This window comes from Ktedonobacteraceae bacterium (assembly GCA_035653615.1).
Classification (GTDB): Bacteria; Chloroflexota; Ktedonobacteria; order Ktedonobacterales; family Ktedonobacteraceae; genus DASRBN01.
In genome coordinates this window covers 1-230686 of record DASRBN010000035.1, presented here as the reverse complement: position 1 = coordinate 230686, position 230686 = coordinate 1, and the positions used below count along the sequence as shown (strand labels likewise).

Sequence of the window (230686 nt, the reverse complement as noted above, 5' to 3'; positions counted from 1 at the left end):
AGCGATCTCGCCACCGGCAATCGTATCTCGGATGATGCCGTAAACAACGTATCGGGATATAATCTGTTTGGCTATCCTGGAGGTTACCAGGCTGGTATCTCAGAAGAAGGATACGCCGACAAGATGCAGAAGAATCAGATTTGCGGCATCGGCTACACGCCTGTAAGCCCTCCGCCCTACCTGTCGCAGATCGATGTCGCTGGAACCAATCCGATCCTGAGCGGCAACAAGACATGCCATGGCACATCTCAAACCGATATTGGGGCGAGCACCCAGTATGTCAAAAAGGGCCATATCCGCAATGTGACGAAACCGTTCAAGTAGCGCTTATCACCCTGCTCTATAAAATCCCGCTCTAGTCTTGAGTCCGGGCAAAGGAAAAGTTCCTCTGCCCGGGCTTATTTTTCTGTTCCTGACATCCAGGCTGAATATGTGCTACACTTTCAGTGGTGCCTGTGGTTCCCAGCACCATGAACTTTCACTAGTAAGACATGTTGGAGCATTATTTTATGGCACAAACAATTGACACAACTGGCCAGAGTTCCGCGGTCGGTAAGCGCACGCGGCGCAAGGATGCAGCCGATAAAGTTCGAGGCCTTACGCGTTACGCCGGTGATATGCCGGTAGCCGGACTGCTGCACGCACGGCTTGTACTCAGCCCATATGCCCATGCACGGATCGTCAATATCAACACCTCCGCTGCGGAGGCTATTCCGGGTGTAGTGGCCGTATATACCAGCGAGACACTGGGCATGGCCCATCGCAACAGCGGTTCGCGCTCTCAATCCCCCCTGGCGCAAAAAGAGGTCTTCTGGTGTGGCCACCCGGTTGCCATCGTGCTGGCGGAGACCGAGGCGGCAGCCGAGGATGGAGCTGCCGCTGTCGATGTCGATTACGAGCAGCTGCCCGTCGTCATGGATCCCATCGCCGCTATGCAGCCAGGCGCTCCTCGCGCGCGCCTGCAAGAAAACGATACCACGTCTGAAATTGCAGGTGGCGGCGCTCATGCCTCTGTTACCGAGGACGAGGTAGCCGATACGGACGAAGAACTCTCACAGAATGTCAGCGATAAGGCTCACTATCATGAGGGAAATATAGAGGCCGCATGGAACGAGGCTGAGGTAGTGGTGGAACGCACCTATAGGACGAGCTTTGTTCACCAATCATACATTGAGCCGCAGTCGATCACCGTCGTTCCCAGTACTACCGGCCAGCAGATGACGATTTGGGCCAGTTCACAGGGCATGTTTAGCGTACGCTCGGACGTATCCGAAGCGCTCAATGTTCCTGAACGCCAGATACGAGTCGAGTCCGTGCCTATAGGCGGCGCATTTGGCGGCAAATTTGGCCTGGTTGAGCCGCTCGCCGCCGCCGCTGCTTTTGCCGCTCACCGTCCGGTGCGCCTCGTCTATACGCGCTCGGAGGACCTGCTGGCCGGCAATCCTGCCCCTCAATCGATCATCACCATCAAACTCGGCGCGAAACGCGATGGAACCCTGGTCGCTATGCAGGCAAAAGTCATTTTCGATACCGGCGCCTACGCGGGAGCCGGAGCCGGACTGGGTGGCTACATCCTTGGCAGCACCTACCGCTGTCCCAACCTGGATATTCGCTGCTACGAAGTGCTGACCAATAAAGTTGGTGTCGGCGCCTATCGTGCCCCTACCGCACCGCAGGCCACTTATGCCCTCGAATCGGCGGTTGATGAGCTATGTGAACAATTGCAGGTGGACCCGGTTGCTTTTCGCCTGAAAAATGGGTTGAAAGAAGGCGATCCCACGCTTGATAAGAGTAGCCCACACTGGCCGCGTATCGGCTTACTCGAAAGCATAGAGAAGGTGCAGGAGCATCCTTTATGGGCAAAGCGTGCCGAACAGAAAAATCCACCCCCAGACTTACAGGGATGGAAGGTCGGGACGGGTATAGCGGTTGGCGGCTGGCCCGGTGGCACACAACCAAGCGCAGCTGCTTGCCGCCTGGAGTCCGATGGCACCGTTACGGTCGTTGTAGGCACGGTAGACCTCACCGGCTCCGATACCTCGCTGGCGCTCATTGCCGCACAGGGACTGGGTATGCCGGTCGACACAGTAAACGTGGCACATGGTAATACCGATACTATGCCTTTCACCGGTGGAACCGGGGGCAGCAAAACGACCTATTCCGTAGGTCCGGCAGTCCTGGCGGCAGCGCAGGATGCCCGCAATCAGATACTGACAATCGCCGCCGATATGCTGGAGGCCGCTTCTACCGACCTCGAAATCGAGGGCGACAAAGTAGTGGTGCGTGGTTCGCCGGGCAAAAGTGTTGCCCTGAAGGATATTGCCTCGGCATCCATGCAGTTCGCGGGCAAATATGAGCCTATCTATGGGCGCGGTCGCTCAGCAATTCGACATAGTTCACCCATGTTCGGAGCCCATGTGGCGCGCGTCGCCGTTGACCCCGAAACCGGGCATGTGCGTGTATTGGATTACCTGGTGGCCCAGGATGTCGGACTTGCCATCAACCCGGCAGAAGTCGAGGGACAAATCTTCGGCGGTGTCATGCAGGGCATCGGCTGGGCGCTTCTAGAGGGGATGGTTTACGATGAAAACGGCCAGTTGCTCACCTCCACCTTGATGGATTACGCGCTGCCTCATATCCAGGACATGCCACACTTCGAAACCATCATGATCGAGATCCCTTCTACCCTCGGTCCTTTCGGCGCCAAAGGCGTTGGAGAGCCTCCCGTAGTGCCCGTGGGCGCGGCAATCGCCAACGCGATCTACGATGCCGTCGGCATTCGCATGACGCAGTTGCCTATAACACCAGAGCGTCTATACTCTGCTCTGCATTGAAAATGGTGGTTTGAAAAAAAGCCTGAAACGAAGCCTTCCTCAACATTTGAGGAAGGCTTTTTAGCGTGATCTGGCGAAACCTGTCTGGTACTAATGGGCGTGTTATAATATGAATAGACTTTCCACCACATCACGCGTAGCTCTTGTGGCGGTCTCCGTAGTGTCCTGGTTGCATATTTAAAACACTAATGGCCACTGATTGCGTTCAACGTCTCTCCTTGTACAAAAACGCAATCTCTGACCCTCAAAAGGAGCGTAAATGATGTCAACTTCAGATTCTTCCTCTCAAACTTCTCGAACAAATGCCGCAACCAATTATGGTACCGCTCCGGTGAATCCAGTACAGGCTGATGTCGAGCCGCCAGTAGGTATCACTCCGCCGCAGATACTGGCGCGCGACGCTGCTGCCGGAAGGCGCGGAGCTGCATGGCGACTCATGCACTGGATCATGGAAGATGACCCGCGGGCAGTACTGGCCGTCTCATCTTGTGAGGATGATCGCCTGGCCCAGAACCTGCTCGAATTTATCGCCCTGGGCACATGGGCGGGGAAACCTTTTGTCGTGCCGAGAGCAATACGCACTCCACATGCTCGCACACGCCTGCGCACGCTCTTTTTGCCTGGTTCGGGCATGGAGCCGGCGCGAGCGGAGCAGGTTCTTTTTGCCGGCGCGCGTGATAAGCGTCCGGCCATGCGCGAGGCCGCTATACATATCCTGGGCATCTTTGGCTCGCCCGAAGCTACTCCAATTGTAATCGAGGCATTACATGACCCTGTTCCCGCTGTCCGCCTGCAGGCTGCGAAGGCGCTGGGACGCATTGGCGATGCCTCGGCGGTGCAGCCCTTGCTTGATGCATTGCAGGGCGCCGATGAGCAACTCGGCAGCCAGATTTTCTCCTCCCTGGTCAAACTTGGCCGCGTCGCGGTCCCGGCACTGATCGAAAGAAGCAAAAGCAGTTCTCCCTGGGTGCGCTGGCAATGCATACGCACACTAGGGGAGATAGGCGACCGACGCGCCGTGCCGGTGCTGGTAGATGCCATGCGCGATCCAGATCATGCTGTGGCCTGGATGGCCGCCAAAGCCCTTGCCAGCTTTGGCATACCAAGCGTAGAGGCAGTGCTGAAAATGCTCGAAACGGCCGATATGACTCCCTGGTTGGTAGAGACGGCCTCCTATGTCCTGCGCAACCAGAGCTACCGCCATCCTAAACTGAGGCCTTACCTGGAACCCGTCGTGCAACATATGCACGACGTAGCTTTTAGAGTAGGCACGTCGCGAGCAGCATTCAGAGCGCTCTCACAAATGCGCGAAGATGGTCTGCTGTAATTTCACATATCACGGAGGCGGGGCGCTTGCATCCCTGCCTCAACTCTTCGCCTGCTTGTATGGATAGTGCATCGTCTTATCGCCCTCCCAATTCTCGCGCAGGCCGGGCTTCGACAGATCCCAATCGGGCCGGATCTTGCGTGTGACTTCGCGCAAATCCTGCCACAGGTCCTGTGTTGAGGGCCGTCCCCAAAACCAGTAACCATTATAAATCTTGTAAATGACCAGCCCTGGCTCCAGTATGAAGGTGTGAGGGATCATAGGATTGTGGAACGGATCGGTGTACTCCTGGATATCCAGGTCCTGCTGAATTTTGCGTCCAGAATCCGAGAGAAATGTCCACTGAGCGCCCACGGCAGAACGGAACTCATTCAACTCGAGAATGTTGTCGGTCGCGATGGTAACGATTTGCGTGTAGGCAACGGCGATTTTTGGATAAAAAGCGGCAAGCTCAAGATGCTGTTGGGCGTCCTTGGGACAGTAGTGCCCCCGCGAGAGGATGAGAATCATGGGATCGTTGCCCTGTAGCTCGCTCAACTTGCGCCGGTTTCTGGCATGATCGGTCAACTCATAATCGGGGAAGCGAGCACCGGGGACGATATCTGAACGCATGTTAGTTCTCCTTTTAAGAAAATAGCGGATACCCACGCAAGGCATCCCTTGTTTGCAACCAATGTTTCTAGCCTGCAATCCAATCGGATTACGCTATTAGCAACAAAAACCTGGCAACATGCATTCCTTGCTTCCTGGTTGAAACAAAAACTATCCCATTCCTCGAAGCGGCAAAGTGATCAGGAGCGCCGCGTAAATGAATTTACCCCAGCACCCCTGATGGATAACGCGGGCTAATCTCCATTCCCCGCGTAAATCGGTCAAAGGCAAAGTGTACCATATCCTTCGGTTTCTCACCGGTCAGAATATATTGAGCCATCCATTGTCCAACGACCGGAGATAATTTGAAACCGTGCCCGCTGAATCCGGCAGCGCAATACAATCCTTCGTATGCTGGAAGGCGGTCCAGAATGGGATGGAAATCGGGCGTATCGTCGTAAATACCGGCCCATCCACCGCGAGGGACCGCGCGCGCAAGGGCAGGAATGCTTCCGGCTCCCTGGGCGCGAAAATAGGCGATCTCTTCTTCTGCCAGCCCCTGCGCATAATTGTCGGGATCGCTCGACGTAAAAACATTCTCAGTTGAACCAACCAGCGTTATACCCCCAATATCGGGACGCAGGTAAATATCGCGTGTCAGGTCGAGACCCACCGCGTGCAGGACCTGTCGCCCGCCAAAATCATTGGGACGGCGCAGCGCGACCATCGGGTGGCGCGTTGCGATAATCGGTAGATCAATGCCAATCGTCTTTGCCAGGGCAACGCTCCAGACATTCGCCGCCAGCACCACTACCGGCGCGTACACTTCGCCCTGCGTCGTGCGCACTCCCTGCACGCGGCCATGCTCTGTAAGGATACCCGTTACAGGCTCTCCCTCGCGTATAACAGCGCCATAGTCGCGCGCGCGGGAGGCAAAGCACGATGTCGTAGCCATTGGGTCTGCGACGCCGGTTTCAGGCTCGTAACATGCCAGGGCCACTCCTTTGCTGCTATAACCCGCTGCCATCTCGCTGATCTCCTCCGGCTCAAGCAGCATAGTATTCACACCCTGCTCCTGCTGCATCTGCACATTGGCCTGTAGCGCCTGCACGCCCTGTTCATCCGCCAGCACAACCATACCGGTAGTAAGGAAGCCCGCATCTCCTCCCACCACCTCATCAAAATGCTGGAAAACTGCCAGGCTTTCCTTCGCCATACGAATCGTAAAATCATTGGAGTAATGCTGCCTCACGATGGCCCCGGAACGCCCGGTCGTGCCGTTACAAATCGCCTGCCTTTCTAACAGCGTCACCCGTCGTTCCCCTGACTTTGCCAGGTGATAGGCAATACTGGTTCCCATTACACCACCACCGATGATTATGATATCTGCTGTCTCGGTCATAGCCTGTCCTTCCCTGCTAAAATTCTGCACCTTTCAAGTCAGCTTATCAGGCCATGCCAAAATTTGCAATATAAATTGCCGGTGATTGCCTGGAAGTCGAGTAGAGATGCTTCGCTGCACTCAGCATGACAGGCCCCGGAGACATCTGACTGTCTCCGGGGCCTGTCATGCTGAGTGCAGCGAAGCATCTCGCGCTCCTCAGACAACGTGGGTTCACCTCATCCCGGAGTGGGGCTTCTGAGTAATCACTAGAAATTGGTGACAACAAAAGTGGCTAATGGACCATACTGTCTCGGATTGGAATCAGACCCCGCTCAGTTCTGAGGTGACTATAATTTCCTCACGCAATGAGTGGCAAGCCCAGCACAAAAAAGATCATAAATACCGCCAGCAGTGGCGCGAAAAGCGCGACCACCAGGGAATGACGCGCCGGATGCTTACCAGTATTGCTCCATAAGGCGAGCAGCATGAACGCAGGAAACACTACAAGATAGTAGCGGCTGATGCTGTTGATGCTCGCAGTCGAAAGCGGCATGATGACCATCACAAGCGTATAGAGGCTATAAATCACCGGTAATCTACGCAATGACCAGAGACAAAAGCCAAGAAAAACAAAGATTACTATGATATTGAGCAGCCAGAAATTCCAGTTCATTGGATTGGGAGCCTGTGGATGTCGCAGCGCATGGGCAAGCACCTGCCAGGGAAGTTCAAATTGCCTCCCCCATTCGTGATGATTATGAATGGTCGCCAGAAAATCCCCTGTTTGGATATACGAGTAAATTAAAAAAGGTATCATGCCAAAAGGAATAAGAACAATAGCCAGCGCATTAAACCAGTTGCGCAGCGATTCTGAGGCCAGGGCCAGACCCAGGCAGCGCGAGTGTAACCAGGCATGTGCTTTTTGCGAAAATGTCATTCCGGCCATATCAGGTAGAGGAGAGTAAAAGTCGCTCAATACCTGCCAGTATTCCCATGCAACCGGCACAATCAGCAGAAATCCCTGAATGCGTGCAAGTGAAGCTAATGCGCCGCAAATACCCGCTAACCACCAGCGATGCAGGCGCGCGTAGTAGATGCAAGCCACAGCACAGGCCAGGAAAAGTGACTCTGGATAAATTGCTGAGAGATAGAAGCTGGTGGGAAAGAGCGCCAGGTAGAACACGGTGCGTGAGGCCGTATGTGAGTCAAATTCGTGGCGCACAAGCAGGAACAGGTATAGTACTGCTACCAACCCGGCAGCATTCGAGACCACAATGCCTGCTACATTAAAAGCCGCGAGATTTCCGCCGAAAAGAAGCCCTAGCGGTCGCATGAGCATGGGAAAAAGTGGTAGAAATATCCAGTCCGACATCTGGTGCAATGTACTGGCGGGCCAGTAGCCATCCTGAGCGATACCTACGTAGAAGCCTGCATCAAAGTGATTCCACATCAACCAGAGCGCGTCAGGAAAATGCGTGTTCTGCGCAACGGGCGATATATATGATCCAACTTTGAGCAAAGGCAAAATATAGAAATCGGCCAATAACCCTACAAAAACGAGTACAATGCGCGTCCCAAAATAAGGAAGTAGCGCTTCCTGCCAGGTAGAGGTTTTCAGGCCGTCATGATGACTGATCGAAGTCGCTCGTTGATAACTATCTTTTGCCTGTTCTTGCGCAATCATGTACTTACCCCCTGATTCCTGTCTGTGCTCTCATATCTTACTTGTAAGGAACGGCTTATCTATTTGCCTGTAACACATAATTGTTACAATAAGTATTAATACTGGCATATTAAGTATAAATACTTAGGATTGTTTTGATAACAAAAGTAAACTATTAATCGTGAGAATAATGATTTATTCCCGGCCATGCTAGAGCTAGCGGCAACATGGGAATATTTGTCCCTCTCCCCCTGTTATCTCCTTTGAATATGCTGACAATTTATTAGCTCCAACCAAAACACAGCAATCCTTGACAAACAACAAATGTGCTGGTAATCTTTGTTTAGAGCTAAATAAGAGTAAGTTGATTAATTTAGTCAACATCACTGCATTGAGAGGTGACTTGATATGGGTGAGGCATCCCGCGAAATTATGCGGCAAGCTCGCAAACAAGTGCCGGAGTGGACTCCAGCTCAGGTGCGTGAGTACCTGGGCCAGCAGCAAGACGCTGCGCCGGACGACCAGGAAATTGTTCTCGTAGACGTGCGTGAGAAGATTGAATGGAACGAGGGGCATATCCCCGGCGCCATTCATGTACCGCGCGGCTATCTCGAACTACAGATCGAAGAAGCTGTTCCCGATAAGTCAAAGACGGTCGTGCTCTATTGTGCGGGCGGCGTGCGCTCGCTCATGGCCGGTGCCACGCTGAAGCAGATGGGCTACGACAACGCCATCTCCATGTCGGGCGGCTTTGGGCAGTGGAAGGCCAGCGGTTTTCCATTCGTGCAGCCTCGCACAATGACCGAAGCCCAGGCCAAACGCTATAGCCGTCATCTGCTGATCCCCGAAGTCGGCGAGCAGGGCCAGTTCAAACTGCTTGATTCGAAGGTCCTCTTGCTCGGCGCCGGTGGTCTTGGTTCCCCCGCGGCCTATTACCTGGCTGCAGCCGGAGTCGGTACAATTGGCATTATCGACGACGACGTGGTAGAAGAGAGCAACCTGCAGCGACAAATAATCCACAACACCAAACGTGTAGGACAGTATAAGGCCGAGTCCGCGCGTGAAACCATAGAAGCGTTGAACCCCGATGTAAAGATCATCACCTACATTGAACGCCTCGACGAGACCAATGTAGCCCGCATCATCGCCGATTATGATGTAGTCATCGATGGCACCGACAATTTCCCGACCCGCTATTTGCTCAATGATGCAGCGATCATTGCCAATAAGCCGGTTGTGCATGGCAGCGTGTTCCGCTTCGAAGGTCAATTGACCGTTTTCAAACCATATGAGGGACCTTGCTATCGCTGTCTCTACCCCGAGCCGCCGCCTCCCGCGCTGGCCCCCAGTTGCGCGGAGGCAGGCGTCCTGGGAGTGCTTCCCGGCATTATCGGCCTGCTGCAGGCAACCGAGACCATCAAACTGCTGCTTGGTATCGGTGATCCCCTGGTCGGTCGCCTGATGACCTACGACGCGCTGGCCGGCGAGTTCAGCGAACTGCGCCTCTTCCGCGACCCCAATTGTCCAGCCTGCGGCGAGCATGCGCACCCAGAAGACCTGCCGACATACGCCGATGTCTGCGCGGTTCCGGCAAGGTAATCGAAAGATAGTAAGTAAATGAGTAAGGGTGCAATGCCTGCACCCTTACATTTTCGATAGATGGATAAAAGGAGATAAGCATGGCAACCGTTCGTCTTGCGCCCGTCCTGCGCGCCTCTGTAGGTGGGTCGAAGCAGGTAAGCGCTGAGGGAAACACTCTCACCGAAGTTTTGAACGATCTATACAGGCGCTTTCCCGCGTTGAAAGAACAGATTCAGCCGGAAGACCAGCTGAGCCGCTATATTAATATCTATGTCAATGACCAGGATGTACGCTTTTTGCAGGGCGGATTAGAGACTTCCGTTGGTCCGAATGACACAGTTATCCTGTTGCCCGCCATGGCAGGTGGGATGTCGTAGAGGCGCACCTTTGTGGTCGCCCGCCCGTGGTGGGATGTCGTAGGGGCAACCCTTGTGGTCGTCCGCGTTCGATTGGGTGCCAGTTTCAAAAAGAGGGGGAACAAAAATATGCTCTACAGCAATATACTAGATACGATTGGAAATACGCCGCTTGTTGAGCTAAAAAGCTTCAGCCCACGCCCCGGAGTACAACTTTTTGCCAAACTTGAGGGCGCGAATCCCACCGGCAGTATCAAGGACCGCATCGCCAAAAAAATGATCGAAGAGGCCGAGGCGAGTGGCAAACTTACCCCCGGTTCCATCTTGCTGGAGCCAACCAGTGGCAATACCGGCATCGCGCTGGCCATGATTGCTCGCGTCAAGGGCTATGGTTTTACAGCAGTCATGCCGGACAACGTGACGCAGGAGCGCCGCCAGATGCTCGAACTCTACGGCGCGAAGATCATTTATTCCGATGGCTCGTTGGGCAGCAATGGCGCGGTACGCCTGGCACAGGAATTGGCCCGCGATGATCGCTACGTAATGCTCTACCAGTATGGCAACGATGCCAACCCCGGCGCTCATTACGAGGGCACGGCGGTTGAAATCATTCGTGATCTGCCGGACCTCGATGTCTTTGTGGCCGGTCTCGGTACCGGTGGCACCCTTACCGGCAATGCTCGTCGCCTGAAAGAATATAATCCTGCTATCAAGGTCGTCGCGGCTGAGCCATTGCAAGGCGATGGCGTACAGGGATTGCGCAGCCTGGAAGATGGTTTTGTGCCGCCCGTACTCGATCAATCGCTGCTCGACGCCAAAATTCTGGTAACCAGCTCAGACGCTGTACGCCGCACCCGCCAGTTGAAAGATCAAGAAGGTATCTTCGCCGGCCCATCATGCGGGGCCGCCCTGCACGCTGCGCTGCGCGTCGCTAACAGCATGGAGCAGGGTAAAATCGTCGTCATCCTCGCCGATGGCGGTTGGAAATACCTCAGCGAAGACCTGTGGACGCGTGACCTGGATCAACTTGAGGACGATCTGGAAGCGAAATTATTATGGTAGGTTATGGAAGTTAAAGAAGGTTTTATCGTTCGTATTCCGCGAGCGATCTACGATGAAATGGTGGCGCATATTGTCGCGGGCTATCCCAACGAGGCCTGCGGCGCGCTTGGTACTAAAGACGGTCAGGTCGTCCGGCACTATCCCACCGCGAATGCCGCCGAACATCCCGATGATTTCTCCATTATCGGCGAGGCCGACCTGCTGCGTATCTTCGAGGATATCGACGAGTATGATGGTGAAATGATCTATTATCATTCCCATCCCAAATCCGAGGCCTATCCATCCCGGCGCGATAAAGATTGGGCCAAACGCAACAAACTGTTCTACGTCATTTTCTCCCATCGTTTCTATCCTGAGCCACCCTATGTTCGCGTTTTCTGGGTGCAGGATGACGATTCGGTAATCGAGGGGAAGGTTGAAGTAATTTAACCCTCCCCTTATTTATTTCCTCTCTCTCCCGTCTCCAACAATGTCATCTATCTCTTGCCGAAAACTAAATAAATACACGTTTAATGGAAAGGGGACGGAAATCCGGCCAAATTTTTGTGCCTGGAAAGTATTTTTCAGGCCAGGATTTCTTCCACGCGCTTTCTTGCATAACCCAGGTGGCTTGTCGTGTATTTGTATTTAGATTTGAGGTGTCTGTTGCAAGAATTGCAAACTACGCTTCCGGCAGGGAGTATTTTGCGAGATCGCTATGTTGTTGAAGACCTGCTAGGTCAGGGTGGTTTTGGGGCGGTCTACCTCGTCAGGGATTTACGGGTCAAGGGCAATCTGTACGCGCTCAAAGAGGTCATTGATCCCAACAAAAAAGACCGCAAACGCTTCATTTTTGAGAGCGAACTACTTAAACGTCTCGATCATCGCGCCTTTCCACGCGTCTACCGCGTCTTTGAAGACGAGGAGCATCATAGAGCCTATATGCTCATGGACTATATCGAGGGCGAAAATCTTGAAAAGTTGCGCCTGCAACAGCCGGAAAAACGCTTCTCTCTACCCCAGGTGCTCACCCTACTTGCTCCCATCATGGATGCCATCACCTACTTGCATGGTCAAAATCCTCCAATTCTGCATCGCGATATCAAACCATCCAATATTATTCTTCCCGCTACGGGCGAGGAGACCGTGCTGGTGGACTTCGGCATCGCGAAGGAGTTCGATAAAGACGCGACGACCACTGCTGTCCGCAGCTGCTCGCCCGGCTACGCAGCCCCGGAGCAATACAGCAGAGGAACCAGCATCCGTACCGATATTTATGGACTTGGTGCCACTCTCTATGTCCTCTTGACAGGTAAGGTTCCCACCGATGCTCTCTATCGCATGACGGCCATAGGCTCAGGCCAGGTTGACCCTCTTGAGCCTCCACGTAAATTTGTTCCCTCCATCCCACAACATATTGAGCAGGCCATTATCCGCGCCTTATCCATAAATAGCAATGATCGCTTCGCCAGCGTCGAAGAATTGTGGCAGGCTTTAAATGCTCATCCAACATGGAGACAATTGACTGCGCCTGTCATTATGAAGTCATCCTCATTATCTCAAATGGGAACCCTTATCCCCCGCAGGCCAGTTGTGACGCCTCTTCCTTCGACCATCACCATCCATAAACAAAAGCGGAAGCGACTCACTCGTCTACTGCTGCTCGTTCCGGCAGTACTGCTCATCATCCTTGCCGCGGCGGTCGGCTTCTTCTCTTATGCAACAAACGGCCAGAAGGCGCGTTCTTTCGCGCCAACAACGCAAGCCAGCTCGACCATCACCACTATAATCGCTTCGCCTACCATCACAGCCTATCCAACCCACATGGCTTCACCCTCACCACATACAAAGGTCAAAGCTACGCCCACATCTCGTCCCGTAATCCAGCCCACAATTATCGTTACAATCGTTCCTCCCCCTATCCCTACGATGAGACCTACTCCCCCATCCACGAAAACGCCGCAACCCTCGCCATCTCCGACCCCGCGTCCAACTCCTTCGCCGACGCCCGTTCCCTATCCGAACGTAGCCGGGAACTACACCGGTACCATTTTTGATCAGACCGAAAACATCACCACTGGCATGACTTTATATATCCAACAAAAAATAGGCCAGGCAAGCATCACCGGCTATTTCACCGTCAACCCTCCCCTGGTGGGTAGTGGCAATTTCACCGGTTCGGTCAATACCAACAAATACATCCAGTTCACCGTCCAGTCTTACCATGGAAACGCTCCGCTGTATTTCTGGGGCTGGGTGCAACAGGATAGCAGCCTCAAAGGAGATTATTGTAGCCTCAACTCAAAAGGTCAGTGCGACCCCTCTGTTGGAGACGCAGGCACGTGGAATGTTAGTGAATCAGGGTCATGATAAGGCTTGCAAGCCGCGCACTTATTTGATATGCTTGTAGTAACGACAAAATGAAGTTTGACTTCGTATGTCGAACATCAAATCTGACCTGGACCTTAGAGGAAAGAGAGAACTTATGGATACTTCTCCTCAAAGCACCAGTTCCACGTTACATGAGTCTGGTGTATACAAGCCGGTAGAACAGGAAGTCGAAGTAGAAGGGGCGGAACCGCACGTTCACTTGCCGAACCCAAGCTACTGGCCTGTTTATCTTAGCGTTTGCATCCTTGTGGCAATAGCCGGGTTTCTCATTTCATACTGGATATCTGTTGTTGCACTCGTTGGCATCCTGATCTGCATTCTGGGCTGGGGGCTGGAAGATCCCATGGCTCCATTGAAAGAGACGTACATCGCTATTCGCAAGAAATTTGACCCCTGGAAGTTCAAGATCGGTCAAAACGTGGTGGACTCACAGGGAAATTTCCTGGGCAAAGTGCAGGCGCGCTTCCCTAAATATATTCTGGTTGAGCGCAGCGTTTTTTCGACCCCATATTATGTGCCCCAGAGTGCCGCCAAAGATGAGATAAAGAACAATACCATCTACCTGACGATGAGCGAAGCTGATCTGCTGAGGCAGGGACTCAACAGCGTCCCTGACGACCTTTACGAGGAAGCGCCGGAACCTGGTATCCCCGTTGTAAGAGGCGCGGCGCAATTCGCTCGCAGGCCCCTTTCACCGGCGGAAACCGGCCATTACAACTACGGCAGAAGATGGCCCGGCATCAACACCGACGCCAGCGGCTCCTATCATCACCAGGAAGTCATGCCTACTCCACAGGAATACGTGACCGAGGGTGTGTATGCCACCGATAAGCCCATCCCACCACGGGCCACTAATCCAGATTAGAAAATGTCCTGTCTTCCCTCCAATAAACTGACCAATCGGCCCCACGGCTCTGCCGTAGGGGCCGATTCATCGGCCCGCCTTCCCTGCTGAAATACCTTGTGAAAATTCATTATTGGCCTCTGGAACAACCCAATTATTTCACCAGAACTTCTTTTCCTGCCCCAGTCAGGACAGCCTTCTAACCAGCTCAAATGCCCCAGGGGTATAATTGCCTTGTTAAGCATTGACTTAATAAAGAAAATGCTTTATAATAATGACATGGATATGTTTGTTGCACTTGCAGATCCTACAAGAAGACACATTTTAGAACTGCTCGCCAGCAGTGGTGAATTAACTGCCACTGCCATCTACGAGCAATTCCCTACCACTCCACAGGCGATCTCACAACACCTCAGAATCTTGCGTGAGGCACACCTGGTGGAGATGGAAAAACACGCACAAAAGCATCTGTACCGCCTCAATCCAGACACACTGTCCCAATTTGAAACATGGGTTCAGCAAACAAAGCAGAGGTGGGAAGAGCGTTTTGCTGCCCTGGATCAGGTACTCGAACGTGAGAAACAGAAGCTCGTGAAGGACGAGCATGAAAGCAGGTAAGGTGATGAGCAAACAAGAGAAAGATACGATGAGAAAATTCATTCTCTACATGGCGATGACCTTTGATGGCTTCTTTGTAGTTGAGAGATAAGGAAAGAGAAATATGGCAACAGCGAATTCACCCAACCAAAACCCTGCACTCAAACAACTTGAGATACTGGTTGGTGATTGGGAAATGGAACTGTTCAATACATCTTTTCTTCCTCGCCCATCCGACACAGTAAAAGGATCGATCTCTTTTGAGTGGATGCAGGATGGAGCTTTTCTGCTGATGCGTATGGGCGACAAACCGCCGCGTCCGCCCGTTGCCATGTGGCTCATCAGCCGAGACGAATCGACCCCAGAATACACTGTACTCTACTATGATGATCGCGGGGTTTCGAGGGTCTATCAGATGAGTTTTACGGAAGGCGTTTGGAAGATATGGCGAGAGGCACCGGGCTTCTCGCAGCGCTTTGAGGGCAAGTTCAGCGAGGATCACAATACCGTGACCGCCTCCTGGGAGAAATCACTGGATGGCACAACGTGGGAGCACGACTTTAACGTCATATATACGAGGAGATGAAAAACACATGTCAAAAAACACAACGACAATTGCCGCGGAGCCAGGGAAGCAGGAAATAACGATCACCCGCGAATTCGATGCTCCGCGCGAACTCGTTTTTAAAGCCGTCACCGATCCACAGCTGATCCCGCAATGGTGGGGGCCGAGATACCTTTCAACCGAAGTTGACAGGATGGATGTGAGACCCGGGGGCCAATGGCGCTTTATCAATCGAGACGCAGAAGGACACGAATATGGGTTCCATGGCGTGTATCACGAAGTCCTTGCGCCTGAGCGCATTATTGATACCTTTGAGTTCGAAGGGTTACCGGAAGCAGGCCATGTGACGCTGGAGACAATGAAACTTGAGCCATTGCCAGGAGGGCGAACCAGGCTCACAACTCAAACCGTTTTCCAATCGGTCGCCGACCGCGATGGCATGCTGCAAAGTGACATGGAATCAGGCCTCAAGGATAGCTATGACCGGCTTGAAGAACTCCTGAAAAAGATATAGAGACACTGATGAAATTTGCCGATCGAATCGGGAATGCTGTAGGGACAGGGCGGCGAGATGAAGAGAGATGATGACCCGATTCGGTTGGCAAAGCTCACTTTTTCTTATACGGTTCAACCACCGTTTTATAGTAATCGCACAAATCTGTAATCGGACATTTGCTGCACCGAGGATGCTCATACACACAGATACGTTGCCCATGCCGCAGCAGGGCCTTGTGAAAGTTATAGATTGTTCTAGAATCCTGTGGCAACAGGGCCTGCAACAATGCATGTGCATTATCGGCCGTCACCTTTTTCCCAATCAGCCCAAGACGTCCCGAGACGCGATGCACATGCACATCAACAGGCAGGATAGGCAACCGGCAACTGAACAGTAACACGCAGGCGGCAGTCTTTGGCCCGACACCCTCGAAGCGATTCAACCATGCCGCGGCCTCCTCCACCGGCAAGTTGCAGAGGAAATCGAGCTTCAGTTCACCGCACTCCTCAGTAATCTGGCGCATGATCGTCTGGATGCGTGGCGCTTTCACCTCGGGAAAGTTGACATTGGCAATCGTGTCCTGTACCTCTTCCATCGGCGCATCGCGTACCGCCTCCCACGAGCCAAAACGCTTCAGCAGGTTATCGTAGGCAGCGGCGGTCTGCTCGTCGCGCGTGCGGTGAGACAAAAGGATATCGACCAGCATGCTCATGGGATCCTTGCTGGAGAACGGAACCTCCCCATAAAATGCCGTCAGGCGATTTGTGACCTCTAGAGCCTTGGCAGCAAGTGCCGTCACATCGGAGGAAGGATAACCATAATCGGCAGGATTGCGTGTAGCCATAATACTCTTTTGCCCCTATCTCTCTCTTCGTTTTAGCACAGTATATGATATTTACACGCACATAGATTATTAGCGGTTCCAGTCTACTCCTCTAGCTGCGCCGCGAACTGTGCCTCGTATAATGCCTGATACAACCCGGACTGCTGTAGCAGCATCTCGTGCGTGCCTCGCTCGACGATCTGGCCCTGTTGCACCACAAGAATCTGATCAGCACGTTGTATTGTCGAAAGCCGGTGCGCGATAGCGATTACCGTCCTACCCTCGATCAGCTTTTCCAGCGCGGCCTGAATGCGCCTTTCCACCTGCGAATCCAGCGAACTGGTAGCCTCATCGAGCAAGAGATAGGGAGCCTGGCACAGCAGCGCGCGTGCAATGGCTACGCGCTGCTTCTCACCTCCCGAAAGCCGGTAGCCGCGCTCGCCAACTATCGTATCCAGCCCTTCCGGCAGGCGGTTGATCAGGTCCTGCAACTGTGCAGCCTCCACCACGGTTTCCACCTCCGCATCGGATGCCTCAGGTGCGCCATAGCAGATATTCTCACGTAGCGTGGCATGGAAGAGGAAGAGTTCCTGTGTCACCAGCGCCAGGCGATGTCGTAAATTGTGCTGCGCGATCTGCGCAAGCGGAATGCCATCAAGCCGGACTGAGCCGTGCGTTGGGTCGTAAAAACGCGCAGCCAGCGAGAGGATGGTAGATTTGCCTGCTCCACTGGGTCCAACCAACGCGGTGAGCTTCCCAAGCGGAGCCGTGAACGATATATCGTGGAGCACTTCTTTGTTGCCTGCTTTGCCTGGATAAGAGAAAGAGACATTATCAAAGACGATCCCCTCGGTTGGTAGAGGCGGCAGAGGTTCTGGCTTCACCGGTTCTGGCACAGTGATGGGAATCTCAAGGAACTGGAAGACACGGTCGAATAGTGCCAACCCGCCAAGCAAAGTCGCGTTGGCCCCCGCTAATGAGGATGCCGGGGCGTAAAGCTGCGCCAGGTATGCGGCAAATGCGACAATCGTGCCCAAAGCAACCTGGTGCGTAATCACGAGATAGGCCCCATACGTGTAGAGCAGAGCTGGGCCAAGCGCCGTAAGGCTCTGCACGACCACCAGCAGCCATTGCCCCTCCAGCAATTGCGCTACTTGCTCGTGACGCACGTGAGCGTTGATCTCATCAAAATGTTTGGCCTCGCGTTCCTCCGTGCCGAAGCTTTTCACGACGATGGCTCCAGAAAGGCTCAGCGTCTCCTCCAACATCACCGAGAGCTCACCGAGCGCCTCCTGAGCGCGTTCCATCGCCGTATAACGCCGTTTCCCAAAATACAGGATCGGAAACGCAAAGGATGGCAGGGCAACTATCGTAACGAGAGTCAGTTGCCAGTTGATGCTCACCATAACCGCCAGCGTCCCGACCAGGGTGATCAGATTGCCAAGCGTACCGATAAAGGACTGGGTGAGAACGTTTTGCAGTCCCCCGGCATCATTCAGAAAGCGTGTATGAATTTGGCCGGCGCGCGTCCAGGTGAAGAAGTCCAATCCCAGCAATTGTGTATGTCGGTAAAGCTTCGCTCGCAGGTCCGCAATCATCCCCTGGGCAATCGTTATGCTCAGATAGTTCTGACCCAGCCCCAGCAGGGCATTACCAATAGGAAAAAGAATCATGCCGCCTCCAAGCAGCAGAACAAGAGCGAATTGATGGTGTGGTATGGCCGTATCGATCAGCTCCCGGATCAGCAGCGGGGGAACCAATCCTGTTCCGACCCCTAAAATCATGACCAGCGTCCCCAACACGAGTTTCCCACGATAGACCCGCAGGTATTGCCAGACCTTGCCGAGCGTGCGCCGAGTATCCGGTTTGCCTTCAGACAGATATCCTAACGTCCGTTGTTGATGCCACAATGGACCCATTGCTCCAAAACGACCACTAAATGCCATGATAGTATTCCTCGTTCATGTATTAAATTTCACTATGACATGCCTTCAACATACCCAGGCATGTCGAAGGCATGTCATTCTGAGCGCAGCGAAGAATCTCAGCCTGCCTTCTTCTTAAGCCTGTCATTCTGAGCGCAGCGAAGAATCTCAGCCTGCCTTCTTCTAAAGAATCGCCAGAAAATTTCATCATTGACGTCTTGTATGTACTTAGTTTATCATATTGTTAGACAATCGAAGTGTTCATCAGTCAAAAGGGGGAAAATATTGGCGTTTATGTGTGCGCCAGGGAGGTAGGAAGTATGACAAGAAAAGCCGTGCAAAACGACATCGATATGGCGGAAGCGCTCCTGGATATCGTACCCGGACTGCTACGCCGTCTTGGAGCCGACTTACCGCTCGAAGACTCACCCGGGGCTGACCCCAGTTGGCGCGATGTGATTGCATTGCGTGCCACGCCGGGACAATTAAGTGTGTTGAGTGTACTGGCCGAACACAAACGCTGTACCATGCAACAACTCGCGGACCATCTCGCCGTGGCCCCATCGACAGCTACGGCGATGGTCAAACGCCTGCTTGCCCAGGGATATATCGAACGCAGCCGTGATGATGCTGACTGGCGCACGGTCTGGGTTCGACCAACCGAGGCCGGGTGCCAGGCCGTGCGTGTGGTTCATGAAGCGAAGCTCGCCTCGCTGAAAAAGCGCCTGGAGCAGCTCAGTCACGATGAACGGGCCAGCATTATGGCGGCCCTACCTGCGCTATATCACTTAATCGAAGTATAAATACCTTCAATTCCATGAAAGGATAATTATGAGTTTTTCACGTTCATCCGCGGATACTTCTGTGACCGCGAATCAAGAGGGCGTTGTCGAGGAAGCCATTCCCCATCGCGATGGCTATCAATGGACGGCTCTTTCAGTCACAACAGTTGGAGCCTTGCTCGCCTCTATTCAAGGTTCAGCCTTGTTGATCGCATTGCCCAATATTTTAACGGAACTTCAGACCTCGTTTCTAACTATCATGTGGGTACTGATCGGCTACTTGCTGATTACCACGGTCTTAACTCCGGTGATTGGACGGTTAGCGGATATCTGGGGACGCAAACGCCTCTATAATAGCGGCTTTCTCATGTTCGCGCTTGGTTCGCTGGTATCCGGGCTCGCGCAGCCACAGTTTCATGGTGGCGATCTGATAGTGGGACGTGTGATCCAGGGCGTTGGTGGGGCGCTGATGATAACCAACAGCACAGCAATTGTTACCGATGCATTTCGCAAGGGGCAGGTTGGTCTGGGACTCGGTGTCAACCAGATTGCGGGCGCGGCAGGATTCCTGGTCGGCCCGATTGTTGGTGGCTTGCTGACCGAGTTATCGTGGCGCTGGGTCTTCCTGTTCAATGTGCCGCTTGCTGTCTTTGGAGCAATTTGGGGTTTCTGGAGACTGCGCGAGCCCGTGCGCCTTGCCAGGCGCCAGCACATCGACTTCATAGGCGCTATTACACTTACCATCGGCCTGACCGGAACCCTGCTGGCACTGAGCCTGCTGGCCTTCCCGCTGCTGAGCCAGACCCTGACCTACTCCATTCTCACTATAGGTATTGTCGGGCTGTTCCTCTTTGCCGTTATTGAACCACGCATTAAGGAGCCACTGGTACAATTGCGCCTCTTCCGCGAGCGTCTCTTCTTGTTCGCGAACCTGAGCGGCCTGCTTAATGGCATTGCTCGTGGTGCCGTACTGTTCCTGCTCATCTTCTTCCTGCAAGGGCCTTACGGACAGGACCCGCTGAGAGCCGGCCTCATGTTGACCCCATTTGGTGCGGCTTTTATGATCGTTGGCCCATTGAGTGGCAGATTATCGGATCATGTAGGCTCGCGCGTGCTGACGCCGCTGGGCCTGGGCGTTTCTTCCCTGGGCTTGTTGGGGTTATCTACCGTCGGACCGTCAACGCCGTACTGGTTGTTGTCGATCTTCATGGCCCTCATGGGCGGTGGTTCCGGCTTCTTCGTCTCACCCAACACCAACGCCATCATGAGTTCCGTGGGAGCCCAGATGCGAGGGGCCGCAGCTGGCATTCTCAGCATGCTCAATAATACCGGCCAGATGCTCAGTATCGCCATTGTCTTCCCGCTTGCCCTGAGTGCCGTGCCTATGGCGGCAATGATGCAGGTTTTCATCTATGGAGGCGGCATGAGCCAGTTCCCAGCCGCGCTCAATACGTTCCTGCATGGCGTTCACACAGCGTTTCTGGTATCCTTTGCATTGAGCGTCATAGCCATGATTGTGGCCGCCTTGCGACCTTCTCATCGTTAGCTGTTTCTGAGCTTGTAACCCCCATATCTCCGGTACGTAATTACTGGTAGAAGACCTGTTGGTTGTCCCAGGGTGTCTGGGAAAACGGGTCAAGGAGATAAACACGATGAGTCAGCAAGAATTTGTCCCTGAGCCGGAGTCCTATGGAGAGGAAGCGGGAGACCGCGAAGATGACCTGTATGCTGCGCGGAAGTCATATTACCGTCGGCGCAATCCGCAGAATGAAGGCGTACCCAAGGATGAGCCGCCCTCAAGCTATCTTGATTCAGCCATCTCGCCTGGCTACCGGGCGCAAGATAATATACCAAACGAAAATCGCGGAACATACGAAACAAACGCCGGCGACCAGCAATTCTCGAGCAACGCCGGCCAGCGGCAGCAATTCGCTTCTGAAGATGATGCATACGAACAAGGATTTCGTCCCTACAACTCCTATTATGGCGGGGGATACGGGCGAGGTGTGCCGCCTTATGCTCAAAATGCAGGCTATAGCCGTGTGCGAAGGCGCAGCCCGTTCAGGGCGATCTTCCTCGTGCTACTATTGTTCCTGCTAATTAAGCCGATTCTGATCGTAGCGGGGCTATTCCTGGCAACAATCGGGGGCCTGCTGCTCTTTATGCTGCTAATGGCGTTCTTCATCTTTAGCCTGGGCCTGTTCCGCCTGGCACTTCGGCCCGGTTATCGTCGTGGCGGTCGTTACTGGTACCGGCGCGGCCCATGGTGGTAAATAAGGAGCGATAGGCCATGCCAGAGCCATCAGAGCCACGTACATTCGACAAGCCTATGTGGCTCTTGTGGAGCTGGGGCAGAGGGGATGCCCTGCCCCTCTGCTCAGCTGTGCCAGACCTGACGATTGAAGAGTCAACGCATGTTGAACTGCTCTCACATCATCTTCTCCTTATATTCATCTATGCATATTTATCCTGCTCAATCTTTCTATATATACATAAACTTCAATTGACATATAAGCTCATTATTCGTATACTCATGTGCAGAGAGCAGGATAGGACCCGAAAACAACGTATCCGGGTGACTATTCTTGTCTTTCCGTGAGGAGGTCACTCCTCGCGCATCGTCCTGCACGAATAACCATACTTATCGAGCAGGCGGGGGTAATGTGGTAAGTGAATTAAAGGAGAAATGTCTACAGTGAAAAATTTGTCTATCTCTAAGGTATTGGCTCCGGTCGGTATTTTGCTGGTGATGCTGGCTCTAGTAGTGACCGGTTTTGCCCATCTCTGGCCCGCCGGTGCCGCGCCATCGGGCCACACTAATATTCAGGCAACAACAGCTCCTCATTTGATGAAAATACATGGAGCAAAGCAGGGTGATACCGCGGCTCCTCCTCCGGTGCAATATCATGGCGGGCCGGTTATGCGACAAACCATCACCTACGCGATTTTCTGGGAACCGCCAACATTGCAGGATGGCACACCCGCGCGCGTAAGCAATCGCTACAACAGGCTATTGATGGGCTATTTCAATGACGTTGGTGGCACCGAACTCTATGATAACAATACCCAGTACTACGATGATTCGGGTCATATCGTCAACAGTTCGGCCTTTGGCGCAGCCTGGGTTGATACCTCGCCCTATCCTCCCTCCGGCTGCAGCTATATGGCAATGCCTGCCAATTGCCTCAACGATGCCCAGATTCAGGCCGAAGTAGTCCGCGCTATGGATGTCAATGGTTGGAGCGCGGGCCTGAACCATATCTTCTTCGTCTACACGGCGCGCAAAGAAGGTTCCTGCCTCGACGCTAGCTCGAAATCGTGCGCCTTCACCGATTACTGCGCCTATCATTCCGCTTTCGCTGTCGATGGTCAAACCGTCATTTATGCCAACATTCCATACGCGGGCACCGACCTCGCGGCCTGTGGCGTTCCCTATGCGCCTAATGGCAGCCTCGATTCCGACAGCGCCATTAATATCACCAGCCATGAGCAAATGGAAGCAGTAACCGATCCACAGCTCAATGCCTGGTATAACGCTGACGGCGAAGAGATAGGCGATATTTGCGCCTGGAATTTCGACAACATCCACCTGAACCACAATACGGCGAATGTGGATTGGCAGAACCATTTCTACATTGTGCAGCGAGAATGGAGCAACGTTTTCGGGCAATGCGTCCTGCGAGGACAGCTGGGAACCGTCCTGGTGACAACCTACAATGGTGACCTGTGTAATCTCAATACGAACGATGGTTATACGCGCTGGTGCTACGCAACGCCTCGCATTCAAGGGTCATCGCCCACGCTGGCCAACGGCGTCGTCTACTTCGGCTCTGATGATGGCTATGTGAATGCAGTTCACGAGTTGAATGGTAAACTGGCCTGGCGCTATAAAACTGACAACCAGCTTGTTACCTCCTCGCCGGTTGTCCAGGATGGCGTCGTCTATGTCGCCTCCAGCTCTCTCTACGCGCTCAATGCCGGTAACGGTTCGCTATTGTGGAAGCATCGTTTTCAATATGGCGCCGCCTCCTCACCCACCGTTGTCAATGACATCATTTACATCGGCGAAGGTGATGGCTATCTCTACGCGCTCAACGCCGGCGATGGCTCTGTGTTGTGGCGCTTCCAGACAAAGACCTACGTCTATTCTACAGCCCCGACCGTCGTAAATGGCGTGGTATACGTCGGCTCGACCAACCATACCCTCTACGCGCTCGATGCCAGCACCGGCTCGCTGCTCTGGAGTTACCAGACGAACGGAGCTATCTATTCTTCGGCGGCAGTGAGCGACGGCATCGTCTACATCGGCTCGGGAGATAATTCCATGTACGCGTTCAACGCCGCTGATGGTTCGCTCATCTGGCGCTATACGACGGGCGATTCCATCTATTCCTCGCCGTCCGTCGTCAATGGAGTTATCTACTTCGGCTCGAACGATGACTTTGTCTATGCGCTCAATGCCAGTAGCGGCTCGCTGCTCTGGCGCTACCAGACCGGCGGAAGAGTCTTCTCATCTCCACAAGTAGCCAATAGCCTGCTTTATGTTGGCTCAGAAGACTCCTATGTCTATGCGATCAATACCACCGCCGGAACGCTTTCCTGGCGCACTCAGCTGGGTGGTAGTGTCTATACAACACCTTTTGTCCATCTCAGGATTTTAGGAAACTAAGCAGCAGAAATCTCGCCAGAGCAAGCATATGGCCCTATCCTGGATACGCCTGCGCATTCAGGATAGGGCCATATGCTTGCTCTGACCTGACTTTCCCTTGCGCTTGCCTAATTCCGACCTGTGAGGTAGAATATAGGTTGGTAATCGCATTTGTGCAGTTTCAATCCCTCAACGGGTTCAGGAAAGCGCCTGGCTCCTGCCGCTCCCCTTGTGGGCGCCCGGGAGCCGCTAAACCCGAAAACGTCAAGGGCAATTGTATTTAGGGAGGTCATTAGTATGGCAGAAACACAAGCAGCTCTATCGAGCGCGAATTCTACATCCGGCTACGCTCATCCAGAGGCCCTGGTAGAAACAGGTTGGGTGGCAGAACACCTTAATGATCCCAATATCCGCCTGATCGAGGCCGATGAAGACGTATTGCTCTACGAATTAGGCCATATTCCAGGTGCCGTCAAACTCGACTGGCATGTCGATGTGCAGGACCCGGTCAGCCGTGATTTCATCGACCAGCAGGGTTTCGAGAAGCTGATGAGCCGCTGGGGCATCAGCAACGATACGACAATCATTCTCTATGGTGATCGCAACAACTGGTACGCCACCTATTCATACTGGCTTTTCACCATGTATGGTCACAAAAACATGAAGATCATGAACGGTGGTCGCTCCAAGTGGGAGGCAGAGGGTCGCCCGTTCAGCAAGGAAGTGCCACATTACGCACCCGCTACCTATCATGCGCAGCCCGTGGATGAATCAATACGTGCTTTCCGCGACGATGTCATGATGGGATTGCATGACCCCAATCGTCGTCTGATCGACGTACGCTCCCCACAGGAATATACCGGCGAACTACTGCACATGGTGAACTATCCGCAGGAAGGAGCGCAGCGCGGCGGTCATATTCCCACTGCCAAAAACATACCCTGGGCCACCGCCGCCAATTCTGACGGCACCTTCAAGTCAGCGGAGGAACTGCGCCAGATCTACGGCGGTAAGGATATCAAACCCGAAAATGATGTCGTCTCTTATTGTCGTATTGGCGAGCGTTCCGCGCATACCTGGTTCGTTCTGACTCGTCTACTCGGCTATCCACGTGTCCGTAATTATGACGGCTCCTGGACAGAATGGGGCAACCTTGTACGCGCCCCCATCGAGAAACCGTAATGAATCCCGTCGGAGCCGATGATGAACTTTCACAACACAGTCCAGCAAGCGGCCGATGAATCGACCCCGTGCCGTAGGGGCCGATTGATCGGCCTCGTCGTTTCATATATCGATACATTGGTCAAAATGTATGGGTGAAGATACATCATTATACCCAATACAACTCATCAAGTCCCCGGAGGGAAAAATTAGTATGGACCGGCAAGAAGCTATCGAATTTTTAGTAGATCACTATGAAAACCCGCGTAATTACGGGCCGCTGGAGCACGCCGATGTAAGCCTCACCGGTGGCAATCCCGGGTGTGCCGATATCATCACCATGCATGCTCGCTTCGACAAGAATGGCAAGCTCGAAGCCGTCAACTGGGAGGGCGAAGGCTGCACCATCAGCAGCGCCGCCGCATCCTACGTAACCGAACTCACACAGGGCATGACCGCGGAAGAAGTCGAAAATATGAGCTTTGAGGACCTCATAGAGCAACTTGGCCGCGAACTCGTCATGACCCGCCCAACCTGCGCAACTCTGGCGCTCGGCACCCTGAAAAAAGGCGTACATGAGTATCGCATGCACGAAAAGGCCAAAGAAACGAAACACACCAGTTAACCCGGTAAAGCTAACTGATGTGTTTCTCGATCAAGGTTAATGACTCTATACCCATTGCCTACAAATTTTCCCGCGGTGCCAGAATATGAAACCCAAATGCGGCCGTAGATTATCATGTAGAGTTCATGCCTCATAGCTCATACTTTACCCGCCACTCGGCCAGAATCCGCAAGGCTTTCCTCAACAATTCCATATGTTCCGGCTCATTTAGCCACCTGCTTACGCCGGAAGGATGAGGCAGCGGCAAGAATAGCATTCCATCTCGTTCCTTGAACGTGCCGATGATGTCTTCCAGCCGTCCTTTACCGAAAAATGTCTCGATAGCCATTGTTCCTACGAGCAACACAACCTTTGGGTGTAGCAGCTCTAATTCCGCATCCAGAAATGGCCGGCAGAGGGCGACTTCTTGTGGGGAAGGACGGCGGTCTCCATTGCCGCGCGGGTTACGTCCGGGGTCGCAGCGCGTGAGCGAACTGAGATATGTGTGATCGTGCAGGTAGCCGGGCGGAAAGCCCGCTTGCTCAAGCCATTTCTGCAAAATGCGGCCTCCCGGCCCGCTGAATGGAAGGTCTTTGGCAATAGAACGATGGCCGGGCGCCTGTCCAATCACCAGAATACGGTCGCTTGCTCGCCCACTGACAATAGGATGGGCCTCGCGAATATAGCCACGCTCCTGGCAGAGCCTGCAGGCACGAATGCGCTCCTGCAATGCGCCGATAGCCTCTGCCCGCTTTACTCCCTGCTCGTCATTCGAAATCTTCGTCATAATAGGCCGCCAGGCTAGGTCGTTGATAATCCCTTGAGAGGTGACGGTACTGCCCGCGATAATAGGCCAGGGGCATGCGAGCTTTTTTAGCCTCCAGGATATCTATTTCACTGCTCCCCTTTGGCAAATATTCGGTTAATGTAGAACTCCGCTTGCCAGGTTCAGTGGCAAATACGACCTCGCCATCGGTGCCCATCGCTTCCACCTGCCCTAGAAAGATAGCGTGATCTCCGCCAGGATACTCCGCGATGATGCGCGCGTCGATGAATGCCAGCACACCGTCGATGATAGGGGCACCTGTCGCGGCCACGTGATAGCTGGCGTGACAAAAGTTCTCATAACGTTCTTCAGACATGGTGGCAAAGCAGCGTGAGAGCGCTTCCTGTCGATTGGTGAGAATATTCACCGCGAAAACGCCACTTTCACGAAAATGGGGCAAGACATTGCTGCGCAAATCGACGCAGATTAAGACCAGCGGTGGGTCAAGCGATACCGAGGTGAACGAATTCACCGTCAAGCCCGCGGCACGACCATGCTCACAGGTGGTTGCGACCGTGACGCCCGTCGCAAACTGACCCATCACCTGCCGGAAAAAATCCTTTTCAATAGCCATCTAAAAGATAGTCCCTCAATAGAAAATTGCGAATTGCTGTATCATAAAAACTGAAACAAGGCAGAGGCGCAATTTATTGCATCCTTTTTGAGCAGCAACCATATCTGTCCTGTAGTATCGTCCTCGTTGCCTTTCCTGTCAACTGTACGGAAGGTCAGTTTTCCAGCGAACATATTTGACATCGCCTCGCATCTCTGCGTATACTGCTTGCAGGCAACTATTATCTTGCCAATGGTCACCGGGTGGCCTGTGTCGATATACAGGCAGAATAGGGAGGTCGGTGCAATTCCGACGCAGTCGCGCTATCGCCAGCATCCGTCTCCGGTTGACCCCACCTCCAGCCTACGCGAGTCGACAACGGACGTCATCATGTCTCGGAGAATTAACCAGATAGCGGCACCCAAACCTCAACTGAAGCAACTGCAAGGAGGCGTGAGAGCGCTACCTGCCCCATTGCTCCTCTTGCTCTTGAGCGCCATCTTGCTTTTCGTCATCCTGCTAGGCATAAGTTTCGGCTCAACACCCATTCCTCTCGGTACCATCATCGAAGTGCTGCTGAACGGCACGCAACTGTTCCATTTCGCGCAGCCATGGTACCCAACGGGCGTGATCGTGTGGCAGGTACGCATGCCGGGAGTATTCGGAGCCGCGCTCGTCGGAGCCGCGCTGGGTGTGGCAGGCGTTCTCTTCCAGGGTATGCTGCGCAATCCCCTGGCCGATCCATTCTTGATCGGCACCTCGTCTGGCGCTGCTCTTGGTGCTGCCATCGCCTTTGTATTGCCGCTCGATACCGTTTTCGGCTCCTTCTTTCCTCTGACTCCCTTGCTTGCATTCGTTGGCGCAATGTTCACTGTTCTGCTCGTGTATACCATCGCTCGCGTCGGCAGCTATACGCCGGTTGTCACATTGCTGCTGGCTGGCGTCGTTATAAACGCGGTGCTGGTCGCATTTCAAACGCTGATTCTAGAACTCAGCCCGCATGCGGCGTTTGGCATTCAAGCCTTATTCAACTGGCTCTCAGGCGGCATCGCCGTCTATAGCTGGTCACCGGTCTTGATCGTTGGCGCCATCATTATTGCCGGCATACTCTGTTCGCTATTGCTCGCGAACGTGCTGGATGCCTTCGGACTGGGCGAGGAAAGCGCCGCCAACCTTGGCCTGCACGTAGAACGCTCCAAACTCATCATCATCATCGTAGGTTCGCTTTTGACTGCCGCTGCCGTCTCGATCAGCGGGCTAATCGGCTTTGTTGGGCTGGTAACTCCCCATGCCATGCGTATGCTATTAGGTCCCCGCCATCGCCTGCTGCTGCCTGCCTCTGCGCTCGGGGGGGCCATCTTTCTCACCCTGGCCGACTTGCTGGCACGAGTCATCATCGCGCCTTCTGTACTGCCCGTCGGTATCTTCACCGCGCTCGTTGGTGCCCCATTCTTCCTGCTACTTTTGCGAAATAACAAGAGGGAGTACCGCTGGTGAAAAAATACAATGTAGTAGCGCAGCTCAATACGCCTGAAGCCGGGAAGCAACCAGGTAGTTCGCAATCCATGACTCCTCTTCTGGAAATCGACGGCATCTCCTTCGGCTATGACAATCACCCGCTGCTCTACGATATTCATATGCGCGTGGATGCAGGCGAAATGGTCGGTCTGCTGGGACCAAATGGCTCCGGCAAAACTACCCTGTTGCGCCTGATAAGTGGAGTTTTGCGTCCCCAGCAGGGCAAGATACTATTGGAAGGGCGCGACCTGCAAGCGTGGGGACGACGTGGCATCGCCCGTCGCATCGCGGTCGTTCCCCAGGAATTACACATCCCATTCGCCTTTACTGTAGAGGAGATGGTAAGCCTGGGGCGCACTCCATTTACCGGCCTCCTGGGTACCAGAAACAAGCAAGATATCAACATCATACAGCATGCCATGCAATCCACAGAAATCTCTGCTCTTGCCGGGCGTATCTTCAATGAATTGAGCGGGGGCGAGCGCCAGCGGGTCGCAATAGCTATGGCGCTCGCCCAGCAGCCCTCACTGTTGCTCCTCGATGAGCCCACCTCGCATCTTGACATAAAATATCAGATCGAAATCCTGGATCTGGCGCGGCAATTGAATCGCCACCTGGGTGTGACCGTCATTGCCGCCATGCATGATCTCAACCTGGCGGCCCGCTATTTCCCGCGCCTGCTCCTATTCCAGCGCGGTATCGTAGCGGATGACAGCCCGGCGAAAGTACTGGAGCCACAACTGCTGTACCGTGTGTATGGCGTCAATGTGCAGGTCGGGATATTGCGCGGAGCGACACATCTGAGCGTCCTGCCTCCTGGCGAAGAAACGCGGGTCATAGAACAAAAGAAACCAGCCCGACCGCGGATACATCTCATGGCCGGTGGCGGGTCCGGCGAATTGCTGATGCGCGCCCTCGCCGATGCCCATATCCCATTCACTGCGGGGGCCCTCAATATTGGCGATAGCGATCACGCTCTTGCGCTACGCCTTGCCGGTGAAGTAATCACAGAACAACCATATGCACCTATCTCAATCGCCGCTTTAGAGCAAGTGCGTGCAAGCCTGACGCGCGCTTCATTGCTGATCCTCTGTCCCATGCCGATTGGCCCGGGCAATCTTGTGTTGTTGCAAGAGGCCGCTTCAGCCGCGAAACGAGGGGTAGCCGTCTTATTGTTTGCTCCCGGCTCAACTGCTTCCCAGCTTGCCACAGAAGAACCTCAAACCATCAGTGACAGGCTGTTACAGCGTACCGGAATAGCCACGCGCGACTATACCAATGGGGAAGGGGTGAAGCTGGTTCGTGAGATGCTGCAAGCAGGGGCCAGAGTAGTCGACTCGCTTGGAGAAGTCATAGAAATTGCCAGGGATTCTTCGCTGCGCTCAGCATGACACGCATGACACCATGCGTGTCATGCTGAGCGCAGCGAAGAATCCCTGGCCCATTTATGGTAGTCACCAGGGAATTACTCTTGCGTATAATGAGTACAGGGGAGTATACTCTGTACGGGAAATTGATAATGTTCTATACGTAAATGTAGGTGGGTAAAAAAGTGTATCATCCATTGAGGTGATTGAGCCTGATACTCCACAAAGTAGAGAGTTATGAGCAACGGAAAAGCAATGGTTATCTTGCGCCTGCCCTCAACACTAGGCCTCTATAGCGACGGTAAGAGCCAGCTTACCTTCCAGGCGGACACCATCGAGCAGCTTATGGAAGAACTGGCCGAGCAGTATCCGCGCGTCTGGGAATATCTCTGTGTAGAGCAAGGCCGGCTGCGCGATCATGTCAGAATGTTTGTAAACAATCAACTCATAACAAGCCTGGATAGGCTGGAAATAGCGCTCAAACCAGGACAAGAGATCATTGTGCTTCCTACCAACGGAAAGAATTGATCGAAATATGATATACTTCTGAAAGTACCGGCAACCTTCGTTAAGTGCCATTGAAAGTGACCAGATGAAAATCGAACCACAAAAGCATATTCTCTCCGTCCCGCCTTCTGAAACCACACCCGCAACCACATCCACTCATACAACAACTCCCACTAGACGACACCTTGGCCCATGGGGTGTCCTGCGCAATCGTAACTATGCGCTCTTATTCTGGGGTCAGTTGATCTCCTCGACCGGAACGCAAATGCAGGTCGTCGCTGTTTCCTGGCAGGTATTTCTCTTAACCCATTCCGCGATCGCCCTCGGCCTGATTGGATTGGTGCAGGCCATCCCTCGCCTGATCTTTTCGTTAGTAGGTGGCGTATTCGCCGACGTATTCGACAGGCGTAAAATGCTCTTGATCGTGGAAATTTCCCTGGCATCCACCTCGGCAATACTCGCTCTCTGCACCATATTCAACGTCATAAACATCGCCATCATTTATGCCGTCGTGCTACTCGCTGCCAGCGTTTCCGCTTTTGAATTCCCAACTCGCCAGGCAATCATACCCAGCCTGGTAACGCGTGAGCAGATGCCCGATGCTATGTCGCTCAACTCCGCCATGATGCAATTGACCTTTATCATCGGCCCAACCGCTGGCGGTTTCACCATTGCCTGGCTCGGAGTCGCCAATACCTACTGGTTCGATGTCGTTTCCTATTTTGTCGTCATGGGATCATTATTACTGATGGTCGTGCCCCGCATCCCGCTCGAAAAACGCACTCGCCCTGGAATAGGCGCGCTTGTAGAGGGCATAACGTTCCTGCGTGCCCACCCGGTCATCCTGGCCGTCCTCTCGCTGGATTTATGCGCCACCTTCTTCGGCTCGCCACGCGCCCTGTTGCCCATCTACGCGAGTAATATCCTGCACGTAGGTCCCCAGGGCCTTGGCATCCTGCTGGGAGCCACCTCTATTGGCGCGGTTGCGCTTGTCCCATTCTCGGGTTTCATCGGCCGCATCCCGCGTCAGGGCTTAGGAGTGGCGCTGGCTGTTGTTGTTTGGGGTATCTTCATCACTGCATTTGGTATTCATCCCGGCCCCCTCTGGCTCGGCGTGCTGTTCCTGGCCGGAGCAGGAGCTGCCGATATGGTCAGCATGATCCTGCGCGCCCTGGTCGTTCAACTGACGACCCCCGATGAGTTACGCGGGCGTATCAGCGCGGTCAATGCCATGTTCGTCATCGGCGGGCCGATGCTGGGGCAGGTTGAATCCGGCCTGGTGGCCGGATTTTTCACCCCTGAATTTTCAGTCATCAGTGGAGGAGTCGCCTGCATCGTGGCTACTGTCGCCATTGTCGCTCTCGTGCCCAGCCTGCTGCGCGTCAAAGTAAGGTAGCCAACTGGCGCCATGCCTGTGTGCAAATTGAGAGCAGAACTATTTCTTTTATGATTAATCTGTGATATGTTGAACATATCACCAGCCTGAAAAGCGCTGTAGGGACAATGCCTGGTGCCTGTCCTGGTCATTTATAATATGTTTGAACATATCATCAGCCCTAAAAGCTCAAACCATGGAACTCAAGGCTATATTGAGCCAGGAGCTTCACTTGCTACCTATAGCGGCACCATAAAGGTTGCCTGATATAAAATAAAAACTGCATTAGGAGAAATAAATGGAACAAATTGCTACTCCAGCGCGACCACTACGCGTTGCTATCATTGGTTCGGGACCGGCCGGTTTTTACGCCGCCGAATCGTTGCTCAAGAAACGTGATATCGCATTGACGATTGATATCTTCAATCGCTTCCCCACTCCTTTCGGGCTGGTTCGCGATGGCGTTGCACCAGATCACCAGTCCATCAAAGCCGTAATCCGCGTATTTGATAAACTGCTGGCTGACCCCCGTGTGCGTTTCTTCGGCAATGTCACTTATGGCGTTGATATCCATCACAAAGAGCTCAAGCAATTCTACGACCAGATCATTTATGCCATTGGTGCCCAGGCCGACCGCCGCATGGGCATCCCCGGCGAAGATCTGCCCAACAGCTATCCCGCTACCTCTTTCGTTGGCTGGTACAATGGGCATCCTGATTATCGCGACCTGCCCATTGACCTCTCATGCGAGCGAGCGGTTGTCGTCGGCAATGGCAACGTGGCGATGGACGTAACGCGCATCCTCGTCTTATCCCCGCAAGTGCTGGAAAAAACTGACATTGCCCGTTACGCCCTTGAAAAACTGCGCGAGAGTAAGATTCGCGAAGTAGTGGTATTGGGACGTCGTGGAGCAGCGCAGGCATCATTTTCAACTCCTGAGATCAAGGAACTGGGCAAGCTGGAAGGCGTAGACGTAATCGTCGACCCCAAAAACATCGAACTCGACCCGGCAAGCCAGGCTGTTATAGAAGAGGATCGCACCGCGAGAGCCAATGTGGAAGTCTTGCATGAGTATGCTACTCGCGCAGAGCATACCGCGCCTCGCCGCATTACCCTGCGCTTCCTGGCCTCGCCGGTTGAAATAATTGGCGAGAATGGGCGTATCAAGGCGCTCAAAATCGAACAAAATGAGCTTGTCGTCGATGCTAACGGCGCTCTGCGTGCAAAAGGAACCGGCAACTATGAAATCATCGAAGCCGGCCTCATATTGCGCTCGATTGGCTATCGCAGTCTGCCAATTGAAGGCGTGCCATTCGATACCGCGACCTCGACCATCAACAACATTGCCGGGCGCGTCGTCCAGCCCAGCTCCGGTGAAGTGGTACCGGGCGAATACGTCGTCGGCTGGGCCAAGCGCGGCCCTACCGGCCTGATCGGCAACAACAAGCCCGACTCGGCTGCCACCGTCGAATCTATGCTCCAGGACCTGTCCAAGCTCGAAGGAATTAACGATGAGTTTCGCGACCCATCAAGGATTGAAGCCTTTTTGCGCGAGCGCGGCATCGACTATGTAACCTACCAGGATTGGAAAATTCTCGACCAGTACGAGGTTGCCTGCGGCTCAAAGCTCGGATGCCCTCGCATCAAAGTCGCAACAGTACAGGAAATGCTGGAAGTTATTCACCAGGGCAGAGGCTAATTAAGCAATACTATGCGCCAGGGCTATCCAAACTCCCCCGGTCTTTTGGATAGCCCTGGCGCATAATATTCTCCATCTACCCCAAAACAAACCTCTTGAAGCATTCGGCATACTCCATATCATGCCCCTGCGCCGTCTCACTGGCGCGATTTCGTACCCGCTCAAGTGACTGCGGCGAACGTATCTGGCTGGTATGTTGCAGCAATGCCTCTATCTTCTTCTCCAGCGTCTGCGCAATATCGATCCAGGTATCTGGCGCATCCGTACCCATCACATACACCTCGCGGACCACCCACGGTTCCAGCCCTTCTGCCATCAATTCAGGAAAGGTCAGGCGATCACGCGCGGTCGGATAAACAGCGGCGAGTGTGGCGTCTCCAACCGCCAGGTGATCTGGATGATTAATCGATGAGTTGATCGAGAAAGAACGGTAGGGCGTCATGGTGATCAGGCGCTGTGGCCGGTACTGGCGAATAGCCCTCGCGATTGCCTTGCGCAATTCAAGCGTATGTTGCAAGTAGCCATCCGGATTGTCCAGAAAGACAATATCTTTGACGCCCAGCACATCGGCAGCTCGCCGCTGTTCCTCGCGCCGCATCGCAATCAACCGGTCAGGACTCATTTCAGGGTCCGAAGACCCCTTGCTGCCATCGGTCGCCACCACATAGGTAAACTCAATGCCCTCGCTTATCCACTTCGCGATTGTTCCCCCGCACCCAAACTCGGCATCGTCGGGATGCGCAAACACCGCCATCGCTCGCGTAACCTGCTCTTGCTCTTGTTGACTCATCCTAAAATATACTCCTTAAATTTTCTATTTTCTATTAACCCCAGCGTTTGCGCAGCCTCGGCAGAATCTCCTGCGCGTATAACTTCAGAAACCGTGACTGGTCGTCGCCCGGCGCGTGGAAGATCAGGTGCGTGAAACCCAGTTCAATATAATGTCCCACCTGCTCCACGTGTTCCTCTGGATCAGAGGATACCAGCCAGCGCCGATGGGCCTGGTCCGCGACCGTTTCCGCCTTTTTCTCCATCTCCCGTGGATCGTGAATATTCACTTTTTCATCAGCTGGCAATGCCAATGCAGCCCAGATACGCGTATCCGCCATCGCACGTTCCTTGTCGGTATCGAACGAGACTTTCACCTCGATGGTGCGCTCAATCGTCGATGGATCGCGGCCCGCGGCCTTCGCGCCCTCTTCCAGGGCTGGCAACAGTTGATCGCGATACAATTCGTCGCCCTTGCCGGATGTGCAGATGAAGCCATCTCCTTCGCGCCCCGCGAATTTCGCCGCCACAGGCCCTCCCGCGCTGATATAGAGAGGTACCGGCTGGGCAGGCTTGTCGTAAATCTTCGCCTTCAGCGTGTGATAATACTGCCCATCAAATGTCACCAGGTCATCCGACCACAGCTGGCGAATCAGGTCAACCGCCTCGCGCAGTCGCGCCAGGCGCTCCTTCGTCGAAGGCCATTCGCTGGCGGTTACCGCGACCTCGTTCAGCGACTCTCCCGAACCCACGCCCAGGATAATGCGGCCCGGATACATCACTCCCAGCGTACCAAACGCCTGAGCAATAATGGCCGGCTGGTAGCGAAATGTGGGCGTCAAAACGCTCGTCCCCAGCATGATGCGCTTTGTGCGTTCCGCCGCCGACCCCAGCCACGAAAGCGCGAAAGGCGCGTGTCCGTTCGTATAACGCCACGGCTGGAAATGATCGCTGATCCACACGCTATCAAACCCGTAATCCTCGGCCTCCGTCGTAAATTCCAAAAGTTCGCGCGGACCAAATTGTTCCGCCGACGCTTTATAGCCTAATTTGAGTGGATGTGTCGTCATATTTTCTGGCTTCCTCCTGAATAGCGTTGTCTTCTCTAAACCTATTGTACTTCAAAGATGCCCCAGGTTCCACCACCAATCGGCGCCCGCGGGTTTCCCTGCTAACAACTTTTGTTATACAATGCATAGGAGGAATCCATTGAGGAGGTAAAACATGGTAAAGGTAATTTCAAAAGGCATCTGCAATTTTTGCAAAAGCGAAGTCGACAAGTCGAAAATGACCCAGCATCTAAGATATTGCAAACAGCGGAAAGCGGCTATGGCCGGCGAAGAAACGAAAGCTGCCGCTCATAAAGATGCGCAAAAAACAAAGCTGTTTCACATTGTGGTCGAGGGCTACTACAACCCCCAATACTGGATGCATCTCGAGCTGCCCGCGAACGATACGTTTTACGACCTCGATCAATTTCTCAGAGATATCTGGCTCGAATGTTGTGGTCATCTCAGCGCGTTCCGCGTAGGGAATATGTCCTACTCGTCCGACACTGAAGATATGATGTGGGGCATGCCTTTTGCGGATGGCGATGAGGAAGAGGACGAAGACGAAGAGGATTACGAGGAAGAGGACGAAGAGGGTCTCATTGATCCAGAGTTACAGCAAGAGTTAGAAAATAAGTCTCCTACCGAGATAGCCGGCATGATTTTAGAGATGCTGACGCAAGAATTTCAGGCCAATCCCCTGGAACTTCCGCCGGCAGAATTTGATGCTAAGTTAAGAGAACTATTGGCGAGACAGATTCAGCAGGAAACAGGCGCCGCGGTCTCTTCCGAACAGCAAGCGCAGATCGATAGCATGGTACCAATTATCAGAACAAGCCTGCAACTGACCACGAATCCACTCTTCGGTAGTATACTCGATAGGATGGAACGCGAGTCCGATATGGATGTTGAATTGCAGAAGGCGCTCAAGGTTGGGCAAAAATTTTCCTACGAGTATGACTTCGGTTCGACCACCCACCTCGCGTTGCGTGTCGTCTCTGAACGCGAAGGCTTCATCGAGGATGAAGACAGCGATAACATCGAAATTCTCGCCAGAAATGAAGCGCCCGAAATGCCGTGTGTCGTCTGCGGCAAACCTGCGAAAAAAGTTGCCCCAGGCTACTCCTTTGGCATTGAAGAACACGCCTATTGTAGCGCGAAGTGCGCTAAGAAGAATGATGAAGAGTTTTCCTTCAGTGAAATGCTGCCCGTCGTCAACTCTCCACGTGTAGGCGTGTGCGGGTACACGGGTTAGGATTAATGAAAGGTCCTCCACCAGTAGGGGCGGGGAAGTGGCGGATGGGGGTTGGGGAGCTTGCTCAGCCCCCTCGCACCCGATTGTTGGAAAAATCTGAATAAAATCGCCCTCTTGTCAGAAACCGTAAGTAATGGTACTCTCTCCTTGCAATTTTATAAACCCACCTGTAAGGAGAGATTTCTCGTATGACACAAACCGTAAACGGGCGAAAAAACAATGAAAATAATTCCCAGAAGCAGCGCCGCCCAGGACAGCGCCAGCAGGAGCGCTTAATGCGCCTGCAGCGCCGCCGCCGCCGCCAGCAGATATGGACAAGCTCGATTATCGCAATAGTAATAATTATTCTGGCCAGTATAGGCATCTGGCAGTATAATCGTGTCCAGTCTCAACAACAGGCTGCAAGCGCCGCCGCCACTGCGACTACCACAGCCAGAACAAAAGCCACAGCTACAGCAGTTTCCGCCAGGGCCACAGCAACATCTGTCGCTATAGCGGATGCAACGGCCATTGCCCAGGCCCAAAGCTGTTTTGTCTCGCCTCCAGGTACAACCCCCACTTCTATTTATTCTGGCACCGCAACGCCGACGGCTGGCCCATCTACGGCTCCCCATATTGTCGGCACGCCGGTCAAGTTAAGTGGCGGGCTTGAATATATCGATATCGTTAAAGGAACCGGCGCTACTGTTAAAAAGGGGAACACCATCAGTGTCGAATACACCGGGTGGATTGCCAGCACCTGCAAAAAGTTCGACAGTTCCTATGACAACAAGGGCCAGGCTTTTACAACTCAGATTGGTACAGGCCAGGTCATTCCTGGATGGGATGAGGGCCTGATCGGTATGAAAGTGGGTGGTACGCGACGGCTGCTCATCCCGGCATCACTCGCCTATGGCGCGCAGGGTTCGCCTCCTACCATTCCACCAAATGCTATCCTGATCTTCGATGTAACCTTGCTCAGCACGAAGTAATCGCACCGCCCGCAACGGTTTATTGAAAAATAGAGGCGCCTGCCCAGATGAAGCAACTCTACCTTGTCTGCTTTAGGAGCAGAACAAGAAGGTGAAGGGGCAGTACCTATCATTAGAAAGGTCAGTATGTTTAATCACGAACCAGAGGATTATGCCTGCCCTTTCTGTTTGCTTGCTCGGGGAGGTGAAGACAAATACAATAGCCAACAGGATATTATTTATCGGAACAAATTGGTAACAGCTTTTGTCTCTCCCCGGTGGTGGCCAAATAATCCGGGCAATGTCATCATCATTCCCAACGAGCATTTTGAGAACATCTATGATTTGCCTGCACAGTACACTCACCAGATTCAAGACATGGCCAGAGAAGTAGCCATAGCATTCAAAGAGGTATGCCAAACTTATATAAATGTGATGGCGTTTCCACACGTCAACATAACGAGCCAGCGGGAGGGCAAGAGGTCTGGCATTATCACCTGCATGTCTTTCCCAGGTATGAAGGTGACAATCTGTACAAGAGTTCTGCGATCAGGGACTTTATTCCACTCGAAAAGCGGGTCGTCTATGCTGAGAGACTGAGAGCATATTTTAGCTTACAAGGCGTAAGATGGGTCTGAAGCTCACTGGAACGAAGTGTTCACTATAAATCCTGAGATCGCGTTAGAACATCCAGAATCTTACCAACCCGATAGCCGCTCCCGCCAGAATCAACCACGCCGAATTGAGCTTGAAACGCAGGAGCACAGCAAACGCAACCAGCGCAATGAGCCAGGTAACAACATCGGTCAGCGCGCTTTGCCCCAACTGAAATAAGACGCCTGCCATTAAAGCGACTGCCGCGATATTGAGACCATCCAGCAGCGTACTCGTCCACGGAGAACGACGCAATGTCGCCGCCAGCGGGTGAATAATGGCAATAAAGATGAAGGAGGGTAGAAAAATACCGACTGTAGCAACCAGCGCCCCTTGCCATCCACCAACCATGAACCCGATGAAGGTTGCTGTGGTAGAGACAGGCCCCGGCGTAAATTGACCAATCGAGACGGCATCAAGCAATTGACGATCGGTCAACCAGTGCAGATTCACTACGAACTCCGGGCGCAGGAATGCCAGAATAACATATCCACTGCCGTAAAGTACTGCTCCGATTTTGAGAAATGTCAGGAAAAGCAGCGGCAAACTGTAGGGAACAGCTACAGTTGCTACCGCTGCTAAACCGGCGCTGATTCTGGTGAGGGAAATATACTGCCGTAGCTCTTGTATACTAGCGAGAGGAAGAGCCATGAGAACATTGCTGATTTCACTTCCAGATTTATGCCTCCTCTGGTAGGAGCGTTCAACCCAACGAATAATGCCAAAGAGCAAAGCTCCACCAAAAAGCAAGGCAATGGTATTCGTTCCAGGTAGGTATAATGCCAGTACCAACAGCCCCAGCATCACCGACCAGGCTCCCTTGAGTACAGTACGGCACAAGCTTACCAACACCTGGGCAATGATAGCAATAACAATTGGTTTGATGCCATAGAAAAGCCATTCCACCTGAGGCAGCGAGCCGTAGGATACGTAGGCCCAGGCGAGGGTCAGCACAATCAGCATCGCAGGACCAATGAAACATATGCCACCAATCACCAGACCTGGCCAACCTGCGCGTAAATATCCCAGGTAAATTGCGAATTCAGTAGAGCTAGGCCCCGGTATGAGGTTAGTGATTCCCAGAAGATCAACGAAGCGTTCATCGCTGATCCACTTGCGTCGCCGAACAACCTCCTCGCGCATCATCGCGATATGTGCAGCCGGCCCACCAAACGCCGTAAACCCCAGGCGCAAAAAAAGCAAGGCGACTTCTGCCAGGTGGTTTTCTTGTTTCTCTTCTGCTGGAGGTACCGGAGATGGATGATTGATATCGCTCATAGCCCGTCCCGCTTTTCTATGCTATTCAGATAGTAAGAATCTGTACCAGCAGGTAGCGAATGCGAGTTCGCAGTTGTTGCGCAATCTGCTCAAAAACAGCGTATTTTTCGTCCTCTGATCCCTCTATCAAGGATGGGTCAGGAAGGCTCCAGTGGAGATGGACAGGTTCAGGGTTTCCGGGAAAGCTCGGACACTTTTCCTTAACACGATCACAAAGGGTGATGACGTAATCGAAAGATTGACCATGAAATTCATCGAAATGTTTTGCCCTCTGGTGACTGATGTCAATGCCCATAGCTGCCATGACGCGCACTGCGTAGGGATGAAGGCTGCGGGGATTGCTACCCGCGCTAAAAACCTCAAACCGTCCCTGGCTCATGTGGCGCAGCAATCCCTCCGCCATTTGCGAGCGGCCGCTATTACTCGTGCAGAGAAAGAGAATGCGTAATGGCTTGTAAGCGGAGATGGTAATTTGCTCTCTGGATAAAATTTGTGCGTTGCCCAGAGCAGGATGCAGAACTCCAGCACTGCTGAAGTAGAGCGACTGAAGTTTTTCCAGGTCCAGGCTGTAATAGATATCGCGCCCATCTGCCGTACTGCGATGTTCTTTGACAATCCCAAGGTTGTGCATGCGCCGCAGGTGGTAGGAAACCAGGTTTTGCGGCTGTTCCAGAAAGCGTACCAGTTCCTGTACACAGTAATCGCCGCGCGCGAGCAAAGTGAGGATTTTCCAGCGCACATCATGTGCCAGCAATTTGAGGATAGCAGGTGATTGGACAGACGAAAGCGTAACGTCCATAAAATCCTCCAATCAAAATTGTATCAATTTCATTTGATAGAAATATAGCATATCTTTAGGGAGATAACAAGTAGAGTTTTGTCAATAATAGGGTGACCCAGCAGGGACGCGAGGTGTGGTGGCCCGTGGGTGAGGGAGCTTGCTCGCCCTGGCTCTCAGCACGTATGGTTGTGGTAGGGATTATGGTGGGGGAGTAGCCGCGTCGGAGCATGAAACAGGCAGTTTGCAGGTAAGCCCCTTTCTTCTCCTACCGGTACCGGGTCGGCATCCCAGGAAGGTGCCGACCCGGCGCGTGCGAGGCATCGTAGATGAAGTGAGCCGCAGGCGCTCCGGTGCCGGTAAACCAGTAGAGACTGACATCCAATAGCTGTTCATCCCAGGCTCTCTCTCGCCGGATCTGCGGTGCCGCGCAGGCCCCGCAAGCGGCCTATTTCCATTAGCTGGAAACCGTCTCTTGCTCTGCCTGAGCCTCCACTGCTTCGACCGGGGCAGCTTTGGCAGTGGCCCGGTTGGGCAGGAAAATCAGTGTGAGCAAGAAACCTAGCGCAGCGATTCCGGCGGCCACTACAAGCGAAACATCCATCCCATGGACGAACGCTGTGCGCACCGATGCAAGCAGCACTGCTGAGCCGAGCCGCTGAGCTACCGCCAACCCACCGAACAGGCTCGTCTTGACCACACTGGCGACCGTCGCTGGCAGCCCTGCCAGATTCAACTGAGCCTGGTAAGCGGAACTGAGGACGCTCCCCAGGATCGCCGCCCCAAATGGCGCTCCGACTTTCTGCAGAGCCTGCAGCACCGCCGATCCTATCCCGCTGCGCTCCTGTGAGAGTTCAGAAAGCGCAGTAGAGGCCGCTGTAGCCATTGTCAGCCCCATTCCAGCCCCAACCAGGGCCATCCATACCGCGATAAAGCCTTCGCCGGACGCTACACCGGTCATAGCCCCCAGGAGCATTCCGGCACCCAGCAATACGAATCCAAGCGCAACCGTAATCTTCGCACCCACAAGACGTGCAACGCGATCAGCCGGCAAAGCCCCCACGACAAGCCCACCGATCAATGGCAAGAGCCTGATACCAGAACCCATAGCATCTGTGCCTATAATGCCCTGGAAGTACTGCGGCATGGTGAACAGCACACCGATCATGGCAAGCCCCGCCGTGGCCGCCAGAATTACACCCCAGGTGAAGGAAGCCGAGCGGAAGAGTGCAAGATCTACTAGCGGCTGACCACCTGGACGGCGCCCAAGCCAACCTTCCCAGAGGAAGAATGCCACCAGAACCGCTACACCCGCGATTATCGGAACCAGGGCCGTGACATCCCCCCAGCCGTTCTGGCCTGCCTGGATCAAACCATATGTCACACCAACCAGCCCAACAATCGAGGTAACGATTCCGACCGGGTCCAATTTGGGACGTACCGGCGCGCGCGATTCCGGAACGAGTATCAGGGCGACGATCAATCCCAGCAGGGCGACCGGCACGTTCATCAGGAACACCCAGCCCCACCAGAAGTTCGTCAACAGCCAGCCGCCCAGAATCGGGCCGATGGGCAGCGACAGGAAGTTGGCCGCCGCCCAGATGCCCACTGCCCGCGGTCGCTCCTCTTCGTTAAAAAGTACCGTCAGCGCGGATAGCGCCATCACGACGATGCCTGCCCCTGCCATTCCAAGTATCAGACGCGCTACAATGAATGCCTCTGCCGAAGGTGCGTAGGCACAGGCCGCCGAGCCTGCTCCAAACAAAGCCAGGGCAGTAAGCATCACCTTCTTACGCCCATAGCGGTCTCCGAGCAGTCCTGCTGGCAGCATCGCCGCTGCGAGTACCAGCAGGTATCCAGAAGTGAACCACTGCAGGTCAGACTCCGAGGCATGCAGCGCTCCGGCAAGTGTAGGCAACGCCACACTCAGAATTGTGCCGTCCAGTCCGACCGCTAGAATAGCCAGCGTAAGCGCACCCAGCGCCCACCACCGGCGATTTCCGAGATTTGTCATGATGACTATCTCCTTTCTGATCTGAAACTAACTGATTGTTTTATTAACCAACTATTTAGTTAAAAAGAGACAAGAAAACTCCCTCTTCTATAGGATCGTCCAGTTCAGCCTGCTAGCTCAGTCCCCCGCTGTCCTTCGGATCGGCCATCATCCCATGAACGATAAAGTCAATCAGGTACGCACGCCCTCGTGCCATCGCCGCCTCAGAAGACAGGTCCTCATCCGTGAACATCTGATACAGAGGAATAGAGGACAGATAGGACCAGCAAAATGCCTCTGCCATAACAATCTGGATGAAAGGATCGAAATCCGAACGGAGCAGTCCAGCGTCGCGAGCCTTAGCAAAAAATGCCCTCAGCTCATCAACGTCTTCCGTATCCAGTTGTGACATAATCTTTTTGTACGTTTGCCAGCCCTCTGCCTGTTCCCAGAGAATAATGCGCATCACACGCGGGCGTTTGAGAAAAGCATCAAACACGACGCCGATAACAGCCTCGAGCAATGCCTTGAACCGCTGCGGATCGCTGGCAACCGTTTCATCTGCGAGCAGCGGAGCCACGGCACCCGTTGAAAGCGTGTTCAGTTCCCGATCAATACGCCTGTTCACCTCCGTATACAACCCGAGCTTATCGCCAAAGTACTGGAAGATCAGGCTTTTGTTATAGCCCGACTCCGCTGCGATGGCATCGATCCGCGCGCCGTCGAACCCGTGTTCCGCAAAGACTGCTTCCGCTGCATTGAGAATCGCTTCCCGCGCACCCTCTGCGTTATGCGTCCGTCCTCTTCGACCTGCCTGTGAGTGTGACTCTGAATGTTCCCTCACACCCCTTGCATCCTGCACAAGTCCTCGTCGACTGCCAGGTTCTCCAGACTCAGACATCTTATCCTCATCTCCTTTTCTAACGAACAACAACACGCCTATCTAACTATTTAGTTAGATTATAATCGGAGAAAGCGAGAATGTCAAGACCGTCATGTAGGGGCTACACCACCCATTATGAAAACGACATTTTCAGGAGAGAGGAAATGCTGGTGATTACCTGGAAGTTGGGCAGAGATTCTTCGCTGCGCTCAGAATGACATGGTTCCGGATACACATGGATGTGTCCGGGGCCATGTCATTCTGAGCGCAGCGAAGAATCTCCCCACCCTTCAGACTATGAGAACTCCTCTCATTTCAGGGACTTCTGAAGAAACATTCATTTATAAGATGTATTATAATATAAAAACGGCTTTTCAAGCAACCTTGACTTTTCAAAAATTACTGTGTATACTTCTAGCAATTTGAGATATGTTTCCAGACGTTCCATTGAGTGGAAAAGATCGAGTTTTGTCATGTTCAGAAAGCACAGGGTACAGACAACGGAATACGAGATGCGGCAGAAATGTCGCCTCTTCCATCCCATGGATGGACCCGGTGCCATTTTCGTTAAGAGTGTTTCTTCCTCACCCCGTTGATTCAGGGGTGGGGAATTTTTTTTGACCTTTTTGGTTGGCAACTGAACCACGTCGCGTCGTAGGGGCCAGATTGATCGCGCCCCTCGTGGTACTCGCCACAACACTCAAGGGTATGGACTTGCTCTTGAAGCAGGCAGCGAGTAAATGACGACGAGACAACATGATGTAAACACGTTTTATTGAAAGCTATGGAGGCTAGTATGAACCTGATCACGTCTTACCTGCAAAACAAAACCAGCGTGGCGAGTGGCGCAATCGAGATGATTGCTGGGGATTTTAAGGGCAAAGATATCGTTTCTCTCGATCAGTTTTCTGCCAATGACCTGCGCATTCTCTTTAGATTAGTAAATCGGATGAAACAGATTGCCGTGAATAACGAGCCATCATCTCTTCTGGCCGGCATCCTCGTTTCTCTGCTCTTCTTTGAACCTTCCAGCCGCACCTTCGGCTCCTTTGCGGCAGCCGTCAAGCGATTAGGCGGTCAGACCATCGAGATTCAAAACCCTGAGACCGTCTCTTCCGTCAACAAGGGCGAGTCGTTCGAAGATACCATCCGCACCTTCGAAGCATACTCTGACGCCATCGTACTGCGCCACAGAATCGTCGGTTCGGCTGAACAGGCGGCCAGGGTTGCCACTTCCATCCCGGTCATTAATGCCGGCGATGGTAACAATGAGCATCCCACCCAGACGCTGCTCGATCTCTATACCCTCTACGAAAAATTCGGCAGGCTCGATAACTTAACTTGCCTGCTTGCCGGTGATCCGCTCAACAGCCGCGTGATCCATTCGCTTATTCGCGGTCTGTCGCTCTTCGAGAACAACACTGTCTACCTGCTCTCTCCGCGCCAACTGCGTCTCACACGCCCCGATTACTACTGTCTCAGCGAGCGCGGCATTCATATCATCGAGATACATCAGGAGAGCGATATTCCCGATAATTGTGACCTCTGGTACTGGACGCGCATCCAGAAGGAGCGTTTCGACTCCCTCGAAGACTACCTGGAAGCTATGAACAACGGATTTATGGTGACACCTGAACTACTGCGCAGGCATGGCAATAGCAATATGATCTTGATGGATCCCCTGCCACGTGTCGGCACCATCGATCCCGCCGTCGATGCCGATGAGCGTGCAATCTACTTCAAGTCCCAGATTCGCAACGGCCTCTACACCCGCATGGCGCTGCTGGCACTCCTGTTCGGAAAGGCAGAAATCAATGCGTAATTGCGTCGAACCTGTAGGGGCACGATTGATCGCGCCCACCGCTGATTTATCGGCCAATGTCCCGCAAAACCACCTGGTACACGGAAAACTGATCCTGGAAGACGGAACATCCTTCGATGGACTCTCATTCGGCTATACCGGCCCGGCCTCTGGCGAGCTTGTTTTCAGCACCGGCATGGTAGGCTATCCAGAATCGCTCACCGACGCCTCGTATACCGGTCAAATTTTAGCTATGACCTATCCCATCATAGGCAATTACGGAGTGCCAGATTCATCATGCTGGGAGGACGATCACATTCACATCGCCGGACTCATCGTCTCCAACTATATTGACCTGCCCTCGCACGCACAAAGCACGATGAACCTGGGTACGTGGCTACAGCAGGAAAAAATTCCGGCCCTGGAAATCAAGGATACGCGCTTGCTGACCCGGCACATTCGCAAACACGGCACCATGCTCGGCAAGATTGTCTTCGATCAGGACATCCCTTTCTATGATCCCGATGGCGATAACCTGGTAGCGCGCGTTTCGACCCGCTATGTCGCGAAAGAAGGCGATGGCGATACGACCATCGTCCTGCTGGATTGTGGCGCCAAACGCAACATTGCGCGTTCCCTGCTGGCCAGAAATGTGCGCCTGATAACCGTACCGTGGGATTTCGACCTCTTCGCCCCGGATGTGAACTTCACCTTCGATGGCATCGTCGTATCCAACGGCCCCGGCAATCCCAAAATGGCGGGCAGGACGATTCATACCATCCAGAAGGCCATCGATCAGCGCATACCAATCCTGGGAATATGTCTTGGACATCAACTACTCGCCCTGGCCGCCGGTGGCGACACCTACAAGCTGAAGTATGGACATCGCAGCCAGAACCAGCCATGTATCCTTAACGGGACAAAGCGCTGCTATATCACAACGCAGAATCATGGCTTTGCCGTTGGGAAGCTGCCTCCAGATTTCACGCCCTGGTTCATCAACGCGAACGACGGCAGCAACGAAGGCATCCAGCATATCGAATATCCTTTCCTCTCGGTACAATTCCATCCCGAAGCCATGCCCGGCCCGGCGGATACCGAATGGATATTTGATTACTTTCTGGAAAAAATTAGCGGTGAGGGGATACGATAATGGAGCTTAACAGAATTATTCGGCCACGTGGGGATTGCCAGAGCAGAATCCGCTCCTACGGACTGGAAAAGGTGAGGAGCTAACGTGGAGAAGCTGCATAAAGTGCTGGTGTTGGGAGCAGGCGCCCTCAAAATTGGACAATCCGGCGAATTTGACTATTCTGGCTCTCAGGCCCTCAAAGCCCTGTGTGAAGAAGGCATCGCGACCGTCCTGGTCAATCCCAACATCGCCACCATTCAGACATCGAAACTGCTGGCCGATGAAGTCTACTTCTTGCCGGTCACGCCCTTTTTCGTCGAAAAAATCATCGCAAAAGAGCGGCCCGATGGCATCCTGCTCTCTTTTGGCGGTCAGACGGCCCTCAACTGCGGCATCGAACTGTTCCAAAAAGGCATTCTGGAACGCTACAATGTCCGCGTACTCGGCACGCCCATTTCCGCCATCCTGCTCACCGAGGATCGTCAGGCATTCGCGGAACATCTGCATAGCATCGACATTCCCACTCCTCACAGCAGCAGCGCGGAAACGCTCGAGGATGCTCTATCCATCGCCAACCGCATCGGCTTTCCGGTAATGATACGCGCAGGTTTCGCCCTTGGCGGCCAGGGTTCGGGCATCGCCAAAGATGCCGGGGAACTCGAACGCATCGTGAATGGCGCGCTCGCATTCGCTCCCCAGGTGTTGATCGAGCAATACCTGCATCATTACAAAGAAGTCGAATACGAGGTCGTGCGCGATTGCTACGATAACTGCATCACCGTCTGCAACATGGAGAACATGGATCCGCTGGGCATCCATACCGGCGAATCCATCGTCATCGCGCCCAGCCAGACGCTGACCAATAGCGAATATCATATGCTGCGCTCGGCAGCTATCAGCATCGTGAAAAGCCTGGGCATCGTCGGCGAATGCAATGTCCAGTTCGCGCTTGACCCGCGAACGTCCGCGTACTACGTAATCGAAGTCAATGCCCGCCTCTCGCGCAGTTCAGCCCTGGCAAGCAAGGCGACCGGCTACCCGCTGGCATATGTGGCTGCCAAACTCGCCCTTGGCTACGGATTGACGGAACTCACCAATCGCGTCACAGGCGTCACTCAAGCCTGCTTTGAGCCGAGCCTGGACTACGTGGTGGTGAAGATACCGCGCTGGGACCTGTCAAAATTCAAAGGAGTAGACGAGACCATCGGCACGGGCATGAAATCGGTCGGCGAGGTCATGGGCATCGGCAGGACGTTCGAAGAAGCCTACCAGAAAGCCATTCGTATGCTGGACCTCGACTTTGAAGGTGCGACAACGGACAAAGTCTTTTCCGCCAATGATACAGTAGATGATATTCTGACCAGGTATCTCTACACGCCTACTCCCAGGCGTATGTTCGCCCTGGCGCTGGCCATGCGCAACGGCATCTCCGTCTCGCAAATCGCCACCATCACCGGCATCGACCCCTGGTTTTTACAGCGCATCCAGCATATCGTGGATATCGAGCAGGCTTTATGTGCAAGCCAGGACCTCTCTGCTCCCCATCTTCTGGCAATGAAACAGCTCGGCATTTCGGATAAGCGCATCGGAGAGCTCGTGGGCAAAACCGGCCTTGAAATTCGCGCCTTACGCAAACAACACGGCATTACCCCATCGGTTTTTCAGATCGATACACTTGCCGCCGAGTATCCCTCGGAAACCAACTATCTCTATATGACCTACAATGGACAGCATCATGACATAGCGCCGTTAGGCGACGAAGCCGTCATCGTGCTTGGCTCCGGCCCCTATCGCATTGGCTCATCGGTCGAATTCGACTGGACAAGCGTCAGCACCGTAGAAGCCCTGAAAAAGTATGGCAAACGCTCCATCGTGGTCAACTGCAACCCGGAAACGGTCTCGACAGACTATGACACATCCGACCGCCTGTACTTTGAAGAACTCACCTTCGAGCGCATCGCCGATATCTGCGAATTCGAGTCGGCCTACGGCCTGATAGTCTCAGTTGGTGGCCAGACTCCCAACAATCGCGTCAAGGCCCTGCACAACTATGGCATAAACATCCTGGGAACGAGCGCCGTGCATATCGACCAGGCAGAGGATCGCAGCAAATTTTCTCGCCTGCTCGACTCGCTCGATATTCGCCAGCCCGCCTGGGATACCTTCGTCGACCTTGATGGCTTGACCCGCTTCGCCGAACGCGTGGGATTTCCCGTCCTGGTGCGCCCATCATACGTGCTTTCGGGCAATGCCATGAACGTCTGCTATACCCGCGAAGAGTTGGAGCAATATGCCCGGGCAGCCGCGGCAGTCTCGGCGGAACATCCCGTCACCGTCTCCAAATTTTTCCAGAAGGTCAAAGAGATCGAACTGGATGCCGTCGCGCAACACGGCGAGATGAAGGTCTATGTGATCTCCGAACATATAGAGAACGCCGGCGTGCATTCTGGCGATGCAACCATCGTCCTGCCACCCCAGACGCTCAACGAGGAGACCATGCACAAGATCGAGCAGGCGGGCAGAGCAATCGCCAGGGCGTTAGAAATCACCGGCCCGTTCAACATCCAGTTTCTCGCCAAAGACAACCAGGTCTACGTCATCGAGGCCAATTTGCGCGCATCGCGTACCTTCCCCTTTATCTCGAAAGTGACCGGCATCAACTTCATCGAAATCTTCGTCGACGCGCTTTTCTCGCAAGATGAACTTGTGCCGCTATCCATACCGCCCCTGACGTTTACCGTGGTCAAGGCGCCGCAGTTCTCCTTTTCGCGACTCACGGGCGCCGATCCTATCCTGCGCGTCGAAATGGCCTCAACCGGCGAAGTCGCCTGCTTCGGTGAAGACCTTGAAGAGGCCTATCTCAAGGCTATTATCGCTACCGGCGGACACATACCCACAAAAGGCATCTTTATCAGTCTCGGCGGCGAGGACAAGAAGGCCAGATTTTTGGAGAGCGCCAGGCTCTTAAGCACTCTGGGCATTCCACTCTATGCCACAGAAAAAACGTGTGCGTTTTTGCGCGCGCATGATATCGCAGCAACCATGCTCTATAAAATTCACGAGCAGAAATCGCCCAATATCCTGACCTACTTCAGTGAAAATAAGGTAGACCTGGCAATCAACATCGTGGACAATCACGTCAAAAAGGAACTGGACGACGACTACCTGGTGCGCCGCTATGCCGTTGACCACAATATCCCCCTGTTCACCAAAATCAAACAGGCCCGTTTATTTACGCGGGCCATCGTCTCAAAAAATCTTGCTACAATACCAATAAAGTCCTGGAACAAATACATATAATCACCACAAAACGGAGCATTGAATGTTACTACGTAATGGATTGGTTGTGCTGCCAGAAGATACAGTCCGCCTGGATATCCGCACTTCCGGCGAAACAATAGTCGAACTGGCAGAGCATCTTGTCCCCGAACCGGGGGAGCATGTGATCGATGCTGCCGGGCGTCTTGTGCTGCCGGGTTTCATCGATTCGCACGTCCATTTTCGCGAACCCGGCGCAACGCATAAAGAAGACTTTGCCTCTGGCACCCGTGCCGCTCTTGCCGGCGGCGTGACGACCATCCTGGACATGCCGAATACGCAGCCATCCACCGATAACCGCGAGCATCTTGCCGAAAAAAAAGCCCTGGCAGCAAAAAAAGCCGTCGTCGATTATGGATTGTATCTCGGCGCGACAAACAGCAACATAGAAGAGGCCCTCGCAATCTCGGATCAGGTCGTCGCTCTCAAATTATATATGGGTTCCTCAACTGGTTCGCTGCTGGTAACAGAATTTGCTCCCCTCTATCGACACTTTTCCACGTTCCCATTGCATAAGCCCATCGTCGTTCACGCCGAAGACGAACAATCGCTCAAATATTTCGGTTCACTCGGCTCAAAAGATCACAATCAATCGCGCCCGCCCTTAAGCGCCCAGATAGCGGTGAGTCGCGCCCTGGCCATTGCCGAGAAAACGGGCCGGGCCTTGCATATCGCGCATACAACCACGGCCAGAGAACTCGAGCTCATACAGGAAGCCAAACGCAAGGGCGTCCATGTTACATGCGAGGTGACACCCTTGCATCTCTTTCTCAACGAAGATGACCAGCATCACCTGGGAAACTTTGGCAAGGTCAATCCGCCCTTACGCTCCGAAAACGACCGCAAGGCTCTCTGGACGTACTTTGACACGATTGATACCATTGCAACCGACCACGCGCCGCACACGCGAACAGAGAAAGACGTACCATACGAGCAAGCTCCTTCCGGCATGCCCGGCGTGCAAACCATGCTGCCTCTCTTGCTGACAGCTGCAGGCGAAGGCAGAGTAACGCTCAACGAGATCGTGAAACGCTGCGTCGTCAATCCCGCTCGCATCTTTGGCCTGAAAACCAAAGGTGCGCTTGAAATAGGCAAGGATGCCGACATCGTGCTGGTAAACCCGAACGTAGCGTATGAGCTCACCAACGAGCAAATGCTATCGAAATGCGGGTGGACTCCGTTCGCGGGCTGGAAAGTAAAGGGAAAGATAGAGCAGGTTTTTGTGCGCGGTTCTCTCGCCTACGAGAATGGCACATGTATAGCCGAACCGGGCAGTGGCAAACCGGTTCCCATCCAGTCCTGAAGGAAAAAGGCCAATGCTATACAAACCGGTCATCCGCCCCGCACTCTTTCGCGCCTCTGCTCGCGACCCCGAAATTGCCCACCACCAGGTCATGAACCTGCTGGCATTCGCCTCTCGCTATCCGGCGCTGCTCAAGATTCTCGAAGTGGCTAACGCTTACAAGTCGCCTGCATTGGAACGCACAATCTTCGGAATACATTTTCCCAATCCGGTTGGACTCGCGGGTGGCTTTGACAAAAATGGGCTTGCGCTCCCAGCACTGGCCGCGCTCGGCTTTGGCTTTCTTGAAGCCGGTACTGTCACTCGCTACCGGCAGCCGGGCAATGATCGGCCCCGTATTTTTCGCCTACCCCAGGATGGCGCGCTGATAAACCGCATGGGCTTTCCAAATGATGGAGCAGATGAGATTTCTGAAAGGCTATCCCGGCTCCCTAAGCCCACCATTCCGGTTGGTTGGAGCATTGGGAAATCAAAAATCACTCCTCAACAAGAGGCCGTGGAGGATTATCTCTACTCGCTGCGCAAGCTGCATGCCTTTGCCGATTTCTTTACTGTCAATGTCAGCTCACCCAACACGCCCGGCCTGCGCAAACTACAGGAAAAAGAACCATTAGAGCAGCTGCTGCGAGCAATCGTCCAGGAAGCAGAAGTTCTCGCAAGCCGGTCTGGCAAGGATACAGCTAAACCAATACTCGTGAAAATATCGCCCGATCTGACAGAGAGCCAGGTAGATGATGTAATTGAGGTCTGCCTGCATTGCCAGATTCGTGGTATCATCGCTACAAACACCACGCTTTCACGCGCAGGATTGTGCAAGAATACGTCCGAGACTGGCGGACTGAGCGGGCGCCCGCTCTTTTCGCGCTCGCTTGCGATTGTGCAATATCTCTACAAGCGGCTAAACGGTCAGATACCCATCATCGGCGTTGGCGGCATCTCAGGCCCCGATGATGCTCGACGGATGTTCGACGCAGGCGCAATCTTCATTCAAATCTATACCAGTTTTATCTACGAGGGGCCAGGGATTGTTAAGCAGATAAATAAGAAGCTGGTTATTAAAGGAGATTCAAACTGATGAACGACCCATCAATCATGCAATTATTCGCCAATGCCGGCGCCATTGTCAGCGATAGCCATTTCGTCTATAGCTCAGGACGGCATAGCTCCGTCTATATCAACAAAGACGCGCTCTACCTGCATACCGCAATAATATCGCAGCTCTGCCAGTTGATGGCTCACCCCTATGAAGCAGATATCATTGACGCTGTCGTAGGCCCGGTACTGGGTGGAATAGTCCTCTCGCAATGGACGGCTCACCATCTCAACGCCCGCCGTTCAGCGGGTGAAACGCTGGCCATCTACGCCGAAAAGGATGGCGATGGCCCGCATAAAACATTCTCCTTTCATCGTGGCTACGACAAATACATCTCCGGCAAAAACATCCTGGTCGTGGAAGACGTGCTGACAACCGGCGGCTCCGCTCGCCAGGTAATCGAGCTTGTGCGTCAACATGGTGGCAACGTCATCGGCCTGAGCGCGCTCTGCAATCGTGGCAACGTTCAATCCCAGGATGTTGGCAATGTCCCCATTCACGCACTCGTTTCTATCACCCTTGAAACGTTTGCCGAGGAAGCATGTCCATTTTGCCAGCAGCAAATACCCATCAACACCGAATTAGGCAAAGGAAGAGCCTTTCTAGCACGGCAGCACACCAGATAAGGAAAACAATATGACCACACAATACTCGACTCCAACAACCTTTATCGAAAAGCTGGAATACTGCTGGAATCAAGGCAACCTGCTCTGCGTCGGCCTGGATTCTGCTTATGAGCAACTTCCCGCAAAAGTGAAAAGTGGTCAAACCATCGAGGAAGCCATCTTTGCCTTCAACCGGGAAATCATCGACGCCACGCATGATCTTGTCTGCGCCTATAAACCCAACACAGCCTTCTATGAAGCGCAAGACAGGGAAGGATTGCAAGCCCTCATCCGCACAGTACGTTACATTCGAGAAAGCTATTCTCACATCCCCGTGATCCTGGACGCAAAACGGGCCGATATCGGCAGCACCAATGCAGGATATGTAGAAGCGGCATTCGATCTCATCGGCGTTGATGCCATTACCGTCCATCCATATCTTGGTAAAGAAGCTCTCGCGCCATTCCTGGCCCGCAAAGAGAAAGGCATCATTATCCTGGTCAAAACGTCCAATCCCGGTGCCGGGGAATTTCAAGACCTGCCTGTAGGCGACTCCCAGGAACCACTCTACCAGGTAGTTGCCCGCCACGTCGCTCAATCCTGGAACGACAACGGAAATTGCGCCGTTGTCGTCGGCGCCACCTATCCCGTCGAGTTGAAAAAAGTACGTTCCATCATTGGAGACATGCCCATCCTCATTCCGGGTATCGGCGCGCAGGGTGGCGAGATTGCCGCCACCGTCGACGCCGGTAAAGACAGCCGCGGCTGGGGCATGATCATCAGCTCATCACGCGCCATTATTTTTGCCTCAAAAGAGGACGATTTCGCGCAGGTCGCTCGCAAGGCCGCGGAAGAGTTGAGAATGGAGATTAACAGGTACAGGTGAACCATGCCTACTCTTGAAACAGAGCGTCTGATCCTGCGTGACTTTCTCTCACCCCCGCCTCTGCTCGGCCCAGCGAACTCTCAAGCGCCTGCCCCCGCATTTGCTCCAGCCGCTCCAACCCTTTTGCCTGCACATCCGACCATTCCTGCGCAAATCGTCCCGATAAAATATCATCCTCCAGCACCCGCTTAAATCTTTCGTATAGCCATTCACCGTTATCCCCTAGAAGCGCGCGCAATTGGCCGTACTGGCTCGTGTGCGAGTGCAGTGTCAGTTGCTGGAAAAGGCCCTGTTCCGCGATGCGCTCGAAAACTTCGGCGGGCTCTCCTGACAGGTACATTTCGTAGAGGATGGCCTCGTCGCTGAACCCCGCCGCGTGCAATACGTCATAAGCCGCCCGAAATGCTGCCAGAATGACCGGCCAGATCGCCTGCTCGCTGAATAGGTCAAGCGCCGCCTCTTCCCGTGCCGAGGATTGTATCGCGCCGCCGCGGGTCGCGCCGATACCCTGCGCAATCGACAAAGCCAGGCGCAGAGCATTGCCGCTGGCATCCTGTTCAACCGAGACAAAGCAAGGATAAGGCTCGCCTCGCAAATAGCGTTCGCGCACACCCGCGCCAATCATACGCGGAGCAACCATCACCACATCGATAGCATTGGGCAGATCGAACAGCTTGAACGCCACGTTATAGCCAGAAGCGACCACCAGCGTCGAACCCGGTCGCAGATGGGGCGCGATCTGTTCGCGAAAAACCTGCGGCTGATCCTCATCCGGGATCAGCAGGAATACTACATCACCCCACGCCGCAGCTTCAGGTATAGAGACAACGCGAAAACCATCATTGATAGCCGCTTGCTTATATTCATCCTCGCGATTGCCGATCACAATCTCCGCGGCTCCGCTATCACGCAGATTTTTGGACTGTGCCGCCCCCTGATTTCCATAGCCAATGAAAGCCAGCCGCTTCGACTGGACGATGGAAAGATCAGCGTCTTTATCGTAGTATATCTTTGCGCTCATGTTCATTTCTCAGAAAATTGGAATTGCTAAATTACCCCACTGTTAGGATAGGCATCCTAACATTCATGTCCATGTTGAGAGAATAAATAAATCTGATCGGTTTCAACAACGTAAACCATGTTAGTAAGATCTTCCTCTTGTAAGATACTCACAGCACCCACCACTTTACTTACGACCTCAGCAACAGGAGTGGTATTTGGCAAATTCACTACAATGATCCCTGAATGAGGGCTCGGAAATAAATCTACCCTGAGGTAGTCCTTATCTCTTGTAATAATTACAAACTGAGAGCGAGTTCGACGAAAAATAGCGGAATCGGGTTTTCCTCTTAACCTTTCATCGATTACACGAGAAGTAGGAAATCCAGCTTTCCTCATTTCTTTCAGCAGATTTTTGGGGAGATTCTCATCTAACAAAAATCTTCTCTTACTACTTTCATCCGGCATGAATCACTTCTTCTCCGATCCTTTTAGCGGCGTAACCGAGAGCTGCACGAATATCCTCTATCGTGAGGTCATACTCATACATGATCTCTTCTATACTCATACCGCCTGCTAGGTGGCCAAGAACAAGTGATACAGGGATTCTTCTCCCCTTAATGGTTGCCTCTCCGCCAAGAATTTCCGAATCTGAAACAATGCCTGGGAAAATTTCTGATCTAGCCATAACTTACCTCCTGCCTCATATTATACAATATGCCACTGTGAGACATGATAAAATGAAAGAGAGGAGACTTATCACTAATGAACCCGGCCAACACATTCACCTATCGTCACTTTGACCCTCAGCACGATTTCACTGCCCTTATGACGCTCCTGCAAATCGTCGAACAAACAGACCAGGATGGCGAAGATGTAAGCGAGGCGATGCTGCGCGAGCAATTAATCTGGCCTGGGCATGACCCCATGCATGATCGCTGGGTGGTATTTCCATCTGACAGCGATGCGCTCATTGGCTATGGAGTAGTTTTTCAGGGGCCTGACGATGAGCATGCCGATGTCCACATCGCTGTTCATCCTCAATGGCGGCTGTATGGCATTGGAAGCCAACTTTTGAACCATCTTCTTGCTCGCGCCCACGAGAAGGGCGCGCAGGATGTACGGGCCTATGCGACAGTTCAGAATTCGGCTGCAAGGGCTTTCTTAAGCGCGCATGGTTTCGAACCTGTGGCAATGTATACCCGCATGCTCGCTACGGAAATCCATGGATTTCCTATAGCCAGAATGCCTTCTGGATTTACCGTTCGTAGCTACGACCAGGTGCAGCAGTTGGACCTCCTCGTTGAAGCAATGAACCGCGGCTACGAGGGCTTATGGGGACACCGGCATGTTGAACGAGAGGAATTGGGCAAATGGATTCCCCAATTCATTCAAGAGGGCATATTCCTGCTCTTTGCGCCTGGCGGAACAGTTGCCGGAATGTGCCGCGCCGAAATGAGCGAACACCTCACATCGCTGCGAGGAGTGCCAACCGCGCTCATTGATGCTCCAGGCATTGTTCCAGAATATCGTGAAACAGGCCTCCATGTTCCGCTCGTCCTGACTGCCGTCCAATGGTTGATCCCGCAAGCGCCCGCCAGAATTGAAATGGAGTCCTGGGGCGATGCGCTGTCTACACTCGCATCGTACCGCGGTCTCGGATTTACCCCTATGCAGGAGGCCATCTCGTATCGACGCGCGTTAACAAAATAGATGAACAAGCTATCCCAAACGGGGGAAATCATATGGTACTATACAGTGTGGCATTTGGTATTTCCTTAGCCCGGTAATACCATAATCAAAATCAATAACAAGAGAGGTAATCTCGTGAAACTGAACTTCGGATTCAAAACCGCACCCCAATTTACTACTTACGATGACATCCTGCGTGTCTGGCTCGAGGCCGATACCGTCCCCAGCTTAGAGCATGCCTGGGCGTTTGATCACTTCATTCCGCTCGGCCCTGACCCGACCGGCCCTCAATTAGAGGGTTGGACGCTGCTAGGGGCGCTGGCCGCCAGGACGGAGCGCCTGCGTCTCGGATTGATGGTAACAGGCAATATTTATCGCCACCCTGCCGTGCTGGCAAAAATCGGCGCGACCGTCGATCAAATTTCACATGGCCGCCTGGACTTCGGCATCGGAGCAGGCTGGAACGAGCTGGAGTGCAGCATGTACGGCATTCCCCTCTACAAGCCGGGCGAGCGCATCCGTCGCCTGGGTGAGGCATGCGAAGTAGTCAAGCTGCTGTGGACGGAAACCGTGGCCAATTTCGACGGCAAATATTATCAACTCAAAGACGCGCGTTGCGAGCCCAAGCCCGTCCAGAAACCCTATCCGCCGTTCGTGATTGGTGGCAGCGGAGAGCAACTGACGCTGCGCGTCGTGGCTAAATATGCCGACATCTGGAACTTCGTTGGCGGCGATATCGAAACGTTCCGCCATAAAAATGAGGTTCTGAACGGATATTGTAAAGAAATTGGACGCGACCCATCAGCCATTCAGCGCTCTATCCAACGGCAGGTCAATTATAACGACATGAATGAGACAATCGACAGCATGCGTCCTTATATAGCGGAAGGCGCGACGCATATCATTCTCAACCTGCGCGCCCCCTATCCCGAAGGCATCGCGCATCGGCTGGCAGAAGAGATAATCGCGCCCCTGGCAGCGGAATTCGAAGGAAAATAGGGTAATCGATAGAAAGATCAATCGGCCCCACGACGAAGCCGTAGGGGCCGATTGATCGTACACATCGCCGATTCATCGGCCTTGCGGGAAATTTCTCAAAATCGATCCCCTATCCTCAACCCGCTTTCACATCCGCCTGCTGATCTTCCTGTTCGCCTTCCTTCTGAATGGTTTCCAGTGATTTATGATCTGGTTCCGGCAGCACGAAGGTCAGCGCGAAGCCCGCGAGAGCCACCAGGGCAGCAATGCCCATGGCTCCGGGCAGTTTGAAAGCCGCGTTGCTGAGCAATAAAGGAAACAGAAAGGCTCCTAGAAACGCTCCAATCTTTCCGGTTGCAGCCGCTATGCCATGTGCGGTAGTACGCGCCTCGACCGGAAAGATCTCGGCCGGCAGCACAAACGTCGTCACATTAGGGCCAAACTCGGTAAAAAAGTAGCTCAAACTATAAAGCAGCAGGAAGGTCCAGGCGATTTGTGTCAGCGCCGGAAAGAGGAAGAGCAGACCATAGGAGATCGCCATCATGGCAAATCCCGTCCACTGAATACGTTTGCGTCCAAGGCGATCAATTGTCAGTGCCGCGACGATGTAGCCAGGAAGAGCCGCCACCACAAAGATGAGCAGCGTATAGAGCATATTCTGCAGCAGTGTTGTTTGCGGGCTAAACAGCTTAATCACTAACGGCGTAGACACTGTCGTGCCATAATAGGCGAAATCCAGCAAAAACCATGTACCGGCAGCGCCAATCAACCATATCAACAAATGCCGCGTCGTGAACAATTCGCGCGCGGAAAGTATATGCCCGGGTTGGATGTTCACACCATCACCATCGGCAACAACTTTGATTGCCGGATTGATCTTCTCAATCGACCCATCGGTTATCTGCTTGTGAATCCTGTCGCATTTGACCCCATCTTGCTTTCCTTTAACGACCAGTTGCACCGCCTGTTCGGCCTCCTTCGTATTGCCGTGTGCCAATGCGAAACGCGGGGATTCCGCGATTTGACGCCTCAACCAGAAAGTTGCCAGGGCCGGAATAGCTCCCACCCCCAGCAGAATACGCCAGGTCAGATTCTGATCTACCCCACTACTCAACAACAATACCGTCAGCAATGGCCCAATAATCAAACCGAGCGCCTGCGTCGAGAACACGAGGGTAATCAACTTGCCGCGATCATAACGATTGGAATATTCACTCATCAGCGTGGCGCTGACAGGATAATCCCCGCCGATGCCAAGACCAAGCACGAAACGGAAAAAGAGCAGCCAGATTACACCCGGCGCGAAAGCCGAAGCAATAGCCCCGGCTGCCAGCACAAGCAATTCATAACCATATACAAACTTGCGCCCGAAACGGTCCGCGATACGCCCAAAAATGATCGCACCCAAAGCAGCTGACAGCAATGCCGTGCTGCTCAAGAGAGAAATATCCAATGTGCTGATATGCCAGACACTTTTGAGGATCGTTGAAACAACACCTATCACAAAAAGATCATAGGCATCAGTAAAGAAGCCCATGCCCGAAGTTACCACCGTCTTAAAATGAAAACTGGAGAGCGGGCTCTCATCAAGTTGCCTCAGTGTATCTTCATATGTCCTCATAAGCAGCCTCCTTCCGCCTTTAGAAGCATGTGCGTAAAAGTAGCAATCGCATTGGCATATCACTTATAACACGCAACATGAAGACCTTTTGAGTTCATGTGTGGTTCTTGCAAGCAGGATGAAGAGAAGCTTACCCATCTTATAGTACACCTTTTTATGTAACCTACGTAATAGGATTAGAGTGGGAAGCAGTACATACAGCTTTCTTCCTTGGGGCAGTGATTTGAGAGACAGGAGAAATCTATGGTAAGTGAAACAAAACCTCAGCAGAGTGAGGAGAGTAGTAAACAAAAGGCAGCGGATAGTAAAAAACGCCCATTTGATCTACCTCGCTGCATGCTGGCAGAGCTGGTCGGCACCTTTGCGCTGACATTTGTAGCCTCAGGTGGTGCTGTTATTGCTACGGTGACTCATGGTGCGGTAAGTGACGCAGCCCGTTTCGTTGCCCCGGGATTGCTGATTATGGCAATGACCTATGCTTTTGGCAATCTATCCGGCGCGCATTTTAATCCGGTCGTGACGCTGGCGTTTGCTGTGCGGGGGGACTTTCGCTGGAGCCGCGTGCCTCTTTACTGGTTGGCCCAATTTATTGGAGCGATACTTGCTGCCCTCTTGCTACTTGCATTCTTCGGCCTGGTGAAGCATCTCGGCGCTCCGGAGCCGCATTATGGCATACTCACTTCGCTGGTATTCGAGATGGTGCTTACTTTTTTCCTGATAACCGTGATCCTGGCTACCGCTACCAATCATAGCCTGGTCGGCCCCACGGCAGCGCTGGCGGTAGGTGGCACAATTGCGCTTGCTGGCCTGTTTGCCGGGCCGATCAGTGGTGCCGCAATGAACCCGGCTCTGTCGCTTGGCCCCTACATTGTCAGTGGTCAGTTGAGCAATGCCTGGATTTATGTGGTTGGCCCGGTCGTGGGTGGACTGGTAGCTGTCGGCATTGCCTGGCTCTTACATGGTGGAACAACTCAGGATGAGGTTGAGACTGCCGAAGGTAAATAACAGGTGACCACAAGGATAATGAAATGTAACAAAATAACCGAGCGACGAGACCAACGAATCGGCCCACCGCTGTGCCGTAGGGGCCGATTGATCGCGCCCAGCGCCGATTGATCGGCCTCGCATAGTCGTCGGACGACCATTAGGAAACAAGAAGGAAGCAAAGAACATGGAAGAGAATAGAAAGGAAGAGCAACCATGGCTCAATCTGAACAAGACGTGAATCAACAGCAGCTAGGAATGAGTAGTCGTATTGGCCCGGTTGAAATCGACTGGCCGCGCACAATTGGCTATTATGGAGGACTTGGCCTGGCAACTGCCCTTGAACTGGTCGAACCCCCGCTGGCAATCTTTATCGCCGCCATTCCTTTGTTCAAGATGCTGAATAATCCTGGTGCTTCAGCGCCAACTCGCTTTGTTGGACAATTGCTCATAGGAGCATCGAATCCGGTTGGTGGTAGTGGCGAGGCTACTATCCAGCTTACCTCAAGTAAAGGTTCAGGTGCGCGCCGACCCACTTTCATGGACGAAGCACGCCAGCTGGCGAACAAGATGAAGAATGGGCGCTCGCGAACGCTCAGCGAAACAACATCAAGGTAAATACAACCAACAATCGAGAAGGCCTCCGGTTCTCGGATGGCAAGGAGGAATTTGTTTATGTTGCTCCTACTTACCACCGCTAACCAGAGGCCCTTAGCTAAGCTTGCAACACTGGAAAGATTAGCCCATCGGGAAAACTGGCAACTGGAAAGCGGACTTGGTGGAAGCAAGCACGCCGGCAAGTGCCGTGTACCAGGCAATAAGCGCAGTGATAATGCCGAGCCAACCACCAATATTAACCCAGGTCAAAGCGCCAGTTCCTGGAAGTGGGACGCCTGAAAACCAGCCGATCGTCAACGCCAGGAAAGTCAGGAACAGGAGGAAGAAAACGCCTATAAGAGCAAGGTTACTTCGCAACGTGCCGAGGAACATCAATCCAGTAAAGATGGTCCAGCCCAGGAAGAACATACCAGCTCCAGCAGAGATATCGGCCGCAGATGCCGGCGCACCAGCAGTAAGGTCGACAAGGCTCTTGCCTCCGAATAATGGCGTGAGCGTAACTGCGACGGCAAGCCAGAAGCCCCCATAGGAGCAGAAGGCAGTCGCGCCAAAGGTATTGTTATTTCTAAACTCCTGGATACCGGCGATAAGTTGCACAAGACCGCCATAGAAAGCCGCCAGGCCGAGAGCAATGTTCCCCGTAGCAATCGGATCGCCGTGGAAAATGAATTGTGCATTGGCGGCACTGAGGACAAAAGTAGTAAGTGCGAAGGCGCTAAGGCCAAGAGGAGCAGGGTTAGCAACGGCCGGAGCTGCGACTTCGGTACGTTCAATAGCTTGAGCCATTAAAGGTTCCCACCTTTCATTAAAAGACTAGCAATACATGTACACACTCATTAGTGCATGTGAGGTAAACACCAGGTTTAACCTCTTGCATCTGCTTGTCGCAGGCCGCGGTGCCTGCAAGAGTAGGTAGGATACGAACCATCCACAGACCTTATGGATGGGTTTGCAATCGCCCAGGGTGGGCGATCAACTTCACACAACGCTAACAGAGAATAGTGAAGTATGGCCTATGTATAAATGATGCCGGTTATCTACCTCCTTCCTTCGATAGATGTAGCCTGCACAACCATCAATGCTACACTCGCTTGAGGCTTGTGCTTATAGGACATTATAACATACAAAAAGCCCGTTTGTAACGGGGATTGCCAGGGTTTTTGCCGCTTGCGACTCGAGTCTTTTGGATGTTACACTTTACTTAATGGCAAATAGTCGTTTCACCAGCAAGGAGAAATCAATCATGCAGGATATTTATATCATTGATGGAGCCAGAACTCCATTTGGCGTATTGCAAGGCTCCCTTTCCGATGTCAGTGCTATCGACCTTGGTGTCATCGCTGCCAGGGGAGCTATCGAACGCAGCCGAGTAAATCCCCAACAGATCGATCAAGTAGTAATGGGTAACGTCATTCAGACCAGCAAGGATGCCATCTATTTTGCGCGCCATGTCGCGCTGAAAGCCGGATTACCCATTGAAACTCCGGCGCTCACCGTGAATCGCCTGTGCGGGTCTGGCCTCCAGGCCATCGTCAGCGCCGCCCAGATGCTGCAATTGGGCGAGGGCCAGATTGCCCTTGCTGGCGGCGCAGAAAATATGACACAATCCCCCCACGTTATTCGTGGAGCGCGCAACGGTTTCAAACTTGGGCAGGCACCGCAACTGGAGGATAGCCTGTGGGAGGCTCTCATAGACAGCTATGTCGGCTGCGGTATGGCAATCACAGCCGAAAATCTCGCCGAAAAATATGGCCTGACGCGAGAACAGGTGGACGCGTATGCCTTACGTAGTCAGACTGCCGCTCGTCGCGCCCAGCAGGCCGGCTTGCTGGCCGAAGAGATTGTGTCCGTCACAGTCAAGGACCGCAAGGGCAATCCCGTTCAGATCACGCAGGACGAGGGCATTCGTGACACCTCCATGGAGGCCCTGGCGAAACTGCCATCCCGATTCCGCCAGGGTGGCGTCGTCACCCCCGGCAATGCCAGCGGCATCAACGACGCGGGAGCAGCCGTGATTCTAGCAACGGGCGACGCAGTGCAGCAACATAACCTGAAGCCCATCGCTCGCCTGATCTCCTGGGGTGTTGTCGGCGTTCCACCCGAAATCATGGGCATTGGACCAGCTCCGGCCATTCGCCAGGCACTTAAACGTGCCGATTTGAGCCTTTCCGACCTGGACCGTGTCGAGGTCAACGAGGCATTCTCCCCGCAATACCTGGCCGTCGAAAAAGAACTTGGCCTGGATCGCGACAAGACCAATGTCAACGGCGGCGCGATCTCCATCGGTCATCCCCTGGCAGCCAGCGGCGCGCGCCTGGTACTGACCCTGATGTACGAACTGCGCCGCCACCACCTCAAATATGGCGCCGCCTCGCTTTGTATCGGCGGCGGACAGGGCATCGCAGCCGTCATCGAGAACGTCGCGTAGAAAAAATATATTGACCGTGCCAACCAGGGCGCACCCTTGCGGTCGCCCTGGTGGAATCGCTTTCACCATCCTTTGTCTATCAATGAGCCGTCCACCCGCAATCTATCGTCATTGCGCTGCCCGTTATGCCACTCGCATCATCGGAGCAGAGGTAACCCACGAACTTCGCAACCTCGTCCGGCTCCAGCAGGCGATGAATAGGCGCTTCGGCCACCATAATCTTCTCAACCACTTCGGATTCTGGAATGCCATGTACCTTTGCCTGCGAAGCAATCTGTTTCTCCACCAGCGCGGTTCGCACATAAGAGGGGCAGATCGCATTGCACGTCACGCCATGTTCCGCACCCTCAAGCGCCGTCACCCGCGTCAAGCCGATCAGGCCATGCTTGGCGGCCACGTATGCAGATTTGAAAGCTGAAGCTCTCAGCCCGTGAACCGAGGAGATATTGATGATCCGCCCCCAATGCTGCGCGTACATCCCCGGCAACACGGCCTTCGTCAGCACGAACGGCGCCGTCAGCATGATATCGATAAGCAGCCGCCACTTCTCCTCGGGAAACTCCGTAATCGGCGCAACGTATTGGATGCCCGCGTTATTGACCAGGATATCGACCTTGCCCTCGGCAGCAGTAGTATCCGCTACCAATCGCAGGCAATCCTCATCCCTGGACATATCGGCTTTCTGAAAACGCGCTCCCGGCAGTTGAGCTGCCTCGGCGCTTCCATGCTCTACATCGATATCCGACAGTGTTACCCGGGCACCACGTCCCGCCAGGTCGCGCGCGATTGCCAGGCCAATGCCACTGGCAGCGCCCGTTACAATAGCCACTTTTCCTTCCAGTATCGTCATCGCGTTTGTCTCCTTACTCGTATCATCAGCGATGGTTACTCCGCGGGAGCCTGTGCGTTCACACTGAGATTCTGCTTGCTTGCCTGAGAAAGACGTTTCTGCCGTGCCAGCGTCGTCTCAATCACGCTCACAACTGCCAGTGCCAGGATCAGGTGCAGCAATGGGGCCACCAGGCCATCGATTACTCCGACCAGTTGCAAATAGCCCACCAGCATGGTGCAGACGGCCAGCAGGACGGTCAACCCTTGAAAAGCGCGAATATTGCCGCCCGCCGGTACCGGCAAGAATAAGACCGTAATCGAGAGCAACAACACCAGCACCGCGCAGGTAATGTGTATCGCGATCAGCGTAGTCATCAAACTGCCCGTTTGCTCATTAATATTAAATATCCACATGAATAGACCGATAAGCAGCGCCAGCGTCGCGAACAGGCGCAGCGACATTTTCACTCCAGTTGTCAATGTACACCTCGATTTTCATAGTTTGTTTGCCAGGTATTTCAAATACCCTCCTCGCATTGTAACCTGTTCCGAAGTTCTTGCCAATAGCCTGTCAAAACCTACACGTGCAAGAAACCGCTCACCAGCAGCGCAATGACAATCAGCAGTGCCGCCTGCATATCACCGTTGAAATTGGTTGCCATCAGCTTCAGGTATTGCTTCAGGTCGCCCCTGGCATCCCGCAAAGCGAATTGTACCGGAATGATCGTCAGCGCGGCAATGATACTATACCATGGCAGCGCTCGTAAAAAAATATCGATCAGCAGCACAATCGCTATCAATAGCAACAAAAAGGCCCCCACGATGCGCGCCCCATGCTCCCCCAATGCCACAACCGGCGTCACTTTGCCCACCTGCTTGTCGGCCCGCCAGTGCAAAAAATGATGGAAGTAGAGTACCACCATCGTATACAGACCAATTGGTAGGGAAGCAAGTAGTGCCGTCAATGTAACTGTGCCGGACTGAGTATAGTATGAACCAACGACCGGCAAAATGCCGAACGAGATCAGGATATCCAGTTCGCCAAGCCCGCGCCCAATATATGCCAGGCGCAACGGTGGCGCAACGTAGAAAAAGGCCAGCAGGAAACCGAGCGCGCCAAACGCTAACGCCCATGGCCGGAAGAGGCTCAATACAATGCCGCAGATGAGGGCAATCGCGAAACAGGAAAACGCCAGTACGCGGTAGGTTCGCAATGAGAGTTTGCCATTGAGCAGGAACGTCGAACCAGTAGCCACCGTCTGTCCCTCCGGCATAATCCGCGCTGCGGCCTGGTCTGCTCCTTCGCTGAAATCGAATACATCGTTGACGACATTGGCTCCCAGGTGCGCGGCTAACGCTCCAATAAGGGTCAGCGCGAATAATCCCCAATAAAATGGCGAACCCTGCTGCCACGCCAGAATCGAACCAATCAGTACCGGCGCGAGCATCACCGGCAATGTGCGCGCTCGCGTTACCTGCAAAAAAAGCTGCAATCTATTCATATACGTTACTCCCCGCCAGAGGACTCCTTGTTAAAGCTAACCTCTGTATAGAGGGGGCCTCCTGTCAGGTCCGTGATGCGCAGCCAGTTTACCCGCAGTTCTACCGCCGCGGTGGGAACCATGGCAATAAATCCTGCTGCTGCCGCCGACTTTCTCCCCAGGTTTTCGCGCACGGCTGCAACGGCGCTATCATCGGTCAGAATGTGGGCCTCGGCTGTCGCTTCAAGCCAGATCGTCGGTTCGCTGGGACCAATAAAGAGACCCACGCGCGGGTTTTCGCGCAGGTTCGCCAGCTTGCGCGATGACGTAATGAAGGTCCCATACAGCTTCAAACTGCTATCGCTGTCAGCATCCTCAACGAAAAATACGCGCGTAACGTAGGGTTGACCATCGTGCATTGTGGCAATCGCCATCGTATCATATTGTGCGAGAAACGCAGAAACCTTCTCGCCAGTCGTATCATCCATAGTTATTTCTCCTTTGGGGCTCTACACACTTGCCCGATTCTAAAAAGCTCCTCTATGCATATCATAGTGCCTGCGTTCCAATAGCTCCCTGCTCCCGCGCGTGCCACCATTCCCGCAATGAGTAACATAGATGCTCATCATTTAAACGAATAGCGCAAATCCCATCCAATTCCACCTTATTCTTGGACGATATGCGCACAAAGGACACCCACCAGTGAGCAAATCCCGTATCTTGGGTCACACCCAGGATTTCCGAATGAAACCTGATTTGTTCCTGAGCCTGTGTCTCTTCGGACCAATAGCGATAAATGGCCGTGCGACCATGCATCGGCTCCTCAAATGGATTTTCATGATAGATGGCATCCTCCGTAAAAAGTGCTGCCGCCGCATGTGGGTCGCGATTCTCCCAGGCCCGTCCTAACGTCTCGAACCAGGTTTTGAAGGATTCATAATCCATCCGTTTTTTTCCTTTCATCGTATAAAGCAGGATAATATGCCGTTATTATAGCGTCAATTCTGATGGTCACACCGGGCAGAAGGTCAGTTCCAAATTGTACGATAGGGCAGTGTTAGTCATTAACGTGCTTGACTCCACTTGACGATAGGTGTACGATAACCACAGTTGGTAACAATCGTTACTGGCTATTTTCATTATGTCGGGGGAAAAGTCCATGTTGGAACGTGAAGCTATCCGTTGGTTGCAACTGACATATAAAGTACCGAGCGAGCCATCGCAAAAGCGTGTCTGGGTCTGGCGGCGTTTACAGAATCTGGGCGCTTTTGCGCTTCAGAATTCGGTGTATCTGCTCCCATATTCGGAAGAGGTAGAAAAGCAATTTCGCCAGTTGGCGCATGAAATTCGCGAGATGGGCGGCGAAGCAAGCATCTTTTCGGTCGTAGCGCTCGACACCGCCGATGAACGCCGCATTCTCGAGGTAATTGTCGAAGCTCGAAATAACGAATACAACACGGTCATCAAAGTTTGCGCGCGTTTCCTCGCCAAGGCCAGGACAGTCGTCGAAACCCAGAACTGGAACGAGCAGGTGCATGCCGAATTTGCCGAAGTGCTGGAAAAAGTGCATGTGCTGTTCCGTACCGCCAAACGGCATGATATGCTCGGCTCCCTGACCGCCTCAAAACGCGCCGCTGCCGCCGAGTCGCTGGCAGTATGCGAACAGCTTTTCCGCGTGCTGCTCGACCAGGAATATAGCCGCGCCCGCCGCTTGCTGGAAATGCACAGCGACCTCCTGCCAGCCACAACTGAGCCGGAGATGGCGTCCTCAAGCGGCGATACTTCTATGGTCGCCGGGCACGTGGAGCAGGTACATTCACGTCGCAATGAGAGCGAGCCACCGGAACTACCAGTGTGAAATCTGACAATTTTGTGACATAGCATACAATCTGCGTAATTGTGAGCCAGTTCATAAAACCCATGCAACCAAACTGTTACTCCCTGCGTATATGTAATTGAAAGCCAGAGTAATGAAGACCAGAACGCTTTCAACATACATCTGGTTCTCTTTCACACGAGGGAAAAGGTTATGCAGAATCAACAATATGTTCGTCAATCCAATGGTGCCAAAGCCATCGCTATCGATAATCGCCAATTTCTTCTGAAAATTCGTCTCCTTCAACTGTTGGCTGTGCTTGCCTCTGCCGCAACCGCGTTGGGCCTGCATCTGATTTTTGCCCACTAAGGGTAAAGCGGCAGTTTCAATAAAAAAGGACACTCCTCAGGTAGATCAGGAGTGTCTTTTTGATTTCCTTGACCCCCACATACGCTAAAAATCGCACTACTCTTGCGCTTGCGCCCAGAAATGGGTACAATCGATAGTATTCAGACCATCCATAATGAAACGGGGTTAGTTTTTTGTTATGCATAAGCCCTCAACAGGCCCTGGCAGGACAATTGAGGCGCGGCCTGCGCACGATATTGCTCCTCGCCAGATGATCGTTACTACAAGCGTCGTTATTTTTGCCATTCGTGATTGGTCATTGTGGGTCTTATTGCGTGATAGTCCGTGGGGACCTCCCATGCGCCTGGTAGCCGGCTCAGAATCGGTAAATGATGCAGTGGATCGCACGCTGGAGGCCCTGCTCGTCTGGTCCGAACAGGCAACACTCCTGCGACTCAAGGCCGGTTGGCAGGAGCAGCAGATCTATATCTGGAAGAGTTCTGACCAGGGTTCCTCAGTTTCCTTGATCCACAGTCTCCTGCTACGCGCCAATCGCGATGAACTCCGTCCCAACCTGCACGAACATACTGTCCCCAGCTTGCGCGTCAGCTGGAAATCGGTTGCTGATATCGAATCGGGCCGCCATATCCTTGATCCCGAAGTCCAGCCTGTGCTTGAAGCAGCACTCCACTCCTTACGTTCGCAAGTGCAGCGCGACCCCGAAATTGTGCTGCGCTATCTCGCGGATATGGCGTCGATGGGCGCTTCCGATTCAGGGACTGAATGGTGGAAACAGGATACATCTAGACGCCGGGGTAAGGAAACGCGCCCCTTTTCCACTATGAATGAACCGGCAACCGGCGATGGCACACTGACACTGGCCGAGGCCACGTTGCTCTACAAAGCCTTTTTCCCCTTAGATGAACAGATCGACCTCTCGAACCTGCGTCGACGCTTCCTCGCTACCAACCGCCTCGAAGCACTGGATGAGGAACGTCCTGTCCGTGGCAAAGAACTCGATTGGCGCCGTGTCAGCCGCACCTATCGCTATCTTGATTCACCAAGATAATGACACGTTGAGCAGCAAAAAATCTTTCCCGAAAGTGATATTCTGATACAGTGAGCATAGAAGTTTGCAAGGGCATAACACTTGATAATCATCCTCAAAAGGAGCAAATACATGGCAAAAGTAACAACCGGCACCGGCGATACAGGCTATACCGGCCTGCTTGGCGAGCAGCGCGTACCCAAATACGACCCGCGCCCCGACACCTTCGGCACCGTCGATGAAGCCACCTCCGCCCTCGGCCTGGCGCGCGCTATGGCCCAGGACCCCAAAGTCAAACAGATCATTTACCAGATTCAGCAGGAGCTCTACCTTTTGATGGGCGAACTGGCAACACCGCCCGAAAACTACGAAAAAATGGGCCTCAAAATGACCATTGACCATGTCAAACGCCTGGAACAGGTAGAAGAGCAACTCAAGCAGGAGGTAGAAATTCCCAATAAATTTATTATCCCCGGCGACACCCTCGATGGCGCCGCGCTCGACCTGGCCCGCACCATCATTCGCCGCGCCGAGCGTATGGCCGTCAAGTTGCTACACGATGGCATCATCCAGAATGGCGAAGTTGTGCGCTACCTCAACCGCCTTTCAGACCTTGTCTTTATTCTTGCCCGCTATATTGAGGTGAAATCTTCACTGGCAGAATTGCCCGAATAGGCCATCTGCCCGGCGAAAAGACAAAAGTCCTACCCGTCATTTTTGCCTTGACTTACTAGAACATTTATCCTATACTGTCTGTGGATGCCCTCAAACAATTGTGACCCATTTAGCCCGAAATTAGCTTAACTAAAGGAGATTTTCACATGGCCCATCCTTTCGTTCACATCGAGATTCCCGCTGAAGATACCCGCGCGGCTGGTAAATTTTATGCTGATGTCTTTGGCTGGGAAGTGCAAACCGATCCAAATTTCGACTATACCATGTTCCAGGCTGAAGGTGGCCCCGGTGGTGGCTTCGTCGGCGTACATCAATCCACCGATGGCGGTATGGTTCAGTACAAGGTCGATAGCCCACTGCTCTATATTGGCACCGATGATATCGAGGCCTCGCTTGCGCAAGTAGAGGCGCATGGCGGCAAAACCGTGCTGCCCAAGACCGAAATCCCCGGTATTGGCTGGTTTGCCATTTTTACCGACCCATCTGGAAACCACATGGCGTTATTCACGAATCTGCCACGCGCATAATCCAATTCAGTCTTCATCTGTATAGATGGAATGATCACAACTTTACAAAAGATAGGGTGAATATCCAGTTCACCCTGTCTGAACCAGCATTCCGCGAAGTTGAATCCCCCAAAAATCCATACCCTCCCCGTCTATCCTTTAAACCAGATAATCCATGCGTATATAATAAAGCAACCATTTACATTGCCTCATTTCGTTTTTATCACGACATCTCGTCGCTAAGCCCGGTCAGAGGATGGAATAGATCATGGAACGCCAGTCTTTACAGGCTACCGCTGAATATAATCGTCTAATTACCGATGGTGATCCATGGCGACACTGGGGACCATATCTCAGCGAACGAGCCTGGGGTACCGTGCGCGAAGACTATAGCCCGGATGGCCGCGCCTGGGATTATTTTTCACATGATATGGCTCGCTCGCGAGCTTATCGTTGGAATGAGGATGGCCTGGGTGGCATCAGCGACGACAAAGGACGCATGTGCTTTGCCCTCGCGCTCTGGAATGGTTATGACCCCATCCTCAAAGAGCGTCTATTTGGTCTGACAGGCACACAGGGCAATCATGGCGAAGATGTCAAAGAATGCTACTTCTACCTCGATAGCACTCCCACGCACAGCTACATGCGCATGCTCTACAAATATCCGCACGCCGCGTTCCCCTACCGGCAACTGGTCGAAGAAAATGCCAGGCGCGGCAGGCACGACCCCGAATTTGAATTGCTGGATACAGGTATCTTCAACGACAACAACTATTTCGACATCTTCATAGAATATGCCAAAGCCGCCCCCGAAGATATTCTGATACGTATCCGCGCCATCAATCGCGGCAATCAACCGGCGCTACTGCACCTGCTGCCCACCCTCTGGTTTCGCAATACCTGGTCCTGGGGAGCAGAATCTGATCGCCCTCTTTTGAAACAGGGAAGTTCAAATCCGGTTGCAAAACTGAACCATTCCCACTCTCTCATGATAATCGAGGCCGAACACTCCATGCTGGGCAGCTACATGCTCTCCTGCGAGGATGCAGACGACCTGCTTTTCACAAATAATGACACCAACCACGAGCGCCTCTTTAGTGTGCCAAACTCCACCCCCTATGTCAAAGATGCCTTCCACGAGTATCTTATCCACGGTCGTCAGGAAGCCGTCAATCCTGCCCGTACAGGTACCAAAGCCGCCGCGCTCTACACTCGAACGATAGCTGCCAGGGCTACAGTGACCCTGTGTTTGCGCCTGACAAGAGTACAGGATGGGCAGTTTGTTGCTGTAAGCTCGCCTTTCGCGGACTTCGACCAGGTCTTTGACAGAAGGCAGCAGGAAGCAGATGAATATTATGCCGCTCTTCAACCTGCCGGTCTGGATGAAGATCAGCGACGCGTGCAGCGCCAGACGCTCGCGGGTATGCTGTGGAGCAAGCAGTTCTATCACTACATTGTTGACCTCTGGTTGAAAGGCGACCCGGCTCAACCCGCGCCTCCCTATCAAAGACGCTATGGGCGCAACGCCGAATGGCGCCATCTCTATAACGAGCGCGTAATGTCCATGCCCGATAAGTGGGAATATCCCTGGTATGCCGCCTGGGACCTGGCATTTCACTGCGTACCGCTTGCCCTGGTCGATAGCGAGTTTGCCAAAAGCCAGCTCTACCTGCTGATGCGTGAGTGGTACATGCATCCCAACGGACAGCTTCCGGCCTACGAATGGGCATTTGGCGATGTCAATCCACCCGTAATCGCCTGGGCGGCCTGGCGCGTCTACAAAATCGACCAGGAGCAGACCGGTCATGCGGACCGTGCCTTTCTGGAGGGCATGTTCCACAAACTGCTGCTCAACTTTACCTGGTGGGTCAATCGCAAGGACTCCGAAGGCAAGAACGTCTTCCAGGGCGGCTTCCTTGGGCTTGACAACATCGGCGTCTTTGATCGCAGCGCGCCCTTACCAACGGGCGGTTATATCGAACAGAGTGATGGCACTAGCTGGATGGGCATGTTCTGCCTGAATATGATGACCATTGCGCTGGAACTGGCGCTCAATAATCCCGTCTATGAGGATATCGCGCTCAAATTTTTCGAGCATTTCCTGGCCATAGCCGCCGCCATGAACAATATCGCCGACGAGGGGATCAAGCTGTGGGACAAGGAAGACGAGTTCTTCTATGACGTACTGCACCTGCCCGACGATTCCCACCTGCCCATCAAGATTCGCTCGCTGGTTGGCCTCATCCCTCTCTGCGCCGTTGAAACGCTGGAGCCAGAACTGCTCGATGCCCTGCCCCGATTCAGAGGTCACCTGACCTGGTTTCTAAAATATCGCCCCGACCTCACGCGTCTCGTATCGCACTGGCAGCAGCCCGACGCGGGTGAGCGTCGTCTGCTGGCGCTTGTGCGTGGCCACCGCATGAAATCCCTGCTCAAACGCATGCTCGCCCCGGACGAATTTCTAAGCGATTATGGTATTCGCTCGCTCAGCAAGTTTCATGCCGCCAACCCTTACGTCCTCTCTGTCGATGGAATCCCTTATACCGTGCAGTACGAACCCGCGGAGTCCCGTTCTGGTTTATTCGGCGGCAATTCTAACTGGCGCGGCCCCATCTGGTTTCCCATCAACTACCTGCTCATCGAATCCCTGCAAAAGTTCTATCACTACTATGGCGATGATTTTAAGGTTGAATGCCCGACCGATTCGGGCCGCTATCTCACCTTAAAGGAAGTCGCGGACGAACTTTCGCAGCGCCTCATACGCCTCTTCCTGCGCGATTTATCCGGCCATCGTCCCTTTAACAGCGGCAATGAGATCATGCAGCGCGACCCGCGCTGGCGCGATTATCTGCTATTCCATGAATACTTTCATGGTGAGGATGGCAGCGGTCTCGGCGCGAGCCATCAAACCGGCTGGACGGGCCTCGTAGCCATGCTGATCCAGCAGCAGCATACCCTTAGAGAAAATGACCCCATGGGTATCTCATCTGCTGAGGGCAGGAAGACAGCCCGTCTGAGCCATGAGATAACCGAGCGGAGTTAAATTTGTGTTGTCTATCTTCCCAAAATCGTTGTTGCCTGCGATGACAGTAACCCCCCACTCCCATGCGCTACCGCCAGCTTTGCCCCCTCCACCTGCCGCGGCCCACACTGCCCGCGTAACTGGCGCGTCGCCTCGATAATCAGAAAAATGCCTCGCATCCCTGGATGATTAGAGGAGAGACCGCCACCATCCGTATTGATCGGCAGTTGCCCGCCCAGAGCAATGCGACCATCCTGCACAAATGCACCCCCTTCGCCTTTCTTGCAGAAGCCCAGGTCCTCAAGCAGCAGCAGGACGGTAATGGTGAACGAATCATAAATCATCGCCATATCTATATCGCCGGGTGTAACCCCTGCCTCACCAAAAGCGCGTGGCGCTGTCATCGCGGCGGCGGTTACGGTCAAATCGGGCATCTGCGAAATGTGTGCGTGCGTATGGCTCTCGCTGCTGCCCAGCACAAAGACCGGCACCTGCTTCAGGTCGCGAGCGCGTTCCTCCGTCGTCACCAGTACCGCCCCACCTCCATCGCTGACCACGCAGCAATCGAGCAGGTGCAGCGGATCGGCAATCATACGCGAATTCAGCACGTCCTGCACCGTAATCGGCTCGCGGTACATGGCCAAAGGATTAAGCGCGGCATGCCTGCGCGTCACGACCGCGATTTCGGCCAGTTGCTCTGAGGTCGTGCCATACTGGTGCATGTGCCTGCGTGCCGCCATCGCATATGCTCCCACCAGCGTATTGCCATAAGGTGCTTCGTAGGTCGCTTCGGGAATAGTCGCCGGACGCCCACCTGTGCCAATCATGCGACCGCGGCTGGATAGCTGGTTGCTGGCATAGGTAATCAGCGCTACCTCGCACTTGCCCGTCCGTATCGCTGCCACCGCGTGATTAAGATGCGCCTCGAAGGAAGAGCCTCCAATGGTGGTAGTATCGCTGTAGCGCGGAAATATCTGCAGGTATTCGCACAGCATCACAGTCGGCATGCCCAGCGAGTGCGAGCTGCAGAAGACGCCATCGATATCATCCTTGCGCAGCCCGCTCTCTTCCAGCGCCCGCCACGTGGCCTGCGCGTGCATCTCCATCTCGGTCAAATAAGGTACGCGCCCGTAGTCCGACTCGGCAACCCCAACAATGGCAATGCGCCCGTTGTATGAAGGCATCAATGGAAACTCCTTTCTGCCCGCTGTTTTGCATTCCGATCCTGCGTCAGGAGGTCTCCTGCTTGCACCTGTTCAATGGCAATGCCCGAAACGGTAATCAACCAATCGCCGACTTGCCATATTCCTGATTCGAGAGCTTCATGTGTAGGACGCACAAAATGGCTTCCCTCAATACACACAGCATAGCCACTGCCTGCTCGTGTCAATATGATGGCCTCTTTCGCTATATCGATTTTTCCAGCATGAACAGGGCGCAGGTGGAGGTCAACCCATCCCTCTACTCCGTCCACGTTGCGCATTGCCGGTAGATTTTTGATGAGAGGACCACTAAGGGTACAACGCCGAATTTCATATATGGCAGCATCTGTTTCCCAGAACTGGCTGTTCTCATTTCGATCCATGAGATATTTCTCCTTGTTCCTCTCGAATCCGGGCAAGAGTTGTAACGTGGAATGTAATTGGAATATACTCTTATCATCGCTCATTATACCTGATCTCTCTGAAGAATGTGAGGAGCACCTATGCCAGAAAACATCTCTCCCAGGCCCAAACCATTACCTGTTGTCACAGATGAAAATCGTCCATTCTGGGAGGGATGCAGGCAAGGCAAGTTACTGCTTCAATATTGCCTGCAATGCCAGAGCTACCAGTTCTATCCACGCCTGTATTGCATGCATTGCGGCTCCACCACGCTGAAATGGAAAGAGGCCAGCGGACGTGGCGTGGTCTACTCCTACACCATCATTCGCCAGAACAAATCCCCCGAATTCGTCAACGATACTCCCTACAACCTCGCCATTATCCAACTGGAGGAAGGACCGCGCATGCTCTCCAACATCGTGGATATCGACCTGGCAGACCTGCGCGTTGATCTCCCGGTGACGGTCGTGTTCGATCCGGTCAGTGAGACGATGAGCCTGCCCCGTTTCCGGCCATTACTGTAGTTTAGTAAATACTCCGGCAAAAGGCCGATGAATCACTCCTCACGGCTGTGCTGTAGGGGCTGAATCACTCGGATGACCGGTTTTGATGGTGAAAATTCATGATCGGCCCCGCGTCCATCCCCGAACGAGTTTGTCAAAAAAGATCGGCCTCGAGTTGATTCCCACAGTATTTTGTTAAGGTCTATGAACGCGTTTTTATGGCGAAGAAGGCTGAAATACGGCATCCCCCTCAATCTGAGCAGGTAAATTTATCTGGGTCTGTCCCGAACCATCGGCATTCATGATCCATATGGTTCTTTCAATGTCTCGTAGATGCTCTCCAGAGCGTTCAGAGCGCGTAAAGAGGATCTTTGTCCCATCGGGCGACCAGCTTGACGGTTCGGAGGAATCGACTGCCGTTGCATTTTTCGTCAACTGTACCAGGTGAGAGCCATCAGCATTCATCACATAGACGGCCGATTGGCTGACACTCTGACCTGCGCCAGCAGATACAAATGTGGCGTATCCATAGAGAATCTGCTTGCTATCCGGCGACCAGACCACAGGTCCATACTGCCCCGCAGTTCGGGTGAGTCGCTCAAGGCCGGAGCCATCGGCATTTATGAGGTAGATGCCTGAGAGCGATGGATCGTTATCCATCGAGACAAAAGCGATCTTTCTACCATCGGGCGACCAGGCTGGCCATTCCGCCTCTATGCTTGTAAGTAGAGGCCGTTTCTGAGAGCCATTGGCGTTCATTATAAAATATAACTAGCAAGCCATAAATTGCTCATAATGCTCTCCTGGAGGATAGGAAAAGCCAATAAAATTTTCTACATGTTATGCATTAATAGTGCGAAGTCTACTTGTTGTTTTCAAACAAACATATTATAATGTGTTCGTGTAAACCTTGTCAAGAGATGTCAGTTGGATTATTCTTCAATTATGCAAGATTGAGAGTGAGTTAGCGCAGAGCTGATTGATGGACACGCATAGCAACAAGTCACCCAGGTAGCCAGATAGGTTGTGCGTTTGGAGTTGTTATTAAGAAGGCTCTCTCAAATGGAGAATTAAATAATTAGGCACAACAAGAAGGCTCCCGCGTCCCAATTGCTGGACAGTTACTCTGTCAACAATAACTCTAGGTTGGTGGCAATTGCGGCAGACCTGGCGTTTGCTACTCGTTGTGGGTATAGGTGTGCTGGTTGCCGTAATCCTGGTATGTGCAGTGCCTCCCTACTCGCAGATCACGATGAGCGTCGGATTGCGCGATACCCTCAAAACATCATCTATTGGGCCATATGTGAAAGTGCAGGGCATTGGCGAAGATGTATCACAGACCTCCATTCAGAGTATCACACAGCAGCTGGATCAAGAGATGCGGCAACATCTAAATGGCTACCTGGCGGGTCCCGTACAATTTTCCGTGCAGCACTCTCTCGCCTTGTCAAAGCCAACTCCCGGGCCAGAGGGGAAAACGACCTTTCAAGTAGAGCGCGATCAGGTTGCCCTGATCGGAACTGACATACCACTTGCGGCGGAGCATGTAAAACTCCTCCAGGGGCGACTGCCACAGGTGTTCAGCAACCCGGTCGAAATTGCTATCACCCCCCAGACGGCTGCTCTGCTGCATGGAGCCCCAGGCTCCATGCTCTTTGTCCAATTCAGCTTTACTCAGTCTTTCCAGGAAGCTCCTTTTCAGAAAACGGTCACGATCAATCTACCACTGCGCATCGTGGGCCTCTTTACTCCTGCAACGGATAACGATTCATTCTGGCATGGTGAAAGTTTTCAGCCCGGACCGCTTGCTCAGCCATCGAGCGCGGTTGAAGAACCCCCGACACGCTACCCGGTACTCACGTCCAATACGGCCTACCTCTCAGTGCTGGAGCAGGAGATCCAGCATGCCGCGCCACCGAATCAATTCGTGAACTCGGTCCTTACCACCAACCTGCAGTTCTTCTGGTATTATCCGCTGAATACTTCGCGCTTCGATGTCAGCGATCTCAATACCCTGATTATCCAACTCAATCAAGTATTGGGCAATCTCTCCGACAATCCCATCTATCCTCCCTACGTTGAAAAGACGGCTGCCAGTGGCCCTCTCGATACGCTGGCTCTCTATAGCAGCCGTGTCGCTGTGGTGAATATTCCGTTGACGAGCATGGCCTGCCTGATTGTGTTGCTGGTCTTGCTCTTTGTCAGCCTGATGACAGATGTGCTGGTGAATCGTCAATCCGAAGCGATGGCGCTGCTGCGGAGTCGAGGCGCAAGTCGTCGCCAGGTGTTCGTCGCGCTGGTCACGCAGAGCATCGGTGTGGGATTACTCACGCTTGTCCTGGGACCGGTTCTAGCTGTCTTCGCCGCACTTTTACTGGCTCATACGCTGCTCTCGCCTGCCGACCAGGGCGCGATCAATGTGCTTACGACAAAGAATTTGTTATCGATAGCATGGAGCTTGCGCTGGCTGGCACTCTTAACCGTAGGGATGGGTGTGTTCGCGATGATCATCTCTATCGCGCTGGCTATGCGTGCGGATGTGCTAGCCATACGCCGTGAAGTCGCACGTTCGACCTATCGACCACTCTGGCAGCGCCTGCGGTTAGACCTGCTGGCCGCGGTTGTTGCCCTCGTAGGTTATGGTTTCTCCGTATATATCACCGCTCCTGGCATACTTGACGAGCGTGTGCGTGTACTGATCCTGCCACCGGTTACAGTTGTAGGTGCGCTCTTTTTACTGCTTGGATGCAACCTGTTGCTACTGCGTTTTCTCCCGCAGCTCCTCCGTTTTGCGGCGCAACTGGCCGTGCGCGGACGCAGCGCAACACCGGTGCTGGCATTAGCTCAGATGGCACGGGCACCGCGGCAGGCAATGCGCGCAGTATTGTTGCTCGCGCTCGCACTCGCTTTCGCCATCTTTACCCTCGCGTTTATGGCCTCTCAGCAGCAACGTGTCCTCGACGTAGCGGCCTTTCAGGTTGGGGCAGACTTCAGTGGTACGCTTCCTTTGAATGCTCTAGCCGGCGCAGATACCTGGAAGCAGCAGGAGCAGGAATACCGGAACATTCCAGGTGTCACATCCGCTACTATAGGCTATAGCAACCTGCTGCCGGTATCCGACGGTTCGCTGAACACTTCTGTGGATCTGCTCGCGGTCGATGCCACAACCTACGGGCAGACAAGTATCTGGACCGCTCAAGATGCATCCCAGCCTGTGCAATCGCTCATGTCCCAACTGATTGCTGAACGCGCAATGGCCGGCCAGGGAAAAGCCGTTGCAGCCATTGTCGATGCAGCAGCGGCCAATCTGCTGCACCTGTCGATTGGTTCGCACTTCACCATCAATAATGTGAATGATCCAGTGAATGCTGTGGTAGTTGCCGAAGTGGGATATATCCCAACGATCAGTGATAGCGCAGAGGTGAGTGGGACGAGCGATACCTCTTCTTTCGGTGGCGTCCTGGTCGATTATCAGAGTTATGCGGCCTACTTAAGTATCGTTAATAATGCCGGCGTGACACCAACCACAGTCTGGCTGCGAACGCGCAATGACGCGGCCTCGCTGGCAGCAGTACGAGCGGCTCTCAGTAGAGGGAACTTGCAGTTAAGCGGAGTGAACGACCGCCTTGCGACCATAGAGGCGTTGCGCCATGACCCGTTATACCTGGCACTCTCCGGTCTCATCATCATTGGAGTGGTCACGACAATGCTCCTGGCCGTCGTAGGAAATCTGGTCCTCTCCTACTTGTACACACGTAGTCACGTGGTCAACTTCGCAGTAATGAAGGCCCTCGGCAGCACGTCACAACAGGTGGCGCGTGTACTGCTATGGGAGCAAGGCATGGTGTATGCAGCGGCTATTATCCTGGGCATCAGCTTTGGGGCACTCTTCTCGTTAATTGCGCTTCCAGGACTGGTGTTTACCGGTGTCGCTCTACAGAATGGGAATGCAAACCAGATCAGTGGGGGGCAGTTTTATATCTTGCAGAATGTACCCCCTGTGCAAGTGGTGATTCCGGCCTGGTTGCTGATCATAGTACTCGGCATTCTCTTGAGTCTCTGCCTGGTTGGCATGAGTATGATGGTGCGTATAACAGCGGGATTATCCGTCAGTAGAGTACTCCGCTTGAGCCAGGATTAAGCATGTCACATTTTTGCCTTTTAAACGATTACTATAATGGAAGGGAACCATTGTGATCACAACCAGAATACCTGAGGTTCCCATTGCAAAAATGTGAACTACTTCACAGACACGCTGTGATACTTTCCTGCAAAATAACGTAAAACAATATGGCCTTTCCTGGCCGTTGTTGATCTGCTCATTGAAATGAGACAAAACGCTTGATGTCTGCATTATCCTCCTTAAAGGGTCTGAGTTCAGCACCCTATAGAATATCTGGGACCGTATGAACGTACTGGAAGATGAGCAGCAGCTCACTCTCGCAGCCTGTCAAGGTTCCGTGGAGGCGTTCGAAACGCTCGTGACCTATTATGAGCCACGTATTCGACGCATGCTTTACAGTCTGACGCAGGATGTGCAATTAACGCAAGACCTTTGCCAGGATACCTTTCTTGCTGCCTATCGTGCCCTGCCGCGCATGAATGGAGAGGAGCTTCGCTTTGCCCCCTGGCTCTATCGCATTGCGCTCAACCAGGTGCGCAGCGAATGGCGGCGTAGAAAGCATGTCACCATGGTCCCGCTCTTGCCTCCACAAGGTTCGAACGACGAGACCTTCGATGAACCCAGCGAGGAATACCTGGTGAGCGAAGAGCGTTTTGAAGAGCAGGTAGTTGTACGTGACCTGGTCCAGCGGGTGTTGACGCAGCTCCCAACAGCTTCGGCCTTGTGCCTGTTGTTGGATGCCGAGGGATTCTCGTATCGCGAGATAGCAGAGACGTTACAAGACTCGTTATCCGCCGTACGCAGTCGCTTATCCCGTGCGCGGCATGCGTTCCAACAAATCTACACGCGGCTCGATCAGGAGGGACGTTTTTGAATCAGAAAGACTGGAATGGCTTTCAACCCTGTCCATTCAGCGCTCATTGCCTGCGCCTGATTGATGACCTGGATTCACCGTCGATTGCACAACAATTTGAGAAAATTTCGATCACGCAGGATATCCAGGACGAATATCTACTGGCCCAGTTGCGTCTCCATGTGCCAGATTGCCCCACCTGCACCGCTGTACTTACCCATGCGCGACGAGTACGCTCCCGGCAGCGCGCCGCTTTATATAGCCTATTGCAGGAGAATGAATCAAAAGTTCCTTCGATGATCCCGCAAATTTTTGCCGCGATTTATCGCGAGCAAGACAACGGTCTGCCAAATACAAAACGCGCGCAGTATTATCTCGAAGAACTGGTCGTCTCGCCTGGCGCTGTTACACCTCACCATAACGGCAATAGTAATCATAAACTTGTAGGAGAACACCAGGCTTCCGTTCGCTCGCGCAATATCCTGCGTAATGCCTTTTCGCTGGCAACGATTGCGGCGCTCATTTTTGCAGCTATCGGCATCTTTAGTCACGTATTTGTATCCAGTTCGCCCGCTGTGATTTTTGGGCCGCATCTAAATACTGCTAGCGATCAGAGTGCGGCTATTCATCCTGCCCCCCTGGCTCCTGATCGGCAGAGCTTCAGCTCGTTCGTGATCGGCCTTACCGTGCTTTCGGCCAGTTCTGCCATCGGAATGACAAGTATCTATAACTATGATGCTGCCACCAGCAAAAAGCAACCACTTGGACAGCCATTTGCAGCCTCTTCTGTCCAACTCGACGGCATTACTCCAGATGGACAGAGCTTGCTCCTTCATTATGTCAGTGGCAATCGCGTGTTCTATCAGGCGATGCAGCCCGGTACGAAAACCGCCTCCTTTTATCAACTCAATGCTAACGATCGGGACGCCGGCAACGCCATCTGGATGGACGATAGTCACGTGTTCGTCGCCGGTGGAGAAAACGGAGTGGTAGAGGTGAATACCCGCACAGGCAGCCCCGTTCGCCAGTTGCCCGCCCCGAGGACAATTCACCTCGCGTTCTATCACACACCTTACCTGTACTATGTTTCCGGCCTGCCCATTCAACAGGGTACGTGGCCCGCACTTTACCGCATCGATACGACGAACCCCTATCAGCTGCCCCAGCGCATTTCGATGCGCTCGCCCGACTCCACCTTCTGGCTCAGTCCTGATGGCGGCAAAATCATCTATCTCAACAAAGGCCCCGATGGTAAAAAGGGAATCTATGCCGTGAATGCTGATGGCACCGATTCGCAACTGCTGCGCTCAGGTGATGCCATACCCATCGGGTATAAAGATAACCATACCCTGATATTTATGCAGGAAATAAACGACAGATTCCAGGTCGTACAATTGGTGACCGCTCCAAAGCAAAAAGAAACCATCGTCATGAATGACGCCGCCCCCGGAGCAACCTCCTTGTGCGATCACCAGGTTCCATCCGCAGACTCGCCCATTTGTGACAATGATATTGCACTGGCTCCTCTTGGAAACGACCTCATTCTCAATGCCTATTACCCAGGTGGCAAACACCGGCTTATATTCGATGATCTCACCTTGAATAAGTCAAATATCCTCATACCGGGCCTCGATAGTCATACCCAGGTGCAGCTGCCTGGTTGGGACGCGATGCCTGTCCCTGGAACCGGCTCGTCCCCAACAACGGTGCCGGCCAATAGCCAATCTTCCAACACAGGGCCAGAAGCATCTGTATCAGCTTATTCGCCTATGATACCGGCTCGACAAGATCTCTGCTATATAAAGCCATACGCGGATTGATACCCTTTTGTGTCATAATGGTTGGCACCCTATCGTGTCATTCTGAGCGAACATTCCTTTCGAGCGAAGCGAAAGGTTTAGAATGACATGACTCACTCATGCTTACAGATTTGGTTGTGAAATTTCATGATCCGCCCCTGTCCTTTGCCGGGTTATTTTGTGAAAACTCACTATATCCCGTATTCCTCCGCGACGCGCTGTTTCCAGATTCTCACCCTCGATAGTCCCGCCTCGCGCATAATCTCCTCTGTCAATCGATGGGCCTGGGCTACTTCCCGAGGTTTATGCGCATCCGAACCAACGCTTACCGGCGTTCCCTGTGCGGCGCAGGCTTTTGCCAGCCTTCGCACCAGGCTGGGATACGTCAGCACATCGTACCCATTGATCTCCAATGCCACATCACAACGTGCTGCCTCCGCCGCCAATCGTTCCAGTTCCTCGTCAAAATTGGGTGGTAGATGAGGATTACCAACTCGCATCCGCACCGGATGGCTCACAAGGCTGAAATAGCCGCTGTTCACCGCATCTCGCAGCAAGCCGAAATAGCGCCTCCACAGATCTTGACCAGCTTCCTGGCCCATATTACGATGCCTCTCGAATAAGAGGCCATCGATCTCGTGTACAGAGCCGATTAGAAAATCCCAATCGCAATCACCTATGGCTGCCTGAATTTCCTCGTTCTTGCCGGGAATAAAATCCACCTCCATGCCCAGGCGTACATCAAAATTCGCCAGCCGGCCAGCCGTCCATACCTCCTTGATATAATCAGCAAAAGAAAGCATCACTCCTTCTTGCGGCAGGTGTTCAAGAAGAGAACGAATCTCCTGCATCTGAAAATCATGCTCTGAAAGCCCCAGTATTCGCAGCCCCTTTTCGCGCGCGGACTCCACCATTTGCAAGGCAGAACTGCGCGAAACATGGCTATGAAAATCTGTATCGATGGTCATAATAAGCCAGAACTCCTTTTGCCCCCGAATGGAGAATGATAGAGTGAAAGAATATTACATCCGCCCGGCCTGAACCGTACCCAAAAACCCGGCCAGATAATATATACTATATACCAGTTCTTCTCAAGCGTCGAATAACAGGTGATCACCCAGAAGCGAGCCAGGTGACTTCTGGGTGATCACCTGCCGAATAACACAAAGGGATTGTGAAGGTATGGCCGCATCTACTACAGAGCATATCGTGATTATTGGGGGTGGGGCAACCGCTGCGTTGAGTGCCGTCCGGCTGGCGGAGCGCGGCTTTCGCGTCACCGTCCTGGAAAAAGCCCATATCGGCAATGGCTCTTCCAGCCGTTCGTCGGCGGGTATCCGGGCGCAGTTCAGTACGGAAGAGACCGTTGTTGGCATGCGCTACAGCCAGTGGTGGTACAGCCACTTCCATGACATCTTACATAGTTCTTTCGAGGTGCGCGAGCAGCCCGTAATCCATCAGAACGGCTACCTCTTCCTCTACGAATCTCCCGACGCCATTCCAGCATGGCAACTGCGCAGGCGCCGCGAAGTTGCTCACATCTGGCAGCACGCGCAGGCAACCGCCGCCATGCAGCAACGCCTGGGACTCCCGGTTGAATTGCTAACTCCGCAACAGGTGCAGGAACGCTGGCCGCACCTGTTGCCTGATCGCTTAATCGGCGCATCCTGGTGTCCAACCGACGGCTTTCTCAACCCCCATATGATCTATAACGAAGGGTTCAGGCGCGCGCAGGAACTGGGCGTGCGAGTAGAGCAGCAGATCGAGGTGCTTGGCGCCGTACTTCATGAGAATCGCATCACATCGCTGATAACAAACAAGGGGACGTTCGAAGCGGATTGGTTCGTCAACGCTACCAATGCCTGGGCTGCCCGTGTGAGTCCTCGCATTGGCGGCATGCCGTTACCGGTTGCTCCTACTAAGCGGTATCAATATTTCCTCAAACCGGCGCAGCCCATCATGAGTGCTGAGCAGTGGCAGCGCCTGCCCATGACGATCTATGGTCTGGGCAGCTACCGCGGCGCGCACTCGCGGCCAGATCACGATCTACTGATGATGATGTGGGCGCACGAGACAGAGCCGGAACCACAGTTCACTGACGCCGACCAGGACCGCGTTGACCCGCCCTTCCGTTCCGATAACGGGATCGATAACTATGGCTACGCTATCCTCGAGCAAGTCGAGCAATTCTCGCCGCAGCTTGCCAATGCAGGCGGTCTGATCGCTACAACCGGCGGCTTCTATGGCGTCACACCCGATGCCAACCCTCTCATTGGCCGCGACACGCAGCAGGAAAATCTCATCCATGCCGTCGGTTTCTCAGGCCATGGGCTGATGCACGCTCCCATCACAGCATTCCTGATCGAAGCCATCCTCGCCGGAGATGTAAAAAACGGCCACGTCCGACTGCCTGCCCCATTTGATCAGGCCAGCATAGACTTGCATACATTTGCTCCTGGCCGCACGTTTGATAGCTCGCACCGGGAAACGTTCGTCCTTTAAGGCCGGATGGGCTATATTGCTTTACTCTTTTACAACAGATATAGCAAACCCATCCGTAAAATTATCATCCATAGCGAGGTCGAGCGAAACCAGGCGCGGATCGCTGGCAATACGCTGGTTATACTCGAAGACTCCTACCGAACCTTCATCCATAGGGTCTCCAAATCCCCTGCCGCCGCGAATGCAATTATCCGCTACAATGATGCTGCCCGGGCGTGTCAGGCGCAGCGCCCATTCCAGGTACTGTGGATATGGCTGCTTATCGGCATCAATGAAAACGAGGTCGAACGGTGCTTCACTTTCCATCTGCGGCAGCAAATCAAGCGCTTTACCGACTCGTACCTCCGTCCGATCGCTCAAACCGGCCCTGGCAAAGGAATTGCGCACCACCTCAGCATGCGTAGGATTGATTTCAAGCGTGATAAAGCGGCCACCGGCAGGCAAGGCACGCGCCAACCAGATACCACTATAGCCGCCCAGCGCCCCAATCTCCAGGATTTTACGCGCCTGGCAGGCCGCTGCCAGCAATTGCAGGAATTTGCCCTGTACCGGCGAGATCTGAATCTCTGGTAACCCCGCCTGTTTAGCTGAAGCAAGAGCATTGCGCAGCGCTTCGTCCTCATGCGCAAAAATACGCTCGATATGGTCCTGTATCCGTTGACGGACCTCTTCATCCCGTCGTAAAGTCGCCAGTTCGTCATTCATATCCGGCATATGATCATAAACCTCATATCTCTAGTTGTTCATCGATGGATATAATGAATCTTCACAAAATACCCCGGCATCAGGCCGGTTATTAATTTTACCATCTAAAACCGGTCATCCGAGTGGTCCTGGCCATGGCATTCTGAGCGCAGCGAAGAATCTGTGGTCGGACGCAGATTCTTCGCTGCGCTCAGAATGCCATGGCCACAGGGTACTTCCCGATTTTGCTGGTAAAAATTCATCATCGGCCCTCAAGACTGTGCCGTAGAGGCCGATTGATCGCGCCCACCGCCGATTCATCGGCCCTCAAGACTGTGCCGTAGAGGCCGATTCATCGGCCCCTGGAATTGCCTGGCTATTCTGTTCAATCCCATTCTAAATATGTTACTTCGCCACCGCCACATGTTCAACATTGGAGCGGGCAAGTGTCTGTTCAAGCATCTCCAGGTCGATTGCAGCATAACAATCAATGAAGATCTCCCGCGCCTCGGCCAGCATCGCAAGGGCCTTCTGCCTCTTGCGTTCCAATAATGTCAGGCTAAAAGAGTACAGCGTGCGCGCATATTCCAGCCGAAATTCGTGTTCGCGGAATATCCGCAACGCCTCCTCAAAATGCCTGTTCGCCCCCTCGCCTTGCCCCTGTGCCATCAGAATACGTCCAATCAAGCGATGTGTCCGCGCCAGTTCACGCGTGATCTGGTGTTGGCATACCTCCTCAAGCGTTCGCAGCGCCCTTTGCCTTGCCGTCTCCAGGTCATTGAACAAGAAAGACACCAGCGCCATCACACGTTGTCCCTCCACTATCACCTCAACCTGCAAACCCTCCAGCGCCAGTGCCCTCTGTAAAGCTGCCCTCGCTCTCAAAAGCAGGCCACGACAAACGGGATGCTCCAGTAGCGCGTGTTCTCCTGGATCGACCAATTGCAAGTTGCAGATCGTAATTGCCTGCGTCACCCGCAGCTCTGCCAGCGCAATCAGCGCATAGGCAATAATGTTGTCGTTCTTAATTGATCGCCCAAGTGATAGGGCGCGTCGAATGTGTTCCAGTGCCCCGCGCAGGTTGCCCTGGTCTTTCAGGGCTTGCGCGAACTCCACGCAGCACCAGCTCAGCTCCCGCCGGTCGTTGATACGTTCCGCCACCTCCAGGCTGCGCTTGAAATATGCCTCCGCTCCTAATAAATCGCCGCAACGCGCCAGCACATCGGCAAGATTTCCGGTGGCAAACGCAATATTTGGCAGGTCCCCCATACGCTCCGCCAGCTCAAGCGAGCGTTGAAAATAGGCGCGCGCAACCGAATTTTCCGCCTTCATCGTATAAGCGGCCCCCAGGTTGCCGCATACCTGCGCCATCGCCATCACCAGATCATGCCGTTCAAAAATCGTCAGCGCGATATTCAGATGCTTGAGCGCCTCCCCATTATTGCCCGCCATTGCCTCTGTGATGCCAAGCATCTCGTGCGCGCGTCCTAATTCCAGTGGATTCCCGATCACCGACCGTTCCGTGCGCGTCTCCAGTTCGGCATGCGCAGCGTCTATCTGCCTGTTGCGATACTCGTTATACCTGTCCTGGTTTTCGTTGACCTGCTCCAGAATCTCCAGCGCCACCCGCAGGTATCGACGCGCCTCATCATAGTTTCCTAAAATGCGCGCAATATTTGCGTGTTGCAGTTGAATACAGGCCCAGGCAGCGCCAGATGTCACTCCGGCCTCGCGTAGAACCTGCTCGCCATGCGTAAAGCATTGTTGCGCGTGCGCGTATTCACCCGTCGAAAACCACGCGCGCCCTATCTCGCGCCAGATCATCGCCTGCCTTTGCGCCTCCTGCTGCCGCAACGTTTGCAGTTCCTGCGTCTCTCTATTCTTTGCTACCTCTACAAACTGCTGGTTGCGCAACTCAAGCACCCGTTTATAAAGTATCCGCACCTCCTCAAAATTTCCTTGCACCATAGTGCATTCGGCCACACGCTCCAGCAGGGACGCCAGGTGCAACCGGTTCTGCTCAATTGCCGACACTTCCGGTGCGCTGCCCTCCGTAATCGCCTCGATTGCCTCGCGGTAATAATACTGGGCCTCAGAGAAAGCGGAAAGAGCATAGGCACGATTGCCTGCAATCTCAGCATAATGGGCTATTTGCACCGGATCGCTGCCACCCTTGCGCAGGTGCTGGGTAATCGTAGCCGCTACCTCGGTCTCGCGCCCATGATGCAGGTGCAAGAGTGCATTAGCGGCCCTGCGGTGCAATTGGGCGCGCCTGGCCGCCGAGAGCCGCTCATACAGATGGCTCACAATCAAGGGATGCCAGAAGTGATAGGTAATACGCACCCCCGTTCCCTCCTCCGTCAATAACCCCGCGCGCAGCGCCTCTTCAAGCAAGTCGAGAATCGTATCCTCGCTTGTGCCCTGATCGTTTGCCATGAAAAGCAACTGACTAAATTCAAAAGAACCGCCCAGTACCGCCGCTTTACCTAAAAGCGCCTGGCAGTCGCTGCTGAGCCTGCTCAGACGACGGTCGAGAACAGCAGCAATTGTTTCTGGTAGCGTCGTCTTTGCTAAAGCCTGTGTATCTTCAGTATCCGTCCCCGAGTAGCGTGCCAGCTCTTCAGCAAAGAACGGATTGCCACCCGCTTGCGTCTGAATACTCTGTACGATATCCAGCGGAAGATAGGCCACCAGCGAACCAATCTGGCTCTGCGTGAGTGGTTTTACACACAAGGTCTCGACGACCTTCTCACGTCGCAAATCGTTAATCAGCGTGCGTAAATTAGAGGACGGCATCACCTCCGCATCGCGACATGTGCCCACAATCAGAATCCGCTGGTCCTCAAGATGACGAGCAAGGTAGGCCAGTAATTCGAGACTGCTATCATCAGTCCAGTGTAAGTCATCCAGCACCAGAAGAACAGGATTGGTTCTGCTCAATATACTCAGCACAGCCAGTGTCGCCTCCCATAAATGGAGCCGCTCTTGTTCGGGCGGCAGCGGCATCGATGTTCTCTGCTGCACAAAAGCATCTCGTGGAGAAAGTTCGGGTAACAGGACACTGAGCCTTTCGAGCCGATTGTAGGGGAAATCAAGCTGCTGTGTAGCCAGAGCGTTCCTCGGAAGCGCCTGCTCAACATAAGGCGAGACAGCCTGACCTCCCTGTAAAGAGGTGAGAAAATCTCGCGCCGAATCCTGTAATAGCGTTCGTAGCAGTTCGGTCCACGGACGATAGGAAATAGTCCCCTCTTGCTCAAAAGCCCTGCTCCACGCGACCGACCAGCCACGTGTCACCGCCTCCTGGCTCAATTCCTCCGCCAGCCGCGTCTTGCCGATACCAGATTCGCCCATCAACAGCAGGAAATGACTCCTACCCTCGTTGCCTCTCGCGGGCGCCGCCGGTCCTTCTTTCACTACCGGCCCATCTTCAATTTCAAACATCAGCTCCCGCATGGTAGCAAGTTCTTTTTCTCGCCCAACCAGAGGACTTTGATTGTGGCGTCCTGGTAGCCTGCTGCTTCCCTGAAACGAGGAAATCTCGTTGGGAAGGCGTGGTACATAATGCGCGCCGCCGTGCGAAGCACCCGCGTCGTTTGGGAAATAGTGCATGAATTGATATTTGACGCTTTTCTGTACTTGCACTTGAGGAATCTGGGCCGTACCCTGCCGCAGCGCCTCATACAGTTCGCGTGTTTCGGGCATTGGCTCATTGTCGTAATCGCGCCGCAGGATACCCGCCAGCTGCTGGTACACCTGTAGCGCCTCCCCGCGCCGGTCGAGCTGCGTAAGCACCGTCATCAAGCGCCGTACCGCCGTTTCATGCGTCGGGTCTGTAGAGAGAAGGCGCTCAAGCGGTTCAATCGCGCTGGCAAGAGCTCCTCGCGCTGCCCGCAAATCTGCCAGGTTGAGCAACAGGCCCATCCAACCCCTGCGCAGCGATTCCCGGCGCGCGGTCGTCCACGGCGAATAGAGTTCCTCGAGCAGGTAATCTCCAGCATACAATGCCGCCGCCCCCTCGAGTAGCTTTTCAACCTCCGGAGGATCGGAACTGACATTTGCCTTATTGAGCAACGTTTCGAAAGCCTCGGCATCCACCCATATGTGACTGGCATCCGCGAGTATCAACACATCTCGTTCCAGCCTGAGCAACTCCGATGCCGCCGGGCGCGCGATTTCAGGTTCAAGAATCTGACGCAGTTCATGCACGGCCCCATTTAAGCGATTCGCCGCCGTCTCAGTATCAAGGTCAGGCCACAGCGCCTCCATCACCTGCTCTCTTCCTAACCTCCGCATTGGACTGCCAAGCAAACAACCCAACAGCGCGCGAGCGCGGCGTCGCTGCCACTTACGATTGGCAACTGCCTGCCAGCCATCTCCACTCCTGCGTTCAACCCGAAATTGACCAAGTAGATACACGCGCAAATGTGTGGGAACGCCTGTATCCTCTTCTGCACGTCTTCCGGGCGTTTTTTGCGCAGGAAGCGATAAACCCTTGAACACCGCATTGCTGGCCGCCGTGGAAAAAGCCTGCAACCCGCTCTGATTGGCATCTGTACTCTTGTAAGGCACTGCCTCTGTTTGCCTTGCTTGAGACGATGATTGCTGATCCCCTACTATTTGGGAAATCTCGATGTCCGCGGGTGGATGTATACCGATATATTTGCTGATCGTGCGACCATTTTCACTCCAGTATGCATACCAGTAAGGCCCATGTCCCGGGCCGTCCTTACATTTATGACACCGCTGTTTCCCACAACGCGTAAATTGCTGTCGGTAGGTGATTTTGCTATTCATGAGTCTTTTCCCTCTCCCCCAGAGAAGGCTGTAGAGGTACAGGCGAAAACGTATCTCACCTGTGCCGCAGTAGACTGCCCTACAAATTACATGACTCTTATATAAGACAAAACAATTATAACCTATGGCAGCGTTTTAAACAATCTTTTCGCTACCTGTTTTCAAAAAAACTTGACGTTTCCCACATTTTTCATTATACTCAATACATGAATACTTATTCGATGAGTATCGGGCGCAGCTATTGTTGGCAGATAAGATCGCGCTTCATCGTCACAATCACGCTCGATGGGGAACCACCTGGTGCAGCAGGATTCATCGATTCGCAAGTAGGGACAGTGCCTTATGCCTGTCCTCTTTTTTTTAGCGCGGGATTGGTGAAGGCATTTAATTTTCTACCCGGATGCACTCCGCCGCCCGCCGCGCGCTGTTAGCCACCAGAGGATTGGAGTCATATTGGAGCTGTGTGAGGGCATTTTGCGCCGCTGGATCATTCAGCTTGCTGAGAATGTTTGCGATCCTACATCTTCGTTCGGTATCACCGTCACTTGCCCACCTCAGAGCCACAGGAAGCAAGTGTTCTGCAATTTTCTCATCGTTTAGTGCCGGCAACTCGTTAAAGAGAGAGATCAGCAGATCGCGCGTCTCCTCGTTTCCTTGCGTGAAAAGAGGAGCCAGAGGATAGAACACTTCGTTATCAGGAAAATCTTCCCACGAGTACGCGGGATATGGAAAGCGATAAGGCCAGAAGCAGTCGAAAATCATCTTCAGATACGCGTGCAACTCATGCAGTTGTTCATCGCTACCATTGGCCGGAACGCGAGTTGCTGCTGTAACCAGCGTCACAAAGATCTCTTGCGGTTGTGAAATCAGGCTTGCCTGTATAAACATCCGCAGCCAGCCCGCCGCCTCTGTACGTAGCGAAGCCGTGGGTGAATGTAACACGTGCAGAGTAAGCATATCAACGACCCGCTTGCGCTGGACAAGCTGTTTTTGCGCGGGCAACTTGAAGATACGCACCTGCAACGTATTCACCAGCTTCGACAATTGTGCAGGTGTCGTCGCTTCATCAAGCTGTATCAACAGTTCAGAAATTGTTCTCGAATGAGCATGGATCATTGGACGCAGCGCATTGCGCAGCGCGCTTTGTGCGCCATGCAACAGACGACCTGAATATCCTGGTAACAAGAGATTTGATGATCGGGCATCGCCCATATGCTCTATCCTCCAAACAGAAGTGTTGCCCCTCAATCCTTCTGAATCATTTCAGCAGATTACCTGGTAACATCCGTTACGAATATTGTACGCATACAGCTGAACTTTGTCAAGGAACCGTCCCTCACAAATTGTCTCAAATTCCTCACTATGTTCTCAGTTGCTTCTGTTTATTAAACGGTTACGGGTACCACAATTGTTTCAGGCTCTCCATTCTTTGGGCTTCACCGGCTGGCAAACTGCCCGATGAACAGGGTAGGGGCGATTGATCGTGCCCACCGCCGATTGATCGGCCTCGCGCCTCGATTCTACAATCATTTGGTAAACCCCATCATCTGGCCCCTACCATCTTTAGCTTTTGCGCCCCTTAAGAAAGATGAAATCGTTTGTAAAACTCACCAGTCGCCCATCCTGGTCCTCTTGTACCTCAAAATAACTACGAATATGCTCGCTGCTTCCCAGGATGTATCTTGCTAATCTTTCTTTCTCACCGGCAACCATTTGCGAACGAGTAGTCCAATCATCATACATATGGGCTTTGCGGAAAAACTCCGTATGTTCGATGCGTAAACCTGCCTCTCGAAAGAACGCCTGCCATTCCTCCACCGTGCAAGATCGCCCGTGCGAGGGATCACGCCATTTCTCGACCGTATTGTCAAACACATCAAGTTCCGCTTCGGATGGTGCCATACAGTCGATCAGCAGGAAAATGCCTCCTCGTTTTAAAACGCGCGCCACCTCCCGCACAAATTGTTCCACATTCGGAAAGTGATGCGGCGCGATGCGGCAGGTCACACGATCAAAGCTTTCGTCTTCAAATGGCAGCGCCTCAGCGTCTGCCACCTGGAAGACCGCGTTCGTCACGCCCTGACTCAGCAAAAACTCACGCGCCTTTTCGAGCATACGGGGCGTCAAATCGGTCACCGTCACCTGTGCCACATGCGGCGCAACAGCCAGTGCCGTATGCCCACCTCCTGTAGCAATATCCAGCGCCCGCTGGCCCTTTTGCCATTCTCCCAATTCAACCAGCCGCTTCAAATCATCGCCAGCACGGTGCGAAAAGCTGGCAACGTAGCCCTCAGCCGTGCGCGAAAAATAATCCTGTACCTGTGCTTTCTGCTGCTCGCTATCTGAATGAGGGATATGTGTCATATTGTGTATTTGAATTCCTTTCTGTGTTATCTTGCTACCATTATATACCATGCTCAACCAGACCCCTGACCTTTGTCTGTCCTTCTCACTGCTTTTGTTACAAACGCGACAAAGATATAACGGGAAAACCATGAGATGCCGCTGGTTTTCCCGCTCTGGAGAGCTTTTTTGGCGCGGATGATGGTATATCCCCTACCATCACATGCCTCAACTGTGTTAAGATAACAACTGTCATAACCGGTCACAAGTCATTCACAGAAAATATTCGAAGACACATGCTCAAACTCGAAGGCTCCGTCGAAAGCATCGTCTTCCGCAATGAAGACAACCATTACACCGTCGCGCGTTTCCGGCCTGCCGATAGCGGTCGCCTCTTTCGCGATGATCTTACTACTATTGTCGGCACGCTTCCCGGCGTCCATGTCGGCGAACTCCTTTCCGTCGAGGGAGAATGGGAAAAAGACCCCAAATATGGTCGCCAGTTGCGTGTCATCAGTTTCACCCAGCGCCTGCCCGCCTCCGTCGAAGGCATCACGCGCTACCTCAGTTCCGGCCTGATCAAAGGTATCGGACCGAAGAAGGCACAGAAGATCGTCGAACGTTTTGGCGAGCAAACGCTGGCCATCATCGAACAGCAGCCGGAGCGTTTGACCGAAGTCAAGGGCATTAGCGGCAAAGATCGCGACCAGATTATCAATGCCTGGCGAGAACAGAGCGAGATTAAAGAACTGCACCTCTTTCTGCAATCCCATGATGTATCGATGAACCTGGCGACGCGCATCTATAAGCAGTACGGCCAGGAATCGATTAAAGTCATTCGCGAGAATCCCTATCAACTGGCGCAAGATGTAATGGGCATCGGCTTTCGCACCGCCGACGAAATTGCCGTAAAGCTCGGCCTGCCGCGCGATAGCGTCCCTCGCCTTGCTACCGGACTCTCATACGTACTTGCCCAGGCCGCCAACGAGGACGGTCACTGCTTCTTGCCCGAAAACGAATTGATGCGCCGCGCCTGTGACATCTTGCAGGCCCCCTATGATATGTTGCCACCCGCCCTCGAGCAACTCCGCGGCCAGCGCGATATCTTCATCGAACCTCCCCTACCTGTCGCCACGCAACCTATTGCGACCTCGTCCCCCATCGAAATCCAACCAGTCGCATCCCCACCCCAATCGATTGTCTCCACCGTAGGGGCCGATTTATCGCGCCCAGCGCCGATTGATCGGCCCTCGCCCGCTGACAATGATGCGCCACCCATCGATTGGCCTGAACTCGAACAACAGCAACCACAAAACCGTATCTACTTCGGCCCATTCTGGCATGCCGAAAGTGGCTCGGCGCGGCTCCTGCAAAGGCTGCTGCATACACACAGCAACCTCCCGCCCGTCAGCCAGCAGTATTGGGAAGCCGTCTTCAACTTCCTCGCGCAAAATCGCAACATGGTGCTGACCGAAAAGCAGCGCGAGGCGGTACAGATGGCCTACAACAAGAAAGTCAGTATCCTCACCGGCGGACCCGGCACCGGGAAATCCACATCTATTCGCGCTCTGCTCATGGTCTTGCGCAAGCGTAAAGTCGATGTCGCCCTGGCAGCTCCCACCGGGCGTGCCGCCAAACGACTCACCGAGGCTACCGGCGCGGTCGGCTTCCAGGCGAAGACCCTGCACCGCCTGCTCGAATATGCCCCACATGACAATAGCTACCAGCGCAACGAGGAAAATCCGCTGCCCTACCAGTTCGTCATCGTCGATGAAGTCTCCATGGTCGATATCCTGCTCTTCTATCACCTGCTCAAGGCGCTGCCTCCCACTGCGCACCTGATGCTGGTAGGCGATGCCGATCAACTGCCCTCCGTTGGCCCGGGCAACGTACTGCGCGACCTCTTGCGCAGCGAAGCGATACCGACCATACGCTTAACGGACCTTTTTCGCCAGGCCCAGCGAAGCCAGATCGTCGTCAATGCCCACCGCATCAATGCCGGGCAGGTACCATCCTTAAAAAGAGAGCCGCAGAGCGATTTCTTCTTCATACCCGAAGAAGACCCCATCCGCGCTCAGCACCTTGTGCTTGACTTCGTGCAGCGCCGCATTCCCACTCACTATCACCTCAATCCCATGTCCGATATTCAGGTGCTTTCACCCATGTATCGCGGACCGCTTGGCGTCACCAGCCTGAATGAAGAATTGCAGGCGCACCTGAATCCCAAAGCCCCGGTCGAACTGGAATGGGGTGGCCGCGTCCTGCGTCTCGGCGACAAAGTCATGCAGGTGCGCAATAACTACGACAAGGGTGTCTTTAACGGCGACGTCGGCTGGATTCGCAGCATCGACAAGGAAAATTCAACCATCAAAGTGGAGTTCCTGGAAGAGGCCGGGCCCATGATGGTCGAATACGAATTTCACGAACTTGACGAATTGCTGCTCGCCTATGCCGTCACCGTCCACAAGAGCCAGGGCAGCGAATATCCGGCCATTGTACTCCCGCTGGTCAACCAGCACTACATGCTCCTTCAACGCAACCTGCTCTATACCGCCATCACCCGCGCTAAACGCCTCTGTGTCATCGTCGGCCAGCCGCGCGCATTAGAGGTAGCCGTCAAGAATAACCGCGTGGCCCAACGCAACACAGCCCTGGCCGAGCGTTTGATGCAGACCAGAAATGCGCCCGCGCTATGGGAGGAATAGCATGGTAGACAACCCGCACTTGAGGATTCTTATAGTCGCTACCGAGGCCGTCCCATTTGCCAAGGAAGGCGGCGTGGCCGATGTGATAGGCAGCCTGCCAAAAGAATTGGCGGAACTCGGCCACGATGTACGTATTTTTTTGCCTCGCTATGGCAGCATCGATCCCAATCATTGGAATCTCAAACCCACAGGCATCGTGCGCACGCTTTACATGGCCGGATATAACCGCGTCTTCTCTATCTTGGAGACAAAACTACCGGATTCCCCTGTCATCGTCTACCTGCTCGATAATTGGGAGTATTTTGGCCAGCACCGCCGCATCTATCTCGGCCTGGATCAGCGTGACGAGCAGCGTCGCTTTCTCCTATTCTGTCGCGGCCTGCTCGAAGCGCTTCCCCCTCTCGGCTTTGTCCCCGATATCATCCACCTCAACGACTGGCAAACCGCCCCTTGCGCCGCTTACCTGCGCGCTTCTTATCGCTACCTCTTGCGTTCCGGCGCAACCCGCATTGTCTATACCATCCATAATCTGCAATATCAAGGGCGCTGGGATGCCTCCATCCTCGATGAAGCCGGTCTGGATCGCGCGAGCGTGTTCTTGCCGGATGGCCTGGAATTCTGGGGCGATGTAAACTGGATGAAAGCCGGCATAGTCTATGCCGATGTCGTGACCACCGTGTCACATCGCTATGCCGCCGAAATCCAGACGCTCGACCATGGTTGGGGACTCGACGAAGTCCTTTTTCAGCGCCATCCCCGCATCTCCGGCATCCCCAACGGCCTCGATTGGCGCGCCTGGAATCCTGCGACCGACAGCGATATTGCTGTCCAATATACTGAACTGGAAGCCCCATCTGCCAAAGTCCGCAATCGTACAGTGCTGCGGCAAGAATTCGGTCTGCCAGATGACCCACAATTGCCCTTGATAGGCATCGTCAGTCGCCTGGTAGATCAGAAAGGCTTTGATCTCATCGCTGATGTTGCTGCTGAACTAAGGAATATGCCCCTGCAGCTTGTTGTGCTTGGCACCGGCCATCCGCGTTACGAGCGCTTATTTGGCGAACTTGCGGCCAGCACCGCCAATATTCGTGCGCGTATCGGCTTCGATGCCCCCCTGTCCCACCGCATTTACGCCGGCTCCGACTTCTTCCTCATGCCGAGCGCCTTCGAACCCGGCGGTCTGGGCCAGCTCATCGCCCTGCGCTATGGCACACTACCTATTGTCCACGCAACCGGCGGTTTAGCCGACACAGTTACCGACCTCAATGCTCATCCCCACACCGGAAACGGTATAAGCTTCACACCCTATACTTCATCCGCATTGCTCGATGCCTTGCGCCGCGCCTTGCAGCTCTACACGCAACGCGACCTCTGGCCGAATCTCATCAAACGCGCAATGGCCTACGATTCACGCTGGTCATCCAGCGCCAGGGCCTATAGCGATCTCTACCGGCGCGTCCTGCGTCTCCCTCCCATGTGAAACGAAACGATCCCCTCGTTCACCAATCTACCTAGCGATGTGTAACCTCGCTCTGTACTTCCTTCCATCCGGGAACGGCTACAGTATGCTGCTCGCAAGTTGGAACCATGCGCCATTCTCGCTCCGAAACTTCGTAAACAATGGCAACCCCTGCTTGCTTATCACAACCGTGATAGACGCAAGGCAAGGGCGGGTCTATCTTGATCTGTCGAAAACCGTCGTTCATTGCTATTACCTCTCTCTAATAATCTTCCCCCGGAGCCTGTCATTCTGAGCGCAGCGAAGAATCTCGCCTGCACCGCTCATACCTCTCTAATGACCTTCCTCTCCCAGGGTGAGGACTAAAAATCAATCAAAACAGTCGCTTGTTGACAACTGGCACTCTCGTGCAATATACTGCACGAAATTGATGTTACCATAAGCATCCGTGTAATGTCAAAGACAAGCATGAAATTACAAGGAAAAAAACGCAATGTTGACCGCGGAACGACGACGTTCAATTATGCAGCTGTTGCAACGTGATGGGAAGGTGCATGCAACCGAATTGAGCAAAACTCTGCATGTCTCAGAAGATACTATTCGCCGCGACCTGCGCGAACTGGCCGCCGCGGGTATGCTGCAACGTGTCCATGGAGGCGCGCTGCCTCGCTCGCCTGTAACCGCCAGCTTCACCGAACGCCAGCAGCAGCCGGCCAGAGCCAAAACAGCCATTGCGCTCGCAGCCGTCAAACTCATTCGCCAGGATCAGGTGATTATCTTCGATGGTGGCACGACCCCTCTACAGGTGGCCGAACATCTGCCCCGCGACCTGCGCGCCACCGTTATCACCCATAGCCCGCCTATCGCCCTCGCTCTGGCGGAATATCCAGAGATCGAGGTCGTGATGATTGGAGGGAGGCTCGACAAGCATCAACTGGTAGGTTCCGGCGCTGCCACGGTCGAGGCCTATCGCAATATCCGGGCCGATCTCTGCTTCCTCGGAGTAGGAGGCCTGCATCCCGATGTCGGCATCAGCATCTTCAACCTGGAAGAGTCCTATGTCAAACGTGCCATGATCGCCAGCGCCGCCGAGGTAGTGGCTTTAGCGGTCGCCGAAAAATTAGGCACCGCTGCCCCCTATATTGCCGGCCCGCTCACCGATCTGACACACCTCATCACAGAGCGTTCCGTCCCCGATGAGCTGCTGGCGCCCTATCGCGCGCAAGGCATAACCGTCATCCGGGCATGAATAAATGGTTTTTGCAATTACCAGGTAAGGTTGTCACCTGCTCTACCGCGCTCACCACCTGCTCGAAATTGTCCAGTAGGAGCAACACTTGCTGCTCTCGCAGTTCCTCCACGAGGCGTTCCAGGAGCGTCCGTCCGCTACCTTCTCGAATAGCCAGCGTCTCAGCAATAGTCGGCACGACCAGGGCAGGATCACTGATGGGAGCCAGGTTCACCAAGAACACACCACCGGGGAACATCTCACCCACATCTGCAGCCACCTGCAAGGCGAGGCGAGTTTTCCCCGTCCCACCCGGGCCGGTCAGTGTCACAAGGCGCACGTTCTCGCTGCGCAGCAGATCTCCGATAGCTCCTACCTCGCGCTCACGTCCCAGAAACGCTGTTGGTTGGACAGGCAGGTTATTTGGGAAACTCCCCAGGGTGCGCAGCGGTGGAAAATTGGCGGGTAGACCATCGATCACCAATTGGAAGAGGTGCAAGGGACGCCCGAGACCCTTGAGGCGATGCTCCCCCAGATCACGCAAGGATGCACCCTCCGGCAGGTCTTGCTCCACCAGTGAGCAGGTTGCCTGGGAGAGCAGCACCTGTCCGCCATATCCAACGCTCATTAAGCGAGCCGCGCGATGCACATCCAGGCCAACGTAGCCCTAAGTAACTCGCTCTGGCTCTCCTGTATGCAGACCCATGCGAACCTGTACCACCACACCATCAGGAAAGGCGTGGCAGGCCAGGGCGCGTTGAGCTGCCACGGCCGCTGAGATGGCATCGGTGGCGCGCGCAAAGACCACGAAGAAGGCATCTCCCTGGGTGTCCACGATATTCCCGTTCCAGTATTCAAACACTGCGCGCAGGACCTGGCGACACTCAGCTAACACGCTGGCATAGCGATTCCCGAGCTGTGTGAGCAGGCGTGTGGACCCCTCAATATCAGTGAACAGCAGCGTTACCGTACCGGTTGGCAAATTCTGCATAGCTCTGCCTTGCATTCATGCTGTAGCCGATACCCGGCGTGCCATCTCCCGCTCCCAACCGTGCGCGAAGCGGCGATCTTCGATTGTCTCGCCGCTGGGCACAGTATCGGAAACAAAATCTTCTGGCCGCAGGTCGGTTCCGATCTTGCAATTACGTCCCACTTTCAGATGATCCGGCAGGCGCGTCCGCTTGCCGATGAGCGTGATACCGCTGTTTAACAGGTCCGGTTCCAGCTTGTTTGGCGTCATATCATCACCGGTGCCAATCTGACACTGCTTGCCTATGATGACCTCTTTATCCGTGATCGTATGATCAACCATGCTGCCTGCGCCCACCACCGTATCAAAAAGCAAGATAGAGTTTCTTACAACCGCGCCCTCCTCAACAATCACGCCCGGCGAAAGCACGCTGCCCTCGACATGCCCCTTAATAATGCAGCCATGCGAAATCAGGCTTCCAATGATCTGCGCCCCGCCGTATACGTGGGCAGGAGGCCGCTCTTCACTGCGCGTATGTATGACCCAAGAGGGATCATAGAGGTCGAAGGATGGTGGATCATCGAGCAGTTTCATATGCGCCTCCCAATAGGAATGGATCGTCCCCACATCCTGCCAGTATCCAGTGAAAGGATAGGCAAAGACACGCTCCTTGTGTTCCACCATCGTAGGAATAATGTTGCGACCAAAATCATGCCTGGTAGGAATGCCGCTCTCGCCAGCGCGCGCATCCTCAATCAGCACACGAATCAGCGTATCGCGATCAAATACATAAATTCCCATCGAGCCAAGGGTGCCTCGCGGCGAGCGCGGTTTTTCCTCGAAGGAAGCGACTCGCCCCTCGGCATCTGTTTCCAGAATGCCGAAGCGATGGCCCTCCTCCAGTGGCACAACCACCGCCCCCAGTGTAACATCAGCCCGGTGCTGCTGGTGAAACGCGATCATTGGCCTGTAGTCCATACGATAGATATGGTCGCCGGCCAGGATAAGCACATAGTCGCAGCGCGATTCCAGAATAAAACTCAGGTTCTGGTAGACAGCGTCGGCGGTGCCTGAGTACCAATCTGATTCCTTCCGGCCCACATACGGCTGGAGCAGGTGAATCCCACCTTTCTGGCGATCCAGGTCCCATGGTTTGCCGATGCCGATGTGATCGTGCAGCGAGTGCGGGCGATACTGTGTCAACACACCCACATCTGTAATCTCGGAGTTAACACAGTTACTCAGGGCAAAATCAATGATGCGATACTTACCGGCAAAAGGAACCGCGGGCTTGGCACGCTTTTGTGAGAGCAAACTCAATCGCTCACCCTGACCCCCGGCCAGGATAATCGCCAGCACCTTACTCATAGCTCAACACATCCTTTCTTGATGGGGAACCATACCCCGCTCATCGCTGAGGCGTACAGTTTATTATATCTCATGCCGCTCACCGCCATTAGACCAGCCCCACGGCTCCGCCGTAGGGGCCGGGCAGTCCTGTCTGGGGGACAGGCATACCGTACACAGCGCCGATTTATCGGCCTCCGTGTCCCTTGCCGGACTATTTCGTTCAAATCCATCATCACCCTCTGGCCAGGTCTCATGCCGCGCACCAGCTATGTCATTGTGAGCCAGCCATGTCATTCTGAGCGAAGCGAAGAATCTGTCCCCGGGGAGACCAGGATTCTTCGCCGCACTCACAATGACATGCCCGGATCTCTCATGCCGCGCGCCGGAACAAATTCAGCGTGCGCCCCTGTAAATGGTCAAAGTACACAGCCAGGATGATCAGCAAGCCAATCGCGATTTGCAGGTAGAACGGATCGATAGCCAGCAGGTTGCCGCCATTGGCAAGCAGGCCCATAATCAATGCGCCCAGCACCGCGCCGATGACGCGCCCCTTAGCTCCTGACAGGCTCGCTCCGCCGATAACCGCGCCAGCAATCGCCTGTAACTCGTATCCGGTTCCAGCAGTAGGAATACCCGCTCCCAGTCGCGACGTGGTCAGGATACCGGCAAATCCGGCCAGCAAACCACTGATACAGTAGACTGCGATCAGCACGGAGTTCACCGGAACGCCCGAGAGACGTGCCGATTCCGCGTTTGAGCCCACAGCATAGACGTAGCGACCAAAGATCGTTCGCCCAAGTATGAAGGCCGCTATGAGCGCTACAATGATGAGGATCCAGAACAGGCTGGGCAAACCGAGTACGTAGCCGTTAGCAATGATATTGAAGGCATCGGGCAGGGGCGCGATTGTTTTAGCGTCTGTCCACAGCAGCACCAGCCCTCGCGCAACTCCAAGCATGCCAAGCGTGGCGATGAATGGAGGAAGCTTGAGCCGCGCTACCAGCAATCCATTGATCAGCCCAAGGACCAGCCCCACCAGCAATCCGACCAGGATAGCCACCGGGACAGAAGTACCGTTGGCGAGCAACAGGGCCGTTACTCCTCCGCTTAGACCCAGGATCGAACCAACTGATAGATCGATACCACCGGTCAATATCACGAACAGCTGTCCTACCGAAAGGATAGCGAATACGGCCACCTGTCGCACCAGGTTGTCCAGATTTGTAAGCGTCAAAAAGTCATTCGTCGACAGTATCAGCGCGGCTACGAAGATCAAAAGAACCAGGATGCCGCCGCTTTCACGCCCTAGACTGATAGGCGTTCGCTGTTCTTCCACCGCCTGCTGTGTTATCGCAGCCTGCTGCGATGGTTGTGGAGTACTGGAAGTTGTTGCCATGAGTAATATCCTTTCTATTCGTTATGCATTCACTGCAACGGGCGTGCTACTCGCCAGGCGCAGTACCTCTTCTTCCGTCGCCTGTTCAATTGGTAGCTCGCCGGTGACTCCAAAGTCGTGCAGGATTACCACACGGTCGCAGATGCCAAGCAATTCCGGCAAGTATGATGAGACGATCACGATGCCCATGCCCTTAGCCGCCAGATCACCGATAATGGTGTAAATGTCCGCTTTGGCTCCTACATCGACGCCCTTTGTCGGTTCATCGAGCAGCAGAACCTTCGCGTTTGTCGCCAGCCAGCGGCTCAGCAAAACTTTCTGCTGGTTCCCACCTGAGAGCGATGAGATGGGCTGCTCGCTCGTATGGTACTTCAGGCGCAGGCGCGGCACCAGCTGGTTGAACAGGGAAAGCTCTTCTTTATGGGAGACAACCCCCAGGCGGGAGACCGCGGACATGTTCGCGATGGTCACGTTCTCCCGCAGCGAGAGATCCGCCAGTATCCCTAGCTCCTTGCGATCTTCTGTCAGCAATCCCAGACCTGCCTTTACTGCCTGGGCCGGAGACCCTGGAGGCAGCGGTTTGCCATCAACGAATATTTTGCCAGCATCGATAGCATCAGCCCCGAAAATGGCGCGCACCGTCTCTGTTCGGCCCGCTCCCACCAGTCCCCCAAGTCCCACAATCTCACCCGCGCGCACTTCCAGATTGATGGCGTAGGGACTGCCTTTCAAACGCAACCCCTGGACAGATAACAGCGTCCTGCCAAATTGCTTTTGTTCGCGCTTCGGGTAAAGCGCCTCGATCTGGCGCCCGACCATCGAGCGAATCAATGTATCATGCGTAAACTCGCCAGTAGGAGCCGTCGTGATCAGCTGGCCATCGCGCAAGACGGTGATGCGATCACCAATCTCGAAGATTTCTTCCAGCCGGTGTGTCACGTACAGCACTGCTATACCCTCTTCCGTCTTGAGCCGTTGAATCAGTCGTAAAAGATGCTGCGCGTCCTCTTCTGAAAGAGCAGTTGTAGGCTCGTCGAAGATCACGATACGCGCATTCGCTCCCAGCACCCTGGCAATCTCCACCATCTGGCGCGTCGCCACGGGCAATTCTGAAACCAGCATACCAGGGTCGATGCGGTTCAAGCCTACGCGCTCCAACATCTGGACGGCACGCGCGCGTAGTTCCCGTTTCTTGACAACCCCACGCGTGGAGGGCAGATGCCCCATCAGCAGGTTTTCTTCGACCGAAACATCCGGCAGCAGGCTCAACTCCTGGTAGACAACGCCCACCCCGAGCGCCCGTGCCTGGGCAGGGCTGGGAGAACCCACCTCCTGTCCATCGATGAGATATTCACCCGCATCGCGAACCACGGCGCCCGTCAGAATTTTGATCAAAGTTGACTTGCCTGCGCCATTTTCACCTGCCAGGCAAAGAACTTCACCGCGAAACATCTCAAGCGAGACATCTTTCAATACCTGCACCGGACCGAAGGATTTTGTGATGTGTTTGAGCTGAACCAGCGGCGTTACCGGTGTCGCGGACGTCGAGGTCGTCATCTTATGCTCCCCCTTTCGTAGTCGGAGGATTCAACAGCTTCTGTACTGCCGGCGTGTTCATATTGCTTGAATCGACCAGTACCGCTCCTGGGTCCAGGCTAGGTGGGGCAAATCTTCCCTCCGCGCTCATCACGGCCTCAACCACGCCCTGGTAGCCAAAGAAGTACGGGTTTTGTACCACAATGGCTTGCAGTGTGCCAGCTTTGATCGCGTTGATCTCCTGTGGGTCTGAATCGAAGCCAACCGCGACGATACGATTCTGCGCATTGTTTTCCTGCAAGGATTGGGCTACACCGTCACCTGAGACGTTATTGTCGGCGTAGATTCCAACCAGGTTGGAATTGGCGGAGATGGCATCATTCACCTGTGAGAGTGCCGTAGGCGTATCGTTGTTGTTATAGCGATGAGCGATGATCTTTAAGCCAGGAAAGCGTGCCGCAAGTTCGGTCGTGAAGCCCGAGTCGCGGTCAACGATGGTCTGTACGCCCGCAACCGAAGACTCGATCAGGATGCCACCCGTCGTGATGCCTTTCTTCTGCAAGAGTTCTCCCAGCCGATCAGCTGCCGCTGCACCCGCCTTCGTATTATCGGTGCCAATAAAGCCGTCACTCGTCGTGGTCACCTTCGTATCAACAGTAATCACTTTGATGCCCTGCGCGCGCGCTCGATCAATCACGCCATCCAACGCCTGTGAGGATGAGGCGGCAAGCACAATAGCATCAACATTGCGAGAGAGAGAGTTTTCAACCAGGCTTACCTGGTCGGAAACATCTGCCTCCGATGTAGCCCCAAAGAGGCCAACCTGAACACCCCAGTCTTTCCCCGCCGCCTGAGCGCCTGCGAGCATCGCCTGCCAGAACTGCGAGTCGGTCGCTTTGACAATCACATCGATGCGCTTGCCCGAAGCTGGAGCGTTCCCGTTTGCGCGCGTCGAGGTGGGGACAAACAGGCGAGCGATCAGCACACCGATAATGAGGGTGACGAGCGCAATCGCCGCAACAGTTGAAAGTGTAAAGGGGGTTCTGAAGAATCTGGACATACCTTTCTTACTCCTTTTCTCAAGTTGTAGGAATGAAGCCGGCCGCCGCTGAAAGTCGCATCCTGCGCTAGTTCGTGTTGACCGGCTGGTACACAAGGGACTTGCGCCACAATTGCTACATGCAAGTGGTCAAAGTCTACAAGTAGACATACCTACGAAGCCTACATACAAAGACTCAATGATAGAAATCCGCGTGCTACACAAGATAGCCATACGAGACGCAATACAGGAGGAACACTACGAGGATAGGGTTTTCAGATATTCGAAAACCCGCTGACTTCATGTAAATAAGGGAACGAAGCAATACCGCCATAACGGGTGACGCTGATACCTGCTACCGCGTTCGCGAAATTGCCGATGGTACTCAGTTCCTGTTCTGACAGAACCTGAAGATCCGAGGGGGTGGAGCAGCCTTGCTGAACCAGCATGTATAATACTGCCCCGATAAATGCATCACCCGCCCCGGTTGTGTCAACGGGACGAACCGGCAAAGGGCGAATCTCTACTTGCCGGCTGGCCGTCATCAGCAGCGCGCCATTCGCACCAAGCGTGATGATGACGAGCCGCGGACCTCTCTCTAAAAGCGTTTCTCCCAGCGAGGTCAACCAGCCACTATCAGGAGGATTGGCAGGCGCTGTTACCTGATCGCTCAAGAAATGCGCCTCGTCGACGCTGAGCTTAAGAATGTCGGCGCGCTCTACGGCTTTAGCCAGAATCTCTTGTATGGTAGATGGCTCATCCCACAATGATTCGCGGACATTGACATCGAACGATACGATTGCGCCAACACGCCGCGTATGTTCCATGGCCGCCAGGGTCGCTACTCGCGCCGGCCCGCCGGAAAGTAAAACGCCACCCGTGTGACAGATAGCCGTATCTTGCCACGCCGACCAGTTCAGTTCTTCAACCCGTAACAGGCTATCGGCAGTGCCCTCGCGAAAAAACATAAAGCGTCTCTGGCCGTCATCAAGCAGCGTTACCAGAGCAACCGCCGTAGGTGCCCGCTCGATGAATTGCACATAGCGGATATCTACGGAATTTTCGACAAGCGCCTGTAGCAGTAACCGGCCAAACCTGTCCTCCGCAATTCCCCCAATGAAGCGAGAGGAACCCCCAAGGCGCGCAATGGCTACAGCAGCATTCGCTATCGCCCCACCGGCATGAGGAGTATAGCAGGCCCCACCTAACCGGATTGGTGAACTCGGAATGATATCGATAAGCGCTTCACCAAGGTTAATGATATGTTTCATACGGCCACCTCGCCAGTTTCGGGGCTTCTGTTGCCTCTTCGTCAGTATTTCGCCCCGCTATTGTAACTACTGCCAGAGAAGAAATTGCTTGATGTTCAAATTGTAAACGATTACAAGAATTTTGTCAAGGCTTTTTGGGCGAAAAGATGACAGATTCGATAATTTGGTCAAACTTGTTTCCAGAAAAGACAATATGCCGCCCGCTCGGGAAAGCAGCACTGAAAAATACACACTTTTGGACAGAAACATGTTATAATGTAGTAAATCGTTTACAAAAATTTGCTCAAAAGGTTGTTTCCAGCCCAATTTATTCTGAACCGGGAAAAGGGAGAAAAGAAAAGCTCATGAGAAGGAGTAAAAATCTCTGCTTTCATGCTTAAGCAATAGATGCATTATCAGGAGGTAACTTGTTCATATGGCTAGCATCAAAGATGTCGCGCAGGCTGCCGGTGTCTCGACAGCCACAGTTTCCCGCGTACTCTCCAATGGTCTGCACGTTCGACCTGAAGTACGCGAGCGTGTAATGGCCGCGGTAGAACGTTTAGGATATCGACCCAACCTGGTGGCTCGCAGCTTGCGCTCGCAGCAGTCTAACACTATTGGCCTCATCGTCTCCGATATCAGCAATCCGTTCTTTACCGCCATCAGCCGCGCGGTTGAGGATACCGCCTATGAACAGGGTTTTAGCGTCGTACTCTGCAACACAGATGAGAATCCACAGAAGGAAGCAATCTACCTGAACCTGATGCGCGACACGAGCGTCGCAGGGGCCATCATGTCGCCTACCCGTCAGACCATCGCCAGCTTTACAGACTCCAATCTTCCATTTCCTATAGCCGTAATTGACCGCTCTATCTTCAATGTTGATGTCGATGTGGTGCTGCTTGACAATGTAGACGCGGCCTATCGCCTCGTTACTCATCTTATCGAGCAGGGTTACAGGCGCATCGCCGCCCTATGCAGTGAAATGAGTACCGGCCTGGAGCGGCAGCTAGGATACGAAAAAGCATTGCGCGCCCATGGTCTCTCTCTCCGCTCCGAATATATGCGCTATATTCCACCCAGAGCCGATGCAGGGTACGCGGCAACGTTGAAGATGCTCGACCTTGCCGAACCTCCCGATGCTCTCTTCACCGTCAATAGCATGATTGCCGAAGGCGCTTTACGAGCCATACGCGAGTGCAATGTTACCATCCCTGACGATATCGCCCTGGTCACCTTTGACGAGACCACCTGGGCCTCGCTCGTCCAACCCGCCATTACCCTCATCGCCCAGCCAACTTACGAGATCGGCAAAACCGCCGCTGAACTCCTCATCCAGCGCATCACCGACCCCGACCGTCCAACCCGCCAGGTGATCCTCAAAGGTCAGTTGGTCGTGCGCGGTTCAAGCGTTCCCCACCACAATAATCCTGCTGATTCCCCAAAAGTTGGCATGGATTCTTCGCTGCGCTCAGAATGACATGCCCTATGTCATTCTGCATGGATTCTTCGCTGCGCTCAGAATGACATGCCCCGGACGTGTCTGGACATGCCCGGGGCATGTCATTCTGAGCGCAGCGAAGAATCCCCCCGTTGCATTCTGGGTAATCACCGGAAATCCTACTCACGCTAGAACGGCATACTGGTAGGAACAGCGCCCAGGCCATGCGCGTAACTCAGCAGGAAGTAGCCCACGATACCGAGCAGGAAAATGAACAGCACGAACAGGAAAAAAACGAAAGCCACATTGCTTGTAAGTGGCTGCTTGCCGGGTGAGGGTGATGGCTGTTGCTGCCTGCCGAACGTATGTGAAGGCGGGTAAGGCGCGAAAGGCGACCGGCGTGTTACCGGTCGTGACACAGGTGGTTGATAAAACTGTTGCATCTGGCCGGATGAATATCCCCCCAACGGCCCTGAAATCGGTATGCGCCCTAACGGACTGGACTGTCCGGGTGCGTGAGTCGTCCCTATACCTGTACTTTGCAGCCCTGGACTCTCAAGCGTTGGATACAGGATAGCATCGATATCGCGTTTCATCTCCAACGCCGTCTGGTAGCGCCGGTTGATATCCAGCGCCAGCGCGCGTTCCAGCAACGCCTCTACCTCAGAAGACAACCGTGGATTAATTGTGCGCGCGGGCGGAAACTGGAATAACGGATGCTCGGTCGGATCGCGATTCGTCAACAGGTAATACAGCGTCGCCGCCAGTGCATACAGGTCAGAACGTGGCTCAGCATTGCCCTGGTATTGTTCCGGCGGAGCATATCCAGGCGTGCCGAGGGCGGTCGTCTGTTTGCGCTGTGCCTTCGAGGGAGCATAGAGGCGGGCAATGCCAAAGTCTACCAGGTGGGCCTTTTGATCCCTGGCCCCGATAATAATATTGGCCGGCTTGATATCGCGATGCACAATCGGTGGTCTCTGCTGCTCCAGGTAATCCAGAATATCAAGCACTTCCGCGGCATAGGTGAGCGCTTCCTGTTCATCCATCGGTCGCCGGATGCGCTCCATTCGCTCATCCAGGTTCTCACCCTCGACGTATTCCTGCACCATAAAGTAGTGCGACCCCTCCTGAAAGTGGTCGGTCACCGCCGGAATGAGCGGGTGGTCGAGATGCGCCAGCGTCTGCACCTCGCGTTGAAAGTTGCGCACATCTTCTGTTGGGTCGGCATGCTCGGCAATCAGTTCCTTGATAACCACAGGCTTATCGACGAGGCGCGTATCGATAGCCAGCGCTAACGTACCCATTCCTCCCTGCCCCAATATCTTCTTGATAACATAGCGCCCCTCCTGCAACTGAGCGCCCGGAATCAGGAACTGTGTGGTGTTCGTGGTGCTTGCGGGCAGGCTTGTATCCACATTTCCGCTGGCAGGAGACGAATCCAGAGATGCCCCGCAATGCGTGCAGAAGCTCTCATCGTCGTGATTTTTCGTTCCACAAAACGTACATATTTTCATGAATCAGTAATCCTGGTATATCGCATCCATTTTGCCCTACACCATATTCTACCACCTGAAAGATACCCTATCCCAGATTTCTAACGTCAGTTTTCTCCCCTCAGAGGTGATTGAGGAGGAGATATACTCTACTAGAGTAAATGGTTCATCAATACTCATCTCAGCAGGGCATTTGTCATTTTGACATTTCTTGTTTTGACAATGTGTTCTATTTCGGTTATACTACCTGTGCTTGTTGCGAAATCGAAACCACTACCTATCAATGGTAGGGGCGACCCTGGCGGTCGCCCTGGAGTTCTCGTGCGAGGAACAGGTTCTTGAGCAGATATTTCACCAAAAAGCGCATCATCATCCTATATGCAGTGACGCTATTCCTCGCCGCCAGCATCTTCACCTATTTTCATCCGCTGCAATTCACCGGCTACGAACTTGCCTACATCAATCCTGCCCCGCCGGTCATTCCTGCTCTACAGCAGTGGCAGGGTAGCACTGGCTCGTTTGCCCTCAGCTATACATCGCGCATCGTTGTGGACCCTTCTTACAAAGCGCAGTTACTCGATACAGCCCAGGTTTTCCAGAATGACCTCTTCAATGAAACCGGCACCAGGTTTCCTATAGCCATATCAAGCCCACCCAATACCGGAGATTTTTTCCTGACGCTGACCAGCCTGGATAGCGGCCTCGGCAACGAAGGCTACCTCCTCGATGTAGAGGATGCCGTCACAATCAGCGCCCATACCAGCACAGGCGTATTTTATGGAACGCGCACCGCCTTGCAGATACTCAGAGAAGACTCCGCCCGCACCTATATCCCCAAGGGAATGGCAAGAGACTACCCGCAGTATCCTGAACGCGGCTTTATGCTCGATGTCGGGCGCAAATATTTCCCCATCAGCTACCTCGAGGACATCGTGCGCATGATGGCCTGGTATAAGATGAACGATTTCCAGCTTCATTTGAATGATAACGCGCCTGGAGCCGGAAATAATTCGAATTGGATGCACCAGTTTGCCGCATTTCGCCTCAACAGCCCGAACTTTCCCGGTCTTGCCGCTCCCAGTGGTTCCTATACTGAGCAAGATATCCTCGCGCTCGAATCCGTTGCCAGGCAGTATCACGTCACGATTACGCCAGAGATTGACATGCCCGCCCATGACCTCGCTCTCACCCAGTATCGTCCTGACCTCGCCAGCTCCGCATACTCAAAAGAGATGCTTGACCTGAGCAATCCCGCAACCTATACCTTTGTAGAGTCCCTCTGGAATACATTTTTACCATGGTTTCAGGCCTCCCAGGTCGATATTGGCGCCGATGAATATGTTACCAGCGCTGCAAACGACTACCGCCTCTTCCTCAACGCGCTCGACGTATTTCTTAACCAGAAAGACAAAACTGTGCGCATATGGGGGAGCCTGTCGAAGATGAACAGTAACATTCCCATCAACACAAATATCGTCATCGAAGACTGGAACAATAGCTGGTCTAACCCCGTAGATATGGTCAGGCAGGGTTTCCACATCATTAACGTGAACGATAACCTTCTCTATATCGTCCCCAAGGCGGGATACTATCATGACTATTTAGACACCCGCCAGCTCTACGAGCAATGGGAGCCAAACATCTTCGACTTCACACGTCCCAGCCTCAACCTTGCACCAAACGATCCTCACCTGCTAGGTGGCATGTTTGCCGTATGGAACGACGCGATCGGCAAAGTAAGCACTACAGATGTCTATGCCCGCGTGAAACCCGCCATGCCCACGCTCAGCGAAAAACTCTGGAACGGCCCCACAACCCCCTTACCCTATGAACTCTTCCAGCAATTAGCCATACTCATTGGCGACCCTCCCGGCACGCACCTGCCCGCTGTACCAACCTGGTGACCGCATACTGAGGAACGAAAGGGAAGAATCTGCACCTTGCCACCGTGTCATGCTGAGCGCAAGAAGCCGAAGCCCTGAGCAACGAAGGGGAAGAATCCGTGCCCATCCGAGCGAGCCAAGCCGTGTCATTCTGAGCGCAGCGAAGAATCTGTGCCCCCTCGTGCTGAGATTCTTCGCTGCGCTCAGAATGACACAGCCCGAGCCACCAGGCTTCCCGATTTTGCTGGTAAAAATCCCTTATTGGTCCCACGTCCATTTGCCACGAGAATCCTCATCCCATGTGATACACTAGTAGGGGCCTGATTTATCACGCCCAAAAGACCCGTTTCATAGAAGAAATCCCAGGATGCTAAGAACAATAACTGCTACACGCTATGTCACGCCGCTAAGAGAGGGTGGTTCGCTGCCCGCTATTGTTGAGGCCGATGATGATGGTCTCTATGTACTCAAATTTCGCGGCTCCGGTCATGGGACGAAGGCATTGATTGCAGAACTGGTTGCCGGTGAAATTGGCCGCGCGCTCGGACTGCCCGTGCCTGAAATCGTCTTCATGGAGCTTGATCCTGTACTGGGCCGCTCAGAGCCGGACTTTGAAATTCAAGCACTGATTGAGGCGAGTGAGGGCCTCAACCTCGCGCTCGATTTTCTGCCCGGCGCGCTGCCTTTCGACGCCCTGGATGCCGGCAGCGTAGACCCTGTACTGGCCTCGTCAATTCTCTGGTTCGATGCCTACATAACCAATGTTGACCGCACACCGCGCAACACCAATATGCTCTGGTGGCATCGCCGCTTGATGCTCATCGACCACGGCTCCTCGCTCTACTTCCATCACGTGAACTCGAACTATATTGAGCGCAGCCGCATAGCCTTTTCTCCGATCAAAAATCATGTCCTCTTGCCGGTAGCGTCCGCCCTAAAGGAAGTTGATCGAGACCTGAGCGCGCGGCTTTCACCGCAGATACTCCAGGATATCGTCGACCTCATTCCCGAATCCTGGTTAGAGGATGATCCCGACTTCCCAGACCCCGCTGCTCATCGAGCCGCTTATCTGAATTACTTGCTGGATCGCCTGGCAAATTCACAAATCTTTGTAGAGGAGGCCCTGCGTGCGCGAGACCAGCTCATATGATTACGCCATCATTCGTGTCGTTCCCCATGTTGAGCGTGGCGAATGCCTCAACGTCGGCATTATCCTGCACAGCCCGACGCGCCGTTTTCTCGATGCATCCATCCATGTTGACTATGAGCGATTGCGCGCATTTGCTCCCCAACTTGATCTTACTGCCGTGCAGCAACAGCTTGAGCATATCATCCAGATCTGCCATGGAAAAAAGCAGGGCGGTCCTATCGGGCAGCTCTCCCAATCAGAACGTTTTAACTGGCTCATATCCCCACGCAGCACCATCATCCAGACCTCGCCCGTACATGCCGGTATCTGCAGCAATCCAGAGGAAGAATTACAGAACCTCATGAAGAAACTGGTGCTGCTTGAGAGAGAGCAAAAAGATACAACATTGTCCGTTCCAGGAAAAATCGCTCATCAGCGCGAGCCTGAACGTTAGCCCTGCGCAGGGAATCATAGAAAGAGGATACATGAATGACAGACAATAAACACTTCACCACCATTGACGAATACATCTCCACCTTTCCAGGACCAGTCCAGGCTGCCCTGCAACAAGTTAGGCAAGCCATTCATCGCGCTGCTCCTAATGCCGTGGAGACCATCAGCTATAACATACCTACCTTCGATCTTTATGGCAGACATTTAGTGTTCTTTGCCGGTTGGAAACACCATATTTCCTTGCATCCTATACCCGCTGGCGATGAAGCGTTCCAGCAAGAACTCTCGCATTATAAAACAGCTAAGGGTACGATCAAGTTCCCAGTAGAGAAACCGATCCCATCCGATTTCGTGGAGCAAATTGTCACGTTCCTTACCAGGGAGAGAACCCTGCCACAATGAACAATACTATTTTTTTTATCTCATTTTCCACCTTGCGGCAGCTTTTGCGAAAACAGCCACTCGAAGAAAGGAGGGTCCGCCTTTGGATCGTAAACTCCGCCGGGACCCCATAGACCATGCCCGGCATCAGGATATTCGGTGTAAAGCGGCTGACCACCGGCCAGCATGATAGCAGAAATCATATCCCGCGAACCCGATACGGGCACAACCGTATCCTTTGCCCCATGAAACGCCCAGATTGGCTCGCGAACCAGCAGATACGCTTTTGAAGGATCGCCCGCTCCAGCAAGCGGAGCCGCTGCCGCGAAGTAGTTCGGCCAGCGCTCAATCGCCTCCCAGGTTCCATAGCCTCCCATGGAAAGTCCCGTGACGTAGAGTCGATGCGAGTCTATGCCCTTGTATTGCTGTTGCACCCAATCCAGGATTTCTTTTGCCATGCGTAAAGAATTGCTGGGCTGCGAAGTCATAGTATAGGAGCCGGTGGAAGCGGGAACATTCACCCAGCGATCCGGTGCCATAACCTGGGGAACAAGAATAAAGCTCGGCCACTTCTGCTGAATTGCCGGAGAAATCCATACCTGTACATAATATTGCTTGAGCAGTACATCTCTGTTCTGTTGGGCAGTCGCATTGGCCTTTGCAACCTCTCCACCGCCATGCAGCAACAGCACAAGTGGATACTTCTGCCCAGGATTATAACCGGTGGGGATATAGAGATAGTAGGTCATCTTCGACCCGCTTGCATCGTTAAACGTAAGTGTCTGAAATCCATCGAAGGTGGTAGCCGTCGAAGATGGTTGTGCTGCCGTGGGAGTAGGATTGTTCGTGGCAACAGGCGCAGGAACATGTTGAGAGCTGCTTTGCCTGCTTTTCCCACTTGCCGCGTCGTTAGAAAATATTCCCAGCGCGATCAGTGCCAGACCCATAATAATCATTGCAAGAGCTATCCAAACTATGAATTTCTTGACCAAAAACATACGTATCTCGCTTCAAATTGCTCACCTGGCGCACCACCATTGGATAATTTTTGAAAAATTGCCAGATCAGGGCTGCAGCCGTAACCTGGCACCATTTCTTCTGAATTTGCTCGTCGAATAGCATATGTGGCCATATGTGCCCCTCATTCAAAATGCGATAGTGAATAATCGCCACTCCATCCCTACACCCCAGCCATTGCTCGCCTATAATCGTTTTTTGCCTCAAGAATATATCTGGCCGGTTATTACAATTATCTCTCTGCACCCAACTCAGCAGCCATTTCGTCACCGATTCGTAGTCCTTCGACACGCTGCCATTATAAGGCACAACCCGGTCTCCTGTGCCATGTATTTCGAGCAAAGGAACCGACCTCACAACATGATAACCGCCAGGTACAGGATAATACGAGCCTGATATCGAAGCAAATGCTGCGATCCGCCCTGACAATTGTGCCGCCAGCAGATTTACCATCCCACCACCATTTGAAAATCCCATGGCATAAATGCGCGTCGGATCGATGCATAGCCGCGCCTGCAAGCTATTCAAGAGATCGCTCACAAACAGCACATCGTTCGCATGCGGGTCGTGGGCCGGCCCTGTCGCCCAGCCGGTTGTATTATCCGGCCCAACCATCCCCTGTGGGTAGACCGCTATAAAATCCTGCTGATCGGCCAGTATCGACAGCTTCGTCAAATGTTCCTGCTGTGTAGCAGTGCTGCCGTGTCCATGAAAGTTCAGCACTAAAGGCTGTGGTGTGTTGTTCCTGTAGCCCGAAGGCAGGTGCAAACGGAACAGTCGGGCAAATCCCCCAGACCTGATCGTTTCGTTCTCACTCGAGCCAGGCGAGAAAGGCGCCGGTTTGCCGCAGCCTGAACTTACTATTGGATGCGTAACTATGCTCGTTTTTGCTAAAGCATGGTTAGTCTTTTTAGACATGCCGGACGGGCTATAACTACAGATCAATAACAGGCCACAAACGAGAACGCTTATCAAACCGATCAGAGTTGTACGGAGTGCCTTGTTTGGGCCTCTTTTCTTAAGCGATACTTTGTCACTCCTGACTCCATTGCCTACCACAACTCTTACCTTCTCTATATGAAGAATATGGCAAGATTGGTGGCGGAGTACCTTCTGGGGACAGCGTCTTGTACCTGTCCTCGCCCCGCTGCGTTCAGTGCAACCAATTCGCCGGCCAGTAAAAAGAATATGCGCAAAGCAGCACCCATTCTATCACAACGAGACTACGAATAAAAATGTTGCGCTGAGCCTTCTTTTATGGTCGGCCATGTAGGGGCGTACTCTTGCGGTCGCCCGCCTTTCACTCGTATCTGGTTTGCCTGTCTTCTCCCTCCTTCGCCTTTACATTTCCCGTCCTATGCGGCGAAAACAACCCTCTGATCAGTACCGGCCACCAATGGCGGGGGCGAGAGCTTTGTCATCCAATGATCCTCGCTCATGTATTTCCAGCCTCCATCCGCCAGAATGACCACAATCTTGCCACGATTCATAGTAGCCGCGATACGCAGGGCCACTTCCAGCACCGCGCCACTCGAAGGTCCCGCGAAAATCCCCTCCAGCGCCTTTAATTGCAACGAGCGCATCCAGGCCTCGGAACTTGAAACTAACTGCCGGGCATCGATGACCGATAAATCGAGTACCGGGGGTACGAAACCATCCGCCAGGTTGCGCAATCCCTGAATACTATCGCCCTGCACCGGCTCTGCCGCGACAACGCGAATACCAGGATTGTGCATCTTTAACCGCCGGGCCACGCCTGTCAGCGTTCCGCCTGTTCCCAGTCCCGCGACAAAGACATCGACGCCGGGCATATCCGAAATGATCTCTGCCGCCGTAGTCGTATAGTGTGCCGCTGCATTGGCCTCATTGCCGTATTGATACAGCATCACGTAGCGCTTATCCTTCTGAACTAACTCCTGAGCCAGCCGGATAGCTCCATTGCTGCCGGCTGATCCAGGAGAAGTGATGATATCGGCACCATACAGTTCGAGCAATCGGCGTTTATCCTGCGTTCCTTTCTCGGATATCACCGCTGTGAACGGGTATCCCTTCATATTTGCCACCAGCGCCAGCGCCACTCCCGTATTGCCACTTGTCGGTTCCAGTATGATCGAGTTTCGCGCCAGCAAACCTTCAGCTTCAGCCTGCTCGATCATCTTCAACGCGATGCGGTCCTTGATGCTACCCGATGGATTGATCCCCTCCAGTTTCGCGAAGATCTGCACACCTGGCTTGATAGTAAAACTTTTCAGTTCGACCAGTGGCGTATTCCCAATCGTCTCCAAAATGTTTGCATAACGCATAATTTATCACTCTCTTTCTATGGCTTCGCACTCAATTGAGCGATACTTTCTGATACAGCAGCGGTGTCAATAAAAGCGCGTGGAGAGTGGAAGTAACGGCCCGCAACATGTTTGCCTGTAGCAATCGTTTCCTCGATGATGGCCCATACATCTTCTTCAGTGGTCATATAATTGACCATACAGGCGCGCAGTACCTCCTTGTCCTGAAAATGCGTACTCGTCAGAAATGCTTTCCCACGCCGCTGCATTTCGTAGGTCAGCGCTTTATTTAACTGGTCTAGTAGCAATGGCTCATCGCGTAGTTCCTCTGGAGCATAGCGAAAACGCACAATACTCAATGGGCCTGTCGCCACGAGTTCGAGGTCTGGATTGGCTTCAATGAGTTGTCCGAGCAGGTGAGCCATTTCGATATTTTTGCTAATGGCCCTGGCCAGCCCATTGCGACCGGCAGTATGAACGATGGCCCAGACTTCCAACGCCCTGAACCTGCGCGTGCGCTGCAATGTATATTCCGACTGCCACGGTTCATGCTCATCCTGCCCCGGCGGAGTGAGGCGAAATGCATCGCGCAGCGCCTCACCATTTCTCACCAGCGCGCAGCCGCAGTCAATAGGAACAGAGAGCCACTTATGCTGGTCGGTCGCCAGGGAATGCACGCGCTCGATGCCCTTGTAAAGAGGAGCAACATCCTCATCGAGAATGCCAAAAGAGCCGTAGGAGCCATCTATGTGCAGCCACAGTCCTTGCTCTTCACACAAATCGGCCAGCTCGTCAAGCGGATCAATCGCGCCCGTGTCGACAGTTCCGGCGGTCGCAACCACACAGAATGGCCGCAGTCCCGCTGCCCAATCGTCAATAATCTGCTGGCGCAGCTGCTTGACATCCATCTGGAAAGTATCTGTCGAAGGAATAATACGGATCGCATTGCGGCCCAGCCCCATCGCCTCGACCGACCTGCGAATGCAAAAATGCCCCTGATCTGACTGGTACAGTATAAAAGGACGATGCATTCCCTGCACGCCCTCAGCCCGTACATCCCAGCCATCAACGCGCGCTGCCCACTGGCGAGCGGCCTGCAAGCACGTGAAATTGGCCTCGGAGCCGCCACTGACGAACACACCGGCGCTTCCCCCTGTTGGAAATCCGCACAGTTCCATGATCCACTGCACCATGCGCCGTTCCAGCTCCTGGCCGGCATGATCTCCGATGCCACAATTGGGATTCATAGCAGCCGCCAATGGTTTGACCAGGATACCGGCATGGGCAGGCGCCGAGTTAATCCACCCGGCAAAGCGAGGGTGCCCATTCCCCTGTGGATAAGGAAGAATCATGTGTTGAATGAAATCCAGCGCTTGCTCGAATGGCTGTCCCTCCAGCGGAAGCTCCTGCCCTCGGATGGCCTGGTGTACCTCATCCGGCATTGGTTGCCATATAGGCCGCTCATCTATCTCATCCAGGTACGAAGCCACTTCATCCATCACCCGGTAGCCAAACTGCCGGAACGTCTCCCTATCAAAAGACAATCCGGTTGACGAATCCGGCATTACCTTCGTTTCTCTGTTCAATGAAAAGCTCTCTATCGTTTTCATATCGTTCTTCTCCTTGCAAATGAATCGGCTCCACGGCTCTGCCGTAGAGGCCGATTGATCGCGCCCATCGCCGATTGATCGGCCCTTGCGATGGACGGAATAATTTGTTCAAACCCATTATCGGCCCCTACAGATGTTTGAAGCGCCCCTGGTGCTACCTTCTTACTTGTGGGCTGCGCGCGCCCAACCAGGTGACTTAAGCCGGGAATATACAGCAATATCACCGTCGCTCCCATTGCGCTTCCCGCGGTCAAAAACCAGGTGAGAAAAACGCGGATTGCGATGGGCCACGCTGCCGGCATTGCGGGCAGCACCCATTTCAGGATTGCCGTCAGGAAGAGAACGTGGATGAGGTATACTCCAAACGAGGCATCTGATAACACCTGCCAGGTGCGATAGCCGCGTGGCAGGTTGTCCTTCTGCCTGTGACTTGCCCAACGACAAACAAGCCAGAACGAAAAGAGGATCACGGCCAGGCTATAGAAAGCCATGATCGGTTGCAAAACCGATGTCGCGTATCCCATCGACTCCTGGTACACACGCAGTTGCAGCACGAAGTGCAGCCACAGCGCAGCGGTTGCAGTCAGGAATCCGCATGCAATCAACCATCCATTGCGCAGCACAAATGAGCGCACCTGCTGGAAGTACAATGCCGTAAACCCGCCCAGTACAAAGTAGAACTGGTAGATCAGTATGAAGCGATTCTGGTAGGTAGCGAAAAACTGCCAGAAGCCGGATGAGGCCAGCGTACCCTGCTGCACCCATCGATAGTCCGCGTAGAGCAACAGAACCTCAAGCACGAAGCTAATACTTAATACTTTCCATGGATGGCTTGCAACGTGCGTCATGAACACCAGGAAAAGCGGAAAGAGGATATAAAACTGTAGGGTGAGCAGGATGTAATACAGTTGAAATGAAGCATTCCCCGACACTATATCAATAAGCGTGGTCTGAATATATTGGAGCGGCGCCTGTCCCGGCACGTTAACCGCGACATAGATCGCGCTCCAGATACAATAGGGCAGCAGAACCCCTATGCTTCGTTTGGCCCAGAATTTCTTGACATCAAAAGGCTTCCCATGATAGACATAGATCAGTGCGAAGGCCGTTACAAAGATGAACTCCTCTCTTGTAAAGTGCAGTGCCACCACCAGCGCATTTTGTATCTGTGCCCCCACACTCGTATGGTTGAGAAAAGTAGTTAAAGCGACTGCATGCACAGCGACAACACAGAGAGCCGTTATCACTCGCAGCGGATCTAATTCATACACGTGCGGGCGGCGAGCCTGTAATTCTTTCACCATCTCACCACCTCAACCCCCTACTGTATTCGTATGGGCCGGTTCACCGTGCCCCTCGTCGGTTGATCGGCCCCGACCACCATTGCTCGCCCCCATCGCCGGTTGATCGGCCCGGAGGGGCCGGTTTACCGTACACACCGCCGATTCATCGGCCCCTCCGGGCGTACCCTTATAGTCGCCCGCCTCCCGCCTGCCCGTGCCCGCCCGTTCTCGCAACCTCAACAAATGCCGGTCAATCTTACCCGTAGCATTCCTCGGCAGCGCATCGAGAACAATAAAATCGATAGGCACTTTCTGGGAGCTTAGCCGTTGCGCCGCGAACTCATGCAGCTCCCGCGCCAACGCCTCAGTCCACGCGCCCCTGACGGCAAGATAGGCCACGACCTGTTCGCCATAGATAGCATCAGGACGACCGACCACAGCCGCCTCTCGTACCGCGGCGTGTCTCAAGAGCACTTCCTCAACCTCGCGCGGCGCGATATTCTCTCCGCCGCGATTAATCACCTCGCGCAGGCGTCCCCGAATAAACAGGTAGCCATCCTCATCCAGGTATCCCAGGTCGCCGGTGCGAAACCATCCATCCGAAAAGGCCCCTTGTCCAGCATTATCTGCATAGGCATCGATCACGCTGGGGCCGGCAATACAGATTTCACCCGTCTCCCCAGGCTCAACATCGCGCAATAACTCAACATGCTCTCCACTGCCATCAGTTCTCGGATAGCAGATACGCAAAGCCACGCCAACGGGACGACCGGCGGAGCCTGGTTTGCGAACTCCTGGCGGCACAGGGTTAGCAACCACCTGGCTCGCCGCCTCCGATAAACCATACGTTTCGATAACAGGAATGCCGAAGCGAGCCTCAAAAGCCAGCAGATCAGCAGCAGGCAGCGCAGCCGAACCCGTTCGTACAAAGCGCAAAGACCCCGGCAGAAAAGCCGGTCTTTCTGTTTCCAGCAGCATCGCCACGATAGTTGGCACGATACTTGCCCACGTAACCTGGTAGCGTTCGATCCACGACCAGAAATTCCTCCTGCTGAACCGTCGCGCGATAATAACCGTGCCACCGGCCAGCAGCGACGAGCAGAGGCTTACCACCGGCGCGTTCACGTGAAAGAAAGGCAGCACCGTCAATCCTCGATCTACACGGGAAAGTTCATGACTGGCACGCACACGATCCGCAGTCCAGGCAATCTGCCTCTCCTTCAGTATGACCCCTTTCGGCGTGCCGGTCGAACCCGACGTCGTCAAACAAATCCGCCCCTCCACCGGCTCGATAGCGCCATAAAAAAACGCCTCTTCAATCAAGGCATCGCATTGCTGCCGGCTTATAATTCTGGCATAGGGATAAGCAAAATCCTCCGTGTTTTCAACAAACAAAACATCCGGCTCGTATTTTTGCATAATCCGCAACTTCTCATCATCAGTCGCATCCGGCGGCACCGGCACTAACAGGTGTCCCCCACTCAGCGCGCTCAGCCAGATTACCGCGCTGGCTATTCCGCCGGGCAAAGTCAGCATTACCCGTCGTGGAGCCTCACCGAGCATCCGTCGTACAGCGTTAACCGCCGCAAGCGCGCGCGCATATGTAAGCTCCCGCCCTGTTTCCGCCTCCACAACAAACACCGCCTCCGGTTGTATGCGTGCCCACTCGACAAGGCCCTTATATAATGACCCCCTGGCAAGATTCCTTATGCCCTCTAAATCCTCCCGAAAAGTTAACACCTTTATCTCCTTCTCAAGAAATTTTTAAATCGTCTTTATTCTGATCCATCAGACTGAAAAAGAAGCTATCCCTCGCTGAAAAATCCCTGAATTCAGCAATTTTTCAGCGAAATTTGCTATACTGATGCTGGGTGAAAAATGTATGATTGCCCTGGAGAAACCGTAACCAATCAATATATATGGCAAGGGCCGGTCTCATCGCCTTTTACCATCGCCCTTGCAGGCAGAAAATATGTATCTATGGCAACACTGAATCAAAATAACATGAGCGGCAGGCAACCTATCGCCTTAATAGTGGACGATGAGCCGCAGATAGTAGACTTTCTACAACTGGGATTCTCATATGAAGGGTTTAACGTCCAGGTCGCCACTACCGGTCCTGAAGCAGTACAGGCTGCAACGGCGCATCATCCCGATATCATCATTCTAGATATCATGCTCCCCGGCTTAGATGGCATCGAGGTCGCACGCCAATTACGCAAGACAAACGATGCCCCCATCATCATGCTTACCGCGAAAGGAGATATCGACGACCGCGTTTCTGGACTGGATGTCGGGGCCGATGATTATGTCACAAAGCCGTTCGCGTTCAAAGAGCTGATGGCGCGCGTGCGAGCGGTCATGAGGCGACATGGCAATGAATTCGCGGATGTACTCACGTTTCATGACATCACCCTTGATCGAGGCACGCGTATCGTCACCTATAATGGGCAGAGCATTGATCTGACCCCACGCGAATTTGATCTCTTAGCGTTGTTTCTTATGCATCCGCGCCAGGTACTCACACGCGATATCATACTCTCGCGTGTCTGGGGCTATGATTATTATGGCGATGACAACATCATTGAAGTGTATATCCGCCACCTGCGCGAAAAACTGAACGATAATCCACCGCACTTACTGCAAACCATACGCGGCATTGGCTATACATTGCGAGGGTAAGGAAACATATGTGGCGCATGAAACGATTGCGCAGGTTGGTGAATCGCATCCCGCTTCGCTGGCGATTGGCGCTCATTTCTTTAGGAGTGCTCGCGCTCCTGCTCAGCGCGCTGGGCCTTGTTATCCTCTTTACCGCGGAACAGGCGCTTTTGAGCAATGAGGCTGTAGCCCTGCGCAATGAGGCACGCCTGGCCGCCGATGGAATCAAAGGTCATCCTCTTTTCCCTGCACCGCCTCCTGGCCCGCCGCCAGGTTCCTTGCCAACAAATTTTGATGTATACACGACCATTCTGGTAGAAAAGCTCGCCAGCGCCAGCGTCAACGCCACCGTTCTTTCGCTCAATGACCAGGTCATTGTTTCTGGTAATGACCTGGTCGGCAACAATTTCCCACAGACCCCGTTCCCGGTCACACTAAAACCCTCGCTTATCCAGCAAACGCTTGCCAATGATTCGCAGGGTAGTAGTTACCTGATTGCGCGCGATATACAGGGAAACCGCCAGCTCGTCGTCCTCATGCCACTTGTCAGCCAGCACCGGACCGTCGCCATACTGCAACTCAATACTCCCACCGCGCCATATGACAACTACATTACCACCTTGCGCCTCATCTTGCTCATAGGTGTTCTCGGCGCATTAAGCTTTGCCATAGCGCTCACATTTCCCCTCATTGGAGCAGCACTGCACCCGCTTGTCGTCATGGAAAGAACCAGCCGGCGTATCGCTAACGGCAACCTCTCCCTGCGTCTCGATACACCTGTCACTGACGATGAAATTGGACATCTCGCCGTTTCATTCAACTGGATGGTAGCTCAGCTCGAAGCCGCATTTAAGCGCCAGAAGCAATTTGTCGCCGACGTATCCCATGAACTGCGCACTCCGCTTACCGCCTTGAGTGGCAGCCTCGAAATGCTGCTCATCGGCGCCGACCAGGGAGATACCGAGGCATCGCGTCGCCTGATGCATAACATGTACGCCGAAGTGCAGCGCATGCACCGTCTCGTAGAAGACCTCCTCGCCCTGACACGACTCGACGAGGGCAAATTAGTGCTGCGTGTAGAGACTATCGATATCCGTCCGGTGATCGAAAAGGTATACGATCAGGCACAGCAACTGGCGCACGGCCAGGAGATTCGTTACGAGGTCGCAACCGACATCTTGCCTGTCCGCGCCGACGCCGACCGGCTGCAACAGGTCTTGCTCAATATCGTCGATAACGCCCTCAAATTTACTCCTGCTGAGGGCCTTGTGGACATTTCGGCCCATGACGAGGGACAGACTTCCGTCATCATCAAAATTCACGACACCGGCAAGGGCATTCCCCCTGATGCCTTGCCCCACGTTTTTGATCGTTTCTATCGCGCCGACCCCGCCCGCGCCCGCTCGCCACAAAGCGTCACCGGCAACGGCCTCGGTCTCGCCATCGCAAAGGAATTGATTGAAGCACAGGGTGGCACCATCTCAATCGATAGTGTGCAAGGCCAGGGTACTACTGTGGTGATCCGGCTGCAAGTGCCGAAATGACCTCCTTCAGTCGCTGCTGGGCTTGCTGAAGCGCCGGTAATCTGATAGCAACTCCTGACTTCTCGCCGCTTTGCAGTAACTCCGCCTGGTCGAGTATCTGCCACAGCGCCGCCTCGCGTTCCTCCTCGGAAGGCCCATGCTCCGGTTCGCACAACAGGCTCGTCGACAGGCGCAGGCGCAGCACTTCAGGCTCCTCGCCGAAAACGGTGCCGGGAAGAGTAGCAATATCCCATTTCTCCAGCAGATAATGCGCAAGTTCATCGCTGGTGCGCACCCCGTTCGCGAGGAGCGCCTCTCGCCAGGGAGCGAAATCAGGATAAAGATAGAAGCCTCCGGCCGGACGCGGGCACGGTATGCCGAGCTGGCAGAGCGTATCGTAAAGCTGAGCGGCAACATAGCCATGCACAAGCGCCGAATGCCGCACGTATTGCTCGATTGAAGCCTCCGGGCTGAAAGCGATAATTGCCGCCTCTTGAATCGGCGTAGCTGCCGACGACCAGATTTCGCTTGCCAGTGAGCGCAGGGCCTGCATCGCCGCTCTTCCAGCTTCCGCCGCGGGCAGCACTGCATATCCCAGCCGCCACCCTCCGGCAGAGAAAGCCTTGGAGAGTCCGCCGGTCACAATGCAGCCGACGGGATAGAAGCGTGCAGGTGAAATATGTTCGCGCCAGCCATGAGCCAGTTCCGCGTAAATCTCATCGCTGATGAGCGTTACTCCTGCCTGTTTGCACCAGCCTGCAAGCGCTTCCACGATGGTGCGGTCAAACATACTGCCGGTTGGATTGCTCGGCGTATTGATAATCAAAATGCGCGGATCTGCTCCCTCTCTACGCGCTTGATCCATTGCTGCTGTGAGGGCTTCTGGAGACAGGCGATGATGTTCTTCAGCATCCGTCTGCACGCCAATCACCCGTCGTCCGGCCAGCTTCGCCATCGGCGCGTAGCTCACCCACGACGGAACCGGCAGCAGCATATCCCCATCCAGGATGTGCAGGAGCGCGTAGAGCAATGGCTTGCTGCCCGGTCCAACCACCATCTGCTCCGCGAAAAACTCGACTCCTCGCGTGCGTGTGAGATAAGCCGCGATAGCCTGCCGAAGTGCCGGTATGCCCAGCACAGGCGCGTATCCCGTGCGCGTCGCTGCCTTCGCCAACGCGCCTTTCAACAGCGGGTGCAAAGGAAAACTCGCCTCACCAAAACCCAGGTGAATCGTCTCGCGGCCCGCGGCACGGCGTTTTGCTACCGCCTCGTTCATAGAAAGTGTTGCGGATGCCGGTAGCGCCTGGGCTGAAGAGGCCAGGTCAAGCGGCTTACCTGTTCCCGTCGCATGTGTAGTACTCATCATGTTTCCCTTCCCGTAGTTGCACTTGAACAAGGGGATTTTTACGGATAGTTATAGAATAGTATAGACTGAAGGAATCAGATAATAAAGGGCTAGCCGGGCGAAGTATGTGTTACAGAAGTTCTTAGCATCGAAAAGAGAGGAAGAGTAGTGCCGTATGTTTACAGCAGAGTTCCGCGACTATGTGCGTCAACGAGTGCTTGAACTGGCAAAAGCAGACTCGCGCGTCATAGGAGGAGCGCTCACCGGCTCCGCATCTCTAGGCACAGGCGACAGGTGGTCCGATGTTGATATTGCCTTTGGAATTGCTGATGGGAACAGGCTTGAGACAGTTCTTGATGACTGGACGCGAAGCCTCGATCAGGAATTCAGCCTGGTCAACTACTTTGATTTGCGTGCTGGCAAAAGAATCTTTCGCGTATTTCTGCTGCCCAACGGTCTGGAGATCGACATATCAGTGATGCCCCCGGAGGAGTTTGGCGCCTATGGCCCAGAGTTCCACGTTCTCTTTGGTACTCCTCGTCAAGTGGAGGCCATGCCGCAGCCGGATGCCTCTTTGCTCATTGGGCTTGCCTGGCTTCACGTTTTCCATGCTCGCGCGTCCATCGAGCGCAACAAGCCCTGGAAAGCTGAATACTGGATCAGTGGAGTCCGCGATCAAGTCATTGCCCTGGCCTGCCTGCGCCTGGGCGAAAATGCCATCTACGGCCGTGGCGTTGATCGCCTCCCATCATCCGTAACCGGCCCACTCGCGGGCGCGCTTGTTCGCTCGCTCGACACGAAGGAGCTGCGCCGCGCTCTTACTGTGGCGACCCGGTGCCTGATCGCGGAATTAGAGGAATGGGATAAGCAACTCAGCGCCCGCCTATCACCACTCCTTCAAGAGTTCGGGACTTTCCAGGGCGAAAGGGAGCAGACAGGCACCTCAGAGTTGCTGGCCGAGAAGGAGGAAAGCTGAGGCCCTTGCCCGTTTTAAAATCCTTATCCTCTCGGCCTGCGGTCCTCCACGCGCCTGGCTTTCAACTCGAAACGGGGCAGCGTTCCCTGCTCCACTGCCTCGATAGGCACGCGCAGGTGCAGCGCCACGTGCAATTCTTCCTGTAACACCGCTACCAGGTCAGGCGAGCATTCAACCTGCAAGGCAATCTCATCCATCGCGCCATTTTTTGTCACGATGATGCGGTATTCCTGCACCTCAGGATAACGATGCAGGATATTCGCCAGCGCCGATGGATAAACATTGACGCCGCGCACGATCAGCATATCGTCGGCGCGCCCCAGAACTCCTCCGGGCAGCGACAGAAAGCTACGTCCGCACGCGCAAGCATAGCCACCATGACGCACAAGATCACCCGTGCGATAGCGAATAACCGGACTTCCCCAGCGCCCCAGGTTGGTCAACACAAGCTCTCCCACCTGGCCCTCCTGCACTGGCGAGCCGCTCTGCGTATCCAGAATCTCCGCGATAAATTCGCCCTCGTTGATGTGTATCCCCTGCTGCTGCGAGCAGGCGAAGCCAAAAGCGCCGACCTCAGTCATACCGGCATGGTCATACGTCTTCGCCCCCCATGCCTGCTCGATACGCTCGCGCGTCGCCGGGATCGAAGCCCCTGGTTCGCCAGCGTGGATCGTCACGCGAATACTCGACTCCGCCAGGTTTATACCCTGCTCCTGCGCTACTTCCGCCAATCGCAGGGCGTAACTGGGCGTACACACCAGCACGGTCGCTCCAATATCCTGGATCGCTCGCAGTCGCTGCACCGAATCCATCCCACCACCCGGCATCGTCAGCGCGCCCAGCTTCTTTGCCCCCTCGTAAGCAGACCAGAAACCGATGAAAGGACCGAAGCCAAACGCCAGAAAAACGATATCATCCCTGCTCACTCCTGCCGCCCTGTACACACTCGTCCAGCAATCAGCCCACCAGTCCCAGCTTTCCTGCGTATCAAGAATCCTCAGTGGCCGCCCTGTCGTGCCCGAGGTCTGGTGAAAGCGCACGTACTCGCTCAAAGCATACGTCAGGTTGCTCCCGAACGAAGGATTCTGCTCCTGGTCGGCGACAAGTTCGCGTTTGGTCGTGAATGGCAACCTGGACAGGTCTGCCAACTGTTCCAGCGTTATGATATCGCTTCCCTGCAAGAGCTTTTCCCGGTAAAAACCGTTCTGCGGCAAAATACGGCTCAGGCCCCGTTGCAGGCGCGCCAGTTGATGCTCCTCGATAGTTGATCGAGGAGCATGTTCTAGTTCAGACATCGTTTGACTTCCTACTCGTTTGACTGCGAGGAACCCCAGACCTCGCGTGCCACGCGTGCCACCAGTTCGAGCTTTTTGCGCTGGTCCTCAAACGAAATGCGGTTCCCTTCCATGGTCGATGCGAAGCCGCATTGTGGGCTGAGCGCAAGCCGCTCCAGGGGGATGAGCTTCGCGGCCTCTTCAATACGCTGGCGTAGCTCATCGGGAGACTCCAGGCGCGGTTTCTTGGTCGTCACCAGTCCCAGCACGACAAAGCGATCTTCGGGCACGTGCTTCAGTGGCCCAAAGCCGCCCGAACGCTCATCGTCATATTCGAGCAGGAAACGCTGGAAATGCGTCTGGCTGAAGATACGCGCGATCGGTTCGTAGTCGCCCTGGGCATAGAATTTGCTCTGGTTGTTCCCGCGGCAGATATGAATCCCGAACGTGATGCCGGGATGTCCATCGATAATGGCATTGTCCATCTCGATACAGCGGTCGATCAACTTGTCGGGGTCGCTGCCACGCTGTCGATAGCCTTCCCTCATCTGCGGATCAAGCAAGGCAGCGTATTGGGGAGCATCGATTTGAATATAGGTACAGCCAAGTCGTACCAGTTCGTCTATTTCCCTGCGCGAGAAATCTACGATATCGGCAAGGTAGGCGTCGAGTGATGGATAAGCCGAGCGCGATTTCTCCGGGTCGTAGTAGGCCGCCGCCTGTTGAGCGCTGAGCATCGTCACCTTTCCCGGCCTATTCTTGCGCGAGCGCAAATACACCCACTCCTCGCCGCACATGCTCCTGCGCCAGCTCAGCCGCTCCACGACCACCGGGCGTTTCAGCACCAGTTGCTCACCCGTCTCATCTCTGAACGGAATAGCCCAGCCGCCAAACTTATCGAAACCATTCAACGAGTCGATCAGGTGCCCATAGAACGCGTAGCGGCGCTGTTCTCCATCGGTGATAACATCGATCCCGGCATTTTCCTGCAGCGCAATCGCCTCATTTACCGCGCGATCCTCAATCGCCTTGAATTCCGCCGCGCTCATCCGCCCGGCTTCATACTCTTTGCGGGCTTCCGCAAGATAGGCAGGCCGCAACAGACTGCCCACCACTTCGCTGCGATAAGTCATGTTCCTAGTACCTCCCTGTAAATAAATGCTCAACGGTTTGAACCATATTAACCTGACCCCGCTAATACAGAGTCAACTCCAAAGCTCTGGAAACACCTGTATTCTCCTGTTAAGTGTAGCCCAGGAACTTGTAAAATGTAAGGGGTAATTCCTCATTCCCTCATTACTATACTTGACAGTATATCACGTCTCAGGTAAACTGTTCTTGTGGTAGAACAACTTGTTCACCATAATGAACCTACAAGAGAGGAGGACAAAAGACAGCTCATTTCTTCCCGGTTCTATAACCGGCGCGTTCCACATCTTCTACACACTGGCGGCTTTTCACGGATCTGATACGTAGTCCTTTGGCACTAGTTTCCAGCCCGTCCCTCCACTCGTCGGTGGAGCGGCGTGTGAAAGGAGTATCTTATGGCATCCGAAGCAGGCGGTATTTCTAAACCTGTAGCAGGCGCAGGTAGCCCCTCTGGTGCTGCTATCATTGCCCGGCAGGACCGTATTCCAGTATGGTCGCTCTCCTACCTTTTCATCGGTATCATCGGCGTTGGTTTCCTTTTCACCTTCTTCGACATTTTTGTCATCAACGTCTCATTCATCCAGACCTGTACGCAAATCCTCTCCAGCTGTAACCCTGGCAACTCGGTGAATTACTTTGGTCTTCCGGTCGAGTTGAACCTGGCAGGTTATGTTGTCGGTGCGCTCATCCTGTCGCCGCTGTCAGACAGGTTCGGCAGGCGAAATATGCTGCTCTATACCCTGCTCCTGACGGGTATTGGTTCGCTCTACACCGTTTTTGTCAATGACTATACCAACTTCATCATCGCTCGTACCATTACCGGCCTTGGCATCGGTGCTGACCTCGCGTTGGTTAACACCTACATCAATGAAGTAGCGCCCACCGGGAGTCGTGCTCGCTACACATCACTGATCTTTATCATGTCGGCGCTGGGTGCTTTCTTTGGCATCTGGGTGGGCCTCTGGCTGACCACACCCGCGGCACCTTTCCCAAATGGCCTGCCTTTTGCCATGGCTACAGTAAGCGGTCCCCAGTTTTTAGGCAATGGTTGGCGTGTCATGTACGGCATTGGAGCGCTCCTGGCACTCATCGGCATCCTGATGCGTTTCCAGTTGCCTGAGTCCCCGCGCTGGCTCATTTCAAGAGGACGAGTGGACGAAGCAGACCAGATTGTCACAGACATGGAGGAGCGCGCGCGCAGGAGAATGCCCAATTTGCCACCCCCGGCCACTGAGCTTCCCGTGCAAGCGGTCGCTGACAGGGTTTCATATACAGAAATCTTCAGCAATCCCCTCTATCTGAGGCGTACCATCTTCCTGGTAGTGGTCTGGTTCCTTGGATATGTTACGGTCTATTCGATTGCTCAAGGTCTGACCACGCTACTGGCCGGCATTTTACCTCTTGCCCCTAACCTTCCGCCGGCAGAAGCTGGAGCAGCAAGGGCCGGGGAAGCAGGAATGATCGCGGCATTTGGAACCTTTGGCTTCATTCTAACCGCCATCTTTGCCTACTTCTTTGGTGAGCGCCTGGAGCGAAAGGTATGGCTGCCGATCTCTGCCGTTCTCACCCTCATTGGCGGGCTGATGATTGCGCTGTTTACGGCCAACAACTTCCCACTCGCTGCCATCGGCTCCATTATCACCTTCTTTGGCTTCAACCTGTGGGTGCCCATGACCTACACCTGGTCTACTGAGAACTACCCAACCCGTGCGCGCGCCACCGGTTTCGCGCTGGTGGATGGTATCGGTCATCTTGGCGGTGGCGTTGGCATCCTGGTGATTGCTCCGCTCATCCCTGGCCTGCTCATGTCTCTCGGAAATACGACCGGCGCAATCGTGATTTTCTTGATCATCGTAGCTTTCATCATCGTAGCTGCCATCATCGCCCAGTTCGGCACTGCTACCAGAGATAAGCGTCTTGACGAAGTTTCACCGTAATCGCTGACCCGTAGGGGCGTACCCTCGTGGTCGCCCGCTTCAACCCGTAGGGGTCGATTGATCGCGCCCACCGCCGATTCATCGGCCCCCGCGGGGTTACCAGAATAATTTGCGAAAACTCATGATCGGCCCCAATCGCCGAATTTTTCATCAAAAACCAATAAGTCAAAACTCATGCAAAAAAATATTAGACCGCCTGCGGCCAATTTGCCTCGCCTAGCCAGAAGCTGTTGAAAACCGCTGTCAGAGCCACAAAGTACATAAAAGTATGGCAGGTCTAGGCAATTCATGCCAGAGTATCAGGTCAGGTTGAGGCGTTTTGTCTCAACCGCTGCCCTCGACCCGAAAGCCTCGGTTTCCTTAGCCCCCGCATTCATCAGGCGGGCTTTCCAAAACCAGACTCACTTTTCCCTTAATCCTAGGAATTTTATACCAAAACACTTGACAGTGAAAAAAACATATGTTAATTTTTTATAAATTAAATATAGATATTTTCTTAAACTGCCTCCATAGAGGGGTTAGAAGCAGGAAAGGTGAGGGCCAATCAGAGCGCTTCCCAGAAGATCCTGTAGCGTGTGTTTTGTATCCGTTGCCCGTGCATTTTTCTGCTAACTAAAATATTGATTGTGGGAATGGGACAGGGCCGTGCCCAGGGTGGAGTTGTGGCTTTGCCGGACAGTATCCTATTCCCGCTTGGTATCACACCCGTCTCCAGGAGTATGATGATGCGACCTGGGGCGGGTATCTAGGCCCGGAGTTCTTTAATTGGACGAAGAATCGGTTTCTCAATCTCTCTTTTCAATGGGGGTATAGAACTACTCCAAGCCCCCCTTGCAATGGTGGTGATGGGTGTCCAAACTTTTATTTAGGTGCTCCACCCCCTCAGATGTACTGGAGTACCTACCCCTCTCAGAGTGGTGCAGGTGGTCAATTGACGACTTGTGAACGGAGTGATGGCAATCCAGTCTGTTGATAGCTCCTTGACCAAACGCGCTCCGTGCCATCGGTTCGCATCCGGCACACGGAGCCCGATATTTGGTGGATGTATGGCCGATCCATCGGTGTCATAACAAACGTTCCAGGGCATCGGCGAGTGCATGACCGTTCAGGAAACGCTGTGTCGGGACGCGCTCCAAACAGCTCATAATAACCGCTTCCACGTCTGGAGGCATGTTGGGATTGTACCGGCTGGGTGGTGCGAGTGGGTCTTGCGTTTCTTGCATAGCCACCTCTTGAGGCGAGTAACGATCAAAAGGCAAGCGGCCGGCGAGCATCTCGTAGAGTACCATGCCTAGCGCGTAGACATCTGCAGCCGGAGTCACCATCGCCCCCAGCGCCAACTCAGGCGCGTCAAACGTCCCTATTGCTAGCGTCATCCCTGGAGTGGTGCGCCGCTGGTAGGCAGCAATCTCCTTATAGGCGCGGGCATAGCCCAGGCCGTCCAGTTTGACCAGGCCGTTGTGTCCCATCAGAATATGGTACGGCTTGACATTGCCATGCACCAATCCCTTTTGATGGGCCGTGCCCAGACCACGTGCGACATCGCGCGCAATCCTGATGGCCTGCTCGACGGCAAGCCTGCCCTGTGTACGCAGTATATAACGGCGCAGTTCCATCCCTCCAAACGGCTCCCTCACCAGATAAAAATTTCCATGGCTTAGGACACCGTCATAGACCTGCACAATATTGGGGTGGTACAGGGAGGAGGTTGCCTTCGCTTCCTGCTGCAAGCGCGTCACCAGCCCGGGATCAGCGCTTTCTACATCATAGAGCACTTGAATGGTCACGAGGCGATTCAGATGAGTATCTCAGCCAGTAGAGCTCATTATCTTGCTGCCTCGCCCAGTAGAGCCTGGAAACCGGTAGCGATCACCCAGCAATTCGAACCCTTGTTTTAGCCGTGGTGGTACTTGTGACTTCTGAAGATTGCCTGCCGAGCTGAGCATATATATGGCTGCCGCACGCGCTTTCTCCAGGCTGACACCCAGGCTCTGGAGTACCCCGGTGGCAATGCCCTCACCCTCGCGCATCAGGCCCAGCAGCAGATGTTCCATTCCAATCGTGTGATGATTCAGGTGGCGAGCTTCATCCACAGCGAGTTCGAGCGCTTTGTTGACGCTCGGAGTGAAGGCAATTTCGCCAGGAATAGCGCGATCTCCACGTTCAACCCTCAACTCAACAGCAGACCGAAGCATGGTCAGGTCCACACCAAGGTTGCTCAATATGTTGGTAGCGTCTCCCTCTATCTCGCGTATCAAACCCAGCAAGAGATGTTCGGTGTCGACAGCATCATGTTGGAGGCGCTGCGCTTCTTCCTGAGCGAAGCTCAAGACCTTCCTGGCCTGCTCGCTGAAATTGTCAAATCTCTTGCTGTCCAATGAGGTAGTTCCCCCCCATTCATTTGTATCACTCAGGTCAACTCTGCCTCATTCTACAACATACTGTTTCACAATCGAGGCCTGACAACGTTATTGTAGCTTTGCAGATAAAGCGAGAAACCTTTTCGCTCTATTCAAGCTGAAGCATCCAGCCCCAGCAACTTGATCGCATTCTCCTTCAGAATCAGAGGTCGCACCTCGGGCCGGATCGCAATCTGCTCAAAGTCAGCCAGCCAGCGGTCGGGAGTAATCAATGGATAGTCGCTGCCGAACAGCACTTTATGCTTGAGCAGCGTATTCGCGTACTGTATCAACTGCGGCGGGAAATACTTGGGCGACCAGCCGGAGAGGTCGATGTACACCTGCGGCTTGTGCAGGCAGACCGAGAGCGCCTCATCTTGCCAGGGAAACGAGGGATGAGCCATGATGATCGGCATATCGGGAAAATCCACTGCTACATCATCAAGATACATCGGATTCGAGTACTTGAGGCGCACGCCGCCACCACCACGCATGCCGGTTCCGATGCCGGAATGCCCGGTATGAAAAATAGCCGGCAGGCGCGCCTCCGCGATCACCTCGTACAGTACGTATGCCTTAGAATCGTTTGGATAAAATTCCTGCATCGAGGGATGAAATTTGAAGCCTCGCACGCCGAAATGCTCGATCAGGCGACGTGCTTCACGCGCCCCCATCTTTCCTTTCGCCGGATCAATGCTGGCAAACGGAATCAGCACGTCCGGATTCTCGGCAGCGACCTCGGCCACCTCTTCGTTCGGCACCCGCACCAGCCCCGTTGTCGACTCCATATCGACAGGAAAAATCACACAGGCCATCTTTCGTTCGCGATAGTAAGCCGCGATCTCAGGAATAGTCGGGCGCGGCCCCTCATCCTTGAAGTATTTTGCCGAGGCCTCCTGCATTGACTGCCACAATGGGTCGTCAGGAATGCGGCTCGATACCTCGGCATGCGTATGCACATCGATTGCAACCAGGTTCTGTATATTCACGACAGTCTCTCTCCTGTCTATCGTCTACAAGCCCATCCTGCGCCGTTCCTGCTCCTTAAGAATACGGCGCAAAATCTTGCCAGAAGGATTTCGAGGAATGGCATCGATAAATTCGACCTCGCGCACATTCTTATAGGCCGCCAGTTTCCCATTCGCCCATACTATCAGTTCATCCGCGCTTACCGCCTCGTAGCCCGCTCGACGCACAACAAAAGCCTTGGGAATTTCTCCCGCCTTGTCGTCCGCTTTAGCGATCACCGCCACGTCGGCAACGGCAGGATGTTCCAGCAATAACGCCTCGAGCTGCGCAGGAGCGACGCTGAAGCCCTTATACTTGATCAACTCCTTTTTGCGGTCCGTGATCGTCACGTATCCATCCTCGTCGCGCCAGCCGATATCGCCCGTGTGCAGCCAGCCATTGCGCAATGCTTCAGCGGTCGCCTCCGGTGCCTTCCAGTATCCCTGCATCACCTGCGGCCCCTGGACAATCAACTCGCCCTCTCCGCCCACGCCCAGTTCAACCAGCCCCGTCTCGATATCGACGATCTTCTGTTTCGTATCGTGAATCGGCAAACCAATCGTTTCGACCTTGATGAGTCGCGGATTGTAAACCGGATTGGAATGCGTTCCCGGCGCCGCCTCGGTCAGTCCATACGAAGTCATAACCGTCACGTGCGTGCGCTCCTCGAAGCGGCGAGCCAACGCCGGTGGCACGGGCGCCGCGCCACATTGCGTAAAACGCACCGTGTGTAAATCGTAATCATTTAATCGCGGCCAATCGCTCAACACCGCCAGCACCTGCGGCACGCTGTACAGAATCGTAATGCGCTGCTCCTGGATTAGCCGCAGGCATTCACCTGGGTCAAAACGTTCCATCAACACAATCGTCGCACCGGTCATCGCTGCCAGCCCCATCAGCATAATACCATAGATATGATAGAGCGGCACAAACACCAGCAGGCGATCCGCGCAAGTAATACGCGCAGTAGCCACCGACTGGTACGTGTTGCATACCATGTTTTTATGACTCAGCATGACGCCCTTAGGCAATCCCGTCGTCCCACTGCTGTACGGCAGCACTATCATATCTTCCCACTGCCATTGAGCGCGAACTGGCGGCGTTGTTGGACAGTTTTGCAGCAAGTCACTGAAGGAATGCGTCTGGAACCCGGTATGCTGTGAGCCTGAGCCAACCGTAATCACATGTTTCAAAGACGGAGTCTCCGCGCGAGCTGCCTCAACAATCGGGAGCAAATCATACTGCACGATAACCGCTACCGCCTCGCTGTTATTTAGTTGATAGGCAACCTCGCGCTCTTTGTAAGAGGGGTTCATAGGGCTGGCCACCGCGCCCGCGCGAATAATCCCAAACCAGCTAATCAGATATTCGGGTCGATTGGCCATGAACAGGCATACCTGCTGGCCCCTGCCTATTCCGAGGTCCAGCAGAGCATTGGCGAAGGCATTGACCAGCGCATCCAGCTCGCGATACGTCACGTTTTCATCCTGAAAGAGAACGGCCTCGTTTTCTGGAAAACGCTCGGCTGTGCGGGCCAGCATTTCATCATAAGGATGGGATGGATAGTGCAGCGATGGGCGAAAGAGTTCCTTTTGCATACGTCAGTCCCCATATCTTTTCACGAAGATTCCGCGTGGTCCACAATGCATTCTGACAAATATATCACGCTATCACCATAAATGTATCCTCTGCCAGATAAATTGTCAAAGGTCATTATTAATAAGGTCTTCCTCCTCTTAAGGGATGCAGGAGCGAGATGTTGGCAAACTCACCATCTCATGTTATAATCCTTCCATACAAAGTCATCCATGTGACGACAAAAAACAAAGCTGTACATAGCAGCAAAATTGGAGAACCCTTTTCTAAGGACCATCTGCATGCAACTAACGCATTGTCACCCTGAGGAGGAACATAACCGCCGGCTTACCACCGGCGGCAATACCATCTGCTAACACATTCACACACACCTTTTTGAGATGTGTCAGATTGGAATCCCTGCATGGCATTCCAAATCCTGTCCCTTGTGAATACTGTTAGCAAATGGAAGGAATACCTATGTTCTCGCCATCACGTGTGACGGTGCGCGTACCCGCCACCAGCGCCAATCTTGGCCCTGGCTTCGACTGCCTTGGGCTTGCGCTCAAGCAACACAACATATTCGAAATCCAGCTCTTGCCTGCAAACATATCAGCCGAGTCTGAACCGCTCATCGACATCTCTTCAGCATGGTGCAATGATGCCGCCATCGCCGCATTGCCCAGAGATCAGCACAACCTCTTCTACCGCGTCCTCCGCGAGCGCCTGAAAACTCTGCAAATACCTGTTCCCCCTATGCGTATCCGTGCCTGTATAGACATCCCTCCTGGTCGCGGACTTGGCAGCAGCGCGACCGCCGTCGTAGGCGCTATCCTTGCCGCCGAAGCCCTCGCCGGGCGCATTTCCTCACCGCAACAACGCGCCGGTTTACTGCATGCAGCCGTTGAACTCGAGCAGGGCAAACATGCCGATAATGTCGCCGCCGCGCTCCTGGGCGGCCTTGTCGTCGTGACGAAGAGCGAGCAGGATGAAAAGTGGCACGCTATCCGCGCCTCGATACCCGCCGGACTGCAAGCCGTCCTTTTCGTACCCGACTTCCCGATGGACACCATCTCCGTGCGAGCCCTACTGCCCCAACACTATACGCGCAGCCACGCCGTGCATAACGTCGGACACGTCGCCCTCTTGCTCGCGGCCCTGGCGAATGGCGACCTGCACAGCATCGGCTCCGCCATGGATGATCGCATGCACGAACCCTATCGCGCGCAGATCTTTCCCCAACTGCCTGACTTACTCCTCGCCGCGCGCCGGGCAGGCGCAATTGGAGCCTGCCTCTCAGGCGCCGGCTCCAGCATCCTCGCGCTTACCAACGGCAACGCGCGGGCTGTCGCGGCAACTCTAGAGCTTAAAGCCCAATCGCTCAATCTTCCCGGTCGTATCCTTATCACCGCAATCGATCACCAGGGAGCAACCATCGAAGTCGAACCCCCCAACCCACTCAATCAATCGGCTCCCGAAAAACATCTCGCCTCGCTCAATCAATCGGCCCCCCAAATCGATCATCCCAACCCACCCAATCACTCGGTTCCCCGTAGGGGCCGATTGATCGCGCCCACCGCCGATTTATCGGCCCGCGCCCTCACCAACTCAAATCATCCGCCCACCGCTGGTAATGAATGTGAACCAACAAAATCGACCAGCTCCCTCTCGCCGTCTCATTCTGGCTCCCCATGTCATTCTGAGCGCAGCGAAGAATCCCTGCCCCATCCCACCCTCACCCTTTCCTGTAGCCATTGCAACACCCATTTCCCCCTCACCCGCACCGATTATCGCTGTTCCTGTGGACAGCCATTAGACATCGAGCAGGGCAACACCGGAGAAGAAATGAATGCCGCGCGCTGGCAGCAGCGTTTCGACGCGCGTCTGAACTCGCTGCATTCCATCGACCGCAGCGGCGTATGGCGCTTCCGCGAACTCCTGCTTCCCCTGCCCGCCATCACTCCCATCACCCGGCCCGAAGGATTAACCAACCTCTACCCAGCAGGTCGCGCCCAGGATAGTCACGGTCATGGTCGCATCGGAGAGTTTGTAGGCCTCGACCACCTGTGGGTGAAGCACGAGGGCGAGAATCCAACCGGGTCTTTCAAAGACCGTGGCATGACGGTAGCGGTCAGCATCGCGAAATGGTTGGGCGCGACCGCCGTCGCCTGCGCTTCGACCGGCAACACTTCTGCTTCCATGGCCGCCTACGCTGCCCAGGCTGGCCTGCATGCAATCGTCCTGCTACCCGAAGGCAAGGTAGCCGCCGGAAAACTCGCCCAGGCCATCGCCTATGGAGCCGAGATTCGCCACGTCCCCGGCGACTTTGACCGCGCCATGCTCGACGTGGAACGCATGTGTCTCGATCAAGGCATCTACCTGCTCAATTCCCTCAATCCCTTTCGCCTGCTCGGCCAACAATCGCTTGCCTTCGACATCCTGCAACAATTACATTGGCATGCTCCCGATTGGATCGCGCTCCCAGCTGGCAACCTTGGCAATACCTCGGCGCTTGGTATGGGCCTGTTATGCGCGTATCGTTTGGGGATCATAGATCGTCTTCCGCGCATCGCCTCCATCCAGGCGGCAGGTGCGAACCCGTTTTACGCGAGTTACCGCGATGGTTTCGTCGCTCTCCAGCCCGTCAAGGCGCATACCCTGGCCACCGCCATCAATATCGGCAATCCCGTCAGCTTCCAACGCGCGAAAACGGTCATTCAGGCGACAGCAGGAATCGTCGCCCAGGTCAGCGATGAGGAGATTCTGCGCGCCAAAGCCATCATCGATAGCGCCGGTATCGGCTGCGAACCTGCCTCCGCCGCCTCGATTGCTGGCCTCAAGCAACTCACGGCCCAGGGCATCATCCATCCCTCACACCGCGTAGTTGCCATACTGACCGGCAATTTACTCAAAGACCCGGACGCCATTATGCTCTCTCGTCAGGTGTCACTTACAGCTAGCTGAGACTAAAGATTTTTCAGCACGAATGGGCATGAACAAATGCCTTTTTGTTCATGCCCATTCGTGCTGAAAAATCTCATCCCTCATGGTTTCGCTTAAAATTGGGGTCTGTCACCACGAGAAAGTTATCGCTGCCATGCGGATTGCTCACATATCCATCGGCCTGGCTATCATTCATCCATTCTCCATCACGGCGGTAGCGAAATTCATACCGGCGGCCCACTTCCAGGTCAACCGTAATCGTCCAGTTTCCTTCGCGGTCGAGTCGAAAAGGATGCGATGTCTGGTTCCATCCGTTGAAATCACCCACAAGGTAAATGGTATCAGCCCAGGTACTCTCCGGCAGAGTAAATGTGACTCGTGCAATGGGACCTCGCTCTGTTTCAATAAATGACTTGTGAATCATAGGCTATTCTTCCACTATGTTATTTTTAGCTCAGCGGGCGCAAGATTGCCCGCGCAGGTGCGCCATCACTACCAACAATCTTTATTGGCAGGCAGATCAGTTCAACCAGCCCTGGTTGTACGTTTGCAAGGTTCAGTCCCTCGATAATCCAGATGCCCGCTCCCAGCAGCGCATGATGGGTCGCAGCCCCATCCTTGAAGAATCCCCCGACCGAGAGGTAATCGACCCCGACCGCCTGTACCTTTTGTTCCGCCAGGTACTGCGCCGCCTCAGCAGAAATATACACGAAATCCTTGACAAAATCATCCGTTTGCCAGCACCTCGATGAATTGCGCGTCTTCAACAGGATACGTTCACCAGCCTGTATCTGATGTGGTCGCAATTCACCGGATTTGATCGACTCCGGGTCGGCAATCTCAATCACCCGCGCCTGGCCAATAACGGCCGTTAAAGGCATGGTATCAATACCTTTCCCACCGGGAAAGAAATGGACCGGTGCATCCATATGTGTCCCGGTATGCACCCCCATTGAAATCTTCGAAACATTCGCGGCATCACCTCGGCTCATATCCAGCGCGCGTTCAATCAAAACAGGCGGATTATCCGGCCAGTGAACCATACCGCTGTGCAGCGGCACCGAAACATCAATCCAATCTCCTGCCATTCTTTTCGCTCCTTCGCAACCTGTAAGGGTCACCTATGCTGCAATTATATGCGGAATCCTACCATAGGTAGACAAGAGGTGGACAGAATGGCTATTCCAGAAGACATATCCCTATCGGTATTGTTCCTGTAGCAGTTCAATTTTGATACGGGGGAACAAGAGGATTAACGTGGATAGTTTTCGCAACTAAATCAAGGAATGCGTCGTTTTCCTGCAGAAACCCCTGGCTTGTCGTTAAGATTAAACACCCTGTTGCTTGCACATCCATTTCCTCGCTCGTATTTGTATCCTGGATAAATTTTAAATGGTAAACGATGCCAGAATCTTCCGGGCAGTTTCGCTTACCGTTGCTCACGGCAGGCAAATTGTAAGCAGCTTGATAGAGTTGTTGCACAGACTGTTTATCTGTAATCGTGATGTTCAATGGGGGGAGAGGTCGGAGAGGCGATGAACGTGTGACATCAAGCGTTGTAGGGGTGATTTTTGTCGAACCACATGAGCTTGTGATACTGAGTAGTATCAGGCAGAAAAGCGCGAAGAAAGCTCTTTTGCTAAATGTGTGTGAATATGTCTTTTATAAGTCCTCATCTTTCACTCCTTTGAGGATATATGTTTTGGATTTTTAGATTATAGCGCCTTCCTATTATAGTGACCCAGATTGTCAGGCTCACCCGCACTTTGCGTGAAAGATGAGCCTAGAAGAGACTTCTTTTTTTCAGAGCTGCTTCTGGAACTCCCCAAATCTTTGCTCATTCCTCTTCTTGCAGACCTTCTCACGGAAAGTGAGGGAGAGCCGCAGAATCCTGGGATTTACACCAGAGCGAATCCGAGCACACGCAGCGACCGTGGCAGGCGGAGCGTCCGTTGGGCGTGGGGAAGGGCGAGCAAAGGAACCCTCTCGGCGAAGATTTTGCGCCGACAAGTCGCTTTGGGACAAAAGAAGCGGCGGACTTCCACATGCAGATGAAGCGCTCGTTCGCCACTGGGAAGGTCGTGTAAATGTCGCGTGTACCGACTTTGCACCCGTTTGGCCTCAGTCCCGCAACAGGGACAGGGAGCGGCGGGGGAAGTGGCTCGCAGCGTCACCGTGATCTCGTCGGCCATATGGATCTGCTCGACCATCCCATCAGAAAACTCGGGAAAAATTACCAGAGAAGATTCTCATTGGGAAAAATGGGTTCGCTAGGAAGGAGAGATTATGTCCTTTCATTATACCACATTTAGGATCAGCGAGGTTGCGTAAGAGAAAATGCGTCAACACCTTGTTTTTGGTCCCAGAGGTGGGTATACTGTCAATCCCACAATGAAACTGGTGAAGGAGTACCATTATTCTGGTAGCTTTGAGCTTTCTTCCTTTTCCGCTCTTCTCGCTTGAGAGGCTAAACGAGCTCTCTTTCTTCCCCAAAGAGCGTGGCTCCATTGGTCAGGATCATTGTACCGCTGCCACCAGTTTCATCGTGGGATTGACCATCGGGTTGCTGGAACATCTTGCTGATGCGAACATCCGTGCCTACATGACAAACGAGTCACCCGAGTCCGACCGACTCAGTCGCTGACTCATTTGGCGCAAGCTCTCAGTCGCTTCACTCCTGAGGTGGTCCTGGCCGGGGCTGGTCTACCGGCGGCGGAAGGCCGCACTGAGCGCTGTTGTGCCGATGTTCCACATGTTGTCGGCGATGTTGATCGTGACTCCAGGGGGAACGATCTGGTCGATGCGGTCCAGCACGTCGCTCGACAGGTCGATCCTGGAGGCCTCGAGGTAGGTGTCCAGGTGTTCCATGGTGCGCGGGCCGATGATCGCGGAGGTAACCGCAGGATGGCGGGTGACGAATGCGACTGCCATCTGGATGAGGGTTATCCCGGCCTCGTCGGCGAGAGCGCCGAGGGCGTCGGCGGCGGCGAACTTGGCGGCATTGGCTGGGCTGGTGGAGTCATAAACGCCGGAGCGCTGGGCGCGAGCAGCGGAACCCGGCCCGCTGACCTGCTGGCCCTTGCGGTATTTGCCCGACAGCCAACCCCCGGCCAGCGGGCTGTAGGTCAACACGCCCATTCCGTGGCGCAGGCAGGTCGGCAGCACATCGTATTCGATCGCACGGGTCAGCAGAGAGTAGGGGGGCTGCTCGGTACGAAACCGTTCGTGGCCGCGGCGTTCAGCGGTCCACTGAGCTTCAACGATCTGAGAGGCGGGAACCTTCGACGCGCCGAAGGAGCGGATCTTGCCAGCATGGACGAGATCAGATAGGGCGCCGAGGGTCTCGTCGATATCGGTGGTGGGATCAGGAACACCCACCTGGTAGAGGTCGATCCAGTCGGTCTGCAGCCGACGCAGCGAGCCCTCGATCGCCTCTGTGATCCACCGCCGCGACGCTCCGCGATGGTTGGGGTCCTCATCGAAAGGAACGCCGAACTTGACGGCGAGTACCACGTTCTCCCGCCGTCCGCCAGAGAGCGCCTTGCCTACGATCTCTTCCGACTCGCCGGCAGAGTAGCCATCAGCGGTGTCGATGAAGTTGATCCCGTTGTCAAGCGCTTTGTGGATGATGCGGATCGACTCGTCATGATCGGGGTTGCCGAAGGCGCCGAACATCATCGCGCCGAGGCACAGGTGGCTGACATTGTCATCCTGAATAATGTGTTCTGCCTGATCGATACGCCGAACATCATCGCGCCGAGGCACAGGTGGCTGACCGTGATGCCGGTGCGGCCGAGGGTGCGGTATTGCATGATTGTCTTCCTCCATGATATACTGACAAAACGGAGCAATGCTCCGATACCATTATACGGAACGCTGTTCCGTTTGTCAAGCTATGGTTTGAGGAAGGAAGCGATGACCACCAACGACGAGGGAGCAAGGCAACCAGCCCGCAAGATTCGGGCCGACGCGCAGCGCAACGAGCAGGCGTTGCTCGCCGCAGCCGCTGCTGTGTTCGTCACGTCCGGTGTCGAGGCGCCAGTGCGTGACATCGCGTCTGCTGCTGGCGTCGGAATGGGGACGATTTACCGCCACTTCCCGACACGAGCGGATCTCGTGGTGGCTGTGTACCGCCATCAGGTCGAAGCTTGCGCCGAGGCTGGTCCGGTCCTACTGGCCAATAGTGACTCGCCGCACGCGGCCCTCGGTCAGTGGGTCAACCTCTTCGTTGATTTCCTGGTCACGAAGCATGGACTTGCTGCGGTCCTGCAATCAGACAGCGCTAGCTTCGATGCGCTGCATGCCTACTTCCTTGACCGCCTCGTGCCCGTGTGCGCTCAGTTGCTCGCCGCCGCAGCAGAAGCCGGAGAGATCCGCGCCGATATTGACGCCTATGAACTGATGCGTGGCATCGGCAGCCTCTGCGTTGGCGGAGACCTCGACCCGCGCTACGACGCCCGCCGCATGGTCGAGTTGCTCATCGCGGGACTCCGGGGTAGCGCTCGACCTGATCCTTCTGATCCAGAGAAGAAGCACCAGCAGTACCTCGATACGGTTGGTCAACTTCATATACATTTGGGAATTCCGTGAGCGAACATGTTGATACATCGGTGAGTGAATCCTCCCGGAGACAAGAGAGCAGGTCATTCATTGATGTATCCTGATTCCACCCATAGAATTCCCAAATGGACATCGAGACAAATGAGGGTCAGAATCTGACGCAATATCCTCGCCAATTTATCCTTCTGGCGCATATCTCCCCGTTTTGGCGAATTTATGTGTCAAACGACAGCTGCCGCCAGCATTCATCATGACAGCTGAGTACGATGTGCTTCGTGGCGATGGCGAGGCGTATGCGAAGCGGCTTGAACAAGCGGGAGTGCCAGTAACGTATTCTATGCAACTAGGTCATGTCCATGTGTCTGCATCGATGACCAAAGTCATGGCGGCAGCGCGAGCGTGGAGGGATGAGGTCCTCATGGCCCTGCAGGGCGTGAATGAGCAGCGCGAAACAGCGCAGGCGGGAGAGCAGAAGTAAGCGCCGCCGCTTGTCGCACGGGAGATTCACCAGCTTGATCTTTACGACCTCACGGCCCTGCTAGTATGTACAACTCGTAGTAGCCAGACACTGATCACAGCTTCAGGAGGCGCTCCGCGTTGCCATGGGCGATCTGTTCTCGATCGGCGGGACTTACTGGAAGTTGGTCCAGGAAAGAGCGAGCCTGGGTCATGGAAGCGTAGGGATAATCGGCTGAGAACAGAATGCGGTTGACGCCTACCTCAAGCAACAGATTCAAAAAGGGCGGAAGAAAATTAAAGCCACTAAAGCTATAGTGGAGATTTTCACGGAGATAGGCTCCAATTGGGCGTTCCAGGGTTGTTATCTGTTGGGGCAACGTGAGTTCAAGCCTTGGCATCATAAACGGGAGCCCTTCACCCAGGTGACCAATGATCACTTGCAAGTCTGGATAGCGATCAAAAGCGCCGCTGAGTACAATGCGCAGCACGTGAAGAGCCGTTTCGATGTGCCAGCCCCAGGACGAGTTTGCCAGAGCGGACGCGATCACCGGGGAGAAATTACCGGTATAGGAGGAGGCCACCACTGCTTGTGGAGGTTGTGTTGGGTGGAGGTAGAGCGCCACCTGGAGAGCTTCGGCGCGTTCCAGAATCGGCCAGAAAAAAGGATCGTCCAGGTAACGCCCCCGGACGTGACCATTGATAACCGCTCCTTTGAAGCCATAGGTGTGCACAGTGCGTTCTAGCTCAGCAGCAGCAGCTTCCGGGACGGGAGTTGGCAGCGTCGCAAACCCGGCGAGACGGTCTGGATGGCGGCTGACCGCTTGCGCGAGGAAATCGTTGATCTCGCGGGCGCGCGTGATGGCCTCGGTGGCATCGAGCTGTTCTGTACCGGGAGCGGTATGAGAGAGGACCTGGACATCGATTCCGGCCGCATCCATATTGGCAATGCGGCGTTCGTCAAGATCGCAGAGCAGTTCAGGCACCCCGCGCATTCTTGTCTCAGGCCCCTGGGCCCGCTCTTTCAGAGAGCGCCCCGGGCCCTCTAGAAAGGCTGGAGTCGCGTAATGCTCTTCTACTGTGATGGTGCGCATCATCTTGGCTTGTTCTTGTCGAGGCATAAGCGTTTCCCTGCTTTCTTCACTGATAGGTTTGGGTCAGCATATCCAGACCCGAATATTGGACGCTCAGGAGCGGAGACGCTGACCCTTGCTTCGCCGACAGCAATGCGGGCATCCAGCAGGTGGCTCACTGCAGAAGCTGCGTCGCGGTCTCCGGGTGCTCAGGCCCCACGGACTCGGTCGATGATTGCATCTGCACCTGGCCGATCAATGGACACTCCGCGCCAGGCCACATGCTGATCAGGTCGCACAAGCAGCAGCGAAGCCTCGTAGAGCCTTTCGAGTGCCTGTCCGCGTAGCTCGACAACGGTCAGCGGCACACGACGGGCCGCAGCGGACGCGATAAATGGAGCCACATCGGCGTCATCACGGAGCCGCAGCAGCGAGAATCCATTGCCTAGCCGATCATAGAGGGAGGCTCCATCTGGTAGCCACAGGTGCGGCAGCCGCGCTCCCGGTCTGGCCGTCGGCACATACGCCTGGCCTTCAGGAAGAACAGGCGTCCCGTCATCCACAATCACCGGCGAGGCATCGTATTGGTAGCCCAGGACGAGTCCCAGGCTATGGAACTCGCGGTCTTTGGTGGCCCGGATCACTTGAGCGGCCGCGTGCCGCGCTTGCTCACCGACGAGACCCGGAGCGTCCAACTCAGGATTACCCAGTTCCGGGGCCAGCACACTCATATTCGCGACCGCCTCCCGAATGGTGCGCTCGGCGATGGGTCTCCGCTCCGCTTCATAACTAGCGAGCAGTCCATCTCCTCCCCAGCCGTCAATCACTGCCGCCAGCTTCCAGCCGATGTTCACCGAATCGCCGATGCCCGTATTAAAGCCGTGTCCTCCCCAGGGCGGATTGAGGTGCGCGGCGTCTCCAACCAGGAAGGCCCGACCGTTGCGATAGCGGTCCGCCAGCAACATGCGTGCCGTCCAGGGGTCGGTCCCCAGGACCTCAGCCTCGATCTCAGTACCGACAAGACCACGAATCAAGGCATGTGGATCGGACTGACCGACCTCGGCAGGGACGCCATTGGCGATGGCCCACCACACATCCTCCAGATCCATCCGGCCCAGTACCCCAGGGCAGGCCGGATTGAGGACCCAGTAGTGGACCGCCGGGCCATGAGGTTGCCGCTCGGCCAATCCCGGCGCGCGGAAGACGAGGCCAAAGTTCGGACGCTGGTCTGATGCACCCTCATAGTGTACTCCGATTGCCCTACGAACGATGCTGCGAGCTCCGTCACACCCCAGGACGTAGAATGCTCTGACCCGCCGCTGTTCGCCTTGCTCGCTCGCGATGGTCGCATGTACCTCGTCGTCATGCTGCTGAAGAGCGTGCAGCGACCAGCCCAGGCAAAGGTGACACGGCTCCAAATTGCTCACGGCCTCTCGCAACACCTCTTCGACCAGGGGCTGGGCGATCTGCTGCCCCGCCTCTGCGAACTCCTCGGTTCGCTCTCGTGAAAGACCGAGGCAGTTGCTGAAGCGCATCACCTCGTGGCCGAGCAGGGTCGTGCAGAAGACGATGTCCTGCGACCAGTCGACCTTGAGCGGCGCCGCCTCACGAATGCGCTGGGCCAGTCCCCATCTGCGAAAATGCTCCATTGTGCGCACACTGGTCGTCTTAGCACGGGGTCTGAGCCGCGAGACAGACAACCGCGGCTCCACGATCACGCACTGCACGCCTCGCTGCCCCAGCTCGACGGCTGCGCTGAGTCCAACAGGGCCTCCTCCAACGATGAGGACTTGCGTCTCCTGAGGAATATCTTGACTGCTGTCTCTGGTTTCTCTCGCCGTCATGGTACAACTCCTCACATCACATAGGCGCAAGTTTGAGCACCTTTTCGGCATTCCCATGCGCGATTTTTTCTCTGTCGGCTGGACTGACCGAGGCATTCTCCAGAAACGCTCTGGCTTGATTGCCCGCAATATAGGGATAATCGACGGAATACATGATGCGATCTGCCCCCATGATCTGGAGGGTGAGCAAGAACGGGGGAAGCGTAAACATCCCGCTGGGAGTTGCATACATCTGCTGGACGAAGTAGTCCGCGACAGGCCTTTGCAACTGTTTGGCGACCGGGGTTAAGATCTCATCAAAGCGAGCCAGGAAGAACGGGATCATTTCTTCCCAGTGACCGAGAATGAGTTGTAAGCTGGGATAGCGATCAAAGACGCCACCCAGAATCATGCGCTGCGCATGAATACGCGTGTCCAGATGCCATCCCCACCCGAATGTGGCAAAGCTTCCGCTGACAGCAGGATCAAATCCAGCATAGTACACATCCCACACGGCTCTGACCGGGATGGCAGGATGCAGATATACGGGAACATCGAGGGCAGCGGCTGTTTCGAGCATGGGACGAAACGAGGAATCATCGAGAAAACGACCATTGGTCTGCCCGGCGATCATCGCTCCTCTGAAACCCAGGGTGTTCACACATCGCTCTAATTCGGCGGCCTCCGGATCAGGCATCGGTAAGGTCGCCATGCCGACAAAACGGTCAGGGTGGGCAACAATGGCTGCCGCGAGTTGGTCATTGGCCTCTCGCGCGAGAGGAACGGCCTCCGCTGCTGGAACCATGGGTATTCCCGAGGAAGGATACGAAAGAACCTGGACATCGACGCCCATGGCATCCATAGCTTTCAAGCGACCAGCGCCCAGTTCTTCGAGTTGGGCTGTGGGTGGACTATACGACGCTAACTGAGCGGTATCTTGGGCCCCTGGAAGAAATTTCGCTACCACCTTCTTGATCGTCGCAAGCTCAAAGCGCTCTTCAAGGGCAATGATTTTCATCTTCTTTTTACTTGCCCTTTTCCGTGAGAACCATCAGCAACCCGCCGATCATGCTCAGATTTTTCAGAAACTGGGTCTCTTGATTCTGGCGCTGTGGTCCTGGCTCTTCCTTCCAAAAGGCATGTCCCACAATCGTGGTTGGAATCATGCTGCCGAGCAGAAGGGCCGCAGCGAGCCGAGGTGTGATGCCCAGGCCGAGCAGGAAACCAGCAACGATCATGACAGCAGCGTTGAGTACCACGGCCCGCTCTGGTTGTGGGATACCTGCCGCAGCAACCAACTTGGGCCGTCCACCGGGCTTACTAAAGGCCCCCCATCCGTTAATAATGTAGATACCCGAGAGAAGCAGGTGTGTGACGGTTCGTATCATAGTGGTGTTCCTTTCAACGGGATGCCATCCATCCCTTGCCTGATCAAATCAATGATCTCATTCGTGTGTATGTGAACTTCCTGTCTCCTGTACAGGTGGAGGTTCACGCAACGGCTTTGAAGCAAAGGTGTCAAACGCGCTACTGCGCTTAGGGAAATCGGTGGCCTCGAAGGCAAAGATCTCGTACTCAGCCAGCCCCTGCTGTTGGTAGGGATCGGTGGTCAGAACCTCACGCAGTTCCTGTTCACTGGTTGCTCGTGCCACGATGATGCCCCCGATGAGGGGTTCACGCCGTCCAGAGACCAGAAATCGCCCAGATTCGTAGTTCCGTTGTACCCACGCGCTGTGCGCTGCGAAGGAGCGGTTCACCTCCTCAAACGGCTTCTGGAAACGAGAGATGAGAACGAACATGTGCATACTGCCTCCATTCGAATTGAAGAGAACGCCATTGGCTTCGAAACCGCATGGATCATAACAACAGACACGCGCTTCCTGTTCACTTCCACAGCAAATGCTGCCCAAGGTCATGTGTAAGACCTGCAACATCCTCTGACGAGTAGACATGACGGGGAGGTGACTCAAAGGTGGCATACGGCTGCACACGCAGTTGGACACGTCGCTCAGCAAGTGCCAAGTGTCTTGTCTGCTCGCGTACCGACTCCGGCATAGGCTTTCCAGCCATCAAGCCGAGAATCCGCATCAACAAGTCTGTCACTTTTTCAAGGTCGGTATCGACGGTTGCATCAATCGTCGCCTCGCCATAGACTTGCAGATAGGTGAGCGGCCATTGCTCGTCGAGCACACAGAGAGAAACCTTTGGATTGCGTCGAATCGCTTTGGCCTTGCCTCGACCTTCCATTGTAGAGATGAGGATATCGTCGCCATCCATCAGGTAGTACACGACCGACATCGCCGGGCCATCATTTTTACGATTGAAGCCGTAAATGGCTGTTCGATGAGCATGAACAAACGCGATGCGTTGCTCTTGATTCATCCATCTTTCCTTTTTAGAGTTTTCCTGGAGGTGTTTTCCTCCGACATGTTTGTCCGCACGCGTGTCCCGTGTTTCACTCCTTTCAAAGGAGTGACACTCTATGGGCACCCTCCGCACGTCCCTACAACTACATGGGAGAGTGTGGATCGCCTAGCGGCACACGCAAATCCTGAGGACGAGAGGGCTGGAACTCACCGCTGTAGGCCCGCTCGTGCAGTTCGGCGAAGGAGGCTCCAGCCTGGCGTGCGGCCACCATCTGATCAGGATCGATGGGCATCCCAATGGGGTTGGCGGCGAATTGCGGCGAGGTACGTATCCATTCGCTGGACTCCCGCCAGCTCCCAAAATTGTCGGCTTGCAGTTCGACACTGTTGCCGTCGGGATCCACATAGTAGAAGGAGGTAGTCAGGCCATGATCGAGGCTGGCGTGTGGCACAATGCCTATGGCCTTCAGACGCGAGTAGGTGTCGAGCAGATCCCCCATCGACGGGTACTCGAAGGCGCTATGATGAAAGCCGTTGTGCATCAGCTTGTCAGGGTCATCGGTCAACACCGGTGAGACCAGTAACGCCAGGCGATGATTGGCCTCGTCATTGGTGAGCCAGGCCCCACCGGGAAACGTATAGTTTGATGTCATGCCCACCACGGTACCGTACCACGCAATCATCTCGTGAAGGCGTGATGTCTTCAGGTTGAAGTGGTGTAACGTGGGCCGAATAATGGTCGTGTCTTCAGATGCGTGTGACATTCCTTTTCTCCTCTCATGGTGTTCAGATGAGAGACACCCCTTCCATAGGACGCATCTCTCCAGATAGAATTCCCTCTTTTTTGTGCTACTTCTCTCGCTCTGCTCCTGCTTCCGTCCGCGTACCCACAACAGAATTGCGTAGCTGACCAATGCCTTCGATCTCGACTTCCACGACATCTCCATGCTGTAAAAAGAGGGGCGGCGTACGCTTGAATCCCACTCCTGATGGCGTCCCTGTCGCAATGATATCTCCAGGCTCCAGCGCCATGAGGGAGCTGAGAAACGAGATGATGGCCGCCACGGAAAAGATCATGCTGGCCGTGCTGGCGTGTTGTACCTCCTGTCCATTGACTCTAGTGGTCAACAGAAGCGCCCGGGGATCGGGAATAGCAGATGCCAGCACGATCCCAGGCCCCATCGGCGCGAAGGTGTCGAGTGCCTTGCCCGCTATGTACTGGCTCGTCTGCATTTGCAGGTCACGCGCGCTCACATCGTTCATGATGGTATAGCCAGCCACATACGAGAGGGCCTCCTGCTCAGAAACGTCTTTACAGCGCGTTCCGCTGATGACCGCTAATTCTCCTTCATAATCGATCTGACTGCTCACACGGGGTAAGAGGATCGGGCTGGTCGGACCGGTTAAGCTGTTACGGAATTTGGCGAAGAAGAGGGGTACAGATGTCTGTGCCAATCCAGCTTCACTGGCATGATCGGCATAATTGACGCCGATACAGATAATCTTATCGGGATCGGGTACCGGCGGTCCAAGTTCAACAGATGCCACCTGGAACACTCCTGATGTCTCAGAACCAGCAGCGAGTATCTCGCGGGCCTGTTTGAAGACGCTCTCTATGACCGCTGGTCCAGCCGCGAGCAGTTGTCTCGTCGTCACCTCATGGCTATTCCCATGCCAGAGGGGGACGACATCTGCCACAAGGCCCTTGTGTTCCACGCCTGCGCGCCAGGCTTCATCCGTACCAGCATGAGGCCGGTAACTCACCAGTTGCATGATGATATTCCTTTCTACATGCTCGCTCGATTTTGATGGTACAAGATGCACTCCTCGACAAAAGCGAGTATCTTCATGTAGAATGCGCGGGCCAGCGTATGCAACTCTGCCGAATGGCCCGCCATGCGCTGTATCCCCACATCGACAAAAGGCGCGGCAGTAAACATCGCGGCCACGTGGCTGAGTGCCTCCTGATCACCACGCCAAATGCCATCATATTCCGGAACAATGAACTGGACAGGAACTCGCACGGACGCCGCAACCTGTGGAAGACGTGCGCCCCATTTTTGTGCTTCTTTGAACTCTGGCATGGGACAAGGAACGTCCCGTTCTGGGTCCAACTTCGCCAGTTCCTCTGGATAGGACCACGGCGGTCCGTACATGACAGCAACTTTAATCGATTGATCCATCACCACGGTCGGTGCGTCATTCATCAACGTTGCAAATGCTGCACTTGTCCGAGTTTGATAAATAGCTCCCGAGCCAGTCATATTCAGGCCGAGCAGACGTTCATGCGGGTTTTCTGCCGCGAGCAGTAAGGCAATCATCCCCCCGATGGAATGCCCAATCACAAACATCCCTGCGGATTGCTGGCCATAGTCATCCCAAATCTCCGCAAGCGCCTGCCGCAAGATGGGAATCTGGCCATCGAACGAAAGGTGGTCCTGTGGAACAGAAGTAGCTGTCCCATACCCAGGTCGGTCAAGCGCCAGGATCGAATAGCCGAGTGAAGCGCACAACTCGAGTAACCGGGACGGAGCGGTATCAAAATATTTACTCGAGTAGGTTCCACCATGCAGTGCAACCAGAAGCGCGCCTGGCTGGCCATTGGTCGCTGGAAGGAAGCGTCCTGAAAGCTTCACGTTCCCAGCATCTACGCTGACAGAGCGACTTGCCATAGTTGTTCCTTTCTTCATGTTCCGCTCAACGATTGGCCTATCTCAGCAAGAACCGGGGATAAACCAATGCTTCGCATCTAGACAAAGCACGTTAAAATATGATATATTATGTATAATGTTTCATATATTTGTCAAGGGGAGAGAACAACAGGTATGAACGTGACGGCACATACGGGAAAGGGTAGCCAACCGACTATCCTCACAAAAATCACGATGCCGGAGCAGATTGCGACTGCTCTGCGTGAGGAAATCGTCACTGGGCAGCTTGCCGCAGGCACCCGGTTGCGCCAGAATGAGATCGCGCAACGCTTTGGGGTCAGTACGACTCCCGTCCGCGAGGCGTTTGGACTGCTGCAAAGTGACGGCCTGGTGCAAATTGACCCCCACCGGGGAGTCACCGTGTTCTTGCCAACCATTCAGGATCTCATCGAGCATTATGAAATTCGCATGGCACTGGAGATGCTGGCCGCCGAGAAAGCTGCCGAACACTTCCAGGCGCAGGATGCTCCTCCACTTATTGCCCTCCTCGATGAGATGCTCACCACCAGCAATGCCGTTCGCTATGTCGAGCTGAATCAACAGTTCCACTTGCGCTTGTATCGACTTGGGGGACGTTCGCGGCTAGTCACGATGATTGAAGAACTGCGCAATGCCTCGCTTGCCTACAACCATCTCTATGCCGCAGCCGATGTTCCCAGGGATGCAGAGCGCCTCGACGCGGAACACCGCGAGATTCTGGCTGCCTGCCAGACGAACGATCCGGTTCGTGCTGCCAATGCGGTGCGCCAGCATATGCAACAGACTATCGCTCATGTCACGAAACTGCTTGAACAGGGAGGGAAAGCGGAAGAGGCAAGATGATAGTCCTCAGACGTATTCACTGAGGTTATTCACATCCCTGGAATGCAAGAAGGACATGCTGAGAGAGGTGAACGTGATGGAAATCAAGACGTTTACGACGCACGCGAATGGCATGGATTTCCATTGCGAAATGATGGGTCAAGGTCCAACCGTTGTGCTTGTCCCCGATGGGAGCAATGATTGCGGTCCGGATGAGAAGATGATGGCATATCTATCCGATGAGTTCACCGTTTTGACTTTCGATCCTCGTGGTGGATCACGCTCACCTGATCCCCATCCTCGTCCAGTAACACCAGAATTATTTTCCGATGATATCGCCTCCCTTGCTCAACAAGTTCCTGTAGAAACGCCTGTTTCGGCATTTGGTGTGAGTTCGGGAAGACAGGCAGTTCTCGCGCTGGCCAGGTTCCACGCAGATATTCTCAGAAATGGCATTGTTCATGAAGCTCCATTACAGGCGGATACACCCATTGAAAATGCTGGCTTTTCGACTTCACCATTGGGACGTGGACGCCTTCCTGGTTGACGGCTGCTAATCAAACTACCGCCGCACGCGGAAATCGTTCAGTCACCTGGATAAACAGTTCCCACTCTCCCCATCTTACGATGCCGGAAGAAATGACACAGATTGTTCGAGAGAAAGTGAAGCAGTATATGAGATCATAAGGAGCCAAACACAGCATTCACAGGAGTTGAAAGAGATAAGTGAGGACGAAAAAAAGCAGAAAAGAAGGGAAATATACCTATGTCTGAAATAATCGCCATTACGAATGTCAACGTGTTTGACGGCAACGCCTTGACCGGAGAACGCACGGTGGTCATTGACCATGGCATCATCTCTGCTGCCACGACGGCTGACACCATCGTTGATGGGCGGCATGGAACGCTGCTGCCTGGCCTCATCGACTCCCATGTCCATCTGAGGAATGTCGCTGAACTCGAGCAAGGGACATACTGGGGCTGTACAACGATGCTCGATATGGCTTCGCCATCGATGGCAGTGACCGATTCACTGCGTCATCGACACGGGTTAGCCGATATTCGTGGTGCTGGAAATCCAGCGAGCGCACCAGGAGGGATGCAGACAACTCGCATGGGCTTCCCTGCTTCGAGTGCAGTGGCAGGCCCAGCCGATGCGAATCGCTTTGTGGCTGAACGCGTTGCGGAGGGTGCGGATTATATCAAAGTGATTGTTGAAGACCCTGCCAGAATGGGTCCCGCTGCGCTTGACGTGGCAACCATCACGGCGCTGGTCGAGGCCGCTCACCAGGCGGGTCTGAAAGCGATCGCGCATGTCACCACCTTAGCTGCATTCACCATCGCTGCGGAGGCAGGAGTAGACATTCTCACACATGCCCCCATCGATGCGGAGGTTGACGACATTCTGGCGTCCTCAATTGCGAAGCGAGGCATCGTGTCGGTGCCGACGTTAGTGATGATGCGTGCCGTGGCAAGCATCGCAGCACGCCTCCCAACCCATGCTGGTTCCAGCGTCGATTATGCCCACGCGCGATCGACAGTGACAGCGTTCCGCCGGGCAGGCGTCACCATCCTGGCCGGAACGGATGCAAATCAAGGATCTGTTTCGCCCGCACAGATTCAACACGGGAAAGCACTGCATGATGAATTAGGGTTGCTTGTCGAGGCAGGGCTGACGGCTGTGGAAGCACTGCGTTCTGCCACAGTCCTGCCGGCTGCATACTTTGGCTTCACAGATCGAGGTGCCATTGAGCCTGGTCGCCGGGCTGATCTGCTGCTCATCGAGGGAGACCCGACCCAGGATATTGCTGCCACCCGTGCTATTCGTGGGGTCTGGGTGGCAGGAGTGCAAGTTCGCTAGGCAGTCGAATTTTCGGTAACCATACACTGATTGAGTCCCGCCTTGATCCCGGCCCTGTAGGTTGCCTGGCTGCTGCACACATCGGCGGAGCAACATCTCGCAGTGACAGCGACGCATGCAGAGTCACTGCCTCGTGTTCTCGCCTAGCGGCGAGCTCATGAACTGGAGTGGGCTTCTGCACGCATTGCCATAGGGTACTCTGTTGGGGAAAACAGAAAGGAGAACAGACAAGCATGAATATATTTTTGGGTAATCCAGACCTCAAACCAACGGATCTCAACGACGTACAACCAGGATTGTGTCAATAGCGACTTAAACCGTGGTATGATGCACCTGCGGCAAAAGTTTCCACTTCCTGTTCAGCCCGATTTTCAGCTTGCCTGTTTTGCTGCCTGGACTAAACGGCGGATGGTTTCTCGTGAGATGTTGTAATCTTTCGCAATGGTGCGATAGGACTCATGGTTCGCCACTCGTGCAAGGACAAGTTGCCATTCATCCTCTGGAATACCGTAGGGAATGTCTTTGGGGCCAGGTCGTCGCTGCGTCTCAACGACAGGCGGGACATCAACTTCTGAAAGGACTTTTTGGAGCTTCAGGGAAAGGGGAGATGAGGGTAATTGGAAGAGGTATAAAATTGGTGACAGCGTAGTCGTAGCCCGTCGGTTCCGGTCGGTTCCGCGATCATGCCCAAGCCCTTAAAGGAGGCTTGGGCATGTCTTTTTCCTCTTCCCTTGCTCTCAATGAAGAGGGCTGTGTTGCATATACGCACAGGGGAACATGCTGGAGAAGAAGCCGCGCTTCCTGCTCAGCTGAGGCTGCCACCGGAAACAAGCTCCAAAAGCATACTTACCTGTAAACGTCAAGAGCAAAGTGCATCACTGTTTGTCGTTGCCAACCGCGATGTTGATCGGTTCGCCCGCGGTCGTGAATGTGCCGTAGGGTGCGATTGTCGGGTGGTTGGTGCCCTGTGGTGTGGGGTCAACGCTGAGGCTGAATGCACGCTGTCCCTGGAACACTGAGAGGTTGAGTGCTGTTTCGAGCAGCGATGTGCTGAGGTGGCTGACCGCATTACCGGTGCTGCACCCCACTAACGCCGACACGATCCGAACGCGCAGATCATCTCAGAGGTGATGTCCACGATCGGCACACGACACGCTACGTATCGGCTCCTGAACGCGTTACCGATATGAGCCTCGACATCCCCTGGATGACCTGGTCGAGGCCCGCATCGTCCTTGAGCGGTCCGGTGATGCCGAAGCTATTGACAGATCCCACGACGAGTTGGGGATGCAGTTGCTCGAGTCGCTCGGTGGTGAGTCCTAGCTTCTCGAGTGTGCCGAGTTTGAAGTTCTCTACGAGGACATCGGATCCCACAATCAGCTTTTCGAGGATCGCGCGCCCTTCCGCCGAGTAGAGGTCGATGCACACCGATCGCTTGTTGCGATTCACGGAGCCGAAGTACAGGCTATGGTCATTTTGGACGGGCGGCCACTAGCGTGCGATGTCGCCCCCGTTCAGACGTTCGACCTTTATAATCTCGGCGCCCATGTCAGCCAGCAGTGCCGTGCAGTACGGTCCGCCAGAGCACGGCTAAGGTCGACTACCCTGATTCCCTCGAGTGGTTTGATCATGCGGCGATCTGCTTCATCCTGTCTATCCATGATTCGATCTGCCCCGTCGAGGCGCCGGTCGGCAAGCCTGTCATGCGTAAGGCCATTGGGGGTCTCCCCTCTTTGGGCGCGACGACGACGACAATGTTCGCGAGGTCATAGTGTTCACCGGCGACGAGGTCGGTGAAGAGGAAGTTGGCCAGATCTGACGTGACTTGTTGCACAACGCGCTGCTGCCGAGGGAGGCGGTCGGACTGTTCGAAGGCTGACAGCGCGGCCTGATGACGCTGCAGCACCTCCGACCCAGCCGCGAGCAGCGAATAGCCGCACTCACGAACTCGCTCGAGATGGGAGCGGTTGAGAGCGCGACGTTCGTCGCTGAGGTCCGGTGCACGCCCCAACCATTCGTCTATATCGGAGTCTGAAGCGTTCACCATGAAGACCGCACCGAATGGCGGGATGATCGGTTGGCGATGACCAAGCGGGAAGGGTTCTACGATCGGCGCATGATTCGCGGCCAGGACTTGCACCGCGTCCCAGCGGATTCTCGCTAAGACGCTGCAGTTGACGCCGACCTCGACGCTGAACTCTTCGACTTGGATACGCATCGTTTCGGCGGCATGGCAGGCCTGGATCAACTCGGGATCCGGCGCGGCGATGAAGGACCCTGGCGAGAACTTTCCATATCCCCCCTGGAAGAAGAGCAGCGGCAGCGTGGACCGCTCGACGGCCAGGTCGCGCACGCGTCCGAGCACGATGTAGTGATCACCAGCTTCCCGAACATCTTCGAAGGTGCATTCGATCCACGACACTGCACCAGCGAGGATCGGCGAACCAAGGGGGCCCGGTCTCCAGGCGACGCCGTCGAACTTGGAGTCGCCCGCAGTTGCAAATCGGCGGCAGAACGGTTCCTGATCGGACGCCAGGACATTCACGCAGAAAGCGGCAGCGGTTTGAACCTGCGCGAAGCTCCGCGAACTGCGCATGGAGTAAAAGGCGATCAGCGGGGGATCCATAGAAACCGACGAGAAGGTGCCGACAATCATTCCGACGGGCTTGCCGTCGCCTGCCACTGCAGTGACGGCGGCGACACCGGTCGGATAGTGACCCAGTGTTTCGCGGAAGAGCGCGGGATCAATATCTTTGGACATGCGACCTCCATTAGACATAGTGCTGAGCAGCGGTTCTGTCGCCCAACTTTTGAAGCAAACCAATTCTTCCTAAACATGTCAACGGTTATGATTGAATAAAACGATAAATAGGCCGTCCGTGTCAAGTCAAATGAAAATGTGACCGCATTTTAGATGAGGGAAAACGCCATCTTGACAAGCGAGAAGCCACAGAGTATAATCGTAAATATCCGAAAGGTTCGGATGTTTTAATTCCGGCCCGGCCGCTCTCCCAAAGACGAGGACTACACATATGACCAACGACGACAAAGCCGAGATCATCGAGATCCTCAATCTCTATGCCTTCGCACTCGACACCCACCAGTGGGACCTGTTCGACCGCGTCTTCACCGAAGACGTCGTCGCGGTGTTCGGTCCGGCCGGAGCCGGCTGGAACGGCCTCAATATCTTCAAAGCCTCATTCGCGGAATTCCACTCCAGGCTCGACAGCCATCAGCACACCATAATGGGCCATCTCGTCGTAGTCGACGGGGACACCGCCCACGCCTTCAGCTACGGCAACTGGTTGCTCATACGCGCAGCGGCCGAGGGCGGCCCGACCTGGACCGGCACGGGCTGGTACGACGACGACCTCGTACGCACTGAGCAGGGCTGGCGCATCAAGCGCCGCGTCTGCCGACTCCAGGGCTGGACTGGTAACCCGAAAGTTCCCGAACAGCACAACGAGCACAACCCCGACATGAACGTGAAGGTGCTGCACTCGTTTGCCGAGGCCGGGGATCTCAGTTTCCTCAAGGCGCTCCAGGGCAAATAGCCCAGGCGCGAAAGAAAACGTTATGAACACGTCGCGAAGCGGGGAATCGACGGGCCTCGTCGATTTCATCGTCGTCGGCACTGGAGCCGCACGTGAAGTACGTGGTGCTGCCCTCGCCGCCCCACGAAAGTGAGAAATGAATGAGCACGACCGACACGCAAACCGGAGTGTTCGCCGGCCCGATCCGCGGACTGCGGTTCGAGACCCCGACGAGAAGCGGCATCACCAACGACCGTGGCGAGTTCCAGTACAGAGCGGGCGAATGTGTCACGTTCTCGATCGGCGGCCTCGTGCTGGGATCCATCGATGGCGCACCGCGCGTGAACCTGGCGCAGTTGGTCAAGCGTGCAGACGGCAAGGTCGATCGGCTTCACGACCCAATGGTGACCAACCTCGCCAGGTTCGTACAGACACTGGACGAGGACGGCGACTTCGAGAACGGCATCACGATCGCGCCAATCATGCACGATCTAATCGGACCGATCGTTCTCAACTTCAACCAGGCCGCGACGGATGCCGCAGAGGTCGACGGTGCCGCGCACGGCTCAGAGGGCACAGCGGCCATGGTCGCGTTCTCGACTGACCAGATGATCACGTTCGCCAGCGACCCTGCAGTGACGGGCCTGTTGGCGACACTCAATGCGACACCCGGTGCGTTCACCGCGAACACCCCGCGCAGACTGCGCAATGGTGCTGCGGCCCGCAACGAACTCCGCCGGAACATCCGCGGCATCGTCAAGCTCACGGATGTCCGGATCCCGTTGCGAGACGGGTCATATGTGTGCGCCGACATCTTCCTGCCCGCCGACGACGGCCAGCATCCGGTCATCATGAACCAGGGGTTCTACGGTAAGAGCTTCGACCACGGCGTCATCGGTAGCGACGAGGAGGCCCAGCAGAAGGAGGAGATCGAGGACCGCTACTTCACGGGCAATCCGGACGGCCTGCAGTACGAGAACCACGAGAGTGTCGACTCGTCGGTCTGGGTGCCAAAGGGATACGTCTGCATCCGGGTCGACGCTCGCGGCGTCGGCAACAGCCCAGGGCTGCAAGCGCCGTTTAGCGTGCAGCAGGCCGAGGACTATTACGACGCCATCGAGTGGGCTGGCACTCAACCCTGGTCCAACGGCAACGTCGGACTGTGGGGGATGTCGTACCTTGCAATCACCCAGCACGCCGTCGCGAGCCTGCAGCCGCCACACCTCAAAGCGATGATCGCCATCGGCACCGACTCTGACCTGTACAACGAGGCCTTCTATGGAGGAGGCCTCTACGGAGAAGGATTCTGGGCATGGTGGCGCATGGCGATGACCGGCCACAACTATAACACTGAGCAGCGGCAGGAGACCGACTGGTTTTCCCGTATGCTGGCCACTCCGTTCAACGACCCCGAGGCATACGGCCCACGAGGGTCGATCTTCATGTGTCCTGAGATCGAAAAAGCGATCGCGCCAGTCTGGATCGTCGGCCCGCAGACCGGGGTCGTCATCCATCAGCTCGGCAGCAGCGAGACGTTCATCCACTCGACCGGGGTGCAGTCGAAGAAGTTCGACTTCGTCGACGCGTGGTTTCCGCACAGCTATAAGAACTCGACGATTGCCGATCATCAGCGCTTCTTCGACCACTGGCTGAAGGGCGAAGACAACGGTGTGATGGATGGCGCGCCGGTGCTGGTGCAGGTCCGCACCGGAAACGGTGGCCACTACCTTCTCGAAGAACAGGAGTGGCCGCTTGCCCGCACGACGTATCTGCGGTGGTATCTCGATGCGACGCCATCCGACTGGACAGGTGATGATCGACGTGACGACTTCCTTCGAATCGGCACGAGCATTCCGACCGTCGAGGCATCCGCGAGCTATGACGCTTCACTGGACCGCGGGCATCCCATCCCGGCACCGACCGGCTACATCGGTGGAACTCCGCGTTGGTCTACTGGCGTCTCGTTCATCAGCGAGCCGATGACGGAAGATATGGTGCTCGTCGGCTACATGAAGGCAGGCTTGTGGGTGTCTTCGACGAGCAGCGACATGGATGTCTACGTGTCGCTCCGAGTGCTCGACGAGCACGATCGCGAGATACGCTACGAGTCCCTCGTGCCCCCGATCGATCCGGCCAACATCCATCCGGTCGGGCATGGCCTGCTCAAGGTGTCGCATCGCAAGCTGGACGATGAGCGGTCGACGGCGTACTGGCCGGTGCAGACGCACCTCAAGGCGGACTACCAGCCGCTCAGAGATGGCGAAGTCGTGTACGTCGAGGTCGGCCTCAACCCGAGTAGCGCGGTGATCCGAAAGGGCTGCCGGCTGAGGGTCGACATCCAACCCTATTCGCCGGCCGGAATCCCGTCTCGTGCGTACGACGAGAACTACCACGCCGGAGCGACGAATACCATCTATACCGGACCTAACCACCCCAGCTACGTGCAGCTGCCCATTGTGCCGCAGAACTAAGAGAGGAGAGGAATTGAGAATCATGACGACCCCCGACTCCGCCGACCGGCTTGCGACGATCCTCGAGAAAGTGCGCGCCATCGGACCGACCCTGCGCGCGCGCGCCCCCGAAGCAGAACGCGCTACCAGACTCTCTGACGAGACCATCGCCGACCTTGACGCTACCGGTGCCTTCAATATTGCAAGCCCGGCCGAGTTCGGCGGTGACGAGCTCTCCGTCAGGGAGCAACTCGACGTGGTGATCGAAGTCTCGAAATGGGACGGGTCGTGCGGATGGGTCGTCTGGGCGGGCGCCTCGACCGACTGGATCCTTGCCGGATCGGGTTCGCGCGTACTCGAGGAGGTCTTCGCACCGGAATGGGTCGGACCGCGCGTTGCCGGATCGAGCCACTTCCCGGCATCCCGAGGTCGTGCCAAGCGAGTTGATGACGGCTGGATCATCACCGGCGGCCCGTGGACGTTCGCGACCGGGTCGCTGTGGGCGCCCTTCACCAACCTCGGGTGCATCGCCGAAGACGCCGACGGAACCTACCTGGTCGCCGTGCAGGTGCCGCGCGACGAACTGAAATTCCTCGACGACTGGCACGTCGCTGGCATGCGTGGCACCGGAAGTGTCTCAGTCGTGCTGAAGGGCGATGAGTTGCTCGTCCCCGACTATCGAGGAGTCGACTTCCGGCAGATCACGTCAGGCGCGATTGACAGTGGCCTTGCCGGCTCACTCTGGAAGGCTCCCTCTCTCGGCTGGTCATTCAGCCTGATGGCGGGCATGTCGATCGGCATTGCGCAGGGCGCCCTCGAGCGTTTTCTCGAGCGCTCGAACGGACGCTCCATCAGGGGGACCACCTACAAGAACCAACTCGAGGCACCACTCACGCATCTGATGCTCGCTGAGGTCCACTCCAAGATCCAGTCCGCGACGCTGATGACGCGTGCCAATGCCGAGGAGACCGACAGGCTCGGTGAACTCGCTGCCGCAGGCACACCGGCGGCCCCCGAGTACATGCAACGGTTCAGCGCCAGGGTTCTCGTCGAGACGGCATACGCGGCCAAGTGGTGCGCCGAGGCGATCGAACTGCTGCAGCGCAACTCGGGGTCCACCGCGATCATGGACTTCGAGCCGATCCAGCGATCCTGGCGCGATGCGCGGATCATCACGCTTCATGGGGCCCTCAACCTCGAGGCGCTGTCCGAAAACTACGGGCGCCTGATGGCCGGCATTCAGCCGCATCTGGTCGCGGGCATCACCACGCTCGACCGGTTTGCGCCGGCACCTGAGATAACTCAATGATTGTTGAGTTTCTCACCGTAAAGCCGTACGCTCGCAACGACGCGAGAACCGACCCTCGGATCGACAGAAAGTAGGAAGTGCCATGACCGACGACAAGAAGATCTCCATTCCGTCCAGTCCTCTGCGGACGGCGAGATCCAGCGTTCTGACCACGTTCGAGCCGGGCGCCAGTACGCTTGAGGCGACTTACCAGGGCGCGCCGCCATTCGAGTCGCTGCCGCCGACATCGTCTTCGAGAAGGATGTCGCGGTCACGTTGCGAGACGGGGCCGTAGGGAGGAGATGGCAGTCCTATGAATGCACCGTACTTTGATGAGACGTCCGGCCTGATCGACTTCCTCGTTGTGGGCGCGGGCCCGGTTGGTCTGGTGACGGCAATTCTCCTCGGACGTGAGGGATGGCACGTGACAGTCGTCGAGAAATGGCCGTCGCGCTATCCGATGCCACGGGCATGCACGATCGACCACGAGGCTCTTCGTATCCTGCAGGCGGCCGGGGTCATGCGTGAGCATGCCGATTTGTTCGAACCGTCGCGCGGAGAACGGGGTGGCTACCAGATTCGCAATGGGGAAGGTGAGCTCCTTCGCGCGATCAACTGGAACCGACCGGCAGAGTCCGGCTGGGCGAACGTCAACGGGTTCTACCAGCCCGACCTCGAGGCGGTACTCGAGTCGATGGCACACGCCCTGCCATCGGTGGAGATCCGTCGAGGATGGTCTGCCACTGCCATCGACCAGGATGAGGGCTCGATCACGCTGACCGTGTTCCGCACCAACGATCATTCACGGCATGATTCGTTGCGGGGTCACTGGCTCATCGGTGCCGACGGCGCCAACAGCGTCGTTCGCGAGCTCGCTGGAATCGAAAGCGTCGACACGGGATTCGAGGCGGACTGGCTCGTCGTCGATTATCAGCCGCTCGATCACCGACAGTGGGATGCGTTTGTCACGCAGTATTGCGATCCGGTCCAGCCGGCGACGGCGGTCAACAGCGGCCCTGGTCGGCGACGCTTCGAGTTCATGCGTCGAGCGGATGTCTCGGCTGACGAGCTAGGACGAATGGAGACTGCGTGGAAACTGATGGAGCCATGGGGGGTGACACCCGAAAACGCGCGTCTTGAGCGCCATGCCGTCTATACCTTCCGCGGCCGGTGGGCGCGGGAGTGGCGCCGGGGCCGCATTTTTCTCGCTGGAGATTCCGCCCACTTGATGCCACCGTTTCTCGGGCAGGGCCTGTGTTCGGGACTTCGTGATGCGAGTTCGCTCGCCTGGCGGTTGTCCTTAGTCGAGTCCGGTCGAGCGTCCGAGTCGATCCTCGACTCGTACGGCACAGAGCGTGGCGGCCATGTACAAGAGATCATTGCGGGAGCCGTCGCACTTGGCAAGATAATCTGCGAACTCGATCCACTTAGAGCAGCCAAGCGCGATGCAGACATGCGCGCCGAGCTGAACGACCCCGAGGCAGTCACCGTCGAGCCACCCCACCCGCGACTCGGTCAGCCCTCGATCACCGAAGCAGGCGACGACAACGCTGGCCGGCTGTCCGTTCAGGCTCGGGTCGAAGCTAACGGGATCGTCGGGCTCTTCGACGATGTCGTGGGTGGCGCGTGGCAACTCATCGGGCTGGATGCAGAACCGATGGTGGACGTTTCGGCAGAACTCCGCACGTGGTTTGAAGACCTCGGCGGCACGGCTACCGCGCTCGACGTCGACGGCGGGGTTCGCGACATCGACGGCGCATACCGCGCATGGTTCGAAGCCCACGGCTGCAGTCTCCTGCTCGCGCGACCCGACTTCTATATCTATGGAACTGGCGATGCACAGGATGCCGCGCGCCTTCTCGGCGATCTACGCAACGCTCTGGGCGTCGCTGTTACGGACACGAATAAACCCATCGAGAAAGGTACACTACCATGACCATGCGTGTGACGAGGATTGCTGATGCCGAGCCGTTCAATCCGGTCGGGCATGACGGTGTCGGACCGGTGCGCCTGCAAGGGGGAGCATCCACTCCTACAACAGACTTCACCATCGTGCTATCCCATTACCTGCCCGGTGGAACGGCACAACTCGCGCCGCAGGAGGCCGAAACAGTGTATGTCGTCCTTTCCGGGCAACTCGTGATGGCGAGCGACGGGGTCGAAGAAACACTTGGCGCATACGACTCGGTCCACTTTACGGCCGGCACGCTGCGTACCGTCGAGAACCGCACAAACCTGCCGGCCAGCATGCTCGTCATTCGAGCGAAGAGGTAGGCATTGAACATATGAGGAATGGAGAGAATATGCGGATCGTTGGCCTCAAACAGGATGATGGAACTGTTCTCGTCGGTGCTCTCAGCTCGAACGGCACCGAGGTCGTGGTCTTTGCAGAGGTCGAAGATTTTTGGGCGTCCCCGCACGCGTTTATCGCTGCTGGCCCCACTGGACCCACGTTTCAGGTCGAGCATGTCGAGCTTGTCCCTCCGGTCGTCAAAAGCGCCCGAGTCCTTTGCGTGGGCCTCAATTATCTTGACCATGTAAATGAGGGCACGTACCGGGACACGCAATTGCCCGAGATCCCCACCCTGTTCGCGCGGTGGCCGGCGTCGTTGAGTGTCGACGGTGCCAAAATTCCTGTTCCCTCCAACGAAGAAGGCCTCGACTGGGAAGGCGAGGTCGTCGCCTGGATCGGGGCGCCACTGGTTGACGCCACTGCCGAAGAGGCTCTCGCTGCTGTGGTCGGTTACTCGACCTTCAATGACGTCACAGCGCGACGAGCACAGAAGGCAACGTCGCAATGGATTATGGGGAAAAACGGCGACCGATCAGGCCCGATCGGGCCGATGGTACCCGTCGCGGAGGTCGGCGACCTCAGGGACGGACTTCAGATCGAAACACGCGTGAATGGTGAGGTCGTGCAGCAGGGAAACACCGCGCAGATGATCTACGGAGTTGGTGAGACTCTGGCCCACATTTCCAAAAGCTTCACGATCCATCGAGGCGATCTCCTCGCAACCGGTACGCCGTCCGGTGTCGGCTACGCGCGAACGCCGCCGTGGTTGCTGCACCCCGGCGATGTCGTTGAAGTCGAGATCGAGCGACTTGGAATTCTCACCAATCACATCGTTGACAACACACATCGTCGGCTCACCGCTGACTCGGTGAGCCTCACATCCAACTCACGACCGACTGGAGCAAATCATGGCATATAGACGTGCATATCTCGCTCGCCCTGGCGACCGACCTGACGACATAGACGACGTTTCGACGCCTGTTTTCACGATCTTCGTTCTCGATGTCTGCGGCGTCCGACTAGCTGGAAGGGGGAACCACCGATGAACCTTGAAGAATTGAGCGCTCGCGTTGAGATTCACGACGCGCTCCTGCGGTACTGCCGGGGTCTGGACCGCATGGACATGGACCTGGTACGCAGCGTATTTCATCCGGACGCCTGGATTCAGTTCCCCGCAAGCCTGCACATTGGCTCCGTCGACGGCTTCGTCAAATTCCTGTCGGGAGAGATGCCGCGGTTCGTGAGAACCATGCACTTTCTTGGCAACAGTCTCATCGAATTTGACGGACCGACCATCGCCCACGTCGAGACGTACCTGAACGCGGATCACCAGGGATCAGAAGTGCATCAGTGGAAGGGCGAGATCGTCAAGCTCTGGGCGCGCTATCTCGATCGATTCGAGCAGCGTGACGGCGTCTGGCGCATAGCACGGCGCAAGCTTGCCACCGGGTGGATGTACCGCTATCCTGCGGAAGGCTGGTTCGATGATCATCCCGACGCGTCGGCGCTCGGTCGCGACGGATCGGACCCCAGCGTCGAGCCAGTCGCAGGTTTCACAGGGACACCCATCTCGAGAGAGGACTGGCCATGAGCACGGACATCGCACAGCCCCGAGCCGAAGAGATCATCGCGCGAATCGTAGAACTGCAGCCTGCACGCGGCGAACAACCTGGACACCTGGGCGGAGAACCTTGGACGAGCACTCACAGGCGTCGAGGCCGGTCCTTCATCCATGAGCGTGCTTGAACGCCGTTCATAGGCGCGCCCGAAGTTCAGGACGGATCCTGCCCTTGAGGCAACTACCGTGAGTGAAGTCGCGGGCGACCGCAGGTGCAGGCATGCGCTCAGCACTTCGACCAACGACCACCAGTGAATGACGACTTGGAGAATGACATGACGAAGACAGGTGTTATGGCTGGGCCGATCGCCGGCCTGAAATACGAAACGCCCACGCACAGCGGTCTGACAAACGAGAGAGGAGAGTTTCAGTATGAGGACGGTGAACGCGTCGCGTTCCTGGTCGGAAACACGGCGATCGGGAACGTAACGGGACGACCCCGCGTGACTCTCGCAGACATCGTCGCGCGCGTTGATGGCAATATCAACAAACTCAGAGATCCCGGCGTCACAAACATCGCTCGCCTGGTCTTCTCGCTTGGGCGCAGCGGTATCCGGGACAACGGCACAGACATCGCGCCCGAAGTCCACGAGATCATCGGCGACCGAAGATTGAACTTCCGTCACGATGCCAACTATGAGGCTACGACAGTAGTCGATAAAGTGCAGCAGTTCACCCAGGATCAGGTCGTTCTCGAACTCCTTGACGACCTCAATAACTCGGGAGTGTTCACCGATGGCACCCGGCGTGAGCTCTGTACCCCAGCGAACGTGCGTAATGAACTCAGGCGAAACGTGATGGGAATCCTCCGCTTCCGCGATGTGAAAATCCCGCTGCAGAACGGCGAGTATGTTCTCGCAGACGTCTTCCGACCTGCGACGCCGGGCAACTATCCGGTGATTGTCAGTTGCGGGCCCTACGGCAAGGCATTCAATCACCACTCCATCGAGACGGCGGACGACCTCGAGAAGCACGAGCAGATGGAGGAGGACTACTTCTTCGGGAACTCAGCCGGCCTCCAGTTCGAGAACCACGAGACGGTCAACACGGCCGACTGGGTGCCCAACGGCTATGCCGTCGTTCGGGTGGACATGCCGGGGTCGGGCAAGAGCCCGGGACAGCTCGCTCCGTGGGGAATCGCCGGTGCCGAAGCGTTGCGCGACTCGATCGAGTGGGCAGGGGAGCAGCCCTGGTCGAACGGAGCTGTCGGTACATGGGGTATGTCGTATCTCGCAATGAGCCAGCATGGTGCGGCCAGTCTGCATCCGCAGCACCTGAAGGCCATGATCGCTATCGGAACCGATGTCGATCTCTATGAAGAGGTCGCCTACAACGGAGGGATTTTCAACGAGCAGTTCTGGTCGATCTGGAAGGCTTCCGGGCTGATGCCCGCGATCGTCGGTGAGCCGGACGTCGCCGACTTCATCACCACGCTGAAGCACTCGCCCTTCCGTGATTCCGATCCAGAAAGCGTGTTCGGCCCGCGTGCGAAAGTGTTCATGAGCCCCGATTTGAGCGGAGTGGATGTTCCGCTGTGGGCTGTGGCGGCTACCACGCACGTCGCTCACTTTCACCAGCTCGGCGGCAGCGGGGCGTACCTGAGCACGCCGACCCCGAACAAGAAGCTCGACTTCTGGGAGGACTGGTTCCAAAAAGCCTACGCGACCGAAACATTCGCGAGCCACAAAGCGTTCTTCGATCACTGGTTAAAAGGGATCGACAACGGAATAATGGATGTTCCGCCGGTGCGGCTAGAGATCCGCACCGGTAACGGTGCGTCGTTCGTGCTTCAGGAGAACGAATGGCCGGTTGCGCGCACGAACTACACCAGGTGGTATCTCGACGCGACTTCGGCGGAATGGGCCGGAACCGACGCCCGCTCCGACTTCCTGCGCCTGTCGAGGTCGGAGCCCTCGGTCGAGCGACAGCGGAGCTATTCTGCGGAAGTGCGGCTTCTTCCGCCCGGCGTCGGCGCAGCCATACGTCTCGACCCGGAGTCGCCTGAGTCAAATCCACAGGTCACTGGCATCTCGTTCATCAGCGAGCCGCTCGGCGAGGATACGGTACTCGCCGGGTACGGCAAGGCTGGGATGTGGGTGTCTTCGAGTACTGCGGACATGGATATCTACGTGTCGGTTCGCGCGGTCAATGAAGACGGTCGAGAGGTTGACTACACAGGCTTCACAACGATGGGCTTCGGCGACCGGCCGACCCCGCTGATGAAGGGATGGCTGAAGGTATCCCATCGCACGCTAGATCTCGAGCGATCGACGGAGTACAGCCCAAAGCACACGCATCGCAAGGCCGACTACGCGCCATTGGCGCCCGGCGAACTCGTGCAGGTGGAAATCGAACTCATACCCAACACGGGGCTCATTCGAAAGGGACAGCGCATCCGGGTCGACATCCAGCCATACGACGGCGTTGCTCACGGCATGCATCACGCCTATGACCCGAGCTATCACGACGGCGCGACCAACACCGTGTACACAGGTCCGGGGCATGTCACCTACGTGCAGCTTCCTGTCCTCCCGACCCTTATTCCGCATTCCGCAGGTTCCTAGAAGGTCAAGTAAGCCCGTTTCCATCACGGGCCAGGAGGTAAGACTATGACTCCAGAAGAGCAAATTGAGCTCGTCAAGAAGCACTACGCGCTCAACGCGTCCGGCGACTACGCGGCGGCGGAGGACCTGCTGACCGACGACTTCGTCATCACGATCCCTCCCTTCCTGCCGTTCGCGGGCGTCTACCGGGGCAAGAAGGCCTTCCGCGAGTTGATCCCGCGCGTGGTCGAGTCGCTCGCTGTGGTGAAGATAAAGTCCGTCGCAACGACCGTTGGGGATGACCATGCTGTCGAAGTCGTCGAGTTCACGTTTGCCGGAGACGACGGTGTGACGGTTCAGAACACCGAGGTGATCCGGTTCCGCGGGCAGCAGATCTGCGAGATCCGACCCTTCTACCACGATCCAGCGCCATGGATCGCTGCCGCCGCTCGTCTCAAGGCGGCGAGGACTCCGGGAGCGTCGACGAGCAGCTCGTCGTGAGCCCTTATGGCTGGTGTTGACACGCCGCTGCCGGCTCACTTCCACTCGAACGGGCCCTGAAAAGAAGCACGCCGGGTTACTCCACGTCGAGTAATCCAGCGTGCTTTTCGACCGCGATCTTTACGCGCCGGGTGTCCCCGGCGATGATGGCATTGACAAGCTCCTCGTGCGTCTCCATGCGGATGTGCAGCCACTCAGCGGCCGATTCGTGGGAGGCATCGTGAGTAGCGACCACAGCATGCTCGCGCACGAACCTTGTCATCGACAGGTAGAGCGCCGATGCCGTCTGGTTCGGAGAAATGAGCGCAATGCGTTCGTGCAGGTCCCAGTTCGCCAGCAGGAACTTGGTCCTACCCCTGGCTGCCGCTGACTTGAGTTTGGCAAGCAGTTTCTTGATGTCGGCGACGTCGATGGCACTTCGGTGTTTCGCAGCGTCGACATCGATCAGGACCTCGAGCGCTTCTCGCACGGCTATAGCTTCGGCAACGGCGGTGGGGGCATCGGTGACGGCAAGGAGGGTGTGCCGGATTTTGACCATCGGTCCCGGGGCTGTTGCAAACAGCCCGCCTCCACGCCCAGGGCGGATTTCGGCGAGCCCGCGATCGGCCAGGAGCCGAATGGCTTCGGCGACAGTCGACCGGGCGAATCCAGTGCGCTCCCTCAGCGAGTCAATAGTGCCGATCAGTTCGCCGGGCTTGAACTCTCGGTCGAGAATCTGCTGTTCGATCTCGCTCGCAAGGATATTCGCGCGCGTCAGGCCTGCTAAGGATTTCATGTATTCAGACTCCCAAGAAACAGTCTAGATTGGATAGGGCCGCACCGGGTGCGGGGATCACCAGGACCAGTCATTTACTTGAAGCCCGGTGCTCTCGCTCGACGTGGTGCGAGTCGAGAGGTGAGAGCCGTACTCGGCCAGGCGCGCCGCATGGTCATGGAGAGTGTCGTGGGCGAAGTCGTGCTCGAAGTCCCGAATAACAGAGTGAAGATGGTTTCCGCTGTCGACAGCATTCACCATCTCGATGAGGAGTAAGCGTGTCTGGATTCGGAAGTAGTGAGGTTGACCTCGCACTAGCCCGCCTGCCCATGCGAAGTGGGTTTCGGTCGGGCCGTCAGCATCGATCTGCGCGCGGTACTCTCCGGCCGCGCGCGCGGGAAGGCGGGCAAGGTACGTGTCGATCAGACGGGTAAGCAGAGCCTGCTGGGTCTCCATGAGACGGTCTGCCGGAATGCCGGACGGCTGATCACGCACCAAAGCAAGCGCCTTCCGATCTTCGGTCGTGATCTGGTACTGCGGCATTCCCAGGTCGTAGTGGTCGGGATACTCAATCGCGCCGATCAACGGCACCTGTCGTGACACGAAGTCGGCGGGCGCCACGTCATGGATGACAGCGAGACTGCGCTGGTCGTCATTCAGTGAGTCGAGCAGCTCGAAGCCGAGTCCTTCGTCATCGGACATCGGATTCAGCACACCGGAGCCGATCATAGGCTGCTGGCCAAGAGCGCTTGGCGTGGTCGAAATCCAGCGCTGGTTCACGATGGTGATATTGAGACACACGTGGTGACCGAGGAAGCGCAGTGACCAGGTATCTTCGAACCCGGGTCGGCCGAAGATGCTGAGGAAGTAGGAATCGGAGGTGCGCCATAGTGGTGCGGCGACCCCCAGGAATTCCGCCTCCCGCGCCCGTAGTACGTGCTCGAGCTGCATAATGGCGAGCACCTTGGTGTAGACCTCGTGTGAGACCGCAAGTCGCACGAGGTCATGCACCACGACCTTCTGGTGACGATCGAGGTTATGCATCGAGACTCCGACGCGGTCGGGCTTCGGAATGATGTCCCAGTCGAGACGACGAGCGTCATCGAATCCGAACAGGGCTGCGCCGCGCTGCTCGGCTGAAAAAGTATCGATCAGGCCAATCACGCCAACGAGCAACTTCTGGATGGTCTGCGCGTCTTCGTGTGTCGGCTGTCTGGTGGAGTTGCGGGTCGTCATTTGGGCCTCCTTTCTGCTCATGAAAAGATTATAACATTTATGCGTATTTCTTGGCAATGGCGCGGACGTCTTGACATCCCCTACACGAGGTGCATATAATTAACAAAACATCATAACCATATCGATGTTTAGCAAGGGAGATGACGTGTCGTCGATGGATGCTCGATTTGTTAACCATGGCCCGCAGAAGGCGGACACTGTGAAGGCGCTCGCGGGGATTGTGAACGCTCCCGGCGCAGAACCGCTGGTGGGCTGGCTTGAATTGCCCTCGCGCTCGCCCGGCACCACATCGCTACAAGTGATTGCCGCTCCATTAAACCCCCTCGACCTGCTCATCGCTTCGGGGACATTTCATTCCGTACGCCACGAATCTCCATACGTCCCCGGCAGCGAATGCGTGGGAGTCGTGATCGACTCAGACCGATTCGCGCAGGGAACCCTCGTGTATGCGGAGTGTCATGCGTCGCCGGCCAGACCGGGAGCTTTTTCAACCCAGGTACTTGTGGACGACGAGAACATCCTTTTGTTGCCCGATAGACTCGATCCGATACAGGCTGCCGCCATCGGAAACTCTGGAGTTGCGGCATACATACCATTGGTCGAGATCGCCAGAATAAGGCCAGGCGATAACGTGCTGATCCTCGGCGCGACCGGTGTAGTCGGCCAGATTGCAGTCCAGATCGCAAAGGCAAAGGGTGCGGCCCGTGTGGTCGGGGTCGGCCGCGACCGCGCCGTGCTGGAGCACCTGAAATCTCTTGGCGCCGATGCTGTCGTCGAGCTGCACGCTGGCGAAGAGGCGGTCGAGCTCACGCACCGATTGCGTGACATGGCCGACGCGGTGAACGTCATTTTGGACTGCCTGTATGGACTGCCGCTGGAAGCCGCGCTGCCGGTGTGCGCATCACACGCGCGTGTGGTCAACGTCGGACACTCGGCAGGCGCGACGGCGTCGATTCCCGCTGGCATCCTTCGCGGCAAGCAGGTGGCCCTCTTCGGATTCGCCGGAGTACACACTCCGCTTAAGGAGAAGCAGCCGGCTCTGTCCTGGCTGTGGGCTGCACTAAAGGGGGGCACGCTTCGTGTGCATGTCAAGACGGTATTGCTCGAGGATCTCCCCGAGGCCTGGCGCGGGCAGGCAACGTCGCCGCACGCAAAATACGTCGTGCTGCCCTCGCAGGCCAAGAAAAGTCGGCAATAGATGTGCCGAGCCAACGCAATGAAGTATTCGCAGACCCCATTAGCCACTTGACACGTAACTCAACACACGTTGAGTTACGTAAAACGCGGACGTATGCTCGCAACCATGCGAGAACCGATCTTCGGACCGGAAATGAGGAGAGGCTTTCAATGAGCGACGACAAGAAGATATATGTGTCATCCAGTCCGCTTCCGGCGGCCAGGTCTGGGGTGTTGACCGGATTCGACCCCGGGATCCGCACCCTGAAGGCGGGCTTTCAGATCGCGCCCCAGTTCCGGCCTTTGCCCGTCGATGTGGTGCTCGAGAAGGACATTGCGGTCACGTTGCGTGACGGGGTGACGGTCTACGTGGATGTGTTCCGTCCGGTAGGCGAAGAGAAGGTGCCCGTCATCGTGGCCTACAGCCCATACGGCAAAGGCCAAGGCACCTCCCTGAGCGTGATGGGCATCTTTGGTCTGGTCGGCCTGGACAACAGTATCGTCTCGGGTCTGGAGAAGTTCGAGGGGCCTGACCCAGCATTCTGGTGCGCGCAGGGGTACGCGATCTGCAACCCTGATATCCGCGGCATAGGCAACTCCGACGGCGACAGTGTGCTATGGGATCGACAGGACGGTCGTGACTGCTACGATCTCATCGAGTGGCTGGCCGAACAGGAATGGTGCAGTGGCAAGGTCGCGATGAGCGGGACCTCCTACCTGGCGGCCACGCAGTGGTTCACCGCAGCCGAGCAGCCGCCGCACCTCGCCGCCATCAACCCGTGGGAGGGTGTGAGCGATGTCTACCGCGATCTCGTCATGCGAGGCGGAATGCCGGACACCGGCTTCGCCCGCCAGTTGCAGACCGGCAGCTTCTTCGGCAAAGGCCAGAAGGAGGACATACTCGCGGAGGTCGAGCAGTACCCGCTCGTCAACGACCTGTGGGAGCACAAGATTGCGGATTTCGGCCGGATTGACGTGCCTGCCTATGTCGTTGCGAGCTATTCAAACACGCTGCACACCGCAGGAACGTTCCGCGGCTGGAGGCGGATTGCCTCGAAGGAGAAGTGGCTGCGTATCCACAACAGCCAGGAGTGGCCCGATTACTACGACGAGACGAACAGGGACGACCTGCGTCGATTCTTCGACCGCTACTTGAAGGGCGAGGACAACGGGTGGGAACAGACACCACGCGTTCGCTACTCCGTGCTTGACCTCGAGGGCGGCGACAGGATCAACATCGCTGCGGACCAATTCCCCCCGAAAGATGTCACGCCGACGAAGTACTACCTCAACGGACGCTCGAGAGTCCTGACCACTGAAGCCCCGCCGGATGAGGTGGCAGCGACCTACGCTGTCGGTTCCAACCCCAGTGCGGTGTCGTTCATCATGCGCTTCGACCAGGAGACTGTGCTCGTCGGTTACCCGAAGGCCCATCTCTGGGTCGAAGCACAGGGCGCTGACGACATGGACTTGTTCGTGCTCATGCAGAAGCTCGACAAGGGCGGCACGCCACTGCAAGCGTTCACCGTGCCCAACCACAGCGCGATGATCCACGACATCACTGATCACGGTGCGACGATCCTGAGGTACAAGGGATCCGACGGACGCCTGCGCGTCTCTGCCCGCAACCTCGACGAGACGCTGTCGACCGACGACGTGCCCGCCCACACGTTCGACCGTATCGAGAAGCTCTCACCGAGCGAGGTCGTCGAGATCGAAATTGAACTGCTCCCGATCGGACTTGCCTTCCACCCAGGCGAACAGCTTCGCTTCGTCATCAGCTCTAACAACCTGCTTGGCACGATGATGCCGGGAATCCAGGAATACGTCGGTGCGAACAGCGGCTCACACGTCATCCACACGGGTGGCGCGCACCCTTCTTATCTGCGGCTCCCCGTGCAAGCGGGGTAACGACGGCCGCGACATACTGTGCGATATCGCCTTGATGATGGCGATGATCGATCGCTTGTTGCATCAGGGGAGGTCTTTTACTTACGAGGCATCTCGTACCCCCTTCGGGGGAAAGAGCTAGTGACGTTGACCGCCAAACCAGATCTGGCCATCGCGGCCAGCAATGGAAAGGATTGAGTCTGATGCCGGTTTTTAGGCCGGAATTTCGCAGGGTTGACAGGCTCAGACGCACTTTTGCTGATGCGGCAGCCCCGAGCGGTGAAGCACGCGGAGACGAAGTAGGTCGAAGTTGGCTCGTCCGTATCCTTGCCTTTTAATCAGTTTGAGTCGATGGACCTGAGCCTCGGTCTGCCCTTGACTCCACTCCAAAGCCAGCCCATTGCGAACCGCGTCGTAGTCCCGATAGATCCCGGCAGCAAACCCCTTGAGTTCTGGAATCCCACTGGCTTTGGCTTCCTCAAGCCAGCGCGGAAGGGGATCTGCCTGATGAGAAGCCACCATGGCCCGGAAATCTTGGGCAAGCTGATACGCCTGGTCCAGTTCTTCGTCCCCTCTACGCAGCGGGTCCAATTGCCAGACCTATCTCAGTTTGAGCTTGCAGGGATTGCACACAAAGAGCCAGGCCGCCTCCCGCGCTGTAAGGGGTGCAGGGGTGGTCCCGGGGTGATGGTGCTTTTGAGACTGCTGGTACGCCTCCTTCCAGGCAGGCTGTTTGCGCATGCTGCGGAGATAGTCCCGGACAATCGTGCTGCCACCTTGATAGCCTTGCCCTCGCAGTTCTTCAAGGAGGCGAGTGGCGTTGCATTGGCCCGCCTGCACGCGCTGCTGGAGATAGGCTTTGTAGGGGTCGAGTTTGCTCGGACGCAAGCCTCGCCGCGCCATTTCTGGGAAGGCCGGGGCTCTGAGGTAGCGACGAACGGTGTCCCGGTCCAGTCCCACCAGGGTGGCAATCGCCACTTGGCTGGCTCCCTGCGCGTGCAACTGAATCACTGCCTCATAGCGACTTTGGCGTCTAGCGCGACGAGCTTGTCGCTGCGCTTCCGCGCAGGTGAGAGGCTTCGGCTCACCTTTCCCCTCTGATGCTGGCTCACCGGGAGGTGGAACCGTCTCCGCCTGCTGTCTGCACTGTGCTTCCGAGGCCAGCCGTGTGAGGGTCTCGTGCTTGCGCTCAAACAGACGGGTCAGAGCGGCCTGGAGGTTCAGCAAGAGATGAAAGCGGTCACTGACCTGCTTGGCACTCGGCGCGCCACGCCGCAGCGCGTCGGCATACGCGCCCGCGCGATCACGGCTCGCGATCTCAATGCCAGGATGCGCGGCCAACCACTTGACCAGGGTCTCCGCCTCTCGATCGGGCAGGACATCGATGACTTGGTGGAGCACCTGGTCGATGAGAATCGTTCCGTAGCGGCGGCCACGTTTCCAGGCAAAGTCATCGACCCCTAACACCCGAGGTGTGGCGCTCTCGGGAGGATGGCTTCGCCGCATCAGCCGGACAAGGGTATCGTGGCTGACCGGCATGCCCAGCAGGTGAACAATCGGTTCGCCTGCTCTCCCTCCGAGCGCAAAGGCCAGTTCACACAAGGTCTCTGCCTGCCGGATTGTCCGACGGGCGTAAGTTGGCGCGCAGGTGGGCAAGCGCTCGGTAAAGATTTTGCGTTCGCAGTCCCCATTCAGACAGCGGAAACGCCGGACCTGCACGAGCCAGCGCACTCGCTGTCCCGAACAAGAGAGGTCAGCAAGCGTCCGAACGTAGCGAGAATGGACCTTGCTTGAAGGGTGCTGACAGCGTGGGCATCGGGCCTCGGAGGCCGTGGTGAGAGCCGTCGCCACAATCGTCTTCGTGGGCTCATCAACCTCCAGGTGGGTAAGCATTAGTTCAGCCGCGTCGGGGAGCAGTAAGACACTTGCCATGGCGGTGGACTCCTTCCATCCATTCCAGAATTATCTTTGGCAAAAGAGTGTACTGCATCATCCGACAACAAGCTATTAAAAGTGCATAAAAGAACAGGGGGAATATAGAACACGTGTCTCAGCAAAAGTGCGTCTGAGCCTGACAACCGTGATTTACAAGCAGATAATGGAGGGAGCGAGGGGCTCTTTTCTTCGCAGTCATGCCATGCCCGTTCCAGGGAGGCCAACGCATTCATAAACTGAGTATGTGTAATAGTTACGCATCTGCGGAGGTCCTTCTTTACGATCCAGCTATACCGTTCATTGCTCAATGCCACCTGGAGGTAGAGAGGTGCCATTGGCTGCCCTCCAAGCAGTGAGATATGTATGGATCGTGTTGGTTTGCTGATCGCAAGCTGAAGAAGCGGTCTCTGTCTCGAAAATGTATCTGTTTCAACGATTTTTAGAAGCGCCCTCTGAACTTCCTGGCACTGCTCTCTGCTCAGCTCGATGTGCAAAGCCTCTTCGTCTGAACGGCCAGTTGCCTCAATAGACGCATAAGAACTTCGTCCTGAATTACCAAGCATACATTCCAAAACATGTTTCTGGGGGAGCCAGATCAGATGGATGTCCTCATTTGCAAGCTCTTCTGCATCTTCCAGAAAGGGATAAAGCCAACAAAGGGCCTGCCATAATTCATGAGCGACGACATGAAGAACATCTTTTTCTGACAGAAGTGATTGGTCAGCGAGAGATATGCCTCTTGTGTCCTCCTGTATCGATGAAGAGCTAACTTCCTTTTTTGAAAGCAATGCGTCGAGTGTGAGTTGGGTCAGTGCAGCAGAATCTGCCATCGGAAGAGGCGCTGGACTATTATCGCTCATGGAAGAAGGGGTTTTCGATACAGGCGATTGTGGGAATGGTGAATCAGGCGTTCCTAGATGGTTTGGGAGGCGACTTTGTTGCACGAGGGCCTTCCGGCGTTGCTGAAGCTGGTCTGTAAGATGCTGCTACTGTGAGTCACGCTCTATGTGTTCTAACAGTCTTCGCATATCGCGCAACTGTTCGTTGCTGATCGGTTGACTTTCCTCCCAGAAAGGAGCCCAATCCGCTCGAATACGCTCAATGAAGTTCGGGTCGGCAACTGCAACGCCATATTCGAGGTTGCGGTCTAAGCCAGAGCGGGTTGCGCTCCCGGAACCAACGACGGCAAATTGCCTATCAATGACCCATACCTTCGCGTGAATGCGCTGATGTGTCCGCAGTTCGACTGCCCAATGCGGCATCTGGCTTGGCCAGGCGAGAAGGCGTTCAAGTGCTTTCAACTCAGAGGCCCCTGTTAAAAAGTCCTCGATGCGGATGCGTGTCAAGATATGGAAGGTAATGAGTGAGTTTGCTTTTTGTGGAAGGGAAAGCAGCGTTTTTTCTACGTCTTCAAGCACATCGTCAGTGAAATAAGGACTAATACAGAAAATGTCTTGCTGTGCTTGCTTGACGGCTTCTACTAGGGTAGATCGCCAGGGGGGCATCACTAGCCGAAAGAGAGACGGTATATCGTTTTGCATACGAGCAAAGCCTTCTTCTCGTGAAGAGGGAAAACCCCTCGTCATTATCTGCGATAGACGCTGTAACGGACCGGATATGCATTTTCAGTGTTATCATAGCGAGCTTTCCGCAGATGCGTCAATTTTCTTGGCAGAAGTCCTGTTTCCCCTAAGAACGCTATTTAGAAGATATATCTTGTGCATCCCTTGTCCCGATTGTTCTTGATTCTACACAGGTTTCATATCGCATGGAAACATGTTCTCTTACCTGCGCTGTGGCTAAATCGTTTCGGAGGGGAAACCGTGCATGAGAGACGACCTGGAGACAGGCTCGAGCTGTGCCCGAATCACATTAACTCTCTTGGCCTACGTAAATTGCACACAGGTGTCTGACATCATATACATCTCTGTCAGACACGCCGCTTAAGAATCACGGTGCTGTCAGACAGAGTCCCCAGATCCACTAGTAATGGTGCAATGTGCTGGTGCCACCTGATTTCTAGCGCAGCAGGAGGATAGGATAGCGTGTACCGCCTTTTGAAAGAGATGGTGTAGTGAGGAACTTGGAAGCAGTATCTCCTTTAACACGGATGATGTTGCTGCCAGAAGTCCAGGCGGTTTTCGTAGTGAGGAACTTGGAAGCAGTATCTCCTTTAACACCGTGGATCGTAGCATCAATCACGGGTGGCTGGCTACTCTGGATGTACTTCGGAAGAAACCGCATGAGGACATTGTGGACACGTGGCATAAGGGATGTGCTGTTGCTGCCAGTAGCGCACGAGTGCCTCTTGCTGCTGCGGCGTAATCCACCACTCGCGCGCATTACGCGTGGCGTTGTCCCGCGAAATAATCGAGAGGGCGATCTGCTGCTCCTCGTACAGTTTCTTGACACGATTCACTTTCACCTGATGTTGCTGCGCGAAGGCTGCGACGGTCATTGATCCTGACGGCAAGCCCCTCCTGCCCAGCACCGAGAGCGATCGATCCGTCGCCCTTGACGAACGAAACCCGGCGAGCAAGCGGACCATGTCGTGGGGCTCGAAGGAGGGCTGCTGCTCTGAATCGGTTGCTTGGGTCTTGGCTCGAACCCTGGCGGTAGTGAACAGCGCCAGCAAGGAATCAATCTCCACCCGGAGGAAGTGAACTTGCTCGGTGAGTTCTTGCACGGCATGGACAAGCTGTTCGTGGCGATCGTCCGAGGAGAGAGTTGGCAGACCTTGCCGCTCTTTCCAGGCCAGAACATCGTCGTAGGCGATCCGCAGCTTGTTGCTCCTGGCATGGGATGCGACCAGTTCACCTCGATCTATCATACGGTAGATGGTACGAGGGTTGACACCCAGCAAGGCGGCTGCTTCTGCTCCTGTGAGATACTTGCGTCCCTCGTATTCGTGCTGCTCTTTTCTCATAGCGTTTCCTGTATTCTGCGTTTCCGGTCAATACGCGTCACCGCCCTCCACGTCTTGTCCGAGCCTTCTTGCCACCCTTTTCATTCGTCTGGCTACATCTTCTGCCGCGCCCCTTCTCTTCATCATGCTTCCCGCTCACTACTGTAGCAGAAAAAATGCCACATAGCTGTTAGTTTTCACCCAACATTTTCCCTGAAATTGGTCAAGGCACCAGATTTGTGCGTTATCGTAATCTGCTGGATGCCTGAAGGCCAGTTCATCGGTACAAGGATACGCGCGAACTCATATGTCATGACATGTCGGTCCTGAGAAGACTTGGCGGTATCGTTCTTGTCATGTCAGGGCTTTGCAGTCGGCCTCGTTTATCCAGCATCTTGTCGTGACGGGTCCATACATCATCCTTACCCAGCAGATACTCCTGTCATGACAGGCACTCGCAATAGAGGCATCTCCGTCTCCTTCCTCCTGTATGCGTGTTGCTTCATCAGCGCTTCCTGTCGTGACAGGTCGCCTCTTCTTGTGCATCAGCCAAGTTCTGCGGTCATGACGTGTCGCTCCCTCCCGCTCTTCTCTCTGTTGGCATAGTCATGACAGATCCTCTTTCTGCACCGATGTTCTCTTACTCTCCGTCATGACAGGTCTCTCTTTTTGAGGAAACTAATACATATAAGTAAAATGATCAACATATATAAGTTTAAAATTAACACGTATCATTTGAAAATTCCCTAAATATATGCTATAAGACCTGTATACTATTGTGGTATGACTTCGCCCAAAGGGAGTTACAGTACGGGCCGCTGTGCCAGTGGGGCAACCCCTGGAAAGGCTCAGGTCGATCGTCACCTCACTGTGCTAGCGGCTGGGAAGTCCGCTGGTGGTGAAACGACGAGGCGTGGTTCCGCCGTGGCAAGCAGTTCTTGGAACACCGACCAGATGCTTTTCACAAGCAACCGGGCCGCATCTGCCAGCCACCCTTCTCGGTGGCCATGATGGGCGTGGCTCCCCTCTTACGAGCTGGTGCAGGTCGCCTCAATGATCTGGTTCGCTCCGCACCTGGCGCAGCCTAGCTACCTCAGCAGTTCTGAGGCACCACGACGATTTGGCATGACGTTCTCGTAGGGCACCCTTGGAGTGCGTGCCTGCTAGCGGTGAGAGTCCTCTGGCAGGATCGGATGACGGGACTGGTAGAGAGATATCCCTCCCAAAGAGGTTTGGGTGTTCCCGGCAGCTGTTCAATTGATGAACGGATAAACAGGGGAGTAGGTAAAGAAGGATCGAGGAGCGTCATCAGTACCTGCGGATAAGTGTCGAGCTTCGGAAAATTTCTCAACTCGATTATGGTTTCCTAGCAGAAGTAATAGGAGGGCACGCCATGGGCAAACGACCTGGAGCCAAGTATGCCGCCGTTCAGCGCCTCAATACACTCATGGCGGATCATCAGAAACGAATGACAGCCAAGGATGAGGCCCGCGCACGCGGAGAGTCCCTATTTGCCTTCACCGACAACAAGATTCATGCCTTTGAGTCGCGCAACAATTATCAGAAGATCGTGATGCGTTTCATCGATTGGGTGCGCGATCAGCACAATATCCGTGACCTGGCTCGTATCGACTTGGAGGCTGACGAACTGGCCTCGCTCTACTTGCTGGAACGCATCGAGCGAGATTATAGTGCCTGGACACTGGCAACCGAGCGCTCTGCATTGCGCATGTTCTTTCAGGATCGCACGCTTACCGATTGCGTAGAATTACCTAAACGGCGGCGTGAAGATATCACACGCTCCCGCTGGCCCGCCATCCGCGACAAACACATTAACCCGGAGAATTGGCAACATGTCATCAACTTCTGCTTAGCCTGTGGGCTGCGGCGGGAGGAGCTACGCGACCTCCGTGTGCATGAGGTCTACCCTCGACCGAGTGATCATCGCCTGGTGGTCTGTGTCAGACACGGCAAAGGGGGCAAAGATCGTCAGGTGCCTGTCTTCCCTGGCCGCGAACAGGCCGTTCTCTCGCAAGTCACTGGTCGCTCTCCCGGCGAGCATGTGTTTACGAAGATTTCCGGCAATCTGGACATTCACAGCTATCGCCGAGAGTTTGCACAGCAACTTTATGAGCATCTCTCCGGCAAGCCGCTGCCGCCATTAACAGGTCGGCTGCAATCAGCGAACCTGGACCGCGATGCTGCTCTGTATGTCAGTCGCTGCCTTGGCCACAACCGCATTGACATCATTTTTGGTCACTACATCCGCTGATGTATCGGTTGACAAAGCAATGGATGTCCTTTGAAGCTGTGCTAACGGGCGGCGCTTCTGTGGCTAAGGGCATGCTCCACAGCCCATCAAAGGAACCTAGAAAGCACATAGCTCATGTCGAATGCCTTTCGTCCACAGAAGGATCCTCGGCCAGAGATGGAGGAGGCTCTTGACAAGGCCATCGCCTTGTCCGCCGGAAAGAGGCACTACGCGGTGACCGATGGCCAATTGCTATATGAGCAGCACCGACGCTATCGCTATGCGTTCACGCTCGTCAAAGGGCGCTGGGATCTGCCCGATGGAACCGACCTGAGGCTCTCCAGTGCAGACCTCATTAATCCGCTCCCGGTCGAACTGTCAGGCACCAAAGAGGATACTGTGATCATCACGGTGACGCGGCGACTCATGGAGAGCACGCTGACCTCTGCGCAGCTCGTCGTGGACTGTGGCTTCCAGCTCAGGAAACTGAAAGAAGCTCTCCTTCGCAAAGCGACCACGGCCCAGTTAGGGCTCAAACTCTTCGGTGTACTCGACTGCCCCGATGATGAGGCAGCCTCGCACCTGGTCGATACCATTCAGGATGCCTTCGTCCCCGACGAGGCACAGCGCCAGGCGCTCCGGCGTGCGCTGGCAAGCGCATTGCTGGTCGTCCTGGGACCGCCAGGCACTGGCAAGACCAACGTGCTGGCCGCCATTGCCCTGCTCCACGCCACGCTCTTTGGTTCTCGGGTGCTCATCGTCTCACACACGAACGTCTCGCTCGACAACGCCGTCATCTGCCTGGCGCATTTTCTTCGTGCATGTAGGCTGGGGCAGTGGCTCGACGGGCAGCGCCTGATCCGCTTCGGGAATCCGCACCTGGCCAAACTCGAAGAAGAGGACTATCGTACCGTCACCCTGCCACACATTGTGGCCGACCGCGTGGCGTCCAATCGCCAGGAGATGACAATTTTGGAACTCAGGCGCGCAACCCTGCTTAAGCAACTCACCGAATCTCGAGAGGAACTGCCTGAGCAAGTGCAGGCGTGGCAGCAGCGATCCGCTGAGTTACTGCGGAAATGTAAGCGAGCCGAGCGCGCGTTGGCCGACCTGGAAGCTGAGGAGCATGCGAGGCAGGCCCCGATCCTGGAGCATCTCTCACTGCACCTGGATCAGTATGCGAAAGAAGAGCAGACCATGAAAGACACCAGAGCCGACTGGGAAGAAGCGGATCGCCAGTTGCAACCGTTGCAAGCGTTTTACCAGGAGCAATGGATACGGTACGAGACTGCCTACAGGAAGCTCGAACACCTTCGGAAGTATCCGTCCGTGATTCGTCTCGTGATTGGGGTATGGACGGGCGAGCGAGAAAAGGATCTGGAGGAAACCGTCCAAACGCTGGCAACTCAGCTCCATGACCTTGCCATGCAGATCAAAGAGCTTCAGCAGGAGCAAAGGCAGGATATCGATGCTTATCTACAAGCCAGGCAACGAAGGGATAGCCTTGCTCCTGCTATCGCATACTGGGAACAAGCGCGTGATGCGCGACCGATCCACGCGGTAGAGCAGCAGGACACGCTGACCAGGCAACTCAACGATCTGACGCAGGAACTGGCTGAAGGCAACCTGCATATTGCCGAGATCGAGCGTGACATCGCCTCCTGGGAACAGGAGGTAGCCTCACTTGAGGGAACCCTGGCCCGCCTCGATCAGCAGGTCGCGGATCTGAAGCGCGAAGCGGAACGGCAGGCTGTGGAGAGGGCCAAAATCATCGCCGCAACGCTCACCGCGCTCTACCTCAACCCGGTGCTCCTCGCCCAGGAATGGGATGTCGTGCTGGTTGATGAAGCATCGATGGCCCCACCGCCAGCGGTAAAAGTGGCGGCTGATTGCGCCAGGCATCACCTGATCATCGTTGGCGACCCACAGCAGCTTGCACCCATCTGTATCTTCAAGGATGACCTGGTGTACCGCTGGCTCGGTCTCGACGTGTTCGCTCACGGGCACTACACCCTGGAGGAGGCGGAGCAGGGAACGCACCACTGCATCCTCCTCCGTTATCAGAGTCGCATGCACAGAGACATCTGCGACCTGGTTCGCGGTCCGGTCTATCAAAGGCGGCTCAAGGATCGCAACCCCTTGGCACCCAGGCGCGCCTATCAACCAGAGCCTGAACACGCCGTTGTGCTCTATGATACTGGGAATGTCAAACGCGCGCGAGCGTATCACCCGGACAATGGCCAGTCGCGCTATAACCAGTACCATGCCGAGCTTGATCTCATCCTGGCAAAGCAAGTCCTTTCTAGTGTCCCCATAAACGAGCGGTATGCGGAATACATCGGCATCGTGACACCGTATACAGCCCAGCGCGAATGTATCAAGGAACGGATGCAGGGCAAGGACCTGGAGATCTATTGCAGAGTGGGGACAGTCCATGCCTTTCAGGGGATGGAATTCCGCGTCGTCATCTTCGATGTTGTCGAAGCGCCTGACCTGAGGATTGCCCCCTTTCTGCGTGAAGGATGGGGGTCTGACGCCATGCGCCTGCTCAACGTGGCCGTCACCCGGGCCAGGGATAAGCTGCTGATCGTCGCCCACCTGCCGCACATCCGTAAACAGCCTGCTTCCTCTATGCTGAAGCAGATTATGCTACTGGCCGCGCAGAAGAGGCAGATTCCAGCTGAGACCCTTCTGCTCTAAGAGACCCTCTCATTGGCCCGCACGACTGGGAGCGGCGTAGATGACAAGGCGAAAAGACGCGCCGACTGCTTTCCGCACAGATACAGGAGAAAAAAGGACGAATCAGGAGGTGCTTCTCGTCATCCCGCTGAGGCAGGATGTGATTGGCCGCAGGCGATTTGGCACGCGAATTTGCCTCTCTTGCCTTCTGCTTACGTACCGTCCTGCCCAGATCATTGAAAAAGTGGCTACCTGGGCTCACTCTTCCTCAACGCAATGTATCCATTGTCAGTTCGGCGGCGAGTTGTTCAAACAGATACGATGTTCGCAGGTCTCTCCGCTCGACACATCTACGCAAGGCGCTTTCGATGCGTGCAGCAAGGTAAGGTCATAGCTCTGCTCATCGCAAATCTGGCACTTCAGCGCTGGTATGCCAATGACCTCGATACATACCATGTGACCGACCCACCGGAATGACACGGCTCGCGTCGAGGCCACCAGGTGCTGCACACCCTGATCGCGCACATAGGTTGGAGAGGCAGAGAAGCTCGCTATGGTGTGGTCAAGCACCTGTCGCTCTCCCTTCTGACCCATGAAGTCCCTGAGAATCTGCTCTAGTATACCCTATGCAGGTGCAGCTATCAGCCGTTCTTAACCTTACGTATAATTTTTTTTGCTTCCCTGATGAGAATCCAAGTTTAGCTACCGATATATATTCTAGGTCTCAAAAAGCGCGCAAAAGTTGCTTTTTTTGCGCGCTTTTGGTATAATAAACAGAGCTAAAGATCAAATAGGGGAGTGTTACATGGAACAAGCTTACGGTTCACGCCTTGAAGAACTTGAAGCGCTATTGCGTCGTCATCCAGCGGGTCTCACATCTAGTGAACTGGCGGAATCTTTAGAGGTTGATGTTAGCACGGTCCGGCGCGATTTGGCCCGCTTATCATCGACAGGAGTAGATATACACAAACGTGGTCGGCGCTACAAGATAAGCTTTCATCAGGCGACCCGCCCTCTACGACTGACGCCAGATGAAGTGCTGGCGTTGTCCCTGGCATGCCGTTTGCTTTCACGCCATCAGAGTGATCGTAATCCCCATGCAGAGAGGGTTATGCTCAAGCTCGCCAATGCTGTGCAGGATGACGCCCCCCGCTTTTCGAGCTATATCGAGGAGGCCGCCCTGCTGCAGCGGTCGCTGCCATTGCATGAACGCTATCTTGCCGTGTTAGAAACGATGACACAGGCCTGGTCCGAGGGACGGGTTGTCTATCTGCATTACCGTGATCGTGAAGGGACTCCCACAGAGCGGCGTTTTCATCCTTACTGCATTGAACCCTATGGTGCGACGAATAGTTGCTATACTATTGGCTTCGATGAACTGCGTGGGGAAATCCGCACCTTCAAACTTGATCGCATTGCTGCTGCCGAGTTAACCAATGAGCGGTTCGACATCCCCTCCAGCTTCAATCCTAATCGTATGTTTGCAGAAGCCTGGGGAGTGGTCTGGCGTGATACTCCTCCTCAGATGGTAGAATTGCTCTTTTTTGGCGACACCGCACGTCTTGTACAGGAGGCGTTCTGGCATCCCAGCCAGCGTGTGATACCACAACAAGATGGAGGCTGTCGTGTCACATTTCAGGTGTCCGAGCCTCTCGAAATGGTCTCCTGGATCCTTCAATGGGGGGCATCAGTAGAAGTCATTTCCCCTCTCCAACTACGGGAAGCTATCGCTACTGAGACACTTCAGCTAACGGAACGGTATGCTGGGTGCAATACCTCTGACTCTCATTAGCCCATTGGAGGAACTGCCTCCAGTGAGAAAGGCACTGTCATGACAGGATACCCTGGTTACTATCAACGTGCGATTGATGCGTATGAGCATGGCCTCAAACTTGTTTTGGGGCCAACAGGCCTGGGCAAAAGCAGCAGTATTCCCGATGTTGTGCATGCGAATCCTGATCGCAAGTTCATCTATATGGCTAACCGTAAACAACTGCTCGAAGAAATGGCAGCGCGATTCAAGCCAGGAGAGTATGTCATCTTACGGCGTGATCTCGAGGTCGTGCGGGAAGTGCTTCTGACCCAGCGAGCGGCCTTTGAAGCATTGCTCGCTGATCCTCGCTTCAAGTCCTACCTCGCGCGGGCTCGCCAAAAAAGCCGCCTGAAAAGCCTGGAAATCGTTGCTATTCGTCGTGCCTGCCAGCAAGTGCTTGAGATGACAAAAGAGGAACGGATATTGCCGGACTGGCTATCCAGGTACGTTGATGCGCAAGCGCGGATAGTGCTCCAGGCGGTCCGCTGGGTTCTTCAGGTCACACGTGATGAAAATGAGCAGGGCAAGGTCTATACCTGGCTGGTAAGTCACCCTATCGTCGAGGCACTCTTCCCGGCCATTCCTTTTCGCCGCCGCTCTGAAGTCCGCATTATGTTGGTGACGCTCCACAAAGCCTACTATGGCTTTTTCGACGGTGCGCAGATGCGCAGCCTCACCGATCTTGCTGCCGAGAAACGCCTGGTCGTTTTTCTCGATGAGTTTGATTTCCTCGAACACGATCTTGTCACATTGATTTGCCGCGGCCCCCAGATCACTGATCCCTTTGCTTTCATGGCACACTTCTATCGGGCGATGGCCCATCATAAGCTCCCGAAAGCTGATTTTCCCCTTCACCCCAATATCCGCAAACGTATCGAAAAGATCGTCGAGATCATCGATGGCGTGCAGGGAAAAGGGCTGAGCTATCCGACAATCAATCAGTTCACGCTGGAAAAAACACCCACGCCAGCAAACCAGCGTTTTACCCCGGCAGTGTTTCGCACGCAGCATGTGATCAGCACCAATCCGCTTTATATTAACCAAACTGAGCGCGCTTTCCAGCTAGAGATGCAGCGCAGCAAACCGAACTGGGTTGCGGCACGGTGGCTCTTTAACGCTGTTGGAACGGCCACGACGCGTACCATCGCGCTGCTCAAAGAGATGGAGCGTGATGAAGAAGTGCGCTATTGGGAGATCCTGCGCCAGTGTTTTAATAATACGGACTTTTTCGATCAAGTTGCCGTCATTCCACGGTTACCTCGTCAAGAACAAACGCAGACTACCCAGCGTGGAAGCCTGCTCAGTGGAGGATATGATCTCTTCGACATTAGTGACCTTGAGCAACGTACCGATAACGAAGAGGTTGAAGTACAATACTATCAGATGCTGCAAACACCTGAAAACTTGCTCCATGCTCTCGCAGAGAAGTTCCTTGTCTTCGGCCTCTCGGCAACTGCCGATCTGCCACGCTGTATTCATCATTTCGATCTTGACTGGTTCGACCAACAGGACCTCCTGCTTCCTACGACCGATGAGGATCGCTCCGACATCCAACTCATGAGTGCGCAGAAGGCAAAGCAGCGAGGAGGTCACCAGATGAGTGTCGCACTCGTCGATGGTCTCGACAAGGCTGATCCTGTTCAAGAACGCCTGTCTCAGTTCCTGGAAGCGGTGACACACGATGATGAATTTGAAAAGGATGCGGGTGGACATCGGAGCCAGCGCATGCACCGTTTTTGCGCCAGCCTGTTTTGGCTGCTTGATCACGGGGGCGAGCGTCCTCGGCAACTGCTCTTTTTGAATTCTTTTCACCAGATACGACTTCTTTTTACCACTTTTGCCAGTCACGGGGAGGAGGCAGGTGTCTATCAGGTCGAGCCATTGCCCGATACCCCCTGGTTCGATGCCTTTAGGCTCACGATAGCTCAACGCAAAATCACCGTGGTCTTTTTTAATGCCGAGCTTGCTACACAAGTGCGACAAAGCAAAGAAGCCGAACAGGCTTTTACGCGGCTCTTCTGGACGGCGGATCCGGTGATCGTCGTCACCCAGTATCTCTCCGCTGGCAATGGCGTCAATCTCCAGTACACAAACGAGAAAGGCGGGCCAGCACAGGACTTCACGCATATTGGGCTGCTCGAGGCTCCCTATTACTTTTTCACGAATCCTGATCCACAGGAGCAATCCTTCGACGATGTTTTCGCTGGTCGGAAGGAGAATGTGTGGTATCAGGCAAAGCTCTTCTGCGCCAAACTGATTTCTGAGGCGCGCTTTCGCCAGGTTCTCAGTACCATCAACCGACCTGGAGAGTGGAATGTACGCTATCAGCAGGGAACGACGGCGGAGGACTGTCTCCTGAATCAGCTTGCCATCTTTATTCAAGCATTGGGCCGTGTGGAACGGACCTGGGGTGAGACGCCTGCTCAAGTTGCGTTGCTCAGTCCAGAAGTCTTCCGTGCATTCCAGGCATTTATGGATGACAGGTATGAAGCGATCAGAGAGCAGCATGCGCCTTTTACCTCTGCCAACCTCCAATCCGTGCTTACTGACGTTGCACGCAAGACAACAGATTTCGAGCGCGAGGCACGCCGTCGACATGACACGCGTCTACGAGCCAGAAACGATGCTTGTCGGGAAGCGATTCAGACTTTAGTTACCCGGCTCGAATTAGTTCGCAGTCAGGGGAAAGACCTGGAAGCCAGGCATGACTGGGAAGCGCTGCGCCGGGCAGTACTCCGGCATGATTTTCATGCAGAGGTGGTGAGTCGCTACCATTGCGCCGCTTCTTCCCCGTATTATGCGCATGGTCGATTGAATCTCACACCTGAACTTGACCTTCTGCCCCTTGCGCTCGCGGTACCTGGTAGTCGGATTTTCCACCTGGATGGGGTTTATGCCATTGTCGCGGAAAACCCCGTGATTCGCGACCATTTTCTCGATCAAGGGTACGACTTACAGTTCGATCATCCAAGCTCTCATTTCTTCACCCCCTATTGCCTCCAAGCCATTTTGGCTGGAGCAATCGGAGAGGAGGCGGTTACCGCGCTTTTGGAGAAGGATGGTATTCCGATAGAATCGCTACCTGATGCGCTTTTCGAGATTGCGGACCTGCGCATTGACACAAAGCCCTGGTTCATCGATTGTAAAAACTACAACGACCTCACCCTTGATCGCTTTTCCCTTCCCATCGACGATCCGCTGTGGCATCCGTCGTTGAACGAGTCAGCCTTTACCAGGCACGCACAAGACAAGCTCGATCGTATTCGGCACACTGTCGGACCCGATGGTAAGCTCATCTATATCAACCTTGTCAGCGGGCAGGAGCGACCACTAGGATACTATACCCGCGAATTTCGAAAGGTCACGGACTTTTCCGAGGCAGCGATCATCGTTGTGCAAGGCGCGCTTGATCGTCAAGCCCCCAGTTCTTACCAGGCTGCATTCACGATGTTCCTTGCCGACCTCAAAAAAGCGTTACGTCCAGCAGAGGAGAACGAAGCATGACAACCCAAACAACCCAGGCTCACCCCAAACAACACACGGCGAAGACAACCACGCTAGTTATCGAGCGCCCTCAAAATTATGCACTGCTCGAAGAGCGGTTCCGGCTCGTGCGCTATCTCATTCCCAAAGCGTTACGCTCCCAGAATGCTGCTGACTTTGGTCGCGTTCACAACGCCATCCGCGATCAAATCAAATTTCCTTACAGGTCATTTCAGTATGATACCCTTGATGGGGCGCTGAATAAACAATGGGCGGTCTACGTTCTTTATCCGCGAGAGGCCGAAGTCAGTGAACTGGTCCTGACCTGGTATCAACCACGTACTCCCCTTCCTCGGCGGGAGATAGCGTTTAGCGACCTACCATTGCATGTGCTGCTCAAACTGTTACAGTTCAGGCTTTTCCGAGGCGATAAGACGAACCGCTTCGTCGGCCAGGACAAATGCTATGTATATGCACGTCCAGGTGGGAAGGACAGTGACTTTCACTATTGCGTGGAAATTGAGTTGAGCGGTGCTCCGGCTAATAGTGAGGACGCTCCAACACAAGAGTTTCGTGTCATTCCTCACGCCAGGTGTTTTGGCAAAGTGACTCCGCCGTTGCGACCAGGGACCCCTTTCTTTGGAAAGCGTGCAGTTGGAAGCAGATTCGTTTTGCTCCATCTCACGACGGCAGCAGTTGAGCAAGAATCGCCAGTCTATAGCCTTGTTACCTTTCCGGGTAAACGGGTGCAGATCAAGTATCACGACCTGCGTGATGTGAATGCAGGTAGAGGCAAGATCGTTTTTGACTTCACCCAGCAATTTATTGTCAGTCTTAGAGAGGTAGGCATAGTCGCCCATCTGCGAGAACGTAACTTCACGCTGGCGCCTTTATCCAAAACAGCCGATATAGCTGTACAGCAACTGACTGAGGTAGGCATCTATGATAATCGCTTGAGACGCACACACAGCCTCGACGCCTATCTTGATCTCTTTCAAGGCATGTACCCCGCGCTCCGCTTTGCGGCCTTAGATGATATTGCCTCTGCACCGCAGGGAGGAGTCATCGTCTTGTTGGATGCGGCGGCAGAAGATTTTGAGGAGGATGGGCTCCTCTTTGGCCGGGATGATCCCTACCCTCCACTCTATAGGGAGCATCCCAACGTTCCTAAACAGTCCATCAATGTCAATACCAACGACCCTGATGCGTTAGAAGGTGGAGATTATCTCGATTATTCCATGCTTCAACTGTCCGATAAGGATTTTAAGCGAAATCTTGACGTAGTACTGAGCGAACTCTATCTGAAATGCGCCATCATTCATGGCACGGCGCGTTACCCCTTGCCATTTATCCCTGATGAACTGGCATTTGTTCGTCGGAGGCCCTTTGACGGCGATACCATCACAACAGCGCTCTGGTTTGCAGAACAGCAGTTGCACTTTATCGATCTAGGAGACCCAGCACAAAGCGAGCCATTTTATGAGATGCTCGAGGGATGGGGGGTTGACTGGGATAAGCAATATGAGAAGCTCCTCGCAGAACGAAAGCGCATCTCAGAGCAGGGGCAGGTCAAGGACCTACCCGAGTTTGATATCATTGTGGGCCGTGATCTTTTCGTCGCTATCGAGAACCTAAAAGAACGTATCTTCTACGACTACGATGCTATCGAGCAGCGACATCAAGAACAATATTCCACGGCCTATCCTGTCAAATACTTTCAGTTAGCTCCACACTATGAGAGGATTCAGCAAGAGCGGTCTACGACACTCTTACCCTTGGAGCAGATGATGCAACAGGGTCTCCTGGATGGTAGCAAGCAACCTAGCACGAGAAAAGCTCGGGACTCTCAGGCTTTTTACAGGCAATTGCTCGCCTATGATGCCTTTTTAGAAGAGGTAGCTGCGACACATCCTATGCTCACCTATCAAGAGTTAACGAGCGGAGAATGGCTGGAACGGATTGCCCGCATTTTTGACAGCAAAGCAACGAGCCAGGGGAAATACCACCGCAGACTGATCACGAGGATTTATAACGACCTGGGAATGTTTTTACCTGAAAGAGGCGAAAATGTTCAACTCTATCAGGGTATTTGGTATGATGATACGGATGCCTTTCTCGTAGGTTCTCCAACAAGCATGAATCTCCAGGGACAAGCACGAGCGCATCTCGTCAGGCGTTTCCAGATCATGCAGGGAAGCTCACACTTTGATAAAGAAGAGCTTCTGAAAACAATGGGGGTGCTTTTTGTGCGTCACAAGCAATATACCGTCTCGCCATACTATTTCCACCTGATCGATCTCTACGTGGAGAATGTATTGCGGTATGGTTCTTCGGGAGAAGAGGATTCCTGAGAGAACGCACAAAGAGGTTGAAACGATAAATACACGCGTCCGGCGGATTTCACACATATGTAGCCGGTGGCTGCGAAAGTGGCGCTGTATACCTTCTGCAGAATCAACAGGCAGCTTAGACAGACCCTTATTGGTGGCTTGCGTGGCAATACTGCCAGCTTAATGCGTATCGACCTTATACCAGAGCTATAGACAAACGGCGAAAGGAGTTGCTAGAATGTAGGAAACGACTTAGGGGAAGATTGGAGTCCTTCATTTATGGTGACGCAATTGAGGGAGCTTACCGATGAGGTACAGAGTGAAGAGTATAGTTGCATTGAAGAGAGTGATCTAGCTGAGTTGCGCGAACGCATCCGAGTGGAACTTCTAGCGCATCTCGCTCTTATTGGACTGAGTCCATCACCGGATGGGAGAGAGCAGATTTATACGAAGGATCTTGTGCGCGCCCGTCATGCAGCACAGAGGGCCGCGTTTAGAGAAGGCGAGCAGCAATTTCTTGCTCGCTATGGCCGCGCCCTTCTGCCACATTTTGCTGAGGGCCACGAAGTTATTCCTGAGGCTGTTGAGCCTCAGATCTCTCTCGTCTCGTCGGATACCGAAGATGCTGCTTTATTTCGCCTCGCGACGTTGTTATGGTCGGTGCCTGTCTCACGGGGGTATGGGCGCCGGATGCGTTTTCTTGTCCGCGATCGCGCTAATGGTAAGCTCCTCGGTCTCTTTGCCCTCACCGACCCCGTGTTTAACTTGAAGGCACGTGATACGTGGATTGGCTGGAGCCTTGATGAGCGGCGGCAGCAGCTTGTACACGTGATGGACGCCCATATTGTTGGAGCAGTGCCCCCCTATTCCCTGCTGCTCGGGGGAAAGGTTACCGCAGCGTTGATGGCGTCTCAAGAAGTCAGCGACACTTTTGCCGCCAAGTATAATCATCGGAGCGGCATTATCAGCCAGCAATATAAACATGCACAACTCCTGCTGATTACCGTCACCTCGGCACTCGGGCGCTCCTCCCTCTACAACCGCCTCAAACTGCCGGGGACGGTAGACTTTGTCCACGTTGGGCAGACCACCGGCTGGGGGCATTTTCACATTCCCCAGCCGCTTTTCCTGCTGATGCGGGAGCTTCTCCGCCGTGAAGGGCACCCTTACGCGTCTGGACACCAGTTCGGACAAGGACCAAACTGGCGCCTACGGGTAGCGCGCGAGGCTTTGCGCCGGGTTGGCCTCGACCCTCACATGCTTCAACACGGCATCAGTCGAGAAATCTATGGAGTTCCTCTCGTTCCTAATTGGCGAGAGTGTTTACGCGGGGAAGCAGAGGTTGGAGCGGCTGTGCGCTCTTCTGCGGCGAGCATCGGGACGCTTGCCGTCAATCGCTGGCTTATCCCGAGGGCGAGCAGGTATCCAGACTATGTGCGTTGGACAAGAGAAACCACCTGGGAGCATTTAGTAGGGGCAACTCAGTAGGCCGTTCTGGAGCAGAACACGCGAGCGGTTAGGCAAGGAGGGGTTTCCTATGCATCTCACACCAAGTGAGGCATTCGAACACATCAAAGAGTCGATGATCGAATACCTGGAAACGGCTTATAAGATCGCGCATCCTGCTATCTTTGCTGAACGCGGGGAGATCCTCCGCCAACGGGGAGTGGTTGCTCAAGCCCCATTTATTGAAGCAATCCCAGCATTTCCAACAGCACATAAACTCGCAGAACTTGAGGCATTGTATCCGCAGAGCGTTCCCGCTGGGCTGGCTGCACTGGTGCAACATGGCGTGCCCATTGACCGCTTTCCCCTCTATACCCACCAGGAAGAAGCTCTACTGACCGCTTACGGAGATCAGCCTAACCTGCTGGTCGCCACCGGGACAGGCTCTGGAAAGACCGAAAGCTTTCTCCTCCCCATTCTGGCAGATATTTTGCGGGAGGCCCCGTGGTGGGAACCGGTTGCTGACCAGGAACGTCCAAGTCGTTTTGATCCCCAGAAAGGCTGGCTCCATAGTCGGAGGCATGAACGTCGCCCGGCGGCCATGCGTGCCCTCGTGCTCTACCCGATGAATGCTCTAGTGAACGATCAGCTCTCGCGCCTGCGCCGTATCCTCGCCCGTGGAACCTCGCCTGAGTGGCAGAAAGAACACCTGCAGGGGAACGTCATTCACTTCGGTATGTATACCGGTATGTCGCAACCCACCGGAAACTGGGCCTACAAGCAGCCGCGAGATCGCTTCGCCGCCTATCTTGAGAAGCTCAGGCAGGATTGGGACAAGTTGCGCGCCGATCTGCGCGATACTGGCACCTGGCCGCGTCCGGACAGCACAGAGATGCTCTGTCGCTGGGATATCCAGTCCGCGCCCCCTGACATCCTGGTCACGAACTACTCCATGCTTGAGTATATGCTGATCCGCCCCATTGAGGCGAGGATCTTTGAGCTCACGCGACGGTGGCTGGAGAGTACACCGGAGGCACGTATAACGCTTGTGCTGGATGAGGCGCACACGTATACGGGGGCGAAGGGAACCGAAGTCGCCTATCTGGTCAGGCGTCTCAAAGAACGGCTGGGATTACCTTCAGGTTCACCGCAGTTTCGCGCCATAGCTACAACAGCTTCCGTCCCGGCAGATGCTGATGAGCAATTACTGGAGTTTATCTCGGACCTGTTTGGCGAACCTGCCAGTCGGTTTACGCTGATCAGGACCGGCAACGCAGCGCGGGGAACCTCCACTCGCCAGGCGTCTTCTCGATCCTTGTACGCCTTCGGACGCTTCTATGAGCGTTTTTCGCTCAACGATCCCGTGCCTGCCATCGAACAGCTCGCCTCTGAACTTGAACTGGGTCCTGTCGATACACAGGTCGACCCGCAGGTGGCCCTCTACGCTTTGCTCGAGCAGAATCATGATATCGACTGGGTGCGCCAACGCACGGCACGTCGTGCCACTTTACTTGACGTGCTGGCTGAGGAATGCTGGCCGGGATTAAGCATATCTGAGGAGCGCGAGAGGGCCACGGCAGGAATTCTAGCGGCGGGTAGTTTTGCACGCGCCTCTGCCCTTCCAGATACGCCGCCTCTCCTGTCCATGCGTATGCATCTCTTTTTCCGCGGGATCTATGGTATTTGGGCCTGTATGGACCCAGACTGCTCCGCTGCACCGCCTTTACCGACCAGCGTTGCGTCTCGCCCAGTCGGGAAGCTCTACATGGACCCTCGCCCTTGGTGCGAGTGCGGAGCACGGGTACTCGAGCTGTTTTCGTGCCGACATTGTGGATTGCTCTATCTCGGTGGCATTCCAGATTCTGCACAAGGCAGCCTTTGGCCCTGGAGCGACGACCTGAGCGGCAAACGGGAAGACATCCAGCAGTTTCAGATATTCGGCGTTGAGGCACCAGATGCTTATGCCTCGTGTGAATATCGCTCAACCCGGACCACCCTGCACACGCATCAGCATGATAGTTACGCACGCCCGGTGTATCCGGCCGAGCCGGCACAAGAAAATGATATCCAGGTCAGTCAATTTCCCAGTCAATGCCCGCGTTGTCGGAACTACCGCCAGATGGGGAAGGACGGACGGGAAGTCATTGAACCCTTACGCACGAAAGGCCCACGCACATTCTCAATTGTGGCCGAGGATGGTTTTCGTGTTCAGCCACGTGCGGCCTACGGTCCCCCTCCCAATTATGGACGCAAAACCCTGCTTTTTACGGATTCGCGGCAGGAAGCCGCTCAACTCGCGGCGGACTTGCGCGATGATCACCATAACGACATCTTTCGTCAACTCGTCTATCGCGTGCTGTTATCCTGCCCTGATTGTGCTGGCACCGGCTCTACCGAGGACGAGGGAAAAGGCCCCTATATTATTGGTCAGGAGCAGAGTGTGCAGACGAAACCGTGTACTACATGCATAGGCACGGGAAGACATCCCCATCCACAACCGATGACTTTTGAGCAGGTGCGTGAGCAGGTCATTGCTCTACAATTACAGCGCGGCATCAATCCAACCAATGGGCGCATCCGCGACTATTTCGCTCGGATGTACAATGGAGATGAAGCCTCTTACGAAGCCGCCTACAAAGAGGCAGAAACTGCGTTTCACGTTGGCTTGCGCCGTGAACTCTCCCAACGCGATTTTGCATTGGAGCCGTTGGGATTGGCGTACTGGCGCTTTGTGTTACCAGAACTCATTGGAGCATTTCCACAACTGAGCCAGGATGAGACGCGCCTTTTTCTCCAGGCTGTCACGCGCATCCTGGCAACCGAAAATGTGTTGCTGCCACCTCGTCCACTCGCTCCGTGGGAGTGGCCGGAAAACTTGGTGAAGGGGTACGAGCGAGCTGTGCTTGTCTGGGGATATGTCAAATCGCCTGGTGACGGACGCCAAACGATCTCGTATAACCTCCAGAACAAACGCAAGCTCGGACGCTATGTGATCGCTGTTTCAGAGGCGCTTGTCAGGCTGGGGCGCCTTCCTAACAGGGAGGCAGCCGCCAAATGGGTGAGCGAGCTCGTCACACCGCTCTGGAATGCACTGAAGGGATTAAATATCCTGGACAGGGCGGGCAAGAAATATGGCAACGAGGTTCCTTATGGCATTCGCATCGATGGATTTGAGTTGCAGCCGCTAGGGGACACAGTTCATCAATGCACTGCTTGTGCCTACATTATGGGTGGAGTGCTCTTTGATGTGTGCCTGCGCTGCGGCCAACGCACCAGCCCTACCCCCGTTTCGTCTATCCGCAATTTCTACCGACGCGCGGCACTGCACGCTCTGCCTGCGTCCTTGTTTGATGATCCCTATCCATTACGTTCTGCAGAACACACAGCACAGATTTCAGGCAAAGAAGCGCGTGACGAAGAGCGTTGGTTCCAGGACCTCTTTCACGATCACCAGCAGCCTGATGATTATCGCATTGATGTGCTTTCGGTCACAACCACGATGGAGATGGGCATTGACATCGGTAGCCTGTTAAGCGTAGGGATGCGCAATATGCCTCCAACCGTTGCCAACTACCAACAGCGTGCAGGCCGCGCAGGACGACGCGGAAGTGCGTTGGCGACGGTCCTGGCATTTGCGCAGTTTCGTCCTCACGATCAGTATTACTTCGCGCATCCGCCAGAAATTGTCAGTAACCCGCCGCGTGTTCCAGCTCTTTATCTCAATAATGCTGTCATTGCGCGCCGTCATGTGCGATCCTTGATTTTGCAGGATTTCTTCTCTTCCATGCTCAAGTCCAGGCAAGCATCACAACAGGGAAGCCTCTTCGCCGCCTGGGGTACCATCGCCGATTTTACCAATATGCAAGGCGCCGTACGTTTACGGCAATACCTGGCAACACATCGAGCTTCGCTGATTGCGCGCTGCGAACAGATCGTCGGTTCTGCCTTTCTCCATCGTCTCGGCGCATGGATAAGCGACCTGGTTGGGGAAGTGCAATCTACCGTCAATGGTGGTGAGGCGAAAGCAAGTGTCCTGCATGAACTCATCACGGCTGGTTACCTTCCGAAATATGCCTTCCCGGTGGACGTGGTGAGCCTTTTCATTCCATCAGAAAAATCGTCATATGACTATGACGAGTGGGAGATAATCGAAAACGATGGTATGGAGCGGGACCTGAAAATAGCCCTGGCCGAGTATGCGCCAGGAGCGGAAGTGATTCGGGGTAAGTTTCCCAATACCTATATCTATCAAAGTGTGGGCGTCTATGACCGGTACAACGCGAATCCTCACTATCATCCCTCTGGCGCATTGATAGAGTGCGCAGATTGTCAATCTATCATGCTCGTTGACAACATCGAGGATGCTCCGGACCAGTGCGCGGAATGCGGGAGTTTCCATGTGATGGCACTCCCTTATGTGCGTCCTCCAGGCTTCACCGTAGACTGTGCATTGCCCAATGGGGGCGGTGAATTGTACGAGAGGGGCGGGCGGGAACGCGGCGGGTACGCCATTCCACCTCGGCTGCTTGTAGGGGAAACATCCTTTACGACGGGCAAGCCACAAGTTCCCTTTGCCCCAAGCCTCTATGTCCGAGTTCGCCGAGGCAAGCTCTTTACCTGTAACAAAGGCCCAAATCCCGACTTTCCCGGCTTTATTATCTGCCCGGTGTGTGGGCGTGCGCTCGATCCAGATAACCCCGGCTCACACCGCTATCCAGCGAGTGTTCCACCGTTTAGCGGAAGAAACGCCGGGCCTCGTGCGGGTGATTGGTGTCCCAACACAACGGATTTCCGCAACCAGGTCATTCTCGGTCACCAGTTCGTCTCAGAGGTCATTCTTTTGGGAGTTGATCTGCCAGCGACGATGGATGCTCCTCTCCAACAGCCGTCGGGTAGAGCGGCCTGGTATTCGTTCGGCGTGCTCGTTGCGAATGCAGCGGCTATTATCTTGCAAATAGACCCCGGAGAACTCAAAGTTGGAGTTCGGGCGGTGCGGCGTGGGCTCGATCACCGCCTGCACGGTGAAGTCTTCCTCTACGATGACGTACCCGGTGGGGCGGGGTATGCACGCGCCATCGAGCAAAATATGCAGCCCATTTTAGAGAAGGCGTTGGAGTTGGGGGAGCAGTGTGCAAATCCAGCCTGTGGCGGGGCCTGCTATCATTGTATGTTTGATTATCGCAACCAGGCACTTCACCTGCTACTGGACCGAGCATTAGGTGCCGCACTGCTGCGCTTTGTACTTCGTCATCAGGAGCCATCGTTGAGTTCCGCCCACATGAGCCGTAGTGCAGTTCCGCTTGCAGAATATGCGAAGACGAGCTGGCAGATCTTACCCGGACGCGTTGTCGGAGATCAGTATTTCCCTTGCGTCCTGCGCGACCAGGAAGGCCTCGAGGTGGGAATCTGGGTCATCCATCCTTTGCAAGCCAGGCCAACGAGCGATGAGCGGCAAGCTTTCTTGAGTAAGCATGGTTTGCGCTGTGCCGTCCACACGACGTTTGACCTTGAGCGTCGTCCTTTCTGGGTTCTCAATCATCTGGTGACACGATGACTATGCATTCACGTAAGACCGCATTCACCTGGTGCCTGAACCAAAGAGACCTCACGCCGCCGCGTGGACGGCCTGAAGCACCGTTTGGGCCAACCTCCATTGAAATGATCCGTACTTGTGGATTGCGCGCGTGCTTTGAGCGATCGCAGGGCTATGAGCGCCGTACAGCGTACGCCGCACGAGTGGGCATCGCGTTTCACAATACGCTCCAATCGCTCACCGAGTATCCCATCAGGTCTGATAATCGAAGTGAAATCATTGCGGAAGCCCACCGGCGTTTTCATCACGAATTATCTCAACAAGAGGAACAGAAAAAAAGCCGCCCTCGTGAACAACTGCTTCCTCGTGACGAAGAACGGATACATCGCGCACTAGAGGCTCTCGCTTCCGAGTCGCTCCGCCTAACAAAGCAGTTTACAAGCGGGCGGATCGGGTATGAAAACCGAGGTGCAACGGGAGCGGAGGAAGTCCCCCTCTCTGAGATGAAGCAGATAAGTGAAGGGAAAGTGCTGGTCGAGATACCAATACAATCCCACGATGGGCTTCTCACTGGAAGGGTGGATCATGCCGAAAGGCTTCCTACAGGTCTGCGTCTGCTCGATTATAAATCTGCGTTACGTGACGAGCTACCTGCGCGGTATGAGCGGCAACTCCAGCTCTATGCGCTGCTGTGGTACGAGACATTTGGCGAGTGGCCACAGGAAGCGTGGGTGACCTATCCGCTCACAGGAGCCATGTACAGAGTAGCGATTGATCCCGAGACCTGTCGCGCTGTTGAGAATGAGGCTAGAGTATTGATCAAGCAGGTACAGGAATGTGCTTCAGTTGAACAACTCGCTACCCCTGGTGAGACCTGTGCCTTGTGCGAATTTCGTCCCTGGTGTCAACCATTCTGGGCGTGGCAGGCGAATCATCCTCACCTCTCTATAGCTCTGCAAATGGCTGTGCTAGGCTTCGAGGGAAAAATTAGAACAATAGAGCTAAAAGGGTATTACTGGGTCGTAACAGTGGAATGGCGCGAGGCTGAAGTCCGTATCGTTGCTCCTCAGGAGCGTTTTCCGCAGCTAAAAAAAGCTTCTCCAGGTATGCACATTCGCGTACTCGACATGCGACTGCAAGGGCAGCGTTACCGCCCACATGCGATTGTGGTCGAGAACTCAGAAATATTTCTCGTCGAGTAATGCGAGATAAATCGATGGCTTGAGTATGAAGTGGCTGCGCTTTCACGGGATGTGTGTGAACGTAACGTTTCATGGTATAAGTGTTTCGGAGCACAAGTGATGTCTGACATCACCGGAGAAAATCGTCAAGTTGTCAGACAAGAGGTCGCTACTGTCAGACACTATTTTCAGGCGAAAACCGGCTAGCAGATGCTCTGGGGCATGGAGTTGTCTATGGCTCTCTTGCAGAGAGAAAGCACCAGGTGTATACGTTTTAAGACAAAATGGGATGGCTGGGCGTAGGGAAAAGTAATCTGGGCTGGTAGGATGCTCTCTTCTGTCATATTTTGTATACATTTCATGGCAAATGCCGATATCTCGGCTCGTTGCACCCACCCTATCACACACGGCAAGGCTTCACGAACATGTGTGCGACAATAGGAGCAGTACCTCCTGTCGGTTGCCCAGGCAGGATCGCTTGGACGGCCTTTCATCGTCAAAGGAAGAAGCAGAGATGAGTGTGAACGTGTGTCTGTTCTTCGATAGTGTTGCTGGTCTGTGCTTCGGGTTCCCATTGGTTGGAGCATCGGGTGGATTGTGCTCATCTGGTTCTGGGGGATCATCGCAGGCGCACACGATGAACGCGAAGCGGAGGCCAAACACCTGCGCCAGCGGGCCCCCGAGCAGTGGACCCGCCGCCAACCCGGTGCCCAGGAAGCGGTAGGCGGCATTGACCCGTCCCTGCAATACGGAAGGAACCCTGCGTCCAAGCAGGGATGCTGCCGCGATGGTCCACAGGGGCCGGCCATCCCACCCAGCACGGCAGTCGCTCCAATCAGCCAGGCAGTGGCCACGAGCGCCGGAGCCGCAAACATCACGGCGTTGCCGAGGATGTTGAGGCCAATCGCCCAGTGCCGCCCCAGCCAGCGCTGGACATAGACCGCTATGGGCGGCACCACGTTTTTCATGCGGGAAAACGGCCATCACAATCGCCGGGCTGACCCCGGTCAGCCCGGCTGCGCTCATGCCCTGCAGTGCGCGGAAGCCGATCAGCCAGCTCATGGCGGGCGTACCAGGGAGCCGCCCGCAGACCGGCGCGAGCGCGCAGCCGAGGGAAGCCAGGCTGAAGAGGAGCATGGCGAGCAAGAACAGGCGCTTGCGTCCATATTGGTCGGCAAAGCGCCCCACGGTGAACAAGAGTACTGCATACATCAGGTTATAGGCGTTGAGCACCCAACTGACCGAGGGCAGATCTGTCTTCAGGCTGGTCTGGATGGTGGGAATGGCAATGTTCATGACGGTCGTGTCGAGGACGACCATGCAGAAACCACAGAGGACCGCCGCCAGGACCAGCCAGGGTCTCAGGGACCGGTCATGCGCCATCGCGAGCGGAGAGACCGCCTGGGCGGCGCGCTCTCGTGCATCCTGTGTATTGTTCCGCCTGCTGCATCATCTCTCATGCTTTCGTTTGTGGGACGTTCATCATCCCTATTTTGCCGGTTTGATGTTCTGGTTTACATGAAAGAAGTTGGTCGGGTCGTACCTGTTCTTGACCTGCACCAGCCGCTCATAATTGTCACCGTAGCTGGCCCGGATGCGGGCTTCCCCCTCGTCCGTCAGGAAGTTGACATAGACCCCTTCCTCAGCGAACGGTTGGATGGCTCTCCCGAAGCGCTCAATCCACTCCAGATGGGGCTGTGCCTCCCCTTCCGCCCATTGCGCAATCATCTCCAGGATGGAATGATCGTGGCGTAAGGCAAAGGCCGTCGCCGCAGGATCGACCCGCATGGCTGCGCCGTGAATCTGATAGAACACCACCGTGGAGAGGGGCGAGGGACGCGCGGAGCCAAAGGCGATGGCCGTGTCGAGCGCCTCATCGCTCAGGTGAGGAAGCGCCTCCGCATGATAGGCGTAAGATCGACCGGGCTGGTTGACGAAGTCCAACAGCGTCGTGCTTTCTAGCACGGACATGGGGCGGATCAGATCGACGAGCGGGGGGCCAAAGGTGCGCAGGGGTGCCAGCACACGCTCGCCCTCGACGAGATCGTCACCACAGTAGCAGGCATCCAGGATGACCACCGGATGCCCGTCCGGCCCCGTGGTCAGGCTGGCGTTGACGGTCAGTTCATCGGGGCACTGCCTGCTGTACTCTCTATAAAAGCGCAAGACCTCGCGTGCGCGTGCCAGGGGATGGATCACCCCACCTCGCAGTACCTGTGCCAGTGGGTGCAGTTGAAAGGTCAACGCCGTGACCACGCCGAAGTTGCCTCCTCCTCCCCGCACTGCCCAGAAGAGGTCTGGATGCTCTGTTGCGCTGGCTGTGAGCTGTATCCCATCCGCCGTGACGATCTCGACCGCAAGAAGATTATCGATGGTCAGACCGTAGCGGCTCGTCAGCCAGCCGATGCCGCCGCCAAGCGTGAGGCCGGACAGCCCGACCGTGGAGAAGACTCCGGTTGGGATCACCAATCCGAACGGCTCGGTTGCGCGCAGGAACTCCCCGCTGGTCAGACCTGCCTCGGCGCGTGCCACGCGCTTTTCTGGGTCAACCTGAATCCCTTTCATTGGAGACAGGTCGATCACCAGCCCGTCATCGCAGACACCATGACCGCTCACGTCGTGACCTCCTCCACGCACCGCCACCGTCAGGTCTTGACGACGTGCAAATTGAACAGCAGCAATGACATCGGAGACATCGACACACTGCACGATCAAGGCCGGGTGCCTGTCAACTATGCCATTCCAGACGCGGCGAGCATTTTCATAGCCCTCGTCGTTCGGGCCGATCACGTCGCCATGCAGGCTGGCTTTGAAGTCTTGAAGAGCCTTGGGATTGATGGATGTGGAAAACATGGATTTCCTCCTTCTTCTGCGAAACGTACGAAACTCTCACCATAGGACGTGCATAGGATACGGGAAAAAGCGGCTGAGAACTTAGCAGGGGCTTATCATCTCTTTAACAAGAGGTTGCTCTCTCACAGGTCTCTGTTTCGGTCAGAGGCAAGCGTCAGCGTGCGAGGATGGCCTGGGCAACTCCTGCTGGTCGGCAGGAAGAGAGGAGGCGTAAAGGAGACACATCGGATGATGTGTGAGTGGAAAAGTGAACGTCGAGCGCTTCTGCTGCTTTTTCCTGGCCTGGCGCAAGCTCCGCCATGTGTCCGCTCGTGCTCGCCCTCCCCCGAACAGAGGAAGGCAGAACCAAGGTGCAACAGGATGTTAAGTGCTTGATAAGTCGCTTCTCCTGCTTTCGAGTATACTTCTTACCAGACAGAGGAGTAAAGCGCAGCGGCTGAACAGGCCCGTGCCGAGGGTGCGTTCTTCGCTCACCTCACGATGATGCCGGGGGCTGGGCGCAAAAAGAAGACGTCTTTGGACGTGCGCGTGTAGAATATTCAGCATGCGGAGGAGTAGCGATGTTTCTTACGTCATCTGATGGAACGAGGATTGCTTACGATGTGCAGGGGCATGGCCCTGCGCTGCTGTTGCTTCCAGGATTGGCGGACGCCGCCAGATCTGGCAGGAGTTGGGATATGTGGATCGCCTCTGTCAGCACTTTCAGGTGATGACGATGGATCGGCGAGGCATGGGGGAAAGTGACCTGCCGACGGAACCAGGAGCCTACACGGTCGAAAAACTGCTTGATGATATCTACCGTGTTGCCGATGCCTGTGGGGCCCAGCACTTCCTCATGTGGGGGCACTCGTTTGGCGGTTCTCAAACCCTTCACCTCGCTGCACGCTCCAACCGGATTACCCGCGCGGTGGTGGCTGGCAGCTTTTTTGGCCGTGTGTATCCCGAAGAGCGCATCGAACCCATTGTCGCTGAGTTGCAGCACATCCTCGCTGCACAACGAGAGGGCAACCTTGCCAGCCTTGACATGGAGCCCGAGGAACAGACCTTGGTTGAGCAGAGAAATATCCCTGCCCTGATCGCCTGCTGGCAAGCCCTCGTTTCCTGGCCGGTGGTGGAGCCGGATGAAGTGCGTTGCCCCCTCTTAGTGTATGCCGGCTCGCGCGATGATCGTGTGGTCAAGCCACTCCTGGAGCGCCAGCACGAGATGGAAAAAGCCGGCATTTCCCTTCACATCTTTGAGCATCTCGATCACGAACAAGAACTCAGTGAAAGAGACATTGTTTTTCCCCCGGCATTCGCCTTTTTGCGAGGCGCTCCTGTTTCTTGAGCAACAGCGGGCGACACGTGCCGGCACAGCGAGAGCAAGAAGCGTATGAACAAGCAGCGACATCCACTCCCCCCTTCTCAAGCACTCATGACGACAGCCGAGCGCCTGCTTGGCCAGACTTTTGGCAAGAGTGTCCGTCTCGGTGCAGGAGCACTCCTGCAAGATGGGATACGCTCGCTCGTGTACCGTTTCCCTGTGCTTGATGGACTTCCTCAGACTCCGGCAAGCGTGATTGTGAAGCACGTCAAATCGACGGAGCGAGCCCCGTATGATCCGACGCGTGCCACCATGCCTGCCTGGGCCTTCTTCAATGAATGGGCCAGCCTGCAGTTCTTAGGCACCATTCCCACTGGTACCACGTTTGGACCTCGCTTCTATGGTGGAGATGCGGCGCGAGGCGTGCTGGTCATGGAAGACGTGGGACACGGGACCAGCCTGGAGCAGTTTCTCATGGGAACCGATCCACACAGGGCAGCTTCTGCCCTGATCGGATTTGCTGTAATCCATGGTCGTCTCCATGCCGCTACCATTGGGAAACACGACGAGTTCAGACAGCTGCGCGAGTCGCTTGGTCCCTGCATGCTGGAAGATGGATATCAGACTTATGAGTGGCTTGCACCAACATTGTACCAGGCGGCTGAAGTGTTAGGCGTAACACCTGCGCGTGGTGTCGAGCAAGAGGTAGCGGCACTGAAAGCCTCCCTGCTGCATCCGGGACCCTTCCTCTCCTTTATCCAGGCAGATTCGTGTCCTGATAACTGCCTCTTTATCGGCTCCACTCCGTGGCTGGTGGATTTCGAAGGTGGGATGTTTGATCAGGCACTTAAGGAAGGGGTTTATGGCAGAATGCACTTTCCGACCTGCCGCTGTGTCTACCGCATGCCTGAACCGCTCCCACGCCAGATGGAGGCAGCGTATCGTGCGGAGTTAGTCAAAGGCTGTCCGGAGGCAAGCGATGATCATCTCTTTTCGCAGGCTGTTGCCGAGGCATGCGTGTACTGGATGATCGGCTGGTATCAGATGGCCCCCTTGTCGCATATCCTGGAGCACGACCGACTCATTGTGGCTGCCACCGATCGGCAGCGTCACCTCCTGCGTTCAGACGTAGTAGCGCAAACGACCGAGGAAGCAGGGCATATGGAGGCTATTGGCGCAACCATCGGTGCCATGGCGACGAAGATGCGCATGCTCTGGCCTGATGCAGAAGCGATGCTAGCGTATCCCGCATTCAGATGACACTGGCGGTAATAACTTCCAGACTCGTAAAATAGAGAGCACCGGATGCGGCCAGGTCTCCATGCAAATAACAGAGAGCGGAGTTTTGGAGCAGAGAAAAGAAGACTGCAATGACTGAACTGATTGATCACCAGAAGGAACTGGAAGCCCTCTTCCAACACTATGGGAATCCTCTCGTGAGCGAAACGGTCTCTGTTGGGTCACCTACGTTTTGGGAAAGCCAGACAAACAATCGCTCTCGCGAAGTGTGCATGGTTATTCTTCGTGCAAATAGTCGTGTTTTAACGTTTACCAAGACCTTTTATCCAAAGGGATTGTACCGGTTATTGACGGGTGGCGTTGAGTTTCATGAAAGCGTGTTGGAAGCACTTGCTAGAGAAGTCTATGAGGAAACTGGATTGCAGATGACTCCTCAACGGCTCTTAGCGGTCATCTCCTATCGGGCAGAACATGATCAGGAAAGCGTACAGGCTTCCATTCGATTTACGACCTTTGCCTTTCTCTTCCATCAGGAGGAAGAGGGCTTTCCCAGCGTGGTCGATGAGCAAGAAAACCTCTTAGGGTATGGGGAGGTAGCCATTGATGACCTCTGTAAGATAGCCACAGAGCTTGACGCTTTGCCTGACATCTATTGCGATCAATTGGGGACGACCTGGAAGGAATGGGGACAGTTCAGATCGGTGATCCATCGAACTATGTACCAAGCCTTAACTTCCTTGTAAATTCTGTATCGTCAAATGGCCGTTCTCCTGGCTGGGCTGAGACCAGAGCACTGATCACATCATCCTTAGGGTCGTTCCTGCGCTCCTTGACAAGATGTGCCAGGTAGTGCTGAAGTGTAGACAATCGATTACGTTTGCCTTCGTCCCTGGAGAACCGTGATCAATCGATCCAGTTGCGCCAGGTCAGCAACGGTTGGAGAGAAGACGAACTCATCGCATCCGGCCTCTTCGAAGGCATGGAGACAACGCATGATGGCGTCAGGACTTGCCAGGAGCTGTGCCACCATTTCTTGTGCGAACGAAGGGCCGGCAAAGGCAAAGGACTCCCGCAGGTAGCGCCTGCCTCCCTCAGCAGCATCGTCACCCAGCGCGAAGTGACCTACTGCCCATAGTTGCGGCCGCCCTGGACGTCCAGTCCCAGCCCAGGCTGCCCTTACCTGCCGGGCAGCCCGTGCAAAGTGCTGCGCATCCTGTCCTGCGACCAAGCCATCAGCAGCCAGTGCAATCCGGGCCGCCACCTGCTCCCCTGGTCCTCCTAACAGAAGAGGCGGTCCACCAGAGTGGGCGAGTTTTGGCCCGAGGGGTCGTTCGTTCCAGAGCGCACGCAGGGCCGAGAGCTGGCCGGTCAGCAGCTTGCCATGGGAGGGAGGATCGATGCCCAGGGCCGCATAGCCCTGCGGGTGACCTCCCAATGCCAGACCCACAATCAGGCGACCCTGCGAGAGTGCATCGATGGACGTCGTCACTTTAGCCAGCAGCAACGTGGTGCGTAGCGAGCCACCAGGGAGGATGATGGCCAGCCGAACGCGCTGCGTGAGTGCTGCTGCCGCCGCCAGGACGGTAAAGGGTTCGTAGCTCCCGCTGTTCGTGTGATCCAGCACCGTGAGACTGGAGAAGGGTCCGCTATCGGCTTTGCGCACCCACTCTAGCAGCAGGTGTCCACTGGTGCCGGGGACAGCGGTCGGCAGTGCTATGCCGATATGCATTGTTCCTCCTGGTAGATGTCACCTTCTCTGAAGATGACAAGCACTGTTTTTCAGAAGGATACCGTAAAAAGGGGCTGAGGACTTAGCAGGCCCTTAACATTGCCTTATCAGGTTGTTGCCTACTCGCCTGTGACCGAGACGGCTCTCAGGCGCAGTGCCCCGTTCGTCCTCTTCTCATCAGTGGGGTTGAGGATGAGGAGGTCTTAAAATGGTGGGGCAAGGGGGGATGGTGCTGCATTGCTCTCTGCTGCACGAACAGTCTCGCACCTGGCATGTCCGTCGCTTTGTCGCAACAGTGGGTGAAGCATATGCCTTGTTGAATATCCAGGAAAATGACTGGACCTGGCAGGTAGTATCGCCCTTGGAAGCGCGTGAGAAGGAGCCGAAGCAGGAGTATATCTCTTTTCTGATGTTTTTGAAGGAAGTTTGTGCGCTCTACGGAGATGGCAGGAGGAGAACATCGACTAGAGCAACACCTTGTTAAAGAGATGATAAGTCGGCGTTAAGTTAGCGGCGCTTTTTTTCCCGTATCCTGTAAGAGGAAATCGTTGCCCTGCTGTGGCTGCGGCAATGGTATCAAACAGGTGCAGCGATCGGGCGACACTGCTTGCGCCATTGGGAGTTCCTCAAGCATCTGATCAGCAGTGGCAAACTGGACTTGTAAGGAGGGCACGATGGAGACCGTGATCATCTTGCTCACTGTGCTGCTTGGATTCGCTGGAGCGGCCCTACGGTGGGGCTTTGATAGCACGGACTGGGTTGACAGCCTCGAATGGGAGCGCAGGCGGCAATGGAGCGGCTTTCATTAACCCGCTATGCGGGCAAGAAAGCACTGTGAGAAGAAAGAGACATCACTCTGTTCTCTCTCACACAGAAAATGCTTGATGAAGAGATGATAAGTCGGTGCTAAGTGAAATGCGCGTTTTTGTCTTATGCTCCACAGGTGAAAGGAGTACACTGATGATGCCACACATCCAAATCCACGAAAAGCTGCTTCTTGAGCATCGTCAACACCTGCAGGGCGAGGCAGAACAAGAGCGTCTGCTTGCCCAGGTAGGCCAGGGCCATCACGGCAGAATAAGCTACCTGCCGAGCAGGATAGGGAAGTTCTTTGTTGCACGCAGGTCTCGTATGAAACCGGTTGAGCAAATAAGTGAGCTTTTCGCCGACTGTACTGAAGAGCCAGGTCGTGAACCTGAATTGCAGGAGATCAGAGCATAACTCATGCAGGAGAGTAAAGTCAGACCCGCTTGTGCTCTCTCCTGCCAAAGAACAAAGGTATGTGTTCCTGTATGCAAGAAAAGGATGAAATCTTTCTCTGTTTGAGACGACTATGAATCCAACAACCCTTCACAATTTCAAAGCCAATCTCCACGGCGAACTGATCACGCCGGGCGATGAGACCTACGAGAGCGCCCGCCGGGTGTGGAATGGCATGATCGATAAATACCCGGCCTTGATTGCCCGTTGCGCTGATGTGGCTGACGTGGTGAGGGCCGTGCAGTTCGCGCGGGATCAGTATCTTGAGGTGGCTGTGCGTGGTGGCGGTCATAGCTTCGCAGGTAACGGAACCTGCGATGGAGGTCTCGTCATCGATCTGTCGCCGATGAAACGGATCCAGGTAGATCCGGTCAAGTGCATCGCTTCCATCCAGGCTGGTGCCACACTGGGAGAATGCATCCACGAGATCCAGAAATTCGGGCTAGGCATCCCGGTCGGAACAGCCTCGGAGACGGGCCTGGCCGGCCTCACGCTGGGCGGTGGCACCGGTTGGTTGATGGGCAAATATGGCCTCACGTTGGATAATCTGCTGGCCGTCGAAATCGTCACCGCCGATGGACGTATCCTTTGGGCCTGCCCTACCAACTATCCCGAGCTGTTCTGGGCCGTGCGTGGAGGTGGGGGCAACTTCGGGATTGTCACTACCTTCGAGTTCCGACTACACCCGGTCAGTACATTACTGGCAGGCATGCTGATCTATCCGCCGTCCCAGGCGAGAGAGGTCTTGAGCCTGTACTGCGATCTCACGCGCACCGCTCCCGACGAACTGACGGCTAGTGTAGCTCTGGCAAGCACTCCCGATGGGCTGATGCTGGCTCTCGGCGTCTGCTCCTGTGGGTCGTTGACGAAAGGCGAACGGTTCCTCGAACCACTCAGGACAGCCAGCAATCCGCTGGCCGACATGGTGCGTCCCATGTCCTACCTCGAACTCATCTCGATGCTCGATGCCTTCGTCCTAGCCGGGCGCTGCTACTATAGTAAGGCCCACTCGCTGCCCACGCTCTCTAAGGAGGTATTCGAGGCCATGATCGAGGCTCATGCAGCGCGTCCTTCGCCCTGGACGCTAATCGTGCTTCAGCATGTTCACGGCGCAGCCAGCCGTGTCGGTTCGACCGAGACCGCCTTTGCACTGCGCAAAGAGTATCACTCTCTGCAAATCATGGCCTCGTGGACTGAGAATGCGGTCCGCGAAGCAGAGACGACGATCAAGTGGGTGCGCAACCTCTGGAGGGCGACAGAGCCATTTGCGAGCAGTGGAACCTACATAAATTTCCTGGGCAGTGAGGGGGACGAGTTGGCAGCCGTGCGAGCCAGCTACGGCCCCAACTACGAGCGGCTGGTGCAGGTCAAGCACGCCTATGACCCCACGAACTTCTTTCATCTCAACCACAACATCACACCAACGAGCTAGGAGAACTACCCATGTCAACCAACGCTTTTCCGCCTCTGAGTTCATGGCAAGCCAACGATCCCGATCCCTACCTGCAGCATGAGCAGTGGACGCGCCAGCAATTGCAGGAGTATCAGGCGCGTGCTGTCCGGGCCTGCCGCGAGTATGCCTACGCGCACTCCCCTTTTTACCAGCGCTTCCACCGGGGACTGACCGATCGTCCCTTGCAGGAACTGCCTGTACTGACGAAGGTGATGCTGATGGAACACTTCGACGACATCGTCACTGACCGCGCGCTTCACCTACAAGACATCCAGGATTATCTGGCACATCCAGGTGGACAGGAGCGCTTTCTCAACCGCTACCGGGTGATGGTCACTTCCGGCAGCACGGGACAGCCCGGCGTGTTTCTGCGCGGGCCGGCGGAAGGCGCCGTTGTCTCGGTCGGCCTCTCACGTTTCCCCACCTGGGCCGGGGTAACACCAGGAAGCAAAGTCGCTGTCATTGGCTCGACCGCTCCCGAGCATATGTCGTCGCAGCTTCCCATCGCAGTAAATGGGCAAGTGCTGCCGAGACTCCACCTGTCAGCGAGCGACCCCGTGGAGGTGCTGGTGCGCCAACTCAACGAGTGGCAGCCAGACCTGATGGCAGGCTATCCTTCGATGATGCGCGTGCTGGCAGATGAGCAGAACCAGGGGCGGCTGCACATCGCCCCCAGGCTCCTCGTCAGTGTGTCCGAAACGCTGACGGAAGACACGAGACGACGCCTTGAGCAGACCTGGCGCACACGCCTCTTCAATATGTACGCCACCACGGAAGGAGGCATCATGGCAATGGAGTGTCAGTACCATCGCGGCCTGCATTTGTTCGAGGACCTGGTCATTGTAGAAGTGGTGGATGCACACAACCGTCCAGTCCCGGTAGGAGTATATGGAAACAAAGTGCTGCTCACCGTCCTTTTCAGCCGCACGCAGCCGCTTATTCGCTATGAGGTGAGTGATCGGATCAGCGTTTCCTCACGAACACACTGCCTGTGCGGGCGGCCTTTCGCCCTGCTTGAGGACATTGAGGGGCGCGCGCCGGAGGTGCTGCATTTCCCGGCGCATACAGGTGGGCAGGTGGCAGTAATTCCCCATGTGTTTCACCGGGTGATGGATACGCTGCCGGTCAGTGGGTGGCAGATCGTGCAGGAGCGTGACCGGTTGCAGGTACTCCTGAGCGGAGCACCTGCGGGATGGAAGGAGGAACCCCTGCTTGAGGCACTGCGGCAGGCACTGGCTGAGCAAGGAGCGATGGTACCACCTATCCATATTCAGCATGTGGCAGCCATTCCCAGGAACGCGAGTGGCAAGGCGCCGTTGATTGTCTCACATATCGCCCATGCGTCAAAGTACCAGCCTGGAGTTTTGTGCGAAAAGAAGAGGGAAAGATGATAGTCAGTTCCTCAAAGAGCCAATCATCCATAACAAAGAGGTGAAGTGTATGCCACAAACTGAACAACCAGCCCTTCCTTCAGGTGGATCGCCACAAGTAGCACCCCCTGTTCTGACAATACGCGGGAAACCAGTGAGATTGTGGTTGGCGCTCGCCGCGGTGATCATCGGATACTTCATGGGCACACTGGACTTGACGATTGTCAATATCGCTATCCCTGCCATTCAAACCAATCTCAAGACGAATTTGGCTGCGGTCAGTTGGGTCTTGAATGCGTACAATCTGGTGTTTGCGGTGCTGCTCGTCACGGGAGGGCGGTTGACCGACCAGTATGGACGCAAACGCCTCCTCATGCTGGGAATGAGCCTGTTCAGCCTGGCTTCTCTCGGCTGCGCCCTGGCACAGCCATTTGGGCAGTTCAGCGGCTTGCCGGCGATTGGCTGGCTAATCGGGTTCCGTGCAGTACAGGCGAGCGGCGCTGCGGCACTGGCTCCGGTGAGTCTGGCCATTATTCTAGCGATCTGCCCGCCTGAGAAGCGCGGAGCAGCCGTTGGTTTCTGGGGAGCGTGTGCGACCCTGGCGAATGCAGTAGGCCCGGTGTTGGGTGGGTTCCTGGTGCAAACAGTCGGCTGGCCCTGGATCTTCCTGGTCAACCTGCCCCTCTGCTTGGTGGGGCTGCTGATGATCGCTCGCTTTGTGCCCGAGACACGCGATCCACACGCCGGTCAGCGCGTGGATGTCGCTGGGATCCTCACGCTCTCAGCCGCGCTGTTCTGCCTGGTGCTGGCCGTCATCGAAGGCAATACCTGGGGTTGGACAAGTATACCTATCGTGTCGCTCTTTGCTGGGGCAGTGGTTAGCTTTCTGCTCTTCATCACGATTGAGTTGAAAAAGCCCGAGCCGATGATCGACTTCCGCCTCTTCGCGGTCCGCAGCTTTAGTGGTGCGAATAGCACGATGTTCCTCTTTGGCATTGCCATTCAGGGAGCGTATCTGATTGCAGTGCTCTCCTTCACGAATGCGCAGGGCTATACCCAGATGCAGACAGCCTACGCGCTCTTGCCCATGGCGTTTGGTGCTTTCGCCGTTGCCGTGCTCACTGGGAGATTAAGCAGGCGGATCAATCCGCACGTGATGGGAATCGCGGGTCTGCTGCTGGTCGCAGTAAGCTTTGGTCTGCTGTGCCTGCTGAATCCTCATGCAGCCTATCTGGATATTGCGTGGCGTGGCCTGCTACTGGGGACCGGGATGGGCCTGGTGTTCCTCAGCCAGCCCATCATCGCGCTTTCCGATATACCCCGCGCACGGCTAGGGGTAGGCAGCGGGGTCTTCAACACGTTCCGGCAGATCGGGTTCGTCCTCGGAGTCGCCATCCTGGTCAGCGTCTTTACTGGGCACCTCCAGGTCTCTGGAGCCATGAGAGGTCATTCCTTCATACTTCAGGCCGTTGATGCATCCGGGGCAGCATGGGTGTGCGCGGCCGTCTTTGCGAGCGTAGGCCTGTTTTCGGCATGCGTCACGTATGCGGCATGCCATCCTCGCTTCGTATGTAGACAAATGCCACAGGAGACGCAGGCATCTCAAGCAAGTAGGAGTTAGCCTGTAAGTTTGGTAGGAATGGGAATCATTCGGTGCCGCGTGTGTGGAGCAGAGCTTCCGGGAAGCGCTCGTTTTTGCGGCAAGTCAGGGGGAAACAGAGCGAGAAGGAGTAAAGCAGAAGCGTTGTCCTCTACAATGAGAGATAAAAGATGTCCAGTTCGAAACCGATCAGCGAAGAAAATCAGAATGTTTTGAACTCGGCCTCAAATGAGCTTGTGATTATTGCCCTCTGTGGAGCGGGGTTGAAAGCGGCCTAGCGCTTCTTGCCAGGCTCCGGTACCGATCGGCATACGTTGCTTGTGGAGATGATCATTTGGAAGCAGTAAAACATTGCTTTCCTCCTCGCTGAGGTGAGTACATGGACCATCAGGGCCACTGAGGAAAGTGTAAATGTTAATTGCTTGATACGTGTCTTTTCTCGCTTTCAAGTATACTCGTTATAGAGACAGGAGTAAAGCAACCTCTCGCTTTCCGATCAAAGGAGAAACGCAGCTAGCATCGCACAAGGTACACTATGGAGCAAAACGAAGGAAGTATGCCATGCTTGAAGTGACCAACGATCCCCAGAAAATTGGCCAAGCTCTGGGCTGGATTGTCTCCCTGCTCAACCGCTACACGATTCCCTATCAGATTTGTGGAGGGTTGGCGGCCAAAGCGTATGGAGCGACACGCCCGCTGGTTGATATCGATATATATGCCTCATTGCAGGATAGCCCACATTTCCAGGCAGTGATGGATGAAATCCACCCCTATCTCATCCGCGAATGGGCGCCCTACCGGAGCGTTTCGTGGGATATCCTCTATCTGGCGCTCAACTACCAGGGAGTGCACATCGAAGTCGCTGAGTCCACCACCCATCCGCGCTTCTATAACCATCGGGATGGTCGCTGGGAAGATCAGCCGATCGATTTCACCACGTCTACCCTCATCCGCCTCTACGGCGTAGAGGTCGCGATCATGCCAAAGGACGAACTGCTTGCCTACAAAGCGATGCTTGACCGAGAAGTTGATCACCTAGATATTGAGCAAATTACTGCCGTCTCCTGAGGAGTGCTTTGTCTTCAGGATTGCTCGTTCTGACTGGAATGCTGCCTCCAATTCCTGACGACGTTGTGCTGGAAGAAAGCTGTATCTGATCCCATTCAAGAGAATGTCGTTGATAGCAGCAACATCCAGGTCAAAGTCGGTCGCTAAGCGCGTGACTTCCTCATTGAGCGTCGTCTGGAAGAGCGCCGGGTCATCTGTGCTGACGGTGATGGGGATACCCGCAGCATGTAATCGTGGCAGCGGATGAGCCACATAGGTAGGATAGATCCCAAGGAGGAGGTTGCTGGTTGGCGTGATGTCCAAGGGGATATGATGTTGCGCGAGATAGTTCACGAGCGTCGGGTCTTCTATGGCACGGACTCCATGTGCAATCCGCTCAGCGCCAAGCGCAGTGAGCGCTCCCCAGATGCTCTCTGGTCCGGCGAATTCACCTGCGTGCGGGACGCTATGTAATCCGGCGCTGCGTGCCCGTTCGAAGTAGAGTGCGAAAGGTTCGGGAGGCGCCCCTGCTTCTGCTCCCGCCAGTCCGAGCGCCACCACGCCGTCATCCTTTCCCTCAATCGCCACGCCGGTCTAATCTGCCATGGGCCACGTGTGCGTGGAATCATTCCACTGGCGCACAATGTTGAAGATCCAATTGATCTCGACATGGAAGTCATCTTGCACACGCGCCCTCCCGCGGTGCATGCCGGAGAAGTAGACGTCGTGCGGCACGCCAAGCAGATGATGCGTGCTTGGTGTCACCGTCACCTCAGCATAGCGGATATGTTGCTCTGCCATCCTTGCCCCGAGTTCGTAGACGATCTGCTCGTAGTCCTCGCGCGTTTTCAGGCAGCGTGTGACCATCAGAAAGATTTCAATGAGGTGGTCAAAGTCGCGATAGGCGAACAGGTGTCGCAGTTCCCCTTCTGTTTCAATGGGCAGCGGTACCTTGTTGCGTTGTGCAAGCTCGAGGGCAGTTGCCGGTTGAATAGCTCCCTCCAGGTGGACGTGCAACTCGGCCTTGGGAGCGGCCTGCACATATTCCTCCAACGACATCTTGTTCTTTCTTCATCCAGTTCCTGGATAACCCCAGGCGATTCTTCCCGCCACCTGAAAAGCGATGACACCCTCGCCATACACCTCTTGCAGGATGCTTCTCGCCTCCTGGTCAAAGGCCTCGGCCTGCACGGGTCCCATGCGCTCCCGGGAGAAGCCACTGCGCGAATGATACGACTCGATGAAGTCCTCGACTGATTGCACAAACGAGATTGGCTCGGTCGTCTTCTCACCCACTTTCTGGAATAAGCCCTGCTTCTCCAACGCTGCGAGCATGTTGTAGGGCCCAGCAGAGCTATTGGTGCGATATCGTGTCAGGATCTCGCCCAGGAGCGACCAGGGTTCGGGTATCATGACGTGATCCAGAATTGCCAGGTACCCTGCTGGGAGCAATACCTCGTGAAAACGCGGCAGCACGATGCTCCACTCCATCCAGTGCAGGCTCTCGCCCGCCGTTACCAGCGCATAGGGAGGATCGAGCACAACATCCTCAACGCGCCCATACAGCCAGCGTAAGCGGGGATGGTCGCCATTGGGAAGAGCTTTGCCCTGCTCGATCATTAACCATGAGCAGTCAACCGCGTCCACCTGCTCGACGTGGTCTACAAGATGGCGTGCGATGTTGCCGGTACCGCAGCCAACATCGAGAACGCGACGGGAAGACGGAGGCAGAGCGGTGAGGAGTCCTGCCAGGATCTCGAAGACCTCAGGCGGATAGGGCGGGCGATGGCGATAGGCCTCTACGACGCTCTTGTCCTGAAATGGCTCCGCGTATTTTGACGCCCACGATTCTGGTTTGTGAATCATCTCTGCCAAACTCCTCTTCTTGCTCGAAGCACACCCTACCAGATACTCCGCACGAATCCTCCATCGATCACCATCGTCGTGCCCGTGATATAGGCCGCCTGCTCAGAGGCGAGAAAGGCGACGAGCGCTCCGACCTCTTCGGGGCGGCCAGCTCGTCCCATCGGGATCGCCTGGACCATCTCTTGCAAGGCTTGTTCTTCCGACATCCCCTGCGCCATTCTGGCTCGCACACCTCCTCCGTAGCGCAGGCGATCGGTGAGGACCCGTCCAGGGCAGACCGTGTTCACGGTAATGTGCTCCGGGGCAAGGTCAAGCGCGAGAGTCTTTGCCAGCCCCACCACCCCAGGACGAATGGCATTGGCCAGAACGAGACCCTCGCTTGGTTGCCTGACCGATGTACTGACGATGTGGATGATGCGCCCACCACCTCGCTGCCGCATAGTGGGCAAGGTCAGGCGGATGAGACGGACGGCGCTGAGCAGTTCAGTTTCAAACGCCGCTTGCCACTGCTCATCAGAAACATCTGCAAACGTTCCGACAGGTGGACCGCCCGTATTGTGAACGAGGATGTCAATGCCGCCAAAAGCCTCCAATGTTTTCGTCACCAGAGCCCCTATATCCTCCCGCTTGCTCAGATCAGTAGGATAGGTGTACACCCTCCTCCCTGTCCTCTCCCCGATTTCGCGTGCGGTGAGGAGCAGTGCCTCTTGATGACGAGCGGCGATCATGACCTGCGCACCCTCAGCCGCGAGTGTCAGAGCGCATGCGCGACCAAGCCCTTTGCTGGCGGCTGTCACCAGCGCCACTTTTCCGTGTAAGCCCAGATTCATGCTCTTTTCCCTCCAAAAAGGTGCTCATCTACCACGTGACCAGTAACGTTTCGAGTTTGCGTTCCACTGGGGCCGGTTGCCAGCGGGGCAATGCGTCCACCATCTGCAAGGTCGGGAAGCGCGACAAGCAGGTTTCAAGCACCACTTCTGCTTCCAGTCGTGCAAGCTGCGCCCCCAGGCAATAGCGGAAGCCTCTCCCGAAGGCCAGGTGCGGTCTGGTGGATGTATCGGTAAAGCGGGTGATGTCAAAACGGTCGGGATCAGAATAGACCTCTGGATCGCGATTGGCCGCCCCAAGAGCCGCAAACACGAGCTGGCCTTTGCGCAGATATTTCTCCCGGAGCGTGATATCCTCAGCAACTCCCCTGCCGAAGAACTGAACCGGGGTTTCATAGCGGGCAGTTTCCTCGATGGCAGGTCTCACCAGCGTATGATTGTGCAGGAGCCGTGACCACTGTTCAGGATGGCTCAAGAGCGAACCCATCAGATTCCCAAGCAAGGTGGTGGTGGTTCCGGAACCTGCGAAAATGATATTGATACAGATCGCCACGATCTCTTCATCGCTCAACTGGCCGTGTTGTTCATCATGTGCCTGGATGATCGCGTCGAGGAGGGCAGTTCCTGGAAGGCGTCTCCGAACTGCTACAAGCTCCAGAAAGTAGGCCCGGAAGGTTTCCAGAACCCTCGCTCCGGCCTGGTGGACCTCTGGCTTCGCGAAGGGATCGGTCGCCTCAGATAAGGTCCGACAGCGCTCCGCAAACACGGGATAGTCGCTTTCCGGCACACCCAGAATCTGGCTGATCACCATCAACGGCAGGGGGTTGGCGAGATCGGTGACCATATCCATGCTCCTCTGTTCCATGACGGGTTGGAGAAGGGTATCCACAAGAGCCTGAATGTGTGGGCGCAGTTGCCCAACGGCCTGCTCCGTAAAGGCCGAGGCCAGCAGTGCGCGTGTACGGGTGTGTGCGGGTGGTTCCATGAAAAAGGGCATGTGCGTGAGCATGTCGGCGACCGAGGGGCCGAAATTCTGTTGCATTCTGGTCAGGTAGGCCCGTTTATCAAAGCGTGGCTGGCTCAAGACCACAGACGTTTCCGGGTACGAGAACGTAAACCAGCAGTGCGTTTGTTCGCTCCAAAAGACGGGGTCTTGCTCACGCAAACGGTGATAAGAGTCATACAACCGCGCTGGATCGGTGGTAGCGGTAAAGGGATTTCCAATGGAAGTGCTATCAGAATCCATAGCTCATCTGCCTTTCTTCTCGAGAAGCTGTTCCTGCGCTTCAGGTAGACATCCTGTTCTTCAATTGAGAGGTGCTTCAAGCTCACTCTCGTGAGCGAGTATAGTCTGAGGAAAGGCTCTGGACTTATCACCGACTTAACATCCAGTTATGATTTGCCCACGCGATGATCCCCTGCATCCATTGACCGGGCGTGATGCCATGATGGTGCCGATCTGAAATAGCGTTCCTTCTAATAAAAGGTGCTCTCGCACATCGAGGTTACCTGGAAGAAAGGGGGTGGTCTTGACTCTGTATGGCTTGCTCCGGGGTCATGGCTTGCCCCTCGGCAAAAGCGTGATTGAAGGCGCCCTCCCCCAGTTCAACGCGGACGGCTTTCACCATGACCTCGTAGTCGGCACGCTCAGCCTGGGTGCGCTCAAACGGCAAGAGGAGTGGAGCGGGTGGGCTGTTGACGGAACGCAATGCATCTGCTGCTCCCCAGAGCCGTGCTGCCCAAATTGGGTTGCCTTGCCTGGCGGCCGTACCGCCAAATCCTTGCAGGCAGTACATCATGCCCTCGGTATCATCCACCTGCCGGAACAACGCCACGCTTTCCTCACACAACGCACAGGCCCTCGTCTCGTCACCCTGGGCAAGAGCAACCCTGGCCAGGGAGGAGAGCACCTGGGCAGCGCGATGCTGCTCTTTGAAGGCTCGGTAGAACGCCAGGCTCTCTTCGAGGGATGACCGGGCTTCTACCAACTTGCCCTGGTCGAAGGCAAAGCGCCCCAGCAGGTACAGCCCGGCGGCTCTCCCGAACTGGTAGTGCGTCTCTCGGCTGAACGCCAGGCCTTCCTCAACGAGCGCCTGGGCGCGCCTCTGCTCACCCAGGGCGAAGAGCGCACGGGCCAGGTGGAAGCACGGCCAGACGATATCCTCGTTGTTGTTCGCTGCGCGGAGCAGCGCCAGGCTCTCCTCCAAAGACGAGTGGGCTGCAGCATACTCACCTCGTTCGATGGCAGCTATTCCCAGAAACAAGAGGATGTAGGCCAGGCTCCTGCTGTCGCCGCTCTCCTGGGCGCAGGTACGGCACTCTTCCAGGAGCGCGCGGGCCCGTGTCTCCTCGCCCTTTCTGTAGGCGATCACTCCCAGATGATAGAGCGACCAGGCCATGCCTCGGGTATCGCTCACCTCGCGTTGGAGGGCCAGACTCTCCCAACACAGGTACTCTGCGCGCTCACTCTCGCCCTGCAAATACGCCAGCCATCCGGCATTGACGAGCGCTTTGGCTCGCACAGCAGGTGAAACTCCCTCGCTGTTGGCCAGCGCTCGATCCAGCCAGGAGCGTCCTTCACTGACGGACCAGCGCATGAACGAGAAATGCGCCAGGGCTCCCGTCAAGCGCAGAGCCGTCTCCCTCCTGACTGCATCCCCTTGCTCCAACGACCAGCCGAGCGCGGCGCGCAGATTGTCCTGCTCTCGTTCCAGGCGCTCGGACCAGCGGACTTGCACCACTCCAAAGAGGTGGATTTCGGCCTCCTCCGCCAGGCGCAGGTAATATGCCGCATGGGCTTTGCGGGTCGCTTCTCTCCCCCCACAAGCGGAGAGGCATTCCAGGCCATATTCACGGATGGTCTCTAACATCAGCAGGCGCCCCGTCTCCTGCGCTTCACCGCGCTGCGCTGCCCGGCACAGCAAGTGCTTGTCCAGCAGCGAGATGATCCCATCCAACACGGCGGCATGGGTCCCCTCAAGCAGGTCATACAGGGCTTCCACTGCCTCCAAGGTACAGCCGCCAACGAACACCGAGAGCCGTCGAAAGAGGCGCTGCTCGGCTTCAGAAAGCAGGTCGTAGCTCCACTGCAAGGTGTTGCGTAAGGTCTGCTGCCGGGCAGGCAGATCGCGCGGCCCTCCGGTTAAGAGCGAGAGCCGGTGTTCCAGATAGTCCAGCAGTGCGGGCAGGGGCAACAGCTTGAGCCGTGCGGCCGCTAACTCAATCGCCAGGGGCAGCCCATCGAGGCGACGACAGATCTCGGCCATCAGCGGCGCCGTTTCGGACGTCAGCACAAGGTCGGGGATGATCTCATGCGCTCGTTCAAGAAACAGGGCCACTGCTCCAGAGCCTGCGACCAGCGACGGGTCTGCGAGGTGCTGCGGATCGGGCAGGGTCAGCGGCTGGACGGGAAAGGTGCTTTCGCCGCGCACATGCAGCATCTCGCGGCTCGTGACCAACAGTTTCAGATGCGGGCAGGCCGCCAGCAGGTCCACCAGGGATGGTGCGGCGGCTGCCACCTGCTCGAAGTTGTCCAGGACCAGCAGGAGGTGCTTGTCTCGGAGAAACGTTCGCAGGTGCTTGAGCGGTTCCAGCCCCTTGTGTTCGAGGTGGAGTGCATGGGCAATGGTATGGAAGACCAATCCGGCCTCCCGCAAGGGAGAAAGCTCGACAAAGCAAGCGCCATCGGCGAAGTCCTGCTGCATTTCATGGGCGACTTCGAGCGCCAAACGGGTCTTCCCCACGCCACCAGCACCGGTGAGCGTGAGCAAGCGGGTCTGTGGGCGCCGCAGCAGCGTACAGACTTCGGCGACTTCCTGTTCTCTACCAATCAGCGAGGTGAGGGGAACCGGCAGAGTGGAGGAAGTTCCTCCCAGGCGCTCCTGTAATGGGGCGGCGGCATCCGTGACGAAGCCCAGCGCTTCCGGTGTGGTGCCAAACAGCTCGCACAACTGCTCCCGAAAGTAGAGGCTGGGAATCGAAGTGCCGTTCTCCCAGCGGGAGACCTCCACATCGCTGGTGCCGATCATGGTCGCGACATAGACCTGGGTCCAGTTCTTCTTGAGCCGATGTGCTTTCAGACGCTCATTCGGAGAGCGCTTTGTCTTGACCTGTTGGGAAGAGAAGACGGCTTGCTGCTGTTTGTTCATCGATGCAGCCTCGTTATACGGAACCTTTTGAAATCACTTCCGACATGTAGAAAGATAGCAACCCCATGGCAAGCGCATGTTAAATCATTGACTTTCTTCCTCAGTATACTACATCGCGTGGTCAGTTCCTCAAGCCACCGATCATCTGTGACAAAAAGGAGGAGTGTATGCCACATACTGAACAATCAACCCTTGCTCCAGGTGTAGCGCCCCACGTCGCACCTCCTGTTCTGACGATGCAGGGGAGACCCGTTTCTGTGGACGGTGTGGGCAACCACAGCATCCTCCTGCCGACATCTGGCGACTCTCGTTCAAAAGGAAGAGAGCATACAATTCTCCATCATTCGGCATGGTAAATTTGTTGGCAACTTGAGATCTGCCACGCGGGTATCGCAGACTTTCCTCTGACCGAGAGGGGAAGGAGATCGGTTATGTCTGAACCATCATCGTTCGTCTCGCTTGATACACTCGCTAGCCGCTTTGTCGAATCTCAACTGGCGTACGTGGCGGCCAGATTGGGTCTTGCTGATCTGGCCTGCAACGTTCCTCGCACGGTAGAGGAACTCGCGGCATGCGTAGATGTGAATCCCGATGCTTTGAGAAGAGTGATGGCTTCGCTCGTTCTCCTCGGCGTGTTTGAGCGCCGAGAAAATCATACCTACCAGTTAGCTGCCAGTCATGAGGTCTTACGCACCGATCATCCTGACTCGATCCGCTCTTATGTGATCATCTCAGGTGAGGTGTATTACCGGGCATTCGCGGAACTGCTCTTTTGCGTCAAGACGGGCAAATCAGGGTGCGAAGCCGCCTTCAGGCAGAGCTTTTTTGCCTATTTGCATGACCATCCCGAGACATGTGCGCATTTCAACATGCATATGAGCAGACGCATGCGCAGGGATGCCGAAGCAGTCATGGCCGTCTACGATTTTGCCCCCTACCACCATGTCGTGGATATTGGCGGCGGCAATGGCATGTTTCTCTCGCTGCTGTTACAGCGGTATGCACACCTGCAGGCAACGCTCTTTGATCTACCGGCTGCCTGTGAACAGGCGATGGAGTCCCTGCAGCAAGGAGGCGTGGCAGCACGGTGTGAGATCGTGAGCGGAGATTTCTTGCGTGATGAATTACCAGGAGGAACTGACCTCTATCTGCTTTCGCTGATTCTTCACGACTGGGACGATGAGCAGGCTGTACGCCTCCTGAAAAGCTGCCGCCGAGCCATGTCGGACACGAGCAGGTTGGTCCTGGTGGAGTTTGTGCTTCAGGAACGTGGGCCGACAGAGCGGGAGGCGAGGGAAGATCTGTTCATGCTCGTCGTCACGGGTGGACGTGAACGGACAGCGGAGCAATTTCGTGCGCTGCTCGCCCAGGCTGACCTGCAACTTTCCTGGATGGTCCCGACCCAAGAGCGCCGTAGCGTTCTTGAGGTCATTCCTGTGCTGCCAACTCAAGAGACTTCACAATGAGGCTCCAGAGCCTGAGACATTGGTACGATGTCCTCAGAGGAAGGACGCCAGAAGCGAAGTCGGGCTAGGGTTGTAGCTCACCCGTGTGAACCCTGACAAGCAGCCGTATCCAGGCAGAAACCTGCGGCCAGGAGCCAGGAAGGGCGAAGGCATAGGGCCGATCATGATCGCCTCCGGCTCCCCATTCTATTGCTCGCCGTCTTCTCTCCAGGATGTTTCCGTTCCCTGCATCCGGCGCGTGTCTTTCCGCGTTGTCCTGGGTCAACTGAGCTGATACGGAGGCGATGGCAATGCCGCTCCTGCCGGAGTGTTCTTGTGTGCTACTTGCTGACGCTGCCTGTGTCGTGCTCGTCGAACGGATTCCCCTCTCATGCAGGAATTGAGCAGCCGTGACGGAGGCAGAGCCATCTCCGTTGTTTTCGCGTGCGAGTTGTTCGTTGAGATCCTCAAGCGAGGGGGAGGAGAACACACGGAGCTGGTCCTGCGGAACCACGGAATAGATTCTGAGGAAGCGGAACAGGGCCTCAAGCGAGGTCAATTGAGTTGAGAGCCAGCGCCAGGCAGGTGATTGATTGCTTTTCCGTGCGACACGATAGTAGGTCATGATCTCCCTCTTCTTTGCATAGACTCAGTTTTCTCGTCATTTGACATGCGTAGGATACGGCAAAACGCACGTATGAACTTAGCAGAGACTTATCACCTCATTAACAAGCTGTTTCTCGCTTGCGGGTTGTGAGCGAGACATCAGCGCGAGCTTATCGTCTGTTTAATAAGAGGATTCTTTCTTGTGGACTGGTTAAAGAGGTAATTCGAGATGGTGGTATGATGAGGAGGACGTGTGTGTTCACGAAGTGAGAAATCCTCGCGAAGCTTGCGGAATGTTTCCACATGCGACAAGGGCCTGTTCCGGGGTCATCCTTCTTCCTTCTTCCCAGGCCTGGGCAAAAGCCTGCTCTCCGAGCTGGGCACGGACGGCGGTGACTCTATGCTCGTGATCAGCAAGCTCACTGGACGGAAGCGGTCCCCCAATTGCTGCGCGCAGCGCTTCCGCTGCTCCCCATAGTTGCACAGCCCGCAGGAGAGCTTCACCGGATATCCCGGGTGAGGGCGCGACCTGGAGGATCGTTCCCTCGATTTCTCCTACGCCTTGTATCGCAGTCAGGTTCGCTACTTCCTCCAGACAGGAGGCAAGCAGGCCCTGATCGTTCAATTCCCGGGCCAGCGTCAGGCTCTCCTCTATCAGCAAGCCTGAAGTTGTGAGGTCGCCCTGAGAAACAGCGTAGATCTGAGCTAGACGCAGCAGCGATGTCGCTATGCCGTGCTTGTCCTCTATCTCCCTGAAGAGTCCTAGCGCCTCTTCGAGTAGGGAACGCGCTCTGGAATATTCCCCCTGGTAGAGCAACGCCTGACTCAGGAGATGAAGTGCCTGGGCGCTTCCCTCCTTGTGATGCAGTTCGCTGAAGAGCGCCAGGCTCTCTTCTGCTGCGGAAGAGGCTGGCGTCACCTCTTTTTGTACGAAGAGGGCATAACCGAGGTAAAGCAAGGCGAACGCCATCCCTTCCTTGTGGCCGCTTTTTCTGAAGAGCGTGAGGCTCTCCTCCAGCAGCGGACGCGCCTCTTCGATCTTGCGCTGTCCAACCGCCACGATTCCCAGGCCCAGGAGTGGGTAGGCCAGGTCTTCCTGGTTGCCTAGCTTTCTAAAGACCGCGAGGCTCTCTTCAACCAGGGAGCGGGCCAGCGGGTAGTCGTTCTTCCGGTAGGCCACTAACCCTGAGCGGTACAGCGACCAGGCTATGCCGCACGTATCCCCTAGCGCGCGATACAGTCTCAGGCTCTCCTGACACAGTTGCTGGGCCCGCTCAAGGTCGCCTTGCCAGTGAGCCAACCACCCGGCATTATTGAGGACTTTAGCCCGTACTGAGGTCCTCATCCCTGCGCTGTTTGCCAGCACTCGCTCGAGCCAGACTCGTCCTTCGCTCAGAGAACCATAGACCTCCCAGAAGCGCTCAAGCACGCCTGCCAGGCGCAACGCCGGCTCCAGAGAGTGTCCTGCCTCTCCTTGCTCCACCGACCAGTGGAGAGCGGCGCGCAGGTTGTCATACTCCTGCTCCAGCCGGTGGAACCAGCGCTGCTGTTCTGCTCCGAGCAAGTGCGGTTCGGCTTCTTCCGCCAGGTGCACATAATACTGAACATGGACGTGGCGGGTCTGTTCCAGCTCCCCGCAAGCGGTGAGGCGCTCCAGACCATACTCCCGAAGCGTCTCCAGCAGGTGCAGGCGTGGTGCTTGCCCGTCTTGCCTCTCCTGAAGGAGCAAATGTTTGTCGAGCAGCGAGGTGATCCCATCCAGCACAGGTGTGGGTGTGCGGCCATCCAGCAGTGCCACAAGTGCTTCCACGGCTTCGAGCGTACAACCACCCACGAAGACCGAAAGGCGTCGAAAGAGGTGCTGTTCTTCTTCAGGAAGTAACTCATAGCTCCAGGCAATGGTGTTGCGCATAGTCTGCTGCCGGGCAGGCAGATCGCGTGGTCCGCCGGTCAAAACGGCCAGGCGATGCTCCAGCCGCTCCAGGAGGGTCTGCAAGGGGAACACTTTCAGTCGGGCCGCAGCCAGTTCAATGGCAAGCGGCAAGCCATCGACACGCCGGCAAATCTCGACGATGAGGGGAAGATCACCGGCGGAAAATGCACCGTCGGGAATCATCTCTCGTGCCCGCTCGACAAACAAGGCCACTGCTCCATAACGGACAAGCGCCTCCCGCTCAAGAAGTCCTGTAGAAGCGGGCAGGGCGAGCGGTTGGACGACATACTCGCGTTCGCCTCGCACGCGCAGCCTCTCTCGGCTCGTCACCAGCAGTTTCAAACGAGGACAGCCAGCCAGCAGGTCTACCAGGAGTGGTGCTGCATCCACCACCTGCTCGAAGTTGTCAAGTACGAGCAGCAGGTGTTGCCCATAGAGAGCCACTTTCACCTGCTCGAGGGGTGGTCTCGTTCCGCTCTCTTGCAAGCCAAGCGCCCGTGCAATGGTGGGAAGGACAAAAGCCGTATCGTGCAAGGAGGCCAGCGAGACAAAGCAGACCCCATCGGCGAAGCCCTGCTGCACCTCGTGGGCGACCGCGAGAGCCAAACGAGTCTTGCCCACGCCGCCAGTTCCGGTGAGCGTGAGCAAGCGGGTCGTTGGCCGCCGGAGCAAGGTACATGCTTCGGCAACTTCCTGCTCTCTGCCAATCAACGAGGTGAGGGGATACGGCAGTGTGGAAGGAACCCGTAACAGGCGCTCCTCTTGCTGTGCGGCACCATCAGCAACGAACTCCAGTGCTTCTGGCGTCGTGCCAAACAGCTCACACAGCTTCTCGCGAAAGTAGAGGCTCGGTTCCGTTGCGCCCGTCTCCCAGCGGGAGACCTCCACATCGCTGGTGCCAATCATGGTCGCGACGTAGACCTGCGTCCAGTTCTTCTTGAGCCGCTGCGCTTTCAAGCGGTTATTGGGAATGCGCTCTGTCTTGACGCGCTGGGAAGAGGAGAGCGCCTGCTGCTTTTTGTTCATCGATGCCACCTCGTCACACAGAACCTTTTCAGACCTCTCTGCTGTTGTTGGAGAATAGCAACCACATAGCAACTGGATGTTAAATCGTTTTCTTTCTCCCTCAGTATACTACATCGTACCACGATGGTATTCCCATTGAACTGGTCTTTCCGCTTCCTGAAAAGGACAAGGTGAGCTTGAAAGGAGGAACTCTATGTTGACACGCGCATTTGTCACCGGCGGCTCTGGTTTTGTTGGCCGGCACCTGATTGCAGCACTGCACGCTTCTGGCACCGAAGTACGGGCGCTGGCACGGTCTGAAAAGGCCGTAAATACCGTGCAGGACGCTGGCGCCATCCCAGTTCTCAGTGATCTGGAAAACAAGGCCTTCTGCCTGCCTGGCAGTCCGCCACTCACGCGCTTAGCCATCCAGTTGATGGGTGAGGAAGTCACCGTGAACGATGCCAAAGCGCGACGCGAGTTAGGGTACGAGGGGCACATATCACGCGAGGAGGGGATGGCGTCCTTGCGAGCATCATTCTTGTCCAATGCATCCGTCCTTCCTAACCAGGAGCAAGAGATGTCAAACAGATGAAACATGCTAGTCTCGTCTTACCGATAGTAGGCAATGCCATCTTCAAAAGCCTCATGATCGCCATCTTCGATGCCATAGAGGGCTTCCTGTAAGGCGAACGTTGTCCGAAAAAGGTTTGCCGCCGTGTACCAGAGATATCAGTAGGCCCCTATGCCTATAACAACATGTTAAGCGCTTGATAAGTTCCTTGCACTTCTTTTCGCCTATACTTACTAACAGCATTTCCTAACCATGAAAAGGAGGAGAGAGGCTCTCATGAGTCAATACATTGTCTCGTATGACGATGCCGCATCCATGGGCCCTCGAGCCGTTGGAGGCAAGGGATGGAACCTGGGGCGGCTGCACCGCTATGGGTTTGCAGTGCCCAAGGGTAGCATCCTCGTCGCAGATGTCTATAAAGAATTCATGGCCAAGCCGAAGCTGCATGCCTTATGTGCTGACCTGGCGCATGTTCAGACCGAGGATGGTGTCGAGAGCGAGATCGCCGGCATCCTGGACACTCTGCGGACGAACATTCTAGCGACCGCGCTCCCAACGGACATAGAACGTGCAATACGAACGTTTCTTACCGATGCGGGACTCGCCGATACACCGGTTGCCGTCCGTTCGAGTGCGACAGCGGAGGATAGTGCTACCACTTCATTTGCCGGTATCCACAAAAGCTTCCTCAGCATCAAGGATCTCGATGAGGTCGTGCGGGCCATCAAGGGCTGCTATGCTTCCCTCTGGATACCGCGCGCTTTGGCCTACCGCCGCCACCAGGGGATGGCTGATGACGACGTCGCCTGCGCCGTGGTGATCTGTGCTATGGTGACGGGGCCAGAGCAATCGCCGCCTCTGGCTGCCGGCGTGGCCTTCTCGTGCGACCCGCGAATCGGCCAGCGCGACCGCGTGATCATCAATGCCGCCTCCGGGTGGGGTGAGAATGTCGTAAGTGGCATGGTCTCTCCAGAAGCGATCACGGTCGTGCAGCGTGCCGATGGTGAACCACACCGAATCGAGCGTGAGCAGAGGCAAGAGCAGGTGCTCTCCAATGCGCAGGCGGCTGCCCTGGCCTCCCTGGTACATCGGGTGCTGTGGGCCTTAGGTGATGGGCAGGAGCAGCAGGACGTCGAGTGGGCCTTTGATGGCGAACAGTTCTGGCTGGTGCAGGCCCGTCCGGTCACGCACCTCCCGCGTGTGACCCTTCCCGCCGTAGCTGCACTACCCACGATCTGGTCGAACGCCAACCTGAAAGACGCCGTGACCGGCGTGCAGACGCCGCTCAGTTGGAGCATCGTCCAGTTAACCGTCGATGCCATTCTCTATGCGCCGTATCGCACGATCGGGTATGGGCTGCCCGAGGGTATGGAACTCATCCGCCGCTTCAGCGGGCGGGCCTACTTCGATTTGACCACCATGCAGTGGGTCTCCTACGACGCCTTTGGGCTGCTGCCACACGAGTTCAACCAGAGCCTGGGCGGTCACCAGCCGGAGATTCCCGTCCCGCCGCAGCATCCCCTCCGCGGGTGGACAGGATTGCGTCGCAGACGTGCCCAACTCCGCTTGCTGCGAGCCAGTATACGCAATGGCTGGACGCTTCCCGGTGAGATCGCACGGGTGCGTGCGGAAGCCCGCAAGTGTGCGTGCCTGCCGCTGACCGACCTCACCCATGCCGACCTCTTCGCGCTCCTGCGGCAGCTCCTTGAGCAGGGCCAGGCCTTTGGTGCGCGCTTCCAGCTTGCCAATATGAGTGGCATCTGGGAACAGATCCTCGCCCGGCTGCTTGAGCGTGAGCGATCCGGTCAGGGCCAGGCGTTGGCCGCTGGCTTGATGGCAGGCAGCCGCGAGGTGGTCAGTGCCGAGCAGGGCTACCGTCTCTATGGCGTGGCGGCTGCGGCGGCGCATGATCCGGCTGCTCGCACCTATCTAGCGGCGGCGCCGCTTAACCCTCAGGGCTGGCGCGACCTTCCTGAGCAGTCACCATTTCGCCAGGCGTTCGCCGCTTTTTTGAACGAATTTGGGCACCGGGGTGTCTACGAGACCGAGTTGGCCAACCCGCGCTGGAATGAGGACCCAACGTACTTGCTCGATGCTGTCCGGGCACTCCTGGCTCAGCACTCGCTTGAAGCACCTGTTGCTGTGGCCCAGCAGAAACGCCAGGCGGCCCAGGCAGAGGTAGCACACCTGCCGCTCTGGCTGCGCCCACTGGTGTCCTGGTTGGCTGCGCGAGCACGCCGTGCCGCTGCCCAGCGCGAAGCCGGCAAGTCAACGATGGTGGCGCTGCTCGAACCGCTGCGCAAGATCGTGCTGGAGATCGGACGACGCATGGTTGAGGCAGAGGTACTGGATGAGTGTGCGGATGTGTTCTTCCTGACCTGGTCCGACCTGGTGGCGTTCTTACAGGAGCAGTGGGATGGCCAGGGAGCACGAGCACTGGTGGCAGATCGCAAGGCGCAGCGCAACAGGTGGCTGGCCGAGGCGCCCCCAGATCTCTTCATCTGTGATGACCAGGGACGACCTGCTGAGTTGCCCTCTGCTGCTGAAAAAGAAGGGATGCGCACGGCACATCGGGCAGGGAGGCAGGCAAGTAAGAATGCACGGGAATTGCACGGCGTGGCGGTTTCCCCTGGTCAGGCAACGGGGCGGGCGCGAATCATCCATCACCCCAGCGAGGGGCAGCGCCTGCAAGCCGGTGAAGTCCTGGTCGCACCATCCACCGACCCGGGCTGGACGCCGCTGTTCCTGCGTGCTTGCGCGGTGGTGATGGAGACCGGCGGCTACCTCTCGCACGGCGCGATTGTGGCCCGTGAGTTTGGCCTCCCGGCGGTGGTCAACATCCCCGACTTGCTGGGAACCGTGGGAGATGGTCAGCTTGTGCTGGTGGATGGCGACCGGGGCTGCGTCGTGCTGGAGGATGTGCGTGGCCAGGTAGGCTGATTCTTCTTGTAGTGTGAACCCTCCTCTACGGAAAGGAGAGGTGATGCCTCTAATCAACACGATCCTGGGAGTGCTCGATATCGGAACTGGGCTGCTCTGCATCGTTATCAGCATTCCACTCTTGAGAGGCTCCGTTCCCAGAAATCCCTGCTATGGATTTCGCTTTCGCCAGTCCTGTGAGTCAGAGGCCAAATGGCAGCAGATCAATACGTACGGGGCGAAACGGCTGATCTACTGGTCAATGCTGATCGTGGGAATGGGCATCGGGACCTTCTTTCTCCCCTTGCAGGATAATCTGGTTCTGATCATGATGATGGCGATTGTTCCACCACTCATCGTGCTGATCCCAGTCTGGGAGACGTATCAGTACACTCGAAGCCGGAAGTGACCAAGGCCGTTTCTATGGAAGATGCTGATGAATTACTCACCTTCTCTCGCTTGCGAGAACAGCCAGCGCTACTCACCAATCATCTGGGGAAGAAGCAACTCGATGTTAAACGGATGATAAGTATCTTACGCCCCTTTCCAGTATACTTAGTGGCATGATGAACGGAAAGCAGAAGGGGTGCTTACCCAGAAGAGCATTCCGAGATACCGGCGCTTCACTGCCTGGCTGGTGAGCAAAATATCCACAGGTGATGAGGCTCTTGGAGGAGATACTATGGCATCGCCTGGGGAAGAAGCGCTTCCCGATCCTGCCGCTCTGGAGCGCATCTTCAATCACGTGGCAACTCAACGGCTGATTCTGCGCCGTCTCCAGATCGGAGACGGCCCGGCCATGTTTGCTGTGCATGGAGATCCAGCCACCAACCTGTACAATCCCTCTGGCCCCCATCCCGATCTGGCAACCAGTGAAGAAATGTTGCGAAGTTGCCTGCATCACTGGGAAGTCTATGGCTTCGGGTATTGGGCCGTTATGCTTCCGCTGGAGGAGCACGTCATCGGCTTTGGGGGAGTTGAACATCGGGTCTGGCGTGAGCGCGATGTCTTCAACCTGTACTATCGGTTTACCCCGAGTGCATGGGGCCAGGGGTATGCCAGCGAAATGGCACGGATGGCAGTCAGCCTCGTGCGTGCCTATCTCCCTCGGTGGCCCGTGATTGCCCGCACGAGGGCCGGGAATATTGCCTCTCTACGGACTGCCGAGCGAGTCGGGCTGATACGACGTCCCGATTTGGATACGGAGCACATCGTTTTGGCGCTCGGCTGGACGCCAGCGGGCGATCAACCGAACTAGTGCGAAAACACCCACTATAACAAGTATACTTTTCTCAGGAGGGTGGTTCATCTCTTCTGAAGTAATATCTCATGCAGATGCATAAGGAGAGTATCTTCATTCAACAGTTGGACTGATGAGAGCAGGATCGGACAGAGCGGGTAACTTTTCGAGTAGGTGACGATGATAGACCTTGTGTTGTTTTCCTGGAAGGATTATTCACTATGCCGACACCGCATTTCTGGGAGGCACTTGATACGCTTGTCTCAAGGAGCGAAATCGTGATTGACCGTCCTCGTGGGACAGCACATCCTCGCTATCCAGGGTTCCTCTATCCCCTGGACTATGGATATCTGCAGGGAACCATGTCGGGTGACGGATCGGGGATTGATGTGTGGATGGGCAGCCAGTCCACCAGGCAGGTGACCGCACTGCTCATCACGGTGGATGGACAGAAACGTGACGCTGAAATCAAACTGCTGTTCGATTGTACTCCAGAAGAACGCCAGGCGATTCTCGCTCTCCATGACCAGTCCTCCTGGAGTGGCAGCCAATCAGCTCTGCTGATTCAGCGCGCTTCCCGATAGATGCCGTTGATTCCTACCTTGCATTGGTATTGATAAGGAGGAGGTATGACGATACTCGCTACGATTCTCATCTACGGTGTGCCTGGTTCACTTGTGCTCTCGGCACTCATCCTGGCCATCTTATTTATGGCACAATCCCCGTCTGTTGCTCCAAGACTATCCGAAGGATGTTCGAGACGCAGTGCCGCCGAAGACCCTAACGGAAAAACGGCTGAGTTCCTATTGGGCAGCAGTGTTTCTCCTCCTGTTGATTGCTTTGCTCGTGCTAGCTGCGCTCTCCGCAAAAGCTGCCCATCAAGGCTTTGCTGGCGTCTTCCTCAGTGCTTTCGGCGTCGGCTTCCTGTTTAATCTCGTGGACTGGTTGATCCTAGATTGGTTGATTGTCTGTACCATCACCCCGGCGTTTGTGGTGATTCCTGGCACCGAGGGGATGGCAGGCTATAAAAACTATGCGAGGCATTTCAGAGGGTTTCTCGTTGGAATGGCAATCTCTGTGGTGATGGCTGTACTCATCGCGGCGCTCGTGGTATCTGTGTATGTTGAGCGACAATGAGAAGTGAGCAGTGACGCGCATGACAACTGCCGGTTGAGAGAACACAGGGGATGAGCATCGTCGCGACTTGTCCCCTGCTGAAGAGGAGGAAGAGCCTCCCTGGACAAAAGCCCGCAGGAGGCTCTACTATGACCCTCATCAAACCTTCACAAGGAGATGAGTGTCATGAAGAAGGATACTGAGGTTAAGTTGTTTATGCAATACCGACGCAAAGGACTCACCCAAGCCCAGGCAGCGGCCAAGGCCGACATGAGCGAGCGAACCGCTCACAAGTACGAGCGGGCTGGCAAGCTGCCATCTGAATTGAAACGCCCGCGCACCTGGCGTACCAGACCTAACCCCTTTGAGGAGGATTGGCCCTGGGTGGTCGAGCACCTGGAGCGCGACCCAGCCTTACAGGGAACCACTTTGTTCGCGCTTCTGTGTCAGCGCCATCCCGATCGCTACCGTCCGACTCAGGTGCGCACTCTCCAGCGACAGATCGCCGCCTGGCGTGCCCTGCAGGGTCCAGAGCGCGAGGTGATCTTTGAACAAGTCCATACGCCCGGCGAGCGCGCCCAGTCCGATTTTACCCATATGGAGGACTTGGGGGTCACCATCGCGGGCGAACCCTTCCCGCATCTGATGTACCACTTTGTCCTCACCTACTCCAACATGGAAGCGGTGCGTCTGTGCTTCAGCGAGAGCTTTGAGGCGTTGGCCGAAGGCATCGAACAGGCGCTGTGGCAACTCGGCGGGGTTCCCAAGCAGCATCGCACCGATCATCTGACCGCCGCGGTTCATCAGCTGCCCAAAGAGCAGCGCGAGGAGTGGACCGCGCGCTATCAAGCCCTGATGGCACACTACGGGATGGAAGCCACCACCCACAATGTTGGCGTGGCGCATGAAAATGGAGATGTGGAGCAGGCTCATCACCGCTTCAAAGAGGCGCTCGATCAAGCTTTGCGTGTGCGGGGCAGCCGCGATTTTGGCGATCGCGCCGGCTATGAACGCTTTGTTGCTGAGCTGGTCAAACAACGCAACCAGACTCGCAAGCCTCGTTTCAAAGAAGACCTGGCCGCCCTCGCTCCGCTGCCACAGGCCCCTCTTTCGCCTTGCCGCGAGATGAGGGTGCGCGTCTCGCGCTTCTCGACGATCACGGTACTCGGTAATACCTATTCGGTGCCTTCTCGCTTGATTGGAACGCGCATCAGCGTGCGCGTGCGTGCTGAACACATCGAGGGCTATGTCGGCACGCAGCTGGCTTTTCGCTTTCCTCGCTTGATCGGCAAACAGCAAAAGCGCATCGAGTATCGTCATGTCATTTGGTCGCTGGTGAAAAAGCCCGCCGCCTTTGCGGCCTATCGCTATCGGGAGGAACTCTTCCCCACCACCATCTTCCGCAAGACGTATGATCGACTGCAAAGCTTGCTGCCCCGGCGAGCGGATCGCGAATATGTGCGGCTCTTCCACCTGGCTGCCGGACACTCGGAGAGCGAGGTGGAAACGGCGCTCTCGCTCTTGCTGGAAGCCAAGAGTCCGCCAACGGTGGAGGCGGTGCGAGACGTGTTGGGCCTGGGCAACGCTGGCACCCCACCAGAGGTGGAGCGACCAGCTCTGGACTTGAGCCCGTATGATCGTTTGGTGCCCTCGGCGAGGAGGAATCATGCCAGTCTCAGCGGCTAATCGTCATGACGACCTGCGGCGTCAACTAGAAGCGCTGCATCTGGATGCCTTCGCGCACAGTTTTGCGGACCTGGCTCTCCGCGCCGCCAAAGAGGGGATCTCGCACGAAGCCTATCGCTACGAACTGGTCAAACTGCAGCGTGAGAGGCGGGAGCAGCGGCGCGTGCAGAGACTCTTGCGAGAGGCTGGTCTGCCTCCAGAGAAGACCTTCCGCACGCTCTCACTGGATGGCTTCCCGGCAGCGTTACGCTTGCAACTCGAACGTCTCAAAAGCGGAGCGTTCCTCAAGGAGTCGACCAATATCGTTGCCATCGGCAAGCCTGGGGTTGGCAAAAGTCATGCCCTCTGTGCGGTCGCCTATGAATTGGCTCATCAGGGCCACTCGGTCTTGTGGACAGCCACCTCAACACTCCTCCAACGGCTGCTCGCCGCCAAGCGTGACCTGCGTTTGCCCCAGGAGTTGGCCAAATTGGATCGCTTCGCCTGTGTCTTCCTCGACGACATTGGCTATGTACCACAGGATCGGGAGGAGATGGAAATCCTGTTTACTTTTCTGGCCGAACGCTATGAACGCCGATCAGTGGGAATCACGACCAACCTCGTCTTTTCGGACTGGCAGCGCATTTTCAAGGATCCGTTGACCACGATGGCCGCTCTGGATCGCGTGATCCACCACTGCGTCATTCTCGACATGATGGAGTTGGAGAGCTACCGAGCCAGAACGGCACAGCTTCGGCTGCAAGGAGAAGGAGGTGAACTGGCGGAGTAAGCACCAGCGGCAGCAGTAATACGCGCTCACCCGAATTTCTTATTGACATTTAACA

Annotated in this window: 192 protein-coding genes and 2 pseudogenes (1 of these 194 cut by a window edge); 108 read left to right on the top strand and 86 right to left on the bottom strand. The window is 55.2% G+C overall.

Annotated features, from left to right (window positions below; genetic code table 11):
* The 3 genes from VFA09_20670 to VFA09_20660 all read left to right on the top strand — a co-directional run.
* Positions 1-324: the end of a right-handed parallel beta-helix repeat-containing protein gene (locus VFA09_20670; protein ID HZU69700.1), read on the top strand. It extends 1068 nt beyond the left edge of the window; the window shows 324 of its 1392 coding nt (coding positions 1069-1392); the start codon falls outside the window, past its left edge; its stop codon occupies positions 322-324.
* Positions 325-509: 185 nt separating this feature from the next.
* The gene (locus VFA09_20665; GenBank protein HZU69699.1) at positions 510-2834 is read left to right on the top strand and encodes a xanthine dehydrogenase family protein molybdopterin-binding subunit; all 2325 of its coding nucleotides are present in this window, start codon (positions 510-512) and stop codon (positions 2832-2834) included.
* A gap of 259 nt (positions 2835-3093) precedes the next feature.
* Positions 3094-4161, top strand: coding sequence for a HEAT repeat domain-containing protein (locus VFA09_20660; protein ID HZU69698.1), 1068 nt, complete (start codon positions 3094-3096; stop codon positions 4159-4161).
* A 39-nt stretch (positions 4162-4200) separates the two neighbouring features.
* On the opposite strand, the gene VFA09_20655 is transcribed toward VFA09_20660, so the two are convergent.
* From VFA09_20655 to VFA09_20645, 3 genes are all read right to left on the bottom strand, one after another.
* Complete coding sequence (locus VFA09_20655; protein ID HZU69697.1) at positions 4201-4773, bottom strand: redoxin domain-containing protein; 573 nt, start codon at positions 4771-4773, stop codon at positions 4201-4203.
* A 202-nt stretch (positions 4774-4975) separates the two neighbouring features.
* Entirely contained in the window at positions 4976-6154 is a 1179-nt protein-coding gene (locus VFA09_20650; GenBank protein ID HZU69696.1) for an FAD-binding oxidoreductase, read from the bottom strand.
* A gap of 340 nt (positions 6155-6494) precedes the next feature.
* A complete protein-coding gene (locus tag VFA09_20645) occupies positions 6495-7820 on the bottom strand; it encodes a hypothetical protein (GenBank protein ID HZU69695.1) in 1326 nt (441 codons plus the stop codon).
* Between the two features lie 387 nt (positions 7821-8207).
* Here VFA09_20645 and moeB point away from each other — a divergent pair, with 387 nt between their 5' ends.
* The 9 genes from moeB to VFA09_20600 all read left to right on the top strand — a co-directional run bounded on the left by moeB (position 8208) and on the right by VFA09_20600 (position 15688).
* On the top strand, positions 8208-9398 hold the full coding sequence (moeB, locus tag VFA09_20640) for a molybdopterin-synthase adenylyltransferase MoeB (GenBank protein ID HZU69694.1): 1191 nt from the start codon (positions 8208-8210) through the stop codon (positions 9396-9398).
* An 80-nt stretch (positions 9399-9478) separates the two neighbouring features.
* On the top strand, positions 9479-9757 hold the full coding sequence (locus VFA09_20635) for a MoaD/ThiS family protein (protein HZU69693.1): 279 nt from the start codon (positions 9479-9481) through the stop codon (positions 9755-9757).
* A 108-nt stretch (positions 9758-9865) separates the two neighbouring features.
* Positions 9866-10798, top strand: coding sequence for a cysteine synthase family protein (locus VFA09_20630; protein ID HZU69692.1), 933 nt, complete (start codon positions 9866-9868; stop codon positions 10796-10798).
* A gap of 3 nt (positions 10799-10801) precedes the next feature.
* Positions 10802-11227, top strand: a complete 426-nt coding sequence (locus VFA09_20625) for a M67 family metallopeptidase (GenBank protein HZU69691.1) — start codon at positions 10802-10804, stop codon at positions 11225-11227.
* A 255-nt stretch (positions 11228-11482) separates the two neighbouring features.
* Entirely contained in the window at positions 11483-13147 is a 1665-nt protein-coding gene (locus VFA09_20620; GenBank protein HZU69690.1) for a protein kinase, read from the top strand.
* A 115-nt stretch (positions 13148-13262) separates the two neighbouring features.
* Positions 13263-14033 carry a hypothetical protein gene (locus VFA09_20615; GenBank protein ID HZU69689.1) on the top strand — a complete coding sequence of 257 codons (771 nt, stop codon included), beginning with the start codon at positions 13263-13265 and terminating at the stop codon, positions 14031-14033.
* A gap of 213 nt (positions 14034-14246) precedes the next feature.
* Positions 14247-14630 (top strand): metalloregulator ArsR/SmtB family transcription factor, encoded by a 384-nt coding sequence (locus VFA09_20610; protein ID HZU69688.1) that lies wholly within the window; start codon positions 14247-14249, stop codon positions 14628-14630.
* A 103-nt stretch (positions 14631-14733) separates the two neighbouring features.
* Complete coding sequence (locus tag VFA09_20605) at positions 14734-15195, top strand: hypothetical protein (protein ID HZU69687.1); 462 nt, start codon at positions 14734-14736, stop codon at positions 15193-15195.
* A 7-nt stretch (positions 15196-15202) separates the two neighbouring features.
* Complete coding sequence (locus VFA09_20600; protein HZU69686.1) at positions 15203-15688, top strand: SRPBCC family protein; 486 nt, start codon at positions 15203-15205, stop codon at positions 15686-15688.
* A gap of 94 nt (positions 15689-15782) precedes the next feature.
* On the opposite strand, the gene nth is transcribed toward VFA09_20600, so the two are convergent.
* The gene (gene nth, locus VFA09_20595) at positions 15783-16514 is read right to left on the bottom strand and encodes an endonuclease III (GenBank protein HZU69685.1); all 732 of its coding nucleotides are present in this window, start codon (positions 16512-16514) and stop codon (positions 15783-15785) included.
* An 83-nt stretch (positions 16515-16597) separates the two neighbouring features.
* Entirely contained in the window at positions 16598-18439 is a 1842-nt protein-coding gene (locus tag VFA09_20590) for an ABC transporter ATP-binding protein (GenBank protein ID HZU69684.1), read from the bottom strand.
* A gap of 299 nt (positions 18440-18738) precedes the next feature.
* On the opposite strand from VFA09_20590, the gene VFA09_20585 reads away from it, so the two are divergent.
* From VFA09_20585 to VFA09_20560, 6 genes are all read left to right on the top strand, one after another.
* Positions 18739-19221, top strand: coding sequence for a MarR family transcriptional regulator (locus VFA09_20585; protein HZU69683.1), 483 nt, complete (start codon positions 18739-18741; stop codon positions 19219-19221).
* A 28-nt stretch (positions 19222-19249) separates the two neighbouring features.
* Complete coding sequence (locus VFA09_20580) at positions 19250-20746, top strand: MFS transporter (GenBank protein HZU69682.1); 1497 nt, start codon at positions 19250-19252, stop codon at positions 20744-20746.
* 106 nt (positions 20747-20852) lie between these two features.
* Positions 20853-21473: a hypothetical protein gene (locus VFA09_20575; protein ID HZU69681.1), complete on the top strand. Its 621-nt coding sequence runs from the start codon at positions 20853-20855 to the stop codon at positions 21471-21473.
* A gap of 422 nt (positions 21474-21895) precedes the next feature.
* Positions 21896-23869: a PQQ-binding-like beta-propeller repeat protein gene (locus VFA09_20570; GenBank protein HZU69680.1), complete on the top strand. Its 1974-nt coding sequence runs from the start codon at positions 21896-21898 to the stop codon at positions 23867-23869.
* 276 nt (positions 23870-24145) lie between these two features.
* Entirely contained in the window at positions 24146-25030 is an 885-nt protein-coding gene (locus VFA09_20565; GenBank protein ID HZU69679.1) for a sulfurtransferase, read from the top strand.
* A 193-nt stretch (positions 25031-25223) separates the two neighbouring features.
* Positions 25224-25634, top strand: a complete 411-nt coding sequence (locus VFA09_20560; protein HZU69678.1) for an iron-sulfur cluster assembly scaffold protein — start codon at positions 25224-25226, stop codon at positions 25632-25634.
* A 130-nt stretch (positions 25635-25764) separates the two neighbouring features.
* On the opposite strand, the gene VFA09_20555 is transcribed toward VFA09_20560, so the two are convergent.
* The gene (locus VFA09_20555) at positions 25765-26400 is read right to left on the bottom strand and encodes a uracil-DNA glycosylase family protein (protein HZU69677.1); all 636 of its coding nucleotides are present in this window, start codon (positions 26398-26400) and stop codon (positions 25765-25767) included.
* Positions 26381-27013, bottom strand: a complete 633-nt coding sequence (locus VFA09_20550; protein ID HZU69676.1) for a flavin reductase family protein — start codon at positions 27011-27013, stop codon at positions 26381-26383. Before VFA09_20550 ends, VFA09_20555 begins: the two co-directional genes overlap by 20 nt.
* A gap of 369 nt (positions 27014-27382) precedes the next feature.
* Here VFA09_20550 and VFA09_20545 point away from each other — a divergent pair, with 369 nt between their 5' ends.
* The 5 genes from VFA09_20545 to VFA09_20525 all read left to right on the top strand — a co-directional run bounded on the left by VFA09_20545 (position 27383) and on the right by VFA09_20525 (position 33458).
* Complete coding sequence (locus tag VFA09_20545) at positions 27383-28489, top strand: iron ABC transporter permease (protein HZU69675.1); 1107 nt, start codon at positions 27383-27385, stop codon at positions 28487-28489.
* A complete protein-coding gene (locus tag VFA09_20540) occupies positions 28486-29901 on the top strand; it encodes an ABC transporter ATP-binding protein (protein HZU69674.1) in 1416 nt (471 codons plus the stop codon). Before VFA09_20545 ends, VFA09_20540 begins: the two co-directional genes overlap by 4 nt.
* A gap of 213 nt (positions 29902-30114) precedes the next feature.
* Positions 30115-30405 carry a MoaD/ThiS family protein gene (locus tag VFA09_20535; protein HZU69673.1) on the top strand — a complete coding sequence of 97 codons (291 nt, stop codon included), beginning with the start codon at positions 30115-30117 and terminating at the stop codon, positions 30403-30405.
* 64 nt (positions 30406-30469) lie between these two features.
* Entirely contained in the window at positions 30470-31780 is a 1311-nt protein-coding gene (locus tag VFA09_20530) for an MFS transporter (GenBank protein ID HZU69672.1), read from the top strand.
* Positions 31781-32057: 277 nt separating this feature from the next.
* Positions 32058-33458: an FAD-dependent oxidoreductase gene (locus tag VFA09_20525; GenBank protein ID HZU69671.1), complete on the top strand. Its 1401-nt coding sequence runs from the start codon at positions 32058-32060 to the stop codon at positions 33456-33458.
* 76 nt (positions 33459-33534) lie between these two features.
* Here the strand turns inward: VFA09_20525 and VFA09_20520 are convergent, their stop codons facing one another.
* Positions 33535-34248, bottom strand: a complete 714-nt coding sequence (locus VFA09_20520) for a PIG-L deacetylase family protein (protein HZU69670.1) — start codon at positions 34246-34248, stop codon at positions 33535-33537.
* A 34-nt stretch (positions 34249-34282) separates the two neighbouring features.
* Positions 34283-35296 carry a glucose-6-phosphate dehydrogenase (coenzyme-F420) gene (gene fgd / locus VFA09_20515; protein HZU69669.1) on the bottom strand — a complete coding sequence of 338 codons (1014 nt, stop codon included), beginning with the start codon at positions 35294-35296 and terminating at the stop codon, positions 34283-34285.
* Between the two features lie 259 nt (positions 35297-35555).
* Here fgd and VFA09_20510 point away from each other — a divergent pair, with 259 nt between their 5' ends.
* The 3 genes from VFA09_20510 to VFA09_20500 all read left to right on the top strand — a co-directional run bounded on the left by VFA09_20510 (position 35556) and on the right by VFA09_20500 (position 38080).
* On the top strand, positions 35556-36530 hold the full coding sequence (locus tag VFA09_20510) for a hypothetical protein (GenBank protein HZU69668.1): 975 nt from the start codon (positions 35556-35558) through the stop codon (positions 36528-36530).
* Positions 36531-36718: 188 nt separating this feature from the next.
* Positions 36719-37501: an FKBP-type peptidyl-prolyl cis-trans isomerase gene (locus VFA09_20505; GenBank protein ID HZU69667.1), complete on the top strand. Its 783-nt coding sequence runs from the start codon at positions 36719-36721 to the stop codon at positions 37499-37501.
* 63 nt (positions 37502-37564) lie between these two features.
* Positions 37565-38080: an HIT family protein gene (locus VFA09_20500; protein ID HZU69666.1), complete on the top strand. Its 516-nt coding sequence runs from the start codon at positions 37565-37567 to the stop codon at positions 38078-38080.
* Positions 38081-38161: 81 nt separating this feature from the next.
* Here VFA09_20500 and chrA read toward each other — a convergent pair whose 3' ends face one another.
* Together chrA and VFA09_20490 are read right to left on the bottom strand one after the other, a co-directional pair.
* On the bottom strand, positions 38162-39412 hold the full coding sequence (gene chrA, locus VFA09_20495) for a chromate efflux transporter (GenBank protein HZU69665.1): 1251 nt from the start codon (positions 39410-39412) through the stop codon (positions 38162-38164).
* 25 nt (positions 39413-39437) lie between these two features.
* The gene (locus tag VFA09_20490) at positions 39438-40211 is read right to left on the bottom strand and encodes a metalloregulator ArsR/SmtB family transcription factor (GenBank protein ID HZU69664.1); all 774 of its coding nucleotides are present in this window, start codon (positions 40209-40211) and stop codon (positions 39438-39440) included.
* Positions 40212-40350: 139 nt separating this feature from the next.
* On the opposite strand from VFA09_20490, the gene VFA09_20485 reads away from it, so the two are divergent.
* Positions 40351-40578, top strand: coding sequence for a hypothetical protein (locus VFA09_20485; GenBank protein ID HZU69663.1), 228 nt, complete (start codon positions 40351-40353; stop codon positions 40576-40578).
* 69 nt (positions 40579-40647) lie between these two features.
* Here the strand turns inward: VFA09_20485 and VFA09_20480 are convergent, their stop codons facing one another.
* Positions 40648-42204: an MFS transporter gene (locus VFA09_20480; protein ID HZU69662.1), complete on the bottom strand. Its 1557-nt coding sequence runs from the start codon at positions 42202-42204 to the stop codon at positions 40648-40650.
* Positions 42205-42316: 112 nt separating this feature from the next.
* The gene (locus VFA09_20475; protein HZU69661.1) at positions 42317-43084 is read right to left on the bottom strand and encodes a TetR/AcrR family transcriptional regulator; all 768 of its coding nucleotides are present in this window, start codon (positions 43082-43084) and stop codon (positions 42317-42319) included.
* A 778-nt stretch (positions 43085-43862) separates the two neighbouring features.
* Here VFA09_20475 and pyrB point away from each other — a divergent pair.
* The 7 genes from pyrB to pyrF all read left to right on the top strand — a co-directional run bounded on the left by pyrB (position 43863) and on the right by pyrF (position 53204).
* Positions 43863-44888 carry an aspartate carbamoyltransferase gene (gene pyrB / locus VFA09_20470; protein HZU69660.1) on the top strand — a complete coding sequence of 342 codons (1026 nt, stop codon included), beginning with the start codon at positions 43863-43865 and terminating at the stop codon, positions 44886-44888.
* On the top strand, positions 44881-46020 hold the full coding sequence (carA, locus tag VFA09_20465) for a glutamine-hydrolyzing carbamoyl-phosphate synthase small subunit (GenBank protein HZU69659.1): 1140 nt from the start codon (positions 44881-44883) through the stop codon (positions 46018-46020). Before pyrB ends, carA begins: the two co-directional genes overlap by 8 nt.
* Positions 46021-46104: 84 nt before the next feature.
* Positions 46105-49299 (top strand): carbamoyl-phosphate synthase (glutamine-hydrolyzing) large subunit, encoded by a 3195-nt coding sequence (gene carB, locus VFA09_20460; protein HZU69658.1) that lies wholly within the window; start codon positions 46105-46107, stop codon positions 49297-49299.
* 22 nt (positions 49300-49321) lie between these two features.
* Positions 49322-50620: a dihydroorotase family protein gene (locus VFA09_20455; protein ID HZU69657.1), complete on the top strand. Its 1299-nt coding sequence runs from the start codon at positions 49322-49324 to the stop codon at positions 50618-50620.
* A 13-nt stretch (positions 50621-50633) separates the two neighbouring features.
* The gene (locus tag VFA09_20450) at positions 50634-51695 is read left to right on the top strand and encodes a quinone-dependent dihydroorotate dehydrogenase (GenBank protein ID HZU69656.1); all 1062 of its coding nucleotides are present in this window, start codon (positions 50634-50636) and stop codon (positions 51693-51695) included.
* A complete protein-coding gene (locus VFA09_20445; protein HZU69655.1) occupies positions 51695-52339 on the top strand; it encodes a phosphoribosyltransferase family protein in 645 nt (214 codons plus the stop codon). Before VFA09_20450 ends, VFA09_20445 begins: the two co-directional genes overlap by 1 nt.
* Positions 52340-52349: 10 nt before the next feature.
* A complete protein-coding gene (gene pyrF, locus VFA09_20440; GenBank protein HZU69654.1) occupies positions 52350-53204 on the top strand; it encodes an orotidine-5'-phosphate decarboxylase in 855 nt (284 codons plus the stop codon).
* 7 nt (positions 53205-53211) lie between these two features.
* Here pyrF and VFA09_20435 read toward each other — a convergent pair whose 3' ends face one another.
* From VFA09_20435 to VFA09_20425, 3 genes are read right to left on the bottom strand one after another with little or no spacing between them, the layout of a single operon-like run.
* Positions 53212-54225 (bottom strand): NAD(P)-binding domain-containing protein, encoded by a 1014-nt coding sequence (locus VFA09_20435; protein ID HZU69653.1) that lies wholly within the window; start codon positions 54223-54225, stop codon positions 53212-53214.
* A 56-nt stretch (positions 54226-54281) separates the two neighbouring features.
* Positions 54282-54671, bottom strand: a complete 390-nt coding sequence (locus tag VFA09_20430) for a DUF5615 family PIN-like protein (GenBank protein HZU69652.1) — start codon at positions 54669-54671, stop codon at positions 54282-54284.
* Positions 54661-54891, bottom strand: a complete 231-nt coding sequence (locus VFA09_20425) for a DUF433 domain-containing protein (protein HZU69651.1) — start codon at positions 54889-54891, stop codon at positions 54661-54663. The genes VFA09_20430 and VFA09_20425 overlap by 11 nt, the downstream gene beginning before the upstream one ends.
* A gap of 77 nt (positions 54892-54968) precedes the next feature.
* Between VFA09_20425 and VFA09_20420 the strand changes: the two genes are divergently transcribed.
* Positions 54969-55916, top strand: coding sequence for a GNAT family N-acetyltransferase (locus VFA09_20420; protein ID HZU69650.1), 948 nt, complete (start codon positions 54969-54971; stop codon positions 55914-55916).
* Positions 55917-56030: 114 nt separating this feature from the next.
* Positions 56031-56894 carry an LLM class F420-dependent oxidoreductase gene (locus tag VFA09_20415; GenBank protein HZU69649.1) on the top strand — a complete coding sequence of 288 codons (864 nt, stop codon included), beginning with the start codon at positions 56031-56033 and terminating at the stop codon, positions 56892-56894.
* Between the two features lie 115 nt (positions 56895-57009).
* On the opposite strand, the gene VFA09_20410 is transcribed toward VFA09_20415, so the two are convergent.
* A complete protein-coding gene (locus VFA09_20410; protein ID HZU69648.1) occupies positions 57010-58494 on the bottom strand; it encodes an MFS transporter in 1485 nt (494 codons plus the stop codon).
* Between the two features lie 243 nt (positions 58495-58737).
* On the opposite strand from VFA09_20410, the gene VFA09_20405 reads away from it, so the two are divergent.
* Positions 58738-59499, top strand: coding sequence for an aquaporin (locus tag VFA09_20405; GenBank protein ID HZU69647.1), 762 nt, complete (start codon positions 58738-58740; stop codon positions 59497-59499).
* Between the two features lie 195 nt (positions 59500-59694).
* Complete coding sequence (locus VFA09_20400; GenBank protein ID HZU69646.1) at positions 59695-60096, top strand: hypothetical protein; 402 nt, start codon at positions 59695-59697, stop codon at positions 60094-60096.
* A gap of 120 nt (positions 60097-60216) precedes the next feature.
* Here VFA09_20400 and VFA09_20395 read toward each other — a convergent pair whose 3' ends face one another.
* Positions 60217-60882, bottom strand: coding sequence for an acetate uptake transporter (locus VFA09_20395; protein ID HZU69645.1), 666 nt, complete (start codon positions 60880-60882; stop codon positions 60217-60219).
* A 457-nt stretch (positions 60883-61339) separates the two neighbouring features.
* Between VFA09_20395 and VFA09_20390 the strand changes: the two genes are divergently transcribed.
* Positions 61340-62524, top strand: a complete 1185-nt coding sequence (locus tag VFA09_20390; GenBank protein ID HZU69644.1) for an acetyl-CoA C-acetyltransferase — start codon at positions 61340-61342, stop codon at positions 62522-62524.
* Between the two features lie 79 nt (positions 62525-62603).
* On the opposite strand, the gene VFA09_20385 is transcribed toward VFA09_20390, so the two are convergent.
* From VFA09_20385 to VFA09_20365, 5 genes are all read right to left on the bottom strand, one after another.
* Positions 62604-63374, bottom strand: coding sequence for a 3-hydroxybutyrate dehydrogenase (locus VFA09_20385; protein HZU69643.1), 771 nt, complete (start codon positions 63372-63374; stop codon positions 62604-62606).
* A gap of 35 nt (positions 63375-63409) precedes the next feature.
* Positions 63410-63835: a hypothetical protein gene (locus VFA09_20380; GenBank protein HZU69642.1), complete on the bottom strand. Its 426-nt coding sequence runs from the start codon at positions 63833-63835 to the stop codon at positions 63410-63412.
* Between the two features lie 98 nt (positions 63836-63933).
* Complete coding sequence (locus VFA09_20375; GenBank protein HZU69641.1) at positions 63934-64857, bottom strand: prenyltransferase; 924 nt, start codon at positions 64855-64857, stop codon at positions 63934-63936.
* A gap of 5 nt (positions 64858-64862) precedes the next feature.
* A complete protein-coding gene (locus VFA09_20370; protein HZU69640.1) occupies positions 64863-65324 on the bottom strand; it encodes a pyridoxamine 5'-phosphate oxidase family protein in 462 nt (153 codons plus the stop codon).
* Between the two features lie 61 nt (positions 65325-65385).
* On the bottom strand, positions 65386-65781 hold the full coding sequence (locus tag VFA09_20365) for a nuclear transport factor 2 family protein (GenBank protein ID HZU69639.1): 396 nt from the start codon (positions 65779-65781) through the stop codon (positions 65386-65388).
* Positions 65782-65995: 214 nt separating this feature from the next.
* Between VFA09_20365 and VFA09_20360 the strand changes: the two genes are divergently transcribed.
* The 6 genes from VFA09_20360 (at position 65996) to VFA09_20335 (ending at position 72272) form a co-directional block, all read left to right on the top strand.
* Positions 65996-66694 carry a Chromate resistance protein ChrB gene (locus VFA09_20360; GenBank protein HZU69638.1) on the top strand — a complete coding sequence of 233 codons (699 nt, stop codon included), beginning with the start codon at positions 65996-65998 and terminating at the stop codon, positions 66692-66694.
* 171 nt (positions 66695-66865) lie between these two features.
* Positions 66866-67021, top strand: coding sequence for a hypothetical protein (locus VFA09_20355; protein HZU69637.1), 156 nt, complete (start codon positions 66866-66868; stop codon positions 67019-67021).
* Between the two features lie 178 nt (positions 67022-67199).
* Positions 67200-68069 (top strand): hypothetical protein, encoded by an 870-nt coding sequence (locus VFA09_20350; protein ID HZU69636.1) that lies wholly within the window; start codon positions 67200-67202, stop codon positions 68067-68069.
* 111 nt (positions 68070-68180) lie between these two features.
* Positions 68181-68723: a cob(I)yrinic acid a,c-diamide adenosyltransferase gene (locus tag VFA09_20345; protein ID HZU69635.1), complete on the top strand. Its 543-nt coding sequence runs from the start codon at positions 68181-68183 to the stop codon at positions 68721-68723.
* Between the two features lie 146 nt (positions 68724-68869).
* A complete protein-coding gene (locus tag VFA09_20340) occupies positions 68870-69250 on the top strand; it encodes a VOC family protein (protein ID HZU69634.1) in 381 nt (126 codons plus the stop codon).
* A gap of 247 nt (positions 69251-69497) precedes the next feature.
* Positions 69498-72272, top strand: a complete 2775-nt coding sequence (locus tag VFA09_20335; GenBank protein HZU69633.1) for a hypothetical protein — start codon at positions 69498-69500, stop codon at positions 72270-72272.
* Positions 72273-72283: 11 nt separating this feature from the next.
* On the opposite strand, the gene VFA09_20330 is transcribed toward VFA09_20335, so the two are convergent.
* Both VFA09_20330 and VFA09_20325 read right to left on the bottom strand, forming a co-directional pair.
* Complete coding sequence (locus tag VFA09_20330; GenBank protein HZU69632.1) at positions 72284-73435, bottom strand: acetyl-CoA acetyltransferase; 1152 nt, start codon at positions 73433-73435, stop codon at positions 72284-72286.
* Positions 73435-73836 (bottom strand): hypothetical protein, encoded by a 402-nt coding sequence (locus VFA09_20325; GenBank protein ID HZU69631.1) that lies wholly within the window; start codon positions 73834-73836, stop codon positions 73435-73437. Before VFA09_20325 ends, VFA09_20330 begins: the two co-directional genes overlap by 1 nt.
* Before the next feature lie 120 nt (positions 73837-73956).
* On the opposite strand from VFA09_20325, the gene VFA09_20320 reads away from it, so the two are divergent.
* Positions 73957-74379: a Zn-ribbon domain-containing OB-fold protein gene (locus VFA09_20320; protein ID HZU69630.1), complete on the top strand. Its 423-nt coding sequence runs from the start codon at positions 73957-73959 to the stop codon at positions 74377-74379.
* Between the two features lie 195 nt (positions 74380-74574).
* Here VFA09_20320 and VFA09_20315 read toward each other — a convergent pair whose 3' ends face one another.
* Positions 74575-75018: a hypothetical protein gene (locus tag VFA09_20315; GenBank protein ID HZU69629.1), complete on the bottom strand. Its 444-nt coding sequence runs from the start codon at positions 75016-75018 to the stop codon at positions 74575-74577.
* Positions 75019-75514: 496 nt separating this feature from the next.
* Between VFA09_20315 and VFA09_20310 the strand changes: the two genes are divergently transcribed.
* From VFA09_20310 to VFA09_20300, 3 genes are all read left to right on the top strand, one after another.
* A complete protein-coding gene (locus VFA09_20310) occupies positions 75515-78499 on the top strand; it encodes an FtsX-like permease family protein (protein ID HZU69628.1) in 2985 nt (994 codons plus the stop codon).
* Positions 78500-78764: 265 nt separating this feature from the next.
* Positions 78765-79355, top strand: coding sequence for an RNA polymerase sigma factor (locus VFA09_20305; GenBank protein HZU69627.1), 591 nt, complete (start codon positions 78765-78767; stop codon positions 79353-79355).
* Positions 79352-81154, top strand: coding sequence for a hypothetical protein (locus VFA09_20300; protein HZU69626.1), 1803 nt, complete (start codon positions 79352-79354; stop codon positions 81152-81154). Before VFA09_20305 ends, VFA09_20300 begins: the two co-directional genes overlap by 4 nt.
* Positions 81155-81324: 170 nt before the next feature.
* On the opposite strand, the gene VFA09_20295 is transcribed toward VFA09_20300, so the two are convergent.
* Positions 81325-82101: a PHP domain-containing protein gene (locus VFA09_20295; GenBank protein HZU69625.1), complete on the bottom strand. Its 777-nt coding sequence runs from the start codon at positions 82099-82101 to the stop codon at positions 81325-81327.
* Between the two features lie 214 nt (positions 82102-82315).
* Here VFA09_20295 and VFA09_20290 point away from each other — a divergent pair, with 214 nt between their 5' ends.
* Positions 82316-83635, top strand: coding sequence for an FAD-binding oxidoreductase (locus VFA09_20290; GenBank protein ID HZU69624.1), 1320 nt, complete (start codon positions 82316-82318; stop codon positions 83633-83635).
* Between the two features lie 21 nt (positions 83636-83656).
* On the opposite strand, the gene VFA09_20285 is transcribed toward VFA09_20290, so the two are convergent.
* The 4 genes from VFA09_20285 to VFA09_20270 all read right to left on the bottom strand — a co-directional run bounded on the left by VFA09_20285 (position 83657) and on the right by VFA09_20270 (position 91477).
* Complete coding sequence (locus tag VFA09_20285; protein ID HZU69623.1) at positions 83657-84349, bottom strand: O-methyltransferase; 693 nt, start codon at positions 84347-84349, stop codon at positions 83657-83659.
* A gap of 375 nt (positions 84350-84724) precedes the next feature.
* Positions 84725-89113 (bottom strand): tetratricopeptide repeat protein, encoded by a 4389-nt coding sequence (locus VFA09_20280; GenBank protein ID HZU69622.1) that lies wholly within the window; start codon positions 89111-89113, stop codon positions 84725-84727.
* Between the two features lie 384 nt (positions 89114-89497).
* Entirely contained in the window at positions 89498-90325 is an 828-nt protein-coding gene (locus VFA09_20275) for a hypothetical protein (GenBank protein ID HZU69621.1), read from the bottom strand.
* 351 nt (positions 90326-90676) lie between these two features.
* On the bottom strand, positions 90677-91477 hold the full coding sequence (locus VFA09_20270; protein ID HZU69620.1) for a methyltransferase domain-containing protein: 801 nt from the start codon (positions 91475-91477) through the stop codon (positions 90677-90679).
* 275 nt (positions 91478-91752) lie between these two features.
* On the opposite strand from VFA09_20270, the gene VFA09_20265 reads away from it, so the two are divergent.
* Both VFA09_20265 and VFA09_20260 read left to right on the top strand, forming a co-directional pair.
* Positions 91753-94161, top strand: coding sequence for an AAA family ATPase (locus VFA09_20265; protein HZU69619.1), 2409 nt, complete (start codon positions 91753-91755; stop codon positions 94159-94161).
* Between the two features lies 1 nt (position 94162).
* Positions 94163-95641 (top strand): glycogen/starch synthase, encoded by a 1479-nt coding sequence (locus tag VFA09_20260; GenBank protein ID HZU69618.1) that lies wholly within the window; start codon positions 94163-94165, stop codon positions 95639-95641.
* 31 nt (positions 95642-95672) lie between these two features.
* On the opposite strand, the gene VFA09_20255 is transcribed toward VFA09_20260, so the two are convergent.
* Complete coding sequence (locus VFA09_20255) at positions 95673-95867, bottom strand: hypothetical protein (GenBank protein HZU69617.1); 195 nt, start codon at positions 95865-95867, stop codon at positions 95673-95675.
* Positions 95868-96113: 246 nt separating this feature from the next.
* On the opposite strand from VFA09_20255, the gene VFA09_20250 reads away from it, so the two are divergent.
* Positions 96114-96869 carry a DeoR/GlpR family DNA-binding transcription regulator gene (locus VFA09_20250; protein HZU69616.1) on the top strand — a complete coding sequence of 252 codons (756 nt, stop codon included), beginning with the start codon at positions 96114-96116 and terminating at the stop codon, positions 96867-96869.
* Here the strand turns inward: VFA09_20250 and VFA09_20245 are convergent.
* The 7 genes from VFA09_20245 to VFA09_20215 all read right to left on the bottom strand — a co-directional run bounded on the left by VFA09_20245 (position 96856) and on the right by VFA09_20215 (position 104410).
* Positions 96856-97476: an AAA family ATPase gene (locus VFA09_20245; protein HZU69615.1), complete on the bottom strand. Its 621-nt coding sequence runs from the start codon at positions 97474-97476 to the stop codon at positions 96856-96858. The two genes, VFA09_20250 and VFA09_20245, sit on opposite strands and share 14 nt — an antisense overlap.
* A gap of 39 nt (positions 97477-97515) precedes the next feature.
* Entirely contained in the window at positions 97516-97839 is a 324-nt protein-coding gene (locus tag VFA09_20240) for an adenylate/guanylate cyclase domain-containing protein (GenBank protein HZU69614.1), read from the bottom strand.
* A gap of 15 nt (positions 97840-97854) precedes the next feature.
* A complete protein-coding gene (locus VFA09_20235; GenBank protein HZU69613.1) occupies positions 97855-99186 on the bottom strand; it encodes a glucose-1-phosphate adenylyltransferase in 1332 nt (443 codons plus the stop codon).
* A 352-nt stretch (positions 99187-99538) separates the two neighbouring features.
* Complete coding sequence (locus VFA09_20230; GenBank protein HZU69612.1) at positions 99539-100564, bottom strand: ABC transporter permease; 1026 nt, start codon at positions 100562-100564, stop codon at positions 99539-99541.
* Positions 100565-100585: 21 nt separating this feature from the next.
* The gene (locus tag VFA09_20225; protein ID HZU69611.1) at positions 100586-102121 is read right to left on the bottom strand and encodes a sugar ABC transporter ATP-binding protein; all 1536 of its coding nucleotides are present in this window, start codon (positions 102119-102121) and stop codon (positions 100586-100588) included.
* Position 102122: 1 nt separating this feature from the next.
* Positions 102123-103160 carry an ABC transporter substrate-binding protein gene (locus VFA09_20220; GenBank protein ID HZU69610.1) on the bottom strand — a complete coding sequence of 346 codons (1038 nt, stop codon included), beginning with the start codon at positions 103158-103160 and terminating at the stop codon, positions 102123-102125.
* A 254-nt stretch (positions 103161-103414) separates the two neighbouring features.
* The gene (locus tag VFA09_20215) at positions 103415-104410 is read right to left on the bottom strand and encodes a carbohydrate kinase (protein ID HZU69609.1); all 996 of its coding nucleotides are present in this window, start codon (positions 104408-104410) and stop codon (positions 103415-103417) included.
* 415 nt (positions 104411-104825) lie between these two features.
* On the opposite strand from VFA09_20215, the gene VFA09_20210 reads away from it, so the two are divergent.
* A complete protein-coding gene (locus tag VFA09_20210; GenBank protein ID HZU69608.1) occupies positions 104826-105872 on the top strand; it encodes a LacI family DNA-binding transcriptional regulator in 1047 nt (348 codons plus the stop codon).
* Between the two features lie 149 nt (positions 105873-106021).
* Here VFA09_20210 and VFA09_20205 read toward each other — a convergent pair whose 3' ends face one another.
* Entirely contained in the window at positions 106022-107347 is a 1326-nt protein-coding gene (locus VFA09_20205) for a protein kinase (GenBank protein ID HZU69607.1), read from the bottom strand.
* A 317-nt stretch (positions 107348-107664) separates the two neighbouring features.
* Between VFA09_20205 and VFA09_20200 the strand changes: the two genes are divergently transcribed.
* From VFA09_20200 to VFA09_20185, 4 genes are all read left to right on the top strand, one after another.
* Complete coding sequence (locus VFA09_20200; GenBank protein ID HZU69606.1) at positions 107665-109230, top strand: family 20 glycosylhydrolase; 1566 nt, start codon at positions 107665-107667, stop codon at positions 109228-109230.
* Positions 109231-109576: 346 nt separating this feature from the next.
* Positions 109577-110359 (top strand): HipA family kinase, encoded by a 783-nt coding sequence (locus VFA09_20195; GenBank protein ID HZU69605.1) that lies wholly within the window; start codon positions 109577-109579, stop codon positions 110357-110359.
* On the top strand, positions 110337-110792 hold the full coding sequence (locus VFA09_20190) for a DUF3037 domain-containing protein (protein HZU69604.1): 456 nt from the start codon (positions 110337-110339) through the stop codon (positions 110790-110792). Before VFA09_20195 ends, VFA09_20190 begins: the two co-directional genes overlap by 23 nt.
* A gap of 35 nt (positions 110793-110827) precedes the next feature.
* Complete coding sequence (locus tag VFA09_20185; GenBank protein ID HZU69603.1) at positions 110828-111193, top strand: DUF1801 domain-containing protein; 366 nt, start codon at positions 110828-110830, stop codon at positions 111191-111193.
* Positions 111194-111213: 20 nt separating this feature from the next.
* Here the strand turns inward: VFA09_20185 and VFA09_20180 are convergent, their stop codons facing one another.
* The 6 genes from VFA09_20180 to VFA09_20155 form a co-directional block, all read right to left on the bottom strand.
* A complete protein-coding gene (locus VFA09_20180; GenBank protein ID HZU69602.1) occupies positions 111214-112128 on the bottom strand; it encodes an alpha/beta hydrolase-fold protein in 915 nt (304 codons plus the stop codon).
* A complete protein-coding gene (locus VFA09_20175; GenBank protein ID HZU69601.1) occupies positions 112082-113107 on the bottom strand; it encodes a PHB depolymerase family esterase in 1026 nt (341 codons plus the stop codon). The genes VFA09_20180 and VFA09_20175 overlap by 47 nt, the downstream gene beginning before the upstream one ends.
* Before the next feature lie 437 nt (positions 113108-113544).
* Positions 113545-114492 carry a cysteine synthase family protein gene (locus VFA09_20170; protein HZU69600.1) on the bottom strand — a complete coding sequence of 316 codons (948 nt, stop codon included), beginning with the start codon at positions 114490-114492 and terminating at the stop codon, positions 113545-113547.
* A gap of 17 nt (positions 114493-114509) precedes the next feature.
* Positions 114510-116081 (bottom strand): pyridoxal-dependent decarboxylase, encoded by a 1572-nt coding sequence (locus VFA09_20165; protein HZU69599.1) that lies wholly within the window; start codon positions 116079-116081, stop codon positions 114510-114512.
* Complete coding sequence (locus tag VFA09_20160) at positions 116078-117385, bottom strand: acyltransferase (GenBank protein ID HZU69598.1); 1308 nt, start codon at positions 117383-117385, stop codon at positions 116078-116080. Before VFA09_20160 ends, VFA09_20165 begins: the two co-directional genes overlap by 4 nt.
* A 9-nt stretch (positions 117386-117394) precedes the next feature.
* Positions 117395-119104: an AMP-binding protein gene (locus tag VFA09_20155; protein ID HZU69597.1), complete on the bottom strand. Its 1710-nt coding sequence runs from the start codon at positions 119102-119104 to the stop codon at positions 117395-117397.
* A 240-nt stretch (positions 119105-119344) separates the two neighbouring features.
* On the opposite strand from VFA09_20155, the gene VFA09_20150 reads away from it, so the two are divergent.
* Positions 119345-120046 (top strand): response regulator transcription factor, encoded by a 702-nt coding sequence (locus VFA09_20150; GenBank protein ID HZU69596.1) that lies wholly within the window; start codon positions 119345-119347, stop codon positions 120044-120046.
* An 8-nt stretch (positions 120047-120054) separates the two neighbouring features.
* Positions 120055-121569, top strand: coding sequence for a HAMP domain-containing sensor histidine kinase (locus VFA09_20145; protein ID HZU69595.1), 1515 nt, complete (start codon positions 120055-120057; stop codon positions 121567-121569).
* On the opposite strand, the gene VFA09_20140 is transcribed toward VFA09_20145, so the two are convergent.
* Entirely contained in the window at positions 121535-122914 is a 1380-nt protein-coding gene (locus VFA09_20140) for an aminotransferase class I/II-fold pyridoxal phosphate-dependent enzyme (protein HZU69594.1), read from the bottom strand. The two genes, VFA09_20145 and VFA09_20140, sit on opposite strands and share 35 nt — an antisense overlap.
* Before the next feature lie 154 nt (positions 122915-123068).
* Between VFA09_20140 and VFA09_20135 the strand changes: the two genes are divergently transcribed.
* On the top strand, positions 123069-123869 hold the full coding sequence (locus VFA09_20135; protein HZU69593.1) for a hypothetical protein: 801 nt from the start codon (positions 123069-123071) through the stop codon (positions 123867-123869).
* A 23-nt stretch (positions 123870-123892) separates the two neighbouring features.
* On the opposite strand, the gene VFA09_20130 is transcribed toward VFA09_20135, so the two are convergent.
* Together VFA09_20130 and VFA09_20125 are read right to left on the bottom strand one after the other, a co-directional pair.
* Positions 123893-125164, bottom strand: a complete 1272-nt coding sequence (locus VFA09_20130) for an AMP-binding protein (GenBank protein ID HZU69592.1) — start codon at positions 125162-125164, stop codon at positions 123893-123895.
* Between the two features lie 11 nt (positions 125165-125175).
* Positions 125176-126276: a cobalamin-independent methionine synthase II family protein gene (locus tag VFA09_20125; GenBank protein ID HZU69591.1), complete on the bottom strand. Its 1101-nt coding sequence runs from the start codon at positions 126274-126276 to the stop codon at positions 125176-125178.
* 411 nt (positions 126277-126687) lie between these two features.
* Here VFA09_20125 and VFA09_20120 point away from each other — a divergent pair, with 411 nt between their 5' ends.
* Positions 126688-128229: an MFS transporter gene (locus VFA09_20120; GenBank protein HZU69590.1), complete on the top strand. Its 1542-nt coding sequence runs from the start codon at positions 126688-126690 to the stop codon at positions 128227-128229.
* 1064 nt (positions 128230-129293) lie between these two features.
* Here VFA09_20120 and VFA09_20115 read toward each other — a convergent pair.
* From VFA09_20115 to VFA09_20100, 4 genes are all read right to left on the bottom strand, one after another.
* Positions 129294-130016 carry a serine/threonine-protein kinase gene (locus VFA09_20115; protein ID HZU69589.1) on the bottom strand — a complete coding sequence of 241 codons (723 nt, stop codon included), beginning with the start codon at positions 130014-130016 and terminating at the stop codon, positions 129294-129296.
* A gap of 21 nt (positions 130017-130037) precedes the next feature.
* A complete protein-coding gene (locus VFA09_20110) occupies positions 130038-130607 on the bottom strand; it encodes a Clp protease N-terminal domain-containing protein (GenBank protein ID HZU69588.1) in 570 nt (189 codons plus the stop codon).
* A 134-nt stretch (positions 130608-130741) separates the two neighbouring features.
* The gene (locus VFA09_20105) at positions 130742-131617 is read right to left on the bottom strand and encodes an amidohydrolase family protein (protein ID HZU69587.1); all 876 of its coding nucleotides are present in this window, start codon (positions 131615-131617) and stop codon (positions 130742-130744) included.
* Positions 131618-131641: 24 nt separating this feature from the next.
* Entirely contained in the window at positions 131642-133234 is a 1593-nt protein-coding gene (locus VFA09_20100; protein HZU69586.1) for a long-chain-fatty-acid--CoA ligase, read from the bottom strand.
* Positions 133235-133691: 457 nt separating this feature from the next.
* On the opposite strand from VFA09_20100, the gene thrC reads away from it, so the two are divergent.
* Positions 133692-136175: a threonine synthase gene (gene thrC, locus VFA09_20095; GenBank protein ID HZU69585.1), complete on the top strand. Its 2484-nt coding sequence runs from the start codon at positions 133692-133694 to the stop codon at positions 136173-136175.
* Between the two features lie 73 nt (positions 136176-136248).
* On the opposite strand, the gene VFA09_20090 is transcribed toward thrC, so the two are convergent.
* Both VFA09_20090 and VFA09_20085 read right to left on the bottom strand, forming a co-directional pair.
* Entirely contained in the window at positions 136249-136578 is a 330-nt protein-coding gene (locus tag VFA09_20090) for an isoamylase early set domain-containing protein (GenBank protein ID HZU69584.1), read from the bottom strand.
* Between the two features lie 25 nt (positions 136579-136603).
* Complete coding sequence (locus VFA09_20085) at positions 136604-137242, bottom strand: cyclase family protein (protein HZU69583.1); 639 nt, start codon at positions 137240-137242, stop codon at positions 136604-136606.
* A gap of 1340 nt (positions 137243-138582) precedes the next feature.
* Between VFA09_20085 and VFA09_20080 the strand changes: the two genes are divergently transcribed.
* Positions 138583-138798: a hypothetical protein gene (locus tag VFA09_20080; protein ID HZU69582.1), complete on the top strand. Its 216-nt coding sequence runs from the start codon at positions 138583-138585 to the stop codon at positions 138796-138798.
* Positions 138799-138857: 59 nt separating this feature from the next.
* On the opposite strand, the gene VFA09_20075 is transcribed toward VFA09_20080, so the two are convergent.
* Positions 138858-139919 carry an aldo/keto reductase gene (locus tag VFA09_20075; protein HZU69581.1) on the bottom strand — a complete coding sequence of 354 codons (1062 nt, stop codon included), beginning with the start codon at positions 139917-139919 and terminating at the stop codon, positions 138858-138860.
* Between the two features lie 123 nt (positions 139920-140042).
* On the bottom strand, positions 140043-140249 hold the full coding sequence (locus VFA09_20070; protein HZU69580.1) for a hypothetical protein: 207 nt from the start codon (positions 140247-140249) through the stop codon (positions 140043-140045).
* On the opposite strand from VFA09_20070, the gene VFA09_20065 reads away from it, so the two are divergent.
* Together VFA09_20065 and VFA09_20060 are read left to right on the top strand one after the other, a co-directional pair.
* Positions 140166-140744 (top strand): TetR/AcrR family transcriptional regulator, encoded by a 579-nt coding sequence (locus tag VFA09_20065; protein ID HZU69579.1) that lies wholly within the window; start codon positions 140166-140168, stop codon positions 140742-140744. The genes VFA09_20070 and VFA09_20065 overlap by 84 nt on opposite strands.
* Before the next feature lie 175 nt (positions 140745-140919).
* Positions 140920-141192 carry an alpha/beta hydrolase fold domain-containing protein gene (locus VFA09_20060; GenBank protein ID HZU69578.1) on the top strand — a complete coding sequence of 91 codons (273 nt, stop codon included), beginning with the start codon at positions 140920-140922 and terminating at the stop codon, positions 141190-141192.
* 94 nt (positions 141193-141286) lie between these two features.
* Here the strand turns inward: VFA09_20060 and VFA09_20055 are convergent, their stop codons facing one another.
* From VFA09_20055 to VFA09_20015, 9 genes are all read right to left on the bottom strand, one after another.
* The gene (locus VFA09_20055) at positions 141287-142291 is read right to left on the bottom strand and encodes an amidohydrolase family protein (protein ID HZU69577.1); all 1005 of its coding nucleotides are present in this window, start codon (positions 142289-142291) and stop codon (positions 141287-141289) included.
* 161 nt (positions 142292-142452) lie between these two features.
* On the bottom strand, positions 142453-144087 hold the full coding sequence (locus VFA09_20050) for an FAD-dependent monooxygenase (GenBank protein ID HZU69576.1): 1635 nt from the start codon (positions 144085-144087) through the stop codon (positions 142453-142455).
* A gap of 16 nt (positions 144088-144103) precedes the next feature.
* Positions 144104-145084, bottom strand: a complete 981-nt coding sequence (locus VFA09_20045) for an amidohydrolase family protein (protein HZU69575.1) — start codon at positions 145082-145084, stop codon at positions 144104-144106.
* 7 nt (positions 145085-145091) lie between these two features.
* Entirely contained in the window at positions 145092-145454 is a 363-nt protein-coding gene (locus VFA09_20040; GenBank protein ID HZU69574.1) for a DoxX family protein, read from the bottom strand.
* A 57-nt stretch (positions 145455-145511) separates the two neighbouring features.
* The gene (locus VFA09_20035) at positions 145512-145871 is read right to left on the bottom strand and encodes a YciI family protein (protein ID HZU69573.1); all 360 of its coding nucleotides are present in this window, start codon (positions 145869-145871) and stop codon (positions 145512-145514) included.
* 79 nt (positions 145872-145950) lie between these two features.
* On the bottom strand, positions 145951-146448 hold the full coding sequence (locus tag VFA09_20030; protein HZU69572.1) for a pyridoxamine 5'-phosphate oxidase family protein: 498 nt from the start codon (positions 146446-146448) through the stop codon (positions 145951-145953).
* 127 nt (positions 146449-146575) lie between these two features.
* Complete coding sequence (locus VFA09_20025) at positions 146576-147196, bottom strand: VOC family protein (GenBank protein HZU69571.1); 621 nt, start codon at positions 147194-147196, stop codon at positions 146576-146578.
* A gap of 85 nt (positions 147197-147281) precedes the next feature.
* Positions 147282-148205 carry a fumarylacetoacetate hydrolase family protein gene (locus VFA09_20020; protein HZU69570.1) on the bottom strand — a complete coding sequence of 308 codons (924 nt, stop codon included), beginning with the start codon at positions 148203-148205 and terminating at the stop codon, positions 147282-147284.
* Between the two features lie 14 nt (positions 148206-148219).
* Positions 148220-149104, bottom strand: a complete 885-nt coding sequence (locus tag VFA09_20015; protein HZU69569.1) for an alpha/beta hydrolase — start codon at positions 149102-149104, stop codon at positions 148220-148222.
* A gap of 153 nt (positions 149105-149257) precedes the next feature.
* Here VFA09_20015 and VFA09_20010 point away from each other — a divergent pair, with 153 nt between their 5' ends.
* The 3 genes from VFA09_20010 to VFA09_20000 all read left to right on the top strand — a co-directional run bounded on the left by VFA09_20010 (position 149258) and on the right by VFA09_20000 (position 151805).
* A complete protein-coding gene (locus VFA09_20010; protein ID HZU69568.1) occupies positions 149258-149965 on the top strand; it encodes a GntR family transcriptional regulator in 708 nt (235 codons plus the stop codon).
* 76 nt (positions 149966-150041) lie between these two features.
* Positions 150042-150491 (top strand): hypothetical protein, encoded by a 450-nt coding sequence (locus VFA09_20005; protein ID HZU69567.1) that lies wholly within the window; start codon positions 150042-150044, stop codon positions 150489-150491.
* 219 nt (positions 150492-150710) lie between these two features.
* Positions 150711-151805, top strand: coding sequence for an amidohydrolase family protein (locus VFA09_20000; GenBank protein ID HZU69566.1), 1095 nt, complete (start codon positions 150711-150713; stop codon positions 151803-151805).
* 875 nt (positions 151806-152680) lie between these two features.
* On the opposite strand, the gene VFA09_19995 is transcribed toward VFA09_20000, so the two are convergent.
* The 3 genes and pseudogenes from VFA09_19995 to VFA09_19985 all read right to left on the bottom strand — a co-directional run bounded on the left by VFA09_19995 (position 152681) and on the right by VFA09_19985 (position 154566).
* Entirely contained in the window at positions 152681-152905 is a 225-nt protein-coding gene (locus tag VFA09_19995; GenBank protein ID HZU69565.1) for a CoA transferase, read from the bottom strand.
* A 55-nt stretch (positions 152906-152960) separates the two neighbouring features.
* Positions 152961-153371 (bottom strand): annotated as a pseudogene (locus tag VFA09_19990) (CoA transferase).
* Between the two features lie 61 nt (positions 153372-153432).
* Positions 153433-154566, bottom strand: a complete 1134-nt coding sequence (locus tag VFA09_19985; GenBank protein ID HZU69564.1) for a flavin reductase family protein — start codon at positions 154564-154566, stop codon at positions 153433-153435.
* A 271-nt stretch (positions 154567-154837) separates the two neighbouring features.
* On the opposite strand from VFA09_19985, the gene VFA09_19980 reads away from it, so the two are divergent.
* From VFA09_19980 to VFA09_19940, 9 genes are all read left to right on the top strand, one after another.
* Positions 154838-155359, top strand: a complete 522-nt coding sequence (locus VFA09_19980; protein ID HZU69563.1) for a nuclear transport factor 2 family protein — start codon at positions 154838-154840, stop codon at positions 155357-155359.
* Positions 155360-155499: 140 nt separating this feature from the next.
* Positions 155500-157809: a CocE/NonD family hydrolase gene (locus VFA09_19975; protein ID HZU69562.1), complete on the top strand. Its 2310-nt coding sequence runs from the start codon at positions 155500-155502 to the stop codon at positions 157807-157809.
* A gap of 22 nt (positions 157810-157831) precedes the next feature.
* Positions 157832-159097, top strand: coding sequence for an acyl-CoA dehydrogenase family protein (locus tag VFA09_19970; protein HZU69561.1), 1266 nt, complete (start codon positions 157832-157834; stop codon positions 159095-159097).
* Between the two features lie 292 nt (positions 159098-159389).
* Positions 159390-161012: a bifunctional 3-(3-hydroxy-phenyl)propionate/3-hydroxycinnamic acid hydroxylase gene (locus VFA09_19965; protein ID HZU69560.1), complete on the top strand. Its 1623-nt coding sequence runs from the start codon at positions 159390-159392 to the stop codon at positions 161010-161012.
* Positions 161009-161350 (top strand): cupin domain-containing protein, encoded by a 342-nt coding sequence (locus VFA09_19960; GenBank protein HZU69559.1) that lies wholly within the window; start codon positions 161009-161011, stop codon positions 161348-161350. Before VFA09_19965 ends, VFA09_19960 begins: the two co-directional genes overlap by 4 nt.
* A gap of 29 nt (positions 161351-161379) precedes the next feature.
* Positions 161380-162288 (top strand): fumarylacetoacetate hydrolase family protein, encoded by a 909-nt coding sequence (locus VFA09_19955; GenBank protein HZU69558.1) that lies wholly within the window; start codon positions 161380-161382, stop codon positions 162286-162288.
* Between the two features lie 123 nt (positions 162289-162411).
* Positions 162412-162960 (top strand): nuclear transport factor 2 family protein, encoded by a 549-nt coding sequence (locus VFA09_19950; protein HZU69557.1) that lies wholly within the window; start codon positions 162412-162414, stop codon positions 162958-162960.
* 302 nt (positions 162961-163262) lie between these two features.
* Positions 163263-165551 carry a CocE/NonD family hydrolase gene (locus tag VFA09_19945; GenBank protein ID HZU69556.1) on the top strand — a complete coding sequence of 763 codons (2289 nt, stop codon included), beginning with the start codon at positions 163263-163265 and terminating at the stop codon, positions 165549-165551.
* A 45-nt stretch (positions 165552-165596) separates the two neighbouring features.
* Positions 165597-166031: a nuclear transport factor 2 family protein gene (locus VFA09_19940; protein HZU69555.1), complete on the top strand. Its 435-nt coding sequence runs from the start codon at positions 165597-165599 to the stop codon at positions 166029-166031.
* 76 nt (positions 166032-166107) lie between these two features.
* Here the strand turns inward: VFA09_19940 and VFA09_19935 are convergent, their stop codons facing one another.
* Positions 166108-166806, bottom strand: coding sequence for an FCD domain-containing protein (locus tag VFA09_19935; GenBank protein ID HZU69554.1), 699 nt, complete (start codon positions 166804-166806; stop codon positions 166108-166110).
* A gap of 57 nt (positions 166807-166863) precedes the next feature.
* Positions 166864-168021: a DUF3500 domain-containing protein gene (locus VFA09_19930; GenBank protein ID HZU69553.1), complete on the bottom strand. Its 1158-nt coding sequence runs from the start codon at positions 168019-168021 to the stop codon at positions 166864-166866.
* Between the two features lie 154 nt (positions 168022-168175).
* Between VFA09_19930 and VFA09_19925 the strand changes: the two genes are divergently transcribed.
* Complete coding sequence (locus VFA09_19925; GenBank protein ID HZU69552.1) at positions 168176-169219, top strand: zinc-binding alcohol dehydrogenase family protein; 1044 nt, start codon at positions 168176-168178, stop codon at positions 169217-169219.
* A gap of 149 nt (positions 169220-169368) precedes the next feature.
* Positions 169369-171108 (top strand): CocE/NonD family hydrolase, encoded by a 1740-nt coding sequence (locus VFA09_19920; GenBank protein ID HZU69551.1) that lies wholly within the window; start codon positions 169369-169371, stop codon positions 171106-171108.
* Between the two features lie 222 nt (positions 171109-171330).
* On the opposite strand, the gene VFA09_19915 is transcribed toward VFA09_19920, so the two are convergent.
* The 4 genes from VFA09_19915 to VFA09_19900 form a co-directional block, all read right to left on the bottom strand.
* Entirely contained in the window at positions 171331-171678 is a 348-nt protein-coding gene (locus VFA09_19915; protein HZU69550.1) for a transposase, read from the bottom strand.
* A gap of 9 nt (positions 171679-171687) precedes the next feature.
* The gene (locus tag VFA09_19910) at positions 171688-173019 is read right to left on the bottom strand and encodes an ISL3 family transposase (protein ID HZU69549.1); all 1332 of its coding nucleotides are present in this window, start codon (positions 173017-173019) and stop codon (positions 171688-171690) included.
* A 989-nt stretch (positions 173020-174008) separates the two neighbouring features.
* Positions 174009-174563 carry a phospholipase D-like domain-containing protein gene (locus VFA09_19905; protein HZU69548.1) on the bottom strand — a complete coding sequence of 185 codons (555 nt, stop codon included), beginning with the start codon at positions 174561-174563 and terminating at the stop codon, positions 174009-174011.
* A gap of 671 nt (positions 174564-175234) precedes the next feature.
* Positions 175235-175948, bottom strand: coding sequence for a helix-turn-helix domain-containing protein (locus VFA09_19900; GenBank protein HZU69547.1), 714 nt, complete (start codon positions 175946-175948; stop codon positions 175235-175237).
* Between the two features lie 1372 nt (positions 175949-177320).
* On the opposite strand from VFA09_19900, the gene VFA09_19895 reads away from it, so the two are divergent.
* Positions 177321-178199 carry a site-specific integrase gene (locus VFA09_19895; GenBank protein ID HZU69546.1) on the top strand — a complete coding sequence of 293 codons (879 nt, stop codon included), beginning with the start codon at positions 177321-177323 and terminating at the stop codon, positions 178197-178199.
* A 156-nt stretch (positions 178200-178355) separates the two neighbouring features.
* Positions 178356-180878: an AAA domain-containing protein gene (locus VFA09_19890; protein HZU69545.1), complete on the top strand. Its 2523-nt coding sequence runs from the start codon at positions 178356-178358 to the stop codon at positions 180876-180878.
* 267 nt (positions 180879-181145) lie between these two features.
* Here the strand turns inward: VFA09_19890 and VFA09_19885 are convergent, their stop codons facing one another.
* A complete protein-coding gene (locus tag VFA09_19885) occupies positions 181146-181451 on the bottom strand; it encodes a hypothetical protein (protein ID HZU69544.1) in 306 nt (101 codons plus the stop codon).
* A 211-nt stretch (positions 181452-181662) separates the two neighbouring features.
* Here VFA09_19885 and VFA09_19880 point away from each other — a divergent pair, with 211 nt between their 5' ends.
* From VFA09_19880 to VFA09_19855, 6 genes are all read left to right on the top strand, one after another.
* Complete coding sequence (locus VFA09_19880) at positions 181663-182649, top strand: WYL domain-containing protein (protein HZU69543.1); 987 nt, start codon at positions 181663-181665, stop codon at positions 182647-182649.
* A 39-nt stretch (positions 182650-182688) separates the two neighbouring features.
* Complete coding sequence (locus tag VFA09_19875; protein ID HZU69542.1) at positions 182689-186174, top strand: hypothetical protein; 3486 nt, start codon at positions 182689-182691, stop codon at positions 186172-186174.
* A complete protein-coding gene (locus tag VFA09_19870) occupies positions 186171-188504 on the top strand; it encodes a hypothetical protein (protein ID HZU69541.1) in 2334 nt (777 codons plus the stop codon). The genes VFA09_19875 and VFA09_19870 overlap by 4 nt, the downstream gene beginning before the upstream one ends.
* A 258-nt stretch (positions 188505-188762) precedes the next feature.
* Entirely contained in the window at positions 188763-189971 is a 1209-nt protein-coding gene (locus VFA09_19865) for a Druantia anti-phage system protein DruA (GenBank protein ID HZU69540.1), read from the top strand.
* 49 nt (positions 189972-190020) lie between these two features.
* Positions 190021-195483, top strand: coding sequence for a DEAD/DEAH box helicase (locus VFA09_19860; GenBank protein HZU69539.1), 5463 nt, complete (start codon positions 190021-190023; stop codon positions 195481-195483).
* The gene (locus VFA09_19855; GenBank protein HZU69538.1) at positions 195480-196664 is read left to right on the top strand and encodes a PD-(D/E)XK nuclease family protein; all 1185 of its coding nucleotides are present in this window, start codon (positions 195480-195482) and stop codon (positions 196662-196664) included. The genes VFA09_19860 and VFA09_19855 overlap by 4 nt, the downstream gene beginning before the upstream one ends.
* A 396-nt stretch (positions 196665-197060) precedes the next feature.
* On the opposite strand, the gene VFA09_19850 is transcribed toward VFA09_19855, so the two are convergent.
* Both VFA09_19850 and VFA09_19845 read right to left on the bottom strand, forming a co-directional pair.
* The gene (locus VFA09_19850; GenBank protein ID HZU69537.1) at positions 197061-198026 is read right to left on the bottom strand and encodes an MFS transporter; all 966 of its coding nucleotides are present in this window, start codon (positions 198024-198026) and stop codon (positions 197061-197063) included.
* A 105-nt stretch (positions 198027-198131) separates the two neighbouring features.
* Entirely contained in the window at positions 198132-199496 is a 1365-nt protein-coding gene (locus tag VFA09_19845; protein ID HZU69536.1) for an FAD-binding oxidoreductase, read from the bottom strand.
* 640 nt (positions 199497-200136) lie between these two features.
* Here VFA09_19845 and VFA09_19840 point away from each other — a divergent pair.
* The 3 genes from VFA09_19840 to VFA09_19830 all read left to right on the top strand — a co-directional run bounded on the left by VFA09_19840 (position 200137) and on the right by VFA09_19830 (position 202781).
* On the top strand, positions 200137-200823 hold the full coding sequence (locus VFA09_19840) for an alpha/beta hydrolase (GenBank protein HZU69535.1): 687 nt from the start codon (positions 200137-200139) through the stop codon (positions 200821-200823).
* Between the two features lie 45 nt (positions 200824-200868).
* The gene (locus VFA09_19835) at positions 200869-202059 is read left to right on the top strand and encodes a hypothetical protein (GenBank protein HZU69534.1); all 1191 of its coding nucleotides are present in this window, start codon (positions 200869-200871) and stop codon (positions 202057-202059) included.
* A 110-nt stretch (positions 202060-202169) separates the two neighbouring features.
* Positions 202170-202781, top strand: a complete 612-nt coding sequence (locus tag VFA09_19830) for an NUDIX hydrolase (protein HZU69533.1) — start codon at positions 202170-202172, stop codon at positions 202779-202781.
* Between the two features lie 128 nt (positions 202782-202909).
* Here VFA09_19830 and VFA09_19825 read toward each other — a convergent pair whose 3' ends face one another.
* Positions 202910-203767 (bottom strand): LLM class flavin-dependent oxidoreductase, encoded by an 858-nt coding sequence (locus VFA09_19825; protein ID HZU69532.1) that lies wholly within the window; start codon positions 203765-203767, stop codon positions 202910-202912.
* 208 nt (positions 203768-203975) lie between these two features.
* On the opposite strand from VFA09_19825, the gene VFA09_19820 reads away from it, so the two are divergent.
* The 7 genes from VFA09_19820 (at position 203976) to VFA09_19790 (ending at position 210518) form a co-directional block, all read left to right on the top strand.
* Positions 203976-204251 carry a hypothetical protein gene (locus VFA09_19820; protein ID HZU69531.1) on the top strand — a complete coding sequence of 92 codons (276 nt, stop codon included), beginning with the start codon at positions 203976-203978 and terminating at the stop codon, positions 204249-204251.
* 190 nt (positions 204252-204441) lie between these two features.
* Complete coding sequence (locus VFA09_19815; GenBank protein HZU69530.1) at positions 204442-204576, top strand: hypothetical protein; 135 nt, start codon at positions 204442-204444, stop codon at positions 204574-204576.
* Positions 204577-204727: 151 nt separating this feature from the next.
* A complete protein-coding gene (locus tag VFA09_19810; GenBank protein ID HZU69529.1) occupies positions 204728-204988 on the top strand; it encodes a hypothetical protein in 261 nt (86 codons plus the stop codon).
* Positions 204989-205100: 112 nt separating this feature from the next.
* Complete coding sequence (locus VFA09_19805; protein HZU69528.1) at positions 205101-206459, top strand: FAD-binding oxidoreductase; 1359 nt, start codon at positions 205101-205103, stop codon at positions 206457-206459.
* 11 nt (positions 206460-206470) lie between these two features.
* The gene (locus VFA09_19800; protein ID HZU69527.1) at positions 206471-207871 is read left to right on the top strand and encodes an AMP-binding protein; all 1401 of its coding nucleotides are present in this window, start codon (positions 206471-206473) and stop codon (positions 207869-207871) included.
* 49 nt (positions 207872-207920) lie between these two features.
* On the top strand, positions 207921-209471 hold the full coding sequence (locus tag VFA09_19795) for a DHA2 family efflux MFS transporter permease subunit (GenBank protein ID HZU69526.1): 1551 nt from the start codon (positions 207921-207923) through the stop codon (positions 209469-209471).
* A gap of 540 nt (positions 209472-210011) precedes the next feature.
* Complete coding sequence (locus VFA09_19790; protein ID HZU69525.1) at positions 210012-210518, top strand: hypothetical protein; 507 nt, start codon at positions 210012-210014, stop codon at positions 210516-210518.
* Here the strand turns inward: VFA09_19790 and add are convergent.
* The 5 genes and pseudogenes from add to VFA09_19765 all read right to left on the bottom strand — a co-directional run bounded on the left by add (position 210486) and on the right by VFA09_19765 (position 217338).
* Positions 210486-211556: pseudogene (gene add / locus VFA09_19785) on the bottom strand (adenosine deaminase). The gene VFA09_19790 and the pseudogene add sit on opposite strands and share 33 nt — an antisense overlap.
* 12 nt (positions 211557-211568) lie before the next feature.
* On the bottom strand, positions 211569-212363 hold the full coding sequence (locus tag VFA09_19780) for a class I SAM-dependent methyltransferase (GenBank protein HZU69524.1): 795 nt from the start codon (positions 212361-212363) through the stop codon (positions 211569-211571).
* A 35-nt stretch (positions 212364-212398) separates the two neighbouring features.
* Positions 212399-213193, bottom strand: a complete 795-nt coding sequence (locus VFA09_19775) for an SDR family oxidoreductase (protein HZU69523.1) — start codon at positions 213191-213193, stop codon at positions 212399-212401.
* A 28-nt stretch (positions 213194-213221) separates the two neighbouring features.
* Complete coding sequence (locus VFA09_19770; protein ID HZU69522.1) at positions 213222-214436, bottom strand: cytochrome P450; 1215 nt, start codon at positions 214434-214436, stop codon at positions 213222-213224.
* A 259-nt stretch (positions 214437-214695) separates the two neighbouring features.
* Positions 214696-217338 carry a tetratricopeptide repeat protein gene (locus VFA09_19765; GenBank protein HZU69521.1) on the bottom strand — a complete coding sequence of 881 codons (2643 nt, stop codon included), beginning with the start codon at positions 217336-217338 and terminating at the stop codon, positions 214696-214698.
* Between the two features lie 167 nt (positions 217339-217505).
* On the opposite strand from VFA09_19765, the gene VFA09_19760 reads away from it, so the two are divergent.
* Together VFA09_19760 and VFA09_19755 are read left to right on the top strand one after the other, a co-directional pair.
* Positions 217506-217694 (top strand): hypothetical protein, encoded by a 189-nt coding sequence (locus VFA09_19760; GenBank protein HZU69520.1) that lies wholly within the window; start codon positions 217506-217508, stop codon positions 217692-217694.
* A gap of 75 nt (positions 217695-217769) precedes the next feature.
* Positions 217770-218804 carry a methyltransferase gene (locus VFA09_19755; GenBank protein ID HZU69519.1) on the top strand — a complete coding sequence of 345 codons (1035 nt, stop codon included), beginning with the start codon at positions 217770-217772 and terminating at the stop codon, positions 218802-218804.
* A 64-nt stretch (positions 218805-218868) separates the two neighbouring features.
* On the opposite strand, the gene VFA09_19750 is transcribed toward VFA09_19755, so the two are convergent.
* Both VFA09_19750 and VFA09_19745 read right to left on the bottom strand, forming a co-directional pair.
* Positions 218869-219408 carry a hypothetical protein gene (locus tag VFA09_19750; protein ID HZU69518.1) on the bottom strand — a complete coding sequence of 180 codons (540 nt, stop codon included), beginning with the start codon at positions 219406-219408 and terminating at the stop codon, positions 218869-218871.
* 240 nt (positions 219409-219648) lie between these two features.
* Positions 219649-222348, bottom strand: coding sequence for a tetratricopeptide repeat protein (locus VFA09_19745; GenBank protein ID HZU69517.1), 2700 nt, complete (start codon positions 222346-222348; stop codon positions 219649-219651).
* Positions 222349-222541: 193 nt separating this feature from the next.
* On the opposite strand from VFA09_19745, the gene VFA09_19740 reads away from it, so the two are divergent.
* From VFA09_19740 to istB, 8 genes are all read left to right on the top strand, one after another.
* Positions 222542-222922: an NAD-dependent epimerase/dehydratase family protein gene (locus VFA09_19740; protein HZU69516.1), complete on the top strand. Its 381-nt coding sequence runs from the start codon at positions 222542-222544 to the stop codon at positions 222920-222922.
* 255 nt (positions 222923-223177) lie between these two features.
* A complete protein-coding gene (locus VFA09_19735; protein HZU69515.1) occupies positions 223178-225841 on the top strand; it encodes a PEP/pyruvate-binding domain-containing protein in 2664 nt (887 codons plus the stop codon).
* 43 nt (positions 225842-225884) lie between these two features.
* Positions 225885-226229 (top strand): SdpI family protein, encoded by a 345-nt coding sequence (locus tag VFA09_19730; protein HZU69514.1) that lies wholly within the window; start codon positions 225885-225887, stop codon positions 226227-226229.
* A gap of 273 nt (positions 226230-226502) precedes the next feature.
* Complete coding sequence (locus VFA09_19725) at positions 226503-227078, top strand: GNAT family N-acetyltransferase (protein ID HZU69513.1); 576 nt, start codon at positions 226503-226505, stop codon at positions 227076-227078.
* Positions 227079-227281: 203 nt separating this feature from the next.
* A complete protein-coding gene (locus VFA09_19720) occupies positions 227282-227644 on the top strand; it encodes an inorganic pyrophosphatase (protein ID HZU69512.1) in 363 nt (120 codons plus the stop codon).
* Positions 227645-227825: 181 nt separating this feature from the next.
* Positions 227826-228197: a hypothetical protein gene (locus VFA09_19715; protein HZU69511.1), complete on the top strand. Its 372-nt coding sequence runs from the start codon at positions 227826-227828 to the stop codon at positions 228195-228197.
* A gap of 195 nt (positions 228198-228392) precedes the next feature.
* Positions 228393-229862 (top strand): IS21 family transposase, encoded by a 1470-nt coding sequence (istA, locus tag VFA09_19710; protein ID HZU69510.1) that lies wholly within the window; start codon positions 228393-228395, stop codon positions 229860-229862.
* Positions 229843-230631, top strand: a complete 789-nt coding sequence (gene istB, locus VFA09_19705; protein ID HZU69509.1) for an IS21-like element helper ATPase IstB — start codon at positions 229843-229845, stop codon at positions 230629-230631. Before istA ends, istB begins: the two co-directional genes overlap by 20 nt.
* Positions 230632-230686: the final 55 nt, after the last annotated feature.

What these genes read in the sequence shown, in the direction of transcription:
- VFA09_20030 (HZU69572.1), bottom strand. Translation starts at nt 146,448, where the DNA reads ATGAATCAAGAGCAACGCATCGCGTTTGTTCATGCTCATCGAACAGCC.
- VFA09_19760 (HZU69520.1), top strand. Translation starts at nt 217,506, where the DNA reads ATGCCACATACTGAACAATCAACCCTTGCTCCAGGTGTAGCGCCCCAC.
- VFA09_20145 (HZU69595.1), top strand. Translation starts at nt 120,055, where the DNA reads ATGTGGCGCATGAAACGATTGCGCAGGTTGGTGAATCGCATCCCGCTT.
- VFA09_20295 (HZU69625.1), bottom strand. Translation starts at nt 82,101, where the DNA reads ATGACCATCGATACAGATTTTCATAGCCATGTTTCGCGCAGTTCTGCC.
- VFA09_19965 (HZU69560.1), top strand. Translation starts at nt 159,390, where the DNA reads ATGAATGCACCGTACTTTGATGAGACGTCCGGCCTGATCGACTTCCTC.
- VFA09_20090 (HZU69584.1), bottom strand. Translation starts at nt 136,578, where the DNA reads ATGATTCACAAGTCATTTATTGAAACAGAGCGAGGTCCCATTGCACGA.
- VFA09_19790 (HZU69525.1), top strand. Translation starts at nt 210,012, where the DNA reads ATGCTTGAAGTGACCAACGATCCCCAGAAAATTGGCCAAGCTCTGGGC.
- moeB (HZU69694.1), top strand. Translation starts at nt 8,208, where the DNA reads ATGGGTGAGGCATCCCGCGAAATTATGCGGCAAGCTCGCAAACAAGTG.
- VFA09_20235 (HZU69613.1), bottom strand. Translation starts at nt 99,186, where the DNA reads ATGAGTAAGGTGCTGGCGATTATCCTGGCCGGGGGTCAGGGTGAGCGA.
- VFA09_20525 (HZU69671.1), top strand. Translation starts at nt 32,058, where the DNA reads ATGGAACAAATTGCTACTCCAGCGCGACCACTACGCGTTGCTATCATT.
- VFA09_20275 (HZU69621.1), bottom strand. Translation starts at nt 90,325, where the DNA reads ATGGGCGATGCCCGATCATCAAATCTCTTGTTACCAGGATATTCAGGT.
- VFA09_20490 (HZU69664.1), bottom strand. Translation starts at nt 40,211, where the DNA reads ATGGACGTTACGCTTTCGTCTGTCCAATCACCTGCTATCCTCAAATTG.
- VFA09_20545 (HZU69675.1), top strand. Translation starts at nt 27,383, where the DNA reads ATGTCTCGGAGAATTAACCAGATAGCGGCACCCAAACCTCAACTGAAG.
- VFA09_20615 (HZU69689.1), top strand. Translation starts at nt 13,263, where the DNA reads ATGGATACTTCTCCTCAAAGCACCAGTTCCACGTTACATGAGTCTGGT.
- VFA09_19850 (HZU69537.1), bottom strand. Translation starts at nt 198,026, where the DNA reads ATGGCGCATGACCGGTCCCTGAGACCCTGGCTGGTCCTGGCGGCGGTC.
- thrC (HZU69585.1), top strand. Translation starts at nt 133,692, where the DNA reads ATGTTCTCGCCATCACGTGTGACGGTGCGCGTACCCGCCACCAGCGCC.
- istA (HZU69510.1), top strand. Translation starts at nt 228,393, where the DNA reads ATGCAATACCGACGCAAAGGACTCACCCAAGCCCAGGCAGCGGCCAAG.
- VFA09_19745 (HZU69517.1), bottom strand. Translation starts at nt 222,348, where the DNA reads ATGAACAAAAAGCAGCAGGCGCTCTCCTCTTCCCAGCGCGTCAAGACA.
- VFA09_20355 (HZU69637.1), top strand. Translation starts at nt 66,866, where the DNA reads ATGCAGAATCAACAATATGTTCGTCAATCCAATGGTGCCAAAGCCATC.
- VFA09_20605 (HZU69687.1), top strand. Translation starts at nt 14,734, where the DNA reads ATGGCAACAGCGAATTCACCCAACCAAAACCCTGCACTCAAACAACTT.
- VFA09_19945 (HZU69556.1), top strand. Translation starts at nt 163,263, where the DNA reads ATGACGAAGACAGGTGTTATGGCTGGGCCGATCGCCGGCCTGAAATAC.
- VFA09_20125 (HZU69591.1), bottom strand. Translation starts at nt 126,276, where the DNA reads ATGACTTATCGCAGCGAAGTGGTGGGCAGTCTGTTGCGGCCTGCCTAT.
- VFA09_20305 (HZU69627.1), top strand. Translation starts at nt 78,765, where the DNA reads ATGAACGTACTGGAAGATGAGCAGCAGCTCACTCTCGCAGCCTGTCAA.
- VFA09_20645 (HZU69695.1), bottom strand. Translation starts at nt 7,820, where the DNA reads ATGATTGCGCAAGAACAGGCAAAAGATAGTTATCAACGAGCGACTTCG.
- VFA09_19815 (HZU69530.1), top strand. Translation starts at nt 204,442, where the DNA reads ATGGAGACCGTGATCATCTTGCTCACTGTGCTGCTTGGATTCGCTGGA.
- VFA09_20225 (HZU69611.1), bottom strand. Translation starts at nt 102,121, where the DNA reads ATGACGACCTCGACGTCCGCGACACCGGTAACGCCGCTGGTTCAGCTC.
- VFA09_19930 (HZU69553.1), bottom strand. Translation starts at nt 168,021, where the DNA reads ATGACGACCCGCAACTCCACCAGACAGCCGACACACGAAGACGCGCAG.
- VFA09_20385 (HZU69643.1), bottom strand. Translation starts at nt 63,374, where the DNA reads ATGACGATACTGGAAGGAAAAGTGGCTATTGTAACGGGCGCTGCCAGT.
- VFA09_20015 (HZU69569.1), bottom strand. Translation starts at nt 149,104, where the DNA reads ATGGCAAGTCGCTCTGTCAGCGTAGATGCTGGGAACGTGAAGCTTTCA.
- VFA09_20340 (HZU69634.1), top strand. Translation starts at nt 68,870, where the DNA reads ATGGCCCATCCTTTCGTTCACATCGAGATTCCCGCTGAAGATACCCGC.
- VFA09_20430 (HZU69652.1), bottom strand. Translation starts at nt 54,671, where the DNA reads ATGCCGGATGAAAGTAGTAAGAGAAGATTTTTGTTAGATGAGAATCTC.
- VFA09_20555 (HZU69677.1), bottom strand. Translation starts at nt 26,400, where the DNA reads ATGACGAAGATTTCGAATGACGAGCAGGGAGTAAAGCGGGCAGAGGCT.
- VFA09_20590 (HZU69684.1), bottom strand. Translation starts at nt 18,439, where the DNA reads ATGGCATTTAGTGGTCGTTTTGGAGCAATGGGTCCATTGTGGCATCAA.
- VFA09_19805 (HZU69528.1), top strand. Translation starts at nt 205,101, where the DNA reads ATGAATCCAACAACCCTTCACAATTTCAAAGCCAATCTCCACGGCGAA.
- VFA09_20050 (HZU69576.1), bottom strand. Translation starts at nt 144,087, where the DNA reads ATGACGGCGAGAGAAACCAGAGACAGCAGTCAAGATATTCCTCAGGAG.
- VFA09_20150 (HZU69596.1), top strand. Translation starts at nt 119,345, where the DNA reads ATGGCAACACTGAATCAAAATAACATGAGCGGCAGGCAACCTATCGCC.
- VFA09_20170 (HZU69600.1), bottom strand. Translation starts at nt 114,492, where the DNA reads ATGCGTTATGCAAACATTTTGGAGACGATTGGGAATACGCCACTGGTC.
- VFA09_20665 (HZU69699.1), top strand. Translation starts at nt 510, where the DNA reads ATGGCACAAACAATTGACACAACTGGCCAGAGTTCCGCGGTCGGTAAG.
- VFA09_20010 (HZU69568.1), top strand. Translation starts at nt 149,258, where the DNA reads ATGAACGTGACGGCACATACGGGAAAGGGTAGCCAACCGACTATCCTC.
- VFA09_20630 (HZU69692.1), top strand. Translation starts at nt 9,866, where the DNA reads ATGCTCTACAGCAATATACTAGATACGATTGGAAATACGCCGCTTGTT.
- VFA09_20520 (HZU69670.1), bottom strand. Translation starts at nt 34,248, where the DNA reads ATGAGTCAACAAGAGCAAGAGCAGGTTACGCGAGCGATGGCGGTGTTT.
- VFA09_20035 (HZU69573.1), bottom strand. Translation starts at nt 145,871, where the DNA reads ATGCACATGTTCGTTCTCATCTCTCGTTTCCAGAAGCCGTTTGAGGAG.
- VFA09_19835 (HZU69534.1), top strand. Translation starts at nt 200,869, where the DNA reads ATGAACAAGCAGCGACATCCACTCCCCCCTTCTCAAGCACTCATGACG.
- VFA09_20020 (HZU69570.1), bottom strand. Translation starts at nt 148,205, where the DNA reads ATGCAACTGGTGAGTTACCGGCCTCATGCTGGTACGGATGAAGCCTGG.
- VFA09_20335 (HZU69633.1), top strand. Translation starts at nt 69,498, where the DNA reads ATGGAACGCCAGTCTTTACAGGCTACCGCTGAATATAATCGTCTAATT.
- VFA09_19820 (HZU69531.1), top strand. Translation starts at nt 203,976, where the DNA reads ATGGTGGGGCAAGGGGGGATGGTGCTGCATTGCTCTCTGCTGCACGAA.
- VFA09_20565 (HZU69679.1), top strand. Translation starts at nt 24,146, where the DNA reads ATGGCAGAAACACAAGCAGCTCTATCGAGCGCGAATTCTACATCCGGC.
- VFA09_20580 (HZU69682.1), top strand. Translation starts at nt 19,250, where the DNA reads ATGAGTTTTTCACGTTCATCCGCGGATACTTCTGTGACCGCGAATCAA.
- VFA09_19890 (HZU69545.1), top strand. Translation starts at nt 178,356, where the DNA reads ATGGAGGAGGCTCTTGACAAGGCCATCGCCTTGTCCGCCGGAAAGAGG.
- VFA09_19825 (HZU69532.1), bottom strand. Translation starts at nt 203,767, where the DNA reads ATGCATATCGGCATAGCACTGCCGACCGCTGTCCCCGGCACCAGTGGA.
- VFA09_19975 (HZU69562.1), top strand. Translation starts at nt 155,500, where the DNA reads ATGAGCACGACCGACACGCAAACCGGAGTGTTCGCCGGCCCGATCCGC.
- VFA09_20425 (HZU69651.1), bottom strand. Translation starts at nt 54,891, where the DNA reads ATGGCTAGATCAGAAATTTTCCCAGGCATTGTTTCAGATTCGGAAATT.
- VFA09_19985 (HZU69564.1), bottom strand. Translation starts at nt 154,566, where the DNA reads ATGTCCAAAGATATTGATCCCGCGCTCTTCCGCGAAACACTGGGTCAC.
- VFA09_19780 (HZU69524.1), bottom strand. Translation starts at nt 212,363, where the DNA reads ATGATTCACAAACCAGAATCGTGGGCGTCAAAATACGCGGAGCCATTT.
- VFA09_20325 (HZU69631.1), bottom strand. Translation starts at nt 73,836, where the DNA reads ATGGATCGAAATGAGAACAGCCAGTTCTGGGAAACAGATGCTGCCATA.
- VFA09_20195 (HZU69605.1), top strand. Translation starts at nt 109,577, where the DNA reads ATGCTAAGAACAATAACTGCTACACGCTATGTCACGCCGCTAAGAGAG.
- VFA09_20045 (HZU69575.1), bottom strand. Translation starts at nt 145,084, where the DNA reads ATGAAAATCATTGCCCTTGAAGAGCGCTTTGAGCTTGCGACGATCAAG.
- VFA09_20375 (HZU69641.1), bottom strand. Translation starts at nt 64,857, where the DNA reads ATGAATAGATTGCAGCTTTTTTTGCAGGTAACGCGAGCGCGCACATTG.
- VFA09_20625 (HZU69691.1), top strand. Translation starts at nt 10,802, where the DNA reads ATGGAAGTTAAAGAAGGTTTTATCGTTCGTATTCCGCGAGCGATCTAC.
- VFA09_20270 (HZU69620.1), bottom strand. Translation starts at nt 91,477, where the DNA reads ATGACACATATCCCTCATTCAGATAGCGAGCAGCAGAAAGCACAGGTA.
- VFA09_19880 (HZU69543.1), top strand. Translation starts at nt 181,663, where the DNA reads ATGGAACAAGCTTACGGTTCACGCCTTGAAGAACTTGAAGCGCTATTG.
- carA (HZU69659.1), top strand. Translation starts at nt 44,881, where the DNA reads ATGCGTAATTGCGTCGAACCTGTAGGGGCACGATTGATCGCGCCCACC.
- VFA09_19950 (HZU69557.1), top strand. Translation starts at nt 162,412, where the DNA reads ATGAACCTTGAAGAATTGAGCGCTCGCGTTGAGATTCACGACGCGCTC.
- VFA09_20350 (HZU69636.1), top strand. Translation starts at nt 67,200, where the DNA reads ATGCATAAGCCCTCAACAGGCCCTGGCAGGACAATTGAGGCGCGGCCT.
- VFA09_19830 (HZU69533.1), top strand. Translation starts at nt 202,170, where the DNA reads ATGACTGAACTGATTGATCACCAGAAGGAACTGGAAGCCCTCTTCCAA.
- VFA09_20285 (HZU69623.1), bottom strand. Translation starts at nt 84,349, where the DNA reads ATGCCGGATATGAATGACGAACTGGCGACTTTACGACGGGATGAAGAG.
- VFA09_19775 (HZU69523.1), bottom strand. Translation starts at nt 213,193, where the DNA reads ATGAATCTGGGCTTACACGGAAAAGTGGCGCTGGTGACAGCCGCCAGC.
- VFA09_20100 (HZU69586.1), bottom strand. Translation starts at nt 133,234, where the DNA reads ATGCAAAAGGAACTCTTTCGCCCATCGCTGCACTATCCATCCCATCCT.
- VFA09_20265 (HZU69619.1), top strand. Translation starts at nt 91,753, where the DNA reads ATGCTCAAACTCGAAGGCTCCGTCGAAAGCATCGTCTTCCGCAATGAA.
- VFA09_19735 (HZU69515.1), top strand. Translation starts at nt 223,178, where the DNA reads ATGAGTCAATACATTGTCTCGTATGACGATGCCGCATCCATGGGCCCT.
- VFA09_20260 (HZU69618.1), top strand. Translation starts at nt 94,163, where the DNA reads ATGGTAGACAACCCGCACTTGAGGATTCTTATAGTCGCTACCGAGGCC.
- VFA09_19860 (HZU69539.1), top strand. Translation starts at nt 190,021, where the DNA reads ATGCATCTCACACCAAGTGAGGCATTCGAACACATCAAAGAGTCGATG.
- VFA09_20370 (HZU69640.1), bottom strand. Translation starts at nt 65,324, where the DNA reads ATGGATGATACGACTGGCGAGAAGGTTTCTGCGTTTCTCGCACAATAT.
- pyrF (HZU69654.1), top strand. Translation starts at nt 52,350, where the DNA reads ATGACCACACAATACTCGACTCCAACAACCTTTATCGAAAAGCTGGAA.
- VFA09_20475 (HZU69661.1), bottom strand. Translation starts at nt 43,084, where the DNA reads ATGTCTGAGTCTGGAGAACCTGGCAGTCGACGAGGACTTGTGCAGGAT.
- VFA09_20585 (HZU69683.1), top strand. Translation starts at nt 18,739, where the DNA reads ATGACAAGAAAAGCCGTGCAAAACGACATCGATATGGCGGAAGCGCTC.
- VFA09_20140 (HZU69594.1), bottom strand. Translation starts at nt 122,914, where the DNA reads ATGATGAGTACTACACATGCGACGGGAACAGGTAAGCCGCTTGACCTG.
- VFA09_20420 (HZU69650.1), top strand. Translation starts at nt 54,969, where the DNA reads ATGAACCCGGCCAACACATTCACCTATCGTCACTTTGACCCTCAGCAC.
- VFA09_20635 (HZU69693.1), top strand. Translation starts at nt 9,479, where the DNA reads ATGGCAACCGTTCGTCTTGCGCCCGTCCTGCGCGCCTCTGTAGGTGGG.
- VFA09_20250 (HZU69616.1), top strand. Translation starts at nt 96,114, where the DNA reads ATGTTGACCGCGGAACGACGACGTTCAATTATGCAGCTGTTGCAACGT.
- VFA09_20255 (HZU69617.1), bottom strand. Translation starts at nt 95,867, where the DNA reads ATGAACGACGGTTTTCGACAGATCAAGATAGACCCGCCCTTGCCTTGC.
- VFA09_19905 (HZU69548.1), bottom strand. Translation starts at nt 174,563, where the DNA reads ATGCAAAACGATATACCGTCTCTCTTTCGGCTAGTGATGCCCCCCTGG.
- VFA09_20345 (HZU69635.1), top strand. Translation starts at nt 68,181, where the DNA reads ATGGCAAAAGTAACAACCGGCACCGGCGATACAGGCTATACCGGCCTG.
- VFA09_20085 (HZU69583.1), bottom strand. Translation starts at nt 137,242, where the DNA reads ATGGCAGGAGATTGGATTGATGTTTCGGTGCCGCTGCACAGCGGTATG.
- VFA09_20435 (HZU69653.1), bottom strand. Translation starts at nt 54,225, where the DNA reads ATGAGCGCAAAGATATACTACGATAAAGACGCTGATCTTTCCATCGTC.
- VFA09_19970 (HZU69561.1), top strand. Translation starts at nt 157,832, where the DNA reads ATGACGACCCCCGACTCCGCCGACCGGCTTGCGACGATCCTCGAGAAA.
- VFA09_20240 (HZU69614.1), bottom strand. Translation starts at nt 97,839, where the DNA reads ATGCAGAATTTGCCAACCGGTACGGTAACGCTGCTGTTCACTGATATT.
- VFA09_20120 (HZU69590.1), top strand. Translation starts at nt 126,688, where the DNA reads ATGGCATCCGAAGCAGGCGGTATTTCTAAACCTGTAGCAGGCGCAGGT.
- VFA09_20320 (HZU69630.1), top strand. Translation starts at nt 73,957, where the DNA reads ATGCCAGAAAACATCTCTCCCAGGCCCAAACCATTACCTGTTGTCACA.
- VFA09_19765 (HZU69521.1), bottom strand. Translation starts at nt 217,338, where the DNA reads ATGAACAAACAGCAGCAAGCCGTCTTCTCTTCCCAACAGGTCAAGACA.
- VFA09_20215 (HZU69609.1), bottom strand. Translation starts at nt 104,410, where the DNA reads ATGAAACATATCATTAACCTTGGTGAAGCGCTTATCGATATCATTCCG.
- istB (HZU69509.1), top strand. Translation starts at nt 229,843, where the DNA reads ATGCCAGTCTCAGCGGCTAATCGTCATGACGACCTGCGGCGTCAACTA.
- VFA09_20205 (HZU69607.1), bottom strand. Translation starts at nt 107,347, where the DNA reads ATGAAAATATGTACGTTTTGTGGAACGAAAAATCACGACGATGAGAGC.
- nth (HZU69685.1), bottom strand. Translation starts at nt 16,514, where the DNA reads ATGGCTACACGCAATCCTGCCGATTATGGTTATCCTTCCTCCGATGTG.
- VFA09_19925 (HZU69552.1), top strand. Translation starts at nt 168,176, where the DNA reads ATGGATGCTCGATTTGTTAACCATGGCCCGCAGAAGGCGGACACTGTG.
- VFA09_19940 (HZU69555.1), top strand. Translation starts at nt 165,597, where the DNA reads ATGACTCCAGAAGAGCAAATTGAGCTCGTCAAGAAGCACTACGCGCTC.
- VFA09_20510 (HZU69668.1), top strand. Translation starts at nt 35,556, where the DNA reads ATGGCCGGCGAAGAAACGAAAGCTGCCGCTCATAAAGATGCGCAAAAA.
- VFA09_19755 (HZU69519.1), top strand. Translation starts at nt 217,770, where the DNA reads ATGTCTGAACCATCATCGTTCGTCTCGCTTGATACACTCGCTAGCCGC.
- VFA09_20245 (HZU69615.1), bottom strand. Translation starts at nt 97,476, where the DNA reads ATGAGCGTTGGATATGGCGGACAGGTGCTGCTCTCCCAGGCAACCTGC.
- VFA09_20410 (HZU69648.1), bottom strand. Translation starts at nt 58,494, where the DNA reads ATGAGGACATATGAAGATACACTGAGGCAACTTGATGAGAGCCCGCTC.
- VFA09_19855 (HZU69538.1), top strand. Translation starts at nt 195,480, where the DNA reads ATGACTATGCATTCACGTAAGACCGCATTCACCTGGTGCCTGAACCAA.
- VFA09_19740 (HZU69516.1), top strand. Translation starts at nt 222,542, where the DNA reads ATGTTGACACGCGCATTTGTCACCGGCGGCTCTGGTTTTGTTGGCCGG.
- VFA09_20135 (HZU69593.1), top strand. Translation starts at nt 123,069, where the DNA reads ATGTTTACAGCAGAGTTCCGCGACTATGTGCGTCAACGAGTGCTTGAA.
- VFA09_20480 (HZU69662.1), bottom strand. Translation starts at nt 42,204, where the DNA reads ATGACAAATCTCGGAAATCGCCGGTGGTGGGCGCTGGGTGCGCTTACG.
- VFA09_20360 (HZU69638.1), top strand. Translation starts at nt 65,996, where the DNA reads ATGTTGGAACGTGAAGCTATCCGTTGGTTGCAACTGACATATAAAGTA.
- VFA09_20660 (HZU69698.1), top strand. Translation starts at nt 3,094, where the DNA reads ATGATGTCAACTTCAGATTCTTCCTCTCAAACTTCTCGAACAAATGCC.
- VFA09_19955 (HZU69558.1), top strand. Translation starts at nt 161,380, where the DNA reads ATGCGGATCGTTGGCCTCAAACAGGATGATGGAACTGTTCTCGTCGGT.
- VFA09_19845 (HZU69536.1), bottom strand. Translation starts at nt 199,496, where the DNA reads ATGTTTTCCACATCCATCAATCCCAAGGCTCTTCAAGACTTCAAAGCC.
- VFA09_19910 (HZU69549.1), bottom strand. Translation starts at nt 173,019, where the DNA reads ATGGCAAGTGTCTTACTGCTCCCCGACGCGGCTGAACTAATGCTTACC.
- VFA09_20575 (HZU69681.1), top strand. Translation starts at nt 20,853, where the DNA reads ATGAGTCAGCAAGAATTTGTCCCTGAGCCGGAGTCCTATGGAGAGGAA.
- VFA09_20185 (HZU69603.1), top strand. Translation starts at nt 110,828, where the DNA reads ATGACAGACAATAAACACTTCACCACCATTGACGAATACATCTCCACC.
- VFA09_20330 (HZU69632.1), bottom strand. Translation starts at nt 73,435, where the DNA reads ATGCCTTCATACAACGGGCGCATTGCCATTGTTGGGGTTGCCGAGTCG.
- VFA09_20280 (HZU69622.1), bottom strand. Translation starts at nt 89,113, where the DNA reads ATGAATAGCAAAATCACCTACCGACAGCAATTTACGCGTTGTGGGAAA.
- VFA09_19935 (HZU69554.1), bottom strand. Translation starts at nt 166,806, where the DNA reads ATGAAATCCTTAGCAGGCCTGACGCGCGCGAATATCCTTGCGAGCGAG.
- VFA09_20455 (HZU69657.1), top strand. Translation starts at nt 49,322, where the DNA reads ATGTTACTACGTAATGGATTGGTTGTGCTGCCAGAAGATACAGTCCGC.
- fgd (HZU69669.1), bottom strand. Translation starts at nt 35,296, where the DNA reads ATGACGACACATCCACTCAAATTAGGCTATAAAGCGTCGGCGGAACAA.
- VFA09_20535 (HZU69673.1), top strand. Translation starts at nt 30,115, where the DNA reads ATGAGCAACGGAAAAGCAATGGTTATCTTGCGCCTGCCCTCAACACTA.
- VFA09_20450 (HZU69656.1), top strand. Translation starts at nt 50,634, where the DNA reads ATGCTATACAAACCGGTCATCCGCCCCGCACTCTTTCGCGCCTCTGCT.
- VFA09_19885 (HZU69544.1), bottom strand. Translation starts at nt 181,451, where the DNA reads ATGGGTCAGAAGGGAGAGCGACAGGTGCTTGACCACACCATAGCGAGC.
- VFA09_20550 (HZU69676.1), bottom strand. Translation starts at nt 27,013, where the DNA reads ATGGCTATTGAAAAGGATTTTTTCCGGCAGGTGATGGGTCAGTTTGCG.
- pyrB (HZU69660.1), top strand. Translation starts at nt 43,863, where the DNA reads ATGAACCTGATCACGTCTTACCTGCAAAACAAAACCAGCGTGGCGAGT.
- VFA09_20175 (HZU69601.1), bottom strand. Translation starts at nt 113,107, where the DNA reads ATGTCTAAAAAGACTAACCATGCTTTAGCAAAAACGAGCATAGTTACG.
- VFA09_19875 (HZU69542.1), top strand. Translation starts at nt 182,689, where the DNA reads ATGACAGGATACCCTGGTTACTATCAACGTGCGATTGATGCGTATGAG.
- VFA09_20655 (HZU69697.1), bottom strand. Translation starts at nt 4,773, where the DNA reads ATGCGTTCAGATATCGTCCCCGGTGCTCGCTTCCCCGATTATGAGTTG.
- VFA09_20000 (HZU69566.1), top strand. Translation starts at nt 150,711, where the DNA reads ATGTCTGAAATAATCGCCATTACGAATGTCAACGTGTTTGACGGCAAC.
- VFA09_20315 (HZU69629.1), bottom strand. Translation starts at nt 75,018, where the DNA reads ATGGATAACGATCCATCGCTCTCAGGCATCTACCTCATAAATGCCGAT.
- VFA09_20210 (HZU69608.1), top strand. Translation starts at nt 104,826, where the DNA reads ATGGCTAGCATCAAAGATGTCGCGCAGGCTGCCGGTGTCTCGACAGCC.
- VFA09_20530 (HZU69672.1), top strand. Translation starts at nt 30,470, where the DNA reads ATGAAAATCGAACCACAAAAGCATATTCTCTCCGTCCCGCCTTCTGAA.
- VFA09_20220 (HZU69610.1), bottom strand. Translation starts at nt 103,160, where the DNA reads ATGTCCAGATTCTTCAGAACCCCCTTTACACTTTCAACTGTTGCGGCG.
- VFA09_19920 (HZU69551.1), top strand. Translation starts at nt 169,369, where the DNA reads ATGAGCGACGACAAGAAGATATATGTGTCATCCAGTCCGCTTCCGGCG.
- VFA09_20040 (HZU69574.1), bottom strand. Translation starts at nt 145,454, where the DNA reads ATGATACGAACCGTCACACACCTGCTTCTCTCGGGTATCTACATTATT.
- VFA09_20365 (HZU69639.1), bottom strand. Translation starts at nt 65,781, where the DNA reads ATGGATTATGAATCCTTCAAAACCTGGTTCGAGACGTTAGGACGGGCC.
- VFA09_20160 (HZU69598.1), bottom strand. Translation starts at nt 117,385, where the DNA reads ATGGTGAAAGAATTACAGGCTCGCCGCCCGCACGTGTATGAATTAGAT.
- VFA09_20130 (HZU69592.1), bottom strand. Translation starts at nt 125,164, where the DNA reads ATGTCTGAACTAGAACATGCTCCTCGATCAACTATCGAGGAGCATCAA.
- VFA09_19980 (HZU69563.1), top strand. Translation starts at nt 154,838, where the DNA reads ATGACCAACGACGACAAAGCCGAGATCATCGAGATCCTCAATCTCTAT.
- VFA09_19725 (HZU69513.1), top strand. Translation starts at nt 226,503, where the DNA reads ATGGCATCGCCTGGGGAAGAAGCGCTTCCCGATCCTGCCGCTCTGGAG.
- VFA09_20005 (HZU69567.1), top strand. Translation starts at nt 150,042, where the DNA reads ATGGAAATCAAGACGTTTACGACGCACGCGAATGGCATGGATTTCCAT.
- VFA09_19730 (HZU69514.1), top strand. Translation starts at nt 225,885, where the DNA reads ATGCCTCTAATCAACACGATCCTGGGAGTGCTCGATATCGGAACTGGG.
- VFA09_19900 (HZU69547.1), bottom strand. Translation starts at nt 175,948, where the DNA reads ATGAGAAAAGAGCAGCACGAATACGAGGGACGCAAGTATCTCACAGGA.
- VFA09_20180 (HZU69602.1), bottom strand. Translation starts at nt 112,128, where the DNA reads ATGATTATTATGGGTCTGGCACTGATCGCGCTGGGAATATTTTCTAAC.
- VFA09_19865 (HZU69540.1), top strand. Translation starts at nt 188,763, where the DNA reads ATGGTGACGCAATTGAGGGAGCTTACCGATGAGGTACAGAGTGAAGAG.
- VFA09_20650 (HZU69696.1), bottom strand. Translation starts at nt 6,154, where the DNA reads ATGACCGAGACAGCAGATATCATAATCATCGGTGGTGGTGTAATGGGA.
- VFA09_20165 (HZU69599.1), bottom strand. Translation starts at nt 116,081, where the DNA reads ATGAAAACGATAGAGAGCTTTTCATTGAACAGAGAAACGAAGGTAATG.
- VFA09_20405 (HZU69647.1), top strand. Translation starts at nt 58,738, where the DNA reads ATGGTAAGTGAAACAAAACCTCAGCAGAGTGAGGAGAGTAGTAAACAA.
- VFA09_19960 (HZU69559.1), top strand. Translation starts at nt 161,009, where the DNA reads ATGACCATGCGTGTGACGAGGATTGCTGATGCCGAGCCGTTCAATCCG.
- VFA09_19895 (HZU69546.1), top strand. Translation starts at nt 177,321, where the DNA reads ATGGGCAAACGACCTGGAGCCAAGTATGCCGCCGTTCAGCGCCTCAAT.
- VFA09_20055 (HZU69577.1), bottom strand. Translation starts at nt 142,291, where the DNA reads ATGCCTCGACAAGAACAAGCCAAGATGATGCGCACCATCACAGTAGAA.
- VFA09_20395 (HZU69645.1), bottom strand. Translation starts at nt 60,882, where the DNA reads ATGGCTCAAGCTATTGAACGTACCGAAGTCGCAGCTCCGGCCGTTGCT.
- VFA09_20505 (HZU69667.1), top strand. Translation starts at nt 36,719, where the DNA reads ATGACACAAACCGTAAACGGGCGAAAAAACAATGAAAATAATTCCCAG.
- VFA09_19810 (HZU69529.1), top strand. Translation starts at nt 204,728, where the DNA reads ATGATGCCACACATCCAAATCCACGAAAAGCTGCTTCTTGAGCATCGT.
- VFA09_20400 (HZU69646.1), top strand. Translation starts at nt 59,695, where the DNA reads ATGGCTCAATCTGAACAAGACGTGAATCAACAGCAGCTAGGAATGAGT.
- VFA09_20600 (HZU69686.1), top strand. Translation starts at nt 15,203, where the DNA reads ATGTCAAAAAACACAACGACAATTGCCGCGGAGCCAGGGAAGCAGGAA.
- VFA09_19800 (HZU69527.1), top strand. Translation starts at nt 206,471, where the DNA reads ATGTCAACCAACGCTTTTCCGCCTCTGAGTTCATGGCAAGCCAACGAT.
- VFA09_20230 (HZU69612.1), bottom strand. Translation starts at nt 100,564, where the DNA reads ATGGCAACAACTTCCAGTACTCCACAACCATCGCAGCAGGCTGCGATA.
- VFA09_19750 (HZU69518.1), bottom strand. Translation starts at nt 219,408, where the DNA reads ATGACCTACTATCGTGTCGCACGGAAAAGCAATCAATCACCTGCCTGG.
- VFA09_20445 (HZU69655.1), top strand. Translation starts at nt 51,695, where the DNA reads ATGAACGACCCATCAATCATGCAATTATTCGCCAATGCCGGCGCCATT.
- VFA09_20560 (HZU69678.1), top strand. Translation starts at nt 25,224, where the DNA reads ATGGACCGGCAAGAAGCTATCGAATTTTTAGTAGATCACTATGAAAAC.
- VFA09_19795 (HZU69526.1), top strand. Translation starts at nt 207,921, where the DNA reads ATGCCACAAACTGAACAACCAGCCCTTCCTTCAGGTGGATCGCCACAA.
- VFA09_19720 (HZU69512.1), top strand. Translation starts at nt 227,282, where the DNA reads ATGCCGACACCGCATTTCTGGGAGGCACTTGATACGCTTGTCTCAAGG.
- VFA09_20025 (HZU69571.1), bottom strand. Translation starts at nt 147,196, where the DNA reads ATGTCACACGCATCTGAAGACACGACCATTATTCGGCCCACGTTACAC.
- VFA09_20390 (HZU69644.1), top strand. Translation starts at nt 61,340, where the DNA reads ATGCAGGATATTTATATCATTGATGGAGCCAGAACTCCATTTGGCGTA.
- VFA09_19770 (HZU69522.1), bottom strand. Translation starts at nt 214,436, where the DNA reads ATGGATTCTGATAGCACTTCCATTGGAAATCCCTTTACCGCTACCACC.
- VFA09_19870 (HZU69541.1), top strand. Translation starts at nt 186,171, where the DNA reads ATGACAACCCAAACAACCCAGGCTCACCCCAAACAACACACGGCGAAG.
- VFA09_20290 (HZU69624.1), top strand. Translation starts at nt 82,316, where the DNA reads ATGGCCGCATCTACTACAGAGCATATCGTGATTATTGGGGGTGGGGCA.
- chrA (HZU69665.1), bottom strand. Translation starts at nt 39,412, where the DNA reads ATGAGCGATATCAATCATCCATCTCCGGTACCTCCAGCAGAAGAGAAA.